The organism is Actinoplanes sp. NPDC048988 (assembly GCF_043197815.1).
Classification (GTDB): Bacteria; Actinomycetota; Actinomycetes; order Mycobacteriales; family Micromonosporaceae; genus Actinoplanes.
The window spans coordinates 286,789-487,426 of the sequence record NZ_JBICTW010000002.1 but is presented as its reverse complement, the minus strand read 5'-3'; the positions used below and the strand labels follow the sequence as shown (position 1 = coordinate 487,426).

Here is a 200,638-nt window from a genome sequence, read left to right as displayed (position 1 = left end):
GGTGGCTTCGCCGGCGCGGTTGCCGACCTCCCGTGTGATAGGTAGGGCTTGTTGGTAGTAGGTCAAAGCTTGCTCCTGGTCGCCCAACGCGTCGTGGGCGTGGCCGATGTTGTTGAGGGTGGTGGCTTCGCCGGCGCGGTTGCCGACCTCCCGTGTGATAGGTAGGGCTTGTTGGTAGTAGGTCAAAGCTTGCTCCTGGTCGCCCAACGCGTCGTGGACGTGGCCGATGTTGTTGAGAATGGCCGCTTCGCTGACGCGGCCACCGGCCTCTCGTGCGAGGGGTAGGACTCGCTCGAAATAGGTCAGGGCCTGCTGTTGGTCGCCAAGGGCGCTGTACACGGTGCCGATGCTGTTAAGAGTGGCAGCTTCGTTGGCCTTGTCACCCGCTAACTGATCCAGGGCTAAGGCCTTCTCGAAGTCGTCGAGCGCCTGTCGGGGCTGGCCGGTGACTAGGCGTGCCCGACCCCGGCTGAAGAGGGCCCTGGCGTCTGTGCCCAAACTCAACGTCGATGTCGCCAGGGTTTCGACATCGGCGAAGCGTGAGGTGCGTAGCCATACGTGGGCCAGTCGGGCGCCGACGTCACTGGCGATGTCGAGTTGCTGGCCGGCCACCGCGAGCCGGTGGACCTCGATCGCTTGCTGGATTGACGTCATGACGTCGCCTCGGGGCCTGTGATCCACAGTTCATACAGGGACCGGGCGGCGGCTGCGCACGCCTGGGTGTACTCGTCGTCGGTGAGCAAGGGACGGATCAGCGGGCGTAGGACGTTCGAGACGTAGTAGCGGGGCTGACCCGTTTCGGGGTCGGTGCCCTCCTCGATCAGGCCCAATTGGGCGGCGCGTTCGATGTGGCTGGCGGCGTCCTCGTGGTCGTGTAGGGCGTGGACCGTCTCCACCGGAACGGGCAGTTCTACGACGTTGACTTTGGCGAGCATTTTTCGCAGGTCCAGGGGCTGCGAGTCGAGCAGGTTGGTGGCGAGGATCGTTTCGCGGCGGAAACGGTCGGCCTCGTTTTCGATGGCCGTGAGCAGGGCGTCGACGTCGAGGGCGGTGTCGGTGACGATCAGGTCGAGCCAGTCGAGCAGGCGGGGGTTGCCGGCCGCGGCGTCGATCGCTCGGTCTCGGATGCCGGGGTCGAGGGTTGAGTCCAGGCGCAGGTTTCGGAGGTTCGCGATCTTCTTGGCCTGCTCGACGGGCGTGAGGGTTTCCAGGGATTCGACGACGACTGTGGTTCCGGCCGGTGTGGGGAAGCGGTAGCGGCTCGTGATGATGACCCGGCTGGGGCTGCCCGTGTCGCGGATCGCCTGCAGCAGGGCGGGCAGGATGCCGGCCATGTCGGGGGAGAGTACGTGGCCGTCGGCGCCGCGCTTGTCGAGGTTGCCGTCCTCGAAGTCGTCGAAGACGAACAGGCATGGTGTCTGGCCGAGCAGGCCGTCGGCGTCGAGCAGGTGACGGAGGCGAAGCGTCAGGGAAACCCGGTCGTTGTCGAGCACCTCGGCTGCTTCGGCCTGCGCTTCCAGGGTGTCGAAGCGGACCTTGTTGGTGAGCTCGCGGAACTTCGTCAGGTCGACCCGGCCGTACCAGACCACGCGTTGGTGGGTGGGCATGCGCTCCAGCAGCCGCGAGGCGAGGCTGCTCTTGCCGAGACCGCCCATGCCCTGCAGCACCAGGGCCTGCGCGGTACCGGCGCCGGCCGGTTTCTTGAGCGTGCGCAGGCAGCGCTGGATGATGCGGCGCCGGCCGACGAACGTCGCCCGCGAGGCGACCCGGGACAGCTGGGTCTGCGGGTCCAGGAACTCCTGGTCGGCCGCCCGTACCCGCAAGCGTGCCCTTTTCGGGGTGTGCAGCGGGGTGACCATGGGAGCCAGCGGCGACCGGTCGGCGTAGACGCGCAGCAGATGCCAGTTGCCGCGCTTGTTCGCGTAGAGATGGCGACGCGCCTCGACGACGGCGTGATCGAGGGGCTGCCCGTCGGCCAGCGACCGGTACAGCTCGGCGGCGAACTCGGTCGCCGAGACGTCGCCGACCGGCAGCGCCCAGCCCAGCACCGCCGGCGCTCCCGCTTTGACCAGGCTCTCGCTCATCGACGGAAGGGTTCCGCCGCCGGGAGCGCTACCGGTCAGGCAGCCCGAGACGAACACCAGCCGGGGCCAATGGCCTTCCAGCGCCTGGGCGATCTGGTCGGCGGTGGCCATGACGCTCCCGCCGAACTCGTTCTCCACCACGAACGTCGGCTGCCCACCGCTGGTGGTGGCGTGCCCGCTCAAATGCAGAACGTCGAAATGGTCGGGGCCGTAGTCGCGGCTCAGGAAACGAAGCCCTTCCAGGGTTCCGCTTTCTTCGACGACCAGATCGGTTCCCGTACGCGACGTGGCGTCCAGAATGGCCGTCTCTTCCGCCTCGTAGTTGAGGACGGGCTCGACCCCTTCCGGGGAGGTGGCCATGAACAGCACCCGCAACGGCCGATTACCGGGTGTTATCGGAGCGGCGTTGGCGCCCACAGCCCGTACGGGCAATAAAGGCGCACGACCCGCGACCGCGAGAAAAGAGCCTTGCTGGGCCAGCAGCTCCCAGGGCAGATGACGCAGCCGCTGCGCGGCGGTGATTCGCAGTACGGCCCCGTCCCGGTGCAGCAGGACCGGAGCCAGCCACCGCTCGTCCCCGTCGAGAAAGACCGCGAGACGCTCACCCAACTCGCTGAGCCGAACAGCGCCGAACACCTTTTGCGCGTACGCGTCCTGGCTGTAGTCCCGCTCCACCAGAGCGATCAGCTCGTCGACGATCGCCCCGTCCAAGCCTCGCGTCAGCGGCGGACCGTCATCGCTGGACAGCCTCAGCTCGTAGTAGCTCGAGGTCTGCTCGAAGATCTCCAGCTCGTACGTGTTCATCCGGCTCATCCCCGCCCGAGCGTGATCTCCAACTGCTCCTGGTCAGCGTCCTTGAGCTCGATCCGCGTACCGTCCGGCAGAAGAATCGTGACAGCGACATCGTCCTTACGCCGCGCCTGCCACCACTCAGCGAGCGTCTTGGCCACCTCCACCCCGGAGAACACGAGCCCGATCACCGCGATCACCATCTCCGCCGACCGCTGAACCTCCACAGGCGACACGGAATCGCCCGGCCGGGCCTCCGCAACGAGCGCGGCCCGCAGCTCAGCCGCCGACTGCGCAGCCCGTACCCCTGAAACCTCCACCGTGGCGCTACCCATTTGCCCATCCTTTTCCGCTTACCGACGCTGGACCAAGGACAGTCCCATCCGGCCCAGACCGGTATCGCCCATGTGACGGATTTCCGACCCCACCCAAATCTGTAGCGTTGCTGACCCATCAGAGCGGGATCATCGAAGGGCTCGTTCGCAGGGAGCGCCGAGATGGCAGAGAATCGAGGTGCGGTGGTCACCGTCGCCCATCAGGTCGAGGTGCATCGGCTGGCGGTGGCCGGCCGGGAGGCGAGCATCGCCCGGGAAGTCGGCAGCCAAGTGGCAGCAACCTGGCTGCGAACATCACGGTTCGCCGAGGTCGAAGCCCTCACCACCGAAACGCTGCGCCTAGGACCAGACGCCGACGCGTTCTACAGCCGAGGCTGGGCACGGTCCGCAACCGGTCGAGCCTCGCAAGCGCTCAATGACTATGGACAAGCCTTGGCCTTGTACCGGCAGAAGGGCAGCAGCGGCAATGAAGCCGCTACTTTGAGTAATATCGGGCTGTCGCTCAATGAGCTGGGTGATCCACGGCAGGCCCTAGCGCACTTCCAGCAGGCCCTTCCCATTGCCAGGGCGGTCGGTGACCGGGCGGGCGAAGCCACTGCCCTCAGCAACATCGGCAGCTTGTACAACCGGTTGGGCGATCGGCAGCAGGCACTGGCGTACTGCCAAGAGGCCTTGCCGATTCAGCGGGAAGTCGGTGACCGGGTCGGCGAGGCGACTACCCAATTCAACATCGCTATGGTCCATCTTGCTCAGGGTCGGCTTGACCAAGCGATCAACGAACTTGAACGGGCCGTCGAGCTGGAACGTCAGGTCAGCCACCCCGACCTCGCCGCCGACACGGCACTTCTTGAGCGGCTGCGCCGACATCTTCACTAGTCGTGCAGTGGGAGATATTCGTCCGGTGGGGGAAATAGGAGCGAGTGCAGGTCCGCGCTGAAGGCGACGACCAGGAACAACACCCCGGACGCCGCCACGGCGATCAGTGCCGTCATCGCCGCGCGGCCTCGCAGCCAAGCTGTGGCGCTGAGGCCGAGAGTCCATGGTGACAGGAAGCCGAGCGCCGTGAAATAGCCGTAGCCGTCGGCCGTCATCATTCCGGGCATCATCACCAGCAGGGACACGCCGCCGGCCGCGAAGCCGGGAAGGACGGGGATCAGCGCCTTCCAGCCGCCGGCCGGTGTTCGCCGGGTCAGTGCGACCACGCGAACCGCCGCCGCGGCCAGGACTGTCGTTGTCACCACGGCTGCGGCTGTCCACGCCACCAGCAGGGGCCAGGGCAGGCCGCCGCCGGGTGCGCTGGTCATCCACGCCGGGACCACGGTGCTCACCTAGGCTCAACCGCGATGGCACGGCTTCGGTCACGGGCCGGAGGAAGACGGGGGCATGATGATTGAATACGCCGTACGTGACGGCGCCGGATGGGTGACCATCGACAACCCGGCTCGGCGTAACGCTCTCTCGGTGGCGTTGATGGGTGACCTTGAGTCCGCGGTGCGGCAGCTCGACGACGATGACGCGGCCCGCAGCATCGTGCTGACGGGGGCGGGCAATACCTTCTGCGCCGGTGCCGACATCTCCGAGTTCGCCGGGCACCACGACTCCGAAGACGGGCGGCGCGCGTTCAACGAGGCGCTGTCGGGGCTGTTCGCCACCCTGAGCGGGCTGCGGACACCGTTGATCGCCGTCATCCGGGGGCACTGCCTCGGTGCCGGTATGGCTCTGGCCCTCAGCGCCGATCTGCGGATCGCGGCCGAGGGCAGCACGTTCGGCATTCCGGCGGCGCGGCTGGGGGTGGGCTATCCGGTGGCACTGGCCGAAACGCTCGTGCATGTGGTCGGTCCGGCCCACGCGGCCGATCTGCTGCTCACCGCCCGCACGTTCACCGCGGCCGAGGCACTGGCCGCGGGCTTCGTCAACCGCCTGGTTCCGACCGAGGAATTGAACGCTGACGCGCTGCGGACGGTCAAAGCCATCGCGGCCAACGCCCCGCTGTCGGTTCGAGCGGCCAAGGCGTCGATCCGAGCCACCGCTCACCCCGAGCTGGCGGCGCGGGCCCGCGAGATGGTCGCAGCCTGCGCCGACAGCGCCGACGAGCGGGAAGGGCAGCGCGCCTTCATGGAGCGGCGCCCCCCGGTTTTCCACGGCCGGTAACTGTTACGCCGGCGCCGGCCGTGAGGTGTGGCTCGACCACGAGTTCCGCGTCCGCGCCGACGTCGTACCTGGTCGACGGAACGATCCGGCAGTGGATAGGTGCCGCCGAAATAGCTGGGCGTCACGTCCGCAAGTCGGGTAGGGCCTCGCCACCTGCGGGAATGAAGCCGCGGCATGACCATGACCCAACAGGAACTCCGCGCCGCCGTGGCGCGGGAGATGCCCGGCGTCCGGGCCGGCCTCGAACGGCTGGTGCGCATTCCCAGCGTCGCCTTCGACGGCTTCGACCACGCCCAGGTGGACCGGTCGGCCGACGCGGTCGCTGACCTTCTCCGCGGCTGCGGCCTCGACACGAAGGTCGTCCGCAGCGGCGGCCGCCCCGCGGTGATCGGCCGCCGGGCGGCGCCGCCGGGAGCGCCGACCGTCATGTTGTACGCCCACCACGACGTACAGCCGGCCGTTGACCGATCTTTGTGGACGAACGGTGATCCGTTCGAGCCGCAGGAGCGCGACGGCCGGTTGTACGGGCGGGGCACCGCCGACGACAAGTCGGGCATCATGGCGCACGTCGCCGCGTTGCGCGCCTTCGGCGACGACCTGCCGGTCGGCGTGGTGGTCTTCGTCGAGGGCGAGGAGGAGTACGGCTCCCACTCGCTGCGCGGCATCCTCCGCGAGCACCTCGACGACCTGCGGGCCGACGTCATCGTGATCGCCGACTCGACCAACTGGGACCTCGGCGTGCCCGCGCTCACCACGTCGCTGCGCGGCGAGGTCAACTGCTTCGTCGAGGTACGGACCCTCGAGTCGGCGGTGCACAGCGGCATCTACGGCGGCCCGGCCCCGGACGCGCTGACCACGCTGGCCCGGCTGATCGCCACCCTGCACGACGCCGACGGCAACCCTGTCGTCGACGGGCTCGGCGGCTACGACCACGCCACCCTGGACTACCCGGAGGAGCGTTTCCGCCGGCAGGCCGGGGTCCTCGACGGCGTACACCTGATCGGCTCCGGCGGCATCGCCGCGCGCAACTGGACCAAGCCCTCGATCTCGGTGCTCGGCCTCGACGCCCTGCCGACCGGCGCCGCGCCCAACGCCCTGGTGCCGGTGGCCAAGGCGAAGATCGGCGTCCGGGTGGCGCCGGGGGACGACGCCGGCGCGGCCTGGCAGGCGATCCGCGCCCACCTGGAGAAGCACGTGCCGTGGGGCGCTCAGCTGACGGTCACGCTGGAACTCACGGGCGAGCCGACCACCCTGGACGCGACCGGCCCGGCCTTCGACGCGGCCCGCGCCGCGCTGCGCGACGCCTGGGACGGCACCGACCCGGTCGACATGGGCCTGGGCGGCTCCATCCCGTTCATCGCCGACTTCCGCGCCGTGCTCCCGGATGCCGTGATCATGGTGACGGGCGCCGAGGACCCGTACTCGCGAACGCATTCCCCCGACGAAAGCCTCGACCTGTCGGAGTTCGCCCGGATCTGCCTAGGGGAGGCGTTTCTGCTGCACAACCTGGCGATCGCGGATCAGCGGCGCGACCCAGACCAGAACGAGGGCGAGCACAAGGAAAAGGCCTAAGGGCTGGGTTCCCTCGTACGCCGCAAGCGCGACCAGCCAGGGGGCGAGAACCAGGGTTCGCAGCATGAGGTCCGGCTTCATGCCAGTGGACTTCCCCGCCGCCCGGCCCACGGGGGCCGCGCGGTGGCCCGCGGGGGCCACCGCGGCAGGACGACCTCCATGGCCAGCCCGGCCGGGAAGAGCCGGCGGGCCCGGACCGACCCGCGTAACGAGCCCACGAGCTGCCGGACAACCCACAGCCCGAGGCCGCGGTCATCCGGCGGCGCGGTGCGGCGCCGCAGCGCGGTACGCAGGGCCGGCGTCGCACCACCCCGGTCGACAACCGCGAGGCGCAGCCGCCGCGCCCGCACCGAGGCGGTGAGCTTCACCGGCCCCGGCGCGTGCCGAAGCGAGTTGCCCACCAGATTGATCAGAATCTGCCGGGTGTGCGCCGGATGCACCGGCCACCCCAGCGCCGCCCGACTGGCCGAAACCGACAATCCCGGAGCCCCGGCCCGAACAGCCGCCAGAACCACCCCCAGCGACTCCGGCGCCCGCGGCCCGTCCCCTTCCCGCCCCCACGCGGTCGCGGCGGCTTCCCGCAGAACCGCACCCGCATACTCCACATGCTCCGCCGCAAGCCGAGCAAGCTCACTGCGCCGAGGCTCCGGCGGCGCCTCCTCCAACGCCCGAAGCAGAGCGGCCAGCGTCGCCATCGGCGGCCGCAGCTCATGACAGAGGCTGCGAGCCAGCAGAAGCCCCGGATCAGCGCCACCACCGGAGCCCACAGCAGGACCGAGATCATCCCCGCCCCCGGCAGCAACCACAGGCCCGGTGTCACCGGTGACGCCGGCAAGCGAGACGCCACCGGCAAAGCCGCCCGGCCCAGTCGAGCCGCTGACGCCAGACCTGTCCGTCCGAATCTCCGTCGCCCAGGGTTCGGCCGTTCCGGGCTCGGCTGTCCTGGAACTGGCCGTCTTGGGTTCCGCCCCCGGGCGTTCGGCTGTCCTGGATTTGGCCGTCCTGAAATCCGCCGTCCTAGTTTCGGCAGTCCCGGGGTTGTCCGTGCGGGGGTCGGCCGGGCGGAACGTGGCGGCGCGAGGGTCGCCCGGGCGGGTCGGGCTGGTGGGGTGACGGCGGCGGATCAGGCGCATGAGTTGTCCCGGAGGGGGGAAGCGGGCGCCATGCGCAACATTCGAGTGGCGATCGTCGATGACCACAATCTCTTCGCGCGCGGCCTGGAACTGCTCCTGCCCGAGGTGAGTGACGGGCGTGCCACCGTTGTGGCGACTACGGACGACGCGGCGTACGCGGCCAGTGTGGTCCGGCACGCCGTGCCGGATGTGGTTCTGGTGGATCTGCGCATGCCGCCGCCCGGTGGGTTGCGAGCGATCGACGCGGTGCGCCGGGCTGCCCCGCGGGCGCGGGTGCTGGCCATGTCGGGCGATGACGATCCGGAGCTGGCGCTGGCGGCACTGCGGGCCGGGGCCGCTGGGTTCCTGCCCAAGAGCAGCGATCCGGCCGACATCCTCCAGCCGCTGCTGGCCGTGATCGACGGCTGGGCGGTGGTGCCGCCACGGCTGCTCGCCGTGATGATCGAGAAGAACGGCCGGCCCGCCGTACCGGAGACCCTGTCCGACGACGACCGTGACCTGCTGCGGCTGATCGCGGCCGGCGCATCAACCGTCGACATAGCCGTCAAGCTGCACGTCTCCGAGCGAACCGTCAAACGCCTGACCGCAACGCTGCTACGCAAACTGCACGTCACCAGCCGCGCGGAGGCGGCAGCCCTGGCCGGCCGCGCCGGCCTGCTGTAAGTCGGCATGCGCCCCGCATGCCCCCTCACACACCGGTCAATCCACCGGCATTCACCCCAAGCCCTCCCGTGCCGGCCGCCCCGCCCATCCTCCTTGGTCGGCCGGAGGCGTTCGCCTCGCATGCCCTTTCACTGTGGCCGACCCGGAAATTTGCCTCGCGTGCCCCTTTCGCCTTGGCCGGCTCGGGAATTTGCCCTTTCGCCTTGGCCGGCTCGGGAATTTGCCCTTTCGCCTTGGCCGGCTCGGGAATTTGCCCTTTCGCCTTGGCCGGCTCGGGAATTTGCCTCGCGTGCCCTTTCGCTTCGGCCGGCCGGGGTATTTGCCTCGGATGCTCTTCCGCCTTGGCCGGCCCAAAGGCACACCCACGTCGGCGGCATTCGCGCCGCGCACCCTTTCGCCCTGGTCGAGCCAAGGCGGCCCCCGCGTCGTGGTTGACCTCGAAGGTATGCGCCTCGCGCGCAGTCCTGTCCGGGCTCACGCAAAGGCATGTGATCCGAGCCTGTCCGCGTCGGTCGGCCGAGCGGCATGCGGCCCGCGCGTCATCCCGAGCCGATCAGAACAACAGCGCGATCGCAACGACAGCGCGGCCAGAACGACGGCGCGGCCAGGACGACGACGCGGCCAGGACGACGGCGCGGCCGGGACGACAGTGCGGCCAGAACGACAGTGCGGCCAGGACGACGGGCGCGGCCAGGACGACGGGCGGCCAGGACGACGGCGCGGCCAGAACAGCGGCGCAACAGCGCGGTCGGACAACAGCGCGGACAAACAACGGCGGTTGAACGGCGGGGCCAACTCAACGGCGGGCGAGCGGGATGGAGGGTCCGGCTTCGACGGGGGAGATCAGCCCAGCGTTCTGATGATCAGGAGGGCGTTGAGGGCGATGATCAGCAGGGCCGCCGCCGAGGCCGCCGCTGTGGTGAGGGGGTGGTTGACCTGGTCGCCCATCACGTCTCGGCGGCGGGTCAGCCAGATCAGGGGTACCAGGGCGAACGGCACCCCGAACGACAGCACCACCTGGGACCAGACCAGGGCGCTCGTCGGGTCGGCGCCCAGCATCAGCACCGCCATCGCCGGCGCCATGGTGATCAGGCGGCGGGCCGCCAGGGGGATCGTACGGCCGATGAAGCCCTGCATGACCACCTGCCCGGCGTAGGTTCCGACGCTGGAGGACGCGAGGCCGGAGGCCAGCAGCGCGACCGCGAACGCCGTCGCCGCGTGCCCGTCCAGCACCGAGGCGAACGCCGCGTGGATGCCCTCCAACGACTCGACGTCGGAGCCGAAGAAGAGCTGGGCCGCTATGACCAGCATGGCCAGGTTGACCAGCCCGGCCGCGCCGAGCGCGATCAGCGTGTCCGCCCTCTGGTAGCGCAGTGCCTCCCGGCGGCGTGTCACCGCGGCCGCCGCCCGTGACTTCGTCAGTGCCGAGTGCAGGTAGATGACGTGTGGCATCACCGTCGCGCCGAGGATGCCCGTGGCCAGGACCAGGCTGTCGGGGCCGTCGAACGATGGCATCATGCCGGCGCCCAGGGCGACGCCGTCCACCCCGGAGCGGAGCGCGTTGTAGAGGAAGCCGAGCAGGATCACGCCGAGCAGGGCGCCGATCACCGTCTCGAAGCGGCGTACGCCGTGCCTGTGCAGTTCGAGCAGGGCGAACGCGGCCGCGCAGGTGATCAGGCCGCCGATCGGCAGTGGGATGCCGAACAGCAGGTGGAGGGCCAGCGCGCCGCCGATGATCTCGGCCAGGTCGGTGGCCATGGCGACCAGTTCGGCCTGCACCCACAGGCCGCGGGCGACCGGGCGGGGCAGCCGTTCGCGGCACCATTCGGGCAGGTCGCGGCCCGTCACCAGGCCCAGCTTGGCCGACAGCGACTGGATCAGCATGGCCATGATGTTGGCCGCCACGATCACCCAGACCAGCAGGTAGCCGAAGCTCGCGCCGCCGGTGAAGTTCGTCGCGAAGTTGCCGGGGTCGGCGTAGGCGATCGCGGCCACGAAGGCCGGTCCGAACCAGGGCGCCACCCGGGCCACCCGCTGTCGTAAGGGGATCGCAACCACCATGCGGCTTCGATTGCCCTTGATCGAAGGCCCGTAGAGGCCGCGGCCGACCCGCGGGGGCCAGGACGGCGGGTAGCCGGATGTCGTACCGCACGACACCGCAAGGGAGGCCCGTGATGTTCAAGCACGTCGATTACCTGCAGTTCCAGGCCAAGCCGGAGAAGCCGGACGCGTTCTTCGCGGCCAAGCTCCAGGAGCTGGTCGGTGGCCAGTTCGGCGAGATGACGGTGATGATGCAGTACCTGTGGCAGGGCTGGTCGTGCCGGGTGCCCGGCAAGTACAAAGACATGATCATGGACATCGCGACCGAGGAGATCGGTCACGTCGAGATGCTCACGACCATGCTGGCCCGCCTGCTCGAGGGCGCGCCGTCGGAGGCCACCGAGAAGGCGGCCGCCGCCAACCCGCTGCTCGCGGCCGTGCTGGGTGGGCAGAACCCGCAGCACGCCATCGTCACCGGCGGCGGACCGATGCCGACCAACAGCCAGGGCGTGCCGTGGAACGCCGGCTACATCGTGGCCAGCGGCAACCTGCTGGCCGACTTCCGGTCCAACGTGGCCGCCGAGGCGCAGAGCCGCCTGCAGACCAGCCGCATCTACAACATGACGGACGACCGCGGCGTCAAGGACATGCTGCAATTCAACCTGGCCCGCGACACCTACCACCAGCAGCAGTGGCTGCTCGGCATCGAGCAGCTCATCGAGGACGGTTTCACCGAGAACGGCATCGAGGACTCCAACGCCGAGCACGAGCACCCGGAGGCCAACCACACGTTCTACAGCTTCGACCCGGAGAGCACCGCGGCCGAGGGCCGGTGGGCGCGCGGTCCGGCGCTCAACGGCAAGGACGAGATCATCTACGTGCCGGACGCGCAGCCGCTGACCGACGACAAGCCGCTGGGCCCGGCGCCGGACCCGAAGCTGTTCGTCACCTACGACGGCTCGATGGGCAAGGGCAAGCCCGGCACCGGCGCGGGCGCGCACGGTCAGGGCGTGGCCAATGTGGTCAACAAGATCAAGGGTGCCCTCGAATAGTTTATCGACGCCTCACCGCGGTATCCGGCCCATGACCCAACGAAGGGACGGATCATGGGCCGTACGGTGAAAGCACTGCTCGTCATCGCGCCGATCGCAGCCGTCGTCGCGCTGATCGCCACCAGAAAGCCGTCACCACGTCGCACCCACGTGGTGACGGTGAACCGGCCGCTCTCCGAGGTGCCACCCCGGCTGCGCGAGCTCGCCGACAGCGTCGAGATCACCCTGTCCGACGCTCCGGGAGATCGAGGGACGGAGATTTCCGTACGCGTCCCGGACGGCTCCCCGGTGAGCGAGGGGGAGGTCCGCCGGGCCCTGCGCGAGACCCGCTCCCTGGTGGAGGTGGGCGACGTGCTGTTGCCGTCCCGGCCGACGACGGAGAAGACGCTGGCCAACCGGCCGCTGCGGAAAGTGACCGAGCACGGCCGTGAGGGAGGACTGCTGTGAAGGCGTTGCAGTGGCAGGGAGTCAACAAGCTCGCGGTGGGAACCGTCCCCGATCCCGAGCTGCGTAACCCGGGCGACATCATCGTCAAGGTGGCCCGGACCGTGACCTGCGGCTCCGACCTGCACCTGATCGGCGGCTACATCCCGTTCATGGAGAAGGGCGACGTGCTCGGGCACGAGTTCCTGGGTGAGGTCGTCGAGGTGGGCCCGGACGTCAAGCGCCACCGGGTCGGCGACCGGGTGGTGGTCTCCTCGTTCATCGCCTGCGGCAGCTGCTGGTACTGCGACCAGCAGCTCTTCTCGCTCTGCGACAACGGCAACACCAATCCGGCGATCACCGAGACGCTGTGGGGCCAGGCCCCCGGCGGGTGTTTCGGCTACTCGCACGCGATGGGCGGCAACGCCGGCAGCCACGCCGAGTTCATCCGGGTGCCGTTCGCCGACGTGGGCGCGTTCACCGTGCCCGACGGGGTGAGCGACGAGCGCGCGCTGTTCGCCTCGGACTCCGCCGCGACCGGCTGGATGGGCGCCGACCTGGGCGGGGTGAAGCCGGGTGACGTGGTCGCGGTGTGGGGCGCCGGCGCGGTGGGCCAGATGGCCGCGCGGGCGGCGGCGCTGCTCGGCGCCGACCGGGTCATCGTCATCGACCGCCTGGACAACCGTCTCGACCAGGCCGCGAAGTACGCCGGGGCCGAGACCCTGAACTATGAGCGCACCGATGTCGCCGGCGAGCTGCGCGAGCGCAGCGGCGGCCGGGGGCCGGACGTGTGCATCGAGGCGGTCGGCATGGAGGCGCATTCGCCCGGCGCGCATTTCGCGTACGACCAGATCAAGCAGCAGTTGCGCCTGCAGACGGACCGGCCGATCGCCGTCCGGGAGGCGATTCACGCCTGCCGCAAGGGCGGCTCGGTCTTCGTGCTCGGCGTCTACGCCGGCTTCGTCGACAAGTTCCCGCTCGGCGCGCTGATGAACAAGGGCCTGACCGTGCGCGGGGCGCAGATGCACGGCCAGCGCTACATCCCGATGCTGCTCGAGCGGATGGCCAAGGACGAGCTGGTCACCGAGCATCTGGCGACGCACGTGATGCCGCTTGACCAGGGGCCCGAGGGCTATCGCATCTTCAAGGAGAAAGACGACAATTGCGTACGGGCGGTGTTCGTGCCGTAGGTGGTTCAGCGGTGACTCGAGAATCACGTTCCGTTTTCCCGGGAACGGCCGCGGAGATTCTCGGGTCATGCGGACAACGATCATTGCGGTAGGAGCGGCCGGGCTCGTCCTCGCCGCCGGCGGATGCGCCTCCTCGTCCAACGCGTCCCCGGCCGCGACTCCCACGAGTCCGACGACCTCCACAACCGAGGCGCCCGCGCCGTCGGAGACGACTACTGCAGTCGCGCCGTCGCCCACCTCGACACGGACCACGACGACCGCCGTCAAGTCCTGTCTCAGCAAGAACCTCAAGGTCACCGCGGTGGCCGACGAGGGCGGCGGGTCGGCCGGGCACACCACCCAGAACATCGTCTTCGCGAACACCGCCGGCTTCGCCTGCACGCTGTACGGATATCCGGGCGTCTCGTTCGTCGCCGGCAACCAGGGCAAGCAGGTCGGCAGCGCCTTCACCCGGACGCCGGGCGAGAAGCGGACGGTCACCCTCGAGCCGGGCGACAAGGTGCACGCCACGGTCCAGATCGCCGACTACCAGAACGTCGACGCGGCCTCCTGCAAGCCGGTCCAGGTGCGCGGCTTCCGGGTCTACCCGCCGAACGAGACCGCCGCCGTCTTCGTCGCCCAGCCGCAGACCGCCTGCTCGGCGCCGAACCAGGCGGTCGGCCAGGTGCAGCCGGTGGCGCGGGGGGAGTGATCCGCGCCTCGGTCCGGCAATGTTCACGCAGTAAGTTCCCCGACTGTCCGCCGGCAGCGAACGGGCCAGACTGTGGCCCATGCGTCTTCTTGAGCGCGAGCACGCCCTCGCCTCCCTGTCCGACTACGCCGCCGGCGGCGAGGTGCGCCTCGTGCTGGTCGCGGGCGAGGCCGGCATCGGCAAGACGAGCCTGGTCGAGGCGCTGCGCGAGCGGACCGGCGACGAGCTCCGCTGGGCCTGGGGGATGTGCGACGGGCTGTTCACCCCGCGGCCGCTCGGCCCGCTGTTCGACCTCGCGGCCGAGCTGGGCGGCGAGATCGACCAGCTGTGCCGCCGCCGGGCGCCCCGCGAGGAGCTGTTCGACGCGCTGCTGGAACAAACGAAACAGCGGCCGCACGTCCTGGTCATCGAGGATCTGCACTGGGCCGACGAGGCGACCGTCGACCTGGTGCGGTTCTTGGCCCGGCGGTTGCGCGACACGCTGCTGATCGCCACCTACCGCGACGACGAGCTCGATCCGCACGGGCCGCTGCGGATCGCGCTCGGCCGGCTGGCCGCGCTGCGCGGCACACGCCGGATCAACCTGGCCCCGCTGTCGCCGGAAGCCGTGGGCGCCCTGGCCGGCGACAGCTGTCTTCCGGCGGCCGAGCTGCACCGGCTGACCGGGGGCAACCCGTTCTTCGTGACCGAGGTGATCCGGGCCGGGAGCACGGCCGTGCCCGCCTCGGCCCGCGACGCGGTGCTGGCGCGCGTGGCCGAACTCAGCGCCGAGGGCCGCGCGCTGCTGGAGACGGCGGCACTGGCCGGGTCGCGGGTGGATCCGCGTCTGGTCGAGGCGGCGCCGCTCGACGAAGTGCTCAAGAGCGGTCTGCTGGTCGATGATCCGCCCTGGTTGCGGTTCCGGCACGAGCTGGCCCGGCTCGCCGTCGAGCAGGCCGTCCCGGCCCATCGGGCGACCCGCGTGCACGCCGCGATCCTGGCCACCCTGCACGACCTGGGCAGCGACGACGACGCCCAGATGGCCTTCCACGCCGAGGCGGCCGGTGACGCCGAGGCCACCCTTCATCACGCCGTACGGGCGGCCGACCGCGCGGCCGAGCTGGGCGCCCACCGCGAGGCGGCCGCGCAGTACGAGCGGGCGTTGCGGATCACCGAGAACGCCGAGCTCTACGACCGTCTCTCGGCCCAACTGTCCCTTCTGGATCGGGGCGCGGATCAGCTCGTCGCCGCCACCAAGGCGCGGGAGCTGTGGCGGGCCGAGGGCGACGAGCGCAAGGAGGGCGTGGCGCTGCTGCGGCTCTCGATCGCGCTGGTCACCCTCTGCCGCCGGCGCGAGGCGATGGTCGCGGCCGAGCAGGCCCTGACCCTGCTGGAAAGGCACGGCAAAACCCCGGAGCTGGCCCGGGCGTACGCCCACCTGGCGACCCAGTGCATGCTCACCGACCGCCACGTGGAGGCGATCGACCTGGCCGTCCGGGCCCAGGAGGCCGCGGCCGAGCTGGGCCTGCCCGCGATCCTCAGCGACGCGCTGAACACGCAGGCGTGCGCGCTGTCGATAGGCGATCAGCACTGGGCGGCCGAGATGACCGCCGCCCTGCGCGTCGCCCAGGAGCACGGGCTGGAGGAGCAGGCCGGCCGCGCGTACACCAATTTCTACGGTGTTCTCACCTGCGAGCGCCGCTACGCCGAGGCCGAGCCGTGGTACGAGACCGGCATCGCCTTCTGCGACGAGCGTGACGTCTCCGCGTTCGGCACCTGCATGCGCGGCGAGCGCACGGTCAGCTTGGCCCGCACCGACCGCTGGGACGAGGCGGCCCGGCTCGGCCGCCGGCTCCTCACCGAGGTCGAGGCGTCGCCGATCAACCGGATCAGCCCGCTGCTCGGCCTGGCCACGGTGCTGGTGCGCCGCGGCGACGACGAGGCCGCGGCGCTGCTGGACGAGGCGGCGGTGACCGCCGACGGCTCGGCCGAACCACAGTGGATCGTCTACGCCCGGCTGACCAGGGCCGAATGGCGATGGTTAGCCGGCTACCGGGACGAGGCGCGGCGCGAGGCCGAGCTCGCGGACGACGTGGCGGGCGCGGCGAACCGGTGGATGCGCGGCGCGGTCGCGGTGTGGCTCCGCCGTACCCAATCGGAAAGGTCCTGGAAGTCACCGGTGGCCGAGCCGTTCCAGCTCTTCCTCGACGGCGACTTCGCGGCGTCGGCCGAGAGCTGGGACGCGATCGGCAGCCGCTACGAGGCGGCGCTGTCGTTGATGGCCTCGCCCGCGGAGGAGCACCTGCGCGAAGCGGTCCGCCGGTTCGACGAGCTGGGCGCCGTGCCCGCCGCCCGCCGGGCCCGGCAATTGCTGCGAAGCCGTGGGGTCCGATCGGTGCCGGTCGGGCCGCGCGCGGCCACCCGCGCCCATCCGGCCGGGCTGACACGCAGGGAGCACGAGGTGCTCGACCTGATCGGCGCCGGGCGCACCAACGCCGAGATCGCGGCCCACCTCGTGCTCTCGGTGAAGACGATCGACCATCACGTGTCGGCCGTGCTGGCCAAGCTCGGCGCGCCGACACGCTCGGCGGCGGCGGCCGAGGCCCGGCGCCTCGGTCTGATTGGGTAGCCGGCGAAGAAAACTGGGTAGCCGCTCCCGATCTGCCGGGAAGGCTCGGCGACCAGAGTGAATGCCATGAACACCTACATGGATGTCCACACCGTCGCCGGCGGAGTCAACCTCGACGACGTCGTCAAGGCACACCAGGCCGACCTCGCCGCGCAGGCGGAGTTCGACGTCAGCTACCTGCGCTACTGGGTCGACGAGGCCCACGGCAAGATCTTCTGCCTCGTCGCCGCCCCCTCGGCCGACGCCGCCGCGGCCGTACACTGCAAGGCCCACGGCCTGGTGGCCGACGAGATCTACCAGGTGGCGGAAGGAGCGTGACCCGCTAGTCAGGCTATCTGCTATGCAGGTAGTCTGACTACATGACGCCTCGGCCGTGGTTGCACGGCTTCCTCGATCTCTGCTTGCTCGCGATGCTGCGCGAGCGGCCCGACTACGGGTACGGCCTGGCCCAGCGGCTCGCCGCGGCCGGCGTGGCCGACGTTCCCGGCGGCACGCTCTACCCGGCCCTGCTGCGCCTGGAGCAGCAGGGCCTCGCCGTGCCGGACTGGCAGCCGTCCGAGTCGGGGCCGCGCCGCAAGTACTACGCGATCACCGACGCCGGCCGGGAGTTCGTCGACGGCCAGACGGCGGAGTGGCGGCAGTTCCGGGACGGCGTGGACGCCCTCATCGAAGCGCGGGCGGCCCGATGAGCGACTGGCCCGAGCTGTTCGAGACCGAACTGCTGCGCCTCGGCCTGCAACCGGTGCGGGCCCGGCAGCTGACCGCCGAGACGGCCCAGCAGTCGGCCGAACACGGGGCACCGCCGGCCGACGTCTTCGGCCCGGCTCACCTGTACGCCCGGCATCTGGTCGCCGAGCTCAACTCTTCGGCCTCCGCCCGTCGGCTGGCGCCCGGCCCGGTGCTGCTGAGCCTCACCGGTGTCGGCAAACGCTACCGCCGCCGCACCGTCTTCGCGGGCGTCGATCTGCGGGTACGAGGCGGTGAGGTGGCCGCGATCGTCGGCGCCAACGGCTGTGGCAAGTCCACATTGCTCAGGATCTGCGCGGGCCTGATCCGGCCCAGTGCCGGCGAGGTGCGCCGCACCCGGCGCGTCGGCTTCGTCCCCCAGGACGGCGGCACGGCGGGCTGGCTGACCGCGGAGGAGCACTTCACGCTCTTCGGCGCGGCGGCCGGCATGGTGCCCGGCCGGGCCCGCTCCACCGGCGTCCACCTGGCGGCCCGGCTGGCCTGGCGGCCGAACACCGGGCAGCCCGCGCAACATCTGTCCGGCGGTACACGGCAGAAGCTCAACCTGGTGCTCGGCGAACTGCACGCGCCCGATCTGCTGTTGCTCGACGAGCCGTACCAGGGCTTCGATCAGGGCACGTACCTCGACTTCTGGCAGCAGGTCTTCGCCTGGCGTGACGCCGGCCGGGCCGTCGTGGTCGTCACCCACCTGCTGCACGACCTGCGGAACGTCGACCACGTACTCGACCTGGGCGCGCTGTGACGGCCTTCGTGGTGGCGAGCCTGTGTGCTCGCGAGGTGTCCCGCCGGTGGGCGGCGCTGGTTCTGGTGGTCGCGCTTCCGCTCTGGTTCTATCTCGTACGCCGTGACCTCGCCGGCCAGTCGACGCGCATGCTGGCCCTGGGCATCGGCTGGTCAGTGTCCACTTTGACGTTGTTCGTGGTGAACGCCTCGCGGAGCGTCGATCCGCGCCTGCGACTGACCGGCGCGTCGACGGCGAGCATCATCGGTGGCCGGCTGGCCGCGATGTCGGGCGTCGGTCTCGCCGTGGCGCTCGGCTACTGGCTGCTGGTCGGCGTCGACCAGGACCTGCGGCACTGGTGGGTGGCCGGTCTCATGATGGCGGTGACGGCGCTGGCCGCGGCTCCGCTCGGCAGCCTGATCGGCGCGCTGCTGCCGCGCGAGCTGGAGGGTGCCCTGGCCCTGCTCAGCGTGTGCGCGGTGCAGATGCTGGCCGACCCGGCGGGCTCGGTCGCCAAGCTGATGCCGTTCTGGTCCACACGCGAGATCGGCACGTACGCGGTGGACGGCGGCGGCTTCGACATGGTGTGGCGCGGTCTCGGGCACGCCGCCCTGGTGTGGCTCATCTGCACGGGCGGGACGCTGGCGATCTTTCGGTGGCGCCTGCGCGTGGCGAACTATCCAGAACCGACTTAAAACCTGACAAACGGTCAAGCAAGATCAGCCGAAAGTACGTATCAGCCTCCGCAAGACTCTTATGTCCGATATGCCACGATCTGTGGCGTAAGCGGAAAACACAGCTGGAGGTTGGATATGAACAAGGCAGTTCGGATGCTGACCATGATCGGCATGGGTGTGATGGCCAGCGCGGCGATCGGCGCCCCGGCCCTGGCGGCGGACGGCGGCTCGTCGGCGACGGCCAAGAGCGAGTCCACCGCCAAGGTGCAGCGGCACGACCGCGACCAGGTCGTCGGCTTCTACCGGACGCTGCGCGACTGTGAGAAGGCCGGCCGTATCGGCGAGTGGTTCGACCGCTGGGAGGACTACGACTGCGACCGGGTGCGCTTCGGCTTCCGCCGCGGTTTCTGGGCCCTCGAGGTCGAGCGGAACTGGCGGGGCGGCGGCCACCACTTCCGTGACCGCGACTTCCGCGACCGCGACCGTGACCACCGCGACCGTGACTTCGGCGACCGCGACCGCGACCGTCACGACAACGACCGTCACGACAACGACCGTCACGACTCGCGTCGCTGAGGCGGCGTGCCAGACACGCCGCCGGCCATGACGCCCCGAACCGTCAAGGCCGTCGGCGTGCTCTGACACCCACACATGCCGGAGCCCGGCCCGCGCCGCGGAAGGCGTGAGCCGGGCGCCGCGCACAAACCCACCCCGGTGCTCGGGCCGTGTCTCTGCGGAGGCGCGGCCCGAGCATTTGTCTGTATGCGCCGGAGGGCGCTTGTCTGTATGCGCCGGAGGGCGCCTGTCTGTATGCGCCGGAGGGCGCCTGTCCGTATGCGCCGGAGGGCGCTTGTTTATATGCGCCGGAGGACGCTGACGACCTTGCCGAGGATGGTGGCGCCGTCGCCGGGAATCACGTCGTAGGCCGGGTTGCGCGGCACCAGCTCGACGTGGCCGTTGGCGCGGCGCAGCACCTTCACCGTCGCCTCGCCGTCGAGCATGGCGGCGACGATCTCGCCGTCCTCGGCGACCTGCTGCTGGCGGACCACGACGGTGTCGCCGTCGCAGATCGCGGCCTCGACCATCGAGTCACCCTTGACCCGCAGGGCGAAGAGCGTTCCCTTGCCGACCAGGCTGACCGGCAGGGTGAGCTGTTCCTCGACGTGTTCGTCGGCCAGGATCGGCGCGCCGGCGGCGATCGCGCCCAGCACCGGAACCGAGACGTTGCCGTCGCTCTCGGTGCGGATGTCGATCGCCCGCGAGCCGCGCGCACCCCGGCGGATCAGGCCGCGCTCCTCGAGGACGCCGAGCTGATGCGCGACCGACGACGGCGAGTCGAGCCCGACCGCGGCACCGATCTCACGGATGGTCGGCGGGTAGCCATGGCGGTCGATCCAGTCACGGATCATCGCGTAGATCTGCCGTTGTCGCTTACTGAGAGGCACGTCATCCGGGGACGTCATGCGTGGATGATACTACAATCTTCGATCATCTGTACGAAACTCTTCCGGGTGACGCTCGGCCCAGCAGTCGGCTGAGCAGCACGTCCTCGGCCCGGTCCGCCGCCAGCGGGTCCGCTTCTCCACCTGCAACTCGGTCACGACCGGGTAGGCCAGGTCCGACAAGCCCTAAATCAGGGGCGCTGGCCGTCGGAGGGCGTCCGCTGGGCGGGGATCTCGTCCGGCGGCCGCTCCATGCTCATCACGGTCATCGCCCGCTCAGCCGACTTTCCCGCACGAGCCGCCGCCGGCACGATACGGCTGGTCGGATCATCAGCGATGTCGGGCTGCTCCGCATCCACAATGGAGATCGCGCCACCCCGCTGGGCCTGAGACTCCACCGAATCTTCCCGGACGACCTGAGCCCCATCCGCCTCCGAAAGCCGAATCACCTGCGTCCGATCCCCATCAGCATCCCCGGCGTCGGCCGCTTCGACACCGTTCGCGCTATCCACGCGGTTGGCAAGCTCTTCACCGTTCGTGCCGCCCGCCGAATCGCCGCCCGCCGAATCGCCGCTCGCCGAATCGCCGCTCGCCGAATCGCCGCTCGCTGAATCGCCGCCCGCCGAATCGCCGGTCGTCGTGTCGCCGGTCGCCGGGTGGGCGCTCCCCGGATGGCCGGTCGCTGAATCGGCGCTCGCCGGATCGTCCTCTGCCGGGGACAGCGCGGTGAGCTTGATCGCTTGGGTCTGATCGGGGTCTGGCGCGGTGAAAGACCTGGTGGTGTCGGGGTCTGGCGTGGTGAGGGCTCGGGTGGTGTCGGGGTCTGGCGTGGTGAGGGATCCGGTGATGTCGGGAGTCTCCGCCGGCGCGGACGCATCTGCCGCCTTTGGGGCGGAAGCTTCGATGGGCTCGCCGGCGGTGGAGGCAGCCCCGTCCGGGGAAGTCGCGGCGGTCATCGACTGCGCGGGAGAAGCGATCGGCCGGGGAGCCGATTCGAGAGTGCGTTCCTCGGGGGCGTTCTCCGTAGCGACCGGTTCGACGTCGAGTTGCGGGGCGGCCGGCGTGTTCACGGTCGGTTCGCCGGCGATGACCGTCGTGGCGTCGCTGTCCGTGGCTGGTGCGGTGGGCTCGTCGCCGGCGATGACCGTTGTGGAGTCGCTGCTTGTAGGTGCGGCGGTGGGCTCGTCGCTTGCGATGACCGCTGTGGGCTCGCTGTGGGTGGTGGCGGCGGTGGGCTCGTCGCTTGCGATGACCGCTGTGGGTTCGCTGTGGGTGGTGGCGGCGGTGGGCTCGTCGCTTGCGATGACCGCTGTGGGTTCGCCGTGGGTGGTTGCTGCCGTCGGTTCGTTGTTGGGGAGCGGCGATGTGGCCGCCGTCGGAGCGTTGGGCGGAGAGCCGGCGACCGTCGGGTCGCTGCCGGGGACGACCACGGCCGTGGTGCTGTCGGTGGATGTGGGCTTGGGGGTGAGCCGCAGGACCGTGGTCGGGTCGGGGTCGGACGGGGGCCTGATGACAGTGGTCTCCAGGATGGCGGCCGGGGTGCTCGGGGCCGGCGCGGCTCCCCGGAAGCGGCCGATCTGGCCGATCAGCGGGAGGACCGGGGGCTCGTATCGTTCCCAGCGGCGCGCGCTCAACGCCGTACACAGCAGGGGAATCGCCAGCATCGCGGCCAGGCCGTAGCCGGGGCGGCTGAGGTCGAAGCCTTCTTTCGCGACGTTCGCCGGCCACTGGGCGGCGTAGTCGGACGGCGCCGTCAGGGCCCAGATCGAGACGCCCAGGAAGGTCAGGCCGGCCAGCAGTGGGCCGGCGGGGGAGATCGGGGCCGACAGCAGGATGGCGTACGCCGCGCCGGCCAGCAGGAGCAGGGACAGGCCGCCCAGGGATTCGACGGCGAAGTCGTCGCGGCCGCGGGTGGTCAGGTCCTGGGTGAAGCCCGCGCCGGCGAGGATCCACACCGCCGGGGCCAGCACGACGGCGTACAAGATCGACCTGAAGTGGCGCAAGGTTTGTCTCCCATGTTTTCCCGCTGCTCAGGCACCGTAGCGCCGGCCCGCAAGCCCCGTAATCTACGGCGCATGAGTGAGCAGCCCACCGGCCGGCCGACGTCGTATTCGCGGGTCACGCTGAGCCGGATCATGACCGCGGTGGACGTCAATCTGTACGGGACGGTGCACGGCGGCGTGCTGATGAAGTTCGTCGACGACGTGGCGGGGGCGGCCGCGGCCCGGCACAGCGGCGGCACCGCCGTGACCGCCGCCATCGACGAGATCCTGTTCCTCGAGCCGGTGCGGGTCGGTGACCTCGTACACGCTTACGCGCAGGTGAACTGGACCGGCACCAGTTCGATGGAGGTCGGCGTCAAGCTGGTCGCCGAGCGCTGGGACGTGGTCAGCCCGGAGCCGCTGACCGTCGCCACCGCATACCTCGTTTTCGTGGCGGTGGACGTGGCGGGCCACCCACGGAACGTGCCACCGGTGTTGCCTGAGCACATGGACGACGAGCGCCGTTTCCGCGAGGCTCTGATCAGGCGGGAGCACCGTCTGTCGCGCCGGACGGCCATCCAGCGGGCCCGGCAGGAGCAGGTGAATGAACGTTAAGGTGAGCGCATGACGGGCACAGTGTTGTGGGAGCCGCCGGCCGATGTCCTCCAGACCTCGCGCATCGGGCGCTACATGTCCTGGCTGGGCCGGGCCGACGACGACTACGCGGCGCTGTGGCAGTGGTCCGTCGACGACCTGCCCGGCTTCTGGCAATCGATTTGGGACTATTTCGATGTCATCAGCCATGACAAACCGACCGCAGTCCTTCAAAAAGCCGAAATGCCCGGGGCGAAGTGGTTCCCCGGCGCCACTCTCAACTACGCCGAGCACGTCCTGCGCGCGGCGGGGCTCGACGAGGATGAGCCGGTCGTCATCGCGTACAGCCAAAGCCGTGACCGCAAGCAACTCACCGTGCGTGAGTTGCGCGAGGAGGTCCGCCAGGTCCGGGCCGGGCTGAAAGCCCGCGGTGTCGGCCCGGGCGACCGGGTCGCGGCTTATGCGCCGAACATCCCCGAGACGTACGTTCTGATGCTCGCCACCGCCAGCCTCGGCGCGATCTTCTCGTCGTGCGCGCCCGAGTTCGGCGTACGCAGCGTCATCGACCGCTGGCAGCAGATCGAGCCCAAGGTTCTCGTCGCCGTCGACGGCTACATGTACGGCGACAAGGCCGTGGATCGCCGCGAGGAGGTGGCGGCCATCGTCGCCGCGCTCCCGTCGATCGAGCACCTGGTGACCATCGGTTACCTCCACGGTGGCGGCGACTTCGCCGAGCTCCATGGCGACGAGCCGATGGCGTACGCGCACGTGCCGTTCGATCATCCGCTGTACGTGCTCTACAGCTCGGGCACCACCGGCCTGCCCAAACCGATCGTCCACGGGCACGGCGGCATCCTGCTGGAACACCTGAAGATGCTCGCCCTGCATCACGATCTGGGCCCGGGCGACCGCTTCTTCTGGTTCACCACGACCGGCTGGATGATGTGGAACTTCCTGGTCAGCGCCCCGGCGGTGGGCGCGGCCATCGTGCTGTTCGACGGCAACCCGGGTTTCCCGGACATGTCGGCGCTGTGGGATCTCGTCGACGAGGCCGGCATCACCTATTTCGGCACCTCGGCGCCGTACATCATGGCCTGTCGCAAGGCCGGCCTGACCCCGCGCAAGCGGCTCAAGGGCATCGGCTCGACGGGCGCGCCGCTGCCGCCGGAGGGCTTCGACTGGGTGTACGAGGCGGTCGGCTCGGAGCTGCAACTCCAGTCGCTGTCCGGCGGCACCGACGTCTGCACCGGCTTCGTCGGCGCGGTTCCGCTGCTCCCGGTGGTCGAGGGCAAGATCGCCTGTCGCGCGCTGGGGGCCCGGGTCGAGGCGTACGACCCGGCCGGGAAGCCGGTGATCGGTGAGCTGGGCGAGCTGGTGATCACCGCTCCGATGCCGAGCATGCCGGTCGGCTTCTGGAACGATCCCGACGGCAAGCGCTATCGCGAGGCGTACTTCGACTACTTCCCGGGCGTGTGGCGGCACGGCGACTGGATCACCATCGGCGCCGACGGCAGCTGTGTGATCACCGGCCGCTCCGACGCCACGCTCAACCGCGGCGGCGTGCGGCTGGGCACCGCCGAGTTCTACTCGGTCGTCGAGAGCCTGCCCGAGATCGCCGACTCGGTGGTCGTGCACCTCGAGCAGGACGGCAACCCCAACGGCGAGCTGCTGCTGTTCGTCGTGCCGGCCGAGGGCGTCACCCTCGACGACGCCCTGCGCAAGCGGATCGGTGCAGAGCTGCGTGCGGCGCTGTCGCCCCGGCATGTCCCCGACGAGATATTTGCCGTACGGGCGGTGCCGCGCACCCTGTCGTCGAAGAAGCTCGAGGTGCCGGTGAAGCGCATCCTCACCGGCACGCCGGTCGAGTCGGCGGCCGCGGCCGGCGCCCTGGCCAACCCGTCGTCGCTGCTCGAGTTCGAGAAACTGTTCAGAGCACGAGGCTGACCTTCTCGGATTCGGCCCGCGCGGCCGTCCTGGCCGGGTCCAGGTTGGCGCAGAGCACGACCGAGGCACCCGCGACCAGCGGGGCGAGCAGCCAGGTGACCGGGTCGGGGTGCCTGCCCGCGTCGATCAGGACGCGGGCCCCGGCCGGGATGGCGATCTCCGCCGCGGCGGCCAGGACCTCTCGGTGGGTACGGCCGTCGAGCGCCTTGTCGTCGGCGGCGACCGGCTGCCCGGGGAAGTAGTCGCCGTGCTGGCGCACCTCCAGGACGTAGTCGGCGTAGCCGGCCGGCAGCTCGCGCAGCGGCATCGCGAACGGCAGCAGGCCCGTGGCGTACCTGTCTGGTGCTTTTGTCGTACTGGTCTGTCCTGGCGTGGTCACCACGACATCGGCCGACGCTGTGTCCCCGGTCTCGGCGGCCAGGCCGGCCGACCACACGCCGAGCAGGATCGCCGCGGTCTGCCAGTGCGGCGGCAGCTGCACGGCGGCGGTGTCGCCCTTACTCAGGCCGAGGCCGTCGACCAGCAGATTCGCGGTCTTCGAGACCCAGTTGTCCAGCGTCACCCCGGACAATTCGGTGCGGTCACCACTGGTGTCGTCATAGAAGGTCAGCAGCGGCGAAGCCGGGTCATTCCGGACGGCTGCGGCGAGAACCTGCGGGATCGTCGATTGCACTTCGACCACGATAGTGTCGTGACCGTCCGTAATCGATCCTGGACGCGCGATGAGTTCGCCGAAACGCTGGGAACAAGGCGGTGTCGCCGTCACATGCGCGATGCATTGCGGGCGTAGTCTTGCCAGTGGTCTGAATTACAACCTCTTTGGGAGTTGCCTCGTGACCGCCGGTCGCCCCCCGCGAGTGCTCGTCGACGCCACCAGCGTCCCCGCTGACCGAGGAGGCGTCGGCAGATACGTCGACGGCTTGCTCGGCGCCCTCGGACGGATGGACCCCGACCGGGTCGATCTGGCCGTCGTGGCCCAGCGTTCGGATGCGGAGCGTTACAGCCGCATGCTCGACGACAAGGCCGAGGTGATCGCCGGCCCGGCCGCGGTCGCCCACCGGCCGGCCCGACTGGCCTGGGAGCAGACGGGCCTGCCGTTGCTCGCCCAGCAGGTCGGCGCCCAGGTGCTGCACTCACCGTTCTACACGTGCCCGCTGCGCGCGGGCTGCCCCGTCACGGTGACCGTGCACGACGCCACGTTCTTCACCGAGCCGGAGCACTACGACAACACCAAGCGCACGTTCTTCCGCAGCGCCATCAAGACGTCGCTGCGCCGGGCGGCCCGGGTCATCGTGCCCAGCAAGGCCACCCGCGACGAGCTGATCCGCCTGCTCGACGCCGACCCGACCCGGATCGACGTCGCCTACCACGGCGTCGACCAGGCCGCGTTCCACGCGCCGACCGAGGAGGAGAAAGCGCGCGTGCGCGCCCGCCTCGGCCTCAACGACTCCGGTTACGTCGCGTTCCTCGGGGCCAAGGAGCCCCGCAAGAACGTGCCCAACCTGATCCGCGGCTGGGCCCGCGCGGTCGCCGACTGGCCGCACCCGCCGGCGCTGGTGCTGGCCGGCGGCCAGGGCCACGACGACGAGATCGACCGCGCGGTGGCCGAGGTGCCGTCCCACCTGCGCCTGCTGCGCCCGGGCTACCTGCGCTACGCCGACCTGCCCGGCTTCCTCGGCGGCGCGCTGGTCGCCTGCTACCCGTCGTTCGGCGAGGGCTTCGGCCTGCCGATCCTCGAGGCGATGGCCTGCGCCACGCCGGTGCTCACCACCCCGCGGCTCTCCCTGCCCGAGGTGGGCGGCGACGCGGTCGCGTACACCACCGAGGACCCCGACCGGATCGCCTCCGACCTGGCCGATCTGCTGCACGACGAGCCCCGCCGGCTGACCCTCGCCAAGGCCGGCTTCGACCGGGCCAAGGAGTTCACGTGGCAGTCGAGCGCCGAGGTACATGTCACAACCTGGAAACGAGTCGCGGCCCTCTGACCTTTACACTCTGTGCACATGAGCGATCAATTCGGTGGACTCTACGGTGTCGTGCTGGCCGGTGGCACGGGCACTCGCCTCTGGCCTTTGTCCCGGGCAGGTCACCCGAAATTCCTTCACCCGCTGACCGGCACTGACGCCTCGCTGTTGCAGGCGACGGTGCAGCGCCTCGACCTGCTCGCGCCCCTCGACCGCATCTTCGTGGTCACCGGCGTGGCGCACGCGGCCGCGGTGTCCCGCCAGCTCGACGCCATCCCCGACACGAACGTCCTGGTCGAACCGTCCCCACGCGACTCCTGCGCGGCGATCGCCCTGGCCGCGGCGGTGATCGCCCGCCGCGACCCGCAGGCGATCATGGGCTCGTTCGCGTCGGACCACCTGATCGCCGACAAGCAGCGGTTCACCGAGGTCATCAAGAAGGCGATGGTCGGCGCCCAGCAGGGCCTGCTGATGACGCTGGGCATCACGCCGACACGCCCGGAAACCGGATACGGCTACCTTCAGTGCGGCGGCGCGGTCGGCGAGGGCCCCGTGCTCGGCGTCGAGGAGTTCAAGGAGAAGCCGACGTACGACGTAGCCGAGAGTTACGTCAAGTCGGGCAACTACCTCTGGAACGCCGGCATGTTCGTCTGGCGTGTCGACGCGTTCCTGGCCGAGCTCTCCCGTCAGCAGCCGCAACTGGCGGCCGGCGTCTCGCGCATCGCCGCGGCCTGGGACTCGCCCGAGCGCGAAGAGGTGCTCGGCGAGGTGTGGCCGACCCTGCCCCGCATCTCGGTCGACTACGCGGTCATGGAGGGCGCGGCCACTGTGGGCCGGGTCGGCACCGTGCCCGGCGACTTCGGCTGGAACGACGTCGGCGACTTCCACACCCTGGGCGAGGTGCTGGCGGCCGACCCGTCCGGCAACGTGGTGGTCGGCCAGGCCGTCGAGGCGGACACCAAGTCGGGCGTCCTGCTGCGCGACACCGAGGGCCTGGTCGTCGTGCCCACACCGGGCCGCCTGGTCGCCGCCATGGGCGTCCGTGACCTGATCATCGTGGACACTCCGGACGCCGTCCTGGTTTGCCCCCGCGAGCGCGCCCAGGAGGTCAAGCACCTGGTCGACGAGCTGAAGGAACTGGGCGAGCACGACTACGTGTGACCCACCCCCTGCGGCCGCGCTCCTCTCGGCGCGGCCGTCCGCTCGCCGGGTTCATCGTCTCGAAACATTGCCGAAAACGTTTTCGTACGTCAGGGTAGCTCGCATAGATGGCGCTCAATCGCCATCGACCTGCGAATCTCCGCCGCAGGCACCCCACAACCTTGGGATGGGTGGTGTCGAATGCAGCTTCCCCGGGTGCAAGCTTGGCGACCCTGGTTGGTCGTTCTCCTCGCCCTCACGCTGCTCACGGGCGTGACTCTGACGCCGCGACTCGCCACCCCGGCGTCCGCGGCCGCCAAGACCGTCTACATCCCCGAGCGATGGGCCCGGACCGGTGAGGTGCCCTGGGCCGCGAACCGTACCCGTGAGTCGAACAACTTCGTACTGCTGTGGGGTGAGAAGTCCGGCGTCAACCCGGTATCGGCCCCCGCGCCCTACAACTTCGACCCGGCCGACGTCATCGGCCAGCTCGAGCGCCTGTACAGCTTCTACGTGGACACCATGAGGTTCACGCCGGAGTCCGGACTGCTGGCCCAGCACAAGATCATCGTGATCGTCACCAACACCTGGAACCGTGCCGAACTCAACGCCTGGGCATCCGGCGGATCGGTCGACGGCAAGGTCGGCGTCATCAACCTCGCCCCGGGTGCGGCGCTGCCCGGCTCCTGGGGAGTCGCCCACGAACTCGCCCACGTGTTCCAGAACTACACCTTCCTCGGACGCCCCGGCTTCGGCTTCACCGACCCCGCGGCCGGCACGTTCTGGGAGACCAGCGCCGAGTTCATGGCGATGCAGGCCCTGCCGGCCACGGCCGCCGGCGACCTGACCCGGTTCCTGCGCTCGGAGAACCTGTACTACAGCTCCAGCCGCCACCACTACGGCAACTGGATGCTCGCGCAGTACATCAAGGATCGCGACGGCATCGGCATGTTCAACCGAATGTGGAACGAAGCCCGCGACAACGAACACCCGCTCGAGGTCTACCGCCGCCTCGCCGGCATCACCCAAGCCGAACTCAACCGGCGCGTCGGTGAGTACGCCACCCGCACCGTCACCTACGACTTCGGCAACCGGTCCACCCTCATGCCGTTCATCGACAACGTCTACGGCGCCGGTTTCCTCAACGCCTACAACGGCGGCAACGTGGAAGCCGTCGACCGGAGCCTCGACCACTACCGCGTCAACGCCCGCGTCGCGCCCTCCGACTACGGCTACCACAAAATCAAGCTCGTCCCCACCGCCGCCGGGAGCCTGGTCAAACTTCGGCTCAAGGGCCACACCGAGACCGGCGCCAGTGGCTGGACGTTCGGCCTGGTCGCGATCCGCAACGGCGTCCCGCGCTACTCGGCGCTGCACACGGGCGTCGACGGGCAGATCGGCTTCCAGCTCCAGGCCGGCGAGACAGAGGTCTGGCTGGTCGTCACCGCCACCCCGACCGCCGTGCCGCACTACGGTTTCCTCGACGGCTACACCAAGGCACGCCGTTTCCCGTACGAGTTCCGCGTCGTCGGCGCCAGCCCGTCGGGATTCGAACCCGGCTACGTCAAGCCGGCCCCGGCCGGCGGCGGCCGCTGGCACACCAACGGCGGCGGCTGGGTCGCCGCGGGCGCCAACGTCGCCGCCTCCGCCTACGTCGGGCCGAAAGCCGCTGTGATGGCCGGAACCGTCACCGGCAACGCCCGCGTCGAAGGCCTCGGCTGGGTCAACGGCGGCACCGTCGGAGGCAACGCCATCGTCAAGGACAACGCCCTCATCCAGGGCGGCGCCAACCTTTCCGGCACCGTCGTCGTCGGCGGTGACGCCGAAATCGGGTACGCCTGTTCCTCCGGCACCTATCTCATGTTCAATCCGGACCGCGGTTGCGACGGAGCCGGCGGCGAACCCGACATCAACCCGGCCTTCACCGCCTTCAACAGCGCCGACCTGGCGATCAGCGACACCGTCAATCCCCGGTGGGGTGCCTGGCCGGAAACCGGCCAGACGCCTACAACACCGTCACCTTCGCCCCGGTCGACACCACCCGGCTCCGGATCCTGATGCGGGCCGGCGCCGCCTCGGTCGGCCTCCTCGAGGTGAAGGCCTTCCCTTGAGGCCGGCGCGGCGAAGTCGAACTGCACCCTTATGTGAGGGTGCGGTCGAGTTTGTTCTGGTATGCGGGGGCGGTAGAGTGCCCGGATGTCTGACGACGACTTCCGGGCCACGGTGATCAGCGCGGCCGAAGAGCTGGTCCGCGAGCGACTGGGCGCCGACGCCACCGGGCACGACTGGTTCCACGCCGACCGCGTCCGCCGTACGGCGCTGCGGATCGCCCGCGAGGAGGGCGCCGACCTCTTCGTGGTGGAGCTGACCGCCCTGCTGCACGACATCGCCGACTACAAGTTCTCCGGCAGCGAGGAGGCCGGCCCGCAGCTCGCCCAGGCCTGGCTGATCGGCAAGGGCGTCGAGGCCGAGACCGCCGAGGCGGTCGCCCACATCATCCGGCACCTGTCCTACAAGGGCGCCGGGGTGGCCGACGTCCCGCTGAGCCTCGAGGGCCAGTGCGTGCAGGACGCCGACCGGCTGGACGCGCTGGGCGCGATCGGCGTGGGCCGGGCTTTCGCGTACGGCGGCTGGGACAAGCGCCTCATGCACGACCCCGACGTGCCCCCCACCATGCACGCCGACGTGGCGGCGTACCGGGCGGCGAAGGGCACGACGGTCAACCACTTCTACGAGAAGCTGCTACTCCTCAAGGACCGGATCAACACCAAGGCGGGCGCCCGGATCGCCGAACACCGTCATGAGGTCCTGTCGAACTTCCTCGACGAGTTCCTCGCCGAGTGGGACGCCAAGGACTGAAGGCAACGGGTCGGCGCCGGCGCCGGCTTAGCGGGCGGCGCCCGAGAGATCGAGACGGATGCCGTCCTCGTGCGGCAGCGACAGCGTGACCACACCCTCGGCGGCCAGGGCCGCGCGCAGGCGGTGGGCGTCGGCGCCCAGGCGCATGAAGCCGGCCGGGCTCGCGTCGCGGGTGCTCAGGTGGAAGGCGGCGGTGGCCCCGCTGCCGGTGATCGCCTCGGCCGGGGCGATGACGGTGGCGTGCGACAGGGTCCCCGCGATCAGGGCCAGGGCCCGGTCGACGGCGGCCGGGTCGGTCGGCAGGCCGGGCAGGGCGGCCCGCGGGCCGTCGGGCAGCTGGGCGGCGGTGCGCAGGCCGGTGGCGACGGCCTCGGTGGTGCCCAGGCTGAACATGTCGCTGGCGGCGTCGCGGAGCAGGACCGCGGCGCCGTCCGAGTCGCGGATGCCGGAGCGCGGGTAGCCGCGGACGACGGCGACCGGCACCGCGTCGACCTTGCCCTTCACGAGCTCGCCGGCCGCGGCCAGCTCGTCGATGACGGCCATCTGGGTGATTTCCAGCTGATTGCCGTACGGGTCGGTCTCGCCCCGGTGGTCGCGGACGGGCTCGATGCCGGCCGCGCCCAGGGCCACGTCGGTCAGGCCGTTGCGCCAGGCCCGGCCCATCGTGTCGGAGACGATGACGCCGACGTCGAGGCCGCGGGCGCGCAGGTCGGCGCGGAGCCGGCGGGCCGAGGCGTCGGGATCGGCGGGCAGCAGGACCAGGTGGGTCTTGTCCACGTTGGAGGCGTCGATGCCGGCCGCCGCCATCACGAAGCCGTGGTGGGTCTGCACGATCGTGGTCGGGCCGCGGCGGGCGACCACCCGGGCCGTCTCGGACTCCAGGGCGGCGGCGCGGGCGGCGTCCCGCTCGGGGCCGTCGGCCGGCACCTCGACCAGGCGGCCCTCCGCCTTGGAGACGATCTTGCTGGTGACCACCAGTACGTCGCCGTCGGCCAGCCAGGGCGCGGCCGCGGTGATCAGGCCGGCCAGGTCGTCGCCGGCCACCACGTCGCCGATGCCGCGCACCGGCCGGATCTCGAGCCCATCAGTCACAAGGACATCCTTCCCCTCAGGTGGGCCGTCCAGGCGCGGGAGGAGAGCAGGGTCACGCGACGCCGGCCAGGGACAGGGCGTCCGCGACCATCTGGGCGGTGGCCTCCTCGGAGCTCATCCAGAGCGGGACGGCCCGGGTCGGCACGCCGGGCACCTCGGCGCCGGCGTCGCTGGAGTCGACCAGCCAGCCATCGAGCACGCCGCCGGCGGAGCGGGCGCCGTAGAGGCGGCCGACCGCGGCCGCGCTGACCTCGACGTCGATGGTGGCCAGGCACTTGTCGGCCATGCCGCGCAGCGGCGAGTCACCGATGATCGGGGAGACGCCGACCACCGGCGCGCCGCCGCCGGCCAGCGCCTCGCGCAGGCCGCCGACGGCCAGAATGGGCGCGATGCTGACCACCGGGTTGCTCGGGGCGATCAGCACCACGTCGGCCGAGGCCAGCGCGTCGAGCACGCCCGGGGCGGGCTTGGCCGCCTCCGCACCGACGAAGACGAACCGGTGGGTCGGCACGTCGCCGCGGTAGCGCACCCACCACTCCTGGAAGTGGATCGCCTTGCGCTCGCCCTCGACGTCGGCCACGACATGGGTCTCGAGCCGGTCGTCGGTGGCGGGCAGGATCGTCACGCCGGGCTGCCAGCGGGTGCACAGGGCGGCCGTGACCTGCGAGAGCGGGTAGCCGGCGGTGAGCATCTGGGTCCGTACGAGATGAGTGGCCGTGTCCTTGTCGCCCAGGCCGAACCACGACGGCTCGGCGCCGTAGGCGGCCAGCTCCTCCTTGACCACCCACGTCTCGCCGACCCGGCCCCAGCCGCGCTCGCGGTCGTGGGCGCCACCGAGCGTGTACATCACGCTGTCCAGGTCGGGGCAGATCTGCAGGCCGTGCATGCGTACGTCGTCGCCGACGTTGACGACCGCGGTGACCTCCGCGCCGATCGCCTTGGCGTGCGCGCGCGCACCGACGAGGAATTTGGCGCCGCCGATGCCGCCGGAAAGGACCACGATCCGCATGCCACCATCCTCGCGCACGGCGTATCGGTGCACCGTGCGGCCCCGGACTACGCTGAGCGGACCCGACCATCCCCACGTTCAGGGAGTACCCGTGACCAGCCCACCGCAGCCCCCTACGGACGGCAAGTCCGCCCTCGAGTTCCTGCGCCCGCTGCGCGACATCGCGGTGTACGCGCTCGTGGGCGTGCCCGCGCTGTTGCTCTTCGTAGCGGTCGTCCGGCTGATCCCGGACAGCGGCCTCGGGTTCGGCCTGCGTACACAGGGCAGCTTCGGCGACTTCGTCAACCTGACGACGATCTTCTTCCCGCTCGCCGCCGTGCTGCTGGCGCTGCTGGTGAAACCGCGTCACCCCAAGGCCCGGCTGGTCGTCGTGGCCGCCCTGGTGGAGTACGCGGTGATGGCCGTGTTCGGGGTGCTCTTCGGCTTCCTGATCGGCCTGATCAACGTGGCGAGCAACAGCGGCGCCCGGGCCGCGTTCGAGGAACTGCTGGTCCGCCTGGCCTGGCTCGGCGTCTTCGGCGTCGCGGCCTACGCGGTGTTCCGCGTCTGGCAGGGACTGTTCCAGGCGGCAAAGCCCAAGCCCCAGCCCGGTGTGTACGGAAACCCGCAGTACAACCAGCCGGGCACGTTCCCCGGCCAGCCCGGTTACGGCCCGCCCCCGGGGCAGCCGGGCTACCCGCCGCACCCGGGCGGGCAGTACCCGGGCGCGCCCGCGCCGGGCGGTTACCCGCCCCCGCCGGGCGCCGCTCCTTACGGCCAGCCGGTGTACGGCCAGCCGCAGCCGCCCGCCTGGAACCAGCCGGCCGTCCCGATCCCGGCCTCGGGCGCGCCCGCACCCGGCTTCCCGCCGGCCCCGCCCGCGTCAGCGCCGCCCGCCGCGCCCAGCCCCTTCGCTGAGCCGACCCAGGTGGTGCCGCCCACGCCGTCCGCGCCGCCCACGCCGTCCGCGCCGTCCACGCCGCCCGCGCCGTCCACGCCGGGCTCGCCCACGTCCGCCCCGCCCGCCTCCTTCGCCGAGCCGACCCAGGTGGTGCCGCCCACGTCCGGGCCGGCCCCGGCCGGGCCGGCCCCGGCCGGGGAGGATCGCACCGAGAAGATCCCCGATGACCGTCCCGGGTTCGGGCCGGCCGACCAGGACCCGCCCCGCCGGTAAGGACCGTTCCGCCCGGGCGTCGTGTCCTATCCCACTGCGCGCGCCCGGGCACCGCTGGGGCAGCCGAAAGAATTCCGGCCTAGGCTGCTCTGGTGGTCGAGGTCAACGCGGCAGTAGCCAATATCAGCATCACGCCCACCGAGCCGGTGCCGACCGAGGCGCAGATCAAACGCGCGCTGCGCCGGGCCGCCGACGGCAAGGCCGTCGATGCCGAGGAGGCGGCCGCCTTGCTGGCCGCGACCGGTGAGCAGTTCGACGAGCTGCTGGCTCTCGCCGGCGGCATCCGCGACGCGGGCCTGCGCGAGGCCGGGCGGCCGGGCGTCGTCACGTACTCCCGCAAGGTCTTCATTCCGTTGACCCGGCTCTGCCGCGACCGGTGCCACTACTGCACCTTCGCCACGGTGCCGCACCGGTTGCCGGCCGCTTTCCTGGAGCGTGACGAGGTCCTGGCGATCGCCCGCGAGGGCGCCGCCCAGGGCTGCAAGGAAGCGCTGTTCACGCTGGGCGACCGCCCCGAGGAGCGCTGGCCGGCGGCCCGGCAGTGGCTCGACGAGCGCGGGTACGACTCGACGCTCGACTACGTGCGGTCGGTGGCGATCGCCGTGCTGGAGGAGACCGGGCTGCTGCCCCACCTCAACCCCGGCGTGATGAGCTGGGCCGAGTTGCAGCGCCTCAAGCCGGTGGCGCCCAGCATGGGCATGATGCTCGAGACCACGGCGACCCGCCTCTGGTCGGAGAAGGGCGGCCCGCACTACGGCTCGCCCGACAAGGAGCCGGCCGTGCGCCTGCGGGTGCTCGACGACGCCGGCCGGGTCGGCGTGCCGTTCACCACCGGCATCCTGATCGGCATCGGCGAGACCCGGGCCGAGCGGGTGGACGCCATCTTCGCGATGCGCCGGGCGGCCCGCGAGTACGGCCACATCCAAGAGATCATCATCCAGAACTTCCGCGCCAAGCCGGACACGGCGATGCGCGGGATGCCCGACGCCGAGCTGCGGGAGCTGGCGGCGACGGTGGCGGTGGGCCGGATCATCATGGGCCCGCGGGCCCGGGTGCAGGCGCCGCCCAACCTGATCGACAGCGAGTTCTCGCTGCTGCTGCGGGCCGGCATCGACGACTGGGGCGGCGTCTCCCCGGTCACCCCCGACCATGTCAATCCTGAGCGCCCCTGGCCGCAGATCGAGCTTCTTCGCGAAAAATCGGCCGACGCCGGATTTGTGCTCCGAGAGCGCTTGACGATCTACCCGGAGTACGTCCGCCGGGGCGCCGAGGGCTGGCTCGACCCGCGGCTGGCGGCCCATGTGGCCGCGCTGGCGGACAGGGATGGGCTCGCTCTGGACAAAAGCCCCGAGGGACTTCCATGGCAGGAGCCCGACGACGCGTACGGCGAAGGGCGCACCGATCTTTTCGCCACGATCGACACCGATGGGCGTACGAGCGATCGCCGCTCCGACTTCGACGACGTCTACGGCGACTGGAACGAGGTGGCGGCCCACGTCACCACCGACACCCGCACCACGCTCGACAGCGACGTGATCAAGGGCCTCAAGCTCGCCTCGGAAAACCCGGCCGCGCTTCTCGAGAAGGAGCACGAGGACGAGGCGATGGCGCTGTTCAACGCCGACGGCCCGGCCCTCGACGAGCTGGCCCGCATCGCCGACGACCTGCGCAAGCACGTCAACGGCGACGACATCACGTACGTGGTGAACCGGAACATCAACTTCACGAACGTCTGCTACGTGGGCTGCCGGTTCTGCGCCTTCGCCCAGCGGGAGAAGGACGCCGACGCCTACCGCCTCTCGGTCGACCAGGTCGCCGACCGGGCCGAGCAGGCCTGGCAGGACGGCGCGTCCGAGGTCTGCATGCAGGGTGGCATCGATCCGAAGATGCCCGTGACCGCGTACGCCGACCTGGTCCGCGCGGTCAAGCAGCGGGTTCCCGGGATGCACGTTCACGCGTACTCACCGATGGAGATCGTCACCGCCGCCGCCAAGGCCGGGGTCTCCGTGCGCGAGTGGCTGACCGACCTGCGCGACGCCGGCCTCGGCACCATCCCCGGCACGGCCGCCGAGATCCTGGACGACGACGTGCGCTGGGTGCTGACCAAGGGCAAGCTGCCGGCGAGCGCCTGGGTCGACGTCGTGACCACCGCGCACCAGGTGGGCGTCAGGTCGAGTTCGACCATGATGTACGGCCATGTCGATCACCCCCGGCAGTGGCTGGGCCATTTCCGGGTGCTGGCCGGCATCCAGGATGTGACAGGCGGGTTCACCGAGTTCGTGGCGTTGCCGTTCATCCACACCAACGCGCCGATCTATCTGGCCGGTATCGCAAAAGCGGGTCCCACCTGGCGGGAGAACCGGGTCGTGCACGCGATGGCCCGTATTCTGCTGCACGGCCGGATCGACAACATCCAATGCTCGTGGGTGAAACTCGGCGACGACGGAACGCGAGAAATGCTCAACGGCGGTTGCAACGATCTCGGTGGCACCCTGATGGAGGAAACGATCTCCCGAATGGCGGGTTCTGAGCACGGTTCGGCGCGTACGGTCGCCGAATTGAAGGAACTGGCCGCGACGGCCGGACGGCCTGCGGTGGAGCGGACGACGACCTACGGTCGACGATAGGTCACAAATCGGGTTAAATTGGACTCGTGTGGCCGAGGGCGCGTTACCAACCGGGGCTTCGGAGAGATAGGGCAGGAACGGGACCACGACGCGCCGAAGGCGCGCCGGGGAAACGGGCCTATTTATCAGGTTCGGCTTGACGACGCACGTCTTACACGCGTGTAATTTCGGTGGGGTTGTGGGCTGCGACGCCGCAAATGCGTAGGCGGCTCACAAAAAACACGCTGCGTGCGTGGGGGGTCAGCGCCGGCATCGCTGCCGGTGCGGAAATTGGGAGGCACGCCGATGGAAGCGCAGGTTGAAGGGGTCGACCTGCTCGGGGACGCGCCCGAGTGGCAGGAACGGGCGCTGTGTTCGCAGACCGACCCGGAGGCCTTCTTCCCGGAGAAGGGTGGGTCCACCCGGGAGGCAAAGAGGATCTGCGGCCGCTGCGAGGTCAAGGCCGAGTGCCTGGAATACGCGCTGGGTCATGACGAACGCTTCGGCATCTGGGGTGGACTGTCCGAGCGGGAACGCCGCAAGCTCAAGCGACGGGTTGCCTAAGAGAGCTCGTCAGGGTCCACTCCGAGCAGGTTGGCTACCTGCTCGATGATCACATCGTGGACGAGGTCGGCGAGGTCCTCACGGTCCATCGCCCGGAATTCCAGCGGCCGCCGGTAGAGCACGATCCGTGGGGGGAGCTCCTGCCGGCCGGGGCGGCCGGGAAGCAGGCGGGCCAGTGGCACCTCGCCGTCCTCGAGCACGTCGGAGTCGTAGACGTTCAGCTCGGGCGGCACGTCCTCGACGGCGAACTCGACGCCCGCGAGCTCTTTCGCATAACGCCGCTCAAGGCCCTCGACGGTGTCGAGCACGAGATCGTCGAAGATCTCGGCCTTGGTACGGGCCAGCGGGACGGTCGCCGGCACCAGGCGCCCCCGCAGGCCGCGCCCATGCCTGTCCCGCCGGGCGGGATGGCCCGGGCCGGCTCGGCGGGGCGAGCGCGCCGGTTCGCTGCGGCTGCGTTCGGGGCTGGTGGTCACCGGACAACTCTAGTCCTCCGGCGGGGTGACAGGCCCCCAGGCCGCGTCACAAGCGTGTCGTGCCCGAATTCGCCCCATCGGGGGCGGCGTGTCTGCCCGGCATCGCCGAATCGTGATGCATCGTGAGTCGGCGTGTCGCGGCCCTTCCGCGCCCCTGCGGCCCGTCGGGGCGATAACGTGCCGCCGTGAGGTCACCACGGCGCTGCTCCCGGAACGGCTGTCCCCGACAGGCGGTCGCCACGCTGACCTACGTCTACAGCGATTCGACCGCCGTAGTGGGCCCCCTGGCGGCGTTCGCCGAGCCACACACGTACGACCTGTGCGAGCCGCACGCCCGCAGCCTCACCGCCCCCCGAGGCTGGGATCTGGTCCGCCACGACGGCGATTTCGCCCCGCCGCCTCCCACCACCGACGACCTGGTCGCCCTGGCCGACGCCGTCCGCGAGGCGGCCCGCCCGGCCGCGCCACCCCCGCGCACCGACGAGCAGGACACCCCCGGCCACCAGACCGGCCGCCGGGGCCACCTGCGCGTCATCCCGCCCAGTCACTGACCGCGCAGTCACTGACCGTCCAGTCACTGACCGCCCAGCCCGGTATCAGGGCAGGGCGATCAGCTGATAACGCTTGCGGAGGTACGGCAGGAGAGTGCGGTACGCGGCGATGGTGTCCGGCTGCGCGTAGTCGTGGGACAGGATGATCGACCCGGGGTGGGCGTGCTTCCTGATCGAGGAGATGACGCGGGCCCGGTGGGCCGACGACGACTCGCCCTTCTTGTGGTCCCAGTCGCGCGGGTCGAGCTTCCAGTAGATCGACGACATGTGCAGCTTGTTGGCCACCGACACCAGCCGGGGCGTGAAGTTGCCGCCCGGGGCGCGGAAGTATTTGACCTTCGCGGTCGGCACCGCTCGCAGGATGGCGTTGTTGGTGCGGGCCAGGTCGCTGCGAATCTTGGCCTCGGGGTCCTTGCCGATCTTCAGGCTGTGGTCCCAGGTGTGGTTGCAGAGGGTGTGACCGTCGGCGGCGATCTGGCGTACCAGGTTCGGGAATTTGGCCGCGTTCTGGCCGACCAGGCAGAAGGTGGCCTTGACGTGCTGCTGCTTGAGCATCTTCAGCAGCTGCGGCGTGGTCGCCGGGTCGGGGCCGTCGTCGAAGGTCAGCGCGATCCCCTTGGACCCGGTCATCGTGCGGCTGCCGGCCGGGCCCCCGGCGTACGAAACGCTCTTGCCGGTGGGTATGCCCTTCGGTGGTTTGTGCGGCACCGGGGCCTTGGGCGGCGGCTTGGGCTTGGGGCTGACGGCCGGGACCGAGGGGGACGCCGCGGGCGCCGCGACCGGCTCCTCGGGTGTGGACTGGGCGGCGGCCCGGCCCGTCAGGCCCACCGCGATCACCACCACACCGAGCAGCACGGCCTTCCTGGCGCGCGACATCCGCATCACAACCTCCCCGAACCTGGCGTCCTCCGACGGTGCCGGGTTCGAGGGGCGATCCGCTACATCTACGGCGCTTTCGGCACGATCTGATGACGCGGCAGTAGGTCGATCAGCCCCGAATAACAGCGATATAAGCCATTTGTCCGCGCGGGCAAGGACGTGGCCGATGACAGCGAGGACCCGGCCGGCCACGGCGCGTACAGGAGCTAGGCGGCTGAAGGTTTTTCGCATGTCTCGGAGGCTGGCATACGCCCGGTTACGGAAGTTCGGCACACTCGTCCTCTGTGATCCGGCCCAAACGACACAGTGAAGTACGTGCCGGCAAGGCCCGGGGATCAAGGACGGGGCCGGACCGCACGGACGGCCCGGCCCCGAGCTGGGGTGATCACGACGAGAGTTCGGCCAGTTCCTCCGAGGTGAGCAGGCGGGAACGGATCAGGAACCGTACGCCCTCGGGCGCCTCCAGCGAGAAGCCGGAACCGCGCCCGGGGACCACGTCCACCGTCAGATGGGTGTGCTTCCAGAGCTCGAACTGCGAGGACGACATCCAGAACGTGATCGGCTCGTCGACGCCCTCGATCTTCAGTGATTCGAGCAGAACGTCGGACTGGCCGGTGCGGAACTCGCCTTCGAGGTAGCACATGGGTGAGCTGCCGTCGCAGCACCCGCCGGACTGGTGGAACATCAACGGGCCGTGCTGTCCCCGCAGCCGCCGCATCATGTCGGCGGCCGCGGGGGTCACGTCTACTCGGGTGGCCGGCATGGCTTAGAAGAAGCCCATGGCCTTCGGGCTGTACGAGACCAGAAGGTTCTTCGTCTGCTGGTAGTGGTCCAGCATCATCTTGTGGTTCTCGCGGCCGATGCCGGACTGCTTGTAGCCACCGAACGCGGCGTGCGCCGGGTAGAGGTGGTACGCGTTGGTCCACACCCGACCGGCCTTGATCGCCCGCCCGGCCCGGTAGGCGAGGTTGATGTCGCGGGTCCACACGCCGGCGCCCAGGCCGTACAGCGTGTCGTTGGCGATCTTGATGGCGTCGGCGTAGTCGGCGAACGACGTCACCGAGACGACCGGCCCGAAGATCTCCTCCTGGAAGATCCGCATGGCGTTGTTGCCCTCGAAGATCGTGGGCTGGACGTAGTAGCCGCCGGACAGGTTGCCGCCCAGGTCGGCCCGTGCCCCGCCGGTCAGCGCCTTGGCGCCCTCCTGACGGCCGATGTCCAGGTACGACAGGATCTTCTCGAGCTGGTCGTTGGAGGCCTGCGCGCCGACCTGGGTGTCGGTGTCGAGCGGGTTGCCCTGCTTGAGGTTCTCGACCCGCTTCACGCCGGCGGCCAGGAAGTCGGGGTAGATGCTCTGCTGGATGAGCGCCCGCGACGGGCAGGTGCAGACCTCGCCCTGGTTGAGCGCGAACATCGAGAAGCCCTCGAGCGACTTGTCGTAGAAGTCGTCGTCGAGGCGGCTGACGTCCTCGAAGAAGATGTTCGGGCTCTTTCCGCCCAGCTCGAGGGTGACCGGGATCAGGTTCTCCGAGGCGTACTGCATGATCAGCCGGCCCGTGGTGGTCTCGCCGGTGAACGCGACCTTGGCGACCCGGTTGGACGAGGCGAGCGGCTTGCCGGCCTCGACGCCGAACCCGTTGACGATGTTGACCACGCCCGGCGGGAGCAGGTCGGCGATCAGCGACATCCAGTAGTGGATGGAGGCGGGGGTCTGCTCGGCCGGCTTGAGCACGACCGCGTTGCCGGCGGCCAGGGCCGGGGCGAGCTTCCAGACCGCCATCAGGATCGGGAAGTTCCACGGGATGATCTGGGCGACCACGCCCAGCGGCTCGTGGAAGTGGTAGGCCACGGTGTCGTCGTCGATCTCGCCCGCGGTGCCCTCCTGGGCCCGGATGGCGCCGGCGAAGTAGCGGAAGTGGTCGATCGCCAGCGGGATGTCGGCGGCCAGGGTCTCGCGGACCGGCTTGCCGTTCTCCCACGCCTCGGCCACGGCGAGCTTCTCGAGGTTCGCCTCCATCCGGTCGGCGATCTTGTTGAGGATGTTGGCCCGTTCGGCGGCCGAGGTGCGGCCCCACGCGTCGGCGGCGCCGTGCGCGGCGTCGAGCGCCCTCTCGACGTCCTCGGCGGTGCCCCGGGCGATCTCGCAGAAGTCCTGGCCGGTGACCGGCGACGGGTTGGTGAAGTATTGGCCCTTGGCCGGCGGGACGTATTCGCCGCCGATGAAGTGGTCGTACCGGGACTCGTAGTCGACGATGGCGCCGTCGGTGTTGGGCGCGGCGTACACGGTCATGGACTGCCTCCGTACCTGCTGGGGTACGGGCGAACCTAGTTACGCCGACGTTGCAAAGACGTTGCAAGCTGTGCTCGCCGGCGTCGCCTCCGGCTCGCGGGGACCGCGCCCCGAGGGGCCGGTGACGGGGGCGCCGAAAATGCCCTCAGCTTCGCCTCGACATTTTCGGAGCCCCCGTCACCGGCGGGCGCAGTCCGTACTCGGCTGTCAGCTCGCGGATGCGGGCGGTGGCCAGGGGGTTCAAGGGCGAGACCTTGGCGTACGCCTCCCAGACGGCCAGATCGTCGGATCCCCACGCCGAGTTGAGCCAGGCCCGCAGCAGTTCGGCGTCGCCACTGTTCAGCACGGCCGATCGCAGCTGGCCGTCGACGAGCCGGCGGAGGCGCACCACGCCGGGCGCCTCCGAGCCGGGGAGCAGCGGACCCGCGTACTGACGCAACGCCTCCTCGACGTTCCTGGCTCGCAGGAGGCCCAGCACGCTGCGGAAGTCGGCCGTCAGCTCGGCGCGCAGGCGGTAGGGGCGCGACTCCATCAGTTCGGGGCCGAGCGTGCGGCGCAGGCGGGACAGCTCGGCCCGTACGGTGACCGGGTTGATCTCGTCGCCGTAGAGCTCGAAGCCCAGTTCCTCGCCGGTGCTGCCCTCGGGGCGGGCCAGCAGCAGCACGAGCAGCTCGGAATGCCGGCGGCCGAGCCGCCACCGGCGCCCGCCGAAGCTGAGCAGCGCCTCGTTGCGGCCCAGCGCGGTGACCGTACCGGCCGTCGCCTTGGCCGTGGAATGACCTCGCAGGTAGGCCTCGGCGGCCAGCGCCGTCGCCCGCACCAGGGCCAGGCTGTGCGGGTTGGCCAGATGGTCGCCGCCGGTCACGTCGATCGCGCCCAGCAGCCCACCGGTCGCCGGATCGTGGATCGGGGCGGCCGCGCAGGTCCAGCGCTGGACCGGCCGGCTGAAGTGCTCGGTCGCGAAGATCTGCAGCGGGTGGTCGACGGCCAGGGCGGTGCCCGGCGCGTTCGTGCCGGCGTGCGCCTCGTCCCAGCGGGCGCCCGGCACGAAGTTCATCCGCTCGGCGCCGCGCAGCATGCTGGCGGTGCCCTCGACCCAGAGGAGCCGGCCGTACGCGTCGCAGACCGCCATCAGATGTTCGCCGTCCTCGGCCAGGCCGCCCAGCAGGTCGCGGAAGATCGGCATGACCCGGGTCAGGGGGTGGGCCGCCCGGTAGGCCTCCAGCTCGCGGTCGCCGAGCTCGATCGGCGCCGTGCTGTCCGCGCTCGGCAGGGCCACGGCCGACCGGCGCCACGACTCGGCCACCACCGGCCGGATCCCGTTCGCCGTCTTTTCCCCGCCCACGAATCGCTCGTGGGCGCGCCCGACCTGCCGGATGCGCTCGGCGGGGTCGGTGCCGGTGTCGAGGGCAAGCCAGGGGTTGGCCACGGGGCACCTCCAGGGACACCATCATCGTGACCCGCATCACGCCGGACGACAAGCTCCACTCGTAACGGTGGCGCCGCGTGGTTCTGGCTTTTCGGACATCCGGCTCGGCTACTCTCGGCGGGTCATCAAAGGAGCAGGGGGAGCAGTGTCCGATCTGTCCGGCATCATCAAGGCGTACGACGTTCGCGGCACCGTCCCCGATCAGTTCGACGAGCGAACGGCCCGGGCCATCGGCACGGCCTTCATCGAGATGCTCCGCGAGTCCGGCGACGACGCCGACCAGATCGTCGTCGCGCACGACATGCGTGAGTCCGGCCCCGGCCTGGTCGCCGCCTTCGCCCGCGGCGCCAACGCCAGCGGCGCCGCCGTGATCAACGTCGGGCTGGCCTCGACCGACGAGCTCTACTACGCGTCCGGCTCGCTCGGCCTGCCCGGCGCCATGTTCACCGCCAGCCACAACCCGGCGAAGTACAACGGCATCAAGATGTGCCGGGCCGGCGCCCGGCCGGTCGGGCAGGACAGCGGCCTGGCCGTCGTCCGCCGCCGCGCCGAACAACTGCTCGACGACCTGAACGCCGAGGCGGACGGCCCGTCCGAGGTGGAGAACCGCGACCTGCTGGCCGACTACGCGGCCCACCTGCGCTCGCTGGTCGACCTGTCCGGCATCCGGCCGCTCAAGGTGATCGTGGACGCCGGCAACGGCATGGGCGGCTACACGGTGCCGGCCGTCCTGGGCGACCAGGTGCTGCCCGCGCTGCCGCTCGAGATCGTCCCGCTCTACTTCGAACTCGACGGCTCGTTCCCCAACCACGAGGCCAACCCGCTCGACCCGGCCAACCTGGTCGACCTCCAGCGGGCCATCCGCGAGCAGGGCGCCGACATCGGGGTGGCCTTCGACGGCGACGCCGACCGCTGCTTCATCATCGACGAGAAGGGCGACCCGGTCTCGCCGTCGGCGATCACCGCGCTGGTCGCCAAGCGGGAGCTGGCCAAGTTCCCGGGCAGCACGGTCATCTACAACCTGATCACCTCGGCCGCGGTGCCCGAGATCATCACGGAGAACGGCGGCAAGCCGGTCCGCAGCCGGGTCGGCCACTCGTTCATCAAGGCCGAGATGGCCCGCACCAACGCGATCTTCGGCGGCGAGCACTCGGCCCACTACTACTTCCGCGACTTCTGGTTCGCCGACACCGGCATGCTGGCCGCGATGCACGTCCTGGCCGCGCTCGGCGGCCAGAGCCGCCCGCTGTCCGAGTTCGCCGCCGAGTTCGAGCGCTACTCGGCCTCCGGTGAGATCAACTCCACGGTCGACGACGCCCAGGCCCGGATCAAGGCGGTACGCGAGGCCTTCGCCGGCGCCCAGTTCGACACGCTCGACGGCCTCACCGTCACCCTGCCCGACGGCGCCTGGTTCAACCTGCGAGCGTCCAACACGGAGCCGCTGCTGCGCCTGAACGTCGAGGCCGCCAAGCCCGACCGCATGGCATCCCTGCGCGACGAAGTGCTCGCCGTCGTTCGCGGATAGGATCTGGAGGTTCGACAGCCCTCCGCGACAAAAGGAGCCGTTCGGTGGCCCTCGATCCGCAGTTGCTGGACATCCTGGCCTGCCCGGACACGCATCACGCGCCGTTGACGTACGACGCTGGTGCGCAGACCCTCACATGCACCGAGTGCGGGCGCGTCTTCGAGGTCCGGGACGACATCCCGGTCCTCCTGCTCGACGAGGCTCGCGAGCCGCAGGGCGGTGCCTCCTGATGGCGGGCCCGCTGGAGGGCGCGGCCGGGGTCCACGGGCACCGGCACGCCGACGAGAGACTGCTCGACGACGAAAAGGCGATGCTCGCCAACGACCCGGGCGGCATGCTGCGGGCCACGGCGTCGGCCGGCGCGCAGGTGCGCGAGTCGGCCGCGCTGGCCGCCGAGACCGACCTGACCGTGCTGATCGACGAGGGCCGCCCCCGCGCGGTCGTCGTCGCCGGCATCGGCACGGCCGGGCTCACCGGCAACATTCTGGCCACGGTGGCCGGCCCCCGCTGCCCGGTGCCGATCATCGGCCACCGCAGCGCCGGCGTGCCCGGCTGGGTCGGCGCGGCCGACGTGGTCATCGCCGTCTCCGCCTCCGGCCGCAGCCCCGAGGCGCTGGCCGCGGCCGACGCGGCCGCCCGCCGGGGCGCCCGCCTGGTCGCCATCGGCAACCCCGACTCCGAGCTCGAGGCGGTGGCCGCGCGCGCCCGCGCGCCGTTCATCCCGGTGCCGCGCCGCGCACCGGCCCGGGCCAGCCTGTGGGGCCTGACCGTGCCGGTGCTGCTCGCCGCCCGGGCCATCGGCCTGGTCAAGGTGACCGAGGCCGACCTGGCCGAGACCGCGACCCGGCTCGACGCCGACGCCGAACGCTGCCGCCCCGGCGCCGACTCGTTCGTCAACCCGGCCAAGGAGCTCGCGCTCGGCCTGGCCGGCTCGATCCCGATCGTCTGGGGCTCGTCGCCGCTGGCCACCGTGGCCGCCCGCCGGTTCGCCGACACCCTGGCCGCCAACGCCCGCTACCCGGTGATGGCCGGCGCCCTGGGCGAGGCCGGCCGGGGCCGGGTGGGCCTGCTCGACGGCGTGTTCGGCGGCCTGGCCGAGTCGTCGCGCGACATCTTCGCCGACCCGGACGAGGCCGAGGACACGGCGGACGCGACCCGCCTGCGCCTGGTCGTCTTCCGCGACGGCGGCCTCAACCCCGAGGACGACGCGGACGAGCCGGTGGCGGTCGAGGAGCGCCGGGCCGACGCGGTGCAGACCCTGGCTGAGCGCCGCGGCGTGCGCTGCGATGTGCTGACCGCCGAGGGCGGCTCGACCCTGGAGCGGCTCGCCTCGCTCACCTCGGTGCCCGACTTCGCGTCGCTGTATCTTGCTCTGGCGCACGGTCTCGACCCGATGGCCGTGCCGGCGATCAGCGAGATGAAGGAGTTGTCGAACCCGATGCCCGAGGCTATTCAGTGAGTGCAGAGGGTGGCACCAAAGCAATTCTGGCGGCGTTGACCGCCAACCTGGGCATCGCGGTCACGAAGTTCGTGGCGTGGCTGCTCACCAGCTCCTCGTCGATGCTCGCGGAGTCGATCCACTCGGTTGCCGACTCGGGCAACCAGCTGCTGCTGCTGATCGGCGGCAAGCGGTCGAAGCGGCAGGCCACTCCCGAGCACCCGTTCGGCTTCGGCCGGGAGCGCTACATCTACGCGTTCATCGTGTCGATCGTGCTCTTCAGCGTCGGCGGCCTGTTCGCGCTGTACGAGGGCTACCACAAGATCTCGCACCCGGAGCCGATCGAGTCCTGGCAGTGGGTGCCGATCACGGTCCTGGTGGTGGCGATCGGCCTGGAGTCGTACTCGTTCTACACGGCGATCAAGGAGTCGAACCACACCCGGGGCAAGACGTCCTGGGTCAACTTCGTGCGCCGGGCCAAGGCCCCCGAGCTGCCGGTGGTGCTGCTCGAGGACTCCGGCGCCCTGCTCGGCCTGGTCTTCGCGCTGTTCGGCGTGGTGCTCACCCTGATCACCGGCGACGGTACGTGGGACGGGATCGGCACGCTGCTGATCGGCGCCCTGCTGGTGGTCATCGCGGTGGTGCTGGCCATCGAGACGAAGAGCCTGCTGCTGGGCGAGGGCGCCAACCCCGAGGCGGTCCGCAAGATCGAGCAGGCGGTGCTGGCCGGCGAGGGCGTCGAGCGGATCATCCACATGAAGACGCTGCACCTCGGCCCCGAGGAGCTGCTGGTCGCGGTGAAGATCGCCGTGCCGAGCTCGGAGCGCGCCGACGAGGTGGCCCGCCACATCGACGAGACCGAGACGCGCATCCGCGAGGCGGTGCCGATCGCCCGGGTCATCTACATCGAGCCGGACATCTACCGCCCCGCCACGGCGTCTACCCCAGCATGATCATGCTGTAATTTGCCCCCTATGAGCGTCTTTCCGTTGACCGGGGTCGTCCGGCCGTACGCCTGGGGATCCCGCACCGTCATCGCCGAGCTTCAGGGCCGGCCCGCGCCCACCGAGGGGCCCGAGGCCGAGCTCTGGCTCGGCGCCCACCCCGGCGACCCGTCCACGGTCACCGGCCCGGACGGCCCGGTCACCCTGGACGCGCTCATCGCCGCCGACCCGAAGGCCCAGCTCGGCGAGCCGGTCGAGGCGGCGTTCGGGCCCCGGCTGCCGTTCCTGCTGAAGGTGCTGGCCGCGGAAAGCCCGCTCTCCCTGCAGGCTCACCCCGATGTGGAGTACGCGAAACAGGCGTACGCCAAGCAGGAAGCCGACCCCACCCTCCCGAAGAACTACACCGACGCCAACCACAAGCCGGAGATGCTGGTCGCCGTCACGCCGTTCGAGGCCCTGTGCGGCTTCCGCGACCCGGCGAAGGCGGCCGACGCCATCGAGGCGTTCGCCGTGCCGGCGCTGAACCCGGTGGTGACCGCGCTGCGCGGGGGAGACCTGCGCTCCGCCGTCGAGACCCTGCTGAGCTGGCCCGCCGGCGACCGCCCGGCGCTGATCGAGGCGGTCGTGGCGGCGGCCGGCGCGGCCGGGCCCGACCACACCCAGGCGGCGTCGTTCGCCCTGGCCACGTCGCTGGCCGGCCACTACCCGGGAGACCCGGGCGTGCTGGTCGCGCTTCTGCTCAACCACGTACGCCTCGAGCCCGGCGAAGCCATCTGGATGCCGGCCGGCAACCTGCACGCGTACCTGCGCGGCGCCGGTGTCGAGCTGATGGCGGCCAGCGACAACGTTCTGCGCGGCGGCCTGACCCCGAAGCGGGTCGACGTGGCCGAACTGCTGAACGTGCTGCGCTTCGAGGTCCTGGACGACCCGATCCTGCGGGCACATACGGTGGCGCCCGGCGTGGACACGTGGCCGGTCCCGGTCGCGGACTTCGTCCTCTACCGCGTCACGCTGGACGGCACGCGCCCGCCGACCGAGGTTCCGGTCGGCGGCCCGCGCATCATCCTGGCCACGGCCGGCGACGTCTTCGTCGGCGAGAGCGTCGACGGCACCCCGGTCGAGCTGACTCCGGGAACGGCGGCGTTCGCCCCGTCCGACGCCGGGAACATCAAGGTCGCCGGCACCGGCCAGGTCTTCGTGGCCGCCGTCCCCGCCTGACCGTCTCGTTCCCCTCGGCCGGCACGCAGGTCTTCCTTGTAGCTCGCCGCCGCCCGGCGGTAGCTCGACACCGTCCGGGCGCAGCCGGACCGTGGCTCGACAAAGCTTCGGACCTGCTCCCGTGCGGCACCGTGTGTCACTCCCAGCAGCATCCAAAATAGGAAATTTCCGGATTTGCTTGACACGGGCATGTGCGGAGTGTGAATCTATAAACACGCAGCGTCATTGGTGATCGGGGGGTCCCACGGACGCGCGCGGTACCAAACCGGGGGGATGAACGGGGCGGCGGGTCTAGGCCTGCCGTCCCGTTCGCTATGTCCGGACCGGCGCGGATCCCCGCGACTGCCGGCGCTGCCGATCCGGTCTGGCGGGAGCCCTCGTTTGTGGCGCCGGCGGCGGCTCGACGTGGCAAGGAGCTTGAGTCGCGCCGCGGAGGCCGGCCACGACGGGCCTCGCGGCGCGTGGGGGCGGTGGTCGGTGTCTGCGGTCGGGGACCTGGGCGATTCCGTACCGCATCGGTTGATTGACGAAGTCGAGCCCCGTCCGCCCGCCGGACGGGGCTCGATCTCTTCGGGTCCGGCCGCGTTTGCCGCCACTGCCGGTCCCGTCGTTCGTCCTCTTATTACTTCACGGCCTCTGACCTGCATGCAAGTACATAGCGTGGGATGCAAGTTGCAGACAGCGACCGATGTGCCGTTATGGTGACTGCGTGGCGAGGGCGACTTCGACGGCGCGGCGTGAGCTGGGCACCGAGCTGCGCCGACTGCGGAGCGAGCGCAGGGCGGCCTCGGTGGCGACCGCGCTCGGCTGGTCCGAGTCGAAACTGTCGCGGATCGAGACGGCGCACACGGGGATCAGCGAGGACGATCTCGATCGGTTGCTGACGCTTTACGGTGTACGGGTCGAGGACCGTGACCGGCTGCGCGAACTGGCCCGCCGGGGGCGCGCGCGGGCCTGGTGGACGCCGTACCGATCGTCCGTTCCCGACCCCTACGACGAATATGTGGCCCTGGAGGCCGAGGCCGTGGCGATCAGCGAGTGGGAGTCGCAGATCGTGCCGGGCCTGTTGCAGACCGATGAGTACGCGCGGGCCGTGATCGAGGTCGGCGCCGATGTGGGCGACACCGAGACGATCCAGCGGCGGCTGGCGCTGCGGATGGCCCGGCAGGCCGTGCTGACCCGGGAACCGCCGCCGCTGTTGCGGATCGTGCTCGACGAGGCCGTGCTGCATCGCGAGGTCGGCGGGCCCGAGGTTCTCCGGCGGCAGCTGGCGCGGCTGGTCGAGGCGAGCGAGCGGCCCGGTGTGGAGCTTCTCGTGCTTCCGTTCTCGGCCGGGGCGCACGCCGGCATGACCGAGTCGTTCATGGTTCTGGAGTTCGCGCCGGGCTCCCGCTCGCCGATCGTGCACATCGAAGGGCTGACCGGTGGTCTCTTCCGGGTGAAGCCGCCCGACGTCGACGTCTATCGGGACGGGCTCTCTGACCTGCGGGAACGCGCGCTGTCGGCAGAGATGAGCCGAACGGCTATCGCTGAGAGGGAGGAAGCCCTGCGCCGGGTGGTCGCTTCGTGAGCTGAAATGGAGGCGAATCATTCCTGGAAGGGGACCCCCACGATGCAGAACGCCGACCTCACCTGGCGTAAGAGCACTCGAAGCGGAGCCGCCGGGCACTGCGTCGAGGTTGCCACCGTTCCATCGACCGTGCTGGTCCGCGACTCGAAGGACGCGGCGGGCCCGATGCTCGCCTTCGGCGACACCGATTGGTCCGGTTTCATTGCCGGTGTCAGGGCTGGGGAGTTCGACCGGCCCCGCTCCTGAGTGAAGTATGGGCGGCCCCCGCGGGGGTCGCCCCGTCTTGCCGGTTGGCCTAAGCTGACCTGTGCATTCCGGCAAGATCGGCCCCGGGGTACGCGGGGTTCGGGAGGACAGTGCAATATTGGACCGCATGAGAGCCCGGGTACTCGTCGTCGATGACGACCCAGCGTTGGCCGAGATGCTCGGCATCGTCCTGCGCAGCGAGGGATTCCTGCCCTCGTTCGTCGCCGACGGTGAACGCGCCCTGGCCGCCTTCCGGGAAAACCGTCCGGACATCGTCCTGCTCGACCTCATGCTTCCGGGCATGAGCGGCATCGACGTGGCCCGCGCGATCCGCGGCGAGTCGGGCATCCCGATCGTCATGCTCACGGCCAAGAGCGACACCGTCGACGTGGTGCTCGGCCTCGAGTCGGGCGCCGACGACTACGTGGTGAAGCCGTTCAAGCCCAAGGAGCTGGTGGCCCGCATGCGGGCGCGGCTGCGCCGGGGCGAGGACGCGGCGCCCGAGATGCTGACCATCGGGCCGCCCGGCAACCAGATCACCATCGACGTCCCGGCCCACACGGTGTCCCGCGACGGCGAGGAGGTCAAGCTCACGCCGCTCGAGTTCGACCTGCTGGTGGCCCTGGCCCGCAAGCCGCGCCAGGTGTTCACCCGCGAGGTGCTGCTCGAGCAGGTCTGGGGATACCGGCACGCGGCCGACACCCGCCTGGTCAACGTCCACGTGCAGCGGCTGCGCGCCAAGATCGAGCCCGATCCGGAGCGGCCGGAAATCATCTTGACCGTACGGGGGGTCGGCTACAAGGCCGGTACCGGCTGAGGGCGCTACCCTTGCCCGCGTAATGCGCGCACCCGCCTGGCTTCCGATGCCCATCCGCCGCACCCTTCGCGTGGTGCGGCGGTACTGGCGTGTGGCCGCGCGCCGGCTCGAGGTCCACTCCGCACCGGCCCGCCGGGCGTGGCGGCGCTCGCTCCAGCTGCGCGTGGTCACCCTGACCCTGATCGCCTCCAGCGTGCTGGTCGGCGCGTTCGGCTGGTTCATCGCCGCCCGCAGCGCCACGATCCTGCTGACCCGCGCGCAGGAGGAGGCCAAGGTCTCCATGCGCAACAAGATCGATTACGCGGAGCAGCAGCTCACGGTCAACCCGCAGCCGAACGATCCCAAGCTGCCGAACACGTTCGAGCTGATCGTCAGCCAGCTCGCCGACGGTGACCCGGCCGAATCGGGGGGCTCGGTGGTCTCGATGCGCGCCGGGCAGTATCCCGAGCTGCGCGCGGCCACCCTGCCGAACGTGGGCACCGAGGAGCTGATCACTCCCGAGCTGGCCCGGACCGTCTCCGACGACAGCAAAGAGGCCAGCCAGGTCGTCACGGCCACCCTCAACGGCCGGACCACGAAATATCTGGCGTACGGGGCACCGGTGCGCACCAGCTTCGGCCACGTCGAGCTGTATTACATGATGCCGCTGACCACCGAGGACAGTGCGGCCAACCAGATCCGGACGACGGTGCTGGCCACCGGGTTCGCCCTGGTCCTGCTGCTCGGCGTGGTGGCCGGCCTGGTGACCCGGCTGGTGGTCACCCCGGTGCGGGTCGCCGCCCGTACCGCCCAGCGCCTCTCGGCCGGCCTGCTCGACCAGCGGATGAAAGTCGACGGCGAGGACGACCTGGCCCTGCTCGCCGCCTCGTTCAACCAGATGGCGGCCAACCTCCAGCGCCAGATCGTCCGGCTCGAGGAACTGTCCCGCCTGCAGCGCCGGTTCACCTCCGACGTGTCGCACGAGCTGCGCACCCCGCTCACCACGGTCCGCATGGCGGCCGACCTGATCTTCGCCGAGCGCGACGAGTTCGACCCGGCCGTGGCCCGCAGCGCCGAGTTGCTGCAGGCCGAGCTCGACCGTTTCGAGAGCCTGCTGACCGACCTGCTGGAGATCAGCCGGTTCGACGCCGGCTTCGCCGCCCTGGACGCCGAGCACACCGACCTGGTGCCGATCGTCGAGCGGGTCGCCGAGCGGCTCACCGGCCTGGCCGAGCGGGTCGGCGTCACCCTCGAGCTGCGCCTGCCGGAGACGCCGGTGATCGCCGAGGTCGATCCGCGCCGGGTCGAGCGGGTGCTGCGCAACCTGGTCGGCAACGCGGTCGAGCACGGCGAGGGCCGGCCGGTGGTGGTGACCCTGGCCGCCGACGAGGCGGCGGTCGCGGTCACCGTTCGCGACCACGGCATCGGGCTCAAGCCGGGCGAGGAGCGGCTGGTCTTCAACCGGTTCTGGCGGGCCGACCCGTCGCGGGCCCGGCAGACCGGCGGTACCGGCCTCGGCCTGTCGATCAGCGCCGAGGACGCCCGGCTGCACGGCGGCTGGCTCGAGGCGTGGGGCTCGCCCGGCGAGGGCGCCCAGTTCCGGCTGACCCTGCCGGTGCGCTCGGGCGACCGGCTGCTGGCGGCCCCGCTGCCGTTGATCCCGCGTGACCGTGCCCCCGTCCTGGAGGCCGCGGAGGAGGTGTCCTGATGCGCCGTCTGCTCCTGGGCGTCGTGGCGCTGGCCCTGTTCGTGCCGGGCGGCTGCGGCATACCGGACCGCACCGAGGTGACCGTGATCGGCGACGGCCGCTCGTCCGGCGTCTCGGTCGACGACGAGACCCCGCCCCCGACGCAGTACAAGCGCGAGGCCGCCACCAACCCGCGCGAACTGGTCCAGTACTACCTGCAGGCCGCCGCCGGCGACCCGCAGACCGCGCTGGACCGGGTCAAGGCCTTCCTCGCGCCCGAGGAGGCGGCCGGCTTCACCAACACCGACGTGCGGGTGGTGCGCGAGGCCGAGTCCATCCTCGGCGGTTACTCGCCGACCGACTCGGTCGTCACCATCACCGAGCAGCAGGTCGGCAACTTGACCAGCAACGGCGAGCTGGTGCCGGCCCCGCCCACCCCCTCGTCGACGTACGAGATCAAGGTCGGCTCCATCGAGGGGCAGACCGGCCTGTGGATCCTCGACGCGCCGCCGGTGATGCTGCTGACCGTCGACGCTCTGAACTCGTTCTACCTGCGGCGGGCGATCTATTTCTGGAACCGGGACAACACCAGCCTGGTGCCCGACCTGCGGTACATGCCGCGCAGCGTGCCGGCGGTGCAGCAGCCCACGACGATCCTGCAGTGGCTCGCCGCCGGCCCGTCCGACTGGCTCCGCGACGCCGTGCAGGCCCTGCCGCAGGGCACCGCCGTGGACGGCAACATCCCGGCCATCAGCAACGAGACACTCCAGATCAACCTGTCCGCGCAGACCATTCCCGGCGGCAGCGACGCCGGGGCGATGGACCGGCTGCGGCGCCAGGTGCAGTGGTCGATCTACCCGGTCGTGCCTCGCACCCTGGAGATCAAGATCGGCCGGCAGGACCCGGTCAGCTTCAAGGACGGCGAATACAAAGAGAGCAACCTCGGCTATTTCCTGGACGACGCGCCCGAGCGCTTCGTCGTCTTCGGCGGCGCGGTCCGGCGCCTGAAGGAGACGCCGCGCGCCGAGGAACCGGTGCCGGTTCTCAAGGAGGCGGCCAACCGGGGCATCACCACCGCCGCCTTCAGCGCCACGCCGACACACACCTTCGCCGCGGTGGTCACCGGCGCGGGCGGCAACCAGCGGCTGCGGGTCGCCGGGGCGCCGGCCGGGCAGCAGGCCGACCTCAGGGAGGTCGGCGGCCTCAAGGGCGCGCTCGGGCAGCCGGTGTGGGCGCAGACCGGCACCAGGGGCGCGGCCGGCGCGGTCGGCCTGATCACCGCGGGCGGGCGGCTCTACAGCTTCGGTCCCGGCGGCGGGGCGGCCCGGCCGGTCGAGTGGCAGGGCGATCCGGGCCCGGTCACCGCCCTGTCGGTGGCGCCCGACGGGCGGCGGGTCGCGCTGGTCAGCGGCGGGCGTCTCTACCGTACGGTCCTCAACAGCAGCGCCGACGGCGTCGTGATGAGCGGGCCCCAGCAGGTGTTGCCGCCCAACCTGAGATCGGTCACGGCGGTCGCCTGGAGCAGCCAGACCTACCTGGTGGTGGCCGGGGTCCGGGCCGACAACAACCGCGTCTCGGTGATCGACGTGACGGTCGACGGCGCGCTCTCGGCGACGCGGCTCGGCGACATCGGGACCGAGCCGGTGAGCTACCTGACGGCGTACCCGGAAAATCCGATCACCGGCACCGAGACCTCCGACTCGGAGGCGTACGTGGCCGGCGGCGAGGCCTGGGACGTGTTCAGCCAGCCGAACCCGATCACCAAGGCGAGCCTCGCCGGCCCGGCGGTCAACGCGCCGGCCACGGTCAAGCCGACCGCGCCGCTCTACCTCAATTGAGCGTCCTCGCCGATCTCGCCGATTTGATCCTGCCGAGCCCGTGCGCCGGCTGCGCCGCCGAGCGGGTGCCGCTGCGCCGGGGCGCCTGCGCCGACTGCGCGGCCCGGCTGGAGGCGCTGCGGCCGTTCCGGACGGCGCCGACCCCGCCGCCGCCCGGCATGCCGCCGTGCGTGGCCGTGGGCGCCTACGCGGGGCCGCTGAGAGGCGCTCTGCTGGCGTACAAGGAGCGGGGCCGGCATCGGCTGGCCCGGCCGCTCGGCGCGCTGCTGGCGACCGCTGTGGCGGGCCTGGCGCCGCGCCGGGGACCGGTGGTGCTCGTCCCGGTGCCCTCGACCGCCGCCGCGGCCCGGGAACGGCACGGCGACCACATGACGCGGCTGGCCGCACACGCCGTGCGGCGGCTGCGCGCGGCCGGCTGGGACGCTGACGTCAGCCATCCACTCGAAGCGTTACCCCGACCTGACTCCACGTCACTGAGCGTGTCCGACCGCCGCGCCGCGGCTGAGAGTTCGCTGCGAATACGGCGTGCCCGAATCGGGTTTCCGCGACACGCGACCCCGCGGAAAGGCACCCTTGTCGTAGTGGACGACATCGTCACGACCGGGGCCACGCTGGCCGTCGTGACGGGTCGGCTCGAGGAGGCGGAGATGCAGGTCACAGGGGCTGCCGTCCTGGCCGCGACCCAATTGCGGAGATCGTCGCCCGGCGGTTTCACCGGATTGTCGCCGCGAGGCACCGAAAGGGTGGAACGTCCGGCATCTGGTATCCCGAACGAGGGGTGACGGGAGAGCATCGGCACGTTAGCGTCTTGGTGACGAGGGTATGAGCTTCCGCCTACCCAGACCGCCGGCAAGGCGCAGCGTTCCGCGAACCGCCGCACCGGAAAGGAGTCGTCTCACTCGCAAATGGTTACGCCCGGTGATGAAATCCCGGCGTCGCCACATCTAGCACCACCGCGTCGCAGTTTTGGCGCCCCCGGCACCCGTCGTAAGGGCGCCCGCGAAACATGAACGTTGGGGGAGGTCACGAGTGGACATTGTCGTCAAGGGCCGCAACGTAGAGGTTCCCGCTCACTACCGGGAGCACGTCGCCGACAAGCTGAGCAAGGTCGAGCGTTACGACCAGAAGCTGATGAGAGCGGACGTCGAGTTGTTCCACGAGCGCAACCCGCGCCAGTCGGACAATTGCCAGCGAGTCGAGATCACCGTCATGACGAGAGGCCCGGTCATTCGTGCCGAGGCCTGCGCCAAGGACTTCTACGCAGCCCTGGACTGCGCCATCGCCAAACTCGACGGCAGGTTGCGCCGCTCGGCCGACCGCCGTCGCGTCCACCGCGGGCGCCGCGCGCCCGTCTCGGTCGCGGCCGCCACCGCGAGCCTTCCGACCGACCTCAGCCTGGCCCAAGCGGCCGAGGAGACGTCATCCGTCGCCACCGCCCTGGCCGAGCACGACGAAGACCAGCCGTGGCGCATCGTGCGGGAGAAGGAACACCCCGCCGACCCGATGACCGTCGACGACGCTCTCTTCCAGATGGAGCTCGTCGGCCACGACTTCTATCTCTTCCTCGACAAGGACAGCGGTCGCCCCAGCGTCGTGTACCGGCGCCGCGGCTACGACTACGGCATCCTGTCGCTGGAGACCACGGGTTAGTCACCCATCAAGCCGAGGGCCTTCGGTCAGGAGGTCCTCGGCCAGCAGGACGTACTGCACGTCGTCGACCCGGCCACCGTCCGGGCCGGGCAGACGCGAGCGCATGTACGCCTCCTGGTGGAAACCGGCCTTCTCGAGCACCCGTTGCGAGCCCTTGTTCGCCGGCACCGCGCCGGCGATCAGCCGGGCCACGCTCGTCTCGGCGAAGACCCAGAGCGCGAGCAGCTGCGCGGCCCGCGTCGCCAGGCCACGGCCCCGGAACGCCGGCAGCATGCTGTACCCGATCATCGCCTGACCGGTGACCGGCTCATCGTTGAACAGGCCGATGTCGCCGGCCGGCGCGCCGGTGGCCACGTCCTCGATGACCAGGTCGGCCCGGTCGCCGGCGAGCCAGTGCGCCTCGGCCCGGAAACAGCGCTGGTGGATGTTCGCGGCGGTCGGCGGCACCGGCGGCACGCTGGTCGCCACCACGTCGGGCAGCCCCAGCAACTCGCCGAGGAAGGGCACGTCGCCCGGTCCGAGCGGCCGCAACCGGACCACGCCGTCGGTCAGTTCGCCGCCGGGCAGGTCGGGCAGCAGGCGGGGGACGGGCTCGCCGTCGTCACCGGCGAGCCGGGCGAAGGCCAGCATGTCGTCGCGGCCACCGTCCCGGTTGGGCTGGGCGCCCCGGCGTACGCCCTCACGCCGGTAGCCCGCGGCCATCGCCACCCGCTGGCTGACCGGGTTGTCCCAGTGCGTGATCAGCTCGAGGCGCTGGAGGCCGTGCTTGAAGGCGTGCGCGGTCATCGTGCGTACGGCCGCGGTGGCCACGCCGCGGCCGCGCGCCCAGGGACCGACCCAGTAACCGATCTCGGCCTGGCTCCGGCTGGGCACCGCCTTGTCGAAGCCGACCCCGCCGAGCAGTTCGTCGGTCGCCGGGTCGGCCACCGCGTAGAAGGCGCCGCCCTCGGCGAACAGCGAGTCGATCCGCTCGGCGATGAAGGTCTCGGCCTGCGCGACCGTGAACGGCGACGGGACCACGGTCAGGAACCGCTGGGACATTTGATCGTTGTAGCCCTCGGCGAGCGCTTCGGCGTCCTCAGACCGGAACGCTCGCAGACGCACCCCTTCACCGTTGATCTCCGCGCTTCGCACTCGGCCCATCCTGCCCGAAGGACTGCGCTCTAAGCGAACTTGATGCGTCGTTTCGCCCCATTTGTGCGGTTAACCGGAGGCTCGGGTCACAGCTTCGGCGGAAGGGTGCCTACCATGGTTCCGCAGACTGTCTAGGGGAGCGCTGACCCGTGTCGATATTGGAAAAGGTCCTACGCGCCGGCGAAGGCCGCATGGTGCGACGGCTCAAAGCGATCGCGGAAGCGGTCAATTCGATCGAGGAAGACTATGTCGACCTCACGGATGACGAGTTGCGCGAGTGCACCCAGCAGTTCAAGGAGCGCTACGCGGACGGCGAGTCCCTCGACTCCCTGCTCCCCGAGGCGTTCGCGGTGGCCCGCGAGGGCGCCAAGCGGGTGCTCGGCCAGCGGGCGTACGACGTCCAGCTGATGGGCGGCGCCGCCCTGCACTTCGGCAACATCCCCGAGATGAAGACCGGTGAGGGCAAGACCCTGACCGGTGTGTTCCCGGCCTACCTCAACGCGTTGAGCGGCAAGGGCGTGCACATCATCACGGTGAACGACTACCTCGCCCAGCGCGACGCCGAGTGGGTCGGCCGGGTGCACGTCTTCCTCGGCCTCACCGTCGGCGTGATCCTGCCCAACCGGCCCGCCGCGGAGCACCGCGAGGCCTACCTGTGCGACATCACGTACGGCACCAACAACGAGTTCGGCTTCGACTACCTGCGCGACAACATGGCGTGGTCGAAGGACGAGCTGGTGCAGCGCGGCCACAACTTCGCGATCGTCGACGAGGTCGACTCCATCCTGATCGACGAGGCGCGTACCCCGCTGATCATCTCCGGCCCGGCCGAGCACTCGGCCCGGTGGTACGGCGAGTTCGCCGCCCTCGTCCAGCGCCTCCAGCGCGGCAAGGAGGGCGAGGCCGACTACGACGTCGACGAGGCCAAGCGCACCATCGCGATCACCGAGCGCGGCGTGGCCAAGGTCGAGGACCGCCTTGGCATCGACAATCTGTACGAGTCGGTGAACACCCCGCTGGTCGGCTACCTGAACAACGCCATCAAGGCCAAGGAGCTGTACAAGCGCGACAAGGACTACATCGTCGACGAGGGCGGCGAAGTCCTCATCGTCGACGAGTTCACCGGCCGCATCCTGCACGGCCGCCGCTACAACGAGGGCATGCACCAGGCCATCGAGGCCAAGGAAGGCGTCGAGGTCAAGCAGGAGAACCAGACCCTGGCGACCATCACGCTGCAGAACTACTTCCGGCTCTACGACAAGCTCGGCGGCATGACCGGTACGGCGCAGACCGAGGCCGGCGAGTTCAACAGCGTCTACAAGGTCGGCGTCGTGTCCATCCCGACCCACCGGCCGATGGTCCGCATCGACCACCCGGACGTCATCTACAAGACCGAGAAGGCGAAGTTCGACGCCGTCATCGAGGACATCGCCGAGCGCCACGCCACCGGCCAGCCGGTGCTGGTCGGCACGGTCTCGGTGGAGAACTCCGAAATCCTCTCGACCCTCCTGCGCCGCCGCGGCATTCCGCACAGCGTGCTGAACGCCAAGTTCCACGCCCAGGAGGCGACGATCATCGCCCAGGCCGGCCGCAAGGGCGGCGTCACGGTCGCCACCAACATGGCCGGCCGTGGCACCGACATCCTGCTCGGCGGCAACCCCGAATTCCTCGCGGCCAACGAGCTGCACCAGCGCGGCCTCGACCCGGTGGAGAGCCCGGAGGAGTACGCGAAGGCGCTCGAAGAGGTCCTGCCGACGTGGAAGGAAGCCTGCGACGCCGAGGCGGCCGAGGTGCAGGCCGCCGGTGGTCTGTACGTGCTCGGCACCGAGCGCCACGACTCCCGCCGCATCGACAACCAGCTGCGCGGCCGCTCCGGCCGGCAGGGCGACCCGGGCGAGTCCCGGTTCTACCTGTCGCTGCAGGACGACCTGATGAAGCGGTTCCGGGCCGGCGCGGTCGAGGCGGTCATGGAGCGCTTCAACATCCCGGACGACGTGCCGATCGAGTCCAAGATGGTGACCCGCCAGATCCGCAGCGCGCAGACGCAGATCGAGGGCCAGAACGCCGAGATCCGCAAGAACGTCCTCAAGTACGACGAGGTCCTGAACAAGCAGCGCCAGGTCATCTACGCCGAGCGCCGCCGGGTGCTCGACGGCGAGGACATGCACGAGCAGGTCCAGCACATGATCGACGACGTGATCGCCGACTACGTCACGGGCGCCACCTCCGAGGGCTACGCGGAGGACTGGGACCTCGAGCAGCTGTGGACGAACCTCAAGCGCCTCTACCCGGTGAGCCTGACGATCGAGGACATCGTCGACGAGTCCGGCGGCGAGCGGCAGACCATCGACCAGGAATTCCTGATCGCGCAGCTCAAGGACGACGCCCAGAAGGCGTACGAGGCGCGCGAGGAGGAGCTGGGGGCCGAGGCCGTACGCGAGCTCGAGCGCCAGGTGCTGCTGAACGTCATCGACCGTAAGTGGCGCGAGCACCTCTACGAGATGGACTACCTGCAGGAAGGCATCAGCCTGCGGGCGTACGCCCAGCGCGACCCGGTGGTCGAGTACCAGCGCGAGGGCTTCGACATGTTCAACCAGATGATGGACGGCATCAAGGAGGAGGCGGTCGGCTACCTGTTCAACCTGGAGGTCCAGGTCGAGGAGCAGCCGACGGTGACTGTCGACCCGAGCAAGGCGGTTCCCCTGCCGGCGGGCGGCGTCATGGCCGACGAGAACGCCAACGAGACCGATTCCGACCGCGTCGAGGTCCGGGCGAAGGGCCTGGGCGGTTCCCGCCCGCGCCAGAACCTGCAGTACACGGCCCCGGCCATCGACGGCGAGGCGGGCGAGGGCTCCCCGGTCATCCAGCCCCAGCAGCAGCCGCAGGCGCCGGCCCTGGGCATCGGCCCGGGCGGTTCCCCGGTCCCGGCCAGCCCGGCCCACACCCCGGCCCCGCAGCGCCGCGGCGCCACCCCCGCGGCCCACCAGGAGTCGAACGGCCCGTCCCGCAACGCCCCGTGCTACTGCGGCTCAGGCAAGAAGTACAAGCGCTGCCACGGAGCCCCCGGAGCAGTCTGACCCCAGCACCACACACGGCCCGCCGGCATCGCCGGCGGGCCGTTCCGCTGCCAGCACACCGCCCGCCACCCAGGCTGCATCCGGCGCAGCGCAATGCGCGGCGTCCGCGCTGGATCCGGCACAGCGCGATGGACGGCGCTGGTGCTGGATCAGGCTCAGCGCGACGGCGGCGTCCGTGCTGGATCGAGCTCAGCGTGGTGGGCGGCGTCCGTGCCGGATTGGGCTCAGCGCGATGGGTGGCGTCCGTGCTGGATCGGGCTCAGCGTGGTGGGCGGCGCTCGTGGTGGATCAGGCTCAGCGCGGTGGCGGCCCACGTCTCGTGGTGAAGTTCCATCCGCAGCGCCGTGGCCCACGTGTGCTCGCCGATCTGGAGGGGCGCGGCGGCCTCGACGACGCCGGGCCGTGGCTCGCACAGGTGCAGCCGCAGAACCGCGACCGGCACGGGCTTGCGCGAGGGCCGCCGGCCGCCGGCCCGAAGCCCGGCCCGGCGCAGAGCGACGATGCGGGCCAGGCCCTGCGCACCCTCGGAAACCACCTCGGCGGCTTCGGCGGGGCGAGCGAGATGGCGCAGATGAGCGGGCGGGCGATAGCCGTTCAAAACCTCCACGCAAGCGTGCAGGAAACGCCGCACGGCCAGATTAGCGTCGCGCGAAGCCCGCACCATGGCGTCCGGAGCACGAGCCTCCGACCGCCGCGCCCTGATCCCAGCGGACCCCGCCGTCCCAGCCGACCCCGCCGTCCCAGCCGACCCGGCCGTCCCAGCCGACCCCGCCGTCCCAGCCGACGCCGCCGTCCCAGCCGTCCCAGCCGACCGCGCCGGTCCAGCCGACCTCGCCGTCCCAGCGGACCTCGCCGTCCCAGCGGACCTCGCCGTCCCAGCGGACCTCGCCGTCCCAGCGGGCGGAAGCATCCCCGCAGCCGCGATGGTCCCGGCTGGCAGGGCCATCCCGCTGGCTGCGTCCATCTCGCCGGCTGCGGCCATCACGCCGGCTGTGGAGATCCCGTGGGCTGTGGAGATCCCGTGGGCTGCGGCCATCCCGTCGGCTGCGGCCATCGCGGCGGCGGCGGCCACCCCGGGCTGTGCCACCGGCCGGGCGGTTGAGGCCGGCCCAGACGGCACCGCCATCCCCGATGGCACCGCCATCCCCGATGGCGCCACCGTTCCCGATGGCGCCACCATCCCCCGTGGCGCCAGGATCCCCGGCGGCGCCACTATCCCGGGCGGCGCCACTAGCCCGGGAGGTGTCACCAAGCCGGCCGAGGTCGCTCGCCCAGCCTGCGCCGGCCGCTCGGTTCGCGCCCTCGTTTCGGTCCGCGCCGCCGTTGCGGTAGGCGCAGTCGGCCCCTCACCCACCGCGTAATACGGGCGGAAGAGATTGAAGGCGGGCTGGGCGAAGGGCCACGGGTCGGTGGTGACCTCGTCGTCGAACGGTGGCTCGCATCGGGGAGCCGGGCGGACCGCTATCGCCTGTCTTCGTACACTCCCCATCGACGCTCACCCCAGTCCTTGCGTTTGCCTTCGTTTGCTTCCGATGACGATTCTTCCGGGGCGTGCGAAGGACGGCAACGGGGCTTGTCCGATGCGGGAAGAGGGGCAAAGAGGACTAGTCAGCCTCGGGATTGACGAGCGGATTGTCGGCCACCCAGGCTGCGGTCTCGGCGTACTTGAGCTCGATGTACTGCTCCAGCTTGGCCCGTTCGACGCGCCACTGGCCCCGGCCGCCGATCTTGATTGCGGGCAGTTCGCCGCTGCGCACCATGTGGTAGACCTGCGAGTCCGAGACGTTCAGCTCGGCGGCGACGTCGGACAGCAGCAGGAATCGGGGCTCCATCCGCATGAGTTTGCCACTGACGACCTGCGTTTGCCTGCCTACTCCGCCGGGGCGGCGACCGCTCGTCCGGGCAGCGGACTGGAGTAGACGACGCTGGTGGTCACCGCGCCCAGACCGGCGATGCGGCCGGTGACCTCTTCCAGGTGGCGCATCGAATGGGTCAGCACCTTGAGGAAGAAGCAGTCTTCGCCGGTCACGTGATGCGCCTCGACGATCTCCGGCGTGGAGTCGAGCAGCGCGTGGAACGGCCGGTAGTTGCCGGTCGGATAGCGCAGCCGCACGAAGGCCATCACGTGCAGGCCGACCCGCTCGGGTTCGACCTGAGCCCGATAACCGGCGATCACGCCGGATTCCTCGAGGCGGCGGATCCGCTCGGCCACCGCGCTGGGCGACATGGCAACGGCACGAGCCAGTTCGGCGTACGAGGAACGCCCGTCCCGCTGCAATTCGGCCAGCAGACGCCAGTCGGTGCGGTCGAGCGCGATTTCCGTGGCCATGACGGCCATCTAAGCGCGTTTCCCCGCCCGGACGCCAGTTGGGCCGTCGAAGCGCCATGGAGCAAGATCGGCCGTACTTCTAGCTTGATGACATGACACAAACCCACAGCGACCCCCGCCAGGCGGCGGCGTTCTTCGCGGCGCGGCTCGCCTTCCAGACGGACGTGGCCGACGTGCGGTCGGGTGCCGGCTTCGTCCTGGTCGACTCACGCTCGCGGGCGGCCTGGGATCAGGGCCACATTCCCGGCGCCGTCCACCTCCCCACGGCGGAGATCGCCACCCGAGCCGCCGCCCTGCTGGACCCGGCCGTGCCGGTGGTCACCTATTGCTGGGGTCCCGGCTGCAACGGCGCCACCCGGGCCGCGCTGGCCCTGTCCCTGGCCGGCTACTCCACGAAGGAGATGATCGGCGGCATCGAGTACTGGATCCGCGAGGGCTTCCCCGTCCGTACCGCCGAGGGCGACGTCACGGCACCGCCGGACCCGCGCACCGCCCCGGTCGCGGCGGCGGCCGGGCTGATCGCCCTGGACGGGCCGGGAGCGCCGGCCTGCGGCTGCTGACGACGGCGGGCGTCGCCGAGCGGGGTGGGTGACCCGGCACGCCACGATCCGGACACGACTGGTGGAATGGGCCTTCCCGGGGCCGTTGCGGCGGTGTACTACGGGGACGGTTCAACCGCAGGAGGAGACGTGCCGATCACCGAGCTGGTCCGGGTCTATGTGCCGGCCACCGTGCCGCTGCTCGGGGCCCTGCGCGCCTCGGGGAAGCTGGGCGCCGGCCCGCTGGAGGCGCACGCGGTGACGCCCGCGCTGCGCGAGTGGTACGCCGAGGGCGACGAGGAGGAGCTTGAGTACGTGGCGTTCACCCGCGCCGCCCAGGCCGCCCTCCAGTTGCTGCGCCACGACCCGGCCGCGCCCCGCCGCCGCGTGGTGGTCTCGGCCGACGTGCCGGCGTCGTCGCTGGTGGCGCAGCAGAACGAGCTCGGTTCGAGCACCGTCGACCTGCCGCAGCCGCTGTCGATCAAGGAGGTCGCCTCGATCCACGTCGACGGCGCCGACGCCGCCGAATCGGTGGCCGCGGCGGCCGAGGTGGTCGAGGAGGCGCTGGCCGGCGACCCCGACGCCCAGTTCACGGTCGACAGCGCCGAGGACCACGAGCTGGAGTGGTACGCCGTCTCCGAACTCGACGAACTGCTCTGACCGGCCCTGACCGCGACTCGGCGGCCGCTCAGTCGGCGGCTTTGTCGGACTTTCCGGTGGTGACCTTCGCGGGGGCGGCTCCGGCGTCGTCATCGGCGCCCGTGTTGCGGCCGTCGGCCTCGTGGGTCGCTTCAGGATCGGAGGCGGCTGCCGGGCGGGTGGTGGCTTCAGAGGCGGTGGCCGGCTCTTCCGGTGCGCGGCGGACACGGCCGGAGCGGGACACCGCCGGGACGGCCGGCGAATCCTCGTCGTCGTCCTCGGCCGGGCGGATCGTGCGGCCGACCGCGAACATCGCGCTGAGCGCGCCCACGAACAGAACGACCAGCGCGCTGTTGAGCCGCGCCCCGCTGAGCATCTGCTGCACCACCAGCTCCAGGTCGCTGACCTTGCCGGCCAGCTCGAGCACCCGGGACCCGGCCGTGCGGGTCAGCAGCTCGGCGATCACCAGCAGCAGACCGGGGCCGCCGCCCGCGACCGCGTAGAAGCCCCACGGCACGTCCAGCTCGCCGCTGCTCCGGCGGGCGCGCCGGAGCAGCTTGTAGGCCACCAGACCGGCCGCGAGACCACTGAGGAACGACTGACCGTACGAGAACCACTGTGCGGCGCTGGCCTGTGAGGACTGTGTGTCTCCCGAGCCCAGCGCGCTCAGAAGCGGGCTCTGGAACAGGTTGAGCACGAAGCCGACCAGGAAGACCGCCACCGCGCCCCAGCCGATCGCGCTGATCACCCGGGGAACGCGGAAGCCGGCCAGGGCGCCGCCGATGGTGGCGGCCGCCGCGATCGTGCCGCCGACCACGGCGTACATCCAGCCCTCGGTGTTGATCGTCACGACCGTCAGAGCGCCGGCCGAGCCGATCAGCAGGCCCGTGCCGGTCGCGACCGCGAAGCGGGTGGTGGCGCCGAGCGTGCGGCGGCGCGAGAGGAGGGCCAGCACGGCCAGTCCGGTCGCGGCGCCGGTGACGATGGCGGCGGAGATGGCCCCCGGCAACGCGTACGCCGTGGAGGTCACCTCCATCTCGGCGTCCTCACGGCCCGTGATCGTCGCGCGGGCCGACCAGAGCATGGCGCCCATCCAGATCAGGGTGGCGAGCGCGAGAAGAAGACCCGTCGACGAGGGTTGCTCGGCGCTGGCGTCCGCTTTGGGCGGCGCTGGGGTTTCCGGCTCACTCATGGCCCTCAGAGTAACCGCCGAACCTAGGAGGGACGGCCGCGCGTCCACAGCCCGGCTTGCCAGATAATGCGGCTTTTGGGGGTCGCAGCACCGAATTCAGGAACGCGTACGTACCTTTTCGGCCGTTTGCTGCCCGGCATCGCCGTCTGACCGTTTAGGTCGCGCCATTTTACCTGGTCATGAGCAAGTTGAACGGGCGAACGCGCCGGGTCGACACTCGAAGTCGGACTGTCTGTGCGGGACAGTCGTTTGTGGAGACGCAAAATGGACGGATCGGGCGAAATCCTGGACGTCGGCGCGACAAAGTGGCAGCTTAGAAGGCATGCCCGACTCTCAAATCAATCCCACGGCTGCCGCTTTGCTCGGCCTGCTTCACGAGGGGCCGATGACCGGCGGACAGCTCATGGCGGCTGCCGAACGCCGCCTCGGGCCATACTGGTCGATGACGCGGAGCCAGGTCTACCGCGAATTGCCGGTTCTTGCCGAAATGGGCTATGTCCGCCTCGGTAAGCCCGGACCCCGATCAAGCCAGCCCTACGCCATCACCGCCGCCGGCAAGCGAGCCTTCAGCCGGTGGCTGGCCGAGTCTCCGGGCCGGGATGCTCTGCGTAACCCGGTCGCTCTCCGTGTCGCCTTCGGGGAGCAGCACAGCGGTAATCAGTTGCAGACCCTCTACACCGGCGCGAGCGAGTATCACTCCGAGGCGCTCGCCATGGCCAAGGAGCAGGCGAAGGAGGCGAAGAAAGCGGGGGACTCGTACGGCGCGGCCGCGCTGGAGTTCGCCGTCGCCTATCACAAGGCCGCGCTCAGCTGGCTCAAGGTCGCGCCGGCCAACTGAACACACACGCAGCCCCGGCCAGAACTTGGCCGGGGCAGCGTACTCTTGACTGTCGTGACCGCTGCCGACTATCCCGAGCAACTCAAAGCCCTCGACGCCACCCTGCGCAACATCGAAAACGTCTTGGACGTCGACAAGCTGCGGCGGGACAAGGCAGACCTCGAGGAGCAGGCCTCCGCACCCGACCTGTGGGACGACCAGGCGCGCGCGCAGGACGTCAACAGCCGCTTGTCGTACGTCTCCGGCGAGATCAACAGGCTCGAGCGCCTCCGCTCGCGGCTCGACGACGCCGGCCTCCTGCTCGAGATGGCCGAGGCCGAGGGCGACAGCGCCTCGGTCGACGAGGTCGGCGAGGAACTCGTCGGGCTGACCAAGGCCATCGACGAGATGGAGGTCCGCACTCTCCTCTCCGGTGAGTACGACGCCCGTGAGGCCGTGGTGTCCATCCGGGCCGGCGCCGGTGGCGTCGACGCCGCCGACTTCGCCGAGATGCTCCTGCGGATGTACCTGCGGTGGGCCGAGCGGCACGGCTACCCCACGGAGGTCTACGACACCTCGTACGCGGAGGAGGCCGGCCTCAAGTCCGCCACTTTCGCCGTCAAGGTCCCGTACGCGTTCGGCACGCTCAGCGTCGAGTCGGGCACCCACCGGCTCGTCCGGATCAGCCCGTTCGACAACCAGGGCCGCCGCCAGACCAGCTTCGCCGGCGTCGAGGTGATGCCGGTGGTCGAGACGACCGACCACATCGACATCCCCGAGAACGAGCTCCGCGTGGACGTCTACCGTTCGTCGGGTCCTGGTGGACAGAGCGTTAACACCACGGACTCCGCCGTGCGCCTGACGCACATTCCGACGGGCATCGTGGTGACGTGTCAGAACGAGAAATCGCAGCTTCAGAACAAGGCCTCGGCCATGCGCGTGCTCCAGGCGCGGCTCCTCGAGCGCAAGCGCCAGGAGGAGGAGGCCGAGCTCGCCGGGCTCAAGCAGGACACCACTGGATCATGGGGCGACCAGATGCGGTCGTACGTGCTGCACCCGTACCAGATGGTCAAGGATCTGCGCACTGAGCAGGAGACGGGCAACCCGTCCTCGGTCTTCGACGGCGAGATCGACGAGTTCATCGAGGCCGGCATCAAGTGGCGCAAGACGTCGGAGAAGGCCAGCTGATCCTGAGGGCCTGGTGATCTCCGTACGGATGGCGACGACGCCCGGACGCATTGTCCGGGCGTCCGGATTTTTTGCCACCACGGGTGCAGATTGGCGGACCCGGCGGGGTTGGCGTTTTCGTTACACCGCGTAGACTGCGTTCCCGTGATTCAGCTCGAGAACGTGACGAAGACGTACCCCAAGGCGTCTCGGCCGTCGTTGGACGATGTCAGCGTCGGTATCGAGAAGGGTGAGTTCGTCTTCTTCATCGGCCCCTCCGGTTCCGGCAAGTCGACGATCATCAAGCTCCTCCTGCACGAGGTCGCACCGACCCAGGGCAAGGTGATGGTCAACGCCAAGGACGTGACCTCCATCCGTTCGTGGAAGATCCCGCACTTCCGCCGTTCGATCGGCTGCGTGTTCCAGGACTTCCGCCTGCTGCCCAACCGCACCGCGTACGAGAACGTGGCCTTCGCCCTCGAGGTCATCGGCAAGACCAAGGCCGTGTCCCGGCGGGTCGTGCCCGAGGTCCTCGAGCTGGTCGGCCTCGGCGGTAAGGAACACCGTTACCCGCACGAGCTCTCCGGTGGTGAGCAGCAGCGTGTCGCGGTGGCCCGGGCGTTCGTCAACCGGCCGCTCATTCTTCTCGCCGACGAGCCCACCGGTAACCTCGACCCGGACACGTCGATCGAGATCATGCGCCTGCTGGACCGGATCAACCGGACCGGCACCACGGTCGTGATGGTCACGCACGACTCCAACATCGTCAACCAGATGCGCCGCCGCGTCATCGAGATCGAGAGCGGCCGCATCGTCCGTGACCAGGCCCGAGGCGTCTACGGCTGAGCCGGCTCCGCCCCCCAATCCCCCCCAAGAGAATGACTCGGTAATGCGCGGAGTCCCGGAAGGAACCCCCCGATGCGCTTGAAGTACGTACTCAACGAGGTCCTGGTGGGCCTGTGGCGAAACGTCACGATGACGGTCGCCATGATCATCACCATGTCGGTCTCGCTGACCATGCTGGGCGCTAGCGTTCTGCTGTACTTGCAGGTCGACCAGATGAAGGACTACTACTACGGGAACATCGAGGTCTCGATCTTCCTCAAGTCGGAGGTCACCGAGGCTCAGCGCCAGGCGATCGACCAGGCGATCTCCTCGAACCCGCTGGTCGCCGAGCGTACGTACGAGACGCGCGAAGAGGCCCTCAAGCGCTTCCAGAAGCTGTGGCAGGACTCGCCCGAGTTCGTCAAGGCGGTCGGCCCCAACAGCCTCCCGGAGTCGTTCCGGGTCAAGCTCAAGGACCCCGAGCAGTACAAGACCTTCGCCGATCAGATCAAGGGCCTTCAGGGCATCCAGGACGTGATCGACCAGCGGACGCTGCTGGAGAAGGTCTTCAACATCTTCAACGCCATCCAGGTGGGTGCGCTGGTGGTCGCGGGGGTGATGGCGTTGGCCGCGCTGCTCCTGGTGGGAAACACGATCCAGGTCGCGGCGTACAGCAAGCGGCGCGAGGTCGCCGTGATGAAGCTGGTCGGCGCCTCGAACTGGTTCATCCAGGCCCCGTTCGTGCTTGAGGCGGTGGTGGCCGGACTGATCGGCGCCATCCTCGGCTTCGTGGCGCTGTTCGTCAGCAAGGTGGTGCTCTTCGACCACAAGTTGCAGGCGCTGACGAACATCCTCACGCCGATCGACAACGGCAACGTGTGGCTGATGCTGCCGGTGCTGGCGGGCGTCGGCGCCGTGGTCAGCGCGGTCACCGCGTGGGTCACCCTGCGCTTCTACCTGAAGGTCTAAACCCCCCAACGCTCCCGTCCGACCGCCCCACCTCCACCCTTAATTCGAGCTGACGCACCTTCACTACGACGGCCGCGTTCCCTTTACAGGGGAATGCGGCCGTTGGGCGTTATAGGCGAGTACGGTGGCATTCCGTGAGGTCATTTAGCCGGATTGCTACCTTCGTGGCTATTTGCGCGAGCGTGCTGGCGGCGCCGAGCGCGGCCCGTGCCGACCCCAGCAGCCCCGACCAGGCCGCCCGCGCCGTTCATAAGGCGGAAGCCGTGCTCGAGGACGCCACCGAGACGGCCCGGGCCGCGGCCCGCCGCCTCGAAGCCGCCACCGCGGCCATGCCCGGCGCCCAGCAGCGCGTCGCCACCTCGCGCGGGACCGTGGCCGCCGCGATCACCGCGGCCAACACCGCCTCCCGCCGGGCCCAGGCCGCCCGGGCCGCCTTCGACCAGGTCGCCGGCCGCTTCCAGCAGGCGCAGGACCGGGTCGCCGAGTCGCGGTCGCGGGTCGACGAGATCGCCCAGGCCAGCTACATGGGCGGCAACGTCGCCCGGATCAACATGCTGGTCGACGCGACCGGACCGGCCGACATGATGGACCGGCTCAGCCTGGTCGAGCACATCATGCGTACACAGCAACGCGAGGTGGACGCCCTGGTCGGGGCGCGGCGCGAAGCCCGTACCGAACAAGACCGGGCCGGACTCGCCAAGCGCGAGGCCGAAGAGGCCGAAGCCGCGGCGAAGGCCAAGCTGAGGGCCGCTCAAGCGGCCCGGGTGGCCGCCGAGCGGGCCCGCAAAGCGCTGCAGGACCTGGCCGTGAGCCGGGCCCAGGCGTTGCGGGTGGCGAACTCCCAGCGGGCCGCCGTGCTCGCCCGCTACCAGGCGGCCAAGGCCGAGGAGGCGCGGATCCAGTCGGCCCTGCGCGGGTACGCGGTCAAGTCGGGGGAGACCCGCTACGAGGGCGGGCGGCTCTTCATGCCGGTGAACGGCTGGAAGTCCAGTGACTACGGACAGCGATACGACCCGTACTACCGTGTGTGGCAGTTGCACGCCGGGTCCGACTTCGCGGCCGGCGGCGGCACGCCCATCCACGCCGCGGCCAACGGGCGGGTGATCAGGGCCGGGTGGGCCGGCGGCTACGGCCGCTACACCTGCCTCGACCACGGGAAGATCAGCGGCGTCGGCTTCACGACCTGCTACGGCCACCAGTCGGCGATCCTCGTCCACCTCGGCGAGTACGTACGCCGCGGCGAGATCATCGGCCGGGTCGGCACCACCGGCGCCTCCACCGGCAACCACCTGCACTTCGAGACCCGCTTCGACGGTGTGCCGCGCAACCCACTGCACTACCTGCCGTCGTGCCTCTGTTGACCCCTGTAACATTGACGGGTTGGTTTCACACTCGTCCATAGGGGGTCGCTGGTCATGCCACGCGAACAGGGGCGCAAAGTCGTCGCCTCCAACCGCAAGGCCCGCCACGACTACACGATCCTCGACACGTACGAGGCGGGCCTCGCGCTCACCGGCACCGAGGTCAAGTCGTTGCGGGCCGGCCGGGCGTCGCTGGTCGACGCGTTCGGCCAGGAGACGTACGGCGAACTCTTCCTGCACGGCATGCACATCCCGGAGTACACGCAGGGCACGTGGACCAACCACGAGCCCCGCCGCACCCGCAAGCTGCTCCTGCACCGCGAGGAAATCGCCAAGATCCGCGGCAAGCTCCGCGACGACGGCGTCACCCTGGTGCCGCTCCAGGTCTATTTCAACAACGGGTACGCCAAGGTCGAGATCGGCCTCGCCAAGGGCAAGAAGAGCTACGACAAGCGGCAGGACTTGGCGGCACGAGACGCCCAGAAGGAAATCAACCGGGCAGTCGGCAGGCGTGCGAAAGGCATCGGCTGAGGTATGCTCCGCCCGCTTCTTTGATCTTCGCGGGGGGATTCGCCGTTGCCGTCCAAGCATTCCGTGCGCCTGTTCGGCCCCGCCCGGTTCGTTCTGAGCTTCTCCGTCGCCATCCTGGTCCTGCTGGTCGTCTGGATCGCGGTGCGAGCGGTCGGCCCGGCCGAGGCGTCCCGGCAGCCGTCGGTGACCCTGCCGTCGATGCCGCAGGTGCCGCTCGTCGTGTCCGACTCGCCGGTGCCGCCGCCGGCGCCCTCGTCGGCCGCGCCGAAATCGGCCTCGCCCTCCCCGTCGCGGTCGGCGTCCCGCTCCCCGTCGGCGACGCCCTCGATGACGGCGCCCACGTCCACCAGCGCCGGCCCGCAGCCGGAGAAGTCGACCTGGAAGCCGACCACGACGACGCCCGTCACTCCCGCCGCGCCGGCCACCTCCGCGACGACCCCGGCCGCCCGGAGCGACATCAAGGCCCAACTGTCGGTCACGGCGAGTTGGGAGCAGGGCTATGTCGCTTTCGTACGGGTGGAGAACGACGGAGACGCAGCGGCACAGTGGCGCGTCACCGTGTCCCACTCGGGTCTCACCGACATGGAACTGCGCGGCGTCTGGAACGCGGCCGGCAACCGCGACGGCAGCAGCCTCACTTTCAGCGGCGGCTCGCTGGCCCCCGGCCGGTCGGTCACCTTCGGCTACCAGATCTCCAAGAGCGGCCGCGGCAACGCCCGCCCCGCCGGTTGCGGCGCCGTGGGCGGATCTTGCAGCGTGAGGTAAACTTTCGGATGCCGCATTTATGCGGCCCAACAAGGGGGTGACTGGTTTCGACTTCGTACGTGGAGACAGGGGAAGCGAGCCGAGGAAGCCGACGTCGTCTCGAGAATCGGTCGTCGGAAACTTATAAGCGCCAAGGATAACTCCCGCGCTGACTTCGCTCTTGCCGCCTGAGGTAAGTAGCTAAGTCTGTCGGTCTGAGATCGCCTTCGACTCAGTTCACCGGCATCAGCTAGAAGGCTGGCCAAACAGTCCCAGTCGTGAGGACTGTGCGGCGAGATCAAACACGACTGGGCCCGCCATCCGGACTTGCTCACGTGAGCCGGAGGGCCGAGTAGAGGCATAGTGAGCTGCGCTCGGAGAAGCCCTGACAAAGCAACGAAGGACCCGGGTTCGATTCCCGGCACCTCCACGAGAGGGTTCTTACTTGAACCCACAGCGGCGCCGCCCATCTGGGCGGCGCCGCTTTCGTTCCTGGCATGGTTGACCATCGGTTCTATCAATCCGGCGAGGTCGTCGATGTCGAGGTACTGCTTCTCGAAGAACGCCTCGTTCAGTACGCGGCGTGCGCGCTTGCCCGCTTGTCGGCACAACTCCTGCGGATCTTCGAGTAGACCCAGGAGGTACATCAAGGTCTCGCGGGCGGCATCGAGTCGGGCTACCCGGTCGTCGTCTAGCTGGCGAGAGAGTCTGTCTCGTTCGTCTCGGATGTCTCGGAGGGCGGCGTGCCGGCGGGGAAGCGCTTGGTCGGTTCGGTGCGGAGGCCAGCGTCGGTGAGGGGCTGGATCAGCGAGTGGAAGCTTCCGGCCCGCTCATGGCTGACGGCCCCTGTTCGCGAAAAACGCGAACAGGGGCGAGTCGTCTATGCCTGTTCAACGGGCTGAGGCTCTCTGAACAGCCCGTTCGCTCAGTCGGCGGTGTTGCGCCAGCGGAGCCAGAAGTCGCCCAGATCCACCGTCGTCGCCGACTGCAGGGCGGCGCGCAACTCCGCCGGTCGCGCCACGCCGAACTTCTGGGCGGCCAAGTAACGCCGCAGCCCGGTACGCATCGCGTCGTCGCCGATCAACGCCTCCAGCTCGTGGAACATGCAGGCCCCGTCGCCGTAGACGGCGGGAACGTACTCGTCGCGGCGGGTGTCGTAGTAGTCCATTCCGGCGTCGATGCGCATGCTGTCGGAAAACCAGAACGGCGCGCCGGCGCAGTAGTCGGGGATGCCGAGCAGTTTCGTGGTGGTGTATTGGGTCAGCGACTCGTCCAGCCAAGGATGGGCGTACTCGTCGTTGCCGACCAGGGCGTACCACCACTGGTGCGCGGCCTCGTGCACGGCCGGCAGCGTGGCCGGCTCGGTCAGGATGAGGGTGGGGTACTCCATGCCGCTGAACCCGTCGAAGCCGCCGATCACAGTGTCCATTTCGGGGTACGGGTACGGGCCGTACTCGCCGGCCGCGAACTCCATCGCCCGCGCGACCTGCCCCTGCACCTCCGCGGCGGTTTCCGCGGTCACGTCCGGCGTGTACCAGGTGCGCAGGCGCACACCGGTCGCCGTGCGCGTCTCGGCGCGGCGGAACGGCCCCGCCGCCCAGGCGAAGTCGCGCACCAGCGGCGCGGTGATCGTCGTGGTGGTGCGGCCGCCGTTCCGCTTCTCCGCCAGCACGGTTCCGGTGGCCGGAACGGCGAGCTCTTTCGGGTGGTTGAGGGATACGGCGAAGTTGCTGGTCAGCGAGTAGAAGCTTTCCGCGTTCGCCACGTACGGGGGAAGCTGCCAGCCGCGCTCGTCGCGTACGGCGAGCAGCGGCAGGGCGTTGCCGAGGAACGAGTACGGCCCGACCCGGCCGAACCGGTCCGCCCGCTCCGGCACCCGGATCGTCAAGTCGAAGGCGACCGCGGCGACTCCTCCCGGTGCGGCCGGCCGGCTCAGGCGTACCGGCAGCGCGGTGCAGCCGACGGCGAGCGGGCCGGCCTTGCCGCCCTCGAGGGCCGAGACGGCGATCGCCGGGGTAGTCGTACAGCCGTCCGGGCCGTTGCCCCACAGCCGCAGCCAGACGGTGTCGAGCGGGCCCGAGCCGTTGTTGACGAAGGCGACCCGCTGATGGCCGCGCCAGGTAGCGCCGGTGTCGTCGGCCGAGAGCCGGACCTGGTAGGCGACCGGCTGCGGCCCGGCGGCCGGGTAAGCGGCGGAGGCTGATCCGGCGACAGGTGCCGTGGCCGCGTCCGGGGTGGCGTACGCCGGCACGGCGGGTATGGCGGCCGCGACGACGATGGTCGCGGCACTGAACAGGCGTGCGTGTCTCATGGCGGTCAGGATCCGGGGCCGGGATCGACGTACGCGATCCTTTCAGGCAGGGTCGAAACATGCTGCGCCTAGTGTTCGAACCCGCCGACCGGGGCCGGGTCATCTTCGACATCGCCTGGCATGCGGAAACCATCGGTAGCGTGCAGGCGCTGCGGCAGCCCGTGTCGGGGCCGTTCCTGGACCGGTGGCGGCAGACCGTCCGGCCCCGGGTACGCGGTGCGGCGGCCGCCCTCTTCGACGTGATCCCGGCAGAGGGCCTGGTCCCCGACTTCCTGACCCCGGAGGGATACAGCGGATGGTCCACCGACCGGTTCGCCGACGCGTTACGCGCCACCGGCGCGGCGACGGCCTGCGGCGAGCTGCGGGGAATCGACGACGCGCACCGCCGTACCCTGGTCGGACTCGCCGACGCGCTGGAGGCGTACCACCGGATCTGTATCGCACCCACGGTGACCACCGTCGACGCGCTGCTGCGCGCCGAGCTCGCGCACCGCGCAAGTTTGATCCTGACCGACGGCGTCGATGCGGCGCTGGCCACCCTGGGCCCGGACATTCACTGGACGCCGCCGGTGCTCGAGGTGCGCTCGCCCGCCGAGGGCGAGGTCCGGCTGGGCGGGCGCGGGCTGCGCCTGGTGCCATCGGTGTTCTGGAGCCGTCCCGGGGTGATCGCGGAGGCGGGCGGCTGGCCGACACTGACCTATCCGGTCCACCCCGCCCCCGCGTCCTGGGTGGAGCCCCGCGAGGACCCGCTGGCCGCGCTCGTCGGCCCCACCCGCGCCCGGGTGCTGCGCGCCCTGATCACCGGCCGCAGCACCACAGAGCTGGCCCGGGACCTGCGGATCAGCGCCGCTTCGGCGTCCGGGCACGTCACCGCGCTGCGGGCCGCCGGCCTGGCCGCCACCCGGCGGGCAGGCCGCGCCGTTCGGCACACCCTCACCCCGCTGGGCCTGCAAGTCCTCGCGTCGACCCGGCCCAGGGCAGGCCGAACGAAAGCTTGATCCCGGTGAGCGCGCGTCCGCCACCCACCTCCGCTTCCGGCCGCTCCACCGCCGACGAGGGTCGCCGGGGTGCGGCTCCACCAGAGCGGCGCGGAGCGACCTGTTCGCGGACAACGCGAGCCGGGGGCGTCGTAGCGGCGGGCGCCGGGATCAGGAGTCCTGGCGTAGGTACAGGTCGCGGAGCAGGCCGATCTCGCCGCCGTGGTGGGCGACCTCGCGCAAGGCGTGCAGCGTGAGCTTCAGGTAGGTCTCGTCGGCCCAGGTGCCGGGGCCGACGCCCATCGGGGCCAGGAGGCGTTTGTCGCCGAGGGCGGCGATGCGGGTGGTGAAGTGCTCCCAGTCCTTCGCGAGCGCCTGGACGCCTTCTTTCGCCGTGCCCGGCCACTCGTGGCGGTCGCCGAGATCCGGAACGTCTTCGAAGAAGTGGGTCACGTAGCCGCGCAGGCACAGGCTTCCGATGTGCCAGATGCGCCAGGCGATCGTCGTGACCGGGTCCGGAACGCCCGGGACCGGCTCCGGTATCAGTTCGGCGACGCGGAAGATGCCGTCGTCGCCGGCGCGGATGCTGAGGCTGTCGGCGACGGGTTCCCAGAGGTATTCGGCGTCGGTCAGGCCGTCGAGACGCCCGAACAGGCGGCTGCGCGCAGCTTCGAAGGCCGCGATCACGTCACGGGTGGCGGGGTCGGACGCGCTCGGGAGAGTCATGCCGGTCAGGATAGGGCGGCCTCGGGGACTTCGAGGTCGGTGTGGATCGCGACCGTGCGGGCCAGGCCGTCGTGGGCCGGGCGGCGACCTGTCGAGGCGAGTCTTGGGCGGTGTGCCCCACGTCACGGTGTGTCGTCCGCTGGAATCGGCCGGGGATCGTCGAGGTTCCCGCTGACATGACGACGATCGGGTTCATCGGTAGCGGCAACATCGGCAGCACTGTGGCGCGGTTGGCGGTCGCCGCCGGTCATGACGTGGTGCTGAGCAATTCGCGTGGTCCGCAGACTCTCCAGGACCTGGTGTCCGAACTGGGTCCGAAGGCGCGCGCCGCAACCCCCGCGGAGGCGGCCGCAGCCGGCGACATCGTGGTGGTGACGGTGCCGCTGCGGGCGTACCGGGACGTCCCGGCCGGCCCCTTGGCGGGCAAGGTGGTCATCGACACCAACAACTACTACCCGGAGCGCGACGGCGTCTTCGACGAGCTGGAGGACGGATCCAGCACCACCGGTGAGCTGCTGCAGAAGCACCTTCCGGAGGGCCGCGTGGTGAAGGGGTTCAACAACATTTGGTTCGGGCATCTCGGGTCCCTGGGGCGGCCGGCGGGCAGCGCGGACCGATCGGCGCTTCCCATCGCCGGTGACGACGCCGCCGCCAAACGGCAGGTCGCCGAACTGCTCGACAGCCTTGGCTTCGACACCGTGGACGCCGGGCCGCTCGCTGAGAACTGGCGCACCCAGCGGGACACTCCGGTCTACGTGACTCCCTACGGTGAGTACGGGGTGCTGCCGGGAACGCCGGCGAGCGCGCAGGTCGTTCGTGAGGCGCTCGCCGCGGCGAAGCCCGCCGCGGCCTGAGACCCTTCCCGGTTCAGGGGCCGGGGGTGGTCAGGGCGGGCAGGGGCGTCTCGAGCGACCAGCGTCAGGTGCCGGCTCAGTACGTGCGGGGTGTGGTGATCAGGCTCACGGGGGTTTGGGGTCTTGCGGTTTTGTAGGTCTTAACGCGGCGGCCGAGATGCCGATGGTAAGCGGTGGGCCCGTGTGGGCCCGACCATCGGGGGCCTTTCATGCGCATCAGGGATGCGAGCGTCGGCAAAAGGCTCGGCGCTTCCTACCTTGTTCTTACCGCTTTGATCATCACGGCAGCCGGTGTCGGCTGGTGGAGTCTGGGTCAGCAGACGGAGAAACAACGGGCGCTGGCCACGCTGCAGGGCTTGCGCGACGACATTCAAACCATTGCCTATGACGCGGCGGATGTGACCGGCTGGCAAGGGCTTGTGCTCGCGGACGCGGGAGCCTTCGGCAACGCGTACGCCACGAAATCCGACAACTACAACCGCAAGGGCGAGTTGGCCGCGAAAGAGCGGATCTACGCCGATGTCGCGGCCGTCGACACCAACGCGATGACCGCGACTGAGAAGGCGGAGTTCGCCAAGCTCAAGCCCGCCTGGGACGACTTCTTCGCCTGGGACGACACGGTCATGGGCTGGCTCGCGCAGGATACCCGGGCCGCCCGGGCCAAGGCTATGAACAGCATCAACGGCGGTGACGCGGCGGACGCCTACAGCGTCGTGCTCGACCTCACCGCCGCGCTGGAGAAGTCCGTCGAAGGCCGGGTCGCTGTGTTGGCCGCCGAGGTGGAGCAGGTGCGCGACACCGGCGTACGGGTTCTCGGTGGCACCTTGGCGCTCGCCGTGCTGCTTGCCGTGGCGATGGGTGTGCTGGTCACCCGTTCAGTGGTCCGGCCGCTCGCCGTCGCCGTCACCGCCCTGAACCGGCTGGCCGGCGGCGACCTCACCACCCGCGTCGAGCTCGGCCGCAAGGATGAGCTGGGGGTGCTCGGGCAGGCGCTCGACCGCACCGCCGCCTCACTGGGTGACACGGTCTCGGCGATCAACGGGCACGCCGTCACGCTGGCCGGCGCCTCTCAGGAACTGGCCGGCATCTCCGCGCAGATCGACGCGTCGAGCGCCGAGACCGATGCGAAGGCCGGGGCGGTTTCCCGCGCCGCCGACAACGTTTCCGGCAATGTACGGACCTTGGAAGCCGGCAGCGCCGAGATGGCGCTCGCCATCGAAGAGATCGCGAAGGGCGCGGGTGAGGCGGCCCGAGTCGCGACGGAGGCGGTTGCCGCGGTCGAGCGGACGACCAGGACTGTCGGCAAGCTCGGCGCCTCGTCAGCGGAGATCGGCAAGGTGGTCGCGCTGATCACCGCGATCGCGGAGCAGACCAACCTGCTGGCCCTCAACGCCACCATCGAAGCGGCCCGGGCCGGTGAGTCGGGCAAGGGATTCGCGGTCGTCGCGGGCGAGGTCAAGGAACTCGCCCAGGAAACCGCGAAGGCGACAACCGAGATTTCCCGGCTTGTCGACCAGATCCAGGGCGACACCGGCGATTCGGTGACTGCGATCGACGGGATCGGTGACGTGGTCAGGCGGATCAGCGACCTGCAGACGGTCATCGCGGCCGCGGTGGAGGAACAGACCGCCACGGCCAGCGAGATGGGCCGCAACGTGGCCGAGGTGGCCGGCAGCAGCTCCGAGATCGCGATGAACATCAACGGTGTCGCGTCGGCGGCGGCCGTCACCGCATCGGCGGTCGCGCATTCCCGGGGCAGCGCGGACGATCTGGCCCGCACCAGCGCGGAACTCCGATCCTTGGTCGCAGGCTTCCGGGTCTGAAGGCGGGCAGTAGGTCCACGAGTCGGCAGGCGGCGTGCGTTCGAAAGCGCGAACCACGCCGCCTCGTCATGTCGGCTGCGGGGGTGTAGCCCCCGGGAACCCGCTGTGTGACGGTTGTTTCGCCGATTGTGCGAGACGGTCTGGTGTCTGCCGCTCGTCAAGCCGCCTGCCGGGCGCCGCGGATCAGCTTGCCGGCCTCGCGGGAGATGTAGACCCCGTAGATCGTGGTGGCCAAGGCGGCGCCCACGGCGACCATGCCGATGACGGGATCTTTCGAGGCGCCCGCGGCGAGGGCGCCGATGCCGGCCAGCCCGACCAGGGTCGTCCACGTGGCCAGGTAAAGGTCGATGGTGCGCCGGAAGACGCGGGCCATGGGGTAGAAGTGCAGGCCGACGATCAGGGCGATGGCCGGCACCACGTAGTCGGCTTGGCCGGTGGCGTTGAGGATCAGCACGACGATCCAGATCGCCAAGGCCTCCGCGCCGAAGATGATGCCGAACGCCCGGCCGCTGCTGCGCCGGTACTGCTCGTCCTCCGCGGAAAGCTTCGCCGGGAAGCGTTTGCGTAATCCGATCAGCCGCACGCCCTGCGCGATGAAGCACACAGCCAGGATCGCGAACGCCGCCCAGATGGGCCATGCGACAGCCGCCGGCCACGCGGCGAACGTGTTGGCGGACCACATCAGGGTGAAGAAGGCCATCAGGAACAGGCCGGTGACGACACCCACCACGGCGGCCCGGGGTGCGAGCGTCGAAGGCGTCACGCCAGTTGTCATGCGTTTGATGATGTCACCCCTCAGGCGTACCACTTGTCGTACGGGTGGCGGCCCGGGCGGAAACCCAGCGCCTCGGCCAAGGCGACCGCTTCGGCGAAGCCGTTGCCGACGAAGGACGGGTCGTGCGCGTCGCTGCCGAAGGTGATCGCCTTGCCGCCCACCTCGCGCCACCACCGGACGATCTCGGGGAACGGCTTGCGGTTGGTGTTGACCTCCAGTGCCCGGTCGGTGGTCGCGACCGCCGTCAACGCGTACCGGAAATGCTCTTCGAAGTCCGTGGGTTTGAAGGGACCGGCGGACGCCGGCCAGAAGCGGCTGACGAAGTCGATGTGGGCGAGGGCTTCGAAGTCGGCGAAGCCGGCTACCAGCCGTGGTATCTCGGCCAGATAGTCGCGGACCACGTCCGCGGCCGGGCGCCGCGCGAAATGCTCACCCGGCTCGTTGAGTCCGCCGCCCAGTGGCAGGGTGTGCAGGGAGGCGAGCACACGGTCGAACTGTCCCGCCCCGAGGATCCTGGCGAATTGGTCCCGGTGCCAGTGCGGTTCGCCGGCCTCGACCCCGGTGAAAATCAGCAGGCCGGGGAATTTGTCACGGCAGCGCTGGACGCAGGACAGGTAGCCGTCGACGTCGAGCGGTGGCGGGGCCAGTGTCCCGTCCGTGCTGATCAGGTTGGTCACCTTGGCGGGGGCGTCCGGCGCCGGTTCCACATTGGTCCAGACGGTGAAGTCCAGGTGTTCGGTGAAGGCGACGGCTGGGAGGCCCAACGTCGACGCTCGGGCGCAGGTGGACTCCATGTCGCCGGTCGCGCAGTCCCAGGACCATTCGGTGTGTACGTGTCCGTCAGTGGGCAGCATGAGACGACGGTCCCCCCGGTACGGGCGACGGCGCGGGAGGCCGATGTCGACGTGCCGGATGACCGGACCGGATCAATAAGATCTAGGGGCAAGTACCGCTACTCAAGCCGAGGACGCGTCAGTCGTGGACCGAGAGAACCATCTCCATGAGTTGTTACTGCGAATCGTCGGCCCACTGGTCATGGGGCCTTTCGGGTCACCGTGCGTTGATTCGGTACGCCTTGGTGGTGTTGTTCGCGCTGGACTCGATCACACACGCGTCATTCTGCGAGCCGGTGTCGAAGCGCCGGCTGGCGTTGCCGTTGAATTCACTCTTGTCGGCGGTGACGGCGCCGAACTCGATGTCGACGCCGCGGTCGATTGGCTGCGCACGCTGACGGCGGCTGATCTGCGCGCCGCGGTCGGCGAAGTCGACAGCCACGGAAACGTTGTCGTCCACGCCATGGACGCCGGGTTCTCCGCCGATCGCCGTGCCGGGCAGTACGACATGAATTATTTCTCGATGCTTCGCCAATTCCTGTACGGCGGTGGCCGGCTGTGGTTCGAGGATATTTTCTCGGTAAGCGGCTTCCTCGTCCTGAACCCGCGTAGCCACCGCCTTTACGTCACCGAAGGCGCCACGGGCGAGATCATCGGGATCGATCTTCCCTTGACGGAGGCGGATGGGACGGTCAGCCCCGGCCGGGGAGGTACTTTTCCTTCCGTGCTGCCGTCGTTGATCGAGTATGACGGCCTGAAGAGCCATCGTCCGGTCGCCTCCCGTGACGATTATTGTGCTCGGATCTACGACTTGAGCGAATGGATCTGAGCGCTGACGGACGGGCGGCGCATGCGGAGGGCGGTTACCCGTACGGTTCCGTTGTTGTCCGAGGTCGGTAAGGCCGGGCGGTGGTCGCCGTCGGTTTGCAGGTGCAGCGGCTCCATGAGGTGGATCGCTTCGGTCACGTCGATGTTCCAGACCTCGGCTATCGTGCGGATGGCCAAGCCGACTGAGCCGAAGTTGCCGGTGTCGTACCACCAGCGGCGTGGATCCCAGGCGTCGTCGCCCTCGACCGCGTGGGCGAAACGTTCGTCGCGGGGGCTGGGGCAGACCTCCTCGGGGATGACCCACTCCGGGTTCATCTCCACAAGGAGGCAGTCGTCCGGGAGGCTCACCGGGTCACCGTCGCCGAACGTGAAGAACTTCGGGGGGCGGTCGCCGCGTTCGATCCAGGAGAGGCTGCCCCAGGCGGGCTGGCGCAGACTGTCGCTGCTTGTGCTTCGAGCCATGTTCGGAGCTGATCCAGGCTGGCGATCAAGAACGCCTTGAGCCGGTCGGCCGTCAGGGGGCGGCCGACGAACGCGCCCAGGCACCACCAGATCTCGCCCGACTCGAAACCGCCCACGTAGATCGGCGCCTTGGTCGGCCGCATCCAGCGCAGGTCCGGGTGGACCGCCTCCCAGCCGGTGGCGACCATGGCGCGGCCGATGATCGCGCCCTCGTCGTCGAGCAGGTCGTCGGCGTGCTGGACGAACCAGCGTTCGTAGCCGTCGTAGATGATGCGGTCGAGGTGGTTCGCCTCGTCGCGGCGGTAGATGCGGCGGAACAACTCGGCCGGGGGGATCCGGGTCCAGTCGCCGGCCTGGACGATCCGTACCGGCGCCGGGTCGTTGGGTCCTTGAACCGCGACGTCCACCTCGGCGAGCGCGCACATGCGGGTCAGCCGGCTGTGCAGCAGCTGGTTGTGGGTCAGCCGGCGGTCGGTGGTCTTGAACAGCCCCTCGACGGTGCGCGGGTCGTGGCGCAGTCGCGCCCGCACTATGGTTCCGCTGCTGCGCAGCCGCTCGTGGACGTCGGCCACCCGCAGCAGCGGCCGTGCGGCGACGCCATGGTGAAACTCGAGGACGTGGGTGGTACGGGGCGCCTCGTCGTACGCGAGGCTGCGTACCTGAACCTCGTCGGCGATCATGAACACCGCGAAGAAGCCGATGCCGAAGCGGCCGGTGGGCTCGAAACCCTTGGCGAGCAGGCGCGGGAACGCGGCCAGCATCGACGCGTTCTGCCAGTGTGAGATGCCGAAATCGGTCAGGGCGGACACCATCGTCTCCGGTGACATGCCGATGCCGTGATCCTCGACTTCCAGCCACCACACGTCATCCGACTGTCGCAGGCGGACCGTGACCGCACCGCCGGGCGACTCCTCGTGGACGGCGCGGGCGCGAGTCGCGTCGGCGCCGTTGGCGATCAGCTCCCGCATCGCGATCTGGGGCTTGTTGCCGTACAGGTCGACACCGCCCAGGTTGGCGACGAGCTGGGTGGCGTCGCTGACGCGGACCTGGGCGTCCATCGGTTCCCAGCGGTCGGTGCGGATGTACGAGGCCAGCCGTTCCGGCGAGTCCGCGCCGGCCACCGAGCGGACGGCGAACCGGGGGCGGCTCAGATCCGCGCAGAGGGCGTCCACCCGGCGCAGCTCGTTGTCGATGCCGCGCACCGAGTCGTACGCGAGCCACCAGGCGGCCGCCTCGTCCCGGCCGAACGGGCGCGACGAGGTGTAGACGAGACGGTCCCCGTCGACCCGGGGCCGGGTCAGGCGTTCCTGGAAGTACCAGTGATCGCGGGACGTGCCCGCCGGCTGCCGGAACGCGTGCAGGTAGGTCGACGCGCGCCGGTGGTCGATCTGCGTGATGTCGGCCAGGCGCAGGACGCAGGCCAGCTTGAGCGGGTCGACCTCCCACGTGGGCGGATGCTCGACGCAGGAGCCCAGCGGCACCTCGAATCCCTGGAGCTCCGACACGTCCGACCAGTGGCTGCGGGCGAGCCGGCCGATGATCGATCCGAACGTGTGCCGCAGGACCGGATCGCCCAGCAGATAGAACGGTTCGCCGTCGGACGTACGGAACGCCGTGGTGACGAGCCGTTCGGCCTGCTCCGCGTGCCGCAGCCGCAACAGGTCGGCGATCGTCTGCTCGCGCGCGTCCCGGTCGACGGCGCCGGCGTCCGCGAAGGGGTCACCGCGGCGCAGCCGGGTGCGGGCCATCACGTACAGGTCGTCGAATTGCGGGTCCTTCTCCAGCGCCACGGTCCCGCCGCGGTAGGACGCCAGCCCCATGCCCAGATCGTGCAGCAGGAAGGCGCCGCCGAGGACGAACGCCTCGGCCGGATTGATGGGTACGACGTCGCCGCACACCAGCGAGGCCGTGTCCCACAGGGCGTCGGCGTGGGCGACGGAGTGATCGGTGAACATGGGCAGAGATCGGCTGATCTCACCGGCCAGCGGCTCGACGGCCGAGCGGAATTCGAGGTACGCCGTCCGTAAGCGCCGCCGTGCCGCCTCGTGGGGGTCCGGGGATTCGCAGGTCACGGTCCGCAGCCACAGCGGCGTCTGCTCGAACGGCAACGGCATCTCGCCCCCCGGTCATTCTGTAGCGAACAGGCTACTTTACGTGCGGAACGCTCAGGCGGGGGAAGGCCGGCACGGGGTGGCCTACACGAGACCCCGATGCCAATTGGGTACGGAGGCGGTCGGCACCCCGCGGCAGGAACGGCTGGGACTCGGTGGCCAGCAGACGACATGTCGCGACCAAAGTGGCCAGCACGGTGTCGAGGAGTTCGGTCGCGGAGCCGTCGCCGCCGCGTTCGGCGCGGGCGAGCTCCCACGGGCGAGTGTCCTCGACCAGCCGATTACCCTCGTCCACCACGGACACGAGCGCGTCCGTGGCGGCTCGAAAGTCGAAATTGCCGAGGGTACGGTCGATACGGGCGGCCAGCGTGGCACTCGCACCGGACAGGCGGGCGCCCGGCGGCACCTGGCCGGCGCGGTACTTGTGAACGAGGGTCAGCGTGCGGTTCACCAGGTTGCCGAGACCGTTGGCCAGGTCGGTGTCGGCCCGGTGGATCAGCCGATCGAGGGTGAAGTCGGTGTCACCGGTTCGGGCCACCTCGCGGAGCAGCCACCAGCGGACCGCGTCCCCGCCGTACCGGTCGGCGAGGCCGGCCGGGTCGACGGCGTTGCCGGCGCTCTTGGCGAGCTTGGCGCCGTCCACGGTGAGGTAGTCGTGCACGAACACGGCGGTCGGCAGGGGGAGACCGGCCGACAGGAGCAGGGCCGGCCAGTACACGGCATGGAAGCGGACGATGCCCTTCCCGATCACGTGCACCCGCTCGGCCGAGTCCACCCACCACCTTTCGTACGCGGGGTCGCCGGTGCCGTAGCCGAGCGCGGTGACGTAGTTGGCGAGGGCGTCCCACCAGACGTACACCACCTGGTCCGGGTCGCCGGGCACCGGAATGCCCCAGCCGCCGGCCCGCGCGGCCGGGCGGGAGACACTGAAATCGGCGAGACCGGCCCGTACAAAAGCAAGAACCTCATTGCGGCGAGCCCGGGGCTCGACGCGCACCCGGCCGCTCTCGAGGATTTCCAGCAGTTGATCCGTGTAGCGGGACAGCCGGAAGAACCAGTTCTCCTCGGCCACGGTTTCGGGAGCCGTCCGGTGCTCCGGACAGAGGCCGCCGGCCAGCTCGGCTTCGGGATAGAACTGCTCGCAGCCGGCGCAGTAAAGCCCCTCATACCGTCGGCGGTAGAAATCACCGGCGGCGGCACACCGACGCCACAGCCGCTCCACACCGGCCGCGTGACGAGGGTCGGAACTGGTGCTGATGAAGTCGTCGAACGACAGGGCGAGGGGTTCGCGCAGCCCGGCGAACCGGGCGGCATTGCCCTCGACAAAGGCCCGAACATCCACCCCGGCGGCGCGCGCGGCGGCGACATTCTTGAGAGCGTTGTCGTCGGTCCCGGTCAGAAACCGCACCGGCCGCCCCCGTGAACGCGCGTGACGTGCGAGAACATCGGCCTGCACAAGCTCCAGCGCATGCCCGAGGTGAGGGGCGGCATTGACGTACGGAATAGCGGTCGTGAAGTAGGAAGTCATGTCTCTCCGCTCGCCCTGCCGGCAGCGGGAGACGACACGACAGACCCCGCACGACAGGGGCCTGGTAGTGGGTCGTGTTGCTAGCGCACGCCGAAGAGCCCCGGGAAGGGGCGCGTCATTCGCTCGAGGCGCGGCGGCATGACCCCGATGGTGTCAGACCCGCCGCACATCAGCCAGTCAGTTGATTCCGGGATCAGCCCCCGTGGATCCGGCGGGGCGATGTGAAACCAGGCGGCGACCGCCAGCATTGAGCCATGTCGCGATCGCGGAACATCCTGTCGTACCGGTCCAGTGGCTCGATTCTCAGCGTCTGCTCGAAGGACTCGATCCTGTCCGTGGCCTCACTCGGCTCGATCCTGTCGGTGGCGTCCGCCGGCTCGATCCTGTCGATCCTGTCGATCGGATCCTTCGGCTCGGTGCTCTCGATCGGCGCCCTGGGCTCGCTTCTGAGCATCGGCGCCTTCGCCACTTTTGCCAGCACCGGTTCCTATGTGCTCACCGGCTTCATCCTCGCGGCCGTCCTGACCGCCATGGCCCTGCTCGCGGTCGTCACCCGGCCGAGAACCCGGCTGAGCTGAGCGCCGGCTCGGGGAGAGTCAAGGATCGGCTAGTAGTTGCCGTTGTTCTGGAAGTTCTGCCAGGCGCCGCACGGCGTTTTGTAGCGGCCCTTCACGTAGCCGAGGCCCCATTTGATCTGGGTGGCGGGGTTGGTCTTCCAGTCGGCGCCCTCGGAGGCCATCTTCTTGCCGGGGAGGGACTGGGGGATGCCGTACGCGCCCGAGGACTTGTTTTCGGCCTTGTAGTTCCAGCCGCTCTCTTTGTCCCACAACTTGTTGAGGCAGGGGAACTGGTCGATGCCGAAGCCGGCTTCGAGCATCAGGGCGCAGCCGATTTCGCGGCTGCCGCTGAACTCGTTGCAGGAGCCGGGGATCGGGCCGCTGTAGGGGACCGGGCCACCGTTCTCCAGGGCCTTCTTCTTCGCCTCGGCCTTCTTCTTGTCCTCGATGACCTGCTTCTCGAGCTCGTGCGCGCGGGCCGCGGTGAGCTTGGCGGCGGCGGCCGCCTTGGCCGCGGCGGCGCCCTCGGCCTCGCGTTGCCAGGCGCGGGCGGCGGCGTGGGTGGCCTGGCGCTGCTTGAGCAAGGTCAGGTCCTGCGCCTCGACCATCAGGTTCACCGGCGCGCCGGAAGCGGCGGGGGACGCGTCCACCCGCTCCTTGCCCAGGTAGACGCCGCCGACCAGTCCCGCCAGAAGCAAGCCGACCGATGCCGCGCGCACGCCGAGGCGGCCCAGACGCCGTTCCACGAGGGAGTCCCTTCGCCGAGGATCAACGGCGAATACCATCACGCATCGACCCCTGTGCGCGAAACAGCAGGACCCGGATGTGACTGTAGTCACATAATGGGGCGAACCCAGGTGGAGATGTGCGACTCGCTCTCGTTGTGGAACGGGTCGCGGGACCACGACTCCCAGCGATGCTCCGGCTCCAGGCCGGCGAGCTGGGCCATGAGGTCGAGTTCGGCCGGCCAGACGTACCGGAAAGGAATCGAGGTCATCTCGCCGTCGACGACGTGGATCGAGGCCATGGCCTGGGTGGCCGGCTCGTACGTGTCGAAGCCGAGCCTCGTGGGGGTGACGGTGAACGGGACGGCGGTCTGGCCGGGCGGCAGCTTGCGCAGCTCCGGGAGCATCACCTCGATCAAGAAGCGGCCGCCGGGACGCAGATGGGCCGCGGCGTTGCGGAACGCGGCGACCTGGCCCTGCTGCGTGGTCACGTTCATGATCGTGTTGAAGACCAGGTAGACCAGGTCGAACTCACCGTCCACGCGCGTGGTGGTGAAGTCGCCGACCGTCACGCCGATGTTCTCGGCGCCGGGCTTGGGACGCAGACGGGCCAGCATCGCGCGGGACATGTCGATGCCATGCACCTCGACGCCGCGCTCGGCCAGCGGGACCGCCACCCGGCCGGTGCCGATCGCGAACTCCAGGGCCCGGCCGCCGCCGGCCAGATCGGCCAGCACGTCAGCGGTCAGCGCCACGACCGCCGGATCGAACTGCGGGTCGTTGGGGATGTCGTACTTCTCGGCGACCTTCTCCCCGAAGAAGCCATCGGCGTCCGTCATTCGATCACGGTAACTCGATCGGCAGCTTCATGCCCTCCAGCGCTGACGCGCAAGGGCAGGTCCGTCGCGCGGGGAGATTGCTCACCGCTTCCAGGAGTACGGATCGGAGGCGCTCCGTGTTCTCGGCGAACACCCGGAAAACCTCCTCCTGGGTGACACCGTGATCGCCCTCGACCCCGGCGTCCAGGTCGGTGACCAGGGCGATCGACGTGTAGCAGAGCCCGAGCTCGCGGGCCAGCACGGCCTCCGGGTGGCCGGTCATGTTGACGATCGTGCCGCCGATCGACGTGAACCAGCGCGACTCGGCGCGGGTGGAGAACCGCGGGCCCTCGACCACCACCATGGTGCCGCCGTCGACCGGATCGACCGGACGGGCGGCCGCCAGCACGACGGCGCGGCCGTCCGGGCAGTACGGGTCGGCGAAGTTCACGTGGACGGCGCCGGAGTCGTAGTAGGTCTGCGCGCGCCCACTGGTCCGGTCGATGAGCTGGTCGGGCACCACGAAAGTGCCCGGGCCGAGCTCGGGCCGGAGGCCACCGACCGCGCAGGGCGCGACGATCTGCCGTACACCCAAAGCGCGAAGCGCCCAAAGATTCGCCCGGTAGGGAATCTTGTGCGGCGGGAAGCGGTGGTCACGCCCGTGGCGCGGCAGGAAGGCGACGCGGCGGTCACCCACTCGGGCGATCGTGATCGGGTCGGACGGCTCACCGTAGGGCGTGGACACGACCTGCTCGACCGCGTCATCCAGGAGGGCGTACAGCCCTGAGCCACCGATGACGCCGATCTCCGCCGCTGCGTTCATGGCCAGACCTTATCGGTGGCCGGAAACTCGGGCTAATGTGCGTTCATGGCGTTGGTGGAAGCGTTGTGCGTGACGCTGCGGGCTGCCCGTGTATAGCGAGGGTCAGCGGATCGGAGGCCGGTCGATGGAGTCCATGACCGGCCGGCTCCTGGTGGCCACCCCCACCCTCAAAGACCCTAATTTCGACCGTACGGTCGTGCTGCTCGTGGCCCACGAGACGGGCGGCGCCCTGGGCGTGGTCCTCAACCGGGCGACGGAGGTCCCGGTCTCCGACGTCCTCGGCACGTGGGGCGAGCTGGCGGGCGACCCGGCGGTCCTGTTCGAGGGCGGCCCGGTGCAGCCCGAGTCGGCGATCTGCCTGGCCCGCACCCGCCCCGAGGTGAAAAAGCGGGTGTCCGGCTTCCACCAGGTGTCCGGAGCCCTGGGCACCGTCGACCTCTCCACCGACCCGGAACGCCTGCGCGACAGCGTGGCCGGCGTCCGCGTCTTCGCCGGCTACTCGGGCTGGTCCGCCGGCCAGCTGGAAGAGGAGATCGCCGCCGGCTCGTGGTTCCTGCTGGACGCCCTGCCCGGCGACCCGTTCATCAACCGCCCGGACGACCTGTGGGCCATGGTCCTGCGCCGCCAGGGCGACATCCTGGCCGCCGTCGCCCACTTCCCACCCGACCCGGCGATGAACTGAGGGGGAGGGGGTCCCGGCGGGCACCCGCCGAGGGTGTGTAGTATTTCCTCCGTGCCCGGGACACCGGGGACAAGCAAGGGGCTGTGGCGCAGCTGGTAGCGCACCACACTGGCAGTGTGGGGGTCAGGGGTTCGAGTCCCCTCAGCTCCACGAGAGCGATGGGCGACCTGTGTCCGCGGAAAGCGCGGACCTGGTCGCCCTCGTCATATCTGCTCCGGGGGCCGAGCCCCCGGAAGCCCCGCGATGCGGTGGTTGCGCTGCGATGCGGTGGTGGCGCTGCGGGGCGGTGGTGGCGCTGCGGGGCGGTGAAGGTGCCGTTCAGTGGGCGGCCTCCGAAGTCGGGCCGGGCGCCGGGAATGGCTGGCGTTTCCCTCGACGGGCATTGTTAGCGTTGGCGGGGTGAGCGGGCGGCCCAGGGCACCGCGCGGCGGCGATGGTGAGCCGCCGTCCCTTCGCCGCGGCCGGGGAGCATCACAGGCGGCGGGCACTGTGGCTCAAGCGCATGAATCTGTCGCGCACGTCTCTCGGGCAGGACGGGCCGCTATGGCGGGTGGGGCCGGCGTCGGGGGCGATCCTAGAGGCGAGTTCCGGCCGGACTTTCCCCGTGGCGCCGACTTCGTCGACAGCGGGTCCGGCTTCACGCGCCGGGCGGCGGACGCCTATCTGCGTATCCGGAACAGTCCCGAAGAGGCGGCCATCGTCGCGGCGAACACGGGGATCGACCCCGCGGTCGTCGCGAGGATGCATCGGAACCTGTTCGTCGAGGAGCACGACATCGCGCTCGGTCCCGATTGGGTCGAACGCGGATATTTCACGCCCGACGATGACATCGCTGACATGTGGGAGGGCGCCGTCCGAGGCGGCCTCAGCGCGGACGAGTCCCTCGACTTCCGTGCGCTCGTCGCTCACGAGTATGTCGAGAACAAGCTGATGGAAGCCGGCTTTCCTTATCGCTCTTCCCATCCGGACTCTTTCAACGCCGAGGGGGACAGCATCGTCAATCCGGCTGACCCCGGTGCCCATGATCTGGCGCCCAACGCTTGGCGGCCGGAGGCTCCGCTTGCACACTGGTCGGCATTCGGTTTGCGAGGGGACGAGCTGGAGATCGCGCCAGACCTGTCGAACCTCGACGAGATCGTGGACGCCGCATTGCGAGGATGGGAACGATGACGCCGGAAGACGCCGTACAGGAGATGGCCGATCGCTTGGCCGCCGTCGATTGGCGACGCGGTGGCGACAAGGCCTGGTCCAGGGCTGCGCTCGTGAAGGAGTACTTCCGGAGGGCGGCCAGGTGGGCGGCTGTTTATGGCTGCGACACCGCTGTGCCCTTCTATGACATCGCCGCGTGCGTCGCCCCGGGCGTCGACGTCGACCAGGAGGTCGTTGACGCCGTGGTCGCGAAGGTGGGGCCCGGCAACCGGTCTGTGCGCCGGCTGGTGCCGTTCATCCTGCGTTGGGCTGCCCTGCGCGGAACTCCCGGCGTCGCGTTGCCAAGCGACCTTGAGGACCCTTTCGAACCTCTGGTACGGCTTTTCGAGCGCGGCGGCGGCTTCCACACCGAGAACGGCGAGGTCAACCTGGAATGGGTGTCCGTGCGTATGGCGGGCTGGCGGGAACGTGCGGGCGATCCACCCATGAACGTCTTCGACGTGCGCGCGCTCGACGAAATGGATCGCGTGGGGTTGCGCGCCTACGTCGGGCACACGACCGGAAACTAGCGGGGTTCAGATCGGAGGCCGTGGAGGAGGAAGTCGAGGCGGCGTTCGTAGTCGGGGCGGGACTGTTTGGCGCAGGTACGCAGGGCGGCGCCGCGTTCCAGGATCAGGTATGTCAGGTCGGTGGGGGTCAGGTCGGGGCGGATGACGCCGGCTGACTGGGCGTCCTCCAGGAGGCGGCGGCCGAAGCGGCTGGCGCGGTCGCACAGGGTGGTCAGCTGCTCCGAGTCGGGCAGGGCCCGGACCAGGACGTCGTTGGCGGCGGGCTCGTCGTACTGCAGGAGCCACATGCGCAGCAGGTACTGCTCGAAGCGGGCCAGCGGGTCGGTCAAGGACGAGACGGCCTCGATGATGTCGGCGATGCGTTCGGCCACCAGGTCGTCGACCACGGCGTCGATCAAGCCGTGGCGGCTGCCGAAGCGGTGGTAGATGGTGCCCTTGCTCACGCCGGCGGCCTTGGCCACCTCGTCCAGCGGGGTGGTCAGGCCGCGGGCGCGGAAAACGTCGAGGGCGGCCCGGCGGATGCCCTCGACGTTGCGTCTCGCGTCGGCGCGCAAGCGGGTCATGCCGGCTGAGTCTGCCGGTCTTCCCAGGCCAGGTCGAGGGCGCGGCGGAACAGCTCGACGGGCTGGGCGCCGGAGACGGCCCGCTTGTTGTCGAAGACGAAGAACGGGACGCCGCTGATGCCCAGCTCGCGGGCGCGGGACAGGTCGGCGCGGATGTCCTTCTCGTAGCCCTTGTTCGCCAAGGTCTGCACCGCCTCGGCGCGGTCGAGGCCCAGCTCGGCCGCCAGGTCGGCCAGGATGCCGTGGTCGGCCAGGTTGAGGCCTTCGGTGAACTCGGCGCGGAACAGGCGCTCGACCATGGCGCTCTCCTGACCGTGTGCCTTGGCCAGGTGGATCACGCGGTGCGCGTCGAGGGTGTTCACCATCTGCGCCTTGGCGAACTGGTAGTCGAGGCCGGCGGCGGCGCCGCGGGAGGCGAGCTGGGCGTGCGAGGCCTCGATCTGCGCCTTCGGCATGCCGTGGCTCTGGGCCAGGTAGTCGTCGGCCAGGACGGCCTCACCGGGCGCGAAGCCGGGGTTCAGCTGGAAGCTGTGGTAGCGGATCCGCACCGCGGAGCCGTGCGGGTGCTGCTCGACGGCCTCGGCGAGGACCGCGTGGCCGAGGTAGCAGAACGGGCAGACGACGTCGCTCCAGATGTCGATCAGGATGGGCTCGGCCGCCCGGCCGAACACGCTGCCGGTCATCAGTCGCACCATCCGTCCGGGGAGCACGCGCCGGCGTCGTCCGACGACTCCAGCCGGATCAGGCCGGCCACCGGGGTGGCCGGCTCCACGATCTCTTCGGGTTCTTCCACTACGTCAGGCTCCATGAGCGAAAAGTAACTCAACTTGACTGGGGCGACAACTTAGCTCGAGAGCAGGAGCCAGTTCACGCGGCGCATCATCTCGCGGGAGCTGAACGGCTTGGGCAGGAAGTCGTCGGCGCCGGCGGCGAGCAGGCGGGCCGGCTCGGCGTGGCCACTGATCATCAGGACCGGGATCTCGGCCGTGGCGGCCGAGTTGTGCAGCTCGGTGCAGACCGCGAGGCCGTCGAGCTGGGGCATCGTGACGTCCAGGATGATCACCTGCGGGCGGCGCTCGACGGCCAGAGTCAGCGCCGAGCGGCCGTTGTCGGCGGTGAGCGTACGGAATCCGGCCACCTGCAGGCGGTACTCGATCACGTCGCGGACCTCGTCGTCGTCGTCCGCGATGAGGATGCTGGGCGCCACCGGCATGGAGAACGGCCGGGAGGACATGGCCCGGGCGAACGCGTCGGTGTCCGTGGGGCGGTCGAGAAGCGCGGTCATGGCTGTTTCCCTTCAAGAAGGTCGCGCAGTTCGGCGACGACCCGTTGCGGCGAGAGCGGCTTGGGCAGGTAGCGGTCGGCTCCGGCGCCGAGGCCCGCGTCGATGTCGTGTGCGTGCGTGTTGGCCGAGATCATGAGGATCGCGGTGTCGCGGCTCGCGGGGTCGAGCCGGGCTATCTGGGTCAGCTCCATTCCGTTGAGCGCGGGCATGCGGACGTCCGTGATGAGGCCGGCCGGGCGGGCGACCTTGAGGATCCGCGCCGCCGTGTTGCCGTCCTTGGCGGCGACGGTGCGGAAGCCGGCCGACTCCAGCGTCACCGTGAGCAGGTCACGGATGTCGCTGTCGTCCTCGGCGATGAGGATGAGGTTCTGGGGCTGAGGCATCGGGGGAGGCCTTTCTGCTCGGACACCCGCCCCATCGGCCGCGTCGGGGTGACCTCCAGGGAGAACCGGGTTGCAGACCGGTAGCGCCTTCGCCGATCGCGAAAAAGTCTTTCCCGCGGCCGCGGCCGGAGGGCAGCGTGAGGCGATGGCGACCTTCTCCCTTCAGGCACAGCCCACCACCGCCGCCGCATGGCTGGACCTCGCGCGGGAGGCCGAGCGGCTCGGCTTCGACGCGCTCACCGTGGCCGACCATCCCGGCGCGTGCGCGTCGCCGTTCGTGGCCCTCGCGGCGGCCGCGGCGGTCACCTCACGGCTGCGGCTGGGGTCGTACGTGTCGAACGCGGGTGTCCGCGAGCCGATCCTGCTCGCCTCCGATGTGGCGACCCTCGACGTCGTCTCGGGTGGCCGGGCGTTCCTGGGCCTGGGCGCCGGGCACACGCCGTCCGAGTGGGAGGCGATCGGCAAGACCAGGCCCGATGTACGCGGCCGGATCGACCACTGCATCGCGGTGGTCGAGGCGACCACGCGGCTGCTGGCCGGCGACGGTCTGGACAAGCCGCGCCCGGTGCAGGCGAAGGTGCCGCTGCTGATCGGTGGTGGCAACACCCGGCTGCTGCGCTGGGCCGCCAGGAACGCCGACCGGATCGGCCTGTCGGGGCTGGGCCGCACCCTCGCCGACGGTCACACGCACGAGGCACGCTGGAGTACCGCCGAGATCGACGCTCAGGTGGAGCTCTGCGGTGACACGCCGACCGAGGCGCTCGTCCAGCGCTTCGAGATCACCGACGACGGCGGGGCGGGTTACGCCGCGTACGCCAAGGAGGCCGAGGTCGAAGAGAGCGACCTGATCGCCGGGCCGTACGCCTTCTTCGGCACCAAGGGCGAGATCTCGGCCAAGCTGGCCGAGATCGAGCGGCGGTGGGGCATGACCCATTTCGCCGTACGGACGACGGCGGCGGCCGAGGTTTTCCGGAGTTAGTCGAACAGCTCGCGCTCGACCCGGGACCGGTATTCGGCGAAGAGATCGCGGTACCGGGTCAGGGCGCCCTGGGCGTCGCCGGCGTCCAGCAGGCGCAGGATGTCGTCGTGGCCCTCGATCCACGTGCTCCAGATGTCGCTCTCGGCGGTCATGGCCAGGATGCGCATCGTCCGGGCCACGACCAGGTCCACCATGGACTGGAGTTCGCGGTTGCCGCTGGCCAGGATGACGATGCTGCTGAAGTCGGCGCCGGCCGCGCTGGCCGCGAGCACGTTGCTGCCGCGCAGTGCCTCGACGAACTCCCGCTGCCGCTGGCGCATCAGCTCGACGTGGGTGGCGGTGAGGTTGTCGACGCCCCACTCGAAGCCCGCGCAGGCGAGCACGCTCATCACGTCGATCAGCTCTAGTGCGTTCTTCTGGGTGACCCGGGTGACGTGGCGGGTGCGGTTGGGCGCGATGTCGATCAGGCCCTCGACCGAGAGCTGGGCGATCGCCTCGCGCACCGGGGTGATGCTCACGCCCAGGCGCTGCGCCAGCTCAGCGTCCTTGATCAGGGTGCCCGGGGACAGCTCGCCGGTGACTATCTCGTTGCGCAGCTGGCGGACGACAGCGGCGGTGCGGGTCGGCGGGACCGCGTAAGACATACGGGCAGGGTACTCAGGGTGACAGTGGGGTGTTCCGCCTACCCACCGAGTTCACCCGTTGTACCCGCCGTGAAGATCAGCTGCCGGCCTTGCAGGCGTCGCTGCCGGCCGGTTTGCCCTCGCTGTCGTCGATCTTCGTGGTCGTGCAGAAGGCGGTCAGGTTGATGTTGGCGGTCATCGCGCCGTCCTCGGTGGAGAGGCCGACCGAGGTGACCAGCACCGCGCGGTCCTGCACGTCCTGCAGCCGGTCGAGGAACCGGTCGATGTTGGACTGGGTGCCCGTCGCGGTGAGCGTGACGGGCACCTCCACGGCCGTCGTCACGGTCTTCGCCGCGGCCGGGTCGCCCGCGGTGAAGTTGCTGACCGCCACGTTCGTGGCGGCGCCCACGGTCTGCAGCATGCGCAGGAAGTCGGGCTCGGCGTAGCTCTCCGGCAGGTTGTCGGCGAGCTCGTTCACCGACGCCTGGTAGGTGGCCCTCTTCTTGTCCTGCGCGGCCAGCTGGGCCACCTCCTTGTTGAGGCGCAGCAGCTGGATGTTGACGTCGTCCGCCTCGGCCTGCACCGCGTCGGTGTCCGAGAGCTTGGGCGAGATCAGCAGGAACCACGTGCCCAGGACGAGCAGGACGATGGCGGCGATCCCGCCGGCCAGCCAGACCTGGTTCGCGCGCCGCGCGTCCATCAGTTCCCCGTTCCGCAGGTGGTGGTGAAGCGGCCGCAGAGGGCCTGGGCGGTGAGGTCGACCGTCAGGGCGAACTTGAAGTTCTTGTCGCTCGTGTCGTACGACACCGACGACGCGTACGGCCGCGTCAGTTCGTCCCGGTCGGCGAGTTTCTCGATGAAGGAGGCGATGTTCCTCTTCTCCGGACCGGACCCGCTCACGGTGATCGTCCCGACGGTCGGGGTCGCGGAATCGGCCGACGACTCCGACAGCGCGCCGCTGAGCTCGGTCAGAGTGACGCCGGCGGCGGTCGCGTCGGCGCGGATGTAGCCGAAGTCGGTCGTCCAGGGAGTGTCGCTCGCCAGCAGGGACTTGAGCTCACCCTGGACCCGCGTCTGGTCGTTCATGAGCCCGGTGACCTTGGCGAACTTCTTCTTGCTCCCGGTCGCCTGCAGGACCATCTCGTTGGCGGTGTCGAGGTTGCTCTGCGCCTCGTCGTGCTGCTGGTGGGCGTAGGCGTACCAGGCCACGAGCACGCCGATCACGAGGATCACGGCGCCGATCAGCAGGAATCTCGTCCGGCGGGCGTTGCGGCCGGCCATGAGCTCGCCCGGCAGCAGGTTCGCGCGGATCGGCAGGATCCGCGCGGCCTGCTCGGGCGAGACGGCCGGGTCGATCGGCATGAGGGTCGTCGTCGATGTCGCCATCAGGCTGCCGCTCCCAGGGTCAGGCCGATCGACACGGCGGCCGACGGCACGAAACTGTCGAAGCCGCGTTCGCGGCCCTTACGCGTGTCCCGCAGGCGGCTGGCGCTGTCCGCGTACATCACGGTGATGCGCAGCTGGTCCTGCAAGTGCTCGGCGAGGCCCGGCATCAGCGCGCTGCCCCCGCAGAGCGCGAGCCGGGTGACCTGTTTCTGGCGCTCGCCCGAGGCGAGATAGGTGAACGAGCTCCGCAGCTCGTTGACGAGCGGGCGGACCGCCTCGGCGGCCGCCTCGACCGTCTCCGGGTTGCCGTCGCCGTGCAGGCCGAAGCGGCACTTGAGCATCTCGGCCTCGCCGGGCGGCACGCCGAGCCGGCTGGCCATGGCGTCGGTGATCTCCTGGCCGCCGCGGGGCACGGTCCGTACGATCAGCGGCTCGCCGTCGGCGTGCACGATCACGCTGGTCACGTCGTACCCGACGTCGACGATCGCCTCGACCTGGGTGTCGAGCCGGGAGGCGGCGCGCAGCATCGCGAACGAGGCCAGGTCGACCGCCTTGACGTGCAGGCCGGCCTTCTCGACGGCGGCCACCGAGCTCAGCACCGCGTCCTTGGGCATGGCGATCAGCAGCCCGCGCACGGTCGGGTTGTCGCCCGGCACCTCGAGCGGGTAGAAGTCCAGCAGCGAACGTTCGACGGCCAGCGGCAGCGCGTCCTTGACCTGGAACGGCAGCGCCAGCTTCATCTCCTTGGGCGGCAGGTTCTGCAGGCTCATCTCCCGGACCACGAGCTGTGGGCTGGTCACCGCGATGCTGACGTTCTTGGAGCCGAACTTGCAGGCCGCCCAGAGCTGCTTGATGGCCGAGGTGACCATCATCGGGTCCTGCACCACGCCGCCGTTGACCGCGCCCGGTGGCAGCGGCACCTGGCCGAAGTTGCTCAGCGAGTAGTCGTCCTTGCCGCGGCGGACCTCGACGGCCCGGATCGAGGACGAGCCGATGTCCAGCCCGATCGGCGGTGCGCCTGCCATCAGAGTCCTTTCAGGCGGAGGGTACGAGGAGGGAGGAGTACCAGTCGGCGATCGGCGCCGCCGCGAAGACCGCGAGAAAGGCGCCGGCGAGCATGTACGGCCCGAAGGGGATCCGGGACTTGCGGCCGGCCCGGCGCGTCGCCATGAGCGCGGCGCCGACCACGCCGCCGAGCAGGAAGGCGGCGAACGCGCCGATCAGCACCGCGCTCCACCCCAGCCAGCCGAGGTAGAACCCGAGCAGCGGGGCGAGTTTCACGTCGCCGCCGCCCATGCCGCTGGGCAGCGCGGCCAGCAGGAAGTAGACGAGGTAGAGGACGGCCGCCGCGACCAGGCCGCGACCGGCCTGGGCCCAGCTGTGGTGGGCGATCACGGCGGGCGCGATCAGAACCAGGGCCACCGCGTACGACGGAAGCACGATCTTGTCGGGCAGGCGCATCACGTCGAGGTCGATCACGGCGAGGGCGATCGCGATCGCCGCGAGATAGAGGTACGCCGGGAGTTCCCAGGTGAGGCCGAACTTGGCCGCCACCGCCACGAACAGGACGGCGGTCAGCGTCTCGACGAGGGGATAGCGGGGGCTGATCGGCGATTCGCAGTCGGCGCACCGCCCGCGCAGCACCAGCCAGCCCAGCACGGGGATGTTGTGCCGGTTGCGGACCTCGGTGCCGCAGGCCGGGCAGTGCGACCGCGGGTGGATCAGCGACTCGTCACGTGGCACCCGGTAGATGACCACGTTGAGGAACGAGCCGACGGCCAGGCCGAGGAGGGCCACCACGATGACCAAGAGCAGCATCGTCGTCGCCCTCCTCTCATGAGCTGGTGTGCCGGGATCAGGGGGTGGTGGTAGTAGTGCCGCAGGTGGCGACGTTCGTGTTCGCTCCGGTCAGCGCCTTCACCGAGCCGCCGACCGTGCTGTCGTAGGCGTAGACCTTGCCGCTGCCGCCGCTGTTGGTCGCGCAGATCTTGTACGAGGCGCCCTTGTTGTTCGGGTCGGTGCCGGTCGCGAGGTAGGTCAGCGTGGTGCCGTCGGAGAGGTTGATCAAGGCGGGCGTACCGGTCGTCGCAGGGGTCGTACTTCCGCTTGCGGCGGCGGTGTTGGCGACCGGGAAGCTGGTGGTCTTGCTCGTGTAATTGGCCGTCGGGTACGAGTTGCTGTTGTCGGTGTAGAACTGCTCGACCTGGCTCACCGCCGCCCGGACGTCGGACTGCGCCGCCTTGTCCGCCGCACCCTTGCGGTAGTTCAGGTAGACCGGCACGGCGATCGCGACCAGGATGCCGATGATGACCACGACGACCAGCAGCTCGATGAGCGTGAAGCCTTCGTCGTCCTTCTTGTTGCGCAGCCGGTTGATGACGTCCTGCATAGGGGGTGCCTCCATGGCGATGTGGGGTCAGGGAGTGACGGCGGGGTCCGTCAATTTGTCTGGATCTGCTGGCCGATGCTGAACATCGGGAGGTAGAGACAGATCACCATCGAGCCGACCACGGTGCCCATGACCAGGACCATGATCGGTTCGATCGATGCGGTCAGGGACTCGGCGGCGCTGTCGACCTCCCTGTCGTAGAAATCGGCAACCTTGTCGAGCATCTGACTGATTTGACCGCTTTCTTCGCCGACTTCGATCATCTGTGTGACCATGGCCGGGAAGATCGGGTGGTTGCGCAGCGCCGAGGACATGGTGTTGCCGTCCCGGACGGCGTTCTGCACGTCCTTCATGGCGCGGTTGATGACCTCGTTGCCGGTGGTCTCGCCGACCACGGTCAGCGCCTGCATCACCGGCACGCCCACGTTGAGCAGCAGGCCCAGGTTGCGGGAGAAGCGGCTCATCGCGAGTTTGCGCAGCAGCGGCCCGAAGACCGGCATCCGCACCTTGAGCTGGTCGACCTTCAGGCGGAAGTCGGCGCTGGTGCGCATCTGCTGCTTGTAGGTGACCGAGGCGGCGACGCCCGCGATGATCACGAGCGGCCCGATCCACACCATGTTGTGGCTGGCTGTGACCAGGAACTGGGTCGGCGCCGGCAGTTCGCCGCCGAGGCTGGCGAACATGTTCTCGAAGATCGGCACGATGAAGATCAGCACCGCGGCGATCAGGATGAAGGTGAACGACAGCACGATGGCCGGATAGGTCAGCGCGCTCTTGATCTTGCCGCGGAGCGCGGTGTCCTTCTCCAGGCTGTTCGCGACCTGCTCGAGCGCCTGGTCGATCATGCCGCCGGTCTCACCGGCCCGGATCATGGCGACCATCAGGCGGGGGAAGACCCGGTCGTGCTTGGCCATCGCGCCGGACAGCGAGGCGCCGGCCGATACCTCGGCCCGCAGCTCGCCGATCGCCTTCTTCAGCGCCGGCGCCGCGGTCTGCTCCTCGAGGATCGCCAGCGACCGCAGCAGCGACATGCCGGACGAGGTCATCGTGGCGAACTGGCGGGCGAACAGCGCCAGGTCCCGGAGCTTGACCCGGCCACCGAGACCCGGGATCTTGAGCTCCCGGTCGAGGCCCTTGCCCGCCTCGCTCAGCTCGAGCGGCGTCTCGCCGCGCTGGCGGAGCAGGTGACCGGCGGCGGCCTCGTTGGGCGCCTCGACGGTGCCCTTGCCCCGGTGCCCGGCGGCGTCGACGCTGCTGTAGCGGTAGACCTTGGTGACCGGCATGTGATCACATCCGTCCCACGAGCCGTTTGAGCTCTTCCGAGGAGTGGCAGAGCTCGAGAGCGGTCGCCATGCTCACGGTCTGCTCGCGGACCTTCTCGGCCAGGTGCTGGTCGAAGGCGAGCATGCCGTCACCGGCGCCGGCCTGCATGAACGAGGGGATCTGGTGCGACTTGCCCTCACGGATGAGGCTGCGGATGGCCGGGGTCGCGGTCAGGATCTCGGCGATCACCACGCGGCCCTTGTTGTCGGCCCGCGGCGCCAGCGCCTGGGTGACCACACCCTGCAGCGAGGCGGCCAGTTGGGCGCGGATCTGCAGCTGCTGGTGCGGCGGGAAGATGTCGATGACGCGGTCGATCGTCTGGGTGGCGCTCTGCGTGTGCAGGGTGGCCAGCACCAGGTGACCGGTCTCGGCCGCGGTCAGCGCGGTGGCCGTCGTCTCCAGGTCGCGGAGCTCGCCGACCAGGATGACGTCCGGGTCCTGCCGCAGGGCGTGCTTGAGCGCGCTCGAGAAGTCCTCGGTGTCCGAGCCGACCTCGCGCTGGTTGACCACGCTGCGCTTGTGCGGGTGCAGGAACTCGATCGGGTCCTCGATGGTGATGATGTGTGCCGCGCGGCTGCGGTTGATCAGGTCGAGGATCGAGGCCAGCGTGGTCGTCTTGCCCGAGCCGGTCGGGCCGGTGACCAGCACGAGGCCGCGCGGCAGGTGGGCGAAGCGGGCCACCGAGTCGGGCATGCCGAGCTCGTCGAGCGGCTTGATCTCGTGCGGGATGGCCCGGAAGACCGCGCCGCACGAGTTGCGCTGCACGTAGAGGTTGCCGCGGAACCGGGAGACGCCGGCGATGCTGTGCGCGAAGTCCAGCTCCTGCTTCTGCTGGAACTCGCTCCACTGCTCGCCGGTGATCGAGGCGCGGGCCAGCAGGGCGGTGTCGGCGGAGTTGAGGTTGCCGTATCCCTGCAGCGGCCGGAGCGAGCCGTTGACCCGGATCATCGGCGGGCTGCCGACGGTCAGATGCAGGTCGGAGCCGCGGGACTCGACCAGGGTGACGAGCATCTGGTTGAGCACGGCCAGGTCGCCCGGCGCGGGCGCGGCCGGCTCGAAGGGCGCCACCTGCTGGGGCACCTGCTGGGTCGTGGACATCTGCTGCGGCATCCTTTTCGTCGGTGGCGCCATCTGTATTCGGCACGCCTGGTGGCCGGTTGAGGGGCTCTTTGCGGCTATTCGGGTGAAGCACTCAAAAACCGGATAAGCTAAACGGCCACCCGAGAGACTTCCCGTACGGAGGTCAGGCCGCCGGCCGCCTTGGCCAGGCCGTCCGCCCGCAGCTCGTACATCCCCTGGTAGAGAGCGACCTCGCGGATCTCGTTGGCCGAGGCGCGGCGGATCGTGAGCGACTCGATCTCCGGGCTGATCGGCATCACCTCGTGCACGGCGATGCGGCCCCGGTAACCGGTGTTGGCGCAGTTGCGGCAGCCCTTCGGCGCGTACAGCACCTCCGGCACCGCCAGATCCTCGAACGGCCAGCGGGCGCCGAGGAGTTCCTGCTCGGTCGGCTTGTAGGCCTCCTTGCACCAGTCGCAGAGCCGCCGCGCCAGCCGCTGGGCCAGCACGCAGTCCAGCGACGAGCCGACCAGGAAGGGCTCGATGCCCATCTCGGTCAGGCGGGTGACCGCGCCCGGCGCGTCGTTGGTGTGCAGGGTCGAGAGCACGAGGTGACCGGTGAGCGACGCCTCCACCGCGATCTGCGCGGTGGCCGCGTCCCGGATCTCGCCGATCAGGACCACGTCCGGGTCGGAGCGCAGGATGGCCGGCAGCACCGCCGCGAAGGTCAGGCCGGCCTTCGCGTTCACCTGCACCTGGTTGACCCCGCGCAGGCGGTACTCGACCGGGTCCTCGACGGTGATCACGTTGACCTCGGGCTTGCTGATCCGGCCCAGGGTGGCGTACAGGGTGGTCGACTTGCCGGAACCGGTCGGCCCGGTGACCAGCACCATGCCGTGCGGCTTGGTGAACGAGCCGGCGAAACGGTCGAGGTTGTGCTGGGTGAAGCCCAGCTTGCTCATGTCGAGGTCGATGCCGCCGGTGTCGAGCACCCGCAGCACGATCTTCTCGCCCCAGACGGTGGGCAGCGTGGCGGTACGCAGGTCGACCGTCCGGTCGCGGATCAGCGCCGTGATGCGGCCGTTCTGCGGAACCCGCCGCTCGGTGATGTCGACCCCCGACATGATCTTGATGCGGGAGGTGAGCGCGGCCATGACGCCGCGCGGCACGACGTCGACCTCGTGCAGCACGCCGTCGATGCGGTAGCGCACCCGCATGTCGTCCTCGGTCGGCTCGAGGTGCAGGTCGGAGGCGCGGTTCATGACCGCCTGCTCGATCAGGCTGTTCACGTACCGCACGATCGGGGCGTCGTCGGCGCTGGTGGCCTGGGCCGCCATCGCCGACTGGTCGTCCTCCTGATCGACCATCTCGCCCAGGTCGCTGGCCTCGCGCTGAAGGCGCTCGATGATCCGGCGGACCTCGCTGCGGGCGACCACGGCCGGGCGTACGGTCATGCCGGTGGCGGCCCGGACGTCGTCCAGCGCGACCACGTCGCCCGGGTCGGTCACGCCGACCACGAGCTCGCCGTCGGACATCGACAGGCCGATCACGCGGTGGCGGAGCACGACCGGCAGCGGGATGCGCTTGAGCGCGGCCGGGTCGGGGGTGAAGCTGACCAGGTCGACCGTGTTGATGCCGAAGGCGGCGGCGGCCGCGGTGGTGAGCTGGTCCTCGGTGACGACGTTGTCGTTGATCAGGACGGCGCGGACGGAACGGCCGCTGCGCTGGGCCTCCTCGGCGGCCGCGTCGACGGCGCGCGGATCGATCCCGATCTGCTTGAGCGCGTCCAGCAGCGGGCGGAAGGTCTGGTCCATGACGTCCTTTGCATCGGCTATCGGTGCTTGCCTCTGTCCATCGGACGTACGCGGACCTAGCTGAGCCGCGCCCGGTTAGGACCCGGTTGGCACCGGTTGCCGGAAGGTTCGCCGATACGCGGTGGGCGCCACCCCGATCGCCTGCTGGAAGTGCTGCCGCAGGGCGGTCGCGCTGCCCAGGCCGGAGCGGCGGGCGACGGTCTCGACGCCCAGATCGGTCGACTCGAGCAACATTTGAGCGTGGGTGACCCGCTGCTGGAGCAGCCACTGCCGCGGGCTGGTGCCGGTCTCCTCGCGGAAGCGCCGGGTGAAGGTGCGCACGCTCATGCTGGCGTGGGCGGCCATCTCCTCGAGGCTGACCGGCTCGGCCAGGCGGTCGAGGGTCCAGGCCCGGGTGGGCGCGGTGCCGGTGTCGGTGGCCGGGGGGACCGGGCGCTCGATGTACTGGGCCTGGCCGCCCTCGCGCCAGGGTGGCAGGACGCAGCGGCGGGCGGCGCGGTTGGCCACCTCGGCGCCGAAGTCGCTCCGGACGATGTGCAGGCAGAGGTCGACTCCGGCCCCGACGCCGGCCGACGTGAGGACGTCACCGTCGTCGACGAACAGGACGTCGAGGTTCCAGTGCACCTGGGGGTAGAGCTCGGCCACCGTCTCACCCCAGCCCCAGTGGGTCGCGGCCGGCCGGCCGTCGAGCAGGCCCGCGGCCGCGAGAACCGTCGCCCCCGTGCAGATCGAGACAATCCGGGCGCCGCGCGCGGCTGCGGCTAGCAGGGCCTCGCGCACATCGTCGCGAAGTGTCCCATCCGTCACGGTGGTCCCGGCATCAACGCCGGGCACGACGATCGTCTCGGCGGTTTCCAGAACCGACAAATCATGATCTGGGGTCACGGTGAAGCCCGCCGAACTGCGTACGGGCCCTGGACCGCAGACCACCGTCTTGTAGTGCCGGCGCAGGTCGGCGTCGCGAGCGGCGCGGAACACCTGGGTGGCAGTTCCCAGATCGAAGGGGACGAGGCCGTCGAGCACGAGGACGGCGACAACGTGGCGGCTGTGCGGCATGGCCCGATTCTTGCGCATGATGGCCTCTCGGCCACTCGTCCGGGCGGGTGGAGATTCGCAGACTGTGTACGTGCTCAAGACCCGCATTCATCCGGCCTGGTTCGTCGCCGTGGTGGCCTTCGTCGCGCTCGTCGGCGCCGCCGGCTTCCGGGCCACTCCCTCCGTGATGCTCCGCCCGCTGCACGACGAGTTCGGCTGGTCCCTCGGCACGATCTCGGCCGCCGTCTCGGTGAACCTTCTGCTGTACGGCCTGACCGCCCCGTTCGCGGCCGCCCTGATGGAGCGCTTCGGCGTCCGGCGCGTGATCATGGCCGCGCTGGTGCTGGTCGCGGCCGGTTCCGGCCTCACCGTCTTCATGCGTACGAGCTGGCAGCTCGTGCTGCTCTGGGGCGTGCTCGTCGGCCTGGGCACCGGCTCGATGGCCCTCGGCTTCGTCGCCACCATCACCGGCCGCTGGTTCGTCAAGCACCGTGGCCTGGTCACCGGCGTCCTCACCGCCGGCGGCGCGGCCGGCAACCTGGTCTTCCTGCCGCTGCTCGCCTCGCTCACCGAGAACCACGGCTGGCGGGTCGCCGCGCTGACCGTCACCGGGGCCGCGTTGCTGGTCGTGCCGCTGGTCTGGTGGCGTCTACGCGACCATCCGGCCGAGCTGGGACTCGGCCCGCTGGGCGGCGAGTACGAACAGCCGAAGCCGATCGCCCCGCAGGGCGCGGCCCGGATCGCGCTGCGGGCGCTGCGCGACGCCGCCCGCACCCGGCCGTTCTGGCTGCTCGCGGGTGGCTTCGCGATCTGCGGCGCCACCACCAACGGGCTGGTCGGCACCCATTTCATCCCGGCCGCCCACGATCACGGCATGGCCGAGACCACGGCCGCGAGCCTGCTGGCGCTGGTCGGCCTGTTCGACATCGTCGGCACGATCCTGTCCGGCTGGCTGACCGACCGGGTGGACAGCCGGATCCTGCTCGGCGGCTACTACTTCCTGCGCGGGATGTCGCTGCTGGTGCTGCCGTCGCTGTTCGCGGCGACCGCACATCCGAGCATGGTGCTGTTCATCCTCTTCTACGGGCTGGACTGGGTGGCGACCGTCCCGCCGACGGTGACGCTGTGCCGGGAGTACTTCGGCGACCGCGGCGCCGTCGTCTTCGGCTGGGTCTTCGCCTCGCACCAGTTCGGCGCGGCGGCCGCCGCCACCGCCGCCGGCCTGGTCCGCGACCAGCTCGGCGCCTACACCTGGGCCTGGTACGGCGCCGGGGCGCTGGCCGTGCTGGCCAGCGTGCTCAGCCTGATGCTGTTCGCCGGCAAGCGCCTCAAGCCGGTCGCGCCCGGGATCGGCCTGGCCGTCGAGCCCGCCCAGGCGTAGGGGCGGGCCACCCGGCCGGACGGTGGCCGGGTGGCCCTAGCTCTGTTGGAGGGCGCTCTGCCTGGTCAGCAGGCCGGTGAGCTCGGCCGCCGGCATCGGGCGGGCGAAGTGGTAGCCCTGCGCGTGCACGCAGTCCAGCTCGCGCAGGCGATCGGCCTGCTCCCGGTCCTCGACGCCCTCGGCCACCGGTGACAGGTTGAAGGTGCGGGCGATCTGCAGGACCGCTTCGGCCACCGAACCGCCACCGGAGTTCTCGTGCATGGCCTGCACGAACGACTTGTCGATCTTCACTACGTCGACCGGCAGGGCGCCCAGGTGGCTCAGCGACGAGAAGCCGGTGCCGAAGTCGTCCAGGGCGATCCGCACTCCGAGGGTCTTGAGCGAGGCCAGGACGCGGGCCGACTCCTTGAGGTCGGTCAGCGCGACCGACTCGGTCAGCTCCAGCACGAGCAGTTCGGACGGGATGCCGGTCTCCTCGATCACCGCGCGGATCTCGTCGGTCAGGTCCGGGTTGGCCAGCTGCGAGGCCGACAGGTTGACGTTCAGCTCGAAGCCGGGGTTCTGGCGCTGCCACTCGACGGCGCGCAGGCAGGCCTCGCGCAGGATCCACAGGCCCAGCTTGGGCATCATGCCCATCGTCTCGGCCAGCTCGAGGAAGGCGCCCGGCGGCAGCAGGCCACGGTTCGGGTGCTGCCAGCGGACCAGGGCCTCGACGCCGACCGTGTGCTCGCCGTCCAGGTCGACGATCGGCTGGTAGAAGACCTCGAACTGGCCGTCCAGGAACGCCCGGCGCAGATCGGCCTCGTCGCGGCGGCGCTGCTCCATCTCGGCGAAGCGGGCCGGGTCGAACCGTCGTACGACCCCTTTGCCGTCTTCTTTCGCCTGGTAGAGAGCTTCGTCGGCCTCGCGCAGCAGGGTGTCGACGTCGTGTTCGCCGCCCTTGGTGATGGCGATGCCGGCGCTGGCCCGGATGGTCAGCACCACCTCACCGATCTCCAGCGGCTGTTCCAGGTCGCGCAGGATCCGGCCGGCCACCGTGTCGGCGATGGTGTCGTCGACCAGCCGGGGGAGCAGCACCACGAACTCGTCGCCGCCGAGCCTCGACACGGTGTCGTTGGCCCGCACGTTCGCGTTCAGCCGTTCGGCGGTGACCTTGAGCAGCTCGTCGCCGGCCGCGTGGCCGTACGTGTCGTTGACGCCCTTGAACCCGTCGAGGTCGAACAGGACGACGGCGGTCATCGTCTGGTCGTCGTCGGCCAGCGCGTCGGTGGCGTGGTCCATGAACATGGCCCGGTTGCCGAGCTGGGTCAGCGGGTCGCGGAACGCCTGGCGGGCCAGGATGGCGCGCTGCTTGGTGAGGTCGCGCATGAGTCCCTCGTTCGTGTGCGAACCGAGGAACTGCCGGATGAGGATGATGCCGGCCACGATGATGATCAGCCAGGTCAGCTCCGGATCGGCGCCGCCGAGCCGGCCGTGCTGCACCGCCGCGGTGACGACGGCCGCCGCGACCGGCGCGTACTGCACCAGCGGCCAGGCGTCGGCCAGCCGCGCCACCGCCGCGCCGGCCAGCACCACTCCCACGAGGGGGAGGATCCAGCCGGCCACGCTCGCGTTCTCGTCGGTCAGCCGCTCGAACAGCAGCGGCCAGGCGAGCGCCATGAGCGACGCGAAGATCAGGGCGTCGTCGACACCGCGCCGCACCCTGTTCACAGCCTTGCCGGAACGAACCATGGCCGCCCCATCGGCCGACCGGGTGAGGACTTGAGCGAAGTCATGTAACCCATCGGTGCGAGCAGCTGAGGTCGATGTGTTGCGTGGAGGTTACGGTGGTCGCCAGGTCGAGTGATGGCCCGGCGGGCGGGGTAGGGGTGTGCGGCGCGACGTTGCGTCACCGTGATCTCATAGAACGCCAACAGCACGAATGTCGGCAACGGAGGACAAACTGTGCCGAGTGGAAATATCGCGGAGCGCCTGGCGACGCTCAGTGCGACCGCCACGGACGAGGACGGGGTCGTCACGGTCACGGTCGCCGGGCCCGGCGTCCTGACCGGTCTGCGGCTCGACGACCGGATGCGGCAGCTCAGCGGCGCGGCGCTCTCGTCGGAGATCCTGCGGACGATGCGCCGGGCGCAGGCCGCGCTGGCCGATCGGGTGACCGCCGCCGTCGACGAGACGGTCGGCGCCGACACCGAGGACGGTAAGGCCCTGTTGGACAGCTACACCCAGAACTTCCCGGCGGACGACGACGAGCCGCCCGCTCCGGTGATGCCCGCGGCGCCGCCCTTCCCCACCTTCCAGAACACGCCGTCGCTGCCGCACCAGGCGCCCGGCAACGGATACGAGAGTGGTCGTGACAGTCGTGCCCGGTGACAAGCCCGCGCTCCCACAACGAGGCCCGGCGCCCGCCGTCGACCAGATGTCGAACGCGGAACTCGCCCGCATGGTCGAGTCCGAGCACCCGTACCGGGGCAAGGCGCTGTTCGAGCTCTCCGACCGGATCGCGCTCGACGACGACGCGGCGACCAAGGTCGCGATGCTGACCCGGCTGACCTCGCTGCGCCGCGCGCGGCTGTTCGACCGGGTGTCACTCGCCTGGTCGGGCATCATCGCGCTGCTGGCCGCCGAGACCGCGCACTCACGGGAGGTCGCCTACGAGGCGTTCGGCGCCCTCGATGAGGAGGAGCAGCGGGACATGCTGGACTACCTGGAAGTGACCGCTATCGAGGAGGCCCACCCGCGGATCGTGTGACCGAGGGCGGGCCCCGGGCCGGTCACGCCTCGACGCGGACGTCCTTCCAGAAGGCGACGCGGTCGCGGACGGCCTTGGCGTCGGGCTTGGGTTCGGGGTAGAAGAAGACGGCGTCGGGGGTGGTGTGACCGTCGGCCGTGAGCGTGTAATAGGACGCCTTGCCCTTCCAGGGGCAGACGGTGTGGGTGTCCGAGGGGGTCAGTACGTCCTCGCGCAGAGACGCGCGGGGGAAGTAGTGATGTCCCTCGACAACCACGGTGTCGTCGCTCTCGGCGATAACTTCGTCGTTCCAGATGGCCTTAGGCATAGTCCGAACGTAGCGCGGACCGGGCCGGTAGTCCGATATGCGGAAGTTAATCGCTATCGGGAGTGAAAGGTGATGATCCGTCCGCAAGGTGCCGATGCTTGTACGAAGATCTACCCTTCGACCCGAAGAGATACGGCATGAAGATCCCGATCACGCTTCCCGCCGCCGGTGAGCAGGCGCGGCACGCGCTCCTGCTGCTCGGCGCGCCGGCGCCGGCCCGGCTCGTGGTGCGGGTGCACGCCGCCCTGTTCGACGGCGACCTGTCGGTGCCGGCCCTCGCGGCCCTCGTGCGTGACCGGGATGCGGGGCTGTGCGCGGCGCTCGACGCCGACCTCACGGCGGTGCCGGGTCTGATCGCGCTGGCCGACTGGCCGCTCGAGCGCCGGCTCATGACGCCGGTGGCCCGCCGGACGTCCGCCCTGGCGATGATCATCCGGGTGGCCGAGTTCGCCGGGATGAAAGCGTCGGCCGGTCCCGCCGAGCATCGGCTGCTGCGAGAGCTGGCCCGGGACGTACCCCATGGGCCCGAATCGGTTGATCTCGCGGAGGCGGCCCGGGAGGCGCTGGAGTCGCTGTGCGCGGCCCAGGCGGCCGAGGAGCCGGTGCGCGCGGCGGCTCTCGCGCGCGCCGCGTCCCTCGATGCCGATCAATTGCTGTACGGTCTTCCGGCCGTTCCCCACCAGCGAGGATGCGAGTGAGTCGAGTAGATCAACTGCGGGGCTCCGGGCCGCGCAAGCGGCACAACGCGCGGACGATCGCCGCGCTGACCGGCAACCCGGGCTGCACCCGCCGGGCCGTGCTCGACGCGGCCGGCGTCGACAAGCCGCGGCTGGCCGAGACGATCGGCTTCCCGGGCAGCTTCGGGCAGTCACGGTTCGCGCTGGCGCGCGGTAACGCGTTCGAGGCGATGCTCAAGGCCGACGACTGCGCGTTGTTGCGGTCGGTGCTTTCTTTTCCGGACGGCCGCTACGAGGACCTGGGCGAGGACAGCGACGACACGCTGACCGCCCGGCACACGCGGACGCGGGCCGTGCTCGCCGACGGTGACGGTGGGCTGCTCGATCATCCGCTGCTGACCCTCTCGGTGGCCGGCCAGACGGTCTTCCTCGAGCCCGACCTGATCGCCGCCCAGCGGGGCGACGTGCTGCAGGTCGTCGAGATCAAGTCGTTCGCCATCGTCGACGGGCAGGCGGACAGCGCCGCCGTGTCGTCGGCCGCCGTCCAGGCCGCGGTCTACGTGCTCGCGCTGCGCCAGTTGCTCGGCGACGACCGGGTCAGCCACGAGGTCGTTCTCGTGTGCCCGGAGAACTTCTCGCTTCAGCCGGCGGCTGTCGTTCTTGACGTACGCAAGCAATTGTCGACTCTCAAACGGCAGCTCTCCCGGCTCGCGTCGGTGTCGTCGCTGATCGACGAACTGCCCCCGTCGGTGACCTTCGACGTGGCCCAGCCGGTGCCGGCGCTGCTCGAGTCGCTGGCCGCGGTGGACGCGCGGTACGCCCCGGAATGCCTGTCGACCTGCGAGCTGTCGGTCTACTGCCGGCACGAGGCGACCGGCTCGACGGCCGCGCTGGGCCGTCCGGTGCGCGACGCCCTGGGCGGGGTGGCGACGGTCGACGAGGCGCTCGGGCTGGCCGCCGGCACGGTGCTGCCGACGCCGGAGCAGACCGAGGCGGCGGCTCTGCTGGCCGCGGCGGCCCGGCTGCGCAACGAAGCCCTTTCCGCGTGAGTACGCTCGTCGCGCTCGCCCGGGCCCAGGCCTTCGCGGCCGGGAAGGCGCAGCCCATCGCCACCGTCCGCCACCTGCACGTGAGCGACGATCCGCTGGTGCTGATCCCGCTCGCGATGGCGGGCGAGGCCAACGCCCCGCTGGCCGCGATGATCGGCACCTCGGTCGAGAAGCCGCGCCTGCTGGTCGTCTCCCAGCCCCGCAACCGGGACGAGCGGTTCGCGTTCACCGCCGCGCTCGCCGGTGAGCTGCTGCCCTACCTGGAGTCGTTCGCCACCGAGACCGAGGCGGTGGCGGTCGACCGGGGGCGCGACGTGCGCTACCGCTACGTCGACGCGCCGCAGGTCTGGGTGCCGAACCCGGCCGGCGCCGACTTCCTCAAGCTGCTCGGGCGTTCGACCCGCTTTCGGCGTACGGACGGCGACTACCCGGTGCCGGCGGCGGTCCCGCTGCTCGGGCAGTGGCTGACCTTCCTCGCCTCGGCGGCCGAAATGCCCGGGTCGGTGTTGCTGGCCAACACAGTGCAGGCGCTCGCCATGCACTGGACGACGGGGCAGAGCGCGGCCGAGGACGCCCAGCTGGGGTCGCTGTTCGCCTGGATCACGGCGGGAGCCGCGGCCGCCCGGGAAGCCGAGAACGGGCCGGTCGCGGGACCGGCCACCGATCCCGAGTTCGACAACAAGGTGCTGGCGCCGCTGATCGCCGAGTCGTCGCCGCAACTCGAGGACGTGCTGCGCGACCTGCTGACGCCGACGTGGGAACGGATGTGGCGTTCGCTGGACCTGCTGCGGGCGCTGCCGGCCGGGGCCCGGGTGGGCAGCCGGTGGGACAGCGACCGGGACACGTACTCGGCGTTCGTCGAGCACCTGGCCTCCGGCGGTGCCCCGCAGCCCCGCCGCGACGGGGCGGTGGCCGCCGCGTCCCGGCTCCAGCGGCTGGAGAACGCGGCCGCCCGCTACGCGGTGCAGCGCGCCTTCGACGACCCGCTGATCATGGCCGAACACCGCCTGACCGGCGCCGCCTTCGCGGGCGTGGTGACCCTGGCCAACCCGGACCGCGTCGACGACACCGGCAAACGTCCCGTCCTGCGGCCGCGGATCATGGTGGCGACGACCGAGCCGGTACGGGTCGAGGCCGGAGCCGGCCTGACATCGCCGGCCCGCCCGTCGCAGAAGGCGAAGGTCGTGTCGGTGACGCCGACGGCGGACGGGTGCGACGTGCTGCTGGAGCTGTCCGGCGGGATGGGGCGCAAGCTGGTCGCCGAGCCGGGCAGCGTGCCGGCGGTGGGGGAGCGGATCCTGCTGACGACCTTGAGCGAGGCGTACCGCCCGGGCGCGGCCTTCCCCGACCCGGCCGACACCCCGTGGACCCACGGCGGACCACCGGCGGCCTTCGACCCCGACGCTGTAACATCCGCGTAACACGCCCTGCCCGGACGCTGTCGATCATGGAACGGCGTCGATAAGGTGACGCTGTGTGCTCCACGACGATGTCGGGCTCGGCGAATTCATGACGGTCTACTATCGCGGACCGGCCGGGACGGTGACCGAAAGTCACTTCGTGACGCATTCCCCCGACGGCTCGGCGTACGACCTCAACGATCTCCGTAACATCATGCGCGTACGGCGGCGCGGCCCCCGCTTCGCCATGCTGCTGTCCGCCGCCGTCGCGGTGATCGTGGCCGGCCTCGCCGCCGGCTGGGCCATGGGCGCCGTCAGCGGCCTGCCGGTCGTCCTCGTGGCCGTCCTGGCCGCGGTGTTCCTCGTGCGGCTGGCCAGCCCGGTCTACACGCTCCGGGCCGATCATCGGGACCGGGCGGTCGAGCTCTACTCCACCAAGGACAGAGTCGACTTCGAGCGGGTGTGCCGCAACCTGGAGAGGGCGCTCGAAGACTTACGCCCCGCCTGACTCGAGACGCGGCGGCCCTCGGCGCGTTCTCGACGTCGCAGTCCTCGCCCAAGACCAGAACCAACCGCAGGCAGTCGGCGAGCTCATCCTCAAAACACGGATCGGTGAGGCGCGGGCCCCTGGGGTGTGGCGCTTCGGAGTGTGGCGCTTCGGGGAGCGGCGCTTCGGGGTGCGGGGCTCTGGGGTGCGGCGCTTCGGGGTGCGGGGCTCTGGGGTGCGGGGCTCTGGGGTGCGGCGCTTCGGAGTGCGGCCCTCCTACGGTGCGGACTCCTGAGGTGCGGACTCCTACGGTGCGGACCGTGAGGTGCGGGTCGGTGAGGTGAGGTGCGGATTGGTGAGGCGTGGGTCGGTGCGACGGGAGACAGGCCAGCGCGACCACAACGCCGCTCGACAGCAAGGCCGGTCAACGGGGGCACGGCTCAACACGCGCTGATCGGCATGGTCACCGGCAGACGCAAACGCAGATTGGCCGACGCCACAGGAAGGCGTCGGCGCTGGCACTGACACAGATGCGGCGCGACGGCGCGGGCGAGGGTCAGGAACGGCGTGATCTCGTGCGATGCCAGGACGCTTGCTGCGCGGGCACTGCTGCGCGGGCACTGCTGCCAAGGCGCCGGTGAGAAGGGGGTCGGGCGTGAAGGGTCCGGGCGTGAAGGGGTGGGCGTGAGGGCGCCGAGCGTGAGGGCGCCGAGCGTAAGGGTGCGAGGTGTGAAGGGCGTCAGGCGATGGCGACGGGTGTGAGGGTGGGCTGGGTGGCGGTGGGTGGGATGGGGGATGGCGCGGGATGTGGCAGGAGGGGGGCGAGGGTCGTTGATGTGGGCGTAGCCCCGGTAGCCTGGCAGGTCCGACCTGCTAGCGAGCGGCGGTCATTGTTCGGGAGCGAATGGTGCTGCGCGAAGATTTGGCCGCGGGTGCGCCGAACGAAGTGATCGGTGCGCCCGCGCGGCTGCGAGCGGTGTCGCGGCTGGGGCTTGGCTCGGGGGCCGATCCGGCATTTGACCGGATTGCGGCTATCGTCGAGCGGCTTGTCGACGCGCCGGTTGCTGTGGTGACGGTGGTTACCGGGGATCGGCAGTATCTTCCGGGGCAGGTGGGGCTGCCCGCGCCGTTTGCGGGGGCGCGGGAGATGGGGCTTGAGCATTCGTTCAGCCGGCATGTGGTGGCGGCGGGAGAACCGCTCATCGTTCCGGACGTACGGGATGATCCCCGCATGCGGGACAATCTGTCCATTCGAGATCTGGGAGCTGTTGCCTACGCGGGGGTGCCGCTCACCGACTCGGACGGGCTGGTGCTCGGCACGCTGGCGGTGATGGACCGGGAGGCGCGGAAGTGGACGCCCAGCGAGATCGCGCTCCTGGTTGAGCTGGGTGAGGTCTGCTCGTCGGAGCTGCGCCTGCGCATCGCGCGGGAGATCGCCGACGAGGCGCGACGGCATGCCGAGTCGGCGCACGACCAGCTCATTCTGCTCGGGGAGCTGACCGACGCGCTCGCCGAGACCATGGACATCGACGCCGCGCTGACCAAGCTCGGCCACCTCGTCGCCGGGCGCCTGGCCGACTGGTGTTTCATCGCGCTGGCCGACCCGTCCGGCGCGATCCGGCACATGTCCGCGGCTCATCGCGACCCGGCGTACGGCGAATTGGCCTCGACGCTGACCGCCCAGGCCCGCCGCGCCGATCTCAAGCCTCTGCTCCGGTCCGTCCAGCGCACCGGCCGGCCGATCCGGCGCGACGACACCGGCGGCGATCTGCTGCGCCGCCAGGCTCCGGAGCTCGCGGGGGTCGCCGCCGAGCTGGGCAGCTCTTCCGTGCTGGTCGTGCCGATCACCGCACCCGTGACCAAACGCCTGCTCGGTCTCGTCCTGCTGGCCAACGGCACAGCCCCGTTCACCGGCGCCGCCGAGCAGACCGCGGCCGAGGTGGGCCGCCGGGCCGGCATGGCCGTCGACAACAGCCGGCTCTACGGTCACCAACGGCACGTCGCCGAGGTCCTTCAGCAAAGCATGCTGCCCGATCTGCCCACCGTGGACGGTGTCGAGCTGCACGGCCGCTATCTACCCGCCCAAGCCGGAGCCGAGGTCGGCGGTGACTGGTACGACGCCTTCGCCCAGCCCGACGGCAGCCTGATGCTCGCCGTCGGCGACGTCTCCGGCCACGACATCGAGGCCGCCGCCACCATGGGCCAGGTCCGCAACCTGGTACGCGGCGACGCGTACGGCCGCGACGACGCCCCGGGCCCGCTGCTCGCCCAGCTCGACCGGGCCCTGCACGGCCTGCGCGTACCCGCCGCCGCCACCGCCGTCCTGGCCCGCCTGCGCCGCGAGGGCGACGATTACCTGATCACGTTCGCCAACGCCGGCCATCCCCCACCGCTGCTGCTGCGCCCCGACGGCGAGGTGGAGATCTGGTGGGAGCCACCGGAGCCGCTGCTGGGACTGCTCCCTCGCGACCCGCGCGCCACCCATCACCGCCGGGTACCGGCCGGTTCCACCCTGCTCCTCTACACCGACGGCCTGGTCGAGGATCCCGCCCATCTCATCGACGAGGGCATCGAACGCCTCCGCGCAGTCCTGCACGGCGCGCCTACTCGATCCCTCGAGGAAATCTGCACAAAAATCATCAAGACCGTCCATCGTCGAGACGACGACATCGCTCTCCTATTGGCCAGGCTTCTTTAGGAGTACGCCGGTAGCCCGCACCCGAGGAACACAGTGGACGGCCGGAATTGCCCCCGCTCCGATGGCGCCGGCTTCATCGTGTTCTTGCCCGTGATCGTCGCCGAGTTTCGCCCTTCCGGGCCGGTGCCGCCGCCCAGCTCGCGCCGGCGCCTGCCCACCCAGAGCCCGCGTTGGTGCGGGCCAGGCGGGCTGGGCGTCGGGCGTTGCGCGGGCTGGGCGTCGGGCGTTGCGCGGGCTGGGCGTCGGGCGTTGCGCGGGCTGGGCGTCGGGCGTTGCGCGGGCTGGCGCGGCAGGCTCAGCGCAGCCTCCGCGCCTGCGCAGGGCCCGGCGGTGATCGCGGCCGACGGTGATTGCGGCCCCAAGGTGATCGCGGCCCCCGCGTGGTGGATCGCGGCGCCGTGGTGGATCGCGGCCCCCGTGGTAAATCGCGGCCCCCGTGGTGGATCCCGGCCCGTGGTGGATCGCGGCCCCACGGTGGATCGCGGCCGGTGGTGGGCGGCCGGCGGTGGGTCGATCTGGCGGTGGTGAGGTCGGCGGTGGGTGGGCTTTGTGGAGTGGGTGTCAGGGGGTTGGGGCTGGGTTTTCGGCGGTGGTCAGGTTGGCGTCGGCGGCTAAGGGGGCCCAGCGCTTGGCCCAGGTTTCGCGGGTGGATTCGAAAGTGGGGTCGTCGAGGCCGAAGGTGGAGATGGTCACCTCGAAGCGGGCTGCGGACGGGGCGTTCAAGGGCAGGTGGCCGGCCACCACGACCAGGTGGCCGTCGGGGTCGATGGTGGAGGCGACTCGGGGGCCGAAGTGCTGCCAGTCGCCGGGTGACAGGGTCAGGGCCTGGTGGCCTGTGGTCTCGCCGGTCAAGTAGATGGTGCGGCGGCGGCCGGTCGGGCGTTCGCGCAGCAGGAAAGCGAGCTGGGTCAGGAACGCGCGCCAGCCCTCCTCGATCGCGTCGTACACCTCCTCGCCGGCCGGGCCGGTGCCCTCTCGGGACACGCGGACGCGGGACTGGTCATCGGTGCCGTCGACCTCCAAAGAGGAGCCGTCGGCCCAGCCCATCCGCTCCGGGGCCCACAGGGTGGCCTCGTCGATGAAGATCTGGCGGATCTCCGCGTCGAGGCCGTCGTAGTCCCATCCGAACCACTGGCGCAGCACCTCGGGCCGGGTCACGGCCTCCCAGGCCTGGTCGCGCCCCACCGGCAACGAGATCTCGACGTCGTAGGGCTTGAGCGGGCGTCGGTCGGTCATGCCGGGACCCCGGCTGTAGTCACGTCGGTCATCACCCCATCTTTGGGGTTATGCGGCGATCACGCCACGCGGCGGCCCGGGTCGGGGGCGAACGGACTGCGCCGGCCGGCGGTCATGCCCGAACGGATCGTGGCGCGGGTCTCGGCGCGGCCCAGCCCGGCGAAGCGGGCGGCCGTTTCGAGCTCGCGGGTCACCTCGGCCGCGTCGAGCAGCCCGGCGCCGACGAAGCGGCCCAGGGCGAAGGCAGCGCGGTTGAGGGTGTCGTTGCGCGCGCCGATCGGGGCCCGCGCCACCCGGTCGGTCTCGGCGGTCAGCGCGGCCCGCGCGTAGCGGCCGGGGTGGGCGATCGGGCCGCGGGGCGGACGGTCCGGCGGAGACGGACCCTCGATGAGCTCGCGCAGGGCCGGCGGGCCGCTCGGCAGGTCGTGGCCCGGGCGGTGCACCCAGCGGTAGTCGCCGCCGCTCACATGCCGGGAGGGTGGGGCCACCACATAGCCGCCGGAGCCGCGCCAGTCGAGGCCGGGCAGCAGGTGCACCCGGTTGCCGAAGCCGGTCGGGTGGAACCAGAAATGCCAGCCGCCGCTGCCCGTGCGGACCAGCGGGCCCGCGGGCAAGGAGCCGCCGAGCACATGACACAAGCCGTGCCAGCCCTGCTCGGAGTCGACGTCGGCCACATCCATCACGACTCCGGTGCGCAAGCCCACGTTCGCCTCGGGCCAGCGATGCCACCAGAGGTCGATCAGGCGTGGGTCGGTCGTCGCCTCGGTCAGGCCGTGACGCAGGTGAGGGTGTTTGCCGGGTCGCTCGCATCGGATCCCCCTGTCGCAGGAACAGCCGTCCGGGCCAGCCGTGTGCACCGGCAGGACGGGTATCCCGTGCCGGGCGTAGGCCAACGCGGCTGTCAGCAACATTAGAACAAGCGTACGACAAAATCGGCCCCGTCAGGACCGGAGGCCGCCGAACGCCTGGCGCAGCACGGAGCGCCGCAGGCCGCGCGGCATGCGGGGTGCGTGGCGGCGGACCGGGTCGATCTCGGTGAGCTTCGCTTGCCATTGGCCGGGCACCCAGCTGCCGCCCGGCCGGGGCGTGTGGAGCAGCCCTCCGGCGATGTGCTCGCCCTCGAGGTGGCGGCGGAGCCGGCGGGCGTAGGCGGGGCCGAACCAGCACCAGAGGGGCGGATCCGGCGGCAGGCCGAGCCAGTCACCGAGCGGCGCCAGATAGGGCTCGGCCCGGCGTCCGTCCTGGCCGTAAAGGGTGTCACCGTCGAGTTCCATGGTGGCCGTCGACGCTGACACGTAGATCGTGTCGGGGTGGGTCATGGCCAGGGAGAACCCGCGCACCCGCGGGTCCTCCGGATCGAGGGCGGCGGTCATGGTGTGCGCCAGGACCGGGCCGCGGCCGGCGGTGGCGAGCGTGGCGTGATAGACGGGCGGGGCGCCGGCCAGGAACAGCAGGGGGTCGGCCGTCGCGTACGCCTGGCGCAGGGCGTCCTCGCCGTCGCGGTCGAGCCGGCCGCGCAGGGGCTCGCTCTCGCCGAAGCGGCGGGGCACGGCGGCGGGCAGGTGCGCGCGGGCGGCGCGCAGCCACCGGTCGACCACGTCGGCGGAGCCGGCGCGGCGCTCGTACCAGCGGAGGATGAGAGCGTCCACGGGACGAGCATAGGGTTGGAGCTTTCGTTGCAGGACAGCCCGGCAGCGGCGGCAGGGAGGGTGACCACGACGTCAGCCGGCTGGTGGCGGCGGTGCTGTTCGCTGTTCCGTACCTAATGAAGGTTTTGAAGTACGTGGGCTATGTGATGGCTCGTGCTCCAGGACATCCAGCTGGCCGAGCTGCCACCACCGCGGGCCGTGCGGGCTCGGCGGGCCAGTTCGGCGTCGCCCCAGGAGAAACGGGCGCCGAGGGTGGGCCAGTGCGGGGAGGCGACGAGCGTGCGGCAGAGATCGTGGCAGCGGTCGTCGCTGCGGCCGCCGCGGCGGGACCAGCGGTAGATCCACCAGTCCCGGTCGTCGGTGTAGCGCAGGGTCGGGAGCTGGCGATGGCGCTGGACGCCCCGGCGGCGAACGGGGGAGGTGACGCCGTAATCGGAGTAGCCCACGCCGGGTTCGGCCAGGCGTTGCCACACGCGGGCGTCGAGGCGGCCCACCGTGACCGGGCGGTCGGTGGGCAGATCGTCCAGGTTGGCGGGCATCGCGCCGGAGGCGACGCTGACCGAGCGCCACGGCATCGAGCGCGCCCACCGCAGCACCCGGCGGCACTGCTCCTCGACCTTGTCGGCGTGGGACACGCAGGCCGTCTCGGCCAGGTCGATGAGCAGGTCGACCTCCTCGGCCGCCAGGCCCGCGAAGCGCAGAACACGGCCGGTGACCTCGTCGGCCTGGGCCGGGTTGGCCGCGTCGACGTGCGGCTGGAGCCTGAGGACGGCCCGGCCCAGGTGCATCCGGGCGGCCAGGCCGTGGGCGATCAGCCGGCGGCGGCTCTCGTGGGCCCGCAGTACCGGCAGCATGGCCACGCCGAGGCCGGCCAGCGCCTCGGCGAGATCGAGCGAGGGCATGTCACTCGAGTCGATCGCGACCACGCCGGTACGCGGGGGCAGCTCACGGAGCAGCGCCACGATGCCGGGGCTGTCGTCGAGTTCGAGAATCGGCATGACCCGGGCCGCGTCGTCGGCCGTCAAGTGGGTGAGCGCCGCCAGCTCGCCTCGGCGCGGGCGCAGGATGGGCCGGTAGACACCGTCCCGCGTGGACCCCGCCGTCGTGAATACCGCCATTCACTTAAGGTAACTACCTTTGTCGGCTAAGTGACACTGCTCGATGCAAATAGGCGAGAATGGCCTGATTCGCCTCCCAGCCGTCGGGGAACTTGACAGGCACGTTGAGGTGCACCGGCTCGGTCGACGGATGCGCGTCGAGCAGTTCGGCGATCCCCTCGCGGGCCACCACGACGCAGGCGTGCCGGTGACGTGAGGTCAGCACGCACAACCGGCCCGACTCCAGGTGGAACGCGGTCGCGTCCTGCCGGCCGGAGAGCGGGTGCAGGACGACGGTCAGGTCGTACTCCCGGCCCTGGAGCCGGTTGGCCGTGTCGACCGTGATGCCGGCGGCCTCGGGCGGCAGCAGTGACCGGATGACCGCGACCTGGTCGCGGTGGGCGGCGCCGATGGCGATCCGGTCGGCGGTCAGGGGGGCCGTGCCCGACTCGGAGGAGGCGACGGCCTGCCGGGCCAGGGCCCGGACGGCGAGCGTGGCGCAGGCGGAGGCGGCCTCGGCGTCGGTACGGACGGTGAAGCGGGCGGGCAGCTCGTGCAGGCCCCAGCCGGTCTCGGCGGCCCGGTCGAGCACCTCGTCGAGCGGGTCGCCCGGCGGCGAGGTGAAGCTCAGCCGGCGCTCGCCGGGACCGGTGCCGGATCGGAAGCCGGTGAACGGGTAGAAGGCCTCGGCCACGACCGGCGCGGCCGTGTAGGGCAGGCGCCAGGAGACCGGCAGGCGGTGGACCGGCAGGTCGGGGTTGTGGCGCAGGAGCACGTTGACGGCGCTCAGCATCGGGTCCCAGGACAGGCCGGTCCATCGGTCGGTTTCCACTGTGGAGAACGGGTCGAGCTGTCCGGGATCGCCGACGAACAGGGCGCGGACGAAGCGGGGGGCGACGCGCAGCAGGGCGTCGGACCGCATCTGGTAGGCCTCGTCGACGATGGCCCAGGGCCAGGAGCCCTCGGTGACGGTCGCCCATTTCGCGGCCGTGCCGATGGTGACGGCCGGGGTGCCGAGCTCGGCGACCTTGGCCCCGACGCGGCAGCGGGGATGGTCGCGGACCCGCTCGCTCGGCTCGTAGTCGACGGCGGAGAGCCGGCCGACCTCGACCTCGGGCGACCGGGCGCCGAGCCGGGCGATGAGGTCGTCGACCTGTTCGTTGGTCTGGGCCACGATCATCAGGGGTTCGCCGGACGCGGCCAGCTCGCCGGCCGCCCGCACCACGAGGGTGGATTTGCCGGCGCCGGGCGGCGAGTCGACCACGACGCCACGATGATCGCCCTCACGCAGGTCACGCAGCACGGCGTCGATGACGAGGGCGGCCTCGGCGGCCGGGCTCAGGGCGGGGTGCGATGTCACCGGGCAAGTGTCTTAGGTTTCGGACGCTTCCACGAAGCTGGCACTGACAAAAATCTGACAGCGCGGCGGTCGGGGATCGTCTAGTGCCCTGGCTGTCGGGCGGGTCCGGTGGGCAGATGATCGAGAAAGATGAATTGGGAGCGTTCACAAAATGCCGGTGCTGATCTGGCATCGCAGGTGGGTGGAAGTTTGCCCGCTGGTCACGGCTTTGAAATATCCGGGTGATTCACTGGTCGCACTTGGTCGAATTGCGAAGCCGACATGCAACTTGCACGTGCGGTTCGCCGTGCAAGTTGCATGTTTCGCAAGGTCCCGACCTGCTGCTCCGTCGCCGTAGCAACCTTTTGATCGTCGCTCCCGATTTCATTCACGGGCGTTTCTGGGATCAAGCAAAGGGAACCCTTCCAGTCGATCACCGGAAGTGGAACTCTTCTAGCCAGCAGTAACGCCAGCGACACGGACGGTGGTGGTAACGAATGCGCCCAGACGTTCTGGTCGGTCCGAGCGAGTGGGTGGTCGAACAGTTCGGCGACAAGGTTGCCGGCGAGCTGTGGACCCGGGTGCCGGAGGCATTGAGCACCGCGATCGATCGCGAGGTTCACGCGCACCCCGCCATGACGCAGACTACGGAACGAGTGCTCGCCAATCCGCGGTGGCCGCTCCCGTACGAGGAATTGGTGCTCTTCCTGGGCACGCTTCCCGGCGCCGAGATCATCAGCGTACCGAAATCGGTGTACCAGCTGGTGGTTCTCAACGGGCACGTGGTGGTGCCGTGGTGCTACGGGCAGTCGGCCCGCGACTCGATGCGCGACGCGGCGGTCGGCCGGTCCTTCGGCCGGTTGGCCCGCGAGCTTCTCCGCCGGTTCGGCCCGCCGTGGCGGCGCTCCCAGGCCGAGCCGCCGCTGCCGCTCGACGCGGTCGACGAGCGCGAGGTCGCCAAGATCTGCGCGGCGATCGCGACCATCGAGCCGAAACCCGAGGTGATCATCGCGGGGTACGCGGGCGCGCCCAACCTGGGTCTGCTCCGGGCCTGCCTCGGCGAGGTCAAGTCGACCGACAACGGCTCGCTCAACTGGAGCCACCTCGACGACCTGCCCCTTCCTCCCCCCGTCATCCCCCGCCCACGTCGCATGCAGTTCCCCTGAGTCGTCGGAGAGAGCGCCCATCGGGCGCTCTCTCTATGTGAAAGGGCCATGAGCTATGTGGACGCCGGCATCGGCCGTAGCAACCGTCGCGGTCCGAGTTCGAAGCGGGGGCGCTGAGCTGGGCCACCGGCGACACCGGGATCGTGCCGATCATCGGTGACGCCCGCGACGACGAGGTGGCGTGCCGGGCGGCCGAGGCCGCGAGCCCGCTCAGAGGCTGGGTGAACAACGCCGCGATCTTCGCCGGCGCCTGGCTGCACGAGACGCCGGCGGCCGAGATGAGCGCGCTGATCGCCCGTAACGTCGATCCGGTGCTGACCGGCTGCGCGGCCGCGCTGCGCGCCTTCCTGGCCCGCGGCGACGGTGGCGCCATCGTCAACATCTCGTCCCATCAGGGACAACGCCCGGTGCGGGGCGCTTTCGCGTACGCGACGGCCAAGGCCGCCGTCGAGGGACTGACGCGTGCGCTCGCGGTCGATTACGGTCCTTCCGGCGTACGGGTGAACGCCCTGGCCCTGGGATCGATAGCCACCGAGAGGTCGGCGTCCTATCTGGCCGGTCTGTCCGATCAGGGGCGGGAGGCGTTCGACGGCGAGATCCGCCTGCTGCAGCCGCTCGGCCGGATGGGCCGCCCCGAGGAGGTCGCCGACGCGGTGGCGTTCCTCCTCTCCGATCAGGCCGCCTTCATCAGCGGCGCGATCATCCCGGTGGACGGCGGCCGGTCCGCTGTCGGCCGCGACCCTGAAGAGGCCTAGGACACGAGCTGGGCCGTCGTGAACGGCTCGAGGCGGGCGCGCTGGTCGGCGTACGTGGTGAGCAGGAACGGCGCGAGGAAGACGCCACTGGCGATCGCGAACAGGACCGACACCGCGATGCTGGTCACCCCGGTCGGATCGAGCCCGGCGACGATGCCGACGACGCCCTCGGCCCCGCCGAGCGCGAACTGCACGGCGAAGATGGTGGCGACCCGGCCCGCCGAGGCGCCGAAGTCGGCGTGGAAGAGGTTGAAGGCGCGGCCGATGATGCCGCCGCGTTCCACCAGCACGAGCACCGGCAGCGTGATCATCGCGGCCGCGACGTACAGGCCGGGGAGCAGGCAGGCGATCGCGCCGAGCGCGATGAGAAGCCCGGCCGGGATGCCCCACCCGATGAACGCGAGCAGCCGGCGCAGGCCGGTCAGCAGGGCGGCGCCCACGGAGACCGGGCGGCCGGTCACGTGCTGCAGGGCGATCTCCACCGTGGCCAGCTGGACGACCAGGCTGGCCAGGACCGCGATCAGCACGATCGGGATGGCGACGGGCAGGACGACGGCCGGGTCGTCGATCCACCCGTCGTCGGAGAGCCCGTTGAAGGTGACCGGTACGGCGGCGAGGCCGCCCAGGACCAGCAGCGGGCCGTTGAGCGTGAGCTGCACCAGCGCCATCGGCTTCCACAGCGTGCGCACCAGGGCGATGCCGCGCTGCCACCAGCCGCTGTAGTCGCCGCTGACGAGCGGGTCGTACGGGCCGGCGTGGTAGGCGGCCCGGGCACCCTTGGTCCAGGCCGGCGGCGGGTTGTAGGCGGGCGTCGGGCTGTAGGCGGGTGGCGGCTGCTGGCCCGGGAGGGGCCCGTAGCCGGGCGGCACGGGATGCCGGGGAATTTGCGGCCCGTTGTAAGCGGACGGCTCGTCCGAAGGCGTCTTGTTAGTAGAGGGGTCTTCCGGAGAGGGGTTGTCATGAGGGTCATTCACGGTGCCACGCTCCACTCCAAGATCAGCGGTGGTCACAGTAGCGGTTGTGGGCGCGCTCAGGGGGCGCGCGGGCCCGGGCGTCCTAGACTTCGGAGGATGTCCGAGCAGCTCGAGTCGCCCACGACGATCCGGGACAGGGCCGTCGCGGTCGCCGACTATCTGCTCGCCGTCCGCGCCCAGATGGATCGGCCCGCGCGGGTGGTGCCCGCCGACGCGTTCCGTCTCGACGCCCTGCCCGATCATCCGGCCTGCCAGGCCGGCCCGGCCGGGGACGACACGTCGTGGTTGCGCGTCGGCCTGCCGCCGCTGCCGCCGCCCGTCGCGGTGCCGGCGGCCCTGCGCCGGCGTCTCCGCGGCGACGTCACGGCCGGCGAGGAGCCGACCCCCGTCCAGGAGGCCGGCGACGACTTCGAGACCTGGCGTGACCAGGTCTGGCGGCCCTGGGCGGAGGCGACGGCCGAGGCCGAGAAGACCCGCGCGCTGCACCGGCGGCTGTTCGACCTGATGCACCAGATCGACATGACAGCGGCCACCACCGAGCTGGTCTGGGGGCACGGCCTGCTCGAGACCGTCGTCAACGGCGAGCGGGTCCGCTACCCGCTGGTCGCCACGCCGGTGCTGATCGAGTACGAGCCCGACCGCTCCCTGGTCACCGTGTCGCCCGCCGGGCCCGCCCGCCTGCAGACCGACGCCCTGGCCGGCCTCGACGAGCGCTACCTGGGCCAGCTCCTCGGCCTGGCCGGGCCGGCCGGCACGCTCGAGGTCGATCTCTGGAACGACCTGGAGCGGCGCGAGCTGTTCGAACGGGCGCTGGGCCGCCTCGGCTACGACCGCCTGATCACCTCCGAGGAGACCGACCAGCCGCATGTCAGCGACGTCGGGGTCCTGTTCGCGCGCCCCAAGCAGCGGCTCCTGCGCGGCTTCCTGGAAAACCTGCGCAACCGGTTGCTGGCCGGCGACACCGCGAGTGTGGGGGCGCTGGCCGCCATCGTGGCCCATGAGCCGAGCAAGCTGCGGATGCCCGACGACCAGCCGGACAGCTGGCACCGGGTCGGCGAGCGCCTGCTCATGCCGTTGCCCACCAACGAGGCGCAGGAGTCGATCGCCCGCCGCCTGGCCCAGCATCGCAACGTCGCCGTCCAGGGCCCGCCCGGCACGGGCAAGACCCACACCATCCGCAACCTGATCTGCCACCTGATGGCCAACGGCAAGCGGGTGCTCGTCGTGGCGCAGAAGGAGGACCCGCTGCGGGTGCTCCGGGACGGCCTTCCCGAGGAGATTCGGGCGCTCTGCCTGGCCGTGCTCGGGCGCACCACCGATCAGCTCGTCCAGCTCCAGCTGGCCGCCCGTGAGCTGGCCGACCGGGCTGCCACCCTGGACCGCGACGCCGAGGCGCGCCGGGTCGAGCGGCTGACCGGGCTGCTCGAGGAGGCCGAGCGTGAGCTGGCCACGGCCCTCGGCGGCCTGCGGGCGATCGCCGAGAACGAGGCCGTCACGTACCCGATCGACGGCGCCCCGCTCACCCCGGTCGAGGTGGGCGCCTGGCTGCGGGAACGGGCCGCCACCCGCAGCGGCATCCCCGATCCGGTCGGCGAGCCGCCGCCGCTGGACGGCGCCGAGTTCCAGGCGCTGCTGGAAACGGCCGCGCGTGTCTCGCCCGCGGATCGGCGGGCGGCGTTGCGGCCTCTGCCCGTGGTGAGTGACCTTCCCGAGGCCGCCGAGGCGGCCTCGGCGCGGGCGTCGCGGGACTCGCTCGCCGAGCGCGTGTCGCGCTTGGCGTCGGCCGGTCTCGACCTTCAGGCCGTACGGGGTGAGGACCTCGCCGCCGTACGCTCCGGCCTGCACAACGCGCTGACGTGGCTGCGCCGCCGTGAGGGCTCCTGGACCGACCGGCTGGGGCGCCTGCTCAACGACCCGCACTGGCGCACGGTCTGGGCCGATCACGTCGGCGCGACCGAGGCGCTGCTCGCCGAGCTGGCCACGCTCACCCGCACGCTGGCCGGCCACCCGGTGACCGTGCCCGGACCGTGGGCGGCCGAGCCGAAAAGGCTGCTGGCCCAGCTCGACGAGATCCGGCAGCGGTTCGCGGGCGGCCGAGGCCTGAGCCGGCTGCTCCAGGCCGGGCTCTACCGGCTGGCCGACGAGGTCCGGGTCGACGGCGAGCCCCTGCGCACCGTCGAGGACGTCGACGTGGCGGCCGCGTGGGTCCGGCGGCAGCGGGCCCGGCAGCGGCTCGGTGGCCTGTGGACGGAGTGGATCGGCCGGCTGGCGATCCCGGCCCCGGCCGGCGACCCGGAGATCTGGGCGGGATCGCTGCTGGCCGAGGCCGGGCAGTCGCTGGACTGGGACGTGCGCCACTGGCCGGTGCTGGCCGAGCGCCTGGGCCGGCTCGTGCCCCAGCGGGAGCTCGAACTCGATTCGGCGCGGCTGGCCGAGGTCGCGGAACTGCTCGACGCGGCGGGCGCGGTGGCCGAGATGGACGCGCTCGACCGGCGGCGCCGGGAGATCGCCGAGCGGGTCGCGCCGTGGAAACCCCTCGCCGAGGCGTGGGTGACGCTGGAGGGCTGGGACGCGGAGCTGGCCGAGGTTCGCCGGTTGGCGGCGTTGCGGCCCGAGGCCGAGACGTACGCCGTGTTGCGCGACCGGCTCCGGCCGGCGGCGCCCCTGTGGGTGGCGTCCATCGAGGCCGGCCGGGTGCCGGCGGTCTCCGGCCAGGCCTGCCTGGACGCCTGGCAGTGGCGGCGGGCGCAGACCTGGTTCGACGAGGTGATCGGCAGCGTCGACCCGGCCGTGCTGGCCAAGCGGGTGGAGAGCGCCCGCGAGAAGATCCGGCGGCGGACGGCCGAGCTGGTGGTGGCGTCGGCCTGGCTCGAGGTGTCGCGCAGCCTGGACGACCGGCGGCGGGCGGCCCTGGCCGACTGGACGACCGCCCTCCGCAAGATCGGCAAGGGGACCGGGCGTACGGCGGCGGCCTGGCAGGCGCACGCGCAGCGGGCCATGGAGCAGGCGGTCGACGCCGTGCCGGTCTGGGTCATGTCGGTCGACCGCGCCATCGAGCAGTTCGCCGGCGGCGCCCGGTTCGACGTGGTGATCGTCGACGAGGCGTCGCAGGCCGACCTGTTCGCGCTGCCGGTGCTGTCGCTGGCCGAGCGGGCCGTCGTGGTCGGCGACGACCAGCAGATCGGGCCGCAACTGGGCTTCGTGGGCACGGTCGGCGGCCTGATCCACAGCCATCTCGGCGACGTGCCGTCGGCCGAGCATTTCGACCCGGAGTCGTCGCTCTACGACCACGCGGTGCGGCGCTCGCCGGAGCGGATCCTGCTCACCGAGCACTTCCGCTGCGTACCGCAGATCATCGAGTTCTCGTCCCGCCACTACTACGACGGCAAGATCATGCCGCTGCGGGCGGACCGCCCGTCGCTGGCCCCGATCCGCACAGTCTTCCTGCCCGACGGGGTACGGCAGCCGCTGTCCGGCTTCGGCGACGTCAACATGTCCGAGGCAGGGGCGCTGGTCGACCAGGTGGCGGCGATCGTGCGGGACCCGGCGTACGCGGGACGCACGCTCGGCGTGATCTCACTGCTGAGCACGAGTGGCCAGGCGACCTACCTGCTGAGCCGGCTGCGCGCGGAGATCGGCGAGGACGAGATCCAGGCGCGGCGATTGCGGGTCGGCGACGCGTACACGTTCCAGGGCGACGAACGCGACGTGGTGCTGGTGTCCATGGTGGTCTCCGACAACGACCCGCGGATCGCGGCCTTCACCAAGCGGGAGTACCACCGCCGGATCAACGTCGCCGCGTCCCGGGCCCGCGACCAGTTGTGGATCTTCCATTCGGTACGGCCGGGGTCGCTGCTCGCCGACGACGCGCGGGGGCTGCTCCTGTCGTACGCGCTCAATCTGACACCGGCCGAGGAAGCGGCCGACCTGGCCGGACGCTGCGAGAGCGACTTCGAACGCGACGTGCTCAAGCGGCTGCTGGCGCGCGGGTTCCGGCCCATCCCGCAGTTCCGGATCGGGGCCTACCGCATCGACTTCGTGCTGAACGCCCCGGACGGCCGCCGCCTGGCGATCGAGTGCGACGGGGACGCCTACCACGGGCCGGAACAGTGGGAGAGCGACATGCGCCGGCAAGCGGTGCTGGAGCGGGTCGGCAACTGCGTCTTCGTGCGTATCCGGGGCAGCATCTACGCCCGCGAACCGGAGGCGGCGATGAGCCCGGTGTGGCAGCGCGCCGACGAGCTCGGCATCGTGCCGCCGCCGCGCCGCACGGTCCTCGAAGTGGGACAGTGGCAGGGCTCCGGCTCGCCGACCGCGGCCCGGCTGGCCGAGGGGGCGGCCGCGCTGGCCCGGATGATCCCGGGCCACCGGCGGGTCCGGGTGCCGGTGGCCGGCTCCCTGGCGGACAACCTGGCGGCGATCCGGGCCGCGGTCACCGACCCGCCCATGATCACGGCGGGTGGCGACTGCGGGGTCGAGCTGGCGCCGATCGAGGCGGCGCTGGAAAGGCACGGCGACGGGCTCGTGGTGGTGTGGTTCGACGCCCACGGCGACCTCAACACGCCCGAGTCGTCGACGTCGGGCGCGTTCCACGGGATGGTGCTGCGCACCCTGCTCGGCGAGGGCCCGGCCGACCTGAAACCCCGGCGGACCCTGCGGCCGTCGCAGGTGGTGCTGGCCGGAGTGCGAGCCCTGGACCCATCGGAAAGGGAGTACATTTCCGACAACTCCGTGGCGATGGCGGCCCTCGACGACCTGCCCGCGGTGGTCGCGGCCGCCGGAGCGCGGGCCGTCTACATCCACATCGACCTGGACGTGCTTGACCCGTCCACCTTCTCATCGGTCGGCAGCCCGGCCCCGGACGGCGTCACCCCGCGCCAGCTGGCCACGGCGGTTCGGGCCTTGACCGACCGCTTCCCGCTCGCCGGCCTGGGAATCACCGAGTACGAGCCCAGCGATCCCGCCGACGCCGCCGACGAGGAGGCCCTGGCCCACCTGATCCGCGCGATCTGCTGACGACCCGCTCCACCGGCGGCGCGGGTCCGGCCGACGGTGAGTTGGCGGGCCGGGTGCTGGGGGTGCGCGCGCGGGCCGGTCAGTGCTGGGACAGGTAGGCGGCGATGGCTGTGGCGGCGCGGCGCGGGGAGGTGGTCAGGGCGTTGTGGGCGGCGCCGGGGATGGTCACCGATGTGCCGGCGGTCATCTCGGCTACGGCGGTGCGCCAGGTCAGGGGAGCCACCGTGTCCAGGGAGCCGCCCAGGACCAGCGGGGACACGGGTAGGCGGAGCAGGTCCTTCTCGACCTCGTTGCGGACCGAGTGGCCGACCGTGGCCAGGACGCGCCAAGGCTTGGCGTCGGCGACGTCGTGGGCCAGGATCGGGGCCTGCCACGGGGCCTCGACCAGCGTGTCCAGCAGCCAGCGGCCGATCAGGGCGCGGCGGCTGCGGGCGCGTGGGTCTGTCGTCGGGCCGGCCAGGACCAGGCCGGTGACCAGGCCGGGGTGGTGGGCGGCGAGCCGCGCGGCCACCTCGGCGCCGAAGGAGTGGCCGACCAGGGCCACCGGGCCCAGGTCGCGGGCCTTCAGCCAGGCGGCCAGGTGGTCGGCGTGCTCGCCTACGTCGTACGCGTGGGCCGGCTTGTCGCTGTGGCCGAAGCCGGGCAGGTCCGGTACCACGACGGGATGCCGGGGCGCGAGGGCTCGCGCGGTGGGCATGAGGTAGCGGTGCGAGACGGCGAGGCCGTGCACGAAGACGACCGGGGTGCCGGGAGCGTCCTCCGCCGCGACGTCGTGGATCCGTAGCCCTCGCACAAGGGCCCAGCGGCGGCGGAACACCATGGCCTCGCTGTACCCGCCGCTCGCCGGGATATGCCGCGAGGGCCGGACCGCCGACTCGGTGGGAGCTACCGGATGGTGTCGCGGCCGGGGCCGCACCGGGTCGGGTCACTCACGCTGTGACGGTTTCGGTCAGTTCGATGCGGGCCTTCACCCGGCAGTAGTTCGACAGGAGGGTGACCAGGGCCGGGCCGTCGATCAGTTCCAGGGGGCGGCCGGCCAGGGCCTCGTACGCCTCGGGCTCGATGCCGCCCAGCGAGACCAGGATGCCCTTGGTGGCGCCGGCCGCGCTCACCGCCCCGGCCAGGGCGTGCACCGCGGCCGAGCCGGCGGCCGGGCCGCGGGTCGCGAAGATGACCACCGGACCGCCGAAGATCGGGCGGGGGTCGGTGCAGAGCCAGCGAGTGCCGGCGCCCGTCCGGGTGGGCGTGCCCATCTGCAGGCCCATCACGCCGAACAGGTCGGCCAGCTGCTGTTCCCAGGCCGCGTCGGGCAGGGTGACCAGGTTCGGCCGTTCGTCGATCTCGGCCAGGACGTTGAACTCCTCGGTGAAGTCGCGGTCGGCGTCGCGGTCGAAGTCGATTTTCGGGGAGATGCCGGCCAGCTCGTCGGGGCTGGGCGACAGCGCGCCCTCCAGGTGTTTCACGCAGGCCACCGGGTCGACCCGGCGCAACTTGATCGCGGCGAACGTCTCCCGGTCCGTTTTCAGCGAGACCAGGCACGGCCGGACGAACTGGCCGGTGCGCTTGTCGATGCTGTCCACGATGCCGTTGAACGACACCTGCTGGACCAGGCCGCCCCGGTCGGCCTCGATGATCTCGTGGATCGTGCGCAGGGTGACCCGGGCGATCACCTCCACGTACCGGCTGCGGATCTCGCCCTCGTCGCGGGGGACGGCGGTCAAGTCGTCGCGGGTGCGGTCGTAGCGGTACTCCTTGACGATCGGCACCACCTCGATCGGCGGCAGGTGGTACTCGATCAGCAGGTGCTTCTGCTTCGGCAGGTAGGCCAGGCGGAAGTGCTGCGGGAAGTCGTCCGGGTAGACCGAGTTGCCCAGCACCATCGCGAAGTACTCGACCACCGACGCCGGGTCGGCGCCGGCCACCGCCGTCGCGAACCGGTCCACTTCGGCGTTGTAGGCGGCCATCTGCTCCTGGTGCTTGCGGACGGTCTCCTCGTACTGCCGGCGCCGGGCCTGCAACTGCCGCCGGCGCCGCTGTTCGGCCTCGGCCCACCGGGCCCGCGCGTCCTCGTACGCACGCCGGGCACTGGCCGTCTGCTGCTGGCGCACCCGGTCGCCGCCCAGGATCTTGCCGACGCCACGCTGGGGTGGCGGCACGAAGCTGTCCCAGCGGGGCTCCGGCGCCGGCCGGCCGAGCGGTCCCGGGTCGAACGGCGGCACGACCACCGGCTTCTTGAAGATCTCGAGGTCGATGTGGTCGTCGACGTCCAGCGTGGAGAGCAGTAGCCGGTCCAGGTCGCTGAGCCGGGCCCGGATCTCGGCGTTGGCCGCGGCGGCGTCGGCGTTGCGCGCCTCGATGTAGAGCCGGCGGCGTTCCCGCTGCCGGTCGGTGTCGGAGGCGGCCTGCTGCGCGGCCGCGATGGCCAGGTCGGCATTGCGCCGGATCAGGTCGCGCTGCTGCGCCGCGGCGGTGTTGGCGCGATGCTCGGCCGCCGCCTGCGTGGCGTGCACCCGCTGCATGTTCCGAATGATGCCCATGCCCTGCCTCTGCCTCACTTGCTCACTAGGTTCCGATCGAGGGTTGTTCGCGACGGTGGAGCGCCGGGTGCGGAGCCGGCGGCTGATCGGGGCTCGAGGTAGGTCGCGAACAACCCTCGAGGGCCACCATATCCATCCTTAACGGATCTAGTTACGCGGTGCATCCCTCGAAGCGCGTAGCGTGCATGCCAGTCGGCTCGGACGGGTAGGAATCGCGGTAGGTTCCACGATCGGCACACGTAGTGACTGTCTGTCATGGAATCGACGGTCTTCGCCCGCGATAATCACTCAGCGCAGTGGTCAACCGATCGGCTAATTCCCTACTCTGATCGGGCGAGAACCAGCAGCTCGTGATTTTGTTGGCAAGCCGCGCAAAACATTTGGGCGGGCGTCCCCTGTTATCTCGACCCCGTGACGGGTCGTAATAGTCAGGGGGTTCGGGAGACGCCGGGGGAGGTGGCGGGCGCGATGGTGGCACCGGATGAGCACCGGCATGCCCCGCCGAGGCTTCCGGAACAGCGCCCGCCCGCCGACGACGACCCGCGTTCGGCCTGGTTCTCGTACACGGCCAACGGCGACCGCATCGTCTGGTCGGCCGCGCTGCGGGCGATGCTCGGCCACCCGCCGGCGCAGGACGAGGTCAGCCGCAAGGTCCTTGTGCGCTATGTGCACCGCGACGACCACGCGCGGGCTCTCGGTGCGATCACCTCGGCCTGGACCAGCGGTACGACCGTGCGCACCACCCTGCGCCTCATGCGCTCCGACGGCGGCTGGTTCGACGTCGACTGCGGCATCGAACCGGTGAAGAGCCCCGACGGCACGGTCCGCGGCATCCGCTGCACGGTGACCGATGTCTCAGCCCGGGAACGGGCCCGCCGCGAGATGGCCCGCCTGGCCCGCCGGGGCGAGACCGTGCAGGACTCGCTGATCGAGCCCGACCCGGCGACCGGCCTGCTCACCCGCGCCCGCTTCGCGGACGAGATCGACCGGGCGCTGCGCCGGGGCGGCGGAGCGGTGCTGGTCATCCGCGTACAACCGGAAAGCGGAAGCCGCCCCGAGCGCAACGCCGATCTCCTGCACCGGGCCGCCCGCGTGCTGGAGGGCGTCGTGCAGGAGGGCGCGCTGCTCGGCCGGGTCGGCCCGAACGAGATCGCGCTGCTGCTGGCCGGCACGTCGTGGCCGATGGCCCGGCGCGAGGCCGAGCTGCTGGTGCAGGCGCTGCGCTCACAGACCTTCGTGCTCACCGACACCTGGCTGCGGGCCGAGGCGTGGGGCGGCCTGGTCCGGTTCACCCCGGACGGTGACGCGGGCAGCCACGAGCTGCTGATCGACGCCGAGCAGGCGTGGCGGCAGTCGCGCGACGCCGACCGGCCGCTCACCCACGTGGCCCATCCGGTGCCGGCCCGCGACCGGCAGGGCAACTACCGCAGCCGGGTCGCCGACGCCCTCGACACCGACCGGTTCACCCTCTACGCCCAGCCCATCCTCGACCTGCAGACCAACACGGTGACCCGGCACGAGCTGCTGCTACGGGTCCTCGACGAGGCGGACGGCCCGCAGTCGCCGATCCAGGTGCTGGACACGGCCGAACGTCTCGACGCGGTCTTCGACATCGACCTGTGGGTGGTCGAGCGGGCCATGCAGCTCGCCGCCGAGCAGCCCTCGACCTGCCTGCAGATCAACCTGTCCGGCCGCTCGGTCGGCGATCCGCGGCTCACCGACGAGGTCGAACGGCTCATCCAGCAGTACCGGGTCAAGCCCGAACAGCTCACCTTCGAGATCACCGAGACCGCGCTGATCGGCAACCTGAGCGAGGCCCGCCGCTTCGCCGACCGGATCCGCGACCTCGGCTGCGAGCTCGCCCTCGACGACTTCGGCTCCGGCTACGCGTCGTTCCGCTACCTGCGGATCTTCCCCATCGACCTCGTGAAGATCGACGGTGAGTACGTGGTCGATCTGGTGGAGAATCCCCAGGACCAGGTTCTGGTACGCGCGTTGGTCCAGGTCTGCCAGGCGTACGGGATCCACACGGTGGCCGAGTTCGTGCAGGACGAGCCGACCCTGCGCCTGCTCCGCGAGCTCGGCGTCGATTACGTGCAGGGCTATCTGATCGGCCGGCCCGCGCCGGTCGTGGAAGGCCGATTGCCTACGCCCTGAGCGGGGTACATGGCCCTCATGGAGCACTTCACGATCGCCACCGTAGCCGAGAAGAGCCCGGACTTCCGCCGGGTCCTGTGGACCGGTAAGCACACGCAGCTGGTCATCATGACGATTCCGCCGGACGGCGAGATCGGCGAGGAGGTCCACGAGGTGGACCAGATCCTCACCTTCGTCAGCGGCACCGGCAAGGCCATCGTCTCGGGGCAGACCCGCAACGTCGCCCAGGGCGACCTTGTCGTGGTCCCGGCCGGTCACAAGCACAACTTCCTCAACACCGGCCCGAACCCGCTGGTCCTCTACACCGTCTACGGCCCGCCGGAGCACGCCGACGGCGCGGTGCACAAGACGAAGGAGGAGGCGGACCGCCTCGAGGAGCAGGGCAAGGACGAGCCGCCGCAGAAGTAACACGACACCGGGACCGGCCGTGGCCCCCCAGCCAGCCGGTCCCGGCATCGTGCCGGTGAGAGCAAAGTATCCGCGCAGCGTACCCAAGCCAGAGCCGAGCGTCGATGTATTGACCCGGATCGTGACCTGAGCGCGTCGCGCTACTAACCTCTCTGCATGACAGAGCCCGCGCCGCGATGGTTGAGCGACGAGCAGCAGCAGACGTGGCGCCGCTTCGTCGAGGTGCTGATCAGAGTTCCCGCGGCGCTCGAGGCCCAGCTTCAGCGCGACGCCGGCCTCACCCACATGGGTTACATCGTGCTGGTCTACCTGTCCGAGCAGCCCGGCCGCCGGCTCGCCATGAGCCGCCTGGCCAAGTCGGTCAGCGCCTCCCTCTCCCGCCTGTCGCACGTCGTGGCCCGCCTCGAAGGGCAGGGCTGGGTTCACCGCGAGCGCGACCCCGACGACGGCCGCGTCCAGATCGCGGTGCTCACCGACGAGGGATACGCGAAGGTCGCCGAGACCGCGCCGGGGCACGTCGAGGCCGTACAACAATTGGTTTTCGATCGTCTGACCCCGACGCAGGTGCGGCAACTGGCCAAGGTCGCCGCCGCATTGCTCGACGAGCCGCTGACGTCCGGCGCGGCCCGTCCTACGCTGGGGCGATGAGTCAGCGAGTGCAGGGCGTCATCGCCCGAGGCAAAGGTGCTCCGGTCGAGTTGACCACCATCGTCATTCCCGACCCGGGACCGGGCGAGGCAGTGGTCAAAATCCAGGCGTGCGGCGTCTGCCACACAGATCTGCACTATCGCGAGGGCGGTATCAACGACGACTTCCCGTTCCTGCTCGGCCACGAGGCGGCGGGAGTGGTCGAGTCGGTCGGCGCCGGCGTCACCGAGGTCGCCCCGGGCGACTTCGTGGTGCTCAACTGGCGTGCCGTCTGCGGCCAGTGCCGGGCCTGCCGCAAGGGCAAGCCGTGGTACTGCTTCGCCACCCACAACGCCACCCAGAAGATGACCCTCACCGACGGCACCGAACTCTCCCCGGCCCTGGGCATCGGCGCGTTCGTGGAGAAGACGCTGGTCGCGGCCGGACAGTGCACAAAGGTCGACCCGCGGGCGCGCCCGGCGGCGGTCGGCCTGCTCGGCTGCGGTGTGATGGCCGGCATCGGCGCGGCCGTGAACACGGGCGGCGTCACCCGCGGCGACTCGGTCGCCGTGATCGGCTGCGGCGGGGTCGGCGACGGCGCGGTGGCCGGTGCGGCGCTGGCCGGCGCCACCACGATCATCGCGATCGACACCGACGAGCAGAAACTGGAGTGGGCCAAGGGCTTCGGCGCCACCCACACCATCAACGCCCGCGGCACCGACGTGGTCGAGGCGGTGAAGGAACTGACCGGCGGCTTCGGCGCCGACGTGGTGATCGAGGCGGTCGGGCGTCCCGAGACGTACGAGACCGCCTTTTATGCCCGCGACCTGGCCGGCACCGTGGTCCTGGTCGGCGTGCCGACCCCGGACATGAAGATCGAACTGCCGTTGCTCGAGGTCTTCGGCCGTGGCGGCGCGCTGAAGTCCAGCTGGTACGGCGACTGCCTGCCCAGCCGGGACTTCCCCATGCTCACCGAGCTCTACCTGCAGGGACGGCTCGACCTGGACGCCTTCGTGACCGAGGAGATCGGCCTGGGCGACGTCGAGGCCGCGTTCAAGAAGATGCACACCGGCGGCGTGCTCCGCTCGGTCGTCTTGTTCTAAGCCGCTTTCGCGTACGCCGGTACGGAACGGTCGGCGAGCAGGTCGAGGGCCAGGGCGGCCGTCCAGCTGAAACTGGGCGCCCCCAGGCCCTCGCCCGTCTCCGGGTGGAAGTACTCGAAGTGGCCGTTGCGGTGCACGAGCCGCACCATGGCGGCGCGCAGATCCTCCGCCTCGTCCCGGCGGCCGTGCACGAGCAGACCCCGGCGCAGCAGCCAGTTCACGTTGATCCAGACCGGGCCGCGCCAATACCGCAAGACGTCAAAATCCGCGGCCGTACGGTCGTAGCTCGTCACCGGCAGGCCGAACCGCTCCGAGCGCATGGCCGCGAGCACGCCCTCCACCTGGCCGGCGGGCAGATCCGGGAGCATCAGCGGCACCAGACCGCTGACACAGCGGGCCGGGGTCAGCTTGCCGGTGTGCGTGTCCCGCGCGTGGAACATGCCGGTGTCCGGGTTCCACAGCCGCGACACGATGGCCGAGGTGATCCGCTGGGCCCGCTCCCGGTGCGCGCCGGCCGCGCCGGTGTGCCCGAGAACCCCGGCGATCTGGGCCAGGGACAGCTCGGCGGCGCCGAGAATGGCGTTGAACGACGGGCACTCGACCGCGAAAGCGTGCCGCGCCAGCAGATCGGTGTCCGAATAGTCGGCGGCCCGGTAGCTGAGCACCAGGCCCACATATCGCGCGTAGTCGGTGTCGGTGGGCCGGTGCGAGGCGTCCGACACGGCCAGGTCCCGGCGGCGGTAGACGTTGAGCAGCGACAGGTCGGCCGGCACGTTGGCCATCGCGTCGTCCCAGGCCGGGCTGTTGTCCAGCCCCGACTCCCACGGATGCACGATGCTGGCCAGGCCGCCCCCGCCGAGATCACGGCGGTCGGTCAGGTACTCCTGCTGGGCGACCAGCCGCGGATAGAGCCACTCCAGCTCGGCCCGGGCCTGCTGCGAGGCGGCGGCGCCGTGCGCGGCGGCCCGCCGGTAGACCTCCCACGCCGCGACCGCGTGCAGCGGCGGCTGGACGATGCCGGTGCTGCCGTGAGCGGGCCGGGAGCCGTACGCGGGAACCCCCCAGAAAGCCGGCCCCGGGAAGTAGTCGGCCTCGGCCATGGCTGGGTCGAAGACGATGTGCGGCACCCGCCCGTCCGGCCACTGAGCCTCGAACAGGCTGCGCAGATCCCGCCAGGCACGGGTGGGGTTGACGTAGGCCAGACCGACCGCGATGAAGGCGGCGTCCCAGCTCCACTGGTGGGGGTAGAGGCGGCGGGAGGGGACCATGTGATCGCCGGCCCAGTTCGTCTCGAGGACGCCGGCGGCGGAGTTCCAGAGTTCGGCAGACATCTCAGTCACAGGTGCTGGCAGGGGGTGGTCGGGGTGCATCTAATCAGAAGACCTTTCCGCTCCAGACGCCGGTAAACCCCCTATCGGGTCACCGGCCCTCCGCCTGAAGGGAACCCCCTGTTCGCACCCGGTTCACGGACGCCGAGTGCGAGACCTCAGTCGAGGTAGCCGAAGTTGTCGCAGGTGCGGCGTTGGAGGATGCAGTTCTTGGTGCGCTTGTTCATGGCGTCCTGGTCCCACATGACGAAAGCGTCGCCGTGCATGGAGGAAGCGCTCTTCACGTCCTTGTCGGAGGAGAGGTAGTAGCCGGCGGGGGTGCCCTTGACGCCGTACTGGATGTCGAAGGTTATGGCCGGGATGCGGACCGGGTGGGTGGACGGGCAGCCCTGGCCGGTGCCGAAGGTGACGTGGTCCCTGTGGTTGGGGCTGTCCAGGTGCTCGCCGTCCCAGCAGTCGGGGAACTGGAGCATGAAGTGCAGGGTGGCGTCGCCGCCGCAGATCGGCCAGTTGCCGTTGGTGCTGCGGGCGATGCCGTCCAGGTCGCCGGGGCCGTAGAAGGCGCAGTAGAACTGGCCCTGGGCGCCGCGCGGGGTGGGCACCTTCTTCTTGGCGTCGCCGGCCACCATGCGCAGGCCGTTGGGGAGCGGCATCACGCCCTCGGAGCTGTCGCGCAGCGAGCGGTAGTACACCCGGAAGCCGGTCGTCTCGACGGGCTTGTTCGTCGCGTTGTCGTACAGGGTCGGCACCCAGTACGCCGAATGGTCCTGCACCGGCTTGCATGTGGTGGCCGTGAACTTCTGCAGGTCGCCGGCGGTCGTGTCGGCGTCGACCGCCTTGTTGCCCACGAACGAGTGCATGTGTGAGGCGCCGCGCAGGCCGGGCAGGACGATCGGGTCGTCGGGCAGCCGGTGGCTGTACTGGCAGTCGGCGCGGAACTCGGGCAGGTTCCCGACGCCGGCCGGGACAGGATCGATCTTGCGATTGCGGTACGCGTCGACCTGCGCCTGCCAGACCGCGGGGTCGACGTTGATCCAGCCGGGCTTGGCCGGGGCCTGCTGCTGCTTCGTGGGCGCCGACGGGGTCGTCGCGGCGGGATTGGCCGACGCCGACGCCGACGCCGACGCCGACGCGGGGGCGGGGGCGGGGGCCGACGCGGCTGGGGAGGCGGACGTCGGCCGGTGGGTCGTGGGGGACGGCGCTGGTGAAGAGGAAGGCGCGGCCGCTACAAGTGACGTGGTGCCGCGGTTGGTGAGCGAGATCGCGGCCACGGAGACGGCGACCGCGACCACGGCCACGCCGGCGCCGAGGGCGATGACGGTGCGGCCGGGCCGGCGCCGGTGACGCCGGGGCGGCTGGGGGATCGTCGTGTTCGACACGACAGGGAGACGGGCCGATCAGCGCGCGATAACGGAAAGCCAGAGACGGCTTCGCCGGCCCGGGAGGTACGGCGAGTCGAGCCGCTTGGCGACGATCCCGTCCAGGCCCTGGGCGCGGGCCGTCTCCAGCGCGAACTCGCCGCCGCCGGGGAAGTAGGGCGGCGTCTGCCAGTGGTCGCCGGCGATCGACAGGCCCTCCAGCAGTTCGCGACGTTCCGCGTACCGCACGAGCTCGAGCGTGCTGTGCCCGTCGAGCCACAGAAGGTCGTACACCAATAAATGCACCGGCGTTCGCTCCGCCGCCCGCCTCGCCGCCGCCGAGTCCTTCGGCGCTTTGCGCCGGGCCAGCAGGTCGGGGGAGGGGCGCGGGCCGTCGAACGCCACGATCTCGCCGTCGAGGACGGCCTCGACCGGCGCCAGCGCCGGGCCGAGACCCCTGATCTCCGGATACCAGCTGGTCACGTCGGTGTCGGCCATCAGCCGTACGCGTCCCCCGGAGACGTACACCTGGACGCGCCGGCCGCCCCACGCGAGTTCGTAGCCCCAGTCGGCGTCGTCGGACGGCAGCGTGGCCGCCGGAACCGGCAGCATCGGCGCCACCTCGTCCGGCATGGACTCCCAGCCGGGCTCGGGCGGGTCCATCCGGCGGACCATCCAGTCGTTGCCGCCGGTCTGGAAGAAGACGTACCGCCCGTTCGTGCGGTCGCCGTGAAAGGTCACACCTATCTCGTCGTCGCGCCACTTGTCGGCCTCGTACGTGCCTTGGTCGAAGATGGTCATCCGGCCGCCGCCGTACTCGCCGGCCGGGATCTCGCCGGAGAAGGCCAGGTATTCCAGCGGGTGGTCCTCGGTGTGCTTGGCCAGGTTGTTGCGGGCCTGCTCCTTGGGCAGGCCACGGGGTACGGCGAAGGAGACCAGCACGCCGTCGCGCTCGAGCCGGACGTCCCAATGCAGACTGCGCGCGTGATGCTGCTGGATGACGAAGCGGTTCGCGTCCTTCGTGCTCCGTCCGGCCTGCCGCGGGATGGGCTCCGGCGTGCGCCGGGCGTCCCGCTTGTTCCGGTACTCCGCCAGGCGATCCGTCATGCCCTTATTTTTTCCCGCGGTGACCGAAAATACACCGATGTCATTTGTCATACGCCTGTGCCAGGGTTGGCGGCATGGCGAGCCTGACCAACAATTCGGACGCGTCGATGATCGCGGGTTTCCCCCATCCGTGGCGCGGGGTAGTGTCTTGGCTCCAACGCGTGTCCGACCGGTGGGAGGCAGTGCTGCGATGACGTTGCGCATCCTCGTGGTGGGCGCCGGAATCGCCGGGCTCGCCGCCGCTCGGGCCCTGCGGCTGGCCGGCTTCCGGCCGGACGTGGTGGAGGAACTGCCGGCGACCATGCTGCCCGGCGCCGGCATCTATCTTCCCGGCAACGCCTCGCGTGCCCTGCGCCAGCTGGGGCTGGACGCGCCGCTGAGGCCGCTGGGCGATCTGATCTTCCGGCAGGTCTTCCTCGACGCCCGCGGCCGCGAGCTGTTCGAGATGGACGTGGCCGGGCTCTGGGCCGGCGTGGGCGAGTCGCGGGCGCTGTCGCGGGCCGACCTCCAGCAGGTGCTGCTCACCGGCGTCGGCGGCGAGGTGCGGTACGACACGGCCGTGCGCGACCTGGAGATCTTCGACGGGACCGCCAAGGTCGAGTTCGGAGACGGCAGCGTCGCGGAGTACGACCTGGTCGTCGGGGCCGACGGCCGGCGCTCGACGATCCGGGCCAAGGCCGGGCTGGGCGCCGCGGCCGACCCCACCGGGCAGATCGTCTACCGCTCGGTGGTCACCGGCGGCCCGCCGCTGAGCGACTGGACCGCCCTGCTCGGGCGCCGGTCCTCGTTCGTCGCCATGCCGATGGGCGGCCGCAAGATCTACTGCTACGCCGACGAGACCGCGCCCGACTCGCCCAACCCGGAGGACCCCAAGGCCCACCTGCGGGAGCTGTTCGGCACGTTCGGCGGCCCGGTGCCGGCCATTCTCGACGCCATCGAAAAGATCCAGGTCGCCCGCACCGACGAGGTTGTTCTGCCAAGCTGGTCACGTGGCCCTGTCCTGCTCGTCGGTGACGCGGCGCACGCCACCGCCCCGACGCTCGCTCAGGGCGCGGCCATGTCGTTCGAGGACGCGGTCGTGCTCGGCGAGGAGCTTCGCGCTTCCTCCGGTGACGTCGCGACCGCCCTCACGGCGTACGAAAATCGACGCCGTCCCCGGTGTGAGTCGGTGCGTGACCGCACCCGCGAGCGCGACCGGACCCGCGATGTCCCGCCCGCGCTGCGTGATCCGATGCTGCGCAGGCGCGGCCTGCGGATCTTCACCGACCACTACCGCCCGCTGGTATCGCCCGCCTGATCTAGAAGACCTCTTTGGTCACCCCGCGCCCGCGGGAGGTCAGTGGGGGACTATTCTGCCTGCGAGGTACGCCTTTCACTATGGGCGCACTGAGTGGGACGTACGAGACAACGGAGGCTATTCGTGACGACCGTTGCGCCTAAGCCGATCGTGACCCGGCCATACCCGGTCCGGCGGCAGGTCAAGGGTTCGGCATTCGCCCGGATCCTGCGCACGACGGATGCGAAGCAGATCGGGATCATGTACATGATCACGGCCTTCGTGTTCTACATGCTCGGCGGCCTGATGGCGCTGCTGATGCGTACCGAGCTGGCTCGCCCGGGCATGCAGTTGCTCTCGCCCGAGCAGTACAACCAGCTGTTCACGATGCACGGCACGATCATGCTGCTGTTCTTCGCGACGCCGATCGTGTTCGCGTTCGCCAACTTCGTGGTGCCGATCCAGATCGGTGCGCCCGATGTGGCCTTCCCGCGTCTGAACGCGTTCGCCTACTGGCTCTACCTGTTCGGCGGCACCATCACGATCAGCGGGTTCATCACACCGGGAGGCGCGGCCGACTTCGGCTGGTTCGCCTACACGCCGCTGAGCGACTCGCTGCACTCGCCGGGCATCGGCGGCAACATGTGGGTGGTCGGCCTGGCCCTGTCCGGCCTGGGCACCATCCTCGGTGGTGTCAACCTGATCACCACGATCCTGACCCTGCGCGCGCCCGGCATGACCATGTTCCGCATGCCGATCATGACGTGGAACATCCTGGTCACCAGCCTGCTGGTCATCATGGTCTTCCCGTTCCTGGCCGCCGCGCTGTTCGCGCTGGCCGCCGACCGTGTCCTCGGTGCGCACGTCTTCGACGTGCAGACCGGCGGGCCCATGCTCTGGCAGCACCTGTTCTGGTTCTTCGGCCACCCCGAGGTGTACATCGTGGCGCTGCCGTTCTTCGGCATCATCACCGAGGTCATCCCGGTCTTCAGCCGCAAGCCGGTCTTCGGCTACAAGGGCCTGGTGGCGGCGACGCTGCTGATCGCGGCGCTGTCGATGTCGGTGTGGGCGCACCACATGTTCGTCACCGGTCAGGTTCTGCTGCCGTTCTTCAGCTTCCTGAGCTTCCTCATCGCCGTACCGACCGGCATGAAGTTCTTCGTGTGGATCGGCACGATGTGGCGGGGCCAGATCAGCTTCGAGACGCCGATGATGTTCGCGATCGGCTTCCTGGTGACGTTCCTCTTCGGTGGTCTGTCCGGCGTGCTGCTGGCCTCCCCGCCGATCGACTTCCACGTCTCCGACTCGTACTTCGTGATCGCGCACTTCCACTACGTGCTCTTCGGCACGATCGTGTTCGCGGTGTTCTCCGGCATCTACTTCTGGTTCCCGAAGATGTTCGGGCGGATGCTGGACGACCGCCTCGGCAAGGTCCACTTCTGGCTGACCTTCCTGGGCTTCCACGGCACCTTCCTGGTCCAGCACTGGCTGGGCACCGAGGGCATGCCGCGGCGGTACGCGGACTACCTGCCGTCGGACGGGTTCACCTTCCTGAACACGTTCTCGACCATCGGGTCGTTCGTGCTGGGTCTGTCCACGCTGCCGTTCATCTACAACTGCTGGAAGTCCTACAAGGTCGGCCAGCTGGTCACCGTGGACGACCCGTGGGGTCACGGCAACTCGCTGGAGTGGGCCACCTCGTCGCCGCCGCCGCTGCGGAACTTCGACCGCATGCCGCGGATCCGCTCCGAGCGTCCGGCCTTCGACGCGAAGTTCCCGGAACTGGCCGCCGGCGAGCAGTCGATCGCCGGTCCGCCCGAGGGTGGGGCCCGTCCGCTGACCAAGGAGTCAGACGGGGGAGCCACCTACAACGAGGACACAGACAACAAGAAGCACTGATTGAAGAAGCCCGCCCGTGGAGGCGGGCTTTTTCATGCCCAGGCGTAGACACTGTCTACGCCGTTCTGGTAGACAGTGTCTATGGATTTGCGGGCGCGGCTCGTCGAGGTCGGTGGTGAGCTGCTGGACAGCGAGGGCCTGGGCGCCCTGTCGCTGCGCGAGATCGCCCGCCGGGCCGGGGTGTCGCACGGCGCGCCCCGCCGGCACTTCCCGACCCACCTCGAGCTGCTGTCGGCGATCGCCCGCGAGGGCTTCACCGACCTGGCCGCGCGGGCCGAGGCCGCCCTGGCCACCGGCCCGGCCGTCCCGCGCGCCCGCCTCGGCGTGCTGGCCCGCGTCTACCTCGACTTCGCCGTCGAGCGGCGCGGCCGCTACGAGCTGATGTTCCGCCACGACATCCTCGAGAGCGGCCACCTGCGCTTACGGGAAAAGAGCCTGCCACTCTTCCGACTGCTCACCGATCTCGTCGCCCAGGCCGCGCCCCCGTCGTCGTCGTCACCGGAGATCGTGGCGGGGGCGCTGTGGGCCAGCCTGCACGGCCTCGCCGAGCTGTGGAACTGGGGAAGCCTCACGCTGGCCACCGGCGCGACCGATCCCGGGGCGCTGCTCGAGGCCGCTCTCACCGCCCACCTCGGCCCGGCTCCGGAGGCGACGACATGAACGGTGCCCCACCCCTCTACGCACTGGCCCACCGCGCGCTCGGCGGATATCTCCGGGCGACCTGGCGCCCCACGGTCGGCGGGCTCGACCATCTCCCCGCGACCGGCGGCGCGATCCTGGCCCCCAACCACCTTTCGATCGGCGACCAGGTGTTCCTGGGGGTGCTCACGCCCCGGCACATCGCCTTCTGGGCCAAAGCCGAGTACTTCCGGGGCAGCGGCCCCCGCGGCGGCCTGACCCGCCGAGTGGTCACCGGCATGGGCGCGATCCCGGTGGAGCGCGGCGGCGGGCGCGCGGTGCTGACCGCCTTCGACGGCGCCATCCCCGTACTGAAGGAAGGTGGCCTGGTGGCGATCTTCCCGGAGGGGACCCGCTCCCCGGACGGCCGCCTCTACCGCGGCCGCACCGGCGCGGTCCGCCTGGCCCAGCAGGCCGGCGTACCGATCATCCCGGTCGGCATCCGCGGCACCGGCCACCTACGGCCACCGGGCCGCCGCCTCCCTCGCCGCCACCCGGTCAGCGTCACGTTCGGCCCACCGATCCCGGTACTCGCCGAAACCCCCACCGACATCCGCCGCCTCACCGACACCCTGATGGCCGCCATCCAGTCCCTGACCGGCCAGGAGTACGTCCCCCGCTACGCCCGCCCGAACTGACCATCAGCGGCGCCCCAAGCTACTCCGCCTTCCACCCACCCCCTCTTCGCGCTGTCCCGCGCGTGCGGGTGTGAGGGACGATGGCACGGTGATCGTTGACTACGACCCGGGGTGGCCGGGGCAGGCGGCGGCCGCGATCGCGGAGCTGCGGCCGGTGCTGGCTGGGGTGGTCACCGAGATCGAGCACATCGGGTCGACTTCCGTACCCGGGATGGCGGCCAAGCCGACCATCGACCAGCTCACCGATCGGGCGCGGGCGGAGGCCGGTCTGGCGCCGGTGCCGGTGTGGGAGAAGGGGGCATGAGCTACCTGCCGGATCTTTCCGCGCTCCTGGTGGAGGGGGCTTCTTTCCGGGGCGGCGGTTCGGCGTACGTCATGGGAACCCAGACCTTGGAAAACGTCGTCCTTCCGAGCGGCCGGGTCGTCGGGTGCGACCCTCTGCTCGGCGTGGAGGTTGCCGAGCCGTTCACCATCGGGGTCACGCCCGGGATCTATGCGTTGCGGGCATGGGTGGCGATGATCAGGCCGGAGCGAGGGCTTCCCCAGACGCGTACGGCGGCGCTGGAGCTCGTGATCGACGACCGGCCGGCGGTCCGGTGGGAGATGGCGCTGATCCCCGGCCAGGACACGGCGGACCTGCCGGACGACGGTTTCTTCGGCTATAAGGTCGAGGCGGGCGCCGGCGCGCTGGCCGACGAGGTGGCGGTGCGGGCGCTGCGCGACTGGACGTACGACGACTACGAGCGGGTCTTCATCGCCGACGAGCTTCCGCCGCCGCCGAGCGCGCTGGGCGGCGTCACCGACAAGCCCACCGGAGCCAACGTCATCTCGGTCAGCACCGGCTGGGGCGACGGCGTCTATCCGACCTACGTGGGCCTCGCCGCCGGCGGCGAGATCACCAGTTTCGTCACCGACTTCCTGGTCCTGCCCACCGACTGATCCCTAGGTGGCGGCCAGGCGTCGGATGGTGGCGCTGAGGGCTCGGGTGTCGACGTCCCGCCCGGTGATCAGAGCCTGCAGCATGACCCCGTCGACCAGGGCGATCAGGTCACTGGCGGCGGCCCCGCCCAGATGGGGCTCAAGGATCTCCCGCAGCCCGTTCAGCCAGGCCAGAGCGAGCGGCCGCAGCGCGGCATCGCGGCCCGCGGCCACGTACAGCTCGCACTCGATCTGGGCCCGCTGACGATCGGCGAGATAGTCGGCGATGAGTTCGGCCAGCGCGTTCGGCAGGTCCTCGGCCCCGCGCAGGCGCGCGCCCCACAGGTCGAGATCGCGCTGCAGGTCAGCGGCGGCTTTCTGAAGCCCGGCCGCGATCAGATCGTCCAAGGTCGGGAAGTAGTAGGTGGTCGACCCGAGCGGAAGCCCGGCCCGCGCGGCCACGGCGCGGTGAGTGGTCCGCCCGATCCCCACCTCGGCGATGACCTCCAGGGCTGCCGTCGCGAGCGTGCGCCGACGAGCTTCGGGATCCCGGGCCCGCTGCGTTCGCCGCCGAGCCCCGGCCGGGCTCGAGTTCGCGCCGTTGGCTGGCGGGGCGGTCAATGGGCACCGCTCAGGTTGACGATGACGACGCCGGCGATGATCAGGCTCACGCCGATCACTTTGGGCACTGTCAGGGGCTCGCCGAGGAACGCCGCGCCGATGGCGACGATGGCGGCTGTGCCGACGGCTGACCAGACGGCGTAGACGATGCCCACCGGCAGGTCGCGGACGGTCAGGGCGAGCATCAGGAACGAGAACGCGTAGCCGGACAGGCAGGCCAGCGTCGGCCAGAGCCGGGTGAAGCCGTCGGTCGTCTTGAGCATGCTGGTCGCGGCGACCTCGGAGGAGATGGCGAGCAGCAGGAAGAGGTACGGCACGACGACACTCCCGACTTGTACGTATGTACAACTCAGGACCGTATAAGAAAATCTCTCACGCGTCTTTGGTGACTCACGCCACTACAGCCTCGCCGGCTACGCCGCCGATCGCGCCGAAGGGCGTCCGGCGGGCAGCGGGCGGCGGGCAGCGGGCGGCGGGCGGCGTCGGACGGGGCGGCAGCGGGCAGCGGGCAGCGGGCGGCGACGGACGGGGCGGCGCGGCATGGCGCGGCGGCGGGCGGGACGGCGGGCGGCACGGTGCGGTGCGGCGGCGGCGGCACGGCACCGCACCGTGCGGCGGGCGGCGCGGCAGCGGGTGGCGGGCGGCGGGCGGCACGGCACGGTGCGGTGGGCGGCACGGCACGGTGCGGTGCGGTGCGGGCGGCGCGGCATGGTGCGGGGCGGCGCGGCACGGCGGCGGCGGACGGGCGGCGCGGCACGGCGGCGGGCGGGACGGTGGGCGGCGCGGCGGCACGGCGAGGCGGCGGGCCGCGCGGCGGCGCGGCACGGCGCGGTGAGGGTGAACGGCCAGGGATGCGGCGACGGCGCTTGGTGGGGTCGGCAGGCGGGGCGAGGGAGGGTGATCAGGGGCGGGTGGAGGGGGTGCGGAGGTCGTCGGCCGGGCCGGCGTAGCCCGAGGCGAGGGTGTCGGGGAGGTCGCCGAGGGCCGGATCGGCTGCGGGAGGGGTGGGGGTGTCCTGCTGGGGGATGGTGGCGGTCGAAGAGGGCGTGCGGCGGTGGCGGAGCTCGGCCGGGAGGACCAGGAGGGCGATCAGGACGCCCAGGCCGCCGACGGCGACGAAGCCCCACGGTGGGGAGAGAGTGTCGGCGGCCAGGCCGGCCAACGGGCCGCCGCAGGCTACGCCGACCGTGAGGGCTGAGTTGTGCAAACCCATGGCCTCGCCTCGGGCGGCGGCGGGGGTCATGCGGCTCACCGCGTCGGCGCTGGAGGTGATCAGAGGAGCGCACAGGGCGCCGGCCGGCAGCAGGAGCAGGGCCAGCAGCCACCAGTGGGAGGAGCCCAGGCTGACCACCGCCGTGGCCACCGCCATCGGGGTCAGCAGGGCGATCGGGGGCAGGCCACGGCGGATCGTGCCGTAGGCGAAACCGCCCAGCAGGGAGAAGAACGCCCACAGCGTCATCACCAGGCCGGCGTAGCCCAGTTCGCCGTTCTCGCGCAGGACGGCCACCACCGCCACGTCGGTGCCGGCCAGCACCAGGGTGGCGGCCGAGGTGATGGCCAGGATGGCGACGAAGCGCGGGGTCAGCCAGCTGCGGCGGGGTACCCGCGCGCCGGAGCCGATCGACGCCTCGTGTGCGGCCCGGACCGGTGGGTTGAGCAGCCACAGGCCGACGCCGGAGACCAGGATGCCGGCGCCGATGGCCAGCATCGCCCAGCGGGCGCCGGCGCTCGTGGCGATCAGCACGCCCAGGGCGGGGCCGGTCATGAAGCTCAGCTCGGTGGTGATCGAGTCGAGGGCGAAGGCCGGCAACCGCTGGGACTCCGGTGTCATCGCCGCGATCGCCTGGCGGGCCACCGAGAACGCCGGCAGCGCCAGGAAGCCGCCGATCACCGCGATGACCAGCAGCACCGGGAACGGCACGGCCTGGGCCAGCGTCCAGAACAGGACCTCGGCGACAGTGGTCAGCACCAGGACCAGCCGCAGGCCGCGCCGGTCGATGAGCCGGCCCATCACCGGGGCGCCGACCGAGCCGCCGATCGTGAAGGCGGCGCCGATCAGGCCGGCCGCGCCGTAGCCCCGCCCCAGGTCGTTGACCACGTGCAGGGTGAGGGTGACGGCGCCGGCGGCGATGGGAATGCGCGCGAGGGTCGCCACCGCCAGCAACGACTTGATGCCGGGCAGGGCGAGCGTCTCGCGGTAAGGCTTGAGCAGCATGTGGGTCCTGACCTCCGGGACACATACTGCCCCGGGGGTACGACAATCACGCCGAGACGACCGGTGTGCCCGTCGTCTCAATCCGCGCCGAACGCATCTCTTCCAGGGCCGACGCCGTGGTGCCCTCGGCGACGCCGGCGGTCAGTTCGAGTAGCACAGTCGTGTCGAAGCCCTCCGCCTTGGCGTCGAGCGCGGTCGCCCGTACGCAATGGTCGGTGGCGATGCCGACGAGCTCGACCTCGGTGACGCCGCGTGAGCGCAGCCAGTCGGCCAGGGTCTCCCCGGTCTCGGTGTGCCCCTCGAAGCCGGAGTACGCCGCCTTGTGTTCGCCCTTGTGGAAGACCGCCTCGATGCGGTCGGTGCTCAGTTCCGGGTGGAACTCGGCGCCGTCCGAGCCGACCACGCAGTGTGCCGGCCAGGTGTCGTGGTAGTCGGGGTGGTCGCTGAAATGGTTGCCGGGGTCGATGTGCCAGTCCTTGGTGGCGACCACGTGGTCCCACCGGGCGCCCGCCTTGCGCAGCACCAGCGAGATGCCCTTGGCCACGGCGGCGCCGCCGCCGACGGCGAGCGAGCCGCCCTCGCAGAAATCGTTCTGGACGTCGACGATGATCAGCGCGCGTGTCACGGGACCCCCACGATGGTGACCGGAATGGCCGGGTCGCCGGCCGACAGCTTCAGACCCTCCCACGGTATCGAGATCAGGCACTGCCGCAGATGTTCACGGGATTCCCGCAACGCCGGCTGCTCGACGATCTCGCCGGCGGCGACGATCGGGCGCTGGAGAAGCCGGTCGTTCGGGGCATGATCGGGCACACCCTGGGACACGATGATCTCTTCGGTGGCCGTGCCGGTGGGCTTGTGCCGCCGGACCGCGGTCTTGCGGCCGCCGACGGTCGCCTTGTTCTCCGAGCGCTTGACCACCGGGCGGCCCTCGACCTCGACCAGCTTGTAGACCAGGCCCGCGGTCGGCGCGCCGGAGCCGGTGACCACCGCCGTGCCGGCGCCGTACATGTCGACCGGCTCGGCGGCCAGGGCGGCGATCGCGTACTCGTCCATGTCGCCCGAGACGACGATCTTGGTCTCGGTGGCGCCCAGCGAGTCGAGGAGCTCGCGGGAGTGCTGCGCGAGCACCGACAGGTCGCCCGAGTCGATCCGGACCGCCCGCAGGTCGGGGCCGGCCACCGCGATCGCGTTGCGGATGCCCTGGGCGATGTCGTACGTGTCGACCAGCAGCGTGGTGTTCTTGCCGAGGGCGGCAACCTGTGAGGCGAACGCCGCCGGCTCGTCGTCGTGCAGCAGGGTGAACGCGTGGGCCGAGGTGCCGGTGGTCGGGATGCCGTACCGGGCGCCGGCCGCGAGGTTGGACGTCGAGGCGAAACCGGCCAGGTAGGCCGCGCGGGCCGCCGCCACGGCGCTGTCCTCGTGCGTACGCCGGGAACCCATCTCGATGATCGGCCGGCCGCGGGCCGCCGTGACCATGCGGGCGGCCGCCGAGGCGATGGCCGAGTCGTGGTTGAGCACCGACAGGATGAGAGTCTCGAGGACCACGCACTCGGCGAACGTGCCGGAGACGGTCATGATCGGCGAGCCGGGGAAGAAGAGCTCGCCCTCCGCGTACCCGTCGATGTCGCCGCTGAAGCGGTAGCTCCGCAGCCACTCGGCCGTGGTCTCGTCGACGATGCCCGCCTCGCGCAGGAAGCCGACCTCGGCCTCGCTGAAGCGGAAGTCGCGGATCAGCTCGACCAGGCGGCCGGTGCCGGCGACCACGCCGTACCGCCGCCCGCCCGGCAGTCGCCGCGCGAAGACCTCGAAGACGCACGGCCGGTCGGCGGTGCCGTCCTTGAGCGCGGCGCTGACCATGGTCAGCTCGTACTGATCGGTGAGCAGCGCGGGGGCGAAGGAGTTCACACACCCACCCTATTGCGCCGGACGGCCCCTTACGAACTGCCCGCTGACCTGCGGTTCGGCGTTCCGGTTCACCGATGCGGCAAAACCGGTGGCAACATGGGGGGCATGGCGTTGCCTCAGGTTGCTCCCGTCGAGACGCCGGAGATCCAAGAAGCACCGGAAGACGACCGGCCGTGGGTGACCATCGTCTGGGACGATCCGGTCAACCTCATGTCGTACGTGACCTGGGTTTTTCAGAAGCTCTTCGGTTACAGCAAGGAAAAGGCCGAAGCTCTGATGCTTGACGTGCACACGAAAGGCAAGGCGGTGGTGAGCATCGGTGCGCGCGAGCGCATGGAGATGGACGCCAACCAGTTGCACGGTTACGGCCTCTGGGCCACGGTCGACCGGTCCTGAACACCGCGGGAGAGGGCAGATGTTCCGACGCAACGGCAGCCAGTGTGTGGCCACGTTCGCGGTCGACGAGGTGCGCGTCTTGCGCAAGGTCGCCGGTGAGGTGGTCGGTCTGCTGACCGACGGCATGGATCACGGCGACCCCGTGGTCTCGCGCCTGTTCCCCGATATCTATCCGGACCGTCCGGACGATTCGGCCGAGTTCCGCCTCTACACCGAGGGCGAACTCAAAACCGGCAAGATCGATCAGGCCGGCGCGATTCTCGCGGCTCTGCCCGACGAGGGCGAGGGAGAGGTACGCCTCGACGGTGAGGCCGCCGAGGCCTGGCTGCGCGCCATCAACGACGCGCGGCTGGCCATGGGGACCCGGCTCGACATCAGGGCCGACACCGATCTGAGCGAGGAGCTGGAAACGGCCGTCGTCCGCGACCCCGGCTCCAGCCGTGTCTTCCAGCTCAGCGTGTACGCGTACCTGGGCTACCTCCAGGAGTCGCTGCTGAACGCGCTGCCGGAGATAGAGTGAGCCCCGCCACGCTCGGGGCGGCGAAATCTCACGGTAATGTGAACGACGTGCTGACCATCGACAGCGCGATCGTCGACGCGATCGTCGCCCATGCCCGCCGGGACCACCCGGACGAGGCCTGCGGCGTGGTCGCCGGTCCGATCGGCAGCGACCGGCCGGCGCGGCTCATCCCGATGGACAACGCGGCCCGCTCGATGACGTTCTACGAGTTCGACTCCATGGAGCAGCTGCGCGTCTGGCGCGAGATGGACGACAACGACGAGGAGCCGGTGGTCATCTACCACTCGCACACGGCGACCGAGGCCTATCCGTCGCGGACGGACATCTCCTTCGCCGGCGAGCCCGGTGCGCATTATCTTCTCGTCTCCACCCGCGAGCCGGACTCGGAGGAGATCCGGTCGTTCCGCATAGTGGACGGCGTGGTGACCGAGGAAGAGATCAACATCGTGGATGCGACGGTAGACGCGTGATGGCGAGCGCTGTGCAGTCGTACATGTTCGGGCAGAGCCCGGTGTCGGTCTTCTACGAGTGTCGCTGACGACATTCGTACGTGAAGACCCTGCCCTCAGTTCGTTCTTCCTTTTGGAGCATTCACCGTCATGGCTATCGAAGTCCGCGTTCCGACCATCCTGCGCAGCTACACCGGTGGCGCCAAGACCGTCGAGGGTGCCGGCTCGACCCTCACCGAGCTGATCGACGACCTGGACGCCAAGCACAACGGCCTCAAGGGCCGCCTGATCACCGGCGAGGGCAACCTGCACCGGTTCGTCAACATCTACGTCAACGACGAGGACGTCCGCTTCCTGGGCGCGCTCGACGCCAAGCTCAGCGACGGTGACTCGATCACCATCCTGCCGGCCGTGGCCGGTGGCGCCCTGGGCTTCGCCGCGGCCGCCGCGCTGCTCGGAAGGTAGTCGTCATGGCTCGCTATGAGAGCCTCCTCGACGCGCTCGGGGGCACGCCGCTGGTCGGCCTGCCCCGCCTGTCACCGGCGGTGCCCGAGGGGGCGCCGCCGGTGCGGCTTTGGGCCAAGCTCGAGGACCACAACCCGACCGGCAGCATCAAGGACCGCCCGGCGCTGTACATGGTGCGCGATGCCGAGGAGTCCGGCCACCTGCGCCCGGGCGACACGATCCTCGAGCCGACCAGCGGCAACACCGGCATCGCGCTGGCCATGGTGGCCAAGCTCCGGGGCTACCGGCTGGTCTGCGTGATGCCCGAGAACGTGTCGGCCGAGCGGGTCCAGCTGCTGCGGATGTACGGCGCGGAGATCATCTTCTCGCCGGCCGCCGGCGGCTCGAACCAGGCCGTGGCCACGGCCAAGCAGATCGCGGCCGAGCACCCGGACTGGAAGATGCTGTTCCAGTACGGCAACCCGGCCAACGCCCGCGCCCACTACGAGACCACCGGTCCCGAGCTGCTGCAGGACCTGCCCACGATCACCCACTTCGTGGCCGGGCTGGGCACCACGGGCACGCTGATGGGCACCGGCCGGTTCCTCAAGGAGAAGGTCGAGGGCATCCAGATCGTCGCGGCCGAGCCGCGCTACGGCGAGCTGGTGTACGGCCTGCGCAACATCGACGAGGGCTACGTGCCGGAGCTGTACGACGCGTCGGTGCTCGACCGCCGCTTCTCGGTCGGCACCCGCGACGCCGTGCTGCGTACCCGTCAGCTCGTCGAGGTCGAGGGCATCTTCGCCGGCTTCTCCAGCGGCGCCATCCTGCACGCGGCGCTGGCGGTGGCCCACGACGCGGTCAAGAACGGCAAGCGGGCCGACGTCGCCTTCGTGATCTGCGACGGCGGCTGGAAATATCTGTCGACCGGCGCCTACGGCGGCACGCTGAACGACGCCGAAGAAGCCCTCGACGGGCAGCTCTGGGCCTAATACAGCGCGGCGATCAGCACGTCGATCGCGAGTGGTCCCGTGGCGCCCAGAAGAAGCAGCCATGGGAGGACCGGGCGGTGGATCGAAAGGAACGAGCCCACCGCCAGTCCGACGCTGATCAGTCCGAAAAGGGTCAGCACCGGCACGTACCAGAAATCGGCACCGCCCAGCACCGTGACGAATGCGCGCACGCCGACTCCGATGCCCGCCAGGCCGAGTGCCGTCGCGTACAGGGACAGAATCAGCAATCGCGCGGTGCCCGGCGCGGGATCATCCGGCGCCGGAAAACGAAAGAGTGTTTCGTTGTCCCCGAATCCGGTCGGAGCCGGTGTAATCTCCCAGCCACCGAACGGCATGATCTCCGCCGCCTCGGTCTGCGTGGGGCGGCTCCTCTCGGCCGTGGTCACGTGTTGCCTCCGCCTGTTCCGTCCGTTGAAGTCGTCACTTCGTGCAACGCGAACGACTCACCGGACGTAACGGGAATGGCGTTAATGGCCGAGGTCACGGGCGGTGTGATGTACGTTGTCGATTTAGCGACAAATCGATCAGACGTTTACATGGTGCGCAGCTCCCGGCGTACGCTTCGCTCCGTGATTGACTGGTCTGACGACTCCAGCACGGACCGGTCGGGCGGGGCGTGTAAGACCCAGTGTGAGCCAGAGGGACCCGCATGCGACTGACCGTTCTCGGCTGTGCCGGCAGTTTTCCCGGCCCCGAGTCGGCTTGTTCCGCCTACCTCGTCGAGGCTGAGGGCTTCCGGCTGCTGATCGATTTCGGCTCGGGTTCGCTCTCCGCTCTTCAGCGCTACTCGGACATGAACAAGATCGACGCCATCGTCCTGACACATCTGCACTGCGATCACGTCCTGGACGCCTGTACGTACATCGTGGTGCGCCGCTACGACCCGTCCGGGGCGCTGCCGCCGGTGCCGGTCTACGCCCCGCTCGGCGCGGCCGAGCGGATCTCCTCGGCGTACAGCCAGGAGAACGAGGCGATCGACGACGTGTACACGTTCTACGGTCTGCAGCCCGGCACTTTCCCGATCGGCCCGTTCTCGGTCACTGTCGACCGGGTCAACCATCCGGTGGAGACGTACGGGGTGCGCATCGAGCACGGAGGGCGCGTGCTCGCCTACTCTTCGGACACGGCGCCGTGCGAACCGCTGCTGCGACTCGCCGCCGGCGCAGATCTTTTTCTGTGTGAGGCTTCTTACGCCGACGGGGTCGACAACCCTCCCGGCCTGCACCTGACCGGCCGCGAGGCGGGTGAGGCGGCGACCAAGGCGGACGTCGGCCGGCTGTTGCTGACCCATCTGGTGCCCGCATGGGTCTCGGAGGCATCTATTGTGGATGCCGCCGTGGCCGCATTTGCGGGACCGGTTGAGGTCGTGCGCCCAGGTGCCCGTTACGATCTCTGAGCCGGGGGACTGAAGCACCAGCGGATCGTGATCTTGGAGTTGTTGCATGCGCATCGTTCGCCTGGCCAACTTCGTGACCCCTCATACGGGTGGCCTGCGGACCGCACTCCGGAACCTCGGTGAGGGCTATCAGCTCGCCGGCCACGAGGCCGTGCTGATCGTGCCGGGCCGCGAGCGCTCCGACAAGATGACCAGTCAGGGCCGCGTCATCACGCTGCCCAGCGCCCCTCTGCCGCGTACCGGCGGCTACCGGGTCATGACCGGCCGCCGCGAGCTGGCCAAGCTCCTCGACGACCTCGAGCCCGACCGCATCGAGGTCTCCGACCGCACCACGCTGCGCTGGACCGGCAGCTGGGCCCGGCAGCGCGGTGTCGGCTCGATCATGGTGTCGCACGAGAGCCTGGCCGGCCTGCTCGGCGTCTGGGGCATGCCCAAACGCGAACAGCTGGCCGACAAGTACAACCTGCGTACCTCCGAGTTCTTCGACCAGATCGTCTGCACCACCTCGTTCGCCGCGGCCGAGTTCCGCCGGATCGGCGCGCCGAACCTGATCGAGGTGCCGCTCGGGGTCGACCTCGACGCCTTCCACCCCGGCCGCGCCGACGAGACGGTCCGCGCCCGCTACGCCCGGCCCGGCGAGACGCTGGTCGCCTTCTGCAGCCGGCTGTCCGGCGTGAAGAAGCCCGAGCTGGCCGTGGACGCGCTGGCGGTGCTGCGCAACGACAAGGTGCCGGCCGTGCTCGCGGTGGCCGGAGACGGCGTACGGCGGGCCGCCCTGGCCTATCGCGCGGCGCGCCTGCCGGTGCGCTTCGCCGGCCACATCAGCGACCGCGCGACGATGGCCGCCCTGCTCGCCAGCGCCGACGTGGTGGTGGCCCCCGGGCCGGTCGAGACGTTCGGCCTGGCCGCCCTCGAGGCGCTCGCCTGCGGCACGCCGGTCGTGGTCAACGAGTCGAGCGCGCTGCCCGAGGTGGTCGGCGACGCCGGTGTCGCGGTTCCGGGCACGGCCGAGGCCTTCGCCAATGGGGTACGCACGCTGCTGGAGCGCCCGGAAGCCGAGCGGCGAGCCGCGGCCCGCGCCCGCGCCGAGCACTTCGGCTGGCAGGCGGCGGTGGACGGTTTCCTGCGCGCGCACGGCGCCCTGCCCGACGTCGCGGTCGCCGGTGTGCCGTCGGTCCGGCAGCGGCCGGCGGCGGTGCTGCGCCCGGCCATCCCCCGGCCCGACCAAGCCTTCACCGGCTGGTTCGGCTGAGTTATCCACAGGAGCCGGGGCGGCTGAGGCGCGCCCGGCCCGCTGCGCATAAGGTTTGGGCATGGCACGACCCGACGGCCGAGCGGCCGACCAGCTGCGACCGGTCACTCTCACCCGTAAATGGAGCATTCACCCCGAGGGGTCGGTGCTCGTCGAGTTCGGCGACACCCGGGTGCTCTGCACGGCCAGCGTCACCGAGGGTGTTCCCCGGTGGCGCAAAGGCTCCGGCCTGGGCTGGGTCACCGCGGAGTACGCGATGCTGCCCCGCGCGACGAACACGCGCGGCGACCGCGAGAGCCTCAAGGGCAAGGTCGGCGGGCGTACCCACGAGATCTCCCGCCTGATCGGTCGTAGCCTGCGGGCCAGCATCGACCTGAAGGCCCTCGGGGAGAACTCGATCGTGCTCGACTGCGACGTCCTGCAGGCCGACGGCGGCACCCGCACGGCCGCGATCACGGGGGCGTACGTGGCTCTGCACGACGCGGTCACCTGGCTGGCCGGCCGCAAGTCCCTGGCCGGCAAGGTGGAGAACGTGATGCACCGCTCCATCCAGGCGGTCAGCGTCGGCATCATCGACGGCGAGCCCCGCCTCGACCTGATGTATCTCGAGGACGTCGCGGCCGAGGTCGACATGAACGTGGTCGCCACCGGCGACGGCGACTTCGTCGAGGTGCAGGGCACGGGGGAGAACGGCGTGTTCCGGCGCGACCAGATGGACGCCCTGCTCGACCTGGCCCTGGCCGGCTGCGCCGATCTGGCCGCGGCCCAGCAGAAAGCGCTCGCCTCGTGAGCGCCCGGCTGCTGCTCGCCACGGCGAACAAGAAGAAGCTCGTGGAGCTTCAGCGCATCCTCGACCAGTCGCTGGGCACCAACCGTGTCCAGCTGGTCGGCCTGGCCGACTTCGAGGGCTACCCCGACGTTCCCGAGACCGGCCTCACCTTCGGCGAGAACGCACTGATCAAGGCCCGTGAGGGCGCGAAGCGCACCGGGCTGCCCACGGTGGCCGACGACTCGGGCATCGCTGTCGACGCGCTCAACGGCATGCCCGGTGTCTTCAGCGCCCGCTGGTCCGGCGTGCACGGCGACGACAACGCCAACCTCGACCTGCTGCTCGCCCAGATCAGCGACGTGTCCGACGAGCAGCGCGGCGGCGCCTTCGTCTGCGCGGCCGCCCTGGTCCTGCCGAACGGCCGCGAGCACCTGGTCGAGGGCCGCCAGCCTGGCAAGATCCTCCGCGCCCGCCGCGGCGAGGGCGGCTTCGGCTACGACCCCATCTTCCTGGGTGACGGCCAGACGAGGACGAACGCCGAACTGACCCCGGCCGAAAAGGACGCGATCAGCCACCGGGGCAAGGCTTTCCGCGAGCTTTCCAAGGTCATCGCCAAGGAGCTCCCGGCCTAGCCCGAGCCGAGCTGCGGTGATCACGCCGCCCGGGCGGCTCGGCGCCGGGCGCGCGCCATCCGCCACAGGTAGACCGGTGTGGGTGGCACCCACCCCAGTTGGACGCCCTGACCGAGATCGTCGCGGTTGGCCCAGTGCTCGACGACGAGGCCGTCGCACATCCGGAGCCAGTGCGTCTGGGTCACCGCCATCCGGCGTCCGGTCGGCGGGAACGCCTGGGCGACTCGGCCCTGCTCGTCGTAGGTGACGAAGGGGCCCACCTGCCGCCCGGACATCGTGCAGTGCACGACGACCAGGTCGCCGGAGGCGAGCGCCTCGTGCACCTCGAAGGTGAGATCGGCGAAGGCGGACCGCAGCCATCGTGCGGTGGCGGCGAAGCCGGCCGGTCCCGCGACCCGGCAGTCCGGCGGCTCGTCGCGCGCCTCGCGGTTGACCGCCTCCGGGTGAACGACCTCGGACAACTCGTCGAGATCTCCGGACGCCATCAGCTGCATGGAGCGGACGCAGGTGTGGATGTCGCCGGTCGTCATGGCGTACCTCCCATTCGGTTACTGTCATACGGTATTGAATACGAGTGAGTGGTAGGCAATGAGCGATCGTCGGGCATACGACAACAGCCGGCGCGCCGAGCGGGCGCGCCTGACCCGGCGCGCCATCCTCGACGCCGCCCGGGAGCTGGTCGTCGCGCGCGGCCCGAACGCGGTCACCATGCGCGACGTTGCCGCCCGCGCGGCGGTGTCCGCCGAAACCGTTCAGAAAGCCTTCCGGACCAAAGCGGCCCTGTTCAAGGAGACCTACGACGTCACGCTGGCCGGCGACGACGAACCGGTGCCGATACGGGACCGCCCCGAATTCCAGGCGATCCTGGCCGCCGCCACCCCGCAGGAGAAGCTGGCCCGCTACGCCGCCCTGGCCCGGACGATCGGCACCCGCATCGGGCCGCTGCTCTCCCGGCTGCTGGCCGCCGCGCGGGGCGGCGACCCCGACCTGGCCGGCTTCCTGGAAACAACCGGGCGGGAACGACTCATCGGCGCGGCCGGCATCGTCGAGCATCTCGCCGCCACCGGCGGTCTGCGCGCCGACGTCTCCACCGACCACGGCCGCGACCTGGTCTGGGCTCTGATCTCACCGGAGATGTACGACCTGCTGGTCGTCGACCGTGGCTGGAGCCCGGCCCGGTACGAGCAGTGGCTCACCCAGGCCCTCATCGACGCCCTGACCCCGACAGAATGAGCCGGTCCGGCGAGATCGAGGAATGAGGTTCCGGCAGATGACGGCAGACGATCGGCGGCCGGCGGGGCACGCGTGGCAGGAACTCACCGCGGACTACGAGCTCGCCCGTGCTCGGGAAGATTCACTGGACCGGCTGGTCGAGTGGCCGGCCCAGCGGAACCTCCTCGGTGATGTCACGGGACGCTCGATTCTCGACCTGGGCTGTGGCAACGGTGGCAAGCTGGCGGAGCTCGTTCACGCGGGCGCGGTCGCGTCGGCCGGGGTGGACATCGCGGGAAACTTCGTCTCGGACCCACCGGCCGGCGCTGAGTTGATCCAGGGCGACCTGTCCCATCTGGAGTCGCTGCCGCAACTGCGTGGGCGTACGTTCGACCGGGTCCTTTTCCTGCAGTCCTTCGGTTATGCCGAGAACCCGGTGCGCACGCTGCGGGCCGCGCGCGCGATGCTGAACCGGGACGGCTTCATCCTGCTGACGAGGACCCAGCCGATCCGGTACGCCGTCGAACGCACCGAGCGGAACGGGACCACGCTCGGCGAGGAGTACTTCTCCGGGGCCGACTACACCTACCGCACCGGCTGGAACAAGGACATCGCCCTGACCAAACGCCCCTTCACCATGTCCGACCTGCTCAACACGTTCAGCGCGGCCGGACTCTGTATCGAGGCCACCGTCGAGCCCCGGCTCACCGAGGAGGCCGCGCGCCGCTACCCGCACAAGCAGGAGTGGATGAACAAGTACCTCGGCATTCTGATCTTCAAGTTGCGGCCCCACACCACCACCTAGAGCAGGGATCCGGTGCTCCGCTCGATCTCGGTTCGCAGGGCGCGGTCCATGACGATCCGGCGGGCCTCCTCCATGACCGGGGCCAGGAACAGGTCGGGGCCGGGGGCGCCGGCGGTGGGGGCCAGGGCGGCCACGGCGGCCGTGCCGGCCGGGGAAGGCGTCAGCGGGTGGCGCAGCTGCAGACCCCGTACGGCCGACAGCAATTCCACCGCCAGCAGGCTCGTCAGGTTGTCCAGGACGGTGCGGAGCTTCTTCGTGGCGGCCCAGCCCATCGAGACGTGGTCCTCCTGCATGCCGCTCGTCGGCAGGGAATCGACCGAGGCGGGGGCGGCCAGGCGGCGGTTCTCGGCGACGATGCCGGCCGCCGTGTACTGGGCGATCATCAGGCCCGAGTTGACGCCGGCGTCCGGGGACAGGAACGGCGGGAGCTCGCGGGAACGGGTCACGTCGAGCAGGCGGTCGACGCGGCGTTCGGCGATCGCGCCCACCTCGGCGGCGGCGATGGCCAGGAAGTCGGCGGCGAAGCCGAGCGGGGCGCCGTGGAAGTTGCCGGTCGACTCGACGCGGCCGTCGGGGAGGACCACCGGGTTGTCGACGACCGAGACGAGCTCGCGGGCGGCCACCTGGCGCACGAAATCGAGGGTGTCCCGGGCCGCGCCGGCGACCTGGGGAGCGCAGCGCATCGAGTAGGCGTCCTGCACCGCGTGGGCCAGGTCGTCCCGGTGCGAGTCCATGATCGGCGAGTTCTGGAGCAGGCGCAGGATGTTGGCGGCCGAGGCCGTCTGGCCCGGATGCGGGCGGATCTCGTGCAGCTCGGGCAGGAACGGGCGCTCCGAGCCGAGCATGGCCTCGATGGCCAGGGCCGCCGTCACGTCGGCCATGGTGAACAGGTGGGCCGCGTCGTCGATGGCCAGCAGCAGCATGCCGAGCATGCCGTCGGTGCCGTTGATCAGGGCCAGGCCCTCCTTCGCGGCCAGCTCCAGCGGCCGTAGGCCGGCCGCGTGCAGCGCCTCGGCCGCCGAGTGCCGGGCGCCGTCCTTGCCGATCACCCAGCCCTCGCCGAGCAGCACGATCGCGCAGTGGGCGAGCGGGGCCAGGTCGCCCGAGGCGCCCAGCGAGCCGTGCTCCGGCACCCACGGGGTGATGTCGTGGTTGAGCAGGTCGGCCAGGCCCTGCGCGAGCACCGGCCGTACACCGGAACGCCCCAGAGCCAGAGACCGCAGGCGCAGCAACATCATGGCCCGCACGACCTCGCGCGGCATGGGCGCGCCGACACCGGCCGCGTGCGAGCGGATCAGCGCGTGCTGGAGCTCGGCCCGGCGCGACGGCTCGATCCGGGTGTTGGCCAGGGCGCCGAAGCCGGTCGACACACCGTAGACGGGTTTGCCGGACGCCTCGATCCGGTCGACGATCGCGCGGCTGGTCTCCATCGCGGCGACGGTCTCGGGGGCGATCTCGACGCGGGCGTCGTGGCGGGCCACGGCGATGACGTCGGCCGGCGTGACGCCGGTGGGCTGGACGATGACGGTCATTGCGCCACTCCGTTGTGCAGAACGGTCTTGATCAGGGGTACGCCGGGCCGGTAGGCCAGGTGCAGGTGGGACGGCGCGTCGAGCACCATCAGGTCGGCCTTGGAGCCGGGTCGCAGCCGGCCGACGTCGTCGCGGCGCAGGGCGTGCGCGCCGCCCGCGGTCGCCGCGTGGATCGCCTCGGCCGGGGTCATCCGCATGTCGCGGACGGCCAGGGCGATACAGAAGGGCATGGAGCTGGTGTACGACGATCCGGGGTTGCAGTCGGTGGCCAGCGCGACCCGGACACCGGCGTCGATGAGCCGCCGCGCGTCGGGATACGGCGACCGGGTGGAGAACTCGGCGCCGGGCAGCAGCGTGGCGACGGTCGCGGAACCGGCCAGGGCGGCCACGTCGGCGTCGCTCAGGTGCGTGCAGTGGTCGGCGCTCGCGGCGCCCAGCTCGACCGCGAGTCGCACACCGGGCCCTGCGGTCAGCTGGTTCGCGTGCAGGCGGGGCAGCAGGCCGCGCTTGATACCGGCGGTCAGGATCTCCCGCGCCTGGTCACCGTCGAAGGCGCCGCGGTCACAGAAGACATCGACCCATTTGCTGTACGGGGCACAGGCGTCCAGCATCTCCCCGCTGACCAGCGCGACGTAGTCGTCCGGGTCGTGCCCGGCCGGGACGACGTGCGCGCCCAGGAAGGTGGTCTCGCCGGTCAGGTTCTGAGCCAGGCGCAGCGAACGGGCCTCGTCGGCCACGTTCAGCCCGTAACCGCTCTTGATCTCTACGGTCGTGGTGCCCTGCCGCCGCATCTCGGCGACCAGCCGCGCCGCGTTGGCCAGCAGCTCGTCGTCGCTCGCGGCCCTCGTCGCGGCCACTGTCGTCCGGATGCCGCCACCGGTGTACGGCTCGCCGGCCATCCGCGCGCCGAACTCCGCGGCCCGGTCCCCGGCGAAGACCAGATGGGCGTGACTGTCCACAAAGCCCGGCAGAACGGCCCCGCCGGCGGCGTCGATCCGCTCGTCGGCGGCCGGCGCCTGTTCGCGCGCTCCGATCCAGGCGACGCGATCCCCGTCGACGACCAGAGCGACGTCGTGCCGAAGCCCGAGCATCCCGTCCCCGTCGTCGTTGGTGACAAGCTCCCCGATGTTGTCGATCAGCAGACTCACGACTCGGCTCCCTCGGTCCCGCCGTCGGTGGACGCGCTGGACGGCCCGCCGGGGGAGGGCGCGGCGGGTGCGGGCCTCGCGGGTTCGAGCGCGGCGGGTTCCGGCGCGGCCGAGCCGTGCGGGGTGAGCTCGGCCGCGGCCGCTTCGGGCGCGGTCGCTTGGGTCGCGGTCGCTTCGGGCGCGGTCGCTTCGGGCGCGACAAAGCCGGGCGCGGCGAAGCCGGGCGCGGCGGGTTCGGGTAGGGCTGAGCCGGGCGCGGCGGATGCCGGAGCGGCCGCGGAGGGGCGCAGGGAGGAAGGCCGGGCGGGGCGCGGGGAGGAAGGCCGGGTGGTGGGTAGGACGGCGGAGATCGCGGTGTTGAGGGCATGCGGGACGTCGATCGTGACGTGGCGGCCGTCGGCGACGATCAGGCGGCCGTCGGCGATCACGTGGGTGATGTCGGCGGCGGTGGCGGCCAGGAGGGCCTGGGCCGGGTCGGTGCCGGCGGTGCGGACGCTGTCGAGGCGTACGCAGACCAGGTCGGCCCGGTTGCCGACGGCGATGGTGCCGGCGTCGGCCCAGCCGAGGGAAGTGTGCGCGGTGGCCGCGGTCATCAGGCCGGCCGGGGTGAAGCGGCCGCGCTGAAGCCGGGACACCCGCTCGTTCATCTCCAGGCCGCGGATCTCCTCGAACATGTCGATCACGGCGTGGCCGTCGCTGCCGAGGCTGAGCGGACAGCCGTGGGCGGCCAGCTCGCCGGCCGGGCCGATGCCGTCGGCCAGGTCCCGCTCGGTGGTGGGGCACATGCACACTCCGGTGCCGCTGCCGCCAAGCGTCTTGACGTCGCGTCCGGTGAGGTGGGTGGCGTGGACCGCGGTGACGTTCGCGCCGAGCAGCCCGTGCCGGTCCAGCAGCTCGGTCGGCGTGCACCCGTGGACCGCCCGGCATTGCTCGTTCTCAGCCGGTTGTTCGGAGAGATGAACATGGACCGGACGACCGGACGACCAGGTGGCCATCTCGCTGATCGCGGGGGCGGGCACCGCTCGTACGGAATGGACTGCCGCCCCGACCAGGGCGTGCGGGGCTCCGGAAAGCTCAGCCACCCGCGAAGCCCAGCTCTCGAAGTCGCCGTCGCCGAAGCGGCGCTGCACCCCTTGCAGGGGAGCGCCGTCGACGCCGGCCGTGAGGTAGAGCGTGTCGAGCAGAGTGATCCGGATGCCGGCCTCGGCCGCGGCGGTGATCAGCGCGTGGCCCATGGCGTTCGGGTCGGCGTACCGGGCGCCGCCGGCAGCGTGGTGCAGATAGTGGAACTCGCCCACGGCCGTGATGCCGGCCAGCGCCATCTCGGCGTAGACGGCCCGGGCCAGCGCCAGGTACGAGGACGGGTCGAGGCGCGCCGCGACCTCGTACATCTTGTCGCGCCAGGTCCAGAAGCTGCCGCCGTCACCGTGCGTACGGCCTCGCAAGGCTCGATGAAAAGCGTGCGAGTGAGCGTTGGCGAAGCCCGGCACCACGAGTCCGGGCAGCACGACGTCGGGCGATTTGCCGGAACTCAAAGAGGTGAAGCGGCCGTCGGCGACTTCGATGTGGACATCGTGCGCGAGGTGGTCGCCGAGCCAGGCGTGCGCGGCGAAATAGACCGTCATGTCAGGTCCAGCAGGACCCGGGCCAGGGCCTGGATCCCCTCGACGCAGTCCGCCTCCTCGGCGTGCTCGGCCGGCGAGTGCGAGACGCCGGTCGGGTTGCGCACGAAGAGCATCGCCGTCGGCACGTGCGCCGACAGCACGCCGGCGTCGTGGCCGGCGCCCGTCGGCAGGATCGGCGCGTGGCCCAGCAGCTCCGAGATGCGCGCGGCCAGCGACTTCTCGAAGGACACCTCCTGGCTGAACGACTCGTTCGTCACCGACACCTCGACGCCGTCGCGGGCCGCCCGGTCGTAGGCCCGCTTGATCACGGCCTCGACCAGGCCGTCCAGCGTGTTCGTCTCGGCCGCGCGCGCGTCCAGCCAGCCGCGCACCAGCGACGGGATGGCGTTGGTGGCGTTCGGCTCGACCTCGACCCGGGCCACCGTCGCGTGCGCGCCGGACAGCCGGGCCTCCTTGTTCGCCGCCAGCACCGTGTAGGCGAAGGTCAGCATCGGGTCGCGCCGGTCGGCCATCCGGGTCGTGCCCGCGTGGTCGCCGTGCCCGGTGAAGTCGAACCGCCAGCGGCCGTGCGGCCAGATGGCGCTGGCCACGCCGACCGGCACCTCCAGGGCCCGGCCCTGCTCGATGTGCAGCTCGATCAGCGCGCCGATCCGGCTGGTCAGCCCGGGCAGCCGGCCGGCCGGGGTGGTGCCCAGCGCCTCGCCGAACGTGATGCCCTCGCGGTCGGTCAGCGCGGCCGCCGTCTCCGGCTCGATGGCCCCGGTGAGCAGGCGCGATCCGAGGCAGGGCAGCCCGAAGCGGCCGCCCTCCTCGTCGACGAAGGCGACCACGGCGATCGGGCGGCGCGGCACGTGGCCGCGGCGGCGCAGCTCGTCGACGGCCAGGAAGCCGCTGACGATGCCGAGCGGCCCGTCGTAGCCGCCGCCGTGCGGCACCGAGTCGAAGTGCGAGCCGGTCAGTACGGCGTCGTGCCCCCATTGCCCGCCCCACCAGGCGAACAGGTTGCCGTTGCCGTCGTCGGTGACCGGCATGTCACGCCGGGCCGCCTGGTTGCGGAACCAGTCCCGCAGGACCAGTTCGGGTTCTTCGAGGGCGTACCGCTCGTAGCCGTTGGCCACCCGGCCGATCGGGGCGATCTCGGCCCAGAGCTCCGCGAAAGTCGCGCTCACTTGTCGTCCTGTCGCATCGGGATGTGGACGCCGTCGGCGGCGTCCGAGTCGTAGCCGGCGTCGACGTGCCGGATGACGCCCATGCCGGGGTCGTTGGTCAGCACCCGCTCGATCTTCTGACCGGCCAGTGCGGTGCCGTCGGCCACGCACACCTGACCGGCGTGGATCGAGCGGCCGATGCCGACGCCGCCGCCGTGGTGGATCGACACCCAGCTCGCGCCGCTGGCCGTGTTGATCATCGCATTGAGCAGCGGCCAGTCGGCGATCGCGTCGGAACCGTCGAGCATGGACTCGGTCTCCCGGTACGGCGAGGCGACCGACCCGGAGTCGAGATGATCCCGGCCGATGACGATCGGGGCGCTGAGCTCACCGCTGGCGACCATGTCGTTGAACCGGGTGCCGGCGACGTCGCGCTCGCCGTAGCCGAGCCAGCAGATCCGCGCGGGCAGGCCCTGGAAGGCGACGCGTTCGCCGGCCATCCGGATCCAGCGGGCCAGGGCCTCGTTCTCGGGGAAGAGGTCGAGGATCGCCTTGTCGGTCTTGTGGATGTCGGCCGGGTCGCCGGAGAGGGCGGCCCAGCGGAAGGGGCCTTTGCCTTCGGCGAAGAGCGGGCGGATGTACGCGGGGACGAAGCCCGGGAAGTCGAACGCGCGCTCGTAGCCGCCCAGTTTGGCTTCGCCGCGGATCGAGTTGCCGTAGTCGAAGACCTCGGCCCCGGCGTCCTGGAAGCCGACCATGGCGGCGACGTGCCGGGCCATGCTGGCGCGGGCCCGGTCGGTGAACTCCTCGGGCTTGGCCGCGGCATAGTCTTTCGCATCCTCAAGATCCACGCCGACCGGCAGGTAGCTGAGTGGATCGTGGGCGCTCGTCTGGTCGGTCACGATGTCGATGTCGACGCCCTTGACCAGCAGCTCCGGAAACACGACGGCGGCGTTGCCGACCACGCCGATGCTGACCGCGCGCTTTTCGGACTTGGCGGTTAGAGCGCGATTCACCGCGTCATCGAGGTTGTCGGCGATCTCGTCCAGGTACCGCGTCTGGACCCGGCGCTCCAGCCGTGACCGATCAACGTCGACGATCAGGCAGACGCCGCCGTTCATGGTCACGGCGAGGGGCTGGGCGCCGCCCATGCCGCCACAGCCGGCGGTCAGGGTGAGTGTGCCGGCCAGGGTGCCCTGGAAGCGCTTGGCGGCGACCGCGGCGAACGTCTCGTACGTGCCCTGGAGGATGCCCTGCGTCCCGATGTAGATCCACGAGCCGGCGGTCATCTGCCCGTACATGGTCAGGCCCAGCTTCTCCAGGCGGCGGAACTCGGGCCAGGTCGCCCAGTCGCCGACGAGATTGGAGTTGGCGATGAGCACGCGCGGGGCCCACTCGTGGGTGCGGAAGACACCGACCGGCTTGCCCGACTGCACGAGCAGGGTCTCGTCGTCCTTGAGCTCGTCGAGCTCGCGCACGATGGCGTGGAACGAGGGCCAGTTCCGCGCCGCCCGCCCCGTACCGCCGTACACCACAAGGTCTTCGGGCCTTTCGGCCACGTCGGGGTCGAGGTTGTTCATCAACATCCGCTTGGCGGCTTCTTGCGGCCAGCCCTTCGCGGTGTACGCCGTACCGCGCGGCGCCCGGATCTCCGTCATCGATCTTCCCCTCTACCCCTGGAACAGTTGCCGCCGCGTGGCGGCCGCCTCGAATTCCTCGAGCCGGCGCTGCACCGGCTCCGGATCCGCGTCACACATCGCCTGCAACACCACCATCGCCATCGCCATCGGCCCCGTGTGCAGGTCGAACACCAGGCGAGTGCCCACGGCGGCCGGCAACACGACCTCGGCGTCCTCGGCGACCGGGCTGACGGCCGAGTCGGTGATCGCGACAACCGCGTACCCCATGCCCTTGGCCTCTTTGACGACCTCGAGCGACTCCCGTGGATAGCGCGGCAACACCAAGGCCAGCATGGCACCGGCACCCGCCACCCGGGCCTGATCGAGCCGGTCGAGCAGCGACGTCCCGCCCGTGTCCCACACCCGCACATCCGGGTGCACCTTGCTCGCGAAGTACCCGAAATATCCCGCCAAAGGGGCCGCCGCCCTGAGCCCCAGAACCGGCAGCGGCCGACTGGCGACAAGCAGATCAGCCGCTTTCCGTACGGCGTCCAGGCTGCCCAACTGCTCCCTCAGCCGCCCGAGATGCTCGGCTTCAGCCGTGATCGCTCGCTGGATGGCGTTGTCCTCACGGAGGTCATCGGCCGGCCCGCCACCGACATCCCGTAGGGCGCGCCGCAGCGCCGGATACCCCGGAAACCCGAGCGCGATCGCAAACCGCGTGACCGAAGGCTGACTGACCCCGGCCAGCTCAGCCACCTCAGCCGACGACAGGGCGGCCGCCGCCCCACCCCGCTCCACCAGGCAGTGCGCGATTCGCCGCTGCGTGGGCGTGAGCCGGGCCCCGGCCAACAGGTCGAGCACGCCACCATTCACTACCGCAGACTATGCATAAAAACTTTCAGAAGCCAGGGCCTCGCTGTCCGACCTCAGCGCTTGCTATGGGACAACTTCGACCTTGCCCGTAGATTCGCCGCCATGCGCTTTCTGGTGACCGGCGGAGCCGGCTACATCGGTTCGACGACCACGACCCTGCTTCTCGAGGCAGGCCACCAGGTGACCGTGCTCGACGATCTGTCGTCAGGCCGTGAGTCGGCCGTGCCGGCCGGGGCGACCTTCGTGCGGGGCGCGGTGCAGGATGAGGCCGACGCCGTGCTGGGCTCGGCTCGGTTCGATGGAGTGCTGCACTTCGCCGGCCTCATCGAGGTGGCTGAAAGCGTGCGTGAGCCGGAGCGCTACTGGGAGAACAACGTTGTCGGCACTTTACGACTGCTCCAGGCGATGCGGGTCCATGACGTGCCAAGGCTGATCTTCTCGTCCACCGGTACGGTTTACGGCGATACCAAGGAGATGCCCATCGCCGAGACGGCGGCGATCGCACCGAAAAATCCGTACGCGGCGACGAAGGCCGCAGTCGACGCTCTGCTCACCGGATACGCGGCCGCTCGCGGACTCGCCGCCACCTCTCTGCGCTACTTCAACGCCTCCGGAGCTCTGCTTCGGCCCGGCGGCGAGTCCTGCGGGGAACGCCACGATCCAGAGTCCCACCTCATACCGATCATGCTGCAGGTGGCGGCGGGGGAACGGCCGGCGCTGCCGCTCTACGGCGACGACTACGACACCGTCGACGGCACCTGTGTGCGCGATTACGTGCACGTTGCCGACCTGGCCGCCGCGCATTTGCTGGCCCTGGAACACGCGCGGGCCGGCGAGCACCACATCTTCAACCTCGGCAACGGCACTGGCTTCTCCAACCAGCAGGTCATCGAGGCCGTGCGGCAGGTGACCGGGCGCCCGGTGCCGGTCGAACGACAGCCGAGGCGACCGGGCGACATCGTCGCGCAGGTCGCCTCCTCGGAGCGCGCCCGCGCCGTGCTGGGCTGGCGGCCGGCCCGTACCGAGCTGACCGACATCGTCGCCGACGCCTGGCGGTTCAAGCAGGAGCTCGCCTGACAACCGAGCTGCGGTCCGCAGCCGTCACCTCACGTGTACGGATCTGCCCTCCGCGTTCACGACGCCCTCATCTGCTACCCGTGGTTGCCCGCTCCATCTGAACAGTTGCCACTGTCGGTGGCGCCGGAGTGCGCCGAGGGCCGCTGTTTCCGCAGCCTCGCGGTGCGGCGGAACGACAGGCGGGCGGCGAGCCGGCCCATGCTGAGGTCACGTTCGCGCTGCTGGAATCCGGTCTGCGGCGTGGTCAGCTCGAGGCCGAAAAGGTACGGCATCATGTCGGTTGCTCCTGGTCGTCGGAGGCCCCGCCCGGGGCGCTGTCATCCGAACGTCGAAGCAGGTTCCGCGTTTCTCGACACCATCCGCAATCATGTCCGACACCGTCGCGGGCAGATGAGCACTTCGCCGAACGACCAGCGGCGACACCCCCGGCACGGGCAACGCTGAAGCCTCCGAGGCGGTGACGACTATCGCTGTCGGTCACACTCAGGCGGTTGTTCTACAGGACTCGGGTGCCGCGGGTGAAGACGGCCTGAGTGTGGTGCAGGGTGCTGAGGTCGTCCAGTGGGTTGCCCTGGACGGCCAGGATGTCGGCGTCGAAGCCCGGGGCGAGGCGGCCCTTGCGGTGGCCGAGGCCGCACGCCTGGGCCGCGGCCGATGTGGCCAGGCGCAGCGCCGTTACGGCGTCCAGGCCGATCATCGAGGTCTGGGCCAGCGCGTGCCGTAGCACGTCATGCGGTTTCGGGCGGCCGATGCCGGCGTCCGTGCCGATGATCAGGCGGGCGCCGGCGTCGTACATGGCCCTCGTGTTGGCGATGATGCGGGGCATTCGCATCATCACCGCCGGCGGCGGTGACACTCCGGGGATCGGGGCGACGCCGGCGGTGATGCCCACCGCCACGCGGCTCGCGGCGATGCGCCCGAGCAGGTCGCCCGGGTCGTCCACGCCGTCGGCGCTGAAGAACGAGACGTGTTCCATGCCGTCCACGCCGGCGTCCAGGGCGGCCCGGATGGCGCCGGTGCCGTGGGCGTGCGCAGTCACCGGCAGGCCGAGCCGGTGCGCCTCGTCGGCCAGCACCCTCAGCTGGCCGGTCGTGAACTGGGCGATCTCCTGGCGTGTGCCCGGCGTCATGGTGCCGCCGCTGGCCATCACCTTCACGATGTCGACGCCGCGGTCGGCGCGCTCGCGCACTGCCGCCCGCAGTCCCGCGGGCGACGGGTCGACCGCCCCGCCCAGGAAGTGACAGTGCCCCGCCGGCGTGGTGACCGGTGGGCCGGCGGCGACGATGGTGGGCAGGCCGGGAACGTCGCGCAGGCGCAGGGAGAGGTAGTCGCGGTCGCCGAGGTCGCGCACCGTGGTGATTCCGGCCCGGACGGCGACTCGGGCCGCGCTCGTCATGGCGGCCAGCGCGGCGTCGTCGTCCCGGGCGGCGAGGGTGGCGACCGGGTCGGCGCCGGCGTCGAACGCGAGGTGGACGTGGGTGTCTATCAATCCGGGAAGCAGGGTGGCGCCGGGCAGGTCGGTCACGTCCGCGTCCGGCGGGACCGCCGTCCGGCCGGCGCTGACGATGGCCGGGCCGTCCAGCACCAGCACCGGGTCGTGGACCGGGTCCGGGGAGACCCCGTCGAAGAGGGCAGCTGCTTTGATCGCTACCAACCGTCCCATGCCGGGACGTTACCCCGGGATGGCGGTGAGATAGGCGTCGAGGGCGGCGGCGCCCGCCAGCATCGCCCGGCCTCGGGCGGTCAGGCGGGTGTGCCAGTCGTGCAGGGTGGACTCCAGGGGCTCGACGCCGCCGGCCGTGCGGACCTGGGTGATCAGTGGGGCTATCTGGTTCAGGAGGTAGCCGCCTCGGCGTAGCTGGTGGATCAGCTGGGCGTCGCGGATGTCGGCGGGGGAGTAGACGCGGTAGCCGGTCTGTGGGTCTCGGCGGGGGTGAACCAGGCCGGCCCGTTCCCACTTGCGCAGGGTGGCCGGGCGGAGGCCGAGCCGGCGGGACAGGGGGCCGACGAAGGTGTCGCCCCGCGACGGTTCGGTCGGGTTCAGGTCGCGCAGCGCCGCCTCCACGGCGTGCAAGGTGCGGCGGTCCGCCAGGAGCTGGCAGTGGCTCTCGTCGATCAGGCGCAGGGCCTCCTCGGTGGCACCCCGGTTGAGGGTTTGCATGATCGTGGCGGCGGTGCGGTGGCCGTGGCCGGGGATCAGGGCGAGGAAGGCCCGCAACGCCCCCGCGTGCCGCTGCGTGTAGGCGCGATAGCCGGATTCCGTGCGTTCGGCCGGTGGGAGGATGCCCGAAGCCTCGTAGTTGCGGATCGCCTGGGTGGACAAGCCGTGTTCGCGGGCCAGGTCGACCGGGCGTGGGTGTCGAGGGTTCGGCATGAGCCAAGTTTCAACCGTCGGTTCAACGATACTGTTGAGAGGCATGATTGCTGAGATTTTGGCGCTGTTGCCGGGGCGGCCGCGGCTGCTGGCTCTGGGTGAGCCGACCCACTTCGAGGACTCGCTGCTTCGCGTGCGCAACGACCTCTTCCGGGAACTCGTCGAGCGGGAGGGGTTCCAGGCGATCGCCATCGAGAGCGACTGCCTGATGGGGCTGATCGTCGACGACTATGTCGTGCACGGGATCGGCACGCTGGACGACGTCATGGCGCGGGGCTTCAGCCACGAGTTCGGCACGATGGCGGGGAATCGTGAGCTTGTGCGCTGGATGCACGCGTACAACCGCAATCGGCCGTTGACCGGGAGGGTGCGCTTCGCGGGCTTCGACGGGCCGCTGGAGATCACCGGTGGGGCGAGCCCGCGGGAGGCCCTGCTCGGGCTGCACGGCCTTCTCGCCGACAAGCCGTGCACCGTGGCGGAGCTCGACCGTCTGATCGGCGACGACGAGCGGTGGCCCGATCCGGACGCGATGATGGATCCTTCGCGGTCGGTGGGCCGGACGCCCGAGGCTCGGCAGTTGCGGTTGCTGGCCGATGAAATGGCCGCCCTGTTCGAGGCGGAGACGCCCGGGTCGGCTGAGGAGAGGGACCGGGGGCGGTTGTACGGGCGTACGGCAATCGGCCTTCTGCTTTATCACCATTGGATGGCCGATCCGTCGCCGGCGCGGTTGACCCGGGTGCTCGGCCAGCGGGCCACAATGATGGCGGCCAATCTGCTCGCCCTCGTCGAGCGGCACGGGCCGGTGATGGCTTTCGCGCAGAACAGTCATCTGCAGCGGGCCCGGAGCAGCATTCGCCTGGGCGGCCCGCTGCTGCATTGGTGGAGCGCCGGCTCGATCGCGGCCACCCGCCTGGGACCGGGTTATGCCTTCGTGGCCACCGCCCTCGGCACGATCCGCCGTCGTGGTGTGGAAACCCCGCCGGGCACAACCATCGAGGGCTTGCTGTACGACCGGACGCCCGGCCATTTCGTGGTCGATCCTCGAGAGCTGCCGGCCGACGCGGAGATGCGCGAGTCGCCCTGGTTCGGTTACGCCCCGCTCGACCCGGCCCATCTGCCGGAAATTGACGCGCTCGTCTACGTCAAGGACGCCACAATGGATCAGTGATCGGGGACGACGTCTTCGTCGAGCGGTTCCTCGCGGCGTCCGGCGGCGCGCTGCCGACCAGGCTGATCGCCTCTTGGGAGCAGGTCGTGGGCTGGTGCGAAGAGGGCTACTACGACGACGAAGATCCGAGAGCGGGTGGCGGCGCTCGACGCCCGGATGGCGGCGATTAATCATTCAGATTGAGAATCATATTTGGCCACTATGGTGGCGCCATGGCAAGTGACAGGCCGCGCACGCCGGTGGGGAGTGTGTCGTTCCGGCTCGGGGTGCTGGGGGTCGCTCAGGAGGCGCAGTTCGCGGCCCGGCTGGCCGAGCTCGGGCTCAAACCCAAGCACGTGGCCGTGCTCAGCGCGCTGCGCCTCAAGGGTGCCGAGTCGCAATGGGAGCTGTCCCAGGTCATGCGGGTCGCCCCGAGCCTCGTGGTGCTGCTGGTCGACCAGCTGGAGACGCGCGGGGCGGTGGCCCGCGTCCGTGACCCGGCCGATCGCCGCAAGCAGCAGGTGCACCTGACCGTCGAGGGCGCGCGCCTGCTCGAGGCGGCGACCGAGGTCGCGGCGCTTCTCGACGAGGAGCTGATCGCCTCGCTCAGCGCCACCGACCGGACCGCCCTGGCCCGCGTGCTCGACCGGCTCGCGGCCGGGGACGGTCTGCTCTCAAATTCATAGAAAGGCACCGCTACCGTGTGCAGGGTGACCGACACGCTGCCGATCCGCCGCCGTGAACTGACCGAGATCCTGGCCGATATCGAGAACGGCCGGTCGGCGGGCGTGCTGGTGCTCGGCATCGACGGATCGGGCAAGACGGTGCTGTTGCGCATGCTCGGCGACGACCTGCGGCAGCGCGGCCGGTCCGTCTTCCACGTCGACCTGTCGGGAGTGCGCCGGGCGTCCGAGGTGAGCAGCCGGGCGCTGGAGACCGTCGGGGCGCCGACGCTGCGATCGTCGTCGGGGGCGCCGCCCGTGTCGGAGACGATCGAGGTGTTGCGGACCGTCGAGCTGGAGCTGGAACGGCCCGTCCTGGTCTTCGACAGCCTCGACGCGGCGGTCGACCCGGCCGGTACGGCGTCGGCCCTCACCGAGCTCAGCGGCGCGCTGCCACGCTGGCAGTTCGTAATCGGCTCGCGGCCGCCGGTGACCGGGGGCCTGGAGCAGTTCGCCGCGTACACGCTGGCCCCGCTCAGCCGCGACGAGGCGGCGCTGCTGTTCCGCCGGCTGATCCAGGGCGTGGACGGGGTGGAGGCCGCGGGCGAGGCGTCGATCCGCGACTACATCGAGCGGATCATCGAGCGGGTCGTCGACGGCACCTCCGACCCCGCCAAGACCCGGTCCCTGCTCGACCGGCTCGCCCTGACCGGCGGCAGCGAACGCCTCGACGTGCTGGCCGCCCGGTCGGGTGTCCTCGAGGACGACGCGGTCCGGCTCTTCCTCAACGGGCCGGCCGGCTCGGCCGCCGGCCCGACAGTGGTCCTGCCCGACCTGGTCCGCGACGTCTATCTGGCCTGGCGGCTGGCCGGCCACCCGTTCGAGCTGGCCGACCTGCGGTTCGGCGCCGAGGACGCCGAGCGTGACGACCTGCTGGAGGAGAGCTTCGTCCTCTGGCAGAACGTCGGGTCGATCCTCAGTCAGCGCCGCTCGATCGTCGTGGGCGACCGCGGCGCCGGCAAGAGCGCGATCTTCCACAAGCTTTCCGCCGGTCAGGAGGGCGTCGAGGTCTTCCCGGTGGCCAACCCCAGCGACCTCCTGCAGCGGATCGCCGGGCCGGCCACCCACGACGCCGACACGCTGCGGGCGGCCTGGCTGGTGGTGGTGGCCGCGGTGGTGGCGGCGGCCCTGCCCGAGGACGCGCCCCGCAAGCTGCTTCAGGAAGGCGCGGAATTGCGTACGGCCGTGGGCCTGCCCAGCCGGGCGATCGGCCGCACCAAGCGGGCCCTGCGGGCCATGGCCCGCCCGTTCGGCGGCACCACCCTGCGCTTCGCCGTCGGCCCGGTCAACCTGGAGGCCGAGCTGCCGGCGGGCAGCGCGCCCAGCACCAGCACGGTCGACGTCGAGGCCTTCCTGAACGTCACCGACAAGATCCTGCGGGCCGAGAAGCGCCGGGCGGTGGTGCTCTTCGACCGGATCGACGAGCTTTTCAAGTACGACCGGGCGCGCCAGGAAGCCGTCGTGCAGGGGCTGCTTCAGGTGGAGGGGCGGATCAGCCTGCTCGACGGGCTCGACCTGGTCGTCTTCCTCCGCACCGACCTCTTCGAGCTCTACGACATCCAGGAGAAGAACAAACTGGTCTCGCGCCGGCTGGTGCTGGACTGGACCGAGGACGACTGGCTTCAGGTGCTGGTACGCCGGGTGCTGGCCAACGAGCCGCTGGGCTGGGTGGCCGAGCGGCTGCGGCTGCCGGCCGGCGGGTTCGAGACCCGTCCGGCGCTGAGCGTGCTCTTCCCGGCCACGGTCGAGGGCCGTCCGATCGACCGGTGGCTTTCTGATTCCGTACGCAATGGGAATGGTGACGTTTCGCCGCGCCTGGCGGTTCTGCTCCTTCACCTGGCGCGCGAATACTCGGCCCGGCCCCGCGACACCGTGAGCACTCTGCCGCTGTTCTCGGCGGCGGCGGTCGCCCGGGCCATGACCGAGGTGTCGGAGCTCAGCTTCTCCGAGGTGGTGAACGACTTCAAGGTGGCGTCGTCGTTCGTGCTGAACTGCCGGGCCGGCAAACGCACACTGTTCAGCCTGGGCGAGGTCGAAGGGCTCTTCGAGCCCGCGGAAGGGCCGGTCAGCGAGCAGGTACGCCTTTTGGAACGGCTCGGCTTCCTCGAGCGGGTGGTCCGCGACAACGGCGACGGCGCCCGTTCGATGTTCCGCATTCCGGAGCTTTACACCCGCTGCTGGGGGGCCTCTTAGGCGCGCGTGAAAGGCTGGCCGGCATGCGCATCACGGCCCTTTATTCGTACCCCGTCAAGGGTTGTCACCGGATCGAGCACGACGTGGCGGAGGTGGAGCCGTGGGGTCTGGCCGGCGACCGCCGCTGGCTGATGGTCGATCCGGACGGCGTCGGCATCACCCAGCGCGACACCCCTCGCCTCACCCAGCTGCGCGTTCGTCACCGCCCGGGCGGTCTGGTGCTGAGCGCGCCCGGCCGGCCCGACCTCGACATCGACGAGCCGAAAGACGGGCCGATCGAGGGTGTACGGGTGTTCCGGCGCAAGCAAGCGGTGCCCGGCCGCGTCGCCGAGAAGGAGTGGAGCAGCCGCTTTCTCGGACGCGACGCCCGGCTGGTGTGGCAGCAGGACACGCGGGGGCGGGCGCTGGAGTCGCACGCCCAGCCGGACGACCGGGTCAGCTTCGCCGACGGCTTCCCGATGCTGCTGGCCAACGAGGGGTCGCTGGCCGCGCTCAACGACTGGCTCTCGTCCGCTGCTCACGAGCCGGTTCCGATGACGCGGTTCCGGCCCAACCTGGTCGTCGGAGGCGCGCCGGCCTGGGCCGAGGATTCCTGGCTGGGTCAGCGGCTGCGGGTCGGCGACGCGACGTTCCGGGCGGCCAAGGCGTGCGCGCGCTGCCTGGTGACGACCATCGATCAGGAGACGGGGGAGAAGGGCCGGGAGCCGCTGCGGATGCTCGCCGAGCATCGCCGCTTCGACGACGGATTACTCTTTGCTATCAACCTCATTCCCGACATGTCCGGTGTGTCGATTAAGGTGGGCGATCCGGTCGACGTACTCGGACCTAACGGGTGAGGCGAGTCTTAGGAGTGTCTTAGGAAAGTTGCCGCCGCTCCGTCGAGCGTGCAGGGTCGGACGGCGTGACCGGAAGATTTCGCCTGCTGACGCCCCGCTGGCTCGCCGCCGGAGGCGCCGCCGTCCTCGCCGCCGTCCTGGGCCTGACCCTTGTTTTCCAGAACAGCGGCGCCGCCTGCGCGGCCCCGCCGTCCACGACCGCGAGCAAGGGCAAGGCGACCTACTTCTCCCTGGACGGAACGCTGGGTAACTGCTCGTTCCCGTCGGCGCCGGCCGACGACCTCTTCGTGGCGCTGGGACAGCACAACCAGTACTCGGAGGGCGCGGCCTGCGGCACGTACATCGACGTCACCGGCCCCAAGGGCTCGACCCGGGTCAAGGTGATCGATTCGTGCCCGGAGTGCCCGGCCGGCCACCTCGACCTGAGCCTCACGGCGTTCAAGAAGATCGGCGTCCAGTCGGACGGCATCATCCCGATCACGTACAAGACGGTGCCGAACGCGACCGTGCCGGGCTCGCTGTCCGTACGGGTGAAGGAAGGCTCGTCGCAGTACTGGCTGAGCGTGCTCATCGACAACCACTCGAACCAGCTGGCCTCGGTCAAAATCGCCGGCTCGGGCGGCACGTTCAAGGCGGCGACCCACGAGGACTTCAACTACTGGACGCTGCCGAGCGGCGCCGGCAAAGGCCCCTTCAAGGTCAAGGTCACCGACATCTACGGCAACTCGGTGACGCTCCCCGACATCAAGCTGGCCGAGGGCCAGACCCAGAAGACCGGCCTCAAGCTGGCCGGCGGCGTCGCCAAGAAGGTCACCGCCTCAAGCCCGGCCGCCAAGAAGAAGAAGGCCCCGGCCGCTACGAAGGCCAAGCCGTCGTCCGCCGCGCCGAAGCCGCCCGCTCCTTCATCGGCGGCGCCGCTGCTCGAGTCGACGCCCGTCGCCACCACCGAAGCCACGACGGCCCCGCCGGCCCCGGCCGCCGTCGACCTGGCCGCCGGCACGGCCTCGAAGTGCGGCTGACCTAGAGGTCGAGCCACATGTACGTCTCGTCGCGATCGTCCCCGGGCGCCAGCCGCAGAGCGCCCGGGATCCGGCCCACCTCGCGGTAGCCGAGCCCCCGATAGAACCGCTCGATGCCCAGGCCGCCGCGCACGGTGACCTGGAGGGCGTCCAGCCCCATCCGCCGCCCGAGCGCCTCGGCTTCCCGCATGAGCGCGGCCCCGTACCCCTTGCCCTGGCTCTTCGGCGCCACCATGACCCGCTTGAGCACCCGCCAGTGGCTCTTCAGTGCAAACCGGTTGTCGACGACGAAGAGCAGCGCCACCAGCTCATCCCCGTCCCTCCCGACGAGCAGCCGGTCGTAGCCGTCCGCCACCGCCTGAAACGCCGCCTCGGCCACCGGCCACACGGCGCCGGCCTCGACCGGCGCGACAAAGCCCACGGCCCCGCCGGCGTTGGTGACGTCCACCCAGAGGGCAACCGCCCGCTCTTTCAGATCCTCGGTAAGCGCCGGATCCACGACGAACTCAATTCCCATACCCACATCATCGGGGCTTCCCGGCCGTACGAACGTGTGCGCTCAGTCTCGCCCTTCACGTCTTCTTGCCGTCCGCCGTCCCCGTCCGCCGGCGCCCTCGCCCGGCCCTCCTGCCGTCGGCGTCCTCGCCCCGGCCCTCCTGCTGCCGGCGTCGTAGCGCGGGTTCTGCTGCCGCTGACCTCGTGCGGGTACTCGGGCGGCGTCGTGCCGTAGTTCCTCCTGGCGGCGTCCTCGTCCAGCTTCTCCGGTTGGCGTCGCGTCGCGGGTACGCTGCCGGCGGCTTCGCGCGGGTCTTCCGGTGCGCCGCCGACGCTCTTGCGGCCTGCGCGACGAGGTACCACGCGGATGCGGGTTCTTCAGGCGCGGCCGGCCGCCGGTGAGGCGTGCCGCGTCCTCGGGGCGCGGCCGTTACGGCGTTTCGGCTGTGGGGTCCTCTGCCGGGTGGCGGGCGAGGACGGCGGCCAGGAGAGCGACGGCGAAGGCGACGATGCCCGCCAGGGTGCAGCCATACCCGTACGTCAAGCTCAGTGACCAGAATGGCCGGATCGGCGGACCGTTCGAGAGCATTTCGGAGATCAGCGCGGCCAGCCCGACCAGCGCCTGCGGAAGCAGCAGCACGAGCGCGACCACTGACGAGAGAAGCGTGACCGCCCGGGGCGCCGCCCGCGCGAACTCGGTGCGCCGGCTCGCCCAGCCGGCCACCAGCCAGCCGATCAGCGCCCCGGCCACCAGACCCAGCGCGCCGGCCGGTCCGACGAAGCCGGGCACGAGCCGGTCGAGCCGCGCGGTGACGTAGAACGACCCGGCCGGTGTGTCGACGACGTCGGTCATGGACTCCACCTTGATCGCCAGCCCGTCCCGGGTGGCGCTGAAGGTACGCCCGGTGTCATCGATCTCGCCGGTGGCGGTCCAGGTCGGCCCGGTGATCTCGGCGTCGCCCACCTGCCAGCCCTCCTTGACCAGGCGCTCCTGAGCTTCGACGGTCCACAACCGATAGTCGCTGGGTATGAACCATTTGTCCGGGTAGATGGTCACTCCGGAGAAGCCGAAGTCCTCGGTGTGCCCCCACAGAAGCAGGTCGGCGGTGCCCCGCTCGGACACGTCGGTGAAGAGCCCGCCCCGATCCGGTTCGGCGTTCGCCCGCACCCCGGGGAAGACCGTCGCCGCGATGGCGTCCAGAGCGGCCCCGCTCGGATACTCAGGCGCTAACTCCCAGGCCACCCGCGCGGTGCCCGCCGCGCCGGCAAAGCCGCCGATCAGAGCGACCAGGACGGCGACCGCAACCACGCCTTTGCTGCCCGGCCGGCCGAGGCGGGCCCGCAGCCCGTGCCGCAGAAGATTGACCACCTCCCGCCCGCTGGGCCGCCGCCGATCCGCCGGCGCCCCCTCGAGAAGCGTGTCGAGCAGCTCCTCCCGGCGCCGCCCTTTCGGATAGGCGCGAAGAAGTACCCGGTAGCGAGCCCCGAGTTGCTGGGAGTGGTCGCGCCTCATGCGGTGGCCGGGCCGAGGTCGGGATTGATGGCGGCGTCGCCGCGACCGGGGCGGGCGGCCAGCTGGCGCCCCGCGGTGCGAACGTTCTGGGCCAGGCGTGCGACCTCGGCGTCCAGCGCGGCGACCCCGCCCACGGTGAGGCGGTAGTAGCGGCGGTCGCGGCCGTCCACCTTCTCGTCGTGGTCGACCTCGATGAGGCCTTCGGCGTGCAGCCGGTCCAGAGCCGCGTACAGCGTGCCCGCCTGCAGCTTGACCTGTCCTTCGGAGAGCGCGGCGGCCGACTGGATGATCCCGTAGCCGTGCCGGGCCTGCTGCGCGAGCGCGGTCAGGATCCAGAAGGTGGGTTCCCGCATAGCCTTCGCCATGCCGCGCAATATAAAGATGATCTGACTATGGGGTCAGCGATGGTGCGGAAGGGGGGACTTGAACCCCCACGCCCTTTCGGGCACGGGCACCTAAAACCCGCGCGGCTGCCTATTACGCCACTCCCGCTCGGCCGGCCCGGGCTACCGGACCAGCGCGTTGAAGTGATTCTAGACGGTCCGGCCGGACTTCCGGGCCCCGGTGTTCCATTGACGGAGTGAGTACTCACTCCGTACCGTGGCGGTTATGACTACGCAGCCTTCGGCTCGGCGCCGAGCGCCGGGCATGACACCCGAACAGCGCCGCGAGGCGATCGTCAACGCCGCTCTGCCCTTGGTGGCCGAGCACGGGGCCGCCGTGACCACGGCCCAGATCGCCCGCGCCGCGGGCATCGGCGAGGCCACGATCTTCCGCGTCTTCGACGACAAGGAAGCCCTGCTCGAGGCCTGCATTCTGCGGGCGCTGGACCCCGCCAACGTCCTGTCCCAGCTCCACGCCATCCCCCTCGACCAGCCGTTGGCCGACCGCCTCATCGACGCCGTCGAAGCCCTGGACGCCCACGGCGGCCGCATCGGCGCGGTGATCGGCGCCCTGCGCGCCTCCGGCATGCCCAACCGCCGCCCCCGCCCACGCAACACCGACCAACCGGCTTCAGACGCGCCCGACCACCGTCCAATCGCGGCCGCCACCGATCCGGCCGCTTCGGGCACCCATGACCGCCGTCCGATCTCGGCCGCCACCGACCCGGCCGCTTCGGGCACCCATGACCGCCGTCCACTCTCGGGCGACGCTGGCCTGGCGGGCGCGCATGCGCGTCCTCTAGCCTCGGGCGACGCCGGCCGGTCCGCTCCGGACGCCCGCGACCGCCGTTCAAGCTCGGGCGACGGTGGGCTGCGTGCCCTTTCGGCCTCGCGTGAGGAGACGCAGGCGGCTACCCGGCAGGCCGTACTGGAGCTTGTTGAACCTGACCGGGACAGCCTGCGCCTTTCCGCCGAGGCGGTGACCGACGCCTTTCTCGGTGTCATCACCGGGCGCGGCCGGGGGCCCGACCTTCCGGCGGCCGAGCTGGTCGATCTTTTCCTGTACGGGGCCCTCGCCCGCCCCTGATGCAAAGGGACGGCGGCGACGGTCACCGAGCCCGCGCGGAAGAGGCCTGGCGGACGGCGGACATGGTCACCGGGGCGGGGTCGAGGAGGGCAAGGCCGGGCCGTTCAGGCCACGGTGTCCAGTGGACTGCGGCGATGGTCGCCGGGGCGGGGGTCGAAGGGGCGAGGTCGAAGGGGCGAGGTCGGGGCCGTTCAGGCCACGGTTGTCAGGTGGACGGCGGCGATGGTCACCAGGCCGGCTCCGAAGAGGGTGATGCCGGCGGCGGCCAGGATCGGGGTCACCCTGGTGGCCCTAGTCAGCAGGGCGAACGAGCGTGAGCTGCGGGTGATCAGGGAGCTGCCGGCTACCGCGAGCACGCCTACGCCGAAGAGGACCACGGCCATGCCGGCGCCGAAGGTCAGTACCAGGAGCAGGGCGAAGCCGGCGCGGCCCAGGAACAGGCCGGTGGCCAGCACCAGGAAGGCCGCGGGGGAGGGGGTCAGGCCGCCCGAAATGCCCAGCAGCAGCAGTCCGGGGCGCCGGGAATGATCATGGCTGTGGGGATGGTCTTGAGGAGTGTCCGCGGAGTGGCCGTGGTCAAGGCCATGAGGAGTGCCGGCGGAGTGGTCCTGCGAGAGGCCGTGGGAGTGGCCCTCGGAGGGGGAGTGGGAGTGGTCCTGAGAGGGGGAGAGGGAGGGGAAGTGGGAGTGGTCCTGAGAGGGGGAGAGGGAGGGGAAGTGGGAGTGGCCCTGAGAGGGGGAGTGGGAGTGGCCATGATGATGGTGGTGGCCGCGGAGATGGCGGCGCAGCATCCAGATGCCGGTGGCCACGATCAGGGCGCCGGCGGCTACCTGTAGCCAGGTGGTCAGCTGCTCCATGCGTACGAAATCGGAGAGTGACAAGAAGGTCCAGGCTATGCCGATGACCAGGACCGAGAACGTGTGCATGGCCGCCACGGAACCGCCGAGCCAGGCGGCGTCGCGGATGCGGCCCTTCGAGCCGGCCAGGTAGGCGGCGGCCAAGGTTTTGCCGTGGCCGGGGGCTACCGCGTGACCGGCGCCGGCCAGGAAGGCGATGAGGAACGCCAGCGGTGTCACGCCCGGCGTGTGGATGAGGTCCTGCATCCGGTCGGACAGGACAGAAGCGTCGATCATGCGGGCACCGCCCGGCGGCGGCGCTTCAGGAGGACGAGCGCGGTCGCGATGATGACCAGGACGGCGCCGAGGACCGCCGCCAGCTGGGTGAAGGCGCTGTTGTCCGGGTGAGCGCCCACCAGCGTCCACGAGTGGGTGTCGTTGCCGTCCTCGTAGGCGTACCGCTGGCCCTCGGGGCCGGTCGCCAGCGTGCGGTAGGCCGGGTTGAGGTCGGTCAGCATGCGCACCGCGACCGTCGCCGACGTCACCGGGGACGGGCAGGTGAACGACGCCGTGGCGCCCTTGAGCGCCAGCGCCTCGATCGGCTGCCGGACCTGGCCGGCGCACTCGCGCGTACCGTCGGTGACCGCGATCTGCCGCAGGAAGTAGTCGGCGAACTTCGACGACGCGCCCACGACGCCCGGGTCGGTGTAGCGGTAGTCGACGTTGCCGTCGGCCTTCCTCCGCTCCGGGGGCAGGAGTCCCAGCTCCACGCCGAGCAGGGTCAGATCGTCCGGGCCGCCGACCCGCCACTTCACGTGGACGACCGCTGGCTGCTGCTCGTCGAACGAGATGGACACCGTCTGCGGATCACCGAAGGGGTGGGCCGCGGCCGGGGACGGCGCGGCCACCGCGATCCCGGCCACGGCCAGGGTCACCAGGACGCGTGAGCTGTACAAAAACACGCCATGCAGTCTGGCCACCATTAGTGATCTTGAAGAGTCGCCGACATGAACAACTCCTGGTCAGTGGGTGTGAGGGAGCCGGGTCCGGCGATCTCGGGTAGACACTGGCGCATGCGACGACGCGACTTCGGCGGGCCGGACGATCTGATCAGAATGCAGCGGGCCGTGCAGCGGGGGTGGGCGCCGGGCGCTCAGTGGCACATCGGTGACCTGGCCTGGCAGTGGAACTCCGGGCTGAACTCATGGCGGGTCGCGCTCTGGGAGGACGGCGACGGCGAGGTTCGCGCCTGGGGACGGGTCGACGGCGACGGCCATCTCGACTTCCACGCCGAGGACGGGCTGGCCGATGAGGTTCTGGCCTGGGCCGACCCGCTCACTGTCACGGTCCGTGACGATGGTCCGGCGCCGCTCTTTCGGCACTGCGTCCGCGAGCTCGACGATCTCGAGACGCCGAAACTTCCCAGCGGCTATTCGGTACGGACGGTGCGCGGCGAGGAGGAAGCCGGCGCCCGGGCCGCCGTGCATCGCGCGGCCTGGCAGCCCGCGCGGATCGGTGAGCTCCTGGTTCCGGCGGTCGCGTTGAGCGGTGAGTCACGCGTCACCACTGAGCGATATCGGGACGTGATGGGCTCATGGCCGTACCGGACGGAACTGGATCTTGTAGTGGAAGGGCCGGGCGGCGATCTGGTGGCGTTCGCGCTCGGCTGGCTCGACGAGGTCAACCGGGTCGGTGAGCTGGAGCCGGTCGGCACCCACCCGGATCATGCCCGCCGTGGGCTGGGGGCCGCGGTCAGCCTGGCCTGCCTGCACGCGATGCGCGAGGCCGGCGCGACCCGGGCCGTCGTTCATCCGCGCGGCGACGACGCCTACCCCGTGCCGGGTCGCCTCTACCGGGGGCTGGGCTTTCGGCCGGTCGCCGGATACAGCACGGCGGCCGCCTCGCGAATCAAAGCCGCGTGACAGCCGCCGTGGGACAGGGGACCTCTGGCCGGTCGCCCTCAAGAATCGGCAGGAACCTGCAGGACTGAAGTATTTGTCAGTCGATTGCGAGATCGCGGCGGAGCTTGGCGACGTGGCCGGTGGCCTTGACGTTGTAGAGCGCGCGCTCGATCTTGCCGTCCTCGTCGATCACGAACGTGGAGCGGATCACGCCCATGACCTTCTTGCCGTAGTTCATCTTCTCGCCGAACGCGCCGTACGCGGTCAGAACGCTCTTGTCCTCGTCGCTGACCAGCGGGAAAGTGATGGCGTCGCGCTCGCGGAACTTGGCCAGCTTGGCCGGAGCGTCGGGCGAGATGCCGACGACCTCGTAACCGGCGGCCTGCAGCGAGCCCAGCGAGTCGCGGAAGTCGCACGCCTGGGTCGTGCAGCCCGGCGTCATGGCGGCCGGGTAGACGTACAGGATGACCTTGCGCCCGCGCAGGTCGGACAGGGTCAGCCGGTCGCCGTTGTCGGTGGGCAGCGAGAACTCGGGGGCGGCGTCGCCGGCGGAGAGTCGGTCAGTCATGCTGCGACGATAGTCCGGCCGGGTTGCGCGGCCGGCAGGGCGGCGCGCAGCCGCAGCACGCCGGTCAGGGCCAGCCCGGCGCCCACCCCGATGGCCAGGGCGACGGCCGCGCGGGTGACGACGGCGGGACCGGCCGCCGGCAGCACCGCCGCGTCGAACACGCCCACCGAGTTGAAGCCGCCGAACAGCGCCACCACCGCCCCGGCCAGCGCCAGGAAGAAGGGCGGATGCCGGTAGGCGGCGGCCACCCCGATGAGCCCGGCCAGCACCAGGACGGGCGACGGGCTTCCGCCGTCGAGGGCGGTCGTCACGGCGTACAGCAGAGGGCTCAAACCCGCGACCAGCGCGAGCGGCCGCACCGAGCCGGACCAGCGGCGAGCCAGGGCCACCGTGACCAGGCCGGCGAGGCCGGCGCCGAGCCACCACAGCCAGGCGCGTGGCGGCGGCTCCCAGTCGAGGGTGCCGCGCAGCTCGAACGGGCGGACCTGCTCGCGCAGCGGCACCACCCAGTCGCGCAGGCGATGGGCGCGCGAGGGATCGGCCCGCGCCTGCGGCGGCAGACCGGGGCTGAGCCAGTGGGTGCGCTGATCGTGCCAGCGCACGGTGGTCGAGGAGGAGATCTTGCGCCAGGTGGGGGCCGAGGTCGGGTCGGCGTACGCGGGTACGGGCGTGTCGCCGGTGACGGTCTCGTTGAGGTACGCGGCCGGGGAGCTCGTGTTCTGGTACGTGCCGTCGGGCCGGACGTCGAGGTAGGGCTCGCCGGAATAGCCCAGCACCTCGACCGAGTGACCGGTCTCGTTGCTCAGCTCGAGCCGGGCGCCGGCCTCGACCGTACGGACCGTCAAGCCCTTCTCCGGCGTGCTGATCCCGGTGATCGCGGTCCGGTACGCCGTCGCGTCGGGCGTGTCGCCGGCGTGCGCGAACGCGGGCGTGGCCGGCGCCACGAACATCAGGACGCCGGCCATGATCATCGCTTGGCGGATCACCCCTCGGCGGCCTGCACAGCCTGCTCGAACACGGCCGTCGTGGGCAGCGTCTTGTTCGGCCCCTCGACCTGCTTGCCGTTCACCACGATCGTCGGCGTGCCGTTGTAGCCGCGCGAGGCGAACGTGTCGGTCACCTTGGTCATCCAGTTGTCGTACGTCTTGTCGTTCACCGCGGTCTCGAAGCTCGACCCGAGACCGACCGACTTGCCCAGCTCGATCAGCTTGGCGTCGGTGAGGCCGGAGCTGCCCTCCTCGGGCTGGTTGGCGTAGAGCACGTCGTGGTACTCGGTGAACTTGCCGTCCACGGCGGCGGCGGCCGCCGCCCCGCCGGACCGGGTCGAGTACTTGGTGCCGTTCGACGCGTCGTCGAGGATCGCCACCGGGTGGTAGCGAACGGTCACCCGCTTGTCGGTGACCATCTGCTTGATCGTGGGGCCGGTCTGCTGCTCGAACGAGTTGCAGATCGGGCACATGAAGTCCTCGTACAGGTCGACGGTGACCGGGCCCGTCCCGACCGCGAAGGCCGTGCCGTCGTCGACCGCCACGCTCGGCGTGGTCACCTGGGAGGCATCGGTCTTCTTGTTCTGGTTGGCCAGTACGCCCCAGCCGATGCCGCCGGCGATCACCAGCACCGCCACGACCGCCACGGTCGTCCAGATGGTGACCTTGCGGCGTCTCTCGGCCGCCTTCTGCGCCTCGACGATCTTGCGCGCCTGCGCGCTCTTCCGGTCTCTGTCGCCCTTGCTCATCTCTCCCCCAACAACAGGCCGTCGAGCGAAAACTTCGTCCGCGGTTTCCACAGCAGGATTCCGGCCAGGACGAGGAAGCCCACGTCACGCAGGATGTCCAGTCCGTATTCCGCGGTCCGCCCGCCGGTCAGCTCCCCGCCCTTGCTGAAGCAACCACAGTCGATCTGCAGCCCTCGCGCCCAGGCCGAGACGATGCCCCCGATGAAGATCACCAGCAGGACGGCCGCGATGGCCGCGCTCAGCCGGGTGGCGATGCCGATCAACAACAGCAGGCCCAGCGCGATCTCCAGGAACGGCTGCACGGCGCCGACCACCTTGGCGGTCTCCCACGACATCAGGTCGTACGCGTTCACGGCGCGCCCCGAGGCGGCCAGGTCGGTCACCTTGAGTCCACCGGAGATCAGGAAGACCGCCGCCAGGCCGAGCCGCGCGAGGGTGGAGATCCAGGGCCAGGCTGCCGTCAGCCGGGACGGCCGCTGCTTCAAGTCCATGGTCACCCCACTTAGTCGATGCCACTGTCCCGCCGGTTCCCCCCATTTTGCTGGGGTTCCGCTGGGAAAAAGCTGACTAGACGGCGCGAGCCTCGGCCACAGCGGTCACGAGCTCGTCCCGCGCCCGGGCCACCCGGGAGCGGATCGTGCCCACCGGAACATCCTCCACCTGCGCGGCTTCGGCGTAGGAGAGTCCAAGGACCTGTGTGAGCACGAACGCGGTGCGGCGCTCGTCACTGAGCCGGCCCAGAAGGTCGGCGGTGGTCAGCCGGTGGGCCGGATCGGGCGACGGCTGATCGGTCCACGCCTGCGCGGCCAGCCGCACGTCGAGCCGGCGCCGGCGCACGACCGCGCGCAGGTGGTCGGCGCAGGTGCGGCGGGCGATGCCGAGCAGCCAGGTGCGGACGCTGGAGCGGCCCTCGAACGCCTTGAGGGCCTTGAACGCCCGCAGGAACGTCTCCTGGGTGAGGTCGTCGGCGGCGCCCGGGTCGACCAGGGCCGCGCAGAACCGCCACACCTCGGCCTGGGTGGCCCGGACGAACGCCGCCTGGGCGGCGGGATCGCCGGCGCGGGCAAGCTCGGTCGTCTCCTCCAGGCCGTCCATGGCGGTCATCGTACGCGGAAAGGAGTCTTTCGATGTCTCCTCCCACCCGCCAGTGGGCGTTCAGGTTGAGATCGGGCAGCATGTCGGGGTGACTAATCGGCGGCGCATGCGCGTGTACGGGGCTCTAGCCGGTCTGCTGGTCGGGTTCTTCGCGGTCCTGCTGGGGCCGGCCGCGCCCGCGAGCGCGCACGCGGCCCTGGTCAACAGCGATCCCGCAAACGGCACGATCGTGCCCGACGCGCCGAACAAGGTGACGCTCACCTTCAGCGAGTCCGTCCAGCTGCTCTCCGGCAAGATCCAGGTGCTGGCGCCGGACAGCAGCCGGGCCGACCAGGGCGAGCCGACCGTCGACGGCGGCACGGTGACGATCCCGCTGCGCTCGGGCGGCGGCCGGGGCACGTACCTCGTCAGTTACCGCGTCATCTCGGCCGACAGCCACCCGGTCGGCGGCAGCATCACCTTCTCCGTCGGCGCCGCCTCGACGCCGCCCTCGGCCACTGTCGACGAAACCAAGGTCAATTCGGTCGTACGGGCTCTCATCCCGGTCGGCAAATACCTCGGGTACGCGGGATTGGTGCTCCTCGTCGGCCCGGTGCTGGTGCTGGCGCTGCTCTGGCCGCACCGGCTCAGCCGCCGCGGGCCGGCCCGGCTCATCTGGACCGGCGTCGGGCTGATCACCGCGAGCACATTGATGGCGCTCTGGCTCCAGGCGCCGTACTCGACCGGCTCCACGCTCTTCGACGTGCGCGTCGGCGACCTGCGCGACGTGCTCGGCAGCACCTTCGGCGCGGTCATGCTGGTCCGCCTCGGCGTCATCTGCGCGGCCGCCCTGCTGCTCCGGCCACTGCTGCGCGGCCGGGGCAACGAGTCCAAGGCCGACCTCGCCCTGCTCGGCGTGCTGGGCGTGGCCGCGCTGGCGACCTGGCCGCTGACCGGCCACCCGACCGCCTCCCCGGTGGCCGGCGTGTCGGTGGTGGTCGACGCCATCCACCTGGCCGCCATGGCGGTCTGGCTCGGCGGGCTGGTCATGCTCGTCGCGTTCCTGCTGCCGCGGGCGGACGAGCGGGAGCTCGGGGCGATCCTGCCGATCTGGTCCCGCTGGGCGGCGACAGCGGTGAGCGCGCTGATCATCGCGGGCGTCGTGCAGGCGCTGATCGAGGTGGCGTCGCTCAAGGGGCTGGTCGACAGCACGTACGGCCAATTGATCCTGGTCAAGGTGGCGCTCGCGGCAGTGGTGCTCGGTGTGGCGTGGTGGTCCCGTCGCCTCGTACGGTCGAAATCGGCCGAGGCTGAACCGCGCGGCCTGCGGAAGATCGTCATCGCCGAGCTCGCCATCACCGCGGTGATCCTCGGCGTCACGTCGGCCCTGGTGCAGATCTCGCCGCCGCGCACGGCCGAGGCGGCCTCGTCGGCCGACACGAACACGACGGTGACGAAGACCCTGACCGACCCGAAGATGGCCGTCCAGATCGACATCTTCCCGGCCCAGGTCGGCAACAATTCGATTCACCTGTACGCCTTCACGCCCGACAACAAGCCGCTGACGGTTGTCGAGTGGAAGGCGACGGCGGCGCTCCCGTCGAAGGGCATCGAGGGCATCGAGATCCCGCTGCTGCGGATCACCGACTTCCACGCGGTCGGCGACATCGCCCTGCCCCAGCCCGGCGAGTGGACTTTCAAGATCACGGCCCGCACCAGCGACATCGACCAGTCGACGCTGACCACCACGGCCACCATCAACTGATTTTTTCCGGCCCGGTTCCCGCTTTTGCCGGGGGCCGGGCTTTTTCGTGCTAGTGATTCGCGGCTGTTTGACCACTTTAGGGGTATTTGGCTCTGTATGGTCGGCGCAGTTAGTGCTGATACAGGGGGAGAAGCTGATGCGGGTGTTCCGCACCATCCTCGGGATGCTGCTGCTGGCCATCGGCCTGCCGTCGCTGCTCGCCGGCGCCGGCCTCTGGGCCGCCATGCAACACCGCGACCCCGGCGGCGCCTTCAGCGGCGAACTGCAACGGCTGTCCACACCCGGCTACGCCTTCGTGGTCCCGGACGTCGACCGCCTGCTGCGCGCCGACGCCTCCTTCACCCGGGTCGGCGACACCCAGCTGCGCCTGCGAGCCGACACCCAGGGCGGCCCGGCCTTCATCGGACTGGCCCCCACGGCCGAGGTCCAGCGCTACCTGAGCGGCGTGCCGTTCTCGGTGATCCGCACGGTCGACATCGGCACGGGAGCCCTGCCGGTGGCGACGAACTTCAACCGCGGCCGTACGGCGCCGGCCACGCCCCCGAACCGCAACGACTTCTGGACCAGAAGCGGCCTGGGCCAGGTGTCCTGGACTCCCGGGGAGGTGACAGGAGGCCCGTACAGCCTGGTCGTGATGTCACCGGCGGCCCGCCCCGGCCTCCAGTTGACGGCGACGGCCGAACTCCGCCCCGGCTGGCTTAACTCGAGCACGTGGGGCCTGCTCACCATGGGCACCCTCCTGCTGATGACCGGCCTGATCACCCTGGCCTGGCCCACCCGCCGCCGCGAGATCGTCTACGTGGTGGAGCCCAGCCAGGTCCCGGCCCTGATGGCCGCGATCGGCGCACCGATGCCCACGGCGGCGCTGGCCGCCCCCCGCCCCGGCGCCCACCGCCCGCGAACGCTGGCGGACGCACAGAAGCGGCGTCCCGCGGCTCTGCCCCCGGCGCCCGACTGGCCGCCGTCGGGTGAGCCGGTCATGGCGCTTTCGACCCTCCCGTCCGCTGTTTCCCCTTCGTCGGTTTCCCCGGCGGTGGTCGCTGCGATCCCCGGTGCGGAGACGCGGGGGCGTGAGGTCGCCGCCCCCTCGAACAGCGGTACTGACCCCTCCGGAGGCGCCGCGATCGGCGGTGGTCCGGCTGGGGCCGTAGCCACCGATGCTCGCACTCCAGGCCAGGCGCCGCCTTCCGCCACGGGCTCGGTCCCCGCTTCAGCTTCGGCGGCTCCTGCTTCGGCCCCGGCGGGCGTTGCTTCGGCTTCGATGGTCCCCGCTTCAGCTTCGGCGGTTCCGGCTTCAGCTTCGGCGGTTCCGGCTTCAGCTTCCACGGTTCCGGCTTCAGCTTCCACGGTTCCGGCTTCAGCTTCCACGGTCCCGGCTTCGGCTTCGGCGGTTTCCGCCTCGGCTTCCGCGGTCCCGGCTTCGGCGGTTTCCGCCTCGGCTTCGGCGGTCTCCGCTTGGGCGCCGGCGGGGCCTGGGTCGGCGCCGCAGGGCCGGCAGCCGGCCGAACCGCCCTCCGCCGCGGAGTACGCGGCCGCCACGGCGATCCCCGCGCGGGCCCCACGCCCGAACAGCCAGCGGACCCCCGCCCCGGGCGAGCCGCTGAGCTTCATCGGCGCACACTCCGCCGCCGGCCCGATCTCGCTCCCCCTGGGCGATCCGCCGGCGACACCCGACCCGCTGTTCGGCGGCCGCCCCGAACGGGGAACCCGCCGTCACACGACCACCCCCACCGACATCCCGATGTTCCGGGCGTCCGCCGTCGGAGCCTGGGTAGCCGAAACGGCCCCCGCCCGAGCCCGCGAAGCCGAAGCCCAGGCGGCAGCCCGGGTAGCCGAAGCGGCCCGCCGCCGAGCCGCCGCCGCGCAGAGCGCCCCTTCCGACCCGGCCTCGGCCCCGGAAACCGCAGCCCTCACCAATCCGGAACCAGCCGGTTCCCGTTTGATGACCAGCGCCGACCTTCCCACTGCGTCTCCAGCGACCCACACCTCGCCCGGCACCCTTAGCGCCGAGCCGAGCACCGACGCCGAGCGGGCTACCACCGCCGGGCCGGCTGCTGACGCCGAGCGGATCACCGACGCCGGGTCGACTGCCGACGCCGGGCGGATCACCGACGCCGGGTCGACTGCCGACGCCGAGCGGATCACCGACGCCGGGTCGACTGCTGACGCCGGACCGACTGCCGGCGCCGAGCTGGCCGCAGAGGCCGAACTGGTGGGCGCCGAGCCGGGTGAGGGCGCCGGGCCGGAACTGTCCACCTCACGGTCGACCTCGGATTCTGGCCCGCGTTCGGCTGCGCCGCCTCGTCGCGCCGCCGGCACCAAGCCTTCCCCACGCCCCACCCGGAACCTGGCCGAAGCCGGTACCGGCAGCCCGGCCACCTCGACCAGCCCTGCGCCGTCGGCGTCCGCCGTCGCGCCCACGGGTGCGGGTTCGACCGAATCGACGTCGGATGCACCAATCTCCGTCGACGCCGTGGCGGCAGCCTATGCCGCCGGCGCCGCGGACGCTCGGGCCTTCCGCGCCGATGCGCCTGATCCGGAAGCCACTGGGGCATCGCCGGCGAACGCGGCGGCCGTCGCCGACCGTGACCTCGCCACTAGTTCCGCCCGCCCCGACGCGCAGCGTGACCCGCGCATGGCGGGCCAGCGAGTCTCAGTAGTCACCGGCCCGAAGGCCACCGACTGGACCGCAACTGGCCCTCGCCGATCCCAGCCACCGCGCGTCGGCCGCCAATCCCCGCCGAAGAGCCATCCCTCCCCGAACGGCGATCCCTCCCCGAACGGCGATCCCTCCCTGAACGGCGATCCTGCCGCGAGCAACCGTCCTTCCGCGAGCAGCCGTCCTTCTGTGAGTAGCCGTCCTTCCGTGAGCAGCCATCCTTCCGCGAGCGGCCGTCCTTCCTTGAGCGGTAGCGCTTCCGCGAGCGGTGGTCCTTCCCTGGGCGGCAGTGTCTCCGTGGCCGGCGGTGTCTCCGCGAGTGGCAGTCCCTCCGCGAGTGGCAGTCCCTCCGCGAGTGGCAGTCCCTCCGCGATCGGCAGCGCCTCCGTCCAAGGGCGGCCCTCGCCGGTGCCTTCGCCGGTCGGGTTTGTGGCGGCGGGATCGGATGATGAGGCCATGTCGGCTGTGAAGCAGAGTGTGGCTTCTTCCGCTGGTGGGGCTCGCTCGCTCAAGCGCGAAGCGCCGGCGAACTCCGCGTCGCATGGCGGCTTGCCGACCGGTGGCGGGGCTCACCACGGCAGTGATGTTGATCGCCGAGAGGGCGTCGATTCTGGCGTTCGGGGCGATTCGGCCGTACATCTTGAACCGGTCGTTGCGGTTGACCCGGCTGCGCTGGGGAAGGTGACGACTTCGGGTGATGGCGCGGAAGCGGAGAGCTTCGGCGGGGAGCCCGGAACGACTGGATCCGGCGGCGCCGGCGGGACGGCTCGCGACATCGAGCCGGCCGCCGCGACGACGCGGGCACGGTCCACCAAGCGTTACTCGGAGTCGGCCACCCCATCCGCCAGTGGGGGCCGGCCGACCGTGGAGGCCGGCACCGAGGCCGTCGGCGAAAGCCAGGGCCCGGTGCCGGTTTTCCCGCCGCTCGCGAAGAGCGACATCGCGGGTTCGGTTCCTGTCTCCGCCGAGCCGCCGGCGAATGGTGAGCGCGTAGAGGCTGACGCGGCGGGTGCTGAAAGCGGGGCCAACGGCGATCTCTCTGCGGCGTCTCAGTCGAATGTCTTCAGCGGTGTGCGGCCGACCGGGACCACAGCTCCGGCTCCACCGCGGCCCTCGGTGCCCCGGCCGCCCGTACCGTCGCGGCCGATCGTTCCTTCACCCACGCGTCCCTCTCCCTCTCCTTCTGATGAGGGTGTGCTGCCCGCCGGGCCGGTTGAGGAACGGCTCGCCGAGCAGATCAAGCCGGTCGCAGCGACCCCGATCGCTGAGCCGGTGACCGATCCGACCGCCGCACCGAGCTCCGAGCCGTCCGGGACGCCGATCGCCGAGCCGGCCAAGGCGCCGATCTCCGAGTCGGCTGAGCCGGTTGTGAGGCCGATCGCCGAGCCGGCCAGCCGGCCGGTCGCGGCGCCGATCTCCGGCTCGGCGGGGGCGCGGAACTCCGAGTCGGCGGGAGTGCCGATCTCTGGGTTGGCTGGGCCGGCCGGGATGCCGGGTGCCGAGCCGGCCAACGGGCCGGTCAGAGAGCTGGTCAAAGAGCCGGTCAACGGGCTGGCCGACGGGCCGGTCAAAGAGCCGGTCAACGGGCTGGCTGACGGGCCGGTCAAAGAGCCGGTCAACGGGCTGGCCGACGGGCCGGTCAAAGAGCCGGTCAACGCGCAGGTGGCGGAGTCGGCGTCCGGCTCGGCCGCTGAGCCGGGTGTGGCTTCGATCCCTGAGTCGGGTGCTGAGCCTGTCGCGGGGTCGGCTGAAGGTGGGCTGTCGGGTGACGCTGAGGAAGCGAAGCCGCGGTCCTCGGGCCGGCGGCCGGCTGAGGGTGGGCTGCTGGCGCAGGCGCAGGGGCGGATCGAAGGCGGGCTGACCTCGACGTTCGCCGGGCGCCTGCCGGGGAACGGGTCCGGCCGGCCCGCGCCGGTTGCCTGGCGGCGGGCTGCGGAGAGCGTGGCCGCGCGGGCTGCGGAGAGCGTGGCTGCGCGGGCTTCGGAGGGTGTGGCCGCGCGGGCTTCGGAGGGTGTGGCCGCGCGGGCTGCGGAGAGCGTGGCTGCGCGGGCTTCGGAGGGTGTGGCTGCGCGAGCTGCGGAGGGCGTGGCTGCGCAGGCCGTGGAGGGCGTGGCTGCGAAGGGTGTGGCTGCGCGCGCGGCGGGCAGCGTGGCCGCGAGTGCGGCGGCAGCCGCTGAGGAGGGCGGGAACGGCGAGGTCGGCGGCCGGGCGGCCGGGTCGGGTGCCGAGCGGCGCGGTGCGGCGAGCCGGCCTGCTTCCGCGCGGGCCTCTCGGAGCCGGGCCGTACGGGCGAGCGTGCCGGAACCCGAACCGTCGATGGCTGCGGACGTCGAGGATGCCACGCCGGCCACGAGCGGCAAGACGGCGCGGGCCGCCAAGACGGCCAGGACCGCGGCCAAGGCGGCCACTCCGGCGAAGAGCGCGGCGGGGGAGGCCAAGCCGGCGAAAACCGCCAAGCCCAAGCAGGCGCCGGCCAAGGCGCCGGCCAAGCCCGCAAAACCTAGGCAGGCGCAGGTCAAGCCGGTTCGGCAGCCTGATGTTCCGGTGCGGACCAGCACCGGCGCCATTCCCGCCGGGAGCGGCACCCCGACCGGATGGCTGGCCGCCTACCAGAAGGAGGCCGCCGAGCTGCTTGCCGCCTCGGGGCAGCGTCGCCGCCGTCGCACCACCGCCACCCCGGCCGAGCAGACCGTCGAGGGTACGGAGTCGACTCGCCGCCGGCGCTCTTCCGGCGAGGACTGACCTGCTTGTCCCGTATGACGAAGGCCGCTCCGATGACGGGGCGGCCTTCGTCGTACACCCGAAAGGGCCCTCCGCGCTGCCGACGCGGAAGGCCCTTTACCGGGGGAACGGAGTAACCGAAGGGGGGCTTCGTCCGTTAAGACCATTTTAGCCCCAACTAGTGGTATGTGGGAAGTCATCGCCTGAAAGCGGACATTCGTGCCGGTCGTGCCCGGACGGGTGGCTGGGAAACGCGCCGCAGCGGTTCGGGGGGTTGCGGCGTACGCTGTTCGGGTGGCGGATCTTCTGGTGTGGATCGATTGTGAGATGACCGGCCTCGATCTGGGCAAGGACAAGCTCATCGAGGTGGCGGCCCTGGTCACCGATCCCGACCTCAACGTGCTCGGCGACGGCGTCGACCTGGTCATTCACGCCGACGACGCGGCGCTCGACGCGATGCCGCCGGTGGTCCGGGACATGCATGCCAAGTCGGGGCTGACCGAAGAGGTACGGGCGTCGGCGATCACGATGGCGGAGGCCGAGGAGGCCGTACTCGCGTACGTACGCCAATTCGTTCCGAATCCCCGCACAGCGCCCCTCTGCGGCAATTCGATCGCGACCGACCGCGGCTTCCTGGCCCGCGACATGCCGGCGCTCGACGACTTCCTGCACTACCGCATGATCGACGTCTCCTCGATCAAGGAGCTGTGCCGCCGCTGGTACCCGCGGGTGTACTTCGGCCAGCCGGCCAAGGGCCTCGCCCACCGGGCGCTCGCCGACATCCGCGAGAGCATTCGAGAGCTCGAGTACTACCGCCGTACGATCTTCGTCCCGCTGCCCGGCCCGGACGTGGAGACCGCGAAGTCGATCGCCGCCGAGCTGTAAGAGGTGTCACCCGGGCGTGCCCGGTAACCCGCTCGACGAGCCCCGTGGGGATTCGGCTATGATTGCTCGGCACCACGGGGAACGCTCCCGTGCGCGATGGTGGTCGTAGCTCAGCTGGTAGAGCACCGGGTTGTGGTCCCGGGGGTCGCGGGTTCAAGTCCCGTCGATCACCCCATAGTAAGTCCAGGTCAGAGGGTTAGTCCGAGTCACGGGCTAGCCCTCTTGCCGTCAGGTGTCCGATTCTGCGAGCGGGCCGGAAGCCGTGCTCCCAGCGAGAGCGGACGTACGCCCCAGGCGGTACGGCCGAGGGTGCGTCAAGCACCGGGGCCGCCGGTGCCGAGGAGGGCGCCGCTCGTGCCCGGTGAGCGTCAAGCCACCGGGGCATGAAGGCCTCCAAGCCTGGTGTGTGGCGTCTTGGCAGCTCCACTACACCGTTGGAGGCCTTCATCTGGTCACCGGATCGAAGCCCCGGGGTTTCGGGGCACTGGACCGGTGAGGGTCACTGGCCGATGGTGGCCTGAGGGCCGGCGTAGGTCTTGAGGAGGCTCGGGATGTCGGCTGCCGGGTCGGGTGAGTACGGGTAGTAGGCGCTGGGCGTGAAGGCGGAGCCGTTCGTCTGCTGCTTGCCGGAACTGTTCACGACGATGCTGCCACTCTGCTTGAGCTGGGCGGCGGATGTGTCGTTGTAGTACGGGTTCTTCACATTGTCGAAGTAGCTGTTCTCCAGCACGAGCTTGGTGGCGCCGCGGGAGAGGTTTCCGTACGACGTGATGTTCTGCAGGTAGTTGTTGTAGAGGTGGGCCAGGGCGACGTTGTCGACGCTGGGATTGCGCTGATTGGTGTCGTGGATCCAGTTGTGGTGGATCGTCATCCGCGCGGTCACGTTGTCGGTCCAGCCGATGCCGAACGCCTTGTTGTTGCTGGACAGCACGTTCCACGACACGGTCAGGTAACTGGTGTCCTTGCGGCTGTCGATGGAGCCGTCGTTCATCCGCGTGATGGTGTTGTGGTCGATCCAGACGTGGTCGGCCGTGTCCATCTGGATGCCGTCGTAGTCGTACACCTTGTCGTCGTCGGGCATCGCGGTGTCACGGATCGTGAGGTTGCGGATGATGACATTGCGTACGCCCGTGCCAAGGAAGAAGCCGCCGCCGACGATGTGACCGCTCGTGCCGACGCCCACGATCGTCTTGTTCGACTGCACCTTGAACTCGGCGCCCTTCGGCGTGACCGTGATGGCCCCACTGACCCGGATGACGTACGGGGTGCTGGCCGTGACGTACTTCTGCAGGTCGGCCATGGTGCTGACGGTGACTGTCGGTCCTGCCGCGCCGCCCGTGGTGCCGCCGCCGGTGGAGGCGAAGCCGTCCGGTGTGGACGGCCACGCCCGGCCGCCGCCGATCGGCTCGAAGGCCCATTGTTTGTTGCTGTTGGCGGTGCACGTCTCTTGGATGATCGCGGCACCACTCGCCGTGGAGGCATCCTGGTCGCTGATGCACAGACCGTTACCGACGTTGATGATCTGGAACGTGTTCGTTCCGCTGGCGGCCAGGCGCCATTGCTGATGGGCCTGGCCCGAGGCACAACCCCATTGCTGCAGTTGTACGCCGCTTGTCGCGCTCGCCCCGGGAACGTCGATACATTTGCCGCTGCTGACGTTCTGGAGCAAATAATTGCTGCCCGCCGCGACGAGCTTGAATTGCTGCCAGGCGGCGCCGGTCGTGCAGCCCCACTGCTGGAGCAGGGCGCCGTTCGCGCTGGACGCACCGGGCACGTCGACGCACTTGCCGCTCTTGGCGACCTTCAGCTGATAGGTGCCACCGGTCGCGGGGAGGGCGGCGGCTTCCGACGGGAGCACGCTCGTGGCGACGATGATCAATGCGAGGGCGAGCGCCGCGGCGTACCAAATCGGCTTTTTCATCATTCTGCTCCTTCTCAACCGACCGGGTTCCAGCCGTCGGAGCCGGCCAGGTATTTCTGCGGGGTGTAATTCGCGGCCTGCGCGTCACTGAGCTGCGGCCGGTTGCTGTTGACGGTCGCGCCGGAGCCGGTGTTCTTGTATTCGAGGAAGCGCGCGTTCTGCCAGACGTTGCCGGACATGTCGGTCCAGGGCTGCGCGTTCTTGATGGTGGTGCTGAGGTTCGACTCGCGGTACAGCACCTGTGCGTTCGGGCGCCACGGGCGGCCGAGCTGGGTCACATTGCTGGCCGCGCCGGTGATCGTGCACTGATGGAACAGGAGGCCGTACGTCTTGGCGGCATCGGTGCTGGCCGCGGTGATCGGGCCGCCGCTGGTGCGCTTCTCGTGAATCGTGCTGCCGTGGAACACCGTCGTGGCGCCGCCGAAAATGAAGTCGACGGTGCCCTCGACGTACGAATTCTTGACGTACGACCGGTTGTTGTTGACCAGGAACGTGTCCTGGTTGCCGAGGAAGCGCACGTTGGTGAAGACGGACCGGTCGGCGTTGAGATTGACCGCCACCGCTTGGCTGCCCTCGCCGTAATCGTTGGCGAAGGTCAGATTGCCGGCGGCGAAATCGTGGCCGTCGAGAAAGGCGGTCGCGCTGCCCGAGGTGCCGTATCCGCCGGCATTGCTGTGGTTGTTGACGATCACCGTCTGGCCGGCGCTGCCACCCAGCCCTTGCAGCGTGACGTAGGGCTTGTTGGAGGGGACGGTGACGATCTCGCGATACGTGCCGGCCTTGATGGTGATCACGCGGCGGGTCGTGTTGCCGGCCGGAACGGCGTCGATCGCGGCCTGCACGGTCGTGTACTGACCCGTGCCGTCCTTCGCCACCGTGGCCGCCTGATCTCGGATGAAGCTCCACTGCTTGTTGCTGTTCGCGGTGCACGTCTCCTGGATGATCGCCGCGCCACTGGCCGTGGAAGCATCCTTGTCGCTCATGCAGAGGCCGCTGCCCACGTTGATGATCTGGAACGTGTCAGTGCCGCTGGGGTTCAGGCGCCACTGCTGGTTGGCCTGTCCGCCGGCGCAGCCCCACTGCTGGAGTTGCACGCTCGTCGTGGCCGCGCCGGGGACGTCGACGCATTTGCCGCTGCTGACGTTCTGGAGCAGATAGTTGCTGCCCGCCGCGACGAGCTTGAACTGTTGCCAGGCGGCGCCGGTCGTGCAGCCCCACTGCTGGAGCAGGGCGCCGTTCGCGGTGGACGCGCCCGGAACGTCGACGCACTGGGCGCTCTTGGTGACCTTGAGCTGATAGATGCCGCCCGTGGCAGGCGGGGCGGCCGCCGCGGGCAGGGCGCCGCAGAGGATCGCGGCGGTGGGGACGGCGACGGCCAGGGCGGCCACGACGAGACGTCTCACGATGGTCCTCTCACTTTCCGGGAGCGCTCCCATTCGGTTGCACCCTGGTAGATGCGGCTGCGGCCGTACGACAACAAAAATCCGGCGGCGTTCTTTGTTGGCCGCTCGCCATCCGGCGTGCCAGTCTTTGCTTTGACGATCTTCGATGTCCGGGACGGGAGGCGTGATGACTCGAAGTCGGATCGCGCTCTCGCTGGTCCGTGACGCCCAGGCCGGATCCACAGCGGCCCGCGACGCACTGATCGCCGAGCACCTGCCGCTGATCTACAACATCATCGGGCGGGCACTGGACGGTCACCCCGACGTCGACGACCTGGTGCAGGACACGATGTTGCGCGCCATCCGCGGGCTGCCGTCGCTGCGCGAGCCGGCCCGGTTCCGGTCGTGGCTGATCGCGATCGCGTACCGGCAGATCCAGATGCACCTGCGCGCCAAGAAGTCGGCGCCACGCCTCCCCCTCACGTTCGACGTGCCCGACCCGGCGGCCGACTTCGCCGAACGCACAACGGCCGAGCTCGTCGTGGCCGAGCAGCGCCGCGAACTGATCGAGGCGGCCCGCTGGCTCGACGAGGGCGACCGGCGCCTGCTGAGCCTGTGGTGGCAGGAGGCGGCCGGCGAGCTGACCCGATCGGAGCTGGCGGCGGCCCTTCAGGTGCGGCCCAAACACGCGGCCGTCCGCGTCCAGCGGATGAAGGCCCAACTCGACGCGGCCCGCTCAGTGGTGCGGGCACTGCGGTCACGGCCACGCTGCCCCACATTGCAGGACCAGGTCCGCCGGTGGAACGGCATCGCCGCCCCGTTGTGGCGCAAGCGGCTCATGCGCCACGTGCGGGACTGCCCTCGCTGCACCCTGAGCCGGCACGGGCTGCTCGCCCCGGAGGAGCTGCTGTTGGGCATCGCCGCCCTCCCGGTCCCGGCGGGGGTGGCCTCCGCGCTGCTGACCCCTGCAGCGCTTTCGGGAACCGCCAAGGCTTCCGCACTTCCTAAATTCGCGGCTGCCGCGGCGGCCGCGGCGGCGGTGGCCGGGGGCGGGTTCGCCTACGCGGTGTACGAGACTCCCTTGCCGGCTCCGCCGCCGGCGGCTGTCGCCCCGCCTCCCGTGGCGGTGCGCCCTTCCGCGCCGGGCGCGGCGGTCCGCGGCCGTACGCCAACCGCCTCTCCCGCCGCCGTGGCCTCCGCGCTGCCGATCGCGGGCCTCGGCGTGCAGCGGGCCGACGTCTTCGTGGCGCCGAACGGATCGGACTCCGGCGACGGGTCATTCGCCCATCCGTACGCCTCAATTCACAAAGCCGTCTCGGCCGCGCGGACCCGGCAGACGATCGCCCTGCGCGGGGGAACCTATCGCCTCTCCTCCGGCGTCACGATCTCGTCGACCGCCACCGGCGTCACGGTGAGCAACTACCGCGACGAACAGCCCGTGATCGACGCCTCGTCACTCCCCGCCTCCGAATGGGCCGTCACGCAACGAACGGTGAACTGGACCGTGCAGGGCCTCTCGGTGATCAACTCGGCCGGTCACGCGTACGTGTGCTCGTCGTGCCGCTCGACCGTCTTCCGGCACCTGATCATGCGGAACAACGCCCGATCGGGCCTGCTCCTGCGCGACCCCGGCACCACCGGCAACCAGGTTTTGGACAGCGACTTCACCGGCGGCGGGGGCATCGGCCTGGGCTTCATGGCCGGCGACGGCGACGGCAACCGCGTCCGCGGCAACCGCTTCGCCGGCAACGCCCGGTCCGGCCTGGACCTGAATTTCGCCGGCCCGGTGACCGTCGAATACAACTGGTCCTACGACAACGGCGGCAACGGCTTCGTCCTCACCGGCGGAGCCCCACACCGGCTGCGCCACAACGCGGCCTGGACCAACGCCAACCACGGCTTCACCGACGACGCCGGCCCGGTCAGCGGCCTGACCTTGACCAACAACACCGCCTACGACAACGGCGGTTCCGGCTTCGCCCTCCCCGGAGGTCCCGCGGTGCTACGGACAAACGCGGCTGTGGACAACCGAATCGAGCCCGCCGGCCTGGCCCCGGGCTCGACCGAGACTCGCAACAGCTGGCAGGAGGACAACTGGACCCCGGCCCGCTTCCGCTCCACCGACCCCACCACGGCCGAGAACCCGCGCCCACCGTCGGGCAGGCTCCCCGCAACCATTTTCCTGGCCACCGGCAACGGCATCGGGGCGTCGATGGGCGGCTGACCCGGCCGCGATCAGTCGAACGGCCGGCGCGGGCAGTCGGATCGACCGGGCGGACAGTCAGTAGGCGTGCGGGGCCCGATTACTTTGGCGGTCATCGCAAAGCTCTGGCCGGTCACCGATCTCAGGCGCCGTGATAAAAGAACCGCCCCAGGCCGATCGTGAAGATGGTGATGCCGTACAGCGCGTGCTCGACCGAGACCACCAGCAGCGACCCGGTCCGCTGGTAACGGCGGGCGAACAGCCATCCGCCGGCGAGGGTGGCGACGACCGCGAGCACGTTGCCGAACAGCAGATGGACGAAGCCGAAAGCGACAGCGCTGGCGGCGGCGCCATAGGGATACCTGTGCATGAGGAAACCGCGGTAAAGCAGCTCCTGCGGATAGACCGAGAGCAGCGGATAGCCGACGCAGATCGCGAGCCAGAGCCAAGGGTCTTCGCGCGGCAGAATGAGTAGATTGCCCGGGTCGAACAGGGCGACCGCGATGAGCGCGAATATCGATACCGCGCTCCACAAACCGACGATGCCGGGCAAGGCCCCGCGTAGAGCGGACGCTCGCAGCAGCGGTAAGGAGCACCGTCGCATGTAGATGATCACTAGTGCGGCCGCCAGTAGCAGCACTGGAATCGGGCCGCCGGGGACGTCCAGCGCGATGTACAGGCCGGCGACGCCGTAGAACAGCAGCAGGTATTCGGCGAGTCGGCTCATCACCGGCGACGCTAGGCGGCGCAGGTGTCGGGCGGGTGGACTCAGCGTGGCAGAAGCTGGTGCAGGGCGCCGATGAGATGTTCGGTCTGGAACGGCTTGTGCAGCAGTGGCGCGTCGGCCGGCAACTCCTGGCCACCCGGGGCCGGGCCGCTGGTGTAGCCCGACATGAACAGCACCGGCAGGTCGGGCCGGGTGCGGCGCAGTTCCGCGGCCAGCTGGGTGCCCGACATCCCGGGCATGATGACGTCGCTGAGCAGGGCGTCGAAGCTCAGGTCGTCCTCGCGGCACATGCGGAGCGCCTCCAGCGGATCGCCCGCCGCGTGCACCTCGTACCCGGCCTTGCGCAGGATGCGGCAGACGATGTCCCGTACGCCGTCCTCGTCCTCGACCACCAGGATGCTGCGGCCCTGGCCGGAGGCCGCGGCCGGGCGGGAGATCAGCGTGGCCGCCGGCGCCGTCACCTCGGCCGGTGGCAGGCAGACCCGTACCGTCGTGCCCTCGCCCGGCGCCGACTCCAGGCCGATCGTGCCCCCGGCGTCCGCCACCACGCCGTACGCCGTCGCCAGACCCAAGCCTGTGCCTTTGCCCCGGCCCTTCGTGGTGAAGAACGGCTCGAACGCCCGGGCCGCCACCTCGGGCGGCATGCCGCTGCCGGTGTCGGTGATGGTGAGGCAGACGTGGCCGGTGTCGCGGTCGAGGCCGGTCGCGATGGTGAGCCGGCCACCCGACGGCATGGCCGCGCGCGAGTTCATCACCGCGTTCATCATGACCTGTTCCAGCTTGCTGCGGTCCATGGTGATCGGCGGCAGGTCGAGCGAGAGCGTCGTCCGCAGCTCGATGTCCTCGCCCAGCGTGCGGCCGAGCAGGCGCTGCATGTCGGTGGCGACCGCGTTGAGGTCGAGCGTCTCCAGGCGCGACGGCTCGAGGCGGCTGAAGATCAGCAGTTGCCGGGTCAGGCCGCTGCCGCGCGCCGCCGCCTGCTCGATCGCCTGCGAGTCGGCGTGCAGCGGATGGTCGGGGCCCAGTTCCTCGGAGAGGATCGCGGCGTACCCGGAGATCACGGCCAGGATGTTGTTGAAGTCGTGTGCGATGCCGCCGGCGAGCTGGCCGAGCGAGTCGAGCCGTTCGGCCTGGCGCAGCTGCTGTTCCATCTCGGCGCGTTCCTGCTCGGCCCGCACCCGCTTGCTGATGTCACGCATGATGCCCTCGACCGCGAGGGGCTGCCCGTCGGCGTCGGTGACCGCGCTGGCCCGCTGTTCGACCCAGGCCACCCGGCCGTCGCGGCAGTGCCAGCGCATGGTCAGCGTGCCGGGCTGGGCCGAGCGCCACGACTGTTCCAGCGCGGGCCGGTCCTCGGGGTCGACCAGCCGGAAGATGAGCGCCGGGTCGGCGTAGAAGTCCTCCGGTGGGTGGCCGGTGATCGGCTCGATGGCCGGGCTGAGGTATTCCATGGCCGGCGCCGGGTGCAGGCGGAACCGGAAGATGATGTCGTGCGCGTGCTCGGCCAGCAGCCGGAACCGTTCCTCGCTCTCGCGCAGGGCGGCCTCGGCGTGGCGGTGCTGGCGGCGCTCGGCGGCCTCGGTCAGCTCCCGCTGCACCGCCGGCGCGAGCCGGGCCAGCCGGTCCTTGAGAACGAAGTCGCGGGCGCCGGCCCGCATCAGCGAGGCCGCCGTCTCCTCGCCGATCTGCCCCGACACCAGCAGGAACGGGACATCCGGGTCGTGCTCGCGGACCTGATCGAGCACGTCCTCGGCGCGTACCCCGGGCATGTTGTAGTCGCAGATGACGACGTCCGGGGTCTGCCCGGCCAGCGCCTCCGCGACACCTTCCGCGGTCTCGGCGCGGGTGGTGGTGACGGTCAGCCCGGCCTTGCGCAGGCCGCGGGCGACGAGCATGGCGTCGTCCTCGCTGTCGTCGACGACCAGCACGTGGATCATCGGATCGTCCATCCGTCCGGCGCGGGGGAGAGGCTGAACGAGAAGGCCGCGCCCTCGCCCGGCTCGCCCGAGGCGCAGATCTGGCCGCCGTGGCGGGTGACGATGCGGTGCACGATGGCCAGGCCGATGCCGGTGCCCTCGAACTCGCTCTGCGCGTGCAGCCGCTGGAACGGGTCGAACATCTTGTGTGCGTGCCGCATCTCGAAGCCGGCACCGTTGTCGCGGATGGTGAAGACGGCGACGTCGTCCTTCAGGGTGCACGACAGCGTGATGCGCGGCTCCGGCTCGTACGACGTGAATTTGTAGGCGTTGCCGAGCAGGTTCTGCAGCACGAGCCGGATCAGGTGCGGATCGCCGAGCGCCTCGAGCCCGTCGGGGATGTCGAAGGTGACAGTGCGCAGCGGGTCGGAGGCGTGCAGCTCCTCGGAGATCTCGCGGGCCAGCGCGCTCAGGTCCGTACGCTCGCGGCGCAGTTCGCTGCGGGTGGCGCGGGACAGGTGCAGCAGGTCGTCGATCATCTGGGCCATGCGCTCGGCGTTGGCCTGGATGCGCGACAGGTAGCGCTGGCCCTCGGCGTCGAGCACACCGGCGTAGTCCTCCAGCAGCACCTGACTGAAGCCCTCCAGGGAGCGCAGCGGCGCGCGCAGATCGTGCGAGACCGAGTACGCGAACGCGTCCAGCTCCCGGGTCGACGCCTCGAGCTGGGCGGTGCGCTGCTCGACCCGCTGCTCGAGCTCCTCGTTGAGCAGGCGCACCTCCTCCTCGGCCCGCTTGCGGTCGGTGATGTCGGTCGAGATGCCGCAGACCGCGTACGCCTTGCCGTCGCCGTCGGCCAGGGGAAACTTCACCGTGACGTACGTATGCAGGCCGTCGTCGCCGGGCGCCTGCTCCTCCACCTGCACGGGCTCGCCGCGGGCGAACGCCTCGAGGTCGTTGCGGCGGAACTCGTCGGCCAGCGGCGGCGGGAAGAGGTCGTGGTCGGTGAGGCCCACGATGTCCTCGCGGCGCAACCGGAACAGCCGCTCGTACTCCCGGTTGACCAGGAGGTAGCGTCCCTCGGCGTCGCGCATGTAGATCACGGCCGAGGTGTGGTCGATCAGGGCCATGAGCTGTTCGGGGCCCACCTCGACCACGGGCCGAGTGCTCATCCCGCCCTCTTTCATCCCACCTGCGCGACGGAAACCGACGCTACCCGCGACGACGGGACCCGGGGGCCTTTTATGGCTTTTTGCAGGCCGGCCAGCAGGTGGTCCTGCCGGGCCCGGGTGAGCCGTTCCAGGAACGACTCGTTCATCCCGGTCGTCCCGCTGCGGTTGGAGACCAGCGGCCGGTCGCCGAGCCCGTTCGCGTCGCGCTGCCGCTGCGGCTTGAACAGGAACTTCTTGCTCAACATCAGGTGGGCGCCGGC

General features: G+C 70.6%; 192 protein-coding genes, 3 tRNA genes, 1 other RNA gene and 4 pseudogenes (1 of these 200 cut by a window edge). 105 read left to right on the top strand and 95 right to left on the bottom strand.

Features of this window, described 5'->3' with window-relative positions:
• The 3 genes from ACGFJ7_RS09325 to ACGFJ7_RS09315 all read right to left on the bottom strand — a co-directional run.
• The coding region (locus tag ACGFJ7_RS09325; RefSeq protein WP_392641740.1) for a tetratricopeptide repeat protein at positions 1-654 on the bottom strand (654 nt) is incomplete at its 3' end.
• Entirely contained in the window at positions 651-2,888 is a 2,238-nt protein-coding gene (locus tag ACGFJ7_RS09320; RefSeq protein ID WP_392641738.1) for a CHAT domain-containing protein, read from the bottom strand. The genes ACGFJ7_RS09320 and ACGFJ7_RS09325, both read right to left, overlap by 4 nt.
• Positions 2,889-2,893: 5 nt before the next feature.
• A complete protein-coding gene (locus ACGFJ7_RS09315) occupies positions 2,894-3,208 on the bottom strand; it encodes a hypothetical protein (protein WP_360244966.1) in 315 nt (104 codons plus the stop codon).
• Between the two features lie 162 nt (positions 3,209-3,370).
• Here ACGFJ7_RS09315 and ACGFJ7_RS09310 point away from each other — a divergent pair, with 162 nt between their 5' ends.
• Positions 3,371-4,084: a tetratricopeptide repeat protein gene (locus tag ACGFJ7_RS09310; protein WP_392641736.1), complete on the top strand. Its 714-nt coding sequence runs from the start codon at positions 3,371-3,373 to the stop codon at positions 4,082-4,084.
• Here ACGFJ7_RS09310 and ACGFJ7_RS09305 read toward each other — a convergent pair.
• Positions 4,081-4,536 (bottom strand): hypothetical protein, encoded by a 456-nt coding sequence (locus tag ACGFJ7_RS09305; RefSeq protein ID WP_392641734.1) that lies wholly within the window; start codon positions 4,534-4,536, stop codon positions 4,081-4,083. The genes ACGFJ7_RS09310 and ACGFJ7_RS09305 overlap by 4 nt on opposite strands.
• Before the next feature lie 55 nt (positions 4,537-4,591).
• On the opposite strand from ACGFJ7_RS09305, the gene ACGFJ7_RS09300 reads away from it, so the two are divergent.
• Positions 4,592-5,359, top strand: coding sequence for an enoyl-CoA hydratase-related protein (locus ACGFJ7_RS09300; protein ID WP_392641732.1), 768 nt, complete (start codon positions 4,592-4,594; stop codon positions 5,357-5,359).
• A 180-nt stretch (positions 5,360-5,539) separates the two neighbouring features.
• On the top strand, positions 5,540-6,931 hold the full coding sequence (locus ACGFJ7_RS09295) for a dipeptidase (protein WP_392641982.1): 1,392 nt from the start codon (positions 5,540-5,542) through the stop codon (positions 6,929-6,931).
• Positions 6,932-7,008: 77 nt separating this feature from the next.
• On the opposite strand, the gene ACGFJ7_RS09290 is transcribed toward ACGFJ7_RS09295, so the two are convergent.
• Positions 7,009-7,371 (bottom strand): ATP-binding protein, encoded by a 363-nt coding sequence (locus tag ACGFJ7_RS09290; RefSeq protein ID WP_392641730.1) that lies wholly within the window; start codon positions 7,369-7,371, stop codon positions 7,009-7,011.
• Positions 7,372-8,094: 723 nt separating this feature from the next.
• On the opposite strand from ACGFJ7_RS09290, the gene ACGFJ7_RS09285 reads away from it, so the two are divergent.
• On the top strand, positions 8,095-8,727 hold the full coding sequence (locus ACGFJ7_RS09285) for a response regulator transcription factor (RefSeq protein ID WP_360244948.1): 633 nt from the start codon (positions 8,095-8,097) through the stop codon (positions 8,725-8,727).
• 843 nt (positions 8,728-9,570) lie between these two features.
• Here the strand turns inward: ACGFJ7_RS09285 and ACGFJ7_RS09280 are convergent.
• Positions 9,571-10,788 carry an Nramp family divalent metal transporter gene (locus ACGFJ7_RS09280; RefSeq protein WP_360244945.1) on the bottom strand — a complete coding sequence of 406 codons (1,218 nt, stop codon included), beginning with the start codon at positions 10,786-10,788 and terminating at the stop codon, positions 9,571-9,573.
• A 113-nt stretch (positions 10,789-10,901) separates the two neighbouring features.
• Here ACGFJ7_RS09280 and ACGFJ7_RS09275 point away from each other — a divergent pair, with 113 nt between their 5' ends.
• The 10 genes from ACGFJ7_RS09275 (at position 10,902) to ACGFJ7_RS09230 (ending at position 19,452) form a co-directional block, all read left to right on the top strand.
• The gene (locus ACGFJ7_RS09275; RefSeq protein WP_360244942.1) at positions 10,902-11,819 is read left to right on the top strand and encodes a manganese catalase family protein; all 918 of its coding nucleotides are present in this window, start codon (positions 10,902-10,904) and stop codon (positions 11,817-11,819) included.
• A 54-nt stretch (positions 11,820-11,873) separates the two neighbouring features.
• Complete coding sequence (locus ACGFJ7_RS09270; protein WP_360244939.1) at positions 11,874-12,266, top strand: hypothetical protein; 393 nt, start codon at positions 11,874-11,876, stop codon at positions 12,264-12,266.
• A complete protein-coding gene (locus tag ACGFJ7_RS09265) occupies positions 12,263-13,432 on the top strand; it encodes a zinc-dependent alcohol dehydrogenase (RefSeq protein WP_360244936.1) in 1,170 nt (389 codons plus the stop codon). Before ACGFJ7_RS09270 ends, ACGFJ7_RS09265 begins: the two co-directional genes overlap by 4 nt.
• Positions 13,433-13,499: 67 nt before the next feature.
• Positions 13,500-14,123 (top strand): DUF4232 domain-containing protein, encoded by a 624-nt coding sequence (locus ACGFJ7_RS09260; RefSeq protein ID WP_392641727.1) that lies wholly within the window; start codon positions 13,500-13,502, stop codon positions 14,121-14,123.
• Between the two features lie 79 nt (positions 14,124-14,202).
• Positions 14,203-16,731: a helix-turn-helix transcriptional regulator gene (locus ACGFJ7_RS09255; protein WP_392641725.1), complete on the top strand. Its 2,529-nt coding sequence runs from the start codon at positions 14,203-14,205 to the stop codon at positions 16,729-16,731.
• 66 nt (positions 16,732-16,797) lie between these two features.
• On the top strand, positions 16,798-17,049 hold the full coding sequence (locus ACGFJ7_RS09250) for a nickel-binding protein (RefSeq protein ID WP_392641723.1): 252 nt from the start codon (positions 16,798-16,800) through the stop codon (positions 17,047-17,049).
• 41 nt (positions 17,050-17,090) lie between these two features.
• Complete coding sequence (locus ACGFJ7_RS09245) at positions 17,091-17,420, top strand: PadR family transcriptional regulator (RefSeq protein WP_360244927.1); 330 nt, start codon at positions 17,091-17,093, stop codon at positions 17,418-17,420.
• A complete protein-coding gene (locus ACGFJ7_RS09240; protein WP_392641721.1) occupies positions 17,417-18,220 on the top strand; it encodes an ATP-binding cassette domain-containing protein in 804 nt (267 codons plus the stop codon). Before ACGFJ7_RS09245 ends, ACGFJ7_RS09240 begins: the two co-directional genes overlap by 4 nt.
• A complete protein-coding gene (locus ACGFJ7_RS09235; RefSeq protein WP_360244921.1) occupies positions 18,217-18,894 on the top strand; it encodes a hypothetical protein in 678 nt (225 codons plus the stop codon). Before ACGFJ7_RS09240 ends, ACGFJ7_RS09235 begins: the two co-directional genes overlap by 4 nt.
• Before the next feature lie 117 nt (positions 18,895-19,011).
• Positions 19,012-19,452, top strand: coding sequence for a hypothetical protein (locus ACGFJ7_RS09230; RefSeq protein WP_360244918.1), 441 nt, complete (start codon positions 19,012-19,014; stop codon positions 19,450-19,452).
• Positions 19,453-19,730: 278 nt separating this feature from the next.
• On the opposite strand, the gene lexA is transcribed toward ACGFJ7_RS09230, so the two are convergent.
• A complete protein-coding gene (gene lexA, locus ACGFJ7_RS09225; RefSeq protein WP_392641718.1) occupies positions 19,731-20,339 on the bottom strand; it encodes a transcriptional repressor LexA in 609 nt (202 codons plus the stop codon).
• A 170-nt stretch (positions 20,340-20,509) separates the two neighbouring features.
• Positions 20,510-22,321, bottom strand: coding sequence for a hypothetical protein (locus tag ACGFJ7_RS09220; protein ID WP_392641716.1), 1,812 nt, complete (start codon positions 22,319-22,321; stop codon positions 20,510-20,512).
• 72 nt (positions 22,322-22,393) lie between these two features.
• Here ACGFJ7_RS09220 and ACGFJ7_RS09215 point away from each other — a divergent pair, with 72 nt between their 5' ends.
• Positions 22,394-22,915: an acyl-CoA thioesterase gene (locus ACGFJ7_RS09215; protein WP_360244909.1), complete on the top strand. Its 522-nt coding sequence runs from the start codon at positions 22,394-22,396 to the stop codon at positions 22,913-22,915.
• Positions 22,916-22,924: 9 nt separating this feature from the next.
• Positions 22,925-24,838: an acetoacetate--CoA ligase gene (locus ACGFJ7_RS09210; RefSeq protein WP_392641714.1), complete on the top strand. Its 1,914-nt coding sequence runs from the start codon at positions 22,925-22,927 to the stop codon at positions 24,836-24,838.
• Here ACGFJ7_RS09210 and ACGFJ7_RS09205 read toward each other — a convergent pair.
• A complete protein-coding gene (locus ACGFJ7_RS09205) occupies positions 24,822-25,511 on the bottom strand; it encodes a TIGR03089 family protein (RefSeq protein WP_360244903.1) in 690 nt (229 codons plus the stop codon). The genes ACGFJ7_RS09210 and ACGFJ7_RS09205 overlap by 17 nt on opposite strands.
• A 160-nt stretch (positions 25,512-25,671) precedes the next feature.
• Between ACGFJ7_RS09205 and ACGFJ7_RS09200 the strand changes: the two genes are divergently transcribed.
• The 4 genes from ACGFJ7_RS09200 (at position 25,672) to ACGFJ7_RS09185 (ending at position 30,801) form a co-directional block, all read left to right on the top strand.
• A complete protein-coding gene (locus ACGFJ7_RS09200; protein ID WP_360244900.1) occupies positions 25,672-26,823 on the top strand; it encodes a glycosyltransferase family 1 protein in 1,152 nt (383 codons plus the stop codon).
• 18 nt (positions 26,824-26,841) lie between these two features.
• Positions 26,842-27,963, top strand: a complete 1,122-nt coding sequence (locus ACGFJ7_RS09195) for a mannose-1-phosphate guanylyltransferase (RefSeq protein WP_392641712.1) — start codon at positions 26,842-26,844, stop codon at positions 27,961-27,963.
• A gap of 252 nt (positions 27,964-28,215) precedes the next feature.
• A complete protein-coding gene (locus ACGFJ7_RS09190) occupies positions 28,216-30,000 on the top strand; it encodes a DUF6055 domain-containing protein (RefSeq protein WP_392641710.1) in 1,785 nt (594 codons plus the stop codon).
• Positions 30,001-30,138: 138 nt separating this feature from the next.
• Positions 30,139-30,801: an HD domain-containing protein gene (locus ACGFJ7_RS09185; protein ID WP_360244891.1), complete on the top strand. Its 663-nt coding sequence runs from the start codon at positions 30,139-30,141 to the stop codon at positions 30,799-30,801.
• A 27-nt stretch (positions 30,802-30,828) separates the two neighbouring features.
• Here the strand turns inward: ACGFJ7_RS09185 and ACGFJ7_RS09180 are convergent, their stop codons facing one another.
• Both ACGFJ7_RS09180 and cofD read right to left on the bottom strand, forming a co-directional pair.
• Complete coding sequence (locus tag ACGFJ7_RS09180) at positions 30,829-31,893, bottom strand: coenzyme F420-0:L-glutamate ligase (protein ID WP_360244888.1); 1,065 nt, start codon at positions 31,891-31,893, stop codon at positions 30,829-30,831.
• Between the two features lie 52 nt (positions 31,894-31,945).
• The gene (gene cofD, locus ACGFJ7_RS09175; RefSeq protein ID WP_392641708.1) at positions 31,946-32,902 is read right to left on the bottom strand and encodes a 2-phospho-L-lactate transferase; all 957 of its coding nucleotides are present in this window, start codon (positions 32,900-32,902) and stop codon (positions 31,946-31,948) included.
• Positions 32,903-32,993: 91 nt separating this feature from the next.
• Between cofD and ACGFJ7_RS09170 the strand changes: the two genes are divergently transcribed.
• The 3 genes from ACGFJ7_RS09170 (at position 32,994) to ACGFJ7_RS09160 (ending at position 37,225) form a co-directional block, all read left to right on the top strand.
• Positions 32,994-34,055, top strand: a complete 1,062-nt coding sequence (locus ACGFJ7_RS09170; protein ID WP_392641706.1) for a hypothetical protein — start codon at positions 32,994-32,996, stop codon at positions 34,053-34,055.
• Between the two features lie 92 nt (positions 34,056-34,147).
• Positions 34,148-36,682 carry a bifunctional FO biosynthesis protein CofGH gene (locus ACGFJ7_RS09165; RefSeq protein ID WP_392641704.1) on the top strand — a complete coding sequence of 845 codons (2,535 nt, stop codon included), beginning with the start codon at positions 34,148-34,150 and terminating at the stop codon, positions 36,680-36,682.
• Positions 36,683-36,967: 285 nt separating this feature from the next.
• Positions 36,968-37,225 (top strand): WhiB family transcriptional regulator, encoded by a 258-nt coding sequence (locus ACGFJ7_RS09160; protein WP_014688021.1) that lies wholly within the window; start codon positions 36,968-36,970, stop codon positions 37,223-37,225.
• Here the strand turns inward: ACGFJ7_RS09160 and ACGFJ7_RS09155 are convergent.
• On the bottom strand, positions 37,222-37,587 hold the full coding sequence (locus ACGFJ7_RS09155) for a metallopeptidase family protein (protein ID WP_203773585.1): 366 nt from the start codon (positions 37,585-37,587) through the stop codon (positions 37,222-37,224). The genes ACGFJ7_RS09160 and ACGFJ7_RS09155 overlap by 4 nt on opposite strands.
• Positions 37,588-37,886: 299 nt before the next feature.
• Between ACGFJ7_RS09155 and ACGFJ7_RS09150 the strand changes: the two genes are divergently transcribed.
• A complete protein-coding gene (locus tag ACGFJ7_RS09150; RefSeq protein ID WP_360244877.1) occupies positions 37,887-38,252 on the top strand; it encodes a DUF3499 domain-containing protein in 366 nt (121 codons plus the stop codon).
• Positions 38,253-38,297: 45 nt separating this feature from the next.
• On the opposite strand, the gene ACGFJ7_RS09145 is transcribed toward ACGFJ7_RS09150, so the two are convergent.
• From ACGFJ7_RS09145 to ACGFJ7_RS09130, 4 genes are all read right to left on the bottom strand, one after another.
• Entirely contained in the window at positions 38,298-39,134 is an 837-nt protein-coding gene (locus ACGFJ7_RS09145; protein WP_392641701.1) for a polysaccharide deacetylase family protein, read from the bottom strand.
• A gap of 382 nt (positions 39,135-39,516) precedes the next feature.
• On the bottom strand, positions 39,517-39,894 hold the full coding sequence (locus ACGFJ7_RS09140) for a DUF779 domain-containing protein (protein ID WP_392641699.1): 378 nt from the start codon (positions 39,892-39,894) through the stop codon (positions 39,517-39,519).
• A gap of 3 nt (positions 39,895-39,897) precedes the next feature.
• A complete protein-coding gene (gene adh, locus ACGFJ7_RS09135) occupies positions 39,898-41,421 on the bottom strand; it encodes an aldehyde dehydrogenase (protein WP_360244868.1) in 1,524 nt (507 codons plus the stop codon).
• A 145-nt stretch (positions 41,422-41,566) separates the two neighbouring features.
• Positions 41,567-42,850: a GAF domain-containing protein gene (locus ACGFJ7_RS09130; protein ID WP_392641697.1), complete on the bottom strand. Its 1,284-nt coding sequence runs from the start codon at positions 42,848-42,850 to the stop codon at positions 41,567-41,569.
• Between the two features lie 145 nt (positions 42,851-42,995).
• Between ACGFJ7_RS09130 and ACGFJ7_RS09125 the strand changes: the two genes are divergently transcribed.
• The 12 genes from ACGFJ7_RS09125 (at position 42,996) to hpf (ending at position 55,762) form a co-directional block, all read left to right on the top strand.
• Positions 42,996-44,375, top strand: a complete 1,380-nt coding sequence (locus ACGFJ7_RS09125) for a phosphomannomutase/phosphoglucomutase (RefSeq protein WP_392641695.1) — start codon at positions 42,996-42,998, stop codon at positions 44,373-44,375.
• 44 nt (positions 44,376-44,419) lie between these two features.
• Positions 44,420-44,605: a Trm112 family protein gene (locus ACGFJ7_RS09120; RefSeq protein WP_097319345.1), complete on the top strand. Its 186-nt coding sequence runs from the start codon at positions 44,420-44,422 to the stop codon at positions 44,603-44,605.
• Complete coding sequence (locus tag ACGFJ7_RS09115; RefSeq protein WP_360244859.1) at positions 44,605-45,834, top strand: SIS domain-containing protein; 1,230 nt, start codon at positions 44,605-44,607, stop codon at positions 45,832-45,834. The genes ACGFJ7_RS09120 and ACGFJ7_RS09115 overlap by 1 nt, the downstream gene beginning before the upstream one ends.
• Positions 45,831-46,766, top strand: coding sequence for a cation diffusion facilitator family transporter (locus ACGFJ7_RS09110; protein ID WP_360244856.1), 936 nt, complete (start codon positions 45,831-45,833; stop codon positions 46,764-46,766). Before ACGFJ7_RS09115 ends, ACGFJ7_RS09110 begins: the two co-directional genes overlap by 4 nt.
• A 21-nt stretch (positions 46,767-46,787) precedes the next feature.
• Positions 46,788-47,975 (top strand): mannose-6-phosphate isomerase, class I, encoded by a 1,188-nt coding sequence (gene manA / locus ACGFJ7_RS09105; RefSeq protein WP_360244853.1) that lies wholly within the window; start codon positions 46,788-46,790, stop codon positions 47,973-47,975.
• A gap of 709 nt (positions 47,976-48,684) precedes the next feature.
• Positions 48,685-49,545 carry a helix-turn-helix transcriptional regulator gene (locus ACGFJ7_RS09100; protein ID WP_360244850.1) on the top strand — a complete coding sequence of 287 codons (861 nt, stop codon included), beginning with the start codon at positions 48,685-48,687 and terminating at the stop codon, positions 49,543-49,545.
• 42 nt (positions 49,546-49,587) lie between these two features.
• Entirely contained in the window at positions 49,588-49,791 is a 204-nt protein-coding gene (locus ACGFJ7_RS09095) for a DUF397 domain-containing protein (protein ID WP_360244847.1), read from the top strand.
• A 127-nt stretch (positions 49,792-49,918) separates the two neighbouring features.
• Complete coding sequence (gene mtrA / locus ACGFJ7_RS09090) at positions 49,919-50,608, top strand: MtrAB system response regulator MtrA (protein WP_360244843.1); 690 nt, start codon at positions 49,919-49,921, stop codon at positions 50,606-50,608.
• Between the two features lie 22 nt (positions 50,609-50,630).
• The gene (gene mtrB, locus ACGFJ7_RS09085) at positions 50,631-52,295 is read left to right on the top strand and encodes an MtrAB system histidine kinase MtrB (protein ID WP_360244840.1); all 1,665 of its coding nucleotides are present in this window, start codon (positions 50,631-50,633) and stop codon (positions 52,293-52,295) included.
• Positions 52,295-54,112: an LpqB family beta-propeller domain-containing protein gene (locus ACGFJ7_RS09080; RefSeq protein ID WP_360244837.1), complete on the top strand. Its 1,818-nt coding sequence runs from the start codon at positions 52,295-52,297 to the stop codon at positions 54,110-54,112. Before mtrB ends, ACGFJ7_RS09080 begins: the two co-directional genes overlap by 1 nt.
• Entirely contained in the window at positions 54,109-54,894 is a 786-nt protein-coding gene (locus tag ACGFJ7_RS09075) for a ComF family protein (RefSeq protein WP_360244834.1), read from the top strand. The genes ACGFJ7_RS09080 and ACGFJ7_RS09075 overlap by 4 nt, the downstream gene beginning before the upstream one ends.
• Positions 54,895-55,141: 247 nt before the next feature.
• Positions 55,142-55,762: a ribosome hibernation-promoting factor, HPF/YfiA family gene (gene hpf / locus ACGFJ7_RS09070; protein ID WP_360244831.1), complete on the top strand. Its 621-nt coding sequence runs from the start codon at positions 55,142-55,144 to the stop codon at positions 55,760-55,762.
• Here the strand turns inward: hpf and ACGFJ7_RS09065 are convergent, their stop codons facing one another.
• Positions 55,763-56,896, bottom strand: coding sequence for a GNAT family N-acetyltransferase (locus ACGFJ7_RS09065; RefSeq protein WP_392641689.1), 1,134 nt, complete (start codon positions 56,894-56,896; stop codon positions 55,763-55,765).
• A 149-nt stretch (positions 56,897-57,045) separates the two neighbouring features.
• Here ACGFJ7_RS09065 and secA point away from each other — a divergent pair.
• Positions 57,046-59,566: pseudogene (gene secA / locus ACGFJ7_RS09060) on the top strand (preprotein translocase subunit SecA); the annotation flags it as partial.
• Positions 59,567-59,655: 89 nt separating this feature from the next.
• Positions 59,656-59,973: pseudogene (locus ACGFJ7_RS09055) on the top strand (SEC-C metal-binding domain-containing protein); the annotation flags it as partial.
• A 259-nt stretch (positions 59,974-60,232) separates the two neighbouring features.
• On the opposite strand, the gene ACGFJ7_RS09050 reads toward ACGFJ7_RS09055, so the two are convergent.
• From ACGFJ7_RS09050 to ACGFJ7_RS09040, 3 genes are all read right to left on the bottom strand, one after another.
• A complete protein-coding gene (locus ACGFJ7_RS09050) occupies positions 60,233-60,637 on the bottom strand; it encodes an Rv3235 family protein (protein WP_360244822.1) in 405 nt (134 codons plus the stop codon).
• A 940-nt stretch (positions 60,638-61,577) separates the two neighbouring features.
• Complete coding sequence (locus ACGFJ7_RS09045) at positions 61,578-61,805, bottom strand: helix-turn-helix domain-containing protein (protein WP_360244819.1); 228 nt, start codon at positions 61,803-61,805, stop codon at positions 61,578-61,580.
• A 38-nt stretch (positions 61,806-61,843) separates the two neighbouring features.
• Positions 61,844-62,302 carry an Lrp/AsnC family transcriptional regulator gene (locus tag ACGFJ7_RS09040; RefSeq protein WP_392641686.1) on the bottom strand — a complete coding sequence of 153 codons (459 nt, stop codon included), beginning with the start codon at positions 62,300-62,302 and terminating at the stop codon, positions 61,844-61,846.
• Between the two features lie 92 nt (positions 62,303-62,394).
• On the opposite strand from ACGFJ7_RS09040, the gene ACGFJ7_RS09035 reads away from it, so the two are divergent.
• Positions 62,395-62,862: a rhodanese-like domain-containing protein gene (locus ACGFJ7_RS09035; RefSeq protein WP_392641684.1), complete on the top strand. Its 468-nt coding sequence runs from the start codon at positions 62,395-62,397 to the stop codon at positions 62,860-62,862.
• 129 nt (positions 62,863-62,991) lie between these two features.
• On the top strand, positions 62,992-63,501 hold the full coding sequence (locus tag ACGFJ7_RS09030) for a DUF6912 family protein (RefSeq protein WP_360244810.1): 510 nt from the start codon (positions 62,992-62,994) through the stop codon (positions 63,499-63,501).
• Positions 63,502-63,529: 28 nt separating this feature from the next.
• Here the strand turns inward: ACGFJ7_RS09030 and ACGFJ7_RS09025 are convergent, their stop codons facing one another.
• Complete coding sequence (locus ACGFJ7_RS09025; protein WP_392641683.1) at positions 63,530-64,672, bottom strand: hypothetical protein; 1,143 nt, start codon at positions 64,670-64,672, stop codon at positions 63,530-63,532.
• A 322-nt stretch (positions 64,673-64,994) separates the two neighbouring features.
• On the opposite strand from ACGFJ7_RS09025, the gene ACGFJ7_RS09020 reads away from it, so the two are divergent.
• The 9 genes from ACGFJ7_RS09020 to ACGFJ7_RS08980 all read left to right on the top strand — a co-directional run bounded on the left by ACGFJ7_RS09020 (position 64,995) and on the right by ACGFJ7_RS08980 (position 71,718).
• The gene (locus ACGFJ7_RS09020; RefSeq protein WP_097319359.1) at positions 64,995-65,510 is read left to right on the top strand and encodes a PadR family transcriptional regulator; all 516 of its coding nucleotides are present in this window, start codon (positions 64,995-64,997) and stop codon (positions 65,508-65,510) included.
• Positions 65,511-65,564: 54 nt separating this feature from the next.
• Positions 65,565-66,677, top strand: a complete 1,113-nt coding sequence (gene prfB, locus ACGFJ7_RS09015; protein WP_360244804.1) for a peptide chain release factor 2 — start codon at positions 65,565-65,567, stop codon at positions 66,675-66,677.
• A 144-nt stretch (positions 66,678-66,821) separates the two neighbouring features.
• Positions 66,822-67,502, top strand: coding sequence for a cell division ATP-binding protein FtsE (gene ftsE, locus ACGFJ7_RS09010; RefSeq protein WP_097319361.1), 681 nt, complete (start codon positions 66,822-66,824; stop codon positions 67,500-67,502).
• A 72-nt stretch (positions 67,503-67,574) separates the two neighbouring features.
• The gene (ftsX, locus tag ACGFJ7_RS09005) at positions 67,575-68,450 is read left to right on the top strand and encodes a permease-like cell division protein FtsX (protein WP_360244800.1); all 876 of its coding nucleotides are present in this window, start codon (positions 67,575-67,577) and stop codon (positions 68,448-68,450) included.
• Positions 68,451-68,614: 164 nt separating this feature from the next.
• A complete protein-coding gene (locus ACGFJ7_RS09000; RefSeq protein ID WP_360244797.1) occupies positions 68,615-69,811 on the top strand; it encodes a M23 family metallopeptidase in 1,197 nt (398 codons plus the stop codon).
• A gap of 54 nt (positions 69,812-69,865) precedes the next feature.
• The gene (gene smpB / locus ACGFJ7_RS08995) at positions 69,866-70,342 is read left to right on the top strand and encodes an SsrA-binding protein SmpB (protein WP_360244794.1); all 477 of its coding nucleotides are present in this window, start codon (positions 69,866-69,868) and stop codon (positions 70,340-70,342) included.
• Between the two features lie 45 nt (positions 70,343-70,387).
• Positions 70,388-71,107 (top strand): cellulose binding domain-containing protein, encoded by a 720-nt coding sequence (locus ACGFJ7_RS08990; protein WP_392641679.1) that lies wholly within the window; start codon positions 70,388-70,390, stop codon positions 71,105-71,107.
• Positions 71,108-71,140: 33 nt separating this feature from the next.
• Positions 71,141-71,519, top strand: a transfer-messenger RNA (tmRNA) gene (gene ssrA / locus ACGFJ7_RS08985).
• A gap of 64 nt (positions 71,520-71,583) precedes the next feature.
• Positions 71,584-71,718 carry a hypothetical protein gene (locus ACGFJ7_RS08980; protein ID WP_392641677.1) on the top strand — a complete coding sequence of 45 codons (135 nt, stop codon included), beginning with the start codon at positions 71,584-71,586 and terminating at the stop codon, positions 71,716-71,718.
• A gap of 293 nt (positions 71,719-72,011) precedes the next feature.
• On the opposite strand, the gene ACGFJ7_RS08975 is transcribed toward ACGFJ7_RS08980, so the two are convergent.
• Complete coding sequence (locus ACGFJ7_RS08975) at positions 72,012-73,397, bottom strand: M1 family metallopeptidase (RefSeq protein WP_392641675.1); 1,386 nt, start codon at positions 73,395-73,397, stop codon at positions 72,012-72,014.
• A gap of 59 nt (positions 73,398-73,456) precedes the next feature.
• Here ACGFJ7_RS08975 and ACGFJ7_RS08970 point away from each other — a divergent pair, with 59 nt between their 5' ends.
• On the top strand, positions 73,457-74,395 hold the full coding sequence (locus ACGFJ7_RS08970; protein WP_392641673.1) for an ArsR/SmtB family transcription factor: 939 nt from the start codon (positions 73,457-73,459) through the stop codon (positions 74,393-74,395).
• A gap of 150 nt (positions 74,396-74,545) precedes the next feature.
• Here ACGFJ7_RS08970 and ACGFJ7_RS08965 read toward each other — a convergent pair whose 3' ends face one another.
• Positions 74,546-75,100, bottom strand: a complete 555-nt coding sequence (locus tag ACGFJ7_RS08965; RefSeq protein ID WP_392641671.1) for a DinB family protein — start codon at positions 75,098-75,100, stop codon at positions 74,546-74,548.
• Between the two features lie 155 nt (positions 75,101-75,255).
• On the opposite strand from ACGFJ7_RS08965, the gene ACGFJ7_RS08960 reads away from it, so the two are divergent.
• Positions 75,256-75,954: an NADPH-dependent F420 reductase gene (locus ACGFJ7_RS08960; RefSeq protein ID WP_392641980.1), complete on the top strand. Its 699-nt coding sequence runs from the start codon at positions 75,256-75,258 to the stop codon at positions 75,952-75,954.
• Between the two features lie 209 nt (positions 75,955-76,163).
• Entirely contained in the window at positions 76,164-77,777 is a 1,614-nt protein-coding gene (locus tag ACGFJ7_RS08955; protein ID WP_392641669.1) for a methyl-accepting chemotaxis protein, read from the top strand.
• Between the two features lie 157 nt (positions 77,778-77,934).
• On the opposite strand, the gene ACGFJ7_RS08950 is transcribed toward ACGFJ7_RS08955, so the two are convergent.
• The 3 genes from ACGFJ7_RS08950 to ACGFJ7_RS08940 all read right to left on the bottom strand — a co-directional run bounded on the left by ACGFJ7_RS08950 (position 77,935) and on the right by ACGFJ7_RS08940 (position 79,845).
• Positions 77,935-78,552, bottom strand: coding sequence for a hypothetical protein (locus tag ACGFJ7_RS08950; RefSeq protein ID WP_392641667.1), 618 nt, complete (start codon positions 78,550-78,552; stop codon positions 77,935-77,937).
• A 20-nt stretch (positions 78,553-78,572) separates the two neighbouring features.
• Positions 78,573-79,406 carry a PHP domain-containing protein gene (locus tag ACGFJ7_RS08945; protein ID WP_360244725.1) on the bottom strand — a complete coding sequence of 278 codons (834 nt, stop codon included), beginning with the start codon at positions 79,404-79,406 and terminating at the stop codon, positions 78,573-78,575.
• A 196-nt stretch (positions 79,407-79,602) separates the two neighbouring features.
• The gene (locus ACGFJ7_RS08940) at positions 79,603-79,845 is read right to left on the bottom strand and encodes a hypothetical protein (protein ID WP_360244722.1); all 243 of its coding nucleotides are present in this window, start codon (positions 79,843-79,845) and stop codon (positions 79,603-79,605) included.
• A 3-nt stretch (positions 79,846-79,848) separates the two neighbouring features.
• Between ACGFJ7_RS08940 and ACGFJ7_RS08935 the strand changes: the two genes are divergently transcribed.
• Positions 79,849-80,214 carry a hypothetical protein gene (locus tag ACGFJ7_RS08935; protein WP_360244720.1) on the top strand — a complete coding sequence of 122 codons (366 nt, stop codon included), beginning with the start codon at positions 79,849-79,851 and terminating at the stop codon, positions 80,212-80,214.
• Here ACGFJ7_RS08935 and ACGFJ7_RS08930 read toward each other — a convergent pair.
• The 3 genes from ACGFJ7_RS08930 to metG are packed head-to-tail and all read right to left on the bottom strand — an operon-like array spanning position 80,190 to position 84,314.
• Entirely contained in the window at positions 80,190-80,561 is a 372-nt protein-coding gene (locus tag ACGFJ7_RS08930; RefSeq protein ID WP_392641664.1) for a hypothetical protein, read from the bottom strand. The genes ACGFJ7_RS08935 and ACGFJ7_RS08930 overlap by 25 nt on opposite strands.
• Complete coding sequence (locus tag ACGFJ7_RS08925; RefSeq protein WP_392641662.1) at positions 80,558-82,789, bottom strand: ATP-binding protein; 2,232 nt, start codon at positions 82,787-82,789, stop codon at positions 80,558-80,560. The genes ACGFJ7_RS08930 and ACGFJ7_RS08925 overlap by 4 nt, the downstream gene beginning before the upstream one ends.
• 31 nt (positions 82,790-82,820) lie before the next feature.
• Positions 82,821-84,314 carry a methionine--tRNA ligase gene (metG, locus tag ACGFJ7_RS08920; RefSeq protein ID WP_392641660.1) on the bottom strand — a complete coding sequence of 498 codons (1,494 nt, stop codon included), beginning with the start codon at positions 84,312-84,314 and terminating at the stop codon, positions 82,821-82,823.
• A 254-nt stretch (positions 84,315-84,568) separates the two neighbouring features.
• Here metG and ACGFJ7_RS08915 point away from each other — a divergent pair, with 254 nt between their 5' ends.
• Entirely contained in the window at positions 84,569-84,892 is a 324-nt protein-coding gene (locus ACGFJ7_RS08915) for a hypothetical protein (RefSeq protein WP_360244705.1), read from the top strand.
• Positions 84,893-84,921: 29 nt separating this feature from the next.
• Here the strand turns inward: ACGFJ7_RS08915 and ACGFJ7_RS08910 are convergent, their stop codons facing one another.
• The 3 genes from ACGFJ7_RS08910 to ACGFJ7_RS08900 all read right to left on the bottom strand — a co-directional run bounded on the left by ACGFJ7_RS08910 (position 84,922) and on the right by ACGFJ7_RS08900 (position 87,237).
• Positions 84,922-85,617, bottom strand: a complete 696-nt coding sequence (locus ACGFJ7_RS08910; protein WP_392641658.1) for a lytic transglycosylase domain-containing protein — start codon at positions 85,615-85,617, stop codon at positions 84,922-84,924.
• Between the two features lie 89 nt (positions 85,618-85,706).
• Complete coding sequence (locus ACGFJ7_RS08905; protein WP_360244699.1) at positions 85,707-86,435, bottom strand: class I SAM-dependent methyltransferase; 729 nt, start codon at positions 86,433-86,435, stop codon at positions 85,707-85,709.
• Positions 86,436-86,439: 4 nt separating this feature from the next.
• Positions 86,440-87,237 (bottom strand): S-methyl-5'-thioadenosine phosphorylase, encoded by a 798-nt coding sequence (locus tag ACGFJ7_RS08900; RefSeq protein WP_360244696.1) that lies wholly within the window; start codon positions 87,235-87,237, stop codon positions 86,440-86,442.
• A gap of 124 nt (positions 87,238-87,361) precedes the next feature.
• Here ACGFJ7_RS08900 and ACGFJ7_RS08895 point away from each other — a divergent pair, with 124 nt between their 5' ends.
• From ACGFJ7_RS08895 to ACGFJ7_RS08880, 4 genes are all read left to right on the top strand, one after another.
• Positions 87,362-87,919, top strand: coding sequence for a YqgE/AlgH family protein (locus ACGFJ7_RS08895; RefSeq protein ID WP_360244693.1), 558 nt, complete (start codon positions 87,362-87,364; stop codon positions 87,917-87,919).
• Positions 87,920-87,996: 77 nt separating this feature from the next.
• Positions 87,997-88,069 (top strand) — tRNA-Ala (locus tag ACGFJ7_RS08890).
• Positions 88,070-88,462: 393 nt separating this feature from the next.
• Positions 88,463-89,089: a hypothetical protein gene (locus ACGFJ7_RS08885; RefSeq protein ID WP_392641655.1), complete on the top strand. Its 627-nt coding sequence runs from the start codon at positions 88,463-88,465 to the stop codon at positions 89,087-89,089.
• Positions 89,086-89,637, top strand: a complete 552-nt coding sequence (locus tag ACGFJ7_RS08880) for a hypothetical protein (RefSeq protein ID WP_392641653.1) — start codon at positions 89,086-89,088, stop codon at positions 89,635-89,637. Before ACGFJ7_RS08885 ends, ACGFJ7_RS08880 begins: the two co-directional genes overlap by 4 nt.
• Here ACGFJ7_RS08880 and ACGFJ7_RS08875 read toward each other — a convergent pair.
• Genes ACGFJ7_RS08875 through ACGFJ7_RS08855 form a run of 5 tightly spaced genes read right to left on the bottom strand, consistent with a single transcriptional unit; the run spans position 89,634 to position 91,868 of the window.
• Entirely contained in the window at positions 89,634-90,200 is a 567-nt protein-coding gene (locus ACGFJ7_RS08875) for a TetR/AcrR family transcriptional regulator (RefSeq protein WP_392641651.1), read from the bottom strand. The two genes, ACGFJ7_RS08880 and ACGFJ7_RS08875, sit on opposite strands and share 4 nt — an antisense overlap.
• Positions 90,197-90,883 carry a DsbA family oxidoreductase gene (locus tag ACGFJ7_RS08870; RefSeq protein WP_360244681.1) on the bottom strand — a complete coding sequence of 229 codons (687 nt, stop codon included), beginning with the start codon at positions 90,881-90,883 and terminating at the stop codon, positions 90,197-90,199. The genes ACGFJ7_RS08875 and ACGFJ7_RS08870 overlap by 4 nt, the downstream gene beginning before the upstream one ends.
• Positions 90,883-91,008, bottom strand: a complete 126-nt coding sequence (locus ACGFJ7_RS08865) for a hypothetical protein (protein WP_360244678.1) — start codon at positions 91,006-91,008, stop codon at positions 90,883-90,885. The genes ACGFJ7_RS08870 and ACGFJ7_RS08865 overlap by 1 nt, the downstream gene beginning before the upstream one ends.
• Positions 91,009-91,044: 36 nt before the next feature.
• The gene (locus ACGFJ7_RS08860; protein WP_360244675.1) at positions 91,045-91,485 is read right to left on the bottom strand and encodes a response regulator; all 441 of its coding nucleotides are present in this window, start codon (positions 91,483-91,485) and stop codon (positions 91,045-91,047) included.
• A complete protein-coding gene (locus ACGFJ7_RS08855; protein WP_392641648.1) occupies positions 91,482-91,868 on the bottom strand; it encodes a response regulator in 387 nt (128 codons plus the stop codon). The genes ACGFJ7_RS08860 and ACGFJ7_RS08855 overlap by 4 nt, the downstream gene beginning before the upstream one ends.
• Positions 91,869-92,013: 145 nt before the next feature.
• On the opposite strand from ACGFJ7_RS08855, the gene ACGFJ7_RS08850 reads away from it, so the two are divergent.
• Positions 92,014-92,847, top strand: coding sequence for an LLM class flavin-dependent oxidoreductase (locus ACGFJ7_RS08850; protein WP_392641646.1), 834 nt, complete (start codon positions 92,014-92,016; stop codon positions 92,845-92,847).
• On the opposite strand, the gene ACGFJ7_RS08845 is transcribed toward ACGFJ7_RS08850, so the two are convergent.
• From ACGFJ7_RS08845 to ACGFJ7_RS08800, 10 genes are all read right to left on the bottom strand, one after another.
• Complete coding sequence (locus tag ACGFJ7_RS08845) at positions 92,844-93,491, bottom strand: GntR family transcriptional regulator (RefSeq protein ID WP_360244666.1); 648 nt, start codon at positions 93,489-93,491, stop codon at positions 92,844-92,846. The genes ACGFJ7_RS08850 and ACGFJ7_RS08845 overlap by 4 nt on opposite strands.
• Positions 93,492-93,567: 76 nt before the next feature.
• Positions 93,568-94,170: a type 4a pilus biogenesis protein PilO gene (gene pilO / locus ACGFJ7_RS08840; protein WP_360244663.1), complete on the bottom strand. Its 603-nt coding sequence runs from the start codon at positions 94,168-94,170 to the stop codon at positions 93,568-93,570.
• Positions 94,170-94,856 (bottom strand): hypothetical protein, encoded by a 687-nt coding sequence (locus tag ACGFJ7_RS08835; RefSeq protein ID WP_360244660.1) that lies wholly within the window; start codon positions 94,854-94,856, stop codon positions 94,170-94,172. Before ACGFJ7_RS08835 ends, pilO begins: the two co-directional genes overlap by 1 nt.
• Positions 94,856-95,881 carry a type IV pilus assembly protein PilM gene (pilM, locus tag ACGFJ7_RS08830; protein WP_360244657.1) on the bottom strand — a complete coding sequence of 342 codons (1,026 nt, stop codon included), beginning with the start codon at positions 95,879-95,881 and terminating at the stop codon, positions 94,856-94,858. The genes ACGFJ7_RS08835 and pilM overlap by 1 nt, the downstream gene beginning before the upstream one ends.
• A gap of 10 nt (positions 95,882-95,891) precedes the next feature.
• Positions 95,892-96,674 (bottom strand): prepilin peptidase, encoded by a 783-nt coding sequence (locus tag ACGFJ7_RS08825; protein WP_360244654.1) that lies wholly within the window; start codon positions 96,672-96,674, stop codon positions 95,892-95,894.
• Positions 96,675-96,711: 37 nt separating this feature from the next.
• Positions 96,712-97,245, bottom strand: a complete 534-nt coding sequence (locus tag ACGFJ7_RS08820) for a type II secretion system protein (protein WP_360244651.1) — start codon at positions 97,243-97,245, stop codon at positions 96,712-96,714.
• A gap of 50 nt (positions 97,246-97,295) precedes the next feature.
• A complete protein-coding gene (locus ACGFJ7_RS08815) occupies positions 97,296-98,528 on the bottom strand; it encodes a type II secretion system F family protein (RefSeq protein ID WP_360244648.1) in 1,233 nt (410 codons plus the stop codon).
• 4 nt (positions 98,529-98,532) lie between these two features.
• Positions 98,533-99,666, bottom strand: a complete 1,134-nt coding sequence (locus ACGFJ7_RS08810) for a type IV pilus twitching motility protein PilT (protein WP_360244645.1) — start codon at positions 99,664-99,666, stop codon at positions 98,533-98,535.
• A gap of 110 nt (positions 99,667-99,776) precedes the next feature.
• On the bottom strand, positions 99,777-101,441 hold the full coding sequence (locus ACGFJ7_RS08805) for an ATPase, T2SS/T4P/T4SS family (protein WP_360244642.1): 1,665 nt from the start codon (positions 101,439-101,441) through the stop codon (positions 99,777-99,779).
• Positions 101,442-101,516: 75 nt separating this feature from the next.
• Entirely contained in the window at positions 101,517-102,515 is a 999-nt protein-coding gene (locus tag ACGFJ7_RS08800) for a helix-turn-helix domain-containing protein (RefSeq protein WP_360244639.1), read from the bottom strand.
• Position 102,516: 1 nt separating this feature from the next.
• On the opposite strand from ACGFJ7_RS08800, the gene ACGFJ7_RS08795 reads away from it, so the two are divergent.
• The gene (locus tag ACGFJ7_RS08795) at positions 102,517-103,857 is read left to right on the top strand and encodes an MFS transporter (protein WP_392641641.1); all 1,341 of its coding nucleotides are present in this window, start codon (positions 102,517-102,519) and stop codon (positions 103,855-103,857) included.
• Between the two features lie 36 nt (positions 103,858-103,893).
• Here the strand turns inward: ACGFJ7_RS08795 and ACGFJ7_RS08790 are convergent, their stop codons facing one another.
• Positions 103,894-105,558, bottom strand: coding sequence for an EAL domain-containing protein (locus ACGFJ7_RS08790; RefSeq protein WP_360244633.1), 1,665 nt, complete (start codon positions 105,556-105,558; stop codon positions 103,894-103,896).
• Positions 105,559-105,801: 243 nt separating this feature from the next.
• Between ACGFJ7_RS08790 and ACGFJ7_RS08785 the strand changes: the two genes are divergently transcribed.
• Positions 105,802-106,227, top strand: coding sequence for a YbaB/EbfC family nucleoid-associated protein (locus ACGFJ7_RS08785; RefSeq protein WP_392641638.1), 426 nt, complete (start codon positions 105,802-105,804; stop codon positions 106,225-106,227).
• Positions 106,208-106,606, top strand: coding sequence for a hypothetical protein (locus ACGFJ7_RS08780; protein WP_360244627.1), 399 nt, complete (start codon positions 106,208-106,210; stop codon positions 106,604-106,606). Before ACGFJ7_RS08785 ends, ACGFJ7_RS08780 begins: the two co-directional genes overlap by 20 nt.
• Before the next feature lie 22 nt (positions 106,607-106,628).
• Here the strand turns inward: ACGFJ7_RS08780 and ACGFJ7_RS08775 are convergent, their stop codons facing one another.
• A complete protein-coding gene (locus ACGFJ7_RS08775) occupies positions 106,629-106,913 on the bottom strand; it encodes a DUF427 domain-containing protein (protein ID WP_097319443.1) in 285 nt (94 codons plus the stop codon).
• 137 nt (positions 106,914-107,050) lie between these two features.
• On the opposite strand from ACGFJ7_RS08775, the gene ACGFJ7_RS08770 reads away from it, so the two are divergent.
• The 5 genes from ACGFJ7_RS08770 (at position 107,051) to ACGFJ7_RS08750 (ending at position 113,224) form a co-directional block, all read left to right on the top strand.
• A complete protein-coding gene (locus ACGFJ7_RS08770) occupies positions 107,051-107,611 on the top strand; it encodes a hypothetical protein (RefSeq protein ID WP_392641636.1) in 561 nt (186 codons plus the stop codon).
• Positions 107,602-108,639: a hypothetical protein gene (locus ACGFJ7_RS08765; RefSeq protein WP_392641634.1), complete on the top strand. Its 1,038-nt coding sequence runs from the start codon at positions 107,602-107,604 to the stop codon at positions 108,637-108,639. The genes ACGFJ7_RS08770 and ACGFJ7_RS08765 overlap by 10 nt, the downstream gene beginning before the upstream one ends.
• Complete coding sequence (locus ACGFJ7_RS08760; RefSeq protein ID WP_360244618.1) at positions 108,636-110,060, top strand: hypothetical protein; 1,425 nt, start codon at positions 108,636-108,638, stop codon at positions 110,058-110,060. Before ACGFJ7_RS08765 ends, ACGFJ7_RS08760 begins: the two co-directional genes overlap by 4 nt.
• A gap of 55 nt (positions 110,061-110,115) precedes the next feature.
• Positions 110,116-110,547: a DUF6232 family protein gene (locus tag ACGFJ7_RS08755; protein ID WP_360244615.1), complete on the top strand. Its 432-nt coding sequence runs from the start codon at positions 110,116-110,118 to the stop codon at positions 110,545-110,547.
• Positions 110,548-111,430: 883 nt separating this feature from the next.
• Positions 111,431-113,224 carry a SpoIIE family protein phosphatase gene (locus ACGFJ7_RS08750; RefSeq protein ID WP_392641632.1) on the top strand — a complete coding sequence of 598 codons (1,794 nt, stop codon included), beginning with the start codon at positions 111,431-111,433 and terminating at the stop codon, positions 113,222-113,224.
• Between the two features lie 561 nt (positions 113,225-113,785).
• On the opposite strand, the gene ACGFJ7_RS08745 is transcribed toward ACGFJ7_RS08750, so the two are convergent.
• The 5 genes from ACGFJ7_RS08745 to ACGFJ7_RS08725 all read right to left on the bottom strand — a co-directional run bounded on the left by ACGFJ7_RS08745 (position 113,786) and on the right by ACGFJ7_RS08725 (position 118,566).
• The gene (locus tag ACGFJ7_RS08745; protein ID WP_392641630.1) at positions 113,786-114,460 is read right to left on the bottom strand and encodes an activator of HSP90 ATPase; all 675 of its coding nucleotides are present in this window, start codon (positions 114,458-114,460) and stop codon (positions 113,786-113,788) included.
• Positions 114,461-114,519: 59 nt separating this feature from the next.
• Complete coding sequence (locus ACGFJ7_RS08740; protein ID WP_360244606.1) at positions 114,520-115,371, bottom strand: bifunctional DNA primase/polymerase; 852 nt, start codon at positions 115,369-115,371, stop codon at positions 114,520-114,522.
• A gap of 30 nt (positions 115,372-115,401) precedes the next feature.
• A complete protein-coding gene (locus tag ACGFJ7_RS08735; protein ID WP_360244603.1) occupies positions 115,402-116,109 on the bottom strand; it encodes a hypothetical protein in 708 nt (235 codons plus the stop codon).
• 113 nt (positions 116,110-116,222) lie between these two features.
• Entirely contained in the window at positions 116,223-117,227 is a 1,005-nt protein-coding gene (locus tag ACGFJ7_RS08730) for a beta family protein (RefSeq protein WP_360244600.1), read from the bottom strand.
• A 13-nt stretch (positions 117,228-117,240) separates the two neighbouring features.
• Positions 117,241-118,566: an AAA family ATPase gene (locus tag ACGFJ7_RS08725; protein WP_360244597.1), complete on the bottom strand. Its 1,326-nt coding sequence runs from the start codon at positions 118,564-118,566 to the stop codon at positions 117,241-117,243.
• Positions 118,567-119,042: 476 nt separating this feature from the next.
• On the opposite strand from ACGFJ7_RS08725, the gene ACGFJ7_RS08720 reads away from it, so the two are divergent.
• Together ACGFJ7_RS08720 and ACGFJ7_RS08715 are read left to right on the top strand one after the other, a co-directional pair.
• Positions 119,043-119,711, top strand: a complete 669-nt coding sequence (locus ACGFJ7_RS08720; RefSeq protein WP_360244594.1) for a hypothetical protein — start codon at positions 119,043-119,045, stop codon at positions 119,709-119,711.
• 143 nt (positions 119,712-119,854) lie between these two features.
• Complete coding sequence (locus ACGFJ7_RS08715; RefSeq protein WP_392641627.1) at positions 119,855-120,466, top strand: SDR family NAD(P)-dependent oxidoreductase; 612 nt, start codon at positions 119,855-119,857, stop codon at positions 120,464-120,466.
• Here ACGFJ7_RS08715 and ACGFJ7_RS08710 read toward each other — a convergent pair.
• Positions 120,463-121,440 carry a hypothetical protein gene (locus ACGFJ7_RS08710; RefSeq protein ID WP_392641625.1) on the bottom strand — a complete coding sequence of 326 codons (978 nt, stop codon included), beginning with the start codon at positions 121,438-121,440 and terminating at the stop codon, positions 120,463-120,465. The genes ACGFJ7_RS08715 and ACGFJ7_RS08710 overlap by 4 nt on opposite strands.
• Positions 121,441-121,536: 96 nt before the next feature.
• On the opposite strand from ACGFJ7_RS08710, the gene ACGFJ7_RS08705 reads away from it, so the two are divergent.
• On the top strand, positions 121,537-126,456 hold the full coding sequence (locus tag ACGFJ7_RS08705) for an arginase family protein (protein WP_392641623.1): 4,920 nt from the start codon (positions 121,537-121,539) through the stop codon (positions 126,454-126,456).
• A gap of 79 nt (positions 126,457-126,535) precedes the next feature.
• On the opposite strand, the gene ACGFJ7_RS08700 is transcribed toward ACGFJ7_RS08705, so the two are convergent.
• Together ACGFJ7_RS08700 and ACGFJ7_RS08695 are read right to left on the bottom strand one after the other, a co-directional pair.
• Positions 126,536-127,276 carry an alpha/beta fold hydrolase gene (locus tag ACGFJ7_RS08700; RefSeq protein WP_392641621.1) on the bottom strand — a complete coding sequence of 247 codons (741 nt, stop codon included), beginning with the start codon at positions 127,274-127,276 and terminating at the stop codon, positions 126,536-126,538.
• Positions 127,277-127,385: 109 nt separating this feature from the next.
• Positions 127,386-128,993 carry a restriction endonuclease gene (locus tag ACGFJ7_RS08695; protein ID WP_360244579.1) on the bottom strand — a complete coding sequence of 536 codons (1,608 nt, stop codon included), beginning with the start codon at positions 128,991-128,993 and terminating at the stop codon, positions 127,386-127,388.
• A 468-nt stretch (positions 128,994-129,461) separates the two neighbouring features.
• Between ACGFJ7_RS08695 and ACGFJ7_RS08690 the strand changes: the two genes are divergently transcribed.
• The 4 genes from ACGFJ7_RS08690 (at position 129,462) to ACGFJ7_RS08675 (ending at position 133,288) form a co-directional block, all read left to right on the top strand.
• On the top strand, positions 129,462-131,150 hold the full coding sequence (locus ACGFJ7_RS08690; protein WP_360244576.1) for a sensor domain-containing phosphodiesterase: 1,689 nt from the start codon (positions 129,462-129,464) through the stop codon (positions 131,148-131,150).
• An 18-nt stretch (positions 131,151-131,168) separates the two neighbouring features.
• Entirely contained in the window at positions 131,169-131,558 is a 390-nt protein-coding gene (locus tag ACGFJ7_RS08685) for a cupin domain-containing protein (protein ID WP_360244573.1), read from the top strand.
• A 156-nt stretch (positions 131,559-131,714) separates the two neighbouring features.
• The gene (locus ACGFJ7_RS08680; RefSeq protein ID WP_360244570.1) at positions 131,715-132,206 is read left to right on the top strand and encodes a MarR family transcriptional regulator; all 492 of its coding nucleotides are present in this window, start codon (positions 131,715-131,717) and stop codon (positions 132,204-132,206) included.
• Positions 132,203-133,288, top strand: a complete 1,086-nt coding sequence (locus tag ACGFJ7_RS08675) for an S-(hydroxymethyl)mycothiol dehydrogenase (RefSeq protein ID WP_360244567.1) — start codon at positions 132,203-132,205, stop codon at positions 133,286-133,288. Before ACGFJ7_RS08680 ends, ACGFJ7_RS08675 begins: the two co-directional genes overlap by 4 nt.
• Here ACGFJ7_RS08675 and ACGFJ7_RS08670 read toward each other — a convergent pair.
• The 3 genes from ACGFJ7_RS08670 to ACGFJ7_RS08660 all read right to left on the bottom strand — a co-directional run bounded on the left by ACGFJ7_RS08670 (position 133,285) and on the right by ACGFJ7_RS08660 (position 137,081).
• The gene (locus ACGFJ7_RS08670) at positions 133,285-134,619 is read right to left on the bottom strand and encodes an amylo-alpha-1,6-glucosidase (RefSeq protein WP_392641978.1); all 1,335 of its coding nucleotides are present in this window, start codon (positions 134,617-134,619) and stop codon (positions 133,285-133,287) included. The two genes, ACGFJ7_RS08675 and ACGFJ7_RS08670, sit on opposite strands and share 4 nt — an antisense overlap.
• A 155-nt stretch (positions 134,620-134,774) precedes the next feature.
• Positions 134,775-135,995, bottom strand: coding sequence for a DUF1996 domain-containing protein (locus ACGFJ7_RS08665; RefSeq protein ID WP_392641618.1), 1,221 nt, complete (start codon positions 135,993-135,995; stop codon positions 134,775-134,777).
• 18 nt (positions 135,996-136,013) lie between these two features.
• On the bottom strand, positions 136,014-137,081 hold the full coding sequence (locus ACGFJ7_RS08660; protein ID WP_392641616.1) for a DNA polymerase ligase N-terminal domain-containing protein: 1,068 nt from the start codon (positions 137,079-137,081) through the stop codon (positions 136,014-136,016).
• A gap of 190 nt (positions 137,082-137,271) precedes the next feature.
• Between ACGFJ7_RS08660 and ACGFJ7_RS08655 the strand changes: the two genes are divergently transcribed.
• From ACGFJ7_RS08655 to ACGFJ7_RS08630, 6 genes are all read left to right on the top strand, one after another.
• Positions 137,272-138,378 carry an FAD-dependent monooxygenase gene (locus ACGFJ7_RS08655; RefSeq protein ID WP_360244558.1) on the top strand — a complete coding sequence of 369 codons (1,107 nt, stop codon included), beginning with the start codon at positions 137,272-137,274 and terminating at the stop codon, positions 138,376-138,378.
• Positions 138,379-138,501: 123 nt separating this feature from the next.
• Entirely contained in the window at positions 138,502-140,256 is a 1,755-nt protein-coding gene (gene ctaD / locus ACGFJ7_RS08650; RefSeq protein WP_360244555.1) for a cytochrome c oxidase subunit I, read from the top strand.
• A gap of 81 nt (positions 140,257-140,337) precedes the next feature.
• Entirely contained in the window at positions 140,338-140,916 is a 579-nt protein-coding gene (locus ACGFJ7_RS08645) for a TetR/AcrR family transcriptional regulator (protein ID WP_392641614.1), read from the top strand.
• On the top strand, positions 140,913-141,572 hold the full coding sequence (locus ACGFJ7_RS08640; RefSeq protein ID WP_392641612.1) for a lysophospholipid acyltransferase family protein: 660 nt from the start codon (positions 140,913-140,915) through the stop codon (positions 141,570-141,572). Before ACGFJ7_RS08645 ends, ACGFJ7_RS08640 begins: the two co-directional genes overlap by 4 nt.
• Before the next feature lie 88 nt (positions 141,573-141,660).
• Entirely contained in the window at positions 141,661-141,876 is a 216-nt protein-coding gene (locus tag ACGFJ7_RS08635; RefSeq protein WP_392641610.1) for a GrpB family protein, read from the top strand.
• Entirely contained in the window at positions 141,873-142,511 is a 639-nt protein-coding gene (locus tag ACGFJ7_RS08630) for a DUF4241 domain-containing protein (protein ID WP_392641608.1), read from the top strand. Before ACGFJ7_RS08635 ends, ACGFJ7_RS08630 begins: the two co-directional genes overlap by 4 nt.
• Before the next feature lie 3 nt (positions 142,512-142,514).
• Here the strand turns inward: ACGFJ7_RS08630 and ACGFJ7_RS08625 are convergent, their stop codons facing one another.
• From ACGFJ7_RS08625 to ACGFJ7_RS08605, 5 genes are all read right to left on the bottom strand, one after another.
• The gene (locus ACGFJ7_RS08625; RefSeq protein WP_360244540.1) at positions 142,515-143,111 is read right to left on the bottom strand and encodes a TetR family transcriptional regulator; all 597 of its coding nucleotides are present in this window, start codon (positions 143,109-143,111) and stop codon (positions 142,515-142,517) included.
• Entirely contained in the window at positions 143,108-143,428 is a 321-nt protein-coding gene (locus ACGFJ7_RS08620; protein WP_360244537.1) for a multidrug efflux SMR transporter, read from the bottom strand. The genes ACGFJ7_RS08625 and ACGFJ7_RS08620 overlap by 4 nt, the downstream gene beginning before the upstream one ends.
• A 584-nt stretch (positions 143,429-144,012) precedes the next feature.
• Positions 144,013-145,326 carry an MFS transporter gene (locus ACGFJ7_RS08615; protein WP_360244534.1) on the bottom strand — a complete coding sequence of 438 codons (1,314 nt, stop codon included), beginning with the start codon at positions 145,324-145,326 and terminating at the stop codon, positions 144,013-144,015.
• A gap of 46 nt (positions 145,327-145,372) precedes the next feature.
• Positions 145,373-145,951 (bottom strand): nicotinamidase, encoded by a 579-nt coding sequence (locus ACGFJ7_RS08610; protein WP_360244531.1) that lies wholly within the window; start codon positions 145,949-145,951, stop codon positions 145,373-145,375.
• The gene (locus tag ACGFJ7_RS08605) at positions 145,948-147,234 is read right to left on the bottom strand and encodes a nicotinate phosphoribosyltransferase (protein ID WP_360244528.1); all 1,287 of its coding nucleotides are present in this window, start codon (positions 147,232-147,234) and stop codon (positions 145,948-145,950) included. The genes ACGFJ7_RS08610 and ACGFJ7_RS08605 overlap by 4 nt, the downstream gene beginning before the upstream one ends.
• A gap of 105 nt (positions 147,235-147,339) precedes the next feature.
• Here ACGFJ7_RS08605 and clpS point away from each other — a divergent pair, with 105 nt between their 5' ends.
• The 5 genes and pseudogenes from clpS to ACGFJ7_RS08580 all read left to right on the top strand — a co-directional run bounded on the left by clpS (position 147,340) and on the right by ACGFJ7_RS08580 (position 150,035).
• Complete coding sequence (clpS, locus tag ACGFJ7_RS08600; RefSeq protein WP_097319498.1) at positions 147,340-147,630, top strand: ATP-dependent Clp protease adapter ClpS; 291 nt, start codon at positions 147,340-147,342, stop codon at positions 147,628-147,630.
• Positions 147,631-147,649: 19 nt separating this feature from the next.
• Positions 147,650-148,150 (top strand): DUF2017 domain-containing protein, encoded by a 501-nt coding sequence (locus ACGFJ7_RS08595; RefSeq protein WP_360244525.1) that lies wholly within the window; start codon positions 147,650-147,652, stop codon positions 148,148-148,150.
• Between the two features lie 47 nt (positions 148,151-148,197).
• Positions 148,198-148,688: pseudogene (locus ACGFJ7_RS08590) on the top strand (Mov34/MPN/PAD-1 family protein).
• Positions 148,689-148,749: 61 nt separating this feature from the next.
• Complete coding sequence (locus ACGFJ7_RS08585) at positions 148,750-149,064, top strand: MoaD family protein (RefSeq protein ID WP_360244522.1); 315 nt, start codon at positions 148,750-148,752, stop codon at positions 149,062-149,064.
• 5 nt (positions 149,065-149,069) lie between these two features.
• Entirely contained in the window at positions 149,070-150,035 is a 966-nt protein-coding gene (locus ACGFJ7_RS08580) for a cysteine synthase (RefSeq protein ID WP_360244519.1), read from the top strand.
• Here the strand turns inward: ACGFJ7_RS08580 and ACGFJ7_RS08575 are convergent.
• A complete protein-coding gene (locus ACGFJ7_RS08575; protein WP_392641603.1) occupies positions 150,032-150,442 on the bottom strand; it encodes a hypothetical protein in 411 nt (136 codons plus the stop codon). The genes ACGFJ7_RS08580 and ACGFJ7_RS08575 overlap by 4 nt on opposite strands.
• A gap of 263 nt (positions 150,443-150,705) precedes the next feature.
• Here ACGFJ7_RS08575 and ACGFJ7_RS08570 point away from each other — a divergent pair, with 263 nt between their 5' ends.
• From ACGFJ7_RS08570 to rdgB, 4 genes are all read left to right on the top strand, one after another.
• Positions 150,706-151,452: an MBL fold metallo-hydrolase gene (locus ACGFJ7_RS08570; protein ID WP_360244513.1), complete on the top strand. Its 747-nt coding sequence runs from the start codon at positions 150,706-150,708 to the stop codon at positions 151,450-151,452.
• A gap of 46 nt (positions 151,453-151,498) precedes the next feature.
• A complete protein-coding gene (locus ACGFJ7_RS08565) occupies positions 151,499-152,704 on the top strand; it encodes a glycosyltransferase (RefSeq protein WP_360244510.1) in 1,206 nt (401 codons plus the stop codon).
• 61 nt (positions 152,705-152,765) lie between these two features.
• Positions 152,766-153,494, top strand: coding sequence for a ribonuclease PH (gene rph / locus ACGFJ7_RS08560; RefSeq protein WP_360244508.1), 729 nt, complete (start codon positions 152,766-152,768; stop codon positions 153,492-153,494).
• A complete protein-coding gene (gene rdgB, locus ACGFJ7_RS08555) occupies positions 153,491-154,105 on the top strand; it encodes an RdgB/HAM1 family non-canonical purine NTP pyrophosphatase (RefSeq protein ID WP_360244506.1) in 615 nt (204 codons plus the stop codon). Before rph ends, rdgB begins: the two co-directional genes overlap by 4 nt.
• Before the next feature lie 20 nt (positions 154,106-154,125).
• Here rdgB and ACGFJ7_RS08550 read toward each other — a convergent pair whose 3' ends face one another.
• On the bottom strand, positions 154,126-154,635 hold the full coding sequence (locus tag ACGFJ7_RS08550; RefSeq protein WP_392641600.1) for an ester cyclase: 510 nt from the start codon (positions 154,633-154,635) through the stop codon (positions 154,126-154,128).
• 58 nt (positions 154,636-154,693) lie between these two features.
• On the opposite strand from ACGFJ7_RS08550, the gene ACGFJ7_RS08545 reads away from it, so the two are divergent.
• Together ACGFJ7_RS08545 and ACGFJ7_RS08540 are read left to right on the top strand one after the other, a co-directional pair.
• Positions 154,694-155,338 (top strand): helix-turn-helix domain-containing protein, encoded by a 645-nt coding sequence (locus tag ACGFJ7_RS08545; protein WP_360244500.1) that lies wholly within the window; start codon positions 154,694-154,696, stop codon positions 155,336-155,338.
• Between the two features lie 37 nt (positions 155,339-155,375).
• Positions 155,376-156,122 carry a class I SAM-dependent methyltransferase gene (locus ACGFJ7_RS08540; protein WP_360244497.1) on the top strand — a complete coding sequence of 249 codons (747 nt, stop codon included), beginning with the start codon at positions 155,376-155,378 and terminating at the stop codon, positions 156,120-156,122.
• On the opposite strand, the gene hutH is transcribed toward ACGFJ7_RS08540, so the two are convergent.
• The 6 genes and pseudogenes from hutH to ACGFJ7_RS08510 all read right to left on the bottom strand — a co-directional run bounded on the left by hutH (position 156,119) and on the right by ACGFJ7_RS08510 (position 164,070).
• Positions 156,119-157,654 (bottom strand): histidine ammonia-lyase, encoded by a 1,536-nt coding sequence (hutH, locus tag ACGFJ7_RS08535; RefSeq protein WP_360244494.1) that lies wholly within the window; start codon positions 157,652-157,654, stop codon positions 156,119-156,121. The genes ACGFJ7_RS08540 and hutH overlap by 4 nt on opposite strands.
• The gene (gene hutI, locus ACGFJ7_RS08530) at positions 157,651-158,745 is read right to left on the bottom strand and encodes an imidazolonepropionase (RefSeq protein WP_360246500.1); all 1,095 of its coding nucleotides are present in this window, start codon (positions 158,743-158,745) and stop codon (positions 157,651-157,653) included. The genes hutH and hutI overlap by 4 nt, the downstream gene beginning before the upstream one ends.
• 395 nt (positions 158,746-159,140) lie before the next feature.
• Positions 159,141-160,427 (bottom strand): annotated as a pseudogene (locus ACGFJ7_RS08525) (formimidoylglutamate deiminase); the annotation flags it as partial.
• Positions 160,424-161,596, bottom strand: coding sequence for an allantoate amidohydrolase (locus tag ACGFJ7_RS08520; RefSeq protein WP_360244491.1), 1,173 nt, complete (start codon positions 161,594-161,596; stop codon positions 160,424-160,426). The gene ACGFJ7_RS08520 and the pseudogene ACGFJ7_RS08525, both read right to left, overlap by 4 nt.
• The gene (hutU, locus tag ACGFJ7_RS08515; RefSeq protein WP_360244488.1) at positions 161,593-163,233 is read right to left on the bottom strand and encodes a urocanate hydratase; all 1,641 of its coding nucleotides are present in this window, start codon (positions 163,231-163,233) and stop codon (positions 161,593-161,595) included. The genes ACGFJ7_RS08520 and hutU overlap by 4 nt, the downstream gene beginning before the upstream one ends.
• A gap of 12 nt (positions 163,234-163,245) precedes the next feature.
• On the bottom strand, positions 163,246-164,070 hold the full coding sequence (locus tag ACGFJ7_RS08510) for a MurR/RpiR family transcriptional regulator (RefSeq protein WP_392641597.1): 825 nt from the start codon (positions 164,068-164,070) through the stop codon (positions 163,246-163,248).
• A 102-nt stretch (positions 164,071-164,172) separates the two neighbouring features.
• On the opposite strand from ACGFJ7_RS08510, the gene galE reads away from it, so the two are divergent.
• Complete coding sequence (gene galE, locus ACGFJ7_RS08505) at positions 164,173-165,147, top strand: UDP-glucose 4-epimerase GalE (RefSeq protein WP_360246498.1); 975 nt, start codon at positions 164,173-164,175, stop codon at positions 165,145-165,147.
• Between the two features lie 74 nt (positions 165,148-165,221).
• Here the strand turns inward: galE and ACGFJ7_RS08500 are convergent, their stop codons facing one another.
• The 3 genes from ACGFJ7_RS08500 to ACGFJ7_RS08490 all read right to left on the bottom strand — a co-directional run bounded on the left by ACGFJ7_RS08500 (position 165,222) and on the right by ACGFJ7_RS08490 (position 167,521).
• The gene (locus tag ACGFJ7_RS08500; protein WP_360244482.1) at positions 165,222-165,422 is read right to left on the bottom strand and encodes a hypothetical protein; all 201 of its coding nucleotides are present in this window, start codon (positions 165,420-165,422) and stop codon (positions 165,222-165,224) included.
• Between the two features lie 221 nt (positions 165,423-165,643).
• Positions 165,644-166,810 (bottom strand): amidohydrolase family protein, encoded by a 1,167-nt coding sequence (locus ACGFJ7_RS08495; RefSeq protein WP_392641593.1) that lies wholly within the window; start codon positions 166,808-166,810, stop codon positions 165,644-165,646.
• A 9-nt stretch (positions 166,811-166,819) separates the two neighbouring features.
• Positions 166,820-167,521, bottom strand: a complete 702-nt coding sequence (locus ACGFJ7_RS08490; protein ID WP_360244476.1) for a TioE family transcriptional regulator — start codon at positions 167,519-167,521, stop codon at positions 166,820-166,822.
• A 43-nt stretch (positions 167,522-167,564) separates the two neighbouring features.
• Here ACGFJ7_RS08490 and ACGFJ7_RS08485 point away from each other — a divergent pair, with 43 nt between their 5' ends.
• The 6 genes from ACGFJ7_RS08485 to ACGFJ7_RS08460 all read left to right on the top strand — a co-directional run bounded on the left by ACGFJ7_RS08485 (position 167,565) and on the right by ACGFJ7_RS08460 (position 173,438).
• Complete coding sequence (locus ACGFJ7_RS08485; RefSeq protein WP_360244473.1) at positions 167,565-168,689, top strand: erythromycin esterase family protein; 1,125 nt, start codon at positions 167,565-167,567, stop codon at positions 168,687-168,689.
• Entirely contained in the window at positions 168,686-168,859 is a 174-nt protein-coding gene (locus tag ACGFJ7_RS08480; RefSeq protein WP_360244470.1) for a hypothetical protein, read from the top strand. The genes ACGFJ7_RS08485 and ACGFJ7_RS08480 overlap by 4 nt, the downstream gene beginning before the upstream one ends.
• Positions 168,860-168,901: 42 nt before the next feature.
• A complete protein-coding gene (locus ACGFJ7_RS08475; RefSeq protein WP_360244467.1) occupies positions 168,902-169,354 on the top strand; it encodes a MarR family transcriptional regulator in 453 nt (150 codons plus the stop codon).
• 24 nt (positions 169,355-169,378) lie between these two features.
• Positions 169,379-171,583, top strand: coding sequence for a P-loop ATPase, Sll1717 family (locus ACGFJ7_RS08470; protein ID WP_392641590.1), 2,205 nt, complete (start codon positions 169,379-169,381; stop codon positions 171,581-171,583).
• A gap of 23 nt (positions 171,584-171,606) precedes the next feature.
• Positions 171,607-172,419 (top strand): MOSC N-terminal beta barrel domain-containing protein, encoded by an 813-nt coding sequence (locus ACGFJ7_RS08465; protein WP_360244461.1) that lies wholly within the window; start codon positions 171,607-171,609, stop codon positions 172,417-172,419.
• A gap of 65 nt (positions 172,420-172,484) precedes the next feature.
• On the top strand, positions 172,485-173,438 hold the full coding sequence (locus ACGFJ7_RS08460) for an expansin EXLX1 family cellulose-binding protein (RefSeq protein WP_392641587.1): 954 nt from the start codon (positions 172,485-172,487) through the stop codon (positions 173,436-173,438).
• 1 nt (position 173,439) lies between these two features.
• On the opposite strand, the gene ACGFJ7_RS08455 is transcribed toward ACGFJ7_RS08460, so the two are convergent.
• From ACGFJ7_RS08455 to ACGFJ7_RS08440, 4 genes are all read right to left on the bottom strand, one after another.
• Complete coding sequence (locus tag ACGFJ7_RS08455) at positions 173,440-173,955, bottom strand: GNAT family N-acetyltransferase (RefSeq protein WP_360244455.1); 516 nt, start codon at positions 173,953-173,955, stop codon at positions 173,440-173,442.
• Positions 173,956-174,363: 408 nt separating this feature from the next.
• Positions 174,364-175,446, bottom strand: coding sequence for a hypothetical protein (locus ACGFJ7_RS08450; RefSeq protein WP_392641585.1), 1,083 nt, complete (start codon positions 175,444-175,446; stop codon positions 174,364-174,366).
• Entirely contained in the window at positions 175,443-175,811 is a 369-nt protein-coding gene (locus tag ACGFJ7_RS08445; protein ID WP_392641583.1) for a PadR family transcriptional regulator, read from the bottom strand. The genes ACGFJ7_RS08450 and ACGFJ7_RS08445 overlap by 4 nt, the downstream gene beginning before the upstream one ends.
• Before the next feature lie 40 nt (positions 175,812-175,851).
• Positions 175,852-175,938, bottom strand: a tRNA-Leu gene (locus tag ACGFJ7_RS08440).
• Positions 175,939-176,055: 117 nt separating this feature from the next.
• Between ACGFJ7_RS08440 and ACGFJ7_RS08435 the strand changes: the two genes are divergently transcribed.
• A complete protein-coding gene (locus ACGFJ7_RS08435) occupies positions 176,056-176,916 on the top strand; it encodes a TetR/AcrR family transcriptional regulator (protein WP_392641581.1) in 861 nt (286 codons plus the stop codon).
• A gap of 191 nt (positions 176,917-177,107) precedes the next feature.
• Here ACGFJ7_RS08435 and ACGFJ7_RS08430 read toward each other — a convergent pair whose 3' ends face one another.
• Complete coding sequence (locus ACGFJ7_RS08430) at positions 177,108-178,049, bottom strand: cobalt transporter (protein ID WP_392641579.1); 942 nt, start codon at positions 178,047-178,049, stop codon at positions 177,108-177,110.
• Positions 178,046-178,714: a hypothetical protein gene (locus ACGFJ7_RS08425; protein ID WP_360244439.1), complete on the bottom strand. Its 669-nt coding sequence runs from the start codon at positions 178,712-178,714 to the stop codon at positions 178,046-178,048. The genes ACGFJ7_RS08430 and ACGFJ7_RS08425 overlap by 4 nt, the downstream gene beginning before the upstream one ends.
• Before the next feature lie 111 nt (positions 178,715-178,825).
• On the opposite strand from ACGFJ7_RS08425, the gene ACGFJ7_RS08420 reads away from it, so the two are divergent.
• Positions 178,826-179,674, top strand: coding sequence for a GNAT family N-acetyltransferase (locus ACGFJ7_RS08420; RefSeq protein ID WP_360244436.1), 849 nt, complete (start codon positions 178,826-178,828; stop codon positions 179,672-179,674).
• A gap of 76 nt (positions 179,675-179,750) precedes the next feature.
• On the opposite strand, the gene bcp is transcribed toward ACGFJ7_RS08420, so the two are convergent.
• The 5 genes from bcp to ACGFJ7_RS08395 all read right to left on the bottom strand — a co-directional run bounded on the left by bcp (position 179,751) and on the right by ACGFJ7_RS08395 (position 183,060).
• Complete coding sequence (gene bcp, locus ACGFJ7_RS08415; protein WP_360244433.1) at positions 179,751-180,221, bottom strand: thioredoxin-dependent thiol peroxidase; 471 nt, start codon at positions 180,219-180,221, stop codon at positions 179,751-179,753.
• The gene (locus ACGFJ7_RS08410) at positions 180,218-181,207 is read right to left on the bottom strand and encodes a hypothetical protein (RefSeq protein ID WP_360244430.1); all 990 of its coding nucleotides are present in this window, start codon (positions 181,205-181,207) and stop codon (positions 180,218-180,220) included. The genes bcp and ACGFJ7_RS08410 overlap by 4 nt, the downstream gene beginning before the upstream one ends.
• Positions 181,204-181,956 carry a DsbA family protein gene (locus ACGFJ7_RS08405; RefSeq protein WP_360244427.1) on the bottom strand — a complete coding sequence of 251 codons (753 nt, stop codon included), beginning with the start codon at positions 181,954-181,956 and terminating at the stop codon, positions 181,204-181,206. Before ACGFJ7_RS08405 ends, ACGFJ7_RS08410 begins: the two co-directional genes overlap by 4 nt.
• On the bottom strand, positions 181,953-182,447 hold the full coding sequence (locus ACGFJ7_RS08400) for a MauE/DoxX family redox-associated membrane protein (protein WP_360244424.1): 495 nt from the start codon (positions 182,445-182,447) through the stop codon (positions 181,953-181,955). The genes ACGFJ7_RS08405 and ACGFJ7_RS08400 overlap by 4 nt, the downstream gene beginning before the upstream one ends.
• Before the next feature lie 76 nt (positions 182,448-182,523).
• Positions 182,524-183,060 (bottom strand): sigma-70 family RNA polymerase sigma factor, encoded by a 537-nt coding sequence (locus ACGFJ7_RS08395; RefSeq protein ID WP_392641576.1) that lies wholly within the window; start codon positions 183,058-183,060, stop codon positions 182,524-182,526.
• Between the two features lie 97 nt (positions 183,061-183,157).
• On the opposite strand from ACGFJ7_RS08395, the gene ACGFJ7_RS08390 reads away from it, so the two are divergent.
• On the top strand, positions 183,158-184,795 hold the full coding sequence (locus tag ACGFJ7_RS08390) for a copper resistance protein CopC (RefSeq protein ID WP_360246496.1): 1,638 nt from the start codon (positions 183,158-183,160) through the stop codon (positions 184,793-184,795).
• A 432-nt stretch (positions 184,796-185,227) separates the two neighbouring features.
• Here the strand turns inward: ACGFJ7_RS08390 and ACGFJ7_RS08385 are convergent, their stop codons facing one another.
• Together ACGFJ7_RS08385 and ACGFJ7_RS08380 are read right to left on the bottom strand one after the other, a co-directional pair.
• Positions 185,228-185,521 carry a hypothetical protein gene (locus ACGFJ7_RS08385; RefSeq protein ID WP_360244418.1) on the bottom strand — a complete coding sequence of 98 codons (294 nt, stop codon included), beginning with the start codon at positions 185,519-185,521 and terminating at the stop codon, positions 185,228-185,230.
• 69 nt (positions 185,522-185,590) lie between these two features.
• A complete protein-coding gene (locus ACGFJ7_RS08380) occupies positions 185,591-186,406 on the bottom strand; it encodes a hypothetical protein (protein ID WP_392641574.1) in 816 nt (271 codons plus the stop codon).
• Between the two features lie 1,504 nt (positions 186,407-187,910).
• On the opposite strand from ACGFJ7_RS08380, the gene ACGFJ7_RS08375 reads away from it, so the two are divergent.
• From ACGFJ7_RS08375 to ACGFJ7_RS08365, 3 genes are all read left to right on the top strand, one after another.
• On the top strand, positions 187,911-190,196 hold the full coding sequence (locus tag ACGFJ7_RS08375) for a hypothetical protein (protein ID WP_392641573.1): 2,286 nt from the start codon (positions 187,911-187,913) through the stop codon (positions 190,194-190,196).
• Between the two features lie 273 nt (positions 190,197-190,469).
• A complete protein-coding gene (gene orn / locus ACGFJ7_RS08370) occupies positions 190,470-191,060 on the top strand; it encodes an oligoribonuclease (protein WP_392641571.1) in 591 nt (196 codons plus the stop codon).
• A 99-nt stretch (positions 191,061-191,159) separates the two neighbouring features.
• Positions 191,160-191,235: transfer RNA gene (locus ACGFJ7_RS08365), tRNA-His, on the top strand.
• A gap of 324 nt (positions 191,236-191,559) precedes the next feature.
• Here the strand turns inward: ACGFJ7_RS08365 and ACGFJ7_RS08360 are convergent.
• Both ACGFJ7_RS08360 and ACGFJ7_RS08355 read right to left on the bottom strand, forming a co-directional pair.
• Entirely contained in the window at positions 191,560-192,981 is a 1,422-nt protein-coding gene (locus ACGFJ7_RS08360) for an RICIN domain-containing protein (protein ID WP_392641569.1), read from the bottom strand.
• Between the two features lie 14 nt (positions 192,982-192,995).
• Positions 192,996-194,384, bottom strand: coding sequence for a pectinesterase family protein (locus tag ACGFJ7_RS08355; RefSeq protein ID WP_392641567.1), 1,389 nt, complete (start codon positions 194,382-194,384; stop codon positions 192,996-192,998).
• Between the two features lie 166 nt (positions 194,385-194,550).
• Between ACGFJ7_RS08355 and ACGFJ7_RS08350 the strand changes: the two genes are divergently transcribed.
• Positions 194,551-196,587 carry a sigma-70 family RNA polymerase sigma factor gene (locus ACGFJ7_RS08350; protein ID WP_392641565.1) on the top strand — a complete coding sequence of 679 codons (2,037 nt, stop codon included), beginning with the start codon at positions 194,551-194,553 and terminating at the stop codon, positions 196,585-196,587.
• 121 nt (positions 196,588-196,708) lie between these two features.
• Here ACGFJ7_RS08350 and ACGFJ7_RS08345 read toward each other — a convergent pair whose 3' ends face one another.
• The 4 genes in view from ACGFJ7_RS08345 to ACGFJ7_RS08330 are tightly spaced (at most 41 nt apart) and all read right to left on the bottom strand, a layout consistent with a single transcriptional unit that may run on beyond the window.
• Positions 196,709-197,293 carry a CPBP family intramembrane glutamic endopeptidase gene (locus ACGFJ7_RS08345; protein ID WP_392641563.1) on the bottom strand — a complete coding sequence of 195 codons (585 nt, stop codon included), beginning with the start codon at positions 197,291-197,293 and terminating at the stop codon, positions 196,709-196,711.
• A gap of 41 nt (positions 197,294-197,334) precedes the next feature.
• The gene (locus tag ACGFJ7_RS08340) at positions 197,335-199,230 is read right to left on the bottom strand and encodes a response regulator (protein WP_360244394.1); all 1,896 of its coding nucleotides are present in this window, start codon (positions 199,228-199,230) and stop codon (positions 197,335-197,337) included.
• A complete protein-coding gene (locus ACGFJ7_RS08335; RefSeq protein ID WP_392641561.1) occupies positions 199,227-200,378 on the bottom strand; it encodes an ATP-binding protein in 1,152 nt (383 codons plus the stop codon). Before ACGFJ7_RS08335 ends, ACGFJ7_RS08340 begins: the two co-directional genes overlap by 4 nt.
• An 11-nt stretch (positions 200,379-200,389) precedes the next feature.
• Positions 200,390-200,638, bottom strand: the end of a protein-coding gene (locus ACGFJ7_RS08330) for a hypothetical protein (protein WP_360244388.1). It continues 1,026 nt past the right edge of the window; only the last 249 of its 1,275 coding nucleotides appear in the window; its start codon lies off the right edge, out of view; it ends in the stop codon at positions 200,390-200,392.

Coding starts and splice junctions, on each gene's coding strand:
- ACGFJ7_RS08435 (WP_392641581.1), top strand. CDS start 176,056: ATGACTACGCAGCCTTCGGCTCGGCGCCGAGCGCCGGGCATGACACCC.
- ACGFJ7_RS08340 (WP_360244394.1), bottom strand. CDS start 199,230: ATGATCCACGTGCTGGTCGTCGACGACAGCGAGGACGACGCCATGCTC.
- ACGFJ7_RS08445 (WP_392641583.1), bottom strand. CDS start 175,811: ATGGCGAAGGCTATGCGGGAACCCACCTTCTGGATCCTGACCGCGCTC.
- ACGFJ7_RS08335 (WP_392641561.1), bottom strand. CDS start 200,378: ATGAGCACTCGGCCCGTGGTCGAGGTGGGCCCCGAACAGCTCATGGCC.
- ACGFJ7_RS09095 (WP_360244847.1), top strand. CDS start 49,588: ATGCAGAACGCCGACCTCACCTGGCGTAAGAGCACTCGAAGCGGAGCC.
- ACGFJ7_RS08455 (WP_360244455.1), bottom strand. CDS start 173,955: ATGGGAATTGAGTTCGTCGTGGATCCGGCGCTTACCGAGGATCTGAAA.
- ACGFJ7_RS08400 (WP_360244424.1), bottom strand. CDS start 182,447: ATGGACTTGAAGCAGCGGCCGTCCCGGCTGACGGCAGCCTGGCCCTGG.
- ACGFJ7_RS08745 (WP_392641630.1), bottom strand. CDS start 114,460: ATGACCGACCGACGCCCGCTCAAGCCCTACGACGTCGAGATCTCGTTG.
- hutU (WP_360244488.1), bottom strand. CDS start 163,233: ATGACGGAGATCCGGGCGCCGCGCGGTACGGCGTACACCGCGAAGGGC.
- ACGFJ7_RS08430 (WP_392641579.1), bottom strand. CDS start 178,049: ATGATCGACGCTTCTGTCCTGTCCGACCGGATGCAGGACCTCATCCAC.
- ACGFJ7_RS08680 (WP_360244570.1), top strand. CDS start 131,715: ATGACAGAGCCCGCGCCGCGATGGTTGAGCGACGAGCAGCAGCAGACG.
- ACGFJ7_RS08550 (WP_392641600.1), bottom strand. CDS start 154,635: ATGACGACCGGCGACATCCACACCTGCGTCCGCTCCATGCAGCTGATG.
- ACGFJ7_RS09025 (WP_392641683.1), bottom strand. CDS start 64,672: ATGAGTGAGCCGGAAACCCCAGCGCCGCCCAAAGCGGACGCCAGCGCC.
- ACGFJ7_RS09160 (WP_014688021.1), top strand. CDS start 36,968: ATGGAAGCGCAGGTTGAAGGGGTCGACCTGCTCGGGGACGCGCCCGAG.
- ACGFJ7_RS08875 (WP_392641651.1), bottom strand. CDS start 90,200: ATGACCCGCTTGCGCGCCGACGCGAGACGCAACGTCGAGGGCATCCGC.
- ACGFJ7_RS08640 (WP_392641612.1), top strand. CDS start 140,913: ATGAACGGTGCCCCACCCCTCTACGCACTGGCCCACCGCGCGCTCGGC.
- ACGFJ7_RS08950 (WP_392641667.1), bottom strand. CDS start 78,552: ATGACAACTGGCGTGACGCCTTCGACGCTCGCACCCCGGGCCGCCGTG.
- ACGFJ7_RS09245 (WP_360244927.1), top strand. CDS start 17,091: ATGACGCCTCGGCCGTGGTTGCACGGCTTCCTCGATCTCTGCTTGCTC.
- ACGFJ7_RS08850 (WP_392641646.1), top strand. CDS start 92,014: ATGGCGACCTTCTCCCTTCAGGCACAGCCCACCACCGCCGCCGCATGG.
- ACGFJ7_RS08805 (WP_360244642.1), bottom strand. CDS start 101,441: ATGGACCAGACCTTCCGCCCGCTGCTGGACGCGCTCAAGCAGATCGGG.
- mtrA (WP_360244843.1), top strand. CDS start 49,919: ATGAGAGCCCGGGTACTCGTCGTCGATGACGACCCAGCGTTGGCCGAG.
- ACGFJ7_RS09080 (WP_360244837.1), top strand. CDS start 52,295: ATGCGCCGTCTGCTCCTGGGCGTCGTGGCGCTGGCCCTGTTCGTGCCG.
- ACGFJ7_RS08770 (WP_392641636.1), top strand. CDS start 107,051: ATGAAGATCCCGATCACGCTTCCCGCCGCCGGTGAGCAGGCGCGGCAC.
- ACGFJ7_RS09185 (WP_360244891.1), top strand. CDS start 30,139: ATGTCTGACGACGACTTCCGGGCCACGGTGATCAGCGCGGCCGAAGAG.
- ACGFJ7_RS08730 (WP_360244600.1), bottom strand. CDS start 117,227: ATGGCGGTATTCACGACGGCGGGGTCCACGCGGGACGGTGTCTACCGG.
- clpS (WP_097319498.1), top strand. CDS start 147,340: ATGGCGTTGCCTCAGGTTGCTCCCGTCGAGACGCCGGAGATCCAAGAA.
- ACGFJ7_RS08685 (WP_360244573.1), top strand. CDS start 131,169: ATGGAGCACTTCACGATCGCCACCGTAGCCGAGAAGAGCCCGGACTTC.
- bcp (WP_360244433.1), bottom strand. CDS start 180,221: ATGACTGACCGACTCTCCGCCGGCGACGCCGCCCCCGAGTTCTCGCTG.
- ACGFJ7_RS09260 (WP_392641727.1), top strand. CDS start 13,500: ATGCGGACAACGATCATTGCGGTAGGAGCGGCCGGGCTCGTCCTCGCC.
- ACGFJ7_RS08380 (WP_392641574.1), bottom strand. CDS start 186,406: ATGAAGCTCAGCGGCTCGCCCGGGGCGGGGGTCCGCTGGCTGTTCGGG.
- ACGFJ7_RS09320 (WP_392641738.1), bottom strand. CDS start 2,888: ATGAACACGTACGAGCTGGAGATCTTCGAGCAGACCTCGAGCTACTAC.
- ACGFJ7_RS08705 (WP_392641623.1), top strand. CDS start 121,537: ATGTCCGAGCAGCTCGAGTCGCCCACGACGATCCGGGACAGGGCCGTC.
- ACGFJ7_RS08835 (WP_360244660.1), bottom strand. CDS start 94,856: ATGGCGACATCGACGACGACCCTCATGCCGATCGACCCGGCCGTCTCG.
- ACGFJ7_RS09300 (WP_392641732.1), top strand. CDS start 4,592: ATGATGATTGAATACGCCGTACGTGACGGCGCCGGATGGGTGACCATC.
- ACGFJ7_RS08595 (WP_360244525.1), top strand. CDS start 147,650: ATGTTCCGACGCAACGGCAGCCAGTGTGTGGCCACGTTCGCGGTCGAC.
- ACGFJ7_RS08795 (WP_392641641.1), top strand. CDS start 102,517: ATGGCCTCTCGGCCACTCGTCCGGGCGGGTGGAGATTCGCAGACTGTG.
- ACGFJ7_RS08915 (WP_360244705.1), top strand. CDS start 84,569: ATGTCGCGATCGCGGAACATCCTGTCGTACCGGTCCAGTGGCTCGATT.
- ACGFJ7_RS09255 (WP_392641725.1), top strand. CDS start 14,203: ATGCGTCTTCTTGAGCGCGAGCACGCCCTCGCCTCCCTGTCCGACTAC.
- ACGFJ7_RS09040 (WP_392641686.1), bottom strand. CDS start 62,302: ATGGCCACGGAAATCGCGCTCGACCGCACCGACTGGCGTCTGCTGGCC.
- ACGFJ7_RS08720 (WP_360244594.1), top strand. CDS start 119,043: ATGCGCCCAGACGTTCTGGTCGGTCCGAGCGAGTGGGTGGTCGAACAG.
- ACGFJ7_RS08585 (WP_360244522.1), top strand. CDS start 148,750: ATGGCTATCGAAGTCCGCGTTCCGACCATCCTGCGCAGCTACACCGGT.
- ACGFJ7_RS08870 (WP_360244681.1), bottom strand. CDS start 90,883: ATGACCGGCAGCGTGTTCGGCCGGGCGGCCGAGCCCATCCTGATCGAC.
- ACGFJ7_RS08495 (WP_392641593.1), bottom strand. CDS start 166,810: ATGGGACGGTTGGTAGCGATCAAAGCAGCTGCCCTCTTCGACGGGGTC.
- cofD (WP_392641708.1), bottom strand. CDS start 32,902: ATGCGGATCGTGGTCCTTTCCGGCGGCATCGGCGGCGCCAAATTCCTC.
- metG (WP_392641660.1), bottom strand. CDS start 84,314: ATGACTTCCTACTTCACGACCGCTATTCCGTACGTCAATGCCGCCCCT.
- ACGFJ7_RS09215 (WP_360244909.1), top strand. CDS start 22,394: ATGAGTGAGCAGCCCACCGGCCGGCCGACGTCGTATTCGCGGGTCACG.
- mtrB (WP_360244840.1), top strand. CDS start 50,631: ATGCGCGCACCCGCCTGGCTTCCGATGCCCATCCGCCGCACCCTTCGC.
- ACGFJ7_RS09280 (WP_360244945.1), bottom strand. CDS start 10,788: ATGGTGGTTGCGATCCCCTTACGACAGCGGGTGGCCCGGGTGGCGCCC.
- ACGFJ7_RS08980 (WP_392641677.1), top strand. CDS start 71,584: ATGGTTGACCATCGGTTCTATCAATCCGGCGAGGTCGTCGATGTCGAG.
- ACGFJ7_RS09140 (WP_392641699.1), bottom strand. CDS start 39,894: ATGCCGGCCACCCGAGTAGACGTGACCCCCGCGGCCGCCGACATGATG.
- ACGFJ7_RS09275 (WP_360244942.1), top strand. CDS start 10,902: ATGTTCAAGCACGTCGATTACCTGCAGTTCCAGGCCAAGCCGGAGAAG.
- ACGFJ7_RS08545 (WP_360244500.1), top strand. CDS start 154,694: ATGAGCGATCGTCGGGCATACGACAACAGCCGGCGCGCCGAGCGGGCG.
- ACGFJ7_RS08655 (WP_360244558.1), top strand. CDS start 137,272: ATGACGTTGCGCATCCTCGTGGTGGGCGCCGGAATCGCCGGGCTCGCC.
- ACGFJ7_RS09020 (WP_097319359.1), top strand. CDS start 64,995: ATGCCCGACTCTCAAATCAATCCCACGGCTGCCGCTTTGCTCGGCCTG.
- ACGFJ7_RS08350 (WP_392641565.1), top strand. CDS start 194,551: ATGACTCGAAGTCGGATCGCGCTCTCGCTGGTCCGTGACGCCCAGGCC.
- ACGFJ7_RS09310 (WP_392641736.1), top strand. CDS start 3,371: ATGGCAGAGAATCGAGGTGCGGTGGTCACCGTCGCCCATCAGGTCGAG.
- ACGFJ7_RS08975 (WP_392641675.1), bottom strand. CDS start 73,397: ATGAGACACGCACGCCTGTTCAGTGCCGCGACCATCGTCGTCGCGGCC.
- ACGFJ7_RS08405 (WP_360244427.1), bottom strand. CDS start 181,956: ATGAGCAAGGGCGACAGAGACCGGAAGAGCGCGCAGGCGCGCAAGATC.
- ACGFJ7_RS08690 (WP_360244576.1), top strand. CDS start 129,462: ATGGTGGCACCGGATGAGCACCGGCATGCCCCGCCGAGGCTTCCGGAA.
- ACGFJ7_RS08630 (WP_392641608.1), top strand. CDS start 141,873: ATGAGCTACCTGCCGGATCTTTCCGCGCTCCTGGTGGAGGGGGCTTCT.
- ACGFJ7_RS09145 (WP_392641701.1), bottom strand. CDS start 39,134: ATGCGGATGTCGCGCGCCAGGAAGGCCGTGCTGCTCGGTGTGGTGGTG.
- ACGFJ7_RS08925 (WP_392641662.1), bottom strand. CDS start 82,789: ATGCCGTTGCCGTTCGAGCAGACGCCGCTGTGGCTGCGGACCGTGACC.
- ACGFJ7_RS09210 (WP_392641714.1), top strand. CDS start 22,925: ATGACGGGCACAGTGTTGTGGGAGCCGCCGGCCGATGTCCTCCAGACC.
- adh (WP_360244868.1), bottom strand. CDS start 41,421: ATGACCGTGTACGCCGCGCCCAACACCGACGGCGCCATCGTCGACTAC.
- ACGFJ7_RS08390 (WP_360246496.1), top strand. CDS start 183,158: ATGCGCGTGTACGGGGCTCTAGCCGGTCTGCTGGTCGGGTTCTTCGCG.
- ACGFJ7_RS08450 (WP_392641585.1), bottom strand. CDS start 175,446: ATGAGGCGCGACCACTCCCAGCAACTCGGGGCTCGCTACCGGGTACTT.
- ACGFJ7_RS08765 (WP_392641634.1), top strand. CDS start 107,602: ATGCGAGTGAGTCGAGTAGATCAACTGCGGGGCTCCGGGCCGCGCAAG.
- ACGFJ7_RS08845 (WP_360244666.1), bottom strand. CDS start 93,491: ATGTCTTACGCGGTCCCGCCGACCCGCACCGCCGCTGTCGTCCGCCAG.
- ACGFJ7_RS08905 (WP_360244699.1), bottom strand. CDS start 86,435: ATGACGGACGCCGATGGCTTCTTCGGGGAGAAGGTCGCCGAGAAGTAC.
- lexA (WP_392641718.1), bottom strand. CDS start 20,339: ATGACGTCCCCGGATGACGTGCCTCTCAGTAAGCGACAACGGCAGATC.
- ACGFJ7_RS08855 (WP_392641648.1), bottom strand. CDS start 91,868: ATGCCTCAGCCCCAGAACCTCATCCTCATCGCCGAGGACGACAGCGAC.
- ACGFJ7_RS08700 (WP_392641621.1), bottom strand. CDS start 127,276: ATGGTGTTCCGCCGCCGCTGGGCCCTTGTGCGAGGGCTACGGATCCAC.
- ACGFJ7_RS09315 (WP_360244966.1), bottom strand. CDS start 3,208: ATGGGTAGCGCCACGGTGGAGGTTTCAGGGGTACGGGCTGCGCAGTCG.
- ACGFJ7_RS08490 (WP_360244476.1), bottom strand. CDS start 167,521: ATGCCGAACCCTCGACACCCACGCCCGGTCGACCTGGCCCGCGAACAC.
- ACGFJ7_RS08375 (WP_392641573.1), top strand. CDS start 187,911: ATGTCGGCTGTGAAGCAGAGTGTGGCTTCTTCCGCTGGTGGGGCTCGC.
- ACGFJ7_RS08615 (WP_360244534.1), bottom strand. CDS start 145,326: ATGCTGCTCAAGCCTTACCGCGAGACGCTCGCCCTGCCCGGCATCAAG.
- ACGFJ7_RS08395 (WP_392641576.1), bottom strand. CDS start 183,060: ATGACCGCCATGGACGGCCTGGAGGAGACGACCGAGCTTGCCCGCGCC.
- ACGFJ7_RS08935 (WP_360244720.1), top strand. CDS start 79,849: ATGGACGCCGGGTTCTCCGCCGATCGCCGTGCCGGGCAGTACGACATG.
- ACGFJ7_RS08565 (WP_360244510.1), top strand. CDS start 151,499: ATGCGCATCGTTCGCCTGGCCAACTTCGTGACCCCTCATACGGGTGGC.
- ACGFJ7_RS08570 (WP_360244513.1), top strand. CDS start 150,706: ATGCGACTGACCGTTCTCGGCTGTGCCGGCAGTTTTCCCGGCCCCGAG.
- ACGFJ7_RS08945 (WP_360244725.1), bottom strand. CDS start 79,406: ATGCTGCCCACTGACGGACACGTACACACCGAATGGTCCTGGGACTGC.
- ACGFJ7_RS08345 (WP_392641563.1), bottom strand. CDS start 197,293: ATGAGCCGACTCGCCGAATACCTGCTGCTGTTCTACGGCGTCGCCGGC.
- galE (WP_360246498.1), top strand. CDS start 164,173: ATGCGCTTTCTGGTGACCGGCGGAGCCGGCTACATCGGTTCGACGACC.
- ACGFJ7_RS08820 (WP_360244651.1), bottom strand. CDS start 97,245: ATGCAGGACGTCATCAACCGGCTGCGCAACAAGAAGGACGACGAAGGC.
- ACGFJ7_RS08815 (WP_360244648.1), bottom strand. CDS start 98,528: ATGCCGGTCACCAAGGTCTACCGCTACAGCAGCGTCGACGCCGCCGGG.
- ACGFJ7_RS08695 (WP_360244579.1), bottom strand. CDS start 128,993: ATGGGCATCATTCGGAACATGCAGCGGGTGCACGCCACGCAGGCGGCG.
- ACGFJ7_RS08475 (WP_360244467.1), top strand. CDS start 168,902: ATGGCAAGTGACAGGCCGCGCACGCCGGTGGGGAGTGTGTCGTTCCGG.
- ACGFJ7_RS09270 (WP_360244939.1), top strand. CDS start 11,874: ATGGGCCGTACGGTGAAAGCACTGCTCGTCATCGCGCCGATCGCAGCC.
- ACGFJ7_RS08485 (WP_360244473.1), top strand. CDS start 167,565: ATGATTGCTGAGATTTTGGCGCTGTTGCCGGGGCGGCCGCGGCTGCTG.
- ACGFJ7_RS08970 (WP_392641673.1), top strand. CDS start 73,457: ATGCTGCGCCTAGTGTTCGAACCCGCCGACCGGGGCCGGGTCATCTTC.
- hutH (WP_360244494.1), bottom strand. CDS start 157,654: ATGACCGTCATCGTCCAGCCCACCGGCGTCACGCCGGCCGACGTCATC.
- ACGFJ7_RS08885 (WP_392641655.1), top strand. CDS start 88,463: ATGGCGGGTGGGGCCGGCGTCGGGGGCGATCCTAGAGGCGAGTTCCGG.
- pilO (WP_360244663.1), bottom strand. CDS start 94,170: ATGGACGCGCGGCGCGCGAACCAGGTCTGGCTGGCCGGCGGGATCGCC.
- ACGFJ7_RS08645 (WP_392641614.1), top strand. CDS start 140,338: ATGGATTTGCGGGCGCGGCTCGTCGAGGTCGGTGGTGAGCTGCTGGAC.
- ACGFJ7_RS08740 (WP_360244606.1), bottom strand. CDS start 115,371: ATGTTGCTGACAGCCGCGTTGGCCTACGCCCGGCACGGGATACCCGTC.
- ACGFJ7_RS09295 (WP_392641982.1), top strand. CDS start 5,540: ATGACCCAACAGGAACTCCGCGCCGCCGTGGCGCGGGAGATGCCCGGC.
- ACGFJ7_RS08500 (WP_360244482.1), bottom strand. CDS start 165,422: ATGATGCCGTACCTTTTCGGCCTCGAGCTGACCACGCCGCAGACCGGA.
- ACGFJ7_RS09195 (WP_392641712.1), top strand. CDS start 26,842: ATGAGCGATCAATTCGGTGGACTCTACGGTGTCGTGCTGGCCGGTGGC.
- ACGFJ7_RS08420 (WP_360244436.1), top strand. CDS start 178,826: ATGCGACGACGCGACTTCGGCGGGCCGGACGATCTGATCAGAATGCAG.
- hutI (WP_360246500.1), bottom strand. CDS start 158,745: ATGCTCGGGCTTCGGCACGACGTCGCTCTGGTCGTCGACGGGGATCGC.
- ACGFJ7_RS08540 (WP_360244497.1), top strand. CDS start 155,376: ATGACGGCAGACGATCGGCGGCCGGCGGGGCACGCGTGGCAGGAACTC.
- ACGFJ7_RS08865 (WP_360244678.1), bottom strand. CDS start 91,008: ATGGAGCCTGACGTAGTGGAAGAACCCGAAGAGATCGTGGAGCCGGCC.
- ftsX (WP_360244800.1), top strand. CDS start 67,575: ATGCGCTTGAAGTACGTACTCAACGAGGTCCTGGTGGGCCTGTGGCGA.
- ACGFJ7_RS09050 (WP_360244822.1), bottom strand. CDS start 60,637: ATGGTGCGGGCTTCGCGCGACGCTAATCTGGCCGTGCGGCGTTTCCTG.
- rph (WP_360244508.1), top strand. CDS start 152,766: ATGGCACGACCCGACGGCCGAGCGGCCGACCAGCTGCGACCGGTCACT.
- ACGFJ7_RS08750 (WP_392641632.1), top strand. CDS start 111,431: ATGGTGCTGCGCGAAGATTTGGCCGCGGGTGCGCCGAACGAAGTGATC.
- ACGFJ7_RS08860 (WP_360244675.1), bottom strand. CDS start 91,485: ATGACCGCGCTTCTCGACCGCCCCACGGACACCGACGCGTTCGCCCGG.
- ACGFJ7_RS09230 (WP_360244918.1), top strand. CDS start 19,012: ATGAACAAGGCAGTTCGGATGCTGACCATGATCGGCATGGGTGTGATG.
- pilM (WP_360244657.1), bottom strand. CDS start 95,881: ATGGCAGGCGCACCGCCGATCGGGCTGGACATCGGCTCGTCCTCGATC.
- ACGFJ7_RS08775 (WP_097319443.1), bottom strand. CDS start 106,913: ATGCCTAAGGCCATCTGGAACGACGAAGTTATCGCCGAGAGCGACGAC.
- ACGFJ7_RS09285 (WP_360244948.1), top strand. CDS start 8,095: ATGCGCAACATTCGAGTGGCGATCGTCGATGACCACAATCTCTTCGCG.
- ACGFJ7_RS08670 (WP_392641978.1), bottom strand. CDS start 134,619: ATGTCTGCCGAACTCTGGAACTCCGCCGCCGGCGTCCTCGAGACGAAC.
- ACGFJ7_RS08810 (WP_360244645.1), bottom strand. CDS start 99,666: ATGTCCACGACCCAGCAGGTGCCCCAGCAGGTGGCGCCCTTCGAGCCG.
- smpB (WP_360244794.1), top strand. CDS start 69,866: ATGCCACGCGAACAGGGGCGCAAAGTCGTCGCCTCCAACCGCAAGGCC.
- ACGFJ7_RS08900 (WP_360244696.1), bottom strand. CDS start 87,237: ATGAACGCAGCGGCGGAGATCGGCGTCATCGGTGGCTCAGGGCTGTAC.
- ACGFJ7_RS08580 (WP_360244519.1), top strand. CDS start 149,070: ATGGCTCGCTATGAGAGCCTCCTCGACGCGCTCGGGGGCACGCCGCTG.
- ACGFJ7_RS08880 (WP_392641653.1), top strand. CDS start 89,086: ATGACGCCGGAAGACGCCGTACAGGAGATGGCCGATCGCTTGGCCGCC.
- manA (WP_360244853.1), top strand. CDS start 46,788: ATGAGCGTCTTTCCGTTGACCGGGGTCGTCCGGCCGTACGCCTGGGGA.
- ACGFJ7_RS09240 (WP_392641721.1), top strand. CDS start 17,417: ATGAGCGACTGGCCCGAGCTGTTCGAGACCGAACTGCTGCGCCTCGGC.
- ACGFJ7_RS08800 (WP_360244639.1), bottom strand. CDS start 102,515: ATGCGCAAGAATCGGGCCATGCCGCACAGCCGCCACGTTGTCGCCGTC.
- ACGFJ7_RS08465 (WP_360244461.1), top strand. CDS start 171,607: ATGCGCATCACGGCCCTTTATTCGTACCCCGTCAAGGGTTGTCACCGG.
- ACGFJ7_RS08955 (WP_392641669.1), top strand. CDS start 76,164: ATGCGCATCAGGGATGCGAGCGTCGGCAAAAGGCTCGGCGCTTCCTAC.
- ACGFJ7_RS09035 (WP_392641684.1), top strand. CDS start 62,395: ATGACACAAACCCACAGCGACCCCCGCCAGGCGGCGGCGTTCTTCGCG.
- ACGFJ7_RS08895 (WP_360244693.1), top strand. CDS start 87,362: ATGGAGTCCATGACCGGCCGGCTCCTGGTGGCCACCCCCACCCTCAAA.
- ACGFJ7_RS08825 (WP_360244654.1), bottom strand. CDS start 96,674: ATGCTGCTCTTGGTCATCGTGGTGGCCCTCCTCGGCCTGGCCGTCGGC.
- ACGFJ7_RS09250 (WP_392641723.1), top strand. CDS start 16,798: ATGAACACCTACATGGATGTCCACACCGTCGCCGGCGGAGTCAACCTC.
- ACGFJ7_RS08965 (WP_392641671.1), bottom strand. CDS start 75,100: ATGACTCTCCCGAGCGCGTCCGACCCCGCCACCCGTGACGTGATCGCG.
- ACGFJ7_RS09045 (WP_360244819.1), bottom strand. CDS start 61,805: ATGGAGCCCCGATTCCTGCTGCTGTCCGACGTCGCCGCCGAGCTGAAC.
- ACGFJ7_RS08675 (WP_360244567.1), top strand. CDS start 132,203: ATGAGTCAGCGAGTGCAGGGCGTCATCGCCCGAGGCAAAGGTGCTCCG.
- ACGFJ7_RS08360 (WP_392641569.1), bottom strand. CDS start 192,981: ATGAAAAAGCCGATTTGGTACGCCGCGGCGCTCGCCCTCGCATTGATC.
- ACGFJ7_RS08660 (WP_392641616.1), bottom strand. CDS start 137,081: ATGACGGATCGCCTGGCGGAGTACCGGAACAAGCGGGACGCCCGGCGC.
- ACGFJ7_RS09115 (WP_360244859.1), top strand. CDS start 44,605: ATGGCGGGCCCGCTGGAGGGCGCGGCCGGGGTCCACGGGCACCGGCAC.